Origin of the sequence: Flavobacterium aquidurense, from assembly GCF_031458035.1 — a bacterium.
GTDB lineage: Bacteria > Bacteroidota > Bacteroidia > Flavobacteriales > Flavobacteriaceae > Flavobacterium > Flavobacterium aquidurense_C.
Window position 1 is genome coordinate 115344 of sequence record NZ_JAVDXR010000002.1, and the last position, 230686, is coordinate 346029.

The following is a 230686-nucleotide window of genomic DNA, read 5'->3' on the forward strand; positions in this document are numbered from 1 at the left end:
CCATAATCTCTTCTTTATAACAAGCACCTGAAATTGCTACGGCATATATTTCAAGACAGGTTTGTTCAAAATAATTCATGGTTTCCTCCTCAAGGCAACAGCAGTAGCCGTTCTTAACATCAAAGTCTAAAATATTATTAATGCCGCCAGGAAAGTACGTTAAAATGAAAGATTTTTGGAATGTTATATTGTAAACCTTTTCCATATCTGTCCAGTCAATTTTAAAAAAGGAATCAGGACACGCTACTACGACATGATTAGGACGTAACTCAAATTTATTATCTCCCACAGTAAAACTGCCATTTGCTTTGACAACAATGGTGAAACTGTAATAATCAGATCTGAAAGTTGGAGAGTGAAAAGGAAATTTCAGATCCCATTCATGAACTTTTACTATTGAAAACTCGTCGTTATCTATGTAATCATGAAAAGTTAGATTTAAAAAATCAATCTGGTCTTTATATCTGCTAATTGTGGTGAGTTGTGGTATCATGATTTTGTAAAATAAAGTTAGACAATCTCTAAATGATGAATTGGGAACTTTTATTTTTCAAAGATATATGATATGAAAATTTCAGTAATACTCTATTATTGGCATTTACTTATAAAATTTAAAGATTTTAACTTTTATGTAAACTTTTCCTGTAATACGCGGGAGTGAGTGTAGTCTGGTTTTTAAAATAGGAGTTAAAATAACGACTGTTGGTAAATTGAAATAGGTCTGCAATTTCGGCTATGGGCATAGTTGTTTCTGTTAGTAAAATTTTAACTTCGCTCAGTAGTCTGCTATTAATCCAGGCAGTTGGGGTTCTTCCTGTTTTAGTTTTAATTACTCCTGAAAAGTAATCCTCATTTAAAAATTGTAAATCAGCAAAATCTTTTGCATTTAATTGTTTTGGCTTTTTCCCTTCTATTATTTCATTAAAATAGTTTTCTAAATCTGTATAAAAGGTAGTAATTATCGAATTATTATTATCATTAACAGGGTGGAACTGATTTTGAAAAAGTTCTTTAATCTTAATTAGCAAAAATTCTACCATGTTGCCAATTAGCATCAATTTTTGATCGGGGCTACGTTGAATTTCCTTTTTAATCTGGTGGGTGTTATTCTTTATTATCTGGTAGTTTTCAGGGTCTGCTTTTGTATAAATAAACGATTCAGAAAGTAGAAACGGAAATTCTTTGTATACGTCAGAAAAGCAATGGTCGGCAAGAAATTTTTCCGTAAAACAGATAAAACAGGCTTCAGTCAAATGATCGAATTTATAATTACGATGATGCCCCGGACAAGTTATAAATATACCTGATGATTCTAATTTAATTACTTCATCATTAAAAAGATGTGTTGCACTGCCTTCATTAATTATAAAAATAGTAAAGAAATTGGCTTTGTAAAAATCAGGGGCATTAAGATATTTATTTTTATTCCATTGGTCAATTTCCTGAAGCATAAAATCTTCGCTTATTAATTCAGTTGAAGGCAGTCCGAACCAATCACAAATCTCTTTCAGGGTATTAAATATGGGTATTTGCTTTTCCATTGAGTTTTTTAAATATTATACTACTTAAAACAGATAAAAAATAATACGATCTCTATTTTAAAAAGTTGATTTTTTTTTTAATTTTTTAGTCATGATATATTCATCGTAACTGGTTAATTGTTATTTGTTTTTATTATAAAATACTCCGTTTCAGTTTCTTATACAGTGCATATTTACTAAAGAAAAATAAGGTTTGCTAATCTGAAAGGGAAAAAAAAATCAAATCTTAGGTTTTTATAATCATTAGCAGATTATTCACAGAGAATGAAGTTTTCACTCGGCATAATTTTGCTTCAGAAAGTAAAAAAATAGTTTTAATCTTCTGTTGGAATTCTATTCTTCTGCTTTATAAGAAATGATTTTAAATTTTTAAACGACCTGATATTAAAATTAGGAATAAGTTTTTCTGCGAAAATAAATCATGAATTAAACTTGTCTTTGATTTATCATTCTCCCAAGAGACGGGAAACTTAATTGTAAGGAAACAAAGATGCTTAATACAACGGAAGTTATGAGCGGTGGTCATTTTTCATTATAAAGAACCATTATAATTCCCAGACTGATGTTGTATCCTGCTATAGTTGTTTTTGATTTCCCGAAAAAGTAGGGTTCACCAATATCTTTATTTTTTATAATTTTTGGTAAGCATTTAACAGAAATACAACTGTATTCAATTCCTAAGTTTGTGGTATCGAAATACTTAAACTTATGAATCATAGTAAAGAGATACCCAATTCCACAATTTACACAGGCACATGATTAACCGGATAACCGTCCGTTTTGAATATGAATATCATAATGAAGAAGGAGAGTGGTATAGAGCCTACGGAAATGAAAATTGGGAATTTAACGAAGATGGATTAATGCGGAGAAGGTTTGCTTGTATTAATGACCTGCCCATTAAAGAAAGTGACCGAAAATTAATTTAATCAATTAAAAATAGAGTTTAAAAAAAGTAAAAATTTAATTTAAAAAACAGTATTATGAAAACAAGTTACCATACAAGAAAAATCAATGGAGTGGAGATTTTTTACAGAGAAGCGGGAGATAAAAACAAGCCAACAGTAGTTTTGCTTCACGGATATCCAACATCCTCACATATGTTTCGAAATTTAATCCATGATCTGTCTGATGATTTTCATTTAATAGCGCCGGATTATCCGGGTTATGGAAGAAGTGAGCAGCCTCCAATTGGAGAATTTGATTATACTTTCGAAAATATGTCAAATATTGTCAAAACTTTATTAGACGAATTGGGTATCGGGAAATTCAGTCTTTATCTGATGGATTATGGAGCACCAATCGGCTTTAGAATTGCCAGCAGAAATCCGGATCAGATAGATACATTAATCATTCAGAACGGATGTGCTTATGAAGAAGGTCTTGAAACTTTCTGGGATCCAATCAAAGTATATTGGGGTGATATAAATAACAAAGAAGCGGAAAATACATTACGCGGTTTCCACTCTCCCGATGGATTAAAATGGCAGTACACTCACGGCGTACCAGATACTTCCTTGATTTCACCAGATAATTGGGAAATTGATTTAAGACATTTGGAGCGTCCAGAAAATGGCGCTATCCAATTGGCGATGTTTTATGATTACCAGACTAATGTAGTATTGTATCCTGAATGGCAGGAATATTTTAGAAAATACCAACCTGAAACCATTGTTGTTTATGGAAAAGACGATTATATTTTTCCAGGTGTAGGAGGAGAAGCTTTCAAAAAAGACCTGAAAAATTTAGAGTTCCATTTATTTAGCACAGGGCACTTTGCTCTTGAAAGTTTTGGTGCTGAAATGGGAGCACTTATCAAAGATTTTCTTTTGAGAAAAACGGGGAAATAATTAAGCAATTTACGGTTATCATTTTAATATGATAGCCGTTAAACAAGAATCAATGGACACTAAGAACCAAACCTGGCCTTCTGATGTAATAAATTACAAAAGTATTGCAATATGTGGCACCGAAATTTTTTACAGGGAAGCCGGTGACGGCTCAAAGCCAAATTTATTACTGCTGCATGGATATCCGTCATCGTCTCATATGTTTAGGAATATCATCCCGAAGTTATCAGAGCACTTTCATATTGTTGCTCCGGATTTGCCTGCTTTTGGATTCAGTGAAGCTCCTGCAAGAGACAATTTTGAGTATACCTTTGAAAATTTTTCCAACATAATGACCTGCTTTCTTGCGGCATTGGGAATTACAAAAACCAGTTTTTATCTTTTCGATTATGGCGCGCCTATTATCATGCGTCTGATAGTCAACAACCCTTCCTGTGCTGAAATGCTAATTTTCCAGAACGGAACTATTCATATGGAAGGTTTAGGGAATGGTTTGAAAAATACGATGGAACTATTTAAAAATAAAAATGAGGAAAATCTTGAAAAACTGGCAAAATTGGTTGGGCCGGAATACATACAATGGGAATATACCACTGGCGTACAGGATCCTACAAAAATAACCTCTGATACCTATAGTTTAGACCAGATGCTGATGGAAAGGAAAGGTTTAAAGAAAATACATCTGGCTATAAAGGAGGACTATAAAAACAATCTTCCGTTATATAAAACATGGCAGGAAACACTGTTTAAATTACAGCCCCCAACATTAATTGTCTGGGGCGAGAATGATCAGGTTTTTACTAAAGAGGGAGCTTTAGCAATACATAATGAAATGAAAGAGTCGAAGTTAGTTTTTTACCCCACAGGACATTTTGCCCTTGAAGAGTTTGGGGCAGAAATAACACAGGAGATTTTAGAATACCATCAATCAATTTTATCAAAATAAATGGAAACGTATAAGTATATTTTATTATTCCTGTCTGCTATTGCAGGAGGTGCTTTAAATGCCTTTGCCGGCGGAGGAGGATTCATAGTTTTTCCCAGTTTAGTTTTAAACGGAATTTCTTCCATACGGGCAAATTCAATGACCTGCGTTTCGCTTTGGCTTGGGAATATAGTAAGCGCAAAGGCTTTCCAGAAAGATATAAGGATAAGTGCAACTGACCTGAAGTATCTTCTTATGATAAGTGGTTTGGGTGGTTTGTGTGGAGCAATTTTGATGATTTTTACAAATCCGGAAGTTTTCAAGGCATTGGTGCCCTATTTTCATTTGGTTTCATGGGGCACTTTTGCTTTTAGCAAATCTATTTTGAAATATTTCCAAAAAGGAGCTAAAGAGAATCAGCATTTTGTTTATACACACAGTAAAATATTGCCAATTTTCCTGATCAATTTATATGGGGGCTATTTCAATGCGGGCATTGGTATTATCATCCTGTCTTTTTTTACCTTATATGGAATGAAAAATCTAAATGAAATGAATGGGTTAAAGGTTGTAATGGTTTCGGTAAACAATGGAATAGCTGCAGTTTGTTTTATATTTTCAGGGCTTGTAGACTGGGATATAACGCTTGTTTTAATTGTCGGGGCTTTGGCAGGGGGGTACTACGGGGCACTATTTTCCAGAAATATAAATCAGGAGGTGGCTAGAAAAGGGATTATACTGGTAGGAGGAGTTATGGCAATTTATTTCTTTATGATGTAATAATTTGCCGATATGCTTTATTCTTAATTATTCTTTTTTGTAGTTGTATTAAAAAGAGACGCTACATTCCAATTTTTAAATATCAATACTTTGTATTTGAAAATTAACGAAATAAAGCTAAAATTAAATGCAATGTTTTTTATAATCTATTGATTTTTAATATTTTAAATAAGCGGTATGCTACTTGTTTGCTGTTTTTAATTGTTTCCAGTTTTGACTCTTGTATAACAGATCATTAAGACAAAAAAGAAAAAGAGGTGTTTCCATTTATTTTTTAATTTCAAATTAGACATTATGAACAAAACAAAGATTTTAGTACTGTCATTTTTATTGCTTTTGGCCGGATGTGCGACATTCAAAGAGCAATCAATTGAAAAAGCGGCAGCTGCTACTGATAAAAAAATAGTAAATTCTATTTACTTGTCCGGAGGATATGGAGATAAGACTGAAGAAGAGAATAATTTGAGTCAGTTTAATGAAATATTAAAAAATAACGCTCAAAATTCTAATTTTTTGTTTTTGGGAGACAATATTTCATCGCAGGTAAAGGATAGTCTTTCTGATAAATTGCTGCTGAGCCAACAAGCAAAAATGATTAAAGATTATGCAGGAAAAGCATATTTTCTTCCAGGTGATTATGAATGGAAATATAAAAATAGCAGAAAGACACAAGAGAGCCAGAATTTGCTGAAGATTATACCTGGCAATACAGCAGAATATTTACCTAAAAATGGAGCTCCCTTAAGCAAAGTTTCAATTAACGAAAACCTGGAAATTATATTTATAGATTCGCAGTGGTACATTTCCAATTGGGATGATGTGCAGTATATAAATGAGAATTCACCGGATATTAAGACCCGAAGACGTTTTCTGGAAGAGCTCGAAGGTATGATTCGTGATGCTGCATTTAAAAACGTAATTATCGCCATGCATCATCCTATTTTTAGTAATGGTAAACATGGTGGAAAATATAGTTTTAATGATTATCAGCATCCCTTGCCAGTAATTGGCTTAGCAGATAAAACGGTACGCAAACTAGGCGGGACAAGTACTCAGGACATTGCCTATAGCAGATATAGAGAATTAACAAGTTTCGTCGCGGCATTGGCAAAATTATCGGAGAATATTGTCATTGTTTCAGGGCATGAAAACAGTCTGCAATATTTGGAAGGAAATGGAATTCATCAAATTATCAGCGGTTCACTTGCAAAAAGTGAAGCGACAAAACTGTCAAAAGAACTAATAACCGCTCCTGGTGGAAAATTAAAGTACGAAGGCATTTATAGCTCAAGCGAAAAAGGATATGCCAAGCTTAATTATTTCGAGGATGGTTCCTCAGAAGTGGAATTTCATTCTTTTGAAAACAACAAATTATTATACCGTCATGCACTAAATAAAGCATTGCCAAACCTTGATGAAAAAACCAAAAATACTGTAACAGCTGATTTCGCGAATACTGCTAAGACCCAGATATTAACAAAGGAAGAAACCTCTAAATCATGGTTTTATAAATTATTCTGGGGAGAACATTATCGCGATTATTATTCGAGGGAAGTAACGGTTAAAACGGCTTCGCTGGATACTTTATATGGTGGACTCACTATATTAAAAGAAGGTGGCGGGCATCAGTCGCAGTCTTTAAAACTCCAGGGCAAAAACGGGAAACAGTATGTAATGCGATCTTTGCATAAAGATGCGCTCAAATTTTTGCGTTTTAAACTAAAAGGGATTGCTTTTAACCCCGATTCTTATGATGATACGGCCACAGAAGAATTGGTTTCAGACTTTTTTACCACAGCGCATCCGTATGCCCAGCTCGCAGTGAATGATCTGGCAGAGGCCGCTGCAATTAATCATTCGAATATAAAATTATACTACTTTCCTAAACAATCCGGATTTGGAGATTTAAATGAGAAATACGGCAACGGATTGTATTATATAGAAGAAAGGCCATCAAAAGATCAGAAAGATTTCAAAGGTTTTCAGCATACTTCACTAGAAAATGCTGGCGAAATAGTTGATTTTGCAAATACAGAAGAAGTTCTTAAAAAACTGCGCGAAAATGATAAGTACAGTATCGATAAACGTCAGTACATCCGATCAAGAATTTTTGACATGCTTATTGGTGATTGGGATCGTCACGAAGATCAATGGCGATGGGCACTTAGGGAAACTGGAAATAAGTCGGGAGTGTATTCACCAATACCAAGGGACCGAGACGCGGCTTTCTCAAAATTTGACGGTGCAGCTTTAGCGGTCGTCAAAAATAGAATTCCTGAAACCCGGTTTTGGCAAAGTTATGATGGGAATCTCGATAATGTAAAATCGTTTAATTCTGAAGCCTATAATCTTGATAAGATTTTTATTTCACAGTATGATGCATCAATCTGGAAAGAAGAAGCAATAGCAATCCAAAAAGGCTTAACCGACGCTGTAATTGACCATGCATTTTTGAATCTTCCTCAGGAAATGCAGGATCAGGCTTTGGAAGATATCAAAACTAAATTTAAAAAGAGGTTAAAAAATTTGAACGTCTTGGCTTCAGAATATGCTGATTTTATCAATGAAAAAGTGGTTATTCATGGCACTGATAAAAAAGATATTTTCCAGATTACCAGACAGCCAAAGGGAAATACAACCATAGAAATATTTTCTGAAAAGAACAGTACAGAGCCCTATTATTCAGCCGTAATAAATTCTGATAATACTTGTGAAATCTGGATATACGGACTCAATGGTGATGATGATTTTGTAGTGAAGGGTGAAGGAGATAAGGAAATACTCGTCCGCATAATTGGTGGCTATGGAACGGATCACTATACTTTAGAGGAGAATGATAAAATTCGTATTTATGATTATGATTATGAGAAAAATATCATAGATGCTAAGCAGCCTTCAAAGAAACAGTTTTCATCACTTTATGAAACTAATAATTTGCATTTCAGGTATTTTATCCCAAGCAATAATATTTTAGTTCCTGTATTGGGTTACGCCACTGATGATGGTTTTGTACTGGGTGCGAAGGATACCTATACCTACAATGCCTTTAATGGAAATCCGCATAAACAGGTACATGAGATTTTCGCCAATTATTATTTCACTTATCAGTCGGCTGAGACGGGATATAATGGCACTTTTTTCAATGTTTTTCCGCACATCAACTTTTTAGTTGAAGCTTATTTCTCGGGAACTAAGTTTTCGAATAATTTCTTTGGCTACGGAAACGAAACGGTTAATGACGATCAGACACTTGGAAAGGAATATAATCGTGCGCGAACCAGACAAACGAATTTGAATGCAGGGCTCGAATATCACAAATTTAAAATTAAGGCTTTATATGAGAGTTTTGAAATTGAAGAAATGAACGATCGTTTTTTTACTCCTGCCAATGTAGATCCCGCTGTATTTGAGCACCAGAATTACGTTGGAACCGAAGCCTCAATTATGTATTTCAATAGAGATGCGGAAGATTTTTCTACAAAGGGCTTATATGCTTCCGCTAAAGCAGGCTGGAAAATTAATACCAATGACAGTGATAATAATTTTGGTTATTTTGTTGGAAAAGTCGGACTTGAGGACAAATTAACCAATTCAGGTAATCTGGTATTTCAGACTGTTGCGGAGGGAAGGGTTATTGTTGGAGATAATTATTATTTCTATCACTCTTCATTTTTGGGAGGTAATAATGGTTTACGTGGTTATCGAAACGAACGTTTTAGTGGTAAAAACAGTTTATACGACAGTTCTAACTTGAAACTAAAAGTAGCTAGTTTTAAGACAGGACTTATCCCAATTGATTTTGGACTTTATGGCGGATTTGATGTCGGACGTGTCTGGATTGAAGATGATCCGTCAAAAAAATGGCATACGTCACAGGGCGGTGGAATATGGTTTGGCGGACTAAGCACCGTTAGTCTACAGGCGGCTTATTTTAGCTCTGATGAAGGGAATATAGTTTTTATTGGATTTAATTTTAAATATTAATTGGCGATGCGGCTCTTGCTACGTTTAAAACAGGCCACACTGGAAGATCTCAAAATTTGAATATTTTTCTGAAAGTTGATAACCTGCCATAAATTTTAATTATTTAATAGTGGTTAATGTAAAATACTCGTAATGGAAAAAGTTATCAGACTGCGGGTGTTTAAGGATTTAAGCAGCCAGCAGCAGATTGATATAATCAAATTAAAGGGAAGTCTTATCTCTAAAGGATATACAGCGATTATTCACATTAATGATCAGGATGAAGAATATCACATAAATTCTTTTGCGGTAATTGAAGAAAGCAGATCGGCTGTTCAGGATTTTATAGAAGACTTTATAAACAAAGCAGAATTAACCAATATGGTCAGTATTTTGAATGAATAAGAGCTATCCTGCGACAGCTCTTATTTGATTGGATAGTATAAAAAATTACGGAGCAGATATTGGTTCTTTCACAATGAACTTTTAGCAGATTTGCTGTCAGTATCTTTTAAAAACTTAATTAAACCTTTCATGTAGGTTTCCTGGTCGTCGTACATACTCATGTGACTTCCTTTTTCACAATACAGGTATGTTCCATTTTGAACCTGCGTAGAGATCCACTGCATATGTTTTGGATCCATTGTATCGTATTTTGCTCCTATTGATAAAGTCGGCACGGTAATTTTCGAAAGCTGATTTTTAATGTCCCAGTTTTCCAGTTTTCCAGAAAGTCCAAATTCGCTTGGCCCCTGCATCGCAACATACAGTGATTGGTTAATTTTTCCCATTGCACGATTTAATGGTTCAGGCCACAATTTTAAATCCATACGTAAAATGTGTTTGCAATAAAAATTAGGAACCAATAACTCCATATATTTCGGATTTGAGAAATCTTTATTTTTTTCAATTTCTCTTATCTGGGCTAAAACTTCAGAATCCATTTGCTTTGCCAGCACATCTTTAGAATAATTACTGTAATCAATAGCACTCATCATCATATTGGAAATAATAAGACCTTTTAAATTTTGCTGATATTTTAGAGCATATTCTGCAGCTAAAATTCCTCCCCATGAGTGACCAAGCACATAAAAATTATCTTTATTTAGATATAAGGCTTTACGCACCTGGTCGATTTCATCTACGAATCTCGGCAGATCCCAAAGAGCAGGATCATTAGGATTGTCTGAATTACCAGTTCCAAGCTGATCATAATAAATGAATTCAATGCCCCCAGCCGGTAAAAAACTTTCCATACATTCAAAATATTCGTGTGTTGCACCTGGTCCCCCATTAAGCAGGAGCACTTTTATTTTTGGATTATTTCCAATACGTTTTGTCCAAACCTTAAATTTGCCTTTTGTAGTGGTAATTTCAACCATTTTCACACCTCCCATTTTTATGCCGGAAGTGTTGTCTTTAAAATAAGCAGCAGTTTCTGCATTTTCTTTTTGCGGATCATTTTCTTTGTTGCAGGCTGTAAGTGACAGCACTACTAAAGACAATAAAAGTATTTTCTTGTAAGTAATCATAAATTGTTTTGATAGTATTAATTTTTTGTGTAATTATAGTTTGTTAATGCCTGTGCCGACTTGATAGAAGCCAATGAAACAGTAGCCTCTAAGTATTAGTCCACAGTGGTAATTCATTGCTGAGCGCATGTATTATCTGGTTTTTCAGAAGCCCGTTTTCGCCGCCAAAATGTTGTACAATTTTGGTTTCAGGCCTGTTTAAAATAAAATAACTGATTAGATAGGATTCGCTTTCAGGTTCAATGCCGCATCCCATTAGTACCATGTCAAAGTTATGTACTTCAAATAAGGCCATTGCTTCAGCATTTGTGTTTGTACCAATTCCAAACCAGTTCTCTTCTTTATTTATCAGTTGTACTACAGTCTGCAAAATATCTTCATGCCTTCCGATATATAAAATCTTAATCATTGTATTAATTCTTTTGTATTTTTAATGTTTGCAAAACTGCAGCTCAGTTTGCTGCAGAACCAACAAATGGTTTCTTTCCCTAGATTTCTTTTTTGATAAAATCTTTACGGCCCATAATCTTGAGGCAATTTATTAGGCGAATTTGCGACATAAGTATAACTCACGCATTGAACTGGAACAAGATTTTTAATGTTTTTTAATTATTTAGAGAAAAATCAGGATTTGGTTTTCCGGTCATAACGCCGAAAGTAAACAAGGCACAGTAAATACCTTAATTATAAATTAAATGGAATGCTTTTGAATTCTCTTTAAGCCTGAATTAAACTACAGTTTTTTATTTTTTAGGTATAATCCGACGTTCAATCTCCTCTAGAATTGATTTCAAAGTGCCTACAACCAGATATGTAGCTCTGAAAATCCTTTCTGTGTTATTGTTGATGAAATCAATGTTTTACATGAATTTTGAAATGCACAACGGTTCGCTCAAAAAAAAACGAGAATTTACGGCAAAGATTCAACAAGAATTGCTGGATAGAATAATTAAGAATCTCCTGAAAATCAAAAAAAAAGATTACAGTAAACAACAGGCCAACTGATAAAATCAAGCTCTATTGCCGTGCAGACGAGCTGCTAAGATTCAAATGGATCGTACTCTAATTTTTCAGTTAGTGTTTATTTTCTTTCATAAGAATTATGTGAAAGCCTTAAAGGAAATAGCTCAAAATATGGTTTTTCTAAATTATTTTTTTTCATAAAATTTTGATTTAGTGATTAGCCATTTATATTAATTAGGTCTGGGTCAGATTAGCGCTAATGTCGCTACCTGACAAGTTTAGGGTTTCCAAAAATCGGTGCAGAATTTTTTACCTGCAGCTATTTTTCTGATGGTTGTGGTGGATTTGATCATGCGGATTATGGTGATAATTGGTCTTTTTTAACTAAAAACTGATTTGTTTATAATGATAGTGGATAAAATATTAAAAATATATCTGTATTTTAAGAAAAAATTAAGACTTTTGTGGTCTATTAACTCAAATAAAATTACATATGAAATTAAAATTACAATGGATTTATACGCTAGTATTAGCGTTGTCTATTCAGTTTTCTTATGGTCAAGAGAGGACTGTTACAGGTATTGTTTCTGGAGAGACGGGTGTTATCCCAGGTGTAAATGTTGTGGTTAAAGGAACAAAAGTAAGTGCCCAGACAGATTTTGATGGCAGTTTTTCTGTTAAAGCAAAAACTGGTGATGTGCTTCTTTTTTCTTATGTTGGTATGGAGGATATTAACGTTACGGTAGGGGCGGCATCGGCAATTACGGTAAAGATGAAAGACTCCGGGAAAATTCTGGATGAAGTTGTTGTCGTTGCGTATGGTAATGCAAAAAAGAGTTCCTATACGGGATCAGCTGTTTCAATAAAAGGCGACGATTTTGCAAAAAGAGCAGTAACAAACGTTTTATCTACAATAGAAGGTGCTTCTGCAGGTGTTCAGATACAAAGTGCGTCAGGACAACCAGGTGCTGCACCAGCTATCAGAATTCGTGGATTTAGTTCTATTAACGGATCAAATACACCTTTGTATGTAGTTGATGGAGTTCCTTTTTCTGGAGATATCAGTAATTTAAGCTCAAATGATATTGAAAGTTTAACGGTTTTAAAAGATGCGTCTTCGACTTCTCTTTATGGTTCAAAAGCGGCCAATGGTGTAATTATTATTACCACCAAAACGGGTAAATCCGCAAAGGACAAATTTACATTAAATGTAAGTCAGGGTCTGACTTCACGACTAATTAAAGAATATGACAGGGTAAATGTGTATGATTATTATCCGATAGAATGGGAAGCTATCAGAAACAGCCGTCCAATGGCAAATCAGGCTCAGATAGACGCTGCAAATTTGTATGCATCGGGAAGGGTACCCGTGGTTTTAGTTATAAATCCTTTTAATGTTCCTAATGGTCAGGTTGTTGGTACCGATGGTAAATTAAATCCAAATGCACAGCTTTTGTATCCGGAAGATTTAGATTGGGAAGGTGCATTACAAAGAGCCGGTGTTCGTCAAAATGTAGATTTTTCATATCAGGGTAAAACTGAAAAGTCTAATTATTTTGCTTCTCTTAATTATTTGAATGAAGAAGGTTATATCATAAATTCAGATTATGAAAGAATTGCGGCACGTTTAAATCTTAACACCTCCTTGAAGGAATGGTTTAAAACCGGAATAAATTTATCGGGAACCACTACAGATTCGAACCAGGCTGTAGATGGGGTTGATAACACAAGCTCTTTTAATAATCCATTTAGGGCTACCAGATACATGGGGCCGATTTATCCTATTTTTGATCATACAGCTAATGGAGATTATGTGTACGATACATTAGGTAATAAAGTATACTCTACAAACAGGGGTAGTGGTGCTTCACCAGGCCGAAACATCGTTTATGAAACTTTGAATAATAAAGATAATCTAAAAGGTACTGCTCTTTCTGCCAGAACTTACGCTGAAGTCAAATTTTTAAGAGATTTTAAATTCACATTTAATGCAGCATTAGATAAAACGTATTATAATAGGGTTTATACTTATAATCCTGAAATTGGTGATGGAGCTCCTACCGGATTAATATCTAAAGAAGATAGAATTTTAACAGGGGTAACTTACAATCAGTTACTAAATTACGATAGAGAATTTGGTAATCACTCGATATCTGTACTGGCCGGTCATGAAAGTTTTGATTACGAAAGAAATTGGCTTACAGGCACAAAGACAGGTCAGGTTTCTCCTGATAATCCTGAGTTTATTAATTATGCCACTACAACCGACTTAACTTCTTATACTAGGAATTATGGTACTGAATCTTATTTTTCCAGAGTAGGATATGACTATTTAGACAAATATATTTTATCCGGATCTTTTAGAAGAGATGGTTCTTCTAAATTTTCTAAAGATAATCGTTGGGGTAATTTCTGGTCCGTTGGAGGTGCCTGGGTAATTTCCAAAGAAAGTTTCTTACAAGGTAATTCTTGGATCAATGACTTAAAATTAAGAGCTTCAATTGGAGAAGTAGGAAATGATTCCCACATAAGTAATGATGGTTTAAGTTATTACGCGAGCCAGTCTACATTTAGTTTAGGTTACGATAATGGTAGTGAAGGTGGTATTATAACAAATGCTGCAGGTGCAGCAGATTTGCAATGGGAAAAAAACACACAAAAAGATATTGCTGTTGAATTTTCATTATTTAAAAACAGACTTAGCGGAAGCGTTGAATACTATGACAGAAATACAGATGGTTTAATATTTTCAGTACCAAATCCATTATCTTCAGGATTAGATAACAGAGTGGAAAATATTGGTTCGATGTTTAACAGAGGTTTCGAGGTTGCACTAGATGGAATTGTTGTGAAAACGAATGATTTTTCATGGGGAATCAATATTAATGCTTCCACTATAAAAAATGAAATTACCAGTTTGCCTCAAAATGAAATTATTAGTGGAACCAAAAAATTAATGGTCGGACGATCTCTTTATGACTATTGGTTAAGAGACTGGTATGGAGTGGATCCTACAGACGGATATGCCTTGTATGTGTCAGACCCACAATTGATCGTTGCGGGAGATGCCACTCAAAGAGTTGTTAACGGTGTCAATGTTACTACAGATCAGAATAAAGCATTATATCACTACGCTGATACAGCAATTCCTGATTTATACGGAAGTTTTGGAACAAACCTGGATTACAAAGGTTTAAGATTAGAAGTATTGTTTTCTTATCAAATTGGAGGAGAAATGTATGATACAAACTATGCGAATCTTATGCATACAGGAAATAACTACGGATCAGCGTTGAGCGTTGATGCTCTTAAAAGATGGCAAAAACCCGGAGATATTACAGATGTTCCCAGAATGGATATAAACCGAAATACCCAATCTTCTGCAGCTTCTGACAGATGGTTAATAGGATCTGATTACTTATCTTTAAGACAAGTTAATTTATCTTATAAAATGCCTTCTGAGTTAATTTCAAAAATAAGTATCGATAACGCTACTTTATTTATAAATGGCGAGAATCTGCTTTTATCGACTAAACGTCAGGGAATGGATCCAAGTCAAACTTTTAATGGTACAACTCAGAACAGATACATGCCTTCCAGAGTTATTACATTAGGTTTAAACTTAAACTTCTAAAATTTAATATTATGAAATCAAATTATATAAAACAGATATTTTTTGCAATATCACTGCTAATATTGTCTTCCTGTTCAGATGATTTTTTAGATAAAAAACCTACGGAGTTTGTGGACTATGATGCTGCTACAAAAACAACGGAGGATTTAATGACGCTCTTAAACGGTATTCACAGATCACTATATATCAGGTACGAATCTAATCAAAATGAAAATGGACTCGGAAGTTTAATGCAACAGGTTGATATTGCTGCTGACGATCTTGTTTTTCCTGTTACCAACGGATGGTTTTTAGCTGTTTACAACTGGACAGGTCAGGCAAATGAAAATGCTCAGGACATACGATTTCCTTACAGAACCTATTACAGAATTATTAGAAATGCTAATACTATTATTGAATCTACAGATGCTGCTGTCGGTTCTGATGCGGATAAAAAAATAGTAAAAGGGCAGGCTTTGCTTTACAGAGCTTTTTGCCACTATCAATTAGTTCAATTGTTTGGAAAAAGATATGTCAGCGGAACAACAAACACTCAACTAGGTGTACCACTTATTCTAACGGTAGGCAATGAGCAATTTCCCCGTTCGACAGTTGAGGAAGTATATGCCCAAATCAATAAAGATATCGATGAGGCAAACGTTTTACTAGTTGGCTATACAAAGCCTAATAATTCTCATTTAGGACTAAAAGTTGCTCAGGGATTAAAAGCCAGAGTTGCCTTAACACAAGGAAATTGGGCTATTGCTGCAGATTATGCTGCAAAAGCTAAAGCAGGCATTGCCTTAATGACTCCTGATGAATATGTAAAAGGTTTTAATGACTTTAATGGTAAGGAATGGATGTGGGGAAGCCATGTTAGTGAAGTTCAAACGGACTATTTTGGAAATTTTGGTGCCTATATGTCCAGAAATTATAATTCAACAGTGATTCGTTCTTGTCCAAAAGCAATCAATAGTAAGCTTTATAATTTGATTCCGGCAACTGATGTCCGTTCAAAAATATTTGACAAGACAGGAGCACATACCGCATTGGGACTTCCTTCGACGTATGCTAAGTTTCCTTATACGAGCCAAAAATTTTTAGCGATAAGTACTGGTGATAGCAGATGTGATATTCCCTATATGCGTGTTGCCGAGATGTATCTTATAGAGGCCGAAGCAAAAGCAAGATTAGGTTTAGCAGATGCAAACAATGTATTGTTTACCTTAGTAAAAAGCAGAGATGCTGCTTATGTTTTGTCTACAAAAACGGGACAGGCATTGGTAGATGAAATCTGGTTCCAAAGAAGAATTGAATTATGGGGTGAAGGATTTAGGTTCTATGACTTAAAAAGAACAAATTCTGCTCTTGACAGGACCGGAGCGAATCATGATTCATCAGTTACAGGTGGTGTTTTAAGTGTTCCCGCTTCAGATAAAAGATGGCAATGGTTGATCCCAAGAGCGGAGATTAATGCCAACCCATTGGTTAAACAAAATGAATTATAAATTTTAAGATTAAAAAAATATTTGAAAAGACTCCAATATCAACAGATTTTAGAGTCAATATTGTGCCTGAAATAAATACAATTCCAAAATGAGGTAAATTCAGGGTGGAAATAAACAATAAATATTTTGATTTTTTTTTAAGTAGCTGTCTCCAAAGTGAGGCAGCTATTTTTTTTAAGCTTATTTTTTTGTACTGATTTTGTGATGGACATCTTTGTCTCGCAGCAGCGTGGCAGGATGGCTGGGGTCTTACTGCACCGCTATTCACACAAAGGCTTTTCGATTTCAGGAATTGCAGGCTTTGTATTTATTTTATTGGTTTACTGCTTTTCGCTGTGGTTTTGTTCTGCAAAATGAGTTTTATAATTGCCAACGGTTATTGGTTTTCCAGAAAAAGTTTCTTCAGACGTATTACCTTGTAAAGAAAACTGTGGGCGAACTGTATCATAAGTTCGAACCTAAACTTCCTGGCTCCTTATTTTGTTGAGTTACTAGTTTTCGCAAACAACATGTGCCACGATTCTGCCACAAAACTTTTGAGTGTTTTATAAAGCTTGAAAACTGCTTTAAATGGAAAAAAAAACCTGCGAATCCTGGGATTTGCAGGTTTTATGTAATTATGTTTTTTTTCTGAGATCTAATAAATTTATCCCATAAAAAAAGTCCTAATTTTCATTAGGACTTTAGTGGGGAGAGCAGGATTCGAACCTGCGAAGTTCACACAGCAGATTTACAGTCTGCCCTCGTTGGCCGCTTGAGTATCTCCCCGAAGCTTGTATTGATGCGCTTTGTTGTTCTAAGCGGTTGCAAATATAGAAACGTTTTTGATGTTTACAAACAAATTTTGCACTTAATTTTAAGTTATTTTTTAATTTGTTTTTAATTCGTTGGTATTGAATAAAATAAAAAAATCTCCACTAGGGAGATTTTTTTATTTTTTGCTGAATATTGTTCTTATTTCGCTAAAAGCTCTAAAATTTTTGCTCTTAATTCAGGACCTCTTAAGTCTTGAGCAACTACTTTTCCTGATGAATCAAGAATAAAAGTTGCGGGAATTGACTCAACATGATATTGAGCCGCGATTGGCTCTTCCCAGAATTTTAGATTAGAAACATGTGTCCAGGTTAATCCATCTTTTGCGATAGCTTCTGTCCATTTGCTTTTTTCTTTATCTAATGATACACCAACAATATTTAATCCTTTTGAGTGTAATTCTTTATAAAGAGCTACAACATTCGGATTTTCTTTTCTACATGGTCCACACCATGAAGCCCAAAAATCAACAATAGTTACTTTTCCTAAACTTTCTTTAAGCGAAACTACTTTGCCTTCAGGATTTGGAGCAGAAAAGTCTGCTCTTCAGTTAGCGTTACCAACAGGAGGAGCTGATGCACCAACTGCCGGTAATTTTGCCTGACCTATTTTTGTTTTAATTTCTTTTCCGTTAGTACTGTTTTTCAACGACTCATCTAAAGAGTTGAATAAAGCCTCCGTTTTTTTAATATCTGCACTAGGATCTCCAGCCATACCTTTAACGATCAAAACTGAAATAAATGCTTTTGGATGAGTTTCAGCATAAGCAATATATTTCTTTTTAGAATCTGCCTGAACTTCCGTTTGGATAGCTGTGTATTGTTTCATCAAACCATTGATAGTTGCAGTATCTTGAGCTTGTTGAGCTTGTTGCATTTTCTGAGTGTTGTTTTTCTGAAAATCGATCAATTTCTTTTGAGTTTTTGTAAGCTCATCATTAAATTTCACATACTCGTCATTGTTATAAGTACCTGCGATTTTACTTTTGTGGATACTATCTTTGTCAATTGCAATAGTAATTTCTCCTGTTTCTAAGATGAAAGGAATTGGTCCGTTTGCATCCTGAAGAATTAAAGTATGAAAAGCTGGTTCAGTTACTTTTCCTTTTATTTCAAATTTTTCGTTTTCAACTTTTACTGTATCAAGGTTAACTGACATTTGTGTAGTTGGATCCTGACCTTGAAGAATGATTGTTTTTCCGTTCGCGATTCCTTTTGCAGTTCCTGTAATAAGGTATTCTCCGTCTTTAACTTTGCTGCATGACATTATCGCAACAGAAGCGGTAAGTAAAAAAAGTATTTTTTTCATTATAAATTAATTAGTTAATTGATTTGTGCAACAAAAGTATCTAAAAATATAAAACATAAAGAATTTTGTAACCTAAAATTTTGTTATAGTTTTTTTAGGTTTAACTATCATGTTTTCAGTGTGTTTATTGGCTTAATTGTCCTGCAAACACTTAATTGTATAATTATTTGAATTCAATTTCAGCAATTTTTTAATTTTTAGACACAAAAAAAGCACTCTGTAGATAGAGTGCTTTTAGTTATATTCTTAGTGTAAAACTATTCTTGGTTTGTTTTCTTTCTCCAAGTAAAAGAATTCAAAATGTGTCTTTTTGCGAATCTGCCAGGAGAATCAGCGTTAACCATTTTTACATAAGTTGCTTTAGGAACACTAATGTATTCGTAAACACTTCCGTTAGAGAAATCGATAATTAAACGACCTTCAACAAATTTATAATCAGTAATTGAACAAGTTGAAATCGTTTCTGTATATTCCGGTAAATTTGCTTTAATTGTTTCAGGATTAATACTTACCAAGAAGTGATAAGCTTCAATAATCGCTTTACTTTTTTCTTCTGCAGCTTTCAAACCAGCATCATCACCTTGAAATTTGTCAGGATGAGATTCTTTCATCGCATTACGGTAAATGGTTTTTAAATCTTTTAGCTCAGCAGTTTTGTCTACGTTTAGTAACTTGCGGTATTCAACTATTTTTTTCATAAATAAAAGGTAACTTATTGTCTATTAGTTTGAAATGAGTGTTTTTTACTTCAAAACGACAAATTTTTTGCAAAGGTACACTTTTTTTTAACTTTTTACTTTTGATAGAAAAAATATTATGAAAATATGTAAAATGTTAGAAGTTAGATGTTAAACGTTAGAATGTTATGATGAATTGATACAGGATAATTTAACCGCAAAGTTCGCAAAGCTATGTGTGTAAGCTTTGCGAACTTTGCGGTTAAATTACTCGCATTTCAACTTGAAACTTGAAACAAAGAAAACCTGAAACTTTAAAAACCTAAAACAAATTTTATTTATTCTCCGGCTTATGATTTGCCTTATCAAAGTTTTTAGATTTCTTCGGATATTTATCATAACTAATATCACTTGGATTTTCAATTACCGATTTAATCGTAACCCAATCTCCAAGATTAAAATTTGAATGCGCTAATTTGTAATCTAAAAGATATTCACCACAAAAATAATTGTTGTTTTCATCTTTTTCGATGATGCCGGTGTAAACTCCTTTTTGAGGCATTTTTTCTTGTGAATCCTTAGACATAACTTTTTTAATTTAAAATTGAGGTTACAAAGTTAATCAATTAATGTTTGTTTTAGGGAGTTCGCGACAATCTCAGTATATTTGCATATGCAAAAAAACTTCAGGCCACATCCAAATTCGTTCAAAAACACCTTTTGTGTTTTCCATGAAGTGCTGCCGGAGGCCATTGAAGGTTTAAAAAAGCAATTCGAAAGCAAAGCTGGAAGTACCTATTATTATACAGAAGACGGTATGTACAGAGTTTCGAATCATTGGGGGAGATTAGCCAACAGCAAATGGCTTTTGGTTGCAATGGAGCCCGAAACCCCTTCGAAAACAAAAATTGGTTTTGCCGCCTGGAGTGAATTCCATCCGGATAATGCCGAAGAAAAACTCTATTATATTGAAGCCGATTTTGATAAGAATACCGTAACGTACCAGCATAAAAATAATCCGGAATATGATAAAAAAGCAGTTCTGAGAACAAGTTTTGAAACGACAAAGCGAATAAAACAAGTCAGAAATCTGCAGCAACTGACCTCCTGGGCAAAACATTTTGATGAAGATATTGATGTTTTGAGAGAACAAATTATTACAAAATTGATCTTCACAGAGAAAACTTTAGACGAAATTAAAAGAGAAATATAATGGGACGCAACAACGAAAAGAACATCAAGGCGCACAATGACAAATTGCACAAAGCCCAAAATAAAAAGAAACAGGCTGAAGTTGCACGGAAAGAAAAGCTAAAAGAAATTGTAAAGAAGTTCAACGAAGATAATAAGAGTAAAGAGTAAAGAGTAAAGAGTAAAGAGTAAAGAGTAAAGAGTAAAGAGTAAAGAGTAAAGAGTAAAGAGTAAAGAGTGAAGAATTTAAGTTGTAAACGAACTGAAAAACTTGAAATCTCAAACTTGAAACCTCAAACCTGAAACAAATAAATATGAATACAAAATTTGAAGATTTAAAAGTAAGTGTGCAGGAAATCATTGATTTAATCGCTGCAAAACAAGATAGAGAAGCAAACAATAAGTTGCTGGAAGTAAATGAAACTTTAGACGAAATGCTGGATCATGCTGAAGAAGATGAAGATCTTAGAGAAATCAGCCGTTATCAGGTTTTATTGAATCAATTGCATGTAAAAATTAACGGCGAAGAAAAACTGGATGAAGAATAAATGCTTTTGCGATACCGGTTTATTGTTTGATGATTGCTGCGGATTGTATCTTAAAAACAATCAAAAAGCACCAACTGCATTGACTTTGATGCGTTCGAGATATTCGGCTTATGCCACTCATAATGCCGATTATCTTTTAGAAACAACCCATGTTTCTGAAAGACAATATTACTCAAAAGCTGAAATTCTGAAATGGGCAACAGTCAATAAATGGCAAAAATTGGAAATTTTAAGTTCTTCTGAAGAAACGGTGGAGTTTAAAGCGTATTTTTTAGACTCAAACGGAAAACCTCAGACCCATTATGAATTCTCTGCATTCAGATTTGAAAATGGTTCTTGGTACTATGTCGACGGAAAGTTTGAATAATTGACAGAAATTGCCTCGATTTTAACTTGTTTTACCTCAATATTTTAACTAAAAATTAATAAACGATTATTTTTTCGTAATTCTAAAAAACCGTAATTTAGGATTATGAAAAACGAATTTAAAAAAGGTTTTTATTTTAAGTCGTACGAAGTCCCATTTCAGTCTCCGTTTGAAAAGCTTTTTGGTATTTTTAAAGAGCTTATCACCCATACTTCGGGTGATTTTGATGAAGCAATAGACTGGCTTCGGGAGTTGGATAAAGAATATAAACTGACGGACGAGAACTACACAATCGATGATTTTATCGAAGATTTAAAAAAGAAAGGTTACATAAAAGACGAAGCAAAACCAGATGGAACAAGTGGGTTTGGAATTACCGCTAAAACTGAAAGAGCAATAAGACAACAAGCGTTAGATCAGATTTTTGGTAATTTGAAACGTTCCGGAACTGGAAATCATAAAACCAAGCATGCCGGAAATGGCGATGAACATACTGGCGAATTTCGTGAATTTAATTTTGGTGACGGTTTAGAACGAATTGCCTTAACTGAGAGTCTGCGCAACGCACAAATCAACAATGGTGTAGAAAGTTTCATGCTGACCGAAAATGATTTGGTTGTCGAAGAAACGCAATACAAAGCCCAAATGAGTACGGTTTTGATGATCGACATCAGCCACAGTATGATTTTATATGGCGAGGACCGAATCACGCCAGCGAAAAAAGTAGCAATGGCTCTAGCGGAATTAATCACAACACGTTACCCAAAAGATACATTGGATATTTTGGTTTTCGGAAATGATGCATGGACGATTCCAATCAAAGATTTGCCTTATTTACAAGTTGGTCCTTATCATACAAATACAGTCGCAGGACTTCAGTTAGCGATGGATATTTTACGCAGAAAGCGAAATACCAACAAACAAATTTTCATGATTACCGACGGAAAACCAAGTTGCGTGCGCGAACGTGACGGTTCCTATTATATGAATAGTAACGGTCTCGATGAATACATCGTAGATAAATGTTACACACAAGCACAACAAGCCCGAAAACTTCATATTCCGATTACAACTTTTATGATTGCAAACGATCCCTATTTACAGCGTTTTGTAAATCATTTTACTGAAGCCAATCAGGGAAAAGCATTTTATACCGGACTAAAAGGTTTGGGTGAAATGATTTTTGAAGATTATGAAACAAATAGGAAAAAACGGGTTAGGTAATTTAAAGGTACTAAGATGCTGAGGTTCTAAGGTTCTAAGATTTTATACACAACGCATATCGTAGAGGCGCACAGCAGTACGTCTCTTCACCGGTAAGACGCACTGCTGTGCGTGGCTACAAAAACATAAAAAACAAACAAATTGAATTTTAAATCATTTAATCTTTCAATTTCTAAATCATTAATATGAAAATAGATAACATAAAAACGTTAGGTCAATTAAAGGCCTCGGGATATAAGAGCATCAGTATTAAAGACGAATTGCGAAATAACCTTCGTGAGAAAATTAAATCGGGAGCAACAGTTTTTGAAGGTGTTCATGGTTTCGAAAACACTGTAATTCCAGAATTGGAGCGCGCTATTTTATCGCGACATAATATCAATTTATTAGGACTTCGCGGTCAGGCCAAGACCCGATTGGCGCGTAAAATGATTGAATTGCTGGACGAATATATTCCATTTGTTTCGGGTTCCGAAATCAATGACGATCCGTTCAGTCCGATTTCACGTTTTGCAAAAGATGTTATAGCTGAAAAAGGTGATGAAACTCCAATTTCGTGGCTGCACAGGAGCGAGCGTTTCTTCGAAAAACTAGCAACGCCAGATGTTACCGTTGCGGATTTAATTGGAGATGTTGACCCAATAAAAGCAGCAAATCTGAAATTGTCTTACGCAGATGATCGTGTAATTCATTTCGGGATGATTCCGAGAGCGAATCGTTCTATTTTTGTCATCAATGAATTACCCGATTTACAGGCCAGAATTCAGGTAGCTTTATTTAATATTTTGCAGGAAGGCGATATCCAGATTCGAGGTTTTAAATTAAGAATGCCTCTTGATATGCAGTTTGTCTTTACGGCAAATCCGGAAGATTACACAAACAGAGGAAGTATCGTAACACCGCTTAAAGACAGAATTGGTTCTCAAATTCTGACACATTATCCTGAAAGTATTGCGATTGCCAGAACGATTACAGAACAAGAAGCAAAACTGGACGAAACGCAAAGTGATATTGTATATGTTCCAAATTTAGCCAAAGATATTCTGGAACAAATAAGTTTTGAAGCACGTGACAGCGAATATATCGACAACAAAAGTGGGGTAAGTGCCAGAATGAGCATCACGGCTTTTGAGAATTTAATAAGTACAGCAGAACGCAGAGCACTTCGAGCTGGAATTGATGAAACAACTTTACGATTATCTGATTTTATCGGAATCATTCCTGCCATTACTGGTAAAGTCGAATTGGTGTACGAAGGAGAGCAGGAGGGAGCGGCGGTTGTAGCTCAGAATTTAATTGGATCTGCAATTCGAACTTTGTTTCCGGATTTCTTTCCTAAAATTGAAAAATTAGAAAAACCTGGCGAAAAAACACCTTATTCTGATTTGATAGAATGGTTTTTTGCCGAAAGCGGTTTCGAATTATTAGACGATGCTTCAGATGCTGAATATAAAAGTATTCTGGATGAAGTAACGCCCTTAGACACTTTATTGAAAAAATATCAGCCTCAATTAGATAAAAAAGATCATTATTTCATGAAAGAATTTATTTTATGGGCCTTGGTCGAATATAAAAAACTAAGCAAAGACCGCTTTGCACAAGGACATCAGTTTAAAGATATGTACGGAAGTTATATAAGTAAATTATAAGTTGTACATATGTTAATTGTGAGAAGTGAGATGTGAATTGTCAGTATTATTTGTTACTTATAATTTACATCTCACTTCTCACTTTTCACAATTTACAAAAAATAAGTGATTACCAGTTTAATTTCCTCTACCTTGCTCCGTTGGCTGTATTTGCAGTCTTTCCCAAAATAAAAATGGTAGAGAATTTTGAAGATTTGATTGCAAGTTATATCGAAAATAAAGTAGGCATTTCAGAGCATTTTTTAAGCAAAGAACTAGCTGATAATCTTAAACGAAATCTACTTGATTTAAATGAGAGAAGTTTACTGTCTGAGGCTGGAATAGGGAATTCTGAAAAGCTTTCTTATGATGGCGCAATTCGAAGTGATTCGATTTACTGGCTGGATAAAAAACACAATAATGTTTTCGAAAATGAATTCTTCGCACAAATCGATGCTTTCATTCTTTATTTAAATGAAAGTTGTTACGCCGGAATTACGGGTTACGAATTTCATTATTCTTTATATGAAAAAGGTGATTTTTATCTGAAACATTTAGATCAGTTCAAAAATAATCCGAGCCGGAAATATTCCATGATTAGTTATTTAAACAGTAATTGGATAACATCTGACGGCGGAGAATTGATGATTCATCAGGAAAATAACAACCAAAAAATTTCGCCAACTCAGGGCAAAACTGTTTTCTTTAAAAGTAATGAGCTGGTTCATGAAGTTTTGGTCACTCAAAATACCCGAATGAGTATTACGGGATGGTTGAAAAGTGAATAATATCTCTTTTTTGAAGTAGTAAAACAGATAAACCTTATTTTTGTATTCAAAAATTAACCCTATGTTGTATCTGGTTCTGAGTATTATTTGTAGTGTAGTTGTGGGTGTTATTTTCAAAATGACCCGTCGCTATAAATCAAATCCAATTCAAATTGTTGCTTTCAATTATGTTTTTGCGCTGATACTCTGCTATTTTGTTTTTAGTCCGGATTTGACTTTGGTTGATGCAAACGCACCGTGGAATATTTATCTTGCAATAGGTCTGTTATTACCGGTCGTTTTCCTGTTTTTGATTGCATCCATCAAGTATATGGGAATTGTAAAAACGGATGCCGCCCAAAGATTATCACTTTTTATTCCGATACTGGCCGCCTGGCTTATTTTTAAGGAAGAATTCAATACTTATAAAGTTATAGGACTCATAATTGGATTTGTTGCGCTGCTTTTCATCTTAAAAAAACAATCTGAAAATTTTCAGAATAAATGGATTTATCCAGCCGCAGTTTTGATAGGTTTTGGAGTAATAGATATTCTTTTCAAACAAATTGCCCTTTATACAACATTACCTTATGCTACTTCTTTATTTGTAGTTTTTGATATTGCACTAGCTGTTTCTTTACTTGCGGTCATTTATGATACTGTTCTTAAGAAGGTAAAATTAGAGCCTATAAATATCGTTTTTGGTGGTTTGGTTGGACTTTTTAATTTCGGAAATATTTTGTTTTACCTTAAAGCACACAAGGCATTTTCAGAAAATCCTTCTACTGTTTTTGCCGGAATGAATATGGGCGTGATCATTTTAGGAAGTTTAGTTGGTCTGCTTTTTTTTAAAGAAAAATTATCTAAAATAAACTTTACAGGAATCTTTTTAGCCTTAATTGCCATCTTTTTTATTGTTTTTTCACAATTTAAGTGATTTTTTTTCGTAGTCTAATTCGCTAATTTACAAGTCGTTTACTAATAAGATTGAAATTATTTAAAATAAACTCGACTAATTCTATAGAATTTATAAAAATATATTTGTAGATTTGCCTCAACAATGAAATACTCTAGTCAAAATATCATTCCGTTTATGTGCAGCTTCACGATGTGTTGCATGATGAACTATGCAATGAGATGGCGTTAATAGAAAATCACTTGTTAGTTATTTTTTTTTTTTAGCCTTTCATGCACCATGAAAGGCTTTTTTTAGAACTATTAAAAAATCAATATAATGAGGTCAAATAGAAATACAAATAGTATGATGCTGTGCTGTCTCATGAAAATTCCATGTTGTCGAATGCAGTAATTATGGATAAAATAAATCTCTTTTGAAAACAATTTAAGAGTTGTTTTAAAGGAAAATGTAAACAGAACCCCAATTAAAAAGATATATATTATGAGTGCAGAAATAATTAAACAGAACCCCTTTCAATCGATGATTGATCGTTTTAATATCGCAGCGGATATTCTTAAATTAGATGATTCAATCAGATTAAAATTACAGCGACCTGAAAAACAGATTGTTGTTAATTTTTCTATTACGTTAGATAATGGAAAACAACAAAACTTTGAAGGCTATCGTGTTATTCACAATACCGCCTTAGGACCATCTAAAGGAGGAATCCGATATGATAACGCTGTCAATCTTGATGAAGTAAAAGCACTTGCTGCCTGGATGACATGGAAATCGGCAGTGACTGGAATTCCATTTGGAGGCGCAAAGGGCGGAATCATTTGTGACCCAAGAACACTTTCTAAAACAGAGTTAGAGAAAATTACCCGGGCATACACTAAAGCCTTAGCCGATATTTTCGGACCTGAAAAAGACGTTCCCGCACCAGACATGGGAACTGGTCCTGACGAAATGGGCTGGTTAATGGATGAATTTTCATTAGTTCATGGCAAACCAATTCATGCTGTCGTGACCGGAAAACATTTGCATTCAGGAGGATCGCTGGGCAGGGTAGAAGCAACCGGAAGAGGTGTGAGTATCATTACGCTATTGGCTCTTCAGAAATTAAAATTGAGACCGGCCAGATCTACTGTAGCTATTCAGGGTTTTGGAAATGTTGGTTTGCATTCGGCTTTGTTTTTATTCGAAAAAGGATTGAAAGTGGTTGCCGTTAGTGATGTTTCAGAAGCTTTTTACAATCCGGAAGGGCTTAATATTCCGGAGCTGATTTTGTACTACAATCTCAATAATAAAAGTATTAAGGGGTATCCCAATTCGGTTGTTATTAAACATGAAGAATTATTGCTTTTAGATGTAGATGTGCTAATTCCGGCTGCCAAAGAAGATGTCATTACGCAAAAAAATGCAAGCGACATCAAAGCTAAAATTATTGTTGAGGGTGCAAACGGCCCGGTTTCATCAGATGCCGATAAAATATTGCACGACAATAATGTTTTGGTTGTTCCTGATATTTTGGCGAATGCCGGCGGCGTAACGGTTTCTTATTTTGAATGGCTTCAGAATTCACTTTTAGAATCATGGAGAATTCATCAGATTAATACACGTTTGGAAGATATTTTGGAAAAAGGTTTTGAAACGGTTTTCAGAATTGCGCTAAAACATAACGTGACACCACGAATTGCAGCTTATGTTATTGCTTTGCAGAAAGTTGCTGAAACGCAAGCTGTAAAAGAAGTGGCTTTGGAAGCTCCAAAATTTAAGCAGAATTAGAAATTTTGCCCCAAAAAACAGATAAAGACACTTCCGATAGTTAATATCATTTTAGAAAGTAAAATAGGTGTTAATTTGTGGAAATGTCTTTAATATTTATATCGAATTGTATTTGAGTTTTTTAAGAATATAAAAAGTGATTTTTAAAAATGGAACATATTAATTTTCTTGCCTTCGCAATGCCTGCTTTTTTTCTTTTCTTGTTTTTAGAATATAAATTGGCACAGCGCAAAAAAAGACCTGAAATTTTTAATTATGAAAGTTCAGTTTCGAATATTAGTATCGGAATTGCGGAACGATTGATTAACTTATTTATCGCCGCAAGTTTTTATCAATTGTATTATCTTATCTATGATAATTACAGACTTTTTGAGATTCCAAGCAATATTTTTGTTTGGTTTGCATTAATTCTTGCAACAGACTTTGTTTGGTATTGGTACCACAGATTGGGTCACGAAGTCAATTTTTTCTGGGCAGCGCATATTGTGCATCATCATAGCGAAGAATTTAATTTTACGGCTGCAGCCAGAATTACTACTTTTCAGGCCATAATAAGAACCGGATTTTGGTGTGTTTTGCCTTTTATTGGTTTTCATCCAACGATGGTCATCACGATGCTGATTGTTCATGGTGCCTATTCTTTTTTTACACATACACAGCTTATCGGCAGTAAAAAATGGCTGGAGTATGTCTTTGTAACGCCTTCAATTCATGGTGTTCATCATGCTTCTGACGAAAAATATCTCGATAAAAATTACGGGGATATGTTCACATTTTGGGATCGTCTGTTTGGAACTTTTATGGAAGAGGAAGAAAAACCAAAATATGGATTGACGCATCCGCTAAAAAGCTACAGTTTCTTATGGCAGCATTTTCATTATTATTTTGAAATTTATGAATTATGGAAACGCTCAAAAGGTTTTAAAGCACGCTGGAAGGCAGTTTTTGGAAGTCCGGCGCATATGGATCAGGATATTCGTCCAACACTGGAAAAGCGTTTTCTACAGGATAAGGCTAATCCGCATCAGAGATTGAGATTCCGAAACTATCTTTACATCCAGTTAGGAATCTGTACTTTATTTTTAACAGTTTTCACTTATTATTTTGAGTTATTAAATGTTCTTGATAAAGTTTTTGTGTTGTGTTTTATTCTGATAACATTAGTTAATTGCGGCGCTTTATTAGAACAGCGAAAATGGATGTATTATCTTGAATATGCCCGAATTTTTATGATATCAACCTACTTTTTATATGAAGAAAATTTAACCTCATTTTTCTTTGTTCCGCTGGCAATAATGATTTTTGCCGAGCAGTTGTTTTCTCTTAGTACACGTTATCAAAATGTAGTATTGCAGTTAGAGAGTGCTGAATAAAAATGTTTGCCACAGATTAAAGGATTAAATTGATTTTTTAATTTATCATATAGAGTCCCATCGGGACGTCATATCTATAGAAATGTTTAAATTATGTAATCGAGCCCTATCGGGGTGGTATATTTCGCTCCGCTGGAGCTTTTATGCAAAATGTCTTAGATATTTACTATAAACATAATGCTCCGCTGGAGCATCCAAATAAAATCCTTTTAATCCTTTAATCTGTGGCAAAACTTTTAAACCTAAATCGTCTTGATCGCCATAATCTTCTCCTCAAAAGTATCTTTAAAATCAGATTTGCTTTTGATTCTCGTTTTATACGTATAAATGGTAGCTACAGAAAGTTCCAGGAATTCTGCCATTTGGCTACTGTCCTGAATACCCAATCGGTACAAGGCAAAAATGCGAAGTTCAGTGTTTAAAAGTTCCCCTTTTTTAACGATGCATTTATGATCATTAGGAAATAAATGATTGAAATCAGTCACAAAAGTAGGGAACAATTTTAGGAAGATTTCATCGAATTGGTGAAAAAGATTCTCACGTTCTTCCTTCACATTATATCGTTTTAAACTCGCAATAACTTCATCTGTTTTTTTGGTGATGATTTTATGAAGCGTGCTTTTCTGGATATGATCAATTTTATTAATGAATGCTGAAGTTGCCTTAATAAAATACGTAATGTATTCTTCTTTAATCGCATTAGCTTCGCTTAAACTGATGTTCATTTCCTGCAGTTGCGCATATGAAGAAGCCATTATTTTTCGCGCTTTATTTCTTTCTTTTAATTGTTTGAAGATGATAATCAGAAACAAAACAATGATAACGGTCAGAATTGTCAGGAGAATAATGATTCTTTCCAATTTATCATTTTTGTCTTTTACATTGTTCAATTGTGCTTTTTCGATAATCGGCAAGATCGACGAAATTTCAATTTTTCGATGTCTGGCATTATAGAAAGTCGCGTCATCCATCGCGATATTGATGTATTCATTGGCCTTATCCAAATAACCCATTTTAAAGAGCTCGTTGGCTAAATTCCGAAGTGCAACCGTTTCTTTGGTCGCATTCTTAACATCGGCGATAGCGGCAAGAGCCAGGTAATAAATGGCTTTTTTAGTATAGCCCCTTTCCGAATAAATATACCCGAGACTCGAGGTCGCGATTCCGTAATAATTCGGAGGTAATTTGTAGTTGTTAATCCAGTAACTAAAAGCAAATTCGGCACCACGCCAGTCTTGCTGTTTCAATCGCTTTAAACTTTCGGCGGCCCAATATTCATTTGTATTTGTTCCAATCAATTCTAATGCTTTTTTCAGAAAGTGATTTCCCTGCTGTACGTAATGAATGTTAAATCGCTGATCCTTATTATAATCGGCTAAATCATAATAAGCACGGGCTTTAATGGAATAATATTCGAATTTGTTTTTCTGATCGAGTTTCTGGTCATCAATTACGTTTAAAGTATCGATGGCTTCTTTAAAAAGTCCTGATGATAGTAGGACGAAACCTTCCTTAATTCGGCTTTTAGCTAAATACTTCGGATCTTTTAGCACAATGGCTTTGACTTTTGCTTCTTCTAAATAATAATAAGCTGAGTCGTATTTAAAAGATTTATATTCATCAAACAAAGCCATGTAAGTATTATAAAGCTGCTCGTTATTCTGGCCAACATTAAATTTGGATATGTTTCTCTTCAAAGCTTCTATTTTACGATACTTCTGTTTTAAGTAAACGTCTTTTTTAAGAAGTGCTTTATCTAATTCTTCCAGTACAGGATTTGTCTCTTTCGCAGTTAGAGAGAAACCTGCAATAAAAAAAAATAGAATGATTATTCTTCGCATGGTTGGTTTTGGTTAAGGGTAAAATTCTTTTTGATTGCTTTGAGTTAATTCGTTTTAATTCGGGATAAAGCTTTTGTGATTGATGATGAATTACTTAAAGATTTGGTAACCTTATTTATAACAAAGCTATAAAATTTGATTCATCGCACAAAAATAAGATCTAAATGTTAAAAGTAGTCTAATAATTTGCAATTATACAATAAAAAGCAATTATATATATGTATAGTGAAAAAAACATTGACTTTAATTTACATATTGTCATATTTGCCATTATTTATATGCTGTTTTTTATCTCAACAGCGTCTTGATTTTTATTATTGTAAAAATATTATAATTAATTGATTTTTAATTAATTGAATTAAAAAATATTTGAATTACATCTTGATTTTTATCAGATATTTTTTTTTAGGTTTTTTTAACATCTAGCTTCGTTCTGTCTTAAAAGAGATAAAAAAAACTAACAAACAAACCACAAATTTTATGAGATGTAAAAGTATTTATTGGTTAGCTGTTATGATGTGTTTTTTAGCCATTGGCTGTGACAATACAGATGACGGAAGCTATGTTGATCCAATTACCATTTATGAGAAAGTAAATGGAGACTGGGGATTAACAAATTTGAAAATGGTTGATGAAGCTGCGAAAGCAAATGCCATTCAGCCAAACGAAGAAAACTTGAGTACGTATTTTAACTACGAGGATTTTAAAATCCGCTTCAGCGTAGATGAAAACAACAGACCAACAAGTTATGAAGTTATGGGAAATGTTCCTCCGTTATTTGCTCCGAAAGGATATTGGGAACTTAGCTCAGATTTTCAACAGACCAACGCAAGTGCAGTAAAAATCTATTTGTACAGCGACGCTAAAAAAACACAAAAAACAGATGAACTTCGATTGACATCGGTTCCGGGAAGCAGTGACGAAATGGAATTTCAGTTAGTGCATTCCTCTAACGGAACTCCTTTTGTGTCTTATGTATTCAAATTAAATGCTATTAATTAAGAAGTAATATGAAATCGCCATGATTCCAAATTACAAACTAGAACGTAGAATGGCGATACTATATTCCGATAAAAAAAATATTAAATACATATGAAAAAGTTTATATATACAATTTTACTTGCCCTTTTGATGGCTCCTAATTTTATTCAGGCACAGGAAAATGCCGGAGCTGTAGGCAGTATTACATCATTTCCTGTAGTGTACAAATACGATGAAAAAGTGACATGGTATTTTGATCTTTCAGGAACTACATTTGCAGAAACCGAAGATATCTATATTTGGATTTGGTCACCATCTGAGCCAGATGCGGGACATTGGGAAAACTCATCCGATTTTGCAAAGCTGAAGTATGAAGGAAATAAAGTTTGGAGTTTTACTTTAACGCCAACTGTTTATTTCTCTAAAACTCCGGACGAAATTGCAGCAAGTGCGGGATTTTGGCTTCGTTTGAAAAACAAAAACGGATCAAAACAAAGTGATGTCGCTAATGTAGCATACACCGATTTCTCCTCGTTTTACACTGCCAATGAGTTAATCAGAGCGTATCCTACAAAACCAACAATCGATAAAGGACTTAGTATTTTATTCAATTCTAATTTGATTCCCGGGTTTGCAGGCGCAACAAGCGTACACATGCACAGCGGATTGAATGATTGGGCAATTTTACAGGAATATCAAGTTTGGGTTCCTGAAGTTGTTGAAAAAACAAAACTTAAAGATTTAGGAAACGGTTTCTATAAAATGGATTTGATTCCGAAAACATACTTCAATGCTCCAGATGGTTTTGTAATGGAAAAGATGAATTTTCTGTTTGTAAAAGATGAGTGGGCTGCTACAACTCCGGATCAGGTTTTATTTGCCGGAGAATACATTCCGCCACCACCGCCAGTATTCGGATTTTTTCCTTTACAAATCAGTCAGAAAGATTTTCTGGGAATGTCTCGTAAAAATAACGAGCCGGGCGTAAACAAATTAATCTACACTATTAACGCCGGCAGCAAAGTAATTTCTGGTGAATTTACCGGAGGAACAGCCGAGATAAAAGGATTTGTCAATTTGGTTTCTGAACTTAATGGAATTCCTAATTTAACTGAAATTCATGTTTTGATAAAAGACAACAAAGACAAAACGATTTCGGATACTACAATTCCGCTAAAAACTTTAGACAAATAATTCACTATCAAATAAAAACATCAAAATGAATAGTAAAAATAAAAAAATAGTCCTACATCTAATGTGGACTACTAAAACTGTGGTATTCATGATTTTCATGCTTTTTCTTTCGGCAGGAATGTTTGCTCAGGATAAAAAGCAGGTATCAGGTACCGTTTATGACAATACCGGGAATGTATTGCCGGGTGCGACGGTTATTGAGGTGGGGACAAAAAATGCCACCACAACAGATTTTGACGGGAAATTTATACTGAATGTAGCCGTAGGAGGTTCGATAGAAGTATCATTTATTGGCTCGACAACTCAAAAAGTTCAGATTACTTCATCAACAAAACCAAATATCGACGTTCGTTTGCAAAACGATGGCTATCAACTTGCAGAAGTACAGGTTGTATCTGTTGGTTATGGAACTCAAAAGAAATCTGATTTAACAGGAGCAATTTCAACGCTTAAAGCTGATGATTTAGTAAAAGGATCACTTTCATCTACAGAACAGGTTTTGCAAGGAAAAGTAGCGGGATTAAATGTTATTCGTCCTTCGGGAGATCCTGCAGCGGGTTCGACTTTACGCTTACGCGGAGGAACATCATTAACTGCAAGCAACAGTCCGTTAATCGTGGTTGACGGTATAGCCGGGGTTGATATTAATGTGGTACAGCCTTCTGATATTAAATCTGTAGACGTTTTAAAAGATGCTTCGGCGACAGCGATATACGGATCAAGAGGAGCAAATGGAGTTATCATTATTACCACAAAATCTGGGACAAAAGGCGTTTCAGTTACGTATAGCGGATTATCAAGTATTGGGTATGTTGCTGACAATTTAGATCTTTTATCAGCAAACCAATGGCGAGGCTACGTACGCCAAACCGGAAATAAAGACGCAATTGATTATGGCGGAAATACAAATTGGCAGAAAGAATTAGAACAAACTGCTATTTCGCAATCACATACTTTGAGCATTAATTCAGGTAAAGCAGACAGCGGTTTCAGAGCATCGATTTCGTATTTAAATAATGAAGGCGTTATCAAAACTACAGGATTGGAGAGATTAAGCGGAAACGTTAGTGCGTATCAATATCTTGGAGACAATAAAGATGTAAAATTTGATATGGGTTTATTTGCCAATATCGATAAATGGCATCCGTTAGATTATAGAATTTTTGAACGTTCTTATAATTTAAATCCAACAATTCCGGTTTACGATGCTAATGGAGAATTTACTTCGGTTGGAGGAACAATTTATGAGAATCCGGTTGAGATTTTAACCAACAGAACAGTTGATAATGAAAGACACAGACTTTTAGGATATTTTAAAACTGAGGTTAAATTTTTAAATGATTTTACGGCTGTAGCCAATATTTCTTTGGAGCATAATGCAGTTCAGGGAAGTACTTACAAACCATCGTACGCGGTTATGGAAGGAAGAACTGAAGACGGTTACGCTCAAAAAACGTATGCAGAATACACTAATGCACAAGGGGAACTTTACGTAAATTACAATAAAGTTTTCGGAAAACACAATGTTAGCGCTTTAGGAGGATATTCATATTTAGAAAATATTTACGAAGGTTTTGGTGCGCAAAGAAGTGGTTTTGTAACGGATGCTTTTAGCTATAATAATTTAGGTGCAGGATACAATTATCGTTTAGGAGATGTGTATTCTTATAAAGGAAAATCCAATTTGGTTTCATTTTATACTCGTGCAAATTATAGTTTCGACGGTAAATATTTATTCACTGCAACAGTAAGAAGAGATGGTTCAAGCCGTTTTGGAGAAAACAATAAATGGGGAACTTTCCCGTCAGCTTCTGCGGCATGGAGAATTTCTAGCGAGGAATTTATGAGTTCTACAAAAGACTGGCTGGGTAATTTGAAACTAAGAGTTGGGTATGGAGTTACAGGAAATCAGGACGGAATTGGCGAATATAAATCACTTTCGATTTTAGGAGTTGGAAATGACAGTTACTACGATCCGGTTACGGGAACATGGAGTTTGGCTTATTCTCCAAAACAAAATCCGAATCCTGACTTAAAATGGGAATCTACAAAACAATTGAATATTGGTGTGGACTTTACTTTGTTTGACAGAATCACGGGTTCATTCGAATATTATTCTAAAAACACAGAAGATTTACTATACACGTACGAAGTGCCTCAGCCTCCATATTTAGTAGGAACGATGCTGGCAAACGTTGGAGAAATGTCAAACAAAGGAGTTGAGCTTACGCTGAATGCAGACATCGTTAAAGGAGATAAATTTACATGGAATGCAAATTTAACTTTAGGACACAACGTTCAGAAAATCGAAAAACTGTCTAATACAACCTACGAAACAGATGTAATTAACAGCGGATCTTTACACGGATTAGCAGGTATGTCAGGACAATATTCTCAAATTATTGCCGAAGGATATCCTGTTGGAACTTTCTGGGGATTCAAAAATGCTGGGCTTGACGCCGATGGAAAAATCCAATACTATAATAAAGCGGGCGATGTAGTTGCCGAAAGCGCTTTAGTAGATGATGATAAAACAGATTTAGGAAATGTTCAGCCTGATTTGACTTTAGGAATTGGAATGAATTTTACGTACGGAAATTTTGATCTTGGTTTTTCAGGATACGGAATGTTTGGTCAAAAAGCATTAAATGCTACGAATATGATGCTAAACGATCCGAACAGATTACCAGCTTACAACGTTCCCGATGCTTTCTTGGGAAGCGGTATTACATCTGCTCCAAAATATTCAGATTACTGGATAGAAGATGCTTCTTTCTTTAGACTTCAGTCACTTACATTCGGATATACTTTACCGTTAAAATCTAAATCTTCAAAATTCAGAATGTATCTTATGGGAGAAAATCTGTTTGTAATTACAGGTTATAAAGGGGTAGATCCTGAAATTGGTTTAAATGCGCAAGATGGTGCAGATCAAACCGGATTAGCAGCGCCTGGAATTGACAGATATAACAACTATCCCAGACCAACAACGATTTCTGTTGGATTAAATTTCACGTTTAATAACTAAGCGAATTAACTCAAAAATATAAAAAATGAAAATCAAAATAACAGCAGCACTATTGATTAGCATGCTTTTTACGATATCATGTACCAATTTAGATGAACAATTATATGATAAAGTAGAGGATGGGGATTTTGGAAATACTCCAAAAGAAATTGATGCATTGGTTGGTGGCGCGTATTCTTCATTAAGAGGATTTGCAGACGGAATATCGAACAATTATCCAACCTGCGAATATGTATTCTTTTTAAATGAAACCGTTTCAGACGAAGCTACAATCCCAACAAGAGGAACAAACTGGTACGATGGCGGACAATATCAGGATGCACAAAAACATACCTGGAAAGCAGATAACCGTATGATTCTCTCGGCCTGGCGTTACAACTACACCGGAATTGCAAAAATCAATTCTATCATTTATCAAATCGATAAATCGAATTTGACTGACGCTGCAAAAGCACCAATTTATGCCGAATTAAAAGCGTTAAGAGCGTATTACTATTACAATCTTTTAGACTTATTTGGAAATGTGCCAATTGTAACCAATTTCGAGGATACAGCTTTACCATCAAATTCAACTCGTAAACAGGTTTATGATTTTGTGGAAAAAGAATTGTTGGATGCTATTCCGCATTTAACTTCAAACGTAGTATATTCTAAATTGACTAAAAATGTAGCCTATTCGATTTTGGCAAGATTATATCTGAATTCAGAAGCTTTTATAGGAACAGCACGTTGGCAGGATTGTATCAATATGTGTCAGAAAGTAACGGGTTATACTTTAGCTCCTGATTTCTTCGCCAATTTTGCTACAGAAAATCAAAAATCACCAGAAATCATTTTTGCTATTCCTTACGATTCAAAAGCTGGAACTGTTGGAAATTATATGTCATCAATGTCTTGCCATTACTTGCATAAATTGACGCTTTCTGCCATTGGAGATTATCCTTGGAGCGCTAACGGAATGTGTGCTCAGCCTGGCGTTTATTCTGCTTTTGCAGATACAGACAAAAGAAAAAAATGTATGGTTGCCGGAGATCAGATCAATTTAGCAACAGGACAAGTTATCATTATGGATAGCGGAGAACCTCTAACTTATACTGAAGAAGTGACAAGTGTTGCCGACGCAAAAGAAAATCAGGGAGTTCGTCTTGGAAAATACGAAATGAAAGCCGGTGAACAATGGGAACGCGATCACGATTTTGTCCTGATTCGTTATGCCGAAATCCTTATGATGCAAGCCGAATGTTACGTTCGTTTAGGATCGACAGATTTGGCAAAACCATTCGTTCAGCAAATAACAGCCAGAGCAGGAGAAGAAATGCCAGCAACACTTGATCTTCATTTTATCGATCAGGAATTGCTTAAGGAATTTACTTTTGAAGGAAGAAGAAGAACCGATAACATTCGTTTTGGAACATTCTTCCTGCCATGGTGGGAAAAAGGTGCAACTGAAAAATACAGAGCGATTTTCCCTATCCCAAGCTCAGTTTTAACTACAAATAAAAACCTGAAACAAAATCCTGGTTATCCTGTGAATTAGGATATTGAATGTCAGTCTTCCATGTTGGTTAGTCGTGGAAGGCTGACATATTTTAAAGTATGTTTTTAATAGATATTAAGAGCTATTTATAGATAAAAAAAGTTTCACGCAGATTTAGCAGATTAAAGCAGATTTAATTACATGTTGTTAAAATAAATCTGCAGAATCAGCTTAAATCATTTTTAAATCTGCGTGAAATAATTTTAGCCAAAGATTATAAGGAGAAGAATGATTAAAAAAAATCTGCTGGATCTGCAAAATCTGCGAGAGAAAATTTTCGTCACAGATTAGAGGATTAAAATGATTAAAGAATATGTAATAATCTTTTTAATCAGTGGCAAAAAAACATCAACAGTTATAAAAACAAATATTATCTCAATATGAAAAGATATATCACATTATTGTTTTTTGGTATCATAAATATTTTAGTCGCTGCTGGCTGTAGTAGTAATGATGACAAAAGCTCAGACAAACCTACAGAACCAGAAACAGTTCAGCCCGTTGCGATTGAAAAAACAAACAGCACCAAAATTTATGTTCATTACATGCCCTGGTTTGAAACCAAAGAAAGCAGTGCCGATAAAAAATGGGGATATCACTGGACAATGGCAAACAAAAATCCAGATAACGTAGGTGCAAACAACCGTCGTGAAATTGCATCGTATTATTATCCGCTAATTGGACCTTATCATTCAGGCGACAAAAATGTGATTGAAAATCATTTATTATTGATGAAATATTCAGGAATTGATGGTGTTTTAATCGATTGGTACGGCACTTATGATGTTAATGATTATAGAATGGTTCGTGAAAATACAGAGCAATTAATCGCTATGTTAAATAAAGTTGGACTTGAATACGCCATTGTTTATGAAGACAGAGTAACGACAAATGTTGTTAATGCCGGAAAAGCAATTTCGGTTACAAGCGCCGCAAAAACCGATTTGGCGTATTTGCAAAATAACTATTTTGATGATGCAAATTATATCAAAGTAAACGGAAAACCTTTGCTGCTTAATTTCGGACCTATTGTACTGCAAACGCCAGCTGAATGGACAAACGTTTTTGGAACGCTCACTACAAAACCTACTTTTTTAACTCTTTGGGATCAATCTGTAGAAGCGGGTGCGAATGCCTCCGGTGAATATTCGTGGGTTTTTAAAAACAGTACCTATTTGACAAATTGGTACACCAATACAAAACCAAAACTGTCAGTAGCCATTGGAAGTGCTTATCCGGGCTTTAAAGATTTTTATGCCGAAGGCGGAGGCGGGTCAGCAATTGGATGGACCATTGAACATAACAATGGAGCCACACTCGATGAAACACTTTCTCTCGCTAAAAATGCTAATTTAAGCTACCTGCAATTGATTACATGGAATGACTTTGGTGAAGGAACAATGTTTGAACCTACCGTTGAATTTGGCTATTCTTATATTGAAAAAGTAAAAGCTTTTGCCGGTGTAAAAAATACCGAAACAGTTTTCCCTGACATCAGTAAAATGTACAATCTGCGAGTAGAAAAGAAAGGCAATGCCGATGCCCAGAAAAAATTAGATCAGGCCTTTAATTATTTTGTTTCGATGCAGCCTGCAAAAGCAAAACAGTTAATTAGTGAAATAAAATAAGAGTTGTAATTAATACAATTAAATAATGAAAAACATAAGATATAGCTACTGTTTCATACTATTCGCGTCGATTTTGATTTACGCTTGCAGTGCCGGTACTAAAAAAACATACACAATCAGCTCTCCGGGAAAAAACACCCAATTAGTTTTTGAATTAACTGCTTCAGGTCAGCCAGAATACAGCTTTACATCTAATGGAAAATCGGTTATCGAGCCTTCTTTAATGGGATTTGAATTTCAGGGCATCCAAAAAATGACGGATGGTTTTGAAGTGGTTTCCACCGAAGAAAAAGCAGCCGATGAAACTTGGGAACAGCCTTGGGGCGAATTCAAAAAAGTGAGAGATCACCACAACGAATTGATTGTTCATTTAAAAGAATCCAAAGGCGAAGAACGTTTGGTTGATATTATTTTCAGGGTTTTTGATGATGGAGTAGGTTTTCGATATTCTTTTCCGAAACAGCCACATTTAGGGAAAGTGAAAATTTCGAATGAAGTTACCCAATTCACTTTTAAATCGGATAATGATGTTTGGTGGATTCCGGTGCATCGAGAAAACAGTTATTACGAAAGCACGTACCGCAAAACGCCAATCAGCAAAACGGATACAATCAATACTCCGGCCACTTTTGAAACTAAAGAGAAATTGTATGTAGCCATTCACGAAGCCAATTTAACTGATTTTGCTTCAATGACGCTTTTAAAAACCAATGACAAGCAATATAAAAGTCAATTGGTTCCTTGGGCAGATGGTGTAAAAGTATATGCAGAAACGCCTTTTAAAACGCCGTGGAGAACAATCGTTGTTGGAAAAACGCCTGGTGATGTGGCAACTTCAACGATTATGCTGAATCTGAATGAGCCTTCAAAAATTGAAGACCTTTCGTGGATTACGCCATCAAAATATATTGGAATCTGGTGGGGAATGCATCTTGAAAAATACACTTGGGGACAAGGGCCAAAACATGGTGCAACAACCAAAAACACCAAAGAATATATTGATTTTGCTGCGAAAAATAATTTTGACGGAGTTCTTGTCGAAGGCTGGAACGAAGGCTGGGACGGCGATTGGACTGCCGATGGAAATGCTTTTAGTTTCGTAAAACCATATTCTGATTTCAATTTGGAAGAAATCACGAAATATGCGGCCATGAAAAATGTTCGTTTAATAGGTCATCATGAAACAGCCGGAGCGACAAAACATTATGAAAGTCAATTGGAAGACGCTTTTAAATTGTACAATAAAATGGGCGTAAATACGGTGAAAACAGGTTACGTAAATAAATATTTGGATAAAAAAGAATGGCATGACAGTCAGTACGGAGCGCGTCATTACAGAAAAGTAATGGAAACGGCAGCCAAATATCATATAATGATCGACAATCACGAACCGATAAAAGGAACAGGATTGCAGCGTACGTATCCAAACTTTATGTCTCAGGAAGGAGGAAGAGGTCAGGAATACAACGCCTGGTCGGTTGATGGTGGAAATACTCCCGAGCATCTAACAACTTTGCCTTTTACCAGAATGTTGTCAGGACCTTTTGATTATACACCTGGGAATTTCAATTTTGATTATAAAACGCCTTCGGGAGCAAAAGTGCAAACAACTTTGGCGAATCAACTGGCTTTGTACGTAGTTATTTTCAGTCCGTTGCAAATGGCTTCAGATTTACCTGAAAATTACGAAGGAAAACCTGAATTTCAATTTGTAAAAGAAGTGCCTTGCAATTGGTCAGAAACCAAAGTTTTAGACTCTAAAATAGGAGAATATACAACAGTTGTCCGTAAAGACTGGGACGAGAAAAATTGGTATTTAGGATCAATAACAAACAGTAATGCCAGAGATCTTAAAGTGCCATTGTCATTTTTAGATACCGGAAAAGAGTACGAAGCCGAAATTTATGCTGATGGAGCAGGAGCAAATTATAAAACCAATCCGTATCCGGTACAAATTTCAAAACAAAAAGTAAACAGTAAAACAGTATTAGATATCAAACTCGCAGCTGGTGGAGGAACAGCTATAAAATTCGCTCCAATAGTTAAATGAGTTAGTTGAGTTTATTTTAGTTTAAGTTAAGTTAAGTTTGAGTTGATGAACCCGATATCTTTTGAGGATGTCGGGTTTGTTATTTTTTTTACCATATAAGGCGATATAAGTCCATTTTATTTGGATTGAAGAATGCTTACTTTTTTTAATCATATAAGTTATGTTTTTCAATTGTAACTCAAGAATAATATTTTAAACTATAAAAGTCATATAAGTTTTACTCCATTAAATGAACTTATATGACTTATATGGTGGAAAATAAGTTTACTATTTTACTTTTTAACAAACGAAATATGGTCTCCAAAAGTATAAGTTGCAGTTAAAGTTGGCCCGTTGTAGCCCCATTTAAAGTATCCGTTCAGTTTTTCTTTCTCCACATCGACATCAACGAATAAACCGGTATATCCTGCTGTTAAACTAAAGTTTTTGTACACATTGTATAAAAGAGAAAGGTTAAAACTCGTAAGTTTTCCGTCAATATCATTTACTTTAAGTGCGAAATAGTTAGCGTTTGCATATAATCCAAATTTTTTGCCAAGTACAAAATCTCCAAAAATTCCAACATCAGGCAATGGAGCAGTAAAGTTAAAACTATCATTATATTCGGCTTGCGCAGTAGTTCCCTCAAATTTTAATCCAATATCTCCCAATAAGATATGTGCACCAATTAAAAGACCTACTTCATATTTTGGTTTCGAAAGAAATGCATAACTATACGTGACGCGAAGAATCTGGTTGTCCATAAGAGCAGATACCCTTGTATTTACATGATAAGTGTTGTCACCAAATTCAATATCGCGTTCAAGGACTTTTGAGGAAGTTCTTCTAAGGTAAAAATATTCAAAACCTGCTCTGGACCTTCTGGAAATTCTCCATTCAAATGTCCCCATAAATGAAGCCGTATTTCTTTTGAATCCCAAATCATTTTCAAAATCAATTTCAGTTCCAAAACTACCATCATTTTTTCCAACTTCTACCTGAGTGTTGTTAACGGGGAAAAAACCTCCGGCAGTAAATTTGAATCGACGTGCATGCCACGGTAATTCTTCGGCATTATAATCCTGATCTAAATCTGACTCTGAATCACTCTGTAAGGCAGGTAAAGTATTCTCGCTGGAGATTTCAGCAGTCGTCTGGGCATTTGCTGAAAACCAAAAAAGGGAAATAATCAATAAGGAAAATAGGTTTTTCATGAGATTTATTATTAAATTTTGGTGGATAATTTTAACAATTAAAGTTAACAAAAAAAATCATTCATTTCTTTTTTTATTTATTTTATTACTGATAATTCTTCTGGTTATCAGATGTATATAGATTTTGTTAAAAATAGTTGACATGTCACTCTTTTTTGTAACTTTGCACCATGATACAAGTAAAAACAGATTCAGAACCATTAAATAGAGCTTTTAGCGCTGAAATTGGAGACAGTTTTTTATTTCAGATTCACCGAATTAAAAAGGCTCTTTTTCGTCGTACAAATGCCTTAATGAGCGAGGCTGGAATTACGCTGCAGTTAGAACAATTGCCGTTAATTATGATTTTGCAGCATAAAGAATTATCGCAAAGAGAACTTTCTGATAAAACCATGCGTGATAAATCGTCTATTTTAAGAAGTATTAATGCGCTGGAAAAAAAGGATTTATTAATAGTCAGAAAAGATAAAACCGATAGGCGAAAAAACGTTGTAAGCCTTACGGCAGAAGGAATTTCTGTGGCTAAAAACATTCGCTCTTTAATGAAAAAATCTGAAGATGAGGTGCTTTCTGTTTTTACGCCACAAGAAAGAGTAGATGCTTTAGATACAATTAGAAGTTATGCCGACAGATTAGATCAGGCTTAATTTTTTTTGACGATTAAAGGTTGATATGTCAACTTTTGGAGCGTGTTGACGAATAAGTAAAGAAGATAGAAGAAAGAGCAAAGAAGAAAGAAAAATTGCTACAGCTTAAAAAGATTTTTCTTTCGGAAAGCTTTGTAATCAGTGGTAAAAAAATAAATTATAAAATAAAAAAATGAATAAAAAAGAATTATTAGAAGGACCCATATTATCGTCATTACTAAAATTGGCCGTGCCTATTATGATCGCTAATCTTTTGCAGGCGGCTTACCAATTGGTAGATGCTTTTTGGGTAGGGCGTTTGGGCGGAGATGCCGTTGCAGCAGTTTCTGTGAGTACACCGGTTATATTTTTAACGATTGCTTTAGGAACTGGTCTTGCCATTGCAGGATCGATTTTAATTGCACAATATTTTGGTGCCGGACAGCAGGAAATGGTCAATCACGTCGCGGCGCAGACTTTGTTGATGGTGATTACCGTTTCGGTAGTTTTGTCGATTATTGGGTATTGGCTGAGCCCGTATTTTTTGCAGGTGCTTAATGTAACGCCACAAGTTTACAGCGATGCATTGGGCTTTATGCGTGTAGCGTTTATTGGTCTGGTGTTTAGTTTTAGTTTTATGATTTTCCAATCGGTGATGCGTGGGGTTGGGCGTGTGACTTTGCCAGTTTACATCGTTTTAGGAACTGTGATTCTGAATTTCGCTCTGGATCCGTTGTTTATTTTTGGATGGAATTTTATTCCGGCAATGGGCGTGAAAGGGGCTGCCTTAGCAACTTTATCGACTCAGAGTCTGGCGATTGTTATTGGATTTTTTATTCTTTTCAGAGGAAAACATGGTATTCACTTACAGCTAAAAGATTTTAAACCCGATTATAAACATATTAAAAAGGCTTTTAAAATTGGTTTCCCATCTTCAATTGAGCAATCAATGCGTGCGATCGGAATGATGGCGATTACTTTTTTGATTGTGCATTTCGGAACTACAACTGTTGCCTCGTACGGAGCGGGTTCTAATTTGATTCAGCTGATTTTGATTCCGGCGCTTGGACTTTCTATGGCTATCGCGACATTAGTAGGGCAAAATATTGGGGCAGGAAATATTGCCCGCGCAGCTCAAATCGGGAAATTAGGTGGTTACTTAGGTTTCGGTTTATTAAGCGGACTGGGGATTATTGCTTACATTTTTGCGCCGTACTTAATTGCTTTTTTCGTTCCGAATGATCAGGCGGTTATCGAAGGCGGAACTCAACTTTTAAGGATTACGTGTCTGTCATGGGGATTTCTTGGATTGCAGCTTTGTTTGACAGGAGTTTTCAGGGCAGTTGGAAATACTACGTTGCCGATGATTCTGACTTTGGTTTCGCAATGGGTGATTCAGTTTCCGTTAGCTTATATTTTATCGCATAATACTTCACTTGGTAAAATCGGAATCTGGTGGGCGTTTCCTATTTCGTCTGTCTTGACAGGATTGATTACTTTGATTATTTACGCCAAAGGCGATTGGAAAAAAGAACGCTTAACCGGAAAAACGAATAAATTGATTGATAAGGTGGAGAAAGAGATTGTTAAGGAAGGATTTGAGAGTGTAAAATAGTTTTTTTGAAGGTGCAAAGGCTCAAAGAAACAAAGGTTCAGAGGTTTTTTCTCAAAGTATATTGTAGAGGCGCACGGCAGTGCGTCTTTTTTTTGTTCAAAGGTTTTTTTCTCGAAGTATATCGTAGAGGCGCACAGCAGTGCGTCTTTTTTTGAAGGTTCATAGGTTCATAGGTTCATAGGTTCATAGGTTCATAGGTTCATAGGAGCAATCCCGAAGCTTCGGGACAGAGGTTTTTTTCTCGAAGTATATTGTAGAGACGCACAGCAGTGCGTCTTTTTTTGAAGTTTCATAGGTTCATAGGAGCAATCCCGAAGTTTCGGGACAGAGGTTTTTTTCTCGAAGTATATTGTAGAGGCGCACGGCAGTGCGTCTTTTTTTTGTTCAAAGGTTTTTTTCTCGAAGTATATCGTAGAGGCGCACAGCAGTGCGTCTTTTTTTGAAGGTTCATAGGTTCATAGGTTCATAGGAGCAATCCCGAAGCTTCGGGACAGAGGTTTTTTTCTCGAAGTATATCGTAGAGGCGCACAGCAGTGCGTCTTTTTTTTGTTAATCAAATTTTGAAATGATAAAATAACGATTGGTTTTATGAATACGGTATTGCGTGAGGGATAGGAGCAGGCTACCGAAGTAGCGCGGATAGCCCGACAGCATTCAAGAAAAGGCCCAATGAACGCAATGATCATTGGGGCTTTTTTTGAATGGTGGCACGCCCAAATATTTAAAATTTCAATAAAAGAAATTCCAAATTCCAAACTTTTAAAGTTGGGATTTGGAATTTTAAAAATTTGGAATTTCACATTTAAACTCTATTATAATCGGCTTTCCAATGAACGATTGCTTTTTTTATGGAATCGCCTGGTAAACTGTTTTTTATGGTGTCTTCGATAAGCGGAATTAGTTCATTATCTGGGGCAAATCGGAGAGCAAAAATTTGGTCGTCGGTTAATTTATATTCGAATTCTTCAAACCTTTTTCCGGTTAGGGTAAAATAACGGTAGCGAAGTTCTAATCTGACAATTCGGTTTTGCAGCGTTAGTGCATAATGTTGGCGCAACATGAAGGCTAAATAAAACAAAAAGATGAAGCAAACACTTATAAATGACCAAATTAATGGTTCATTTGTGGTAAAAGCGAAATAGATGCTGCCAAATAGAAAAACAGCCAGAACGGGATAATAAATAAAATGATGTGGAGGGTAAAAACGTATATGATTGTAATAAGTTTGAATTTTCATAATATTTTTAGGTTTAAAGTTAAAAAAAGAAAAGCTACCCTAATACTAGAATAGCTTTTTTCTCAAAAATAAACTAACATAACCAATGTTTCTTATATTGTAAATCCGCAGAATATCTTTTGGAGTTTTCTTAGTAATATCTATATTTTCAAAAAGCCTCAACAGCTTGTAAATCATTTTGTAAATGGCTTACTGTCCTGATGTAAAATTAGAAAAATAGGACATGCTGTGTGTTATATTTTATATGGATTTTGTTATATGATTTCAATCTGTTGAGTTATGAGTTATGAGTTATGAGTGTTGCTAAAATCCTGGTCCACAATTAACCACTTACTCTTGCATCTTGCTTCTTGTCTCTTGCATTTAAGCTACAGCCTATTGCCTACTGCCTATGGCGACTTGCCATTCCTCTAATTTCGACTGATAATTTTTGCTGGCATTGGCCGGGCTGGTTGATGGTAGGGTGATGAGGTGATATTCTTTTTTGAGATGCACATATTTCTTAAAAAATGCGGCAGCTTTCTGCCCATTGAAGAGGATTGCTTTTATGTTTGGGTGTGCTGCCAAAAACGTTTCGAAATCATTTGCGATTTCATTTTTTATGGCACTGTCTAAACTCCCAATGCGATCGCAAAATTGGAGTACATCCCAAACTGCAATATTATTTTTTTGCAGAAGTGCTTTTCTGGTTTGATAGTCATTCGAGAAATCTTCTTTTAAAATATGAAACATAAATTTCCAAAAATTATTTTGATTGTGTCCATAATATTGATTCAGTTCTAACGATTTTGTTCCCGGCATTGTACCCAGAATCAAAATGTTAGCCTCTTGTGAAGCGATTGGCGCGAATGAAAAACTTTTCATATTTTTATATTAATTTGGTTTTAATCTGAAATATTATCTGTTAAAATAATCATTTATAGGTAATTATAAAACAAAAACAAAAAATTATATAACATTTTTTGCTGTTCTGTAAACGAACTTTGAACCGTAGATTTTAAGAATTCAGCTACTTACTATGAATTCATTTTTATTAGAAATCTTTTAACGTAGAATCTCAATTTTAATTACAGGCAAAATGAAAACAGTTACTATTAATACAGAAAAAATTAATGCTATTTTTGATCAGTTACACTCTAATTTTGGAGGAAAGATAACGTCTGATTTAGATGAATTAACTTTAGAGGTTAATAATAGTACCGCGAAAGGATCTGTAGTTGGAGCTTCTTTTAATGATAACATCTCGTATGTACAATTCGACATGAGCTTTGCTGTTGATGTTAGAATTGATATTACAAACATACAATCGTCACCTATTTATTTTGCATATTGTTCTAAAGGAAATCTTACGCATAGTTTTGGGGTTACAGGCGACGAAAGACAATTTAAAACCTTTCAGACTGCAATTGTGACTTCAAAAGAAAATCAGGAAAATGTTTTATTTTTTGAAAAAGACTGTAAAACTAAATTTACCTTGATTATCGTAGGAACAGAAAACCAACTTCAGGAAGCTGATACTTCATTAAGCAACAAAGTACAAGAGACTTTTTTTGAAAATAATAATGCTGAGGACTTCTTTTATTTAGGATCTTACAACCTGCAAATTGCAGAGAAAATAGAACAATTAAATGCTGTAACCCAAACCGGAATTGTTAGAAAATTACTTAAAGAAGGCATTTTAAGAATTATACTGGCAATGGAAATTCAGCAACATTCTGATGATTTAAATGCTTTTTCAAGAGATACAAATTGCTTGACCTTAAGAGAAATGGAAGAAATCAAAGAACTTTCAGAATTCATAAAAAATTCTCCGGAAGAGCCATTTACAATTAAATCTTTAAGCAAAAAATCAGGTTTGTCACCAAATAAATTACAAGAGGGTTTTAAAATGATTCACAACCGTACTGTAAACGATTATATCACACATATGAGAGTTTTAAAAGCGGAACTTCTAATAAGAACATCCGACTTAAATATCTCAGAGATTGTATATTGCATTGGTTTTACAAGTAGAAGTTACTTCTCAAAAATCTTCAAACAAAAATTCAATTGCAGCCCAAAAGAATATAAATTTAATTTGAATCCACTTGCAATTACTGCGTAATTGCAGGTTCAAAGGGGCAGAGGTTCAAAGGGACAGAGGTTTTCTTGTAGGGGCGTGCTGCAGTGCGTGTCGGCATGGGTTAGACGCACTGCTGTGCGCCTCTACGGTTTATCTTTGAGATTATTATTTTATTTATTCCATTGCAACAAAACCTTTACCCCTTTGAACCTTTGCAATTCTCAACCTTAAAAAGTTAGCCGCACTGCTGTGTGCCCCTACGGGAAAACCTTTGTCCCTTTGAACCTATGCACCTTTGAACCTCAAAAAAAATCACCTTCCAAACCTATAATTCTCCAAATCCTGATTCTTTTTATTGTTGATCGAATCCAGAATTGAATTCATTCCTACGATACTGAAAGTTATTCCGTTACCTCCAAATCCTAATACATAATGTTCGTTTTTGTTTGGGTTTGGTTTGCCGAAATAAGGTAATCCATCTTGTGTTTCACCAAAAGTTCCGGCCCAGGAATAATCTATTTTGAAGTTTATTTCAGGGAATTTTTTGTAGAATTGCCTTAAAAGAAATTGCTCTTTTTTAGGCAAAAGTTTATCTCTTCGTTTCGGGTCTTTAAAATCTTCATCTCCGCCGCCCATAATGATTCGATTGTCTGCCGTAGCACGAAAATAAAAATAGGGCGTCGCAGTATCCCAGAAAATGGCATTTTTAAAAGAATGTGGTAATTCCGGCAAAGCTTCAGAAGCAATGACATACGTACTTTTAAGATCTACAACTTTTTCGGTAAGGGTTTCGGTACTTTCATATCCACTGCAATGTATGATATGGTTTGCCGTAATGAGATGCCTGTTTTCGGTATGTGCGATTAGTTTTTTTGTTTGATTGTGGATGGAGGTAATATTAGTACGGTCAAAAATCTGCATTCCTTTTTGCTGACAATAATGGAGTAAATCATTGGCCAACCGATACGGATCTACCACTGCGGCCGTTTGAGATTCTATTGCAGCCATGGCGTTTAATCCCATTTTTTTGAGGTCTGATTTTTCAAGCCAGTTCACATTAAATCCGTGTTGTTTTCGGGTCTTGAACTCGTGTTTTAAAAACGGAATATCTTTTTGAAAAGAAGCGTAATAAATGCTTTTTTTGAATTCGAACTGGCAATCGCTTTTTATAGTTTCGACGATAATACGCAAGTCAAAAATGGCTTGCTTCCCTTTTTTATAACTGTCAACAGCGCAGTCTAAACCTCTTATTTTGATAAGTTCATGTAATGAGATGTCAATTTCGTATTGAAGTAATGCAGTACTCGCTGCAGTGCTTCCGTTGCAGATGTCACGACGATCTACAAGCACAATTTTCTTTCCTTCGTTTATCAATTTGTAGGCGATTAATGCGCCTGTAATTCCGCCTCCAATAATAAGAATCTCAGTATTGATATCCTGATCTATTGACGGATAACTATACCTCATGGCGCTTTTTAAAGGCCAGAAAGTTTCTGTTGAGCGCAGTTTCATTTTTTAGTAATCTTTTTTTCAGCTGAAGCAGGTTTAGCAGATTTAACACCTTTTGCAGTTTTAGCTGTTTTAGCAGCTTTATCAAAGGCTTTGATTTTGTTTCTGTTTTTATCTTTTCTTTCATGCTGATCTTGTGCTTCGCCAATGGAATGTGATGTTCTGATACTTTCATCTTTCTTGGCTAATTCACTAAGTCTTTGATAATATTTTTGCACAATAATCATCTCTTCTTCAGTCATGCTTTCAATATCCACTAAACTATTGCTTGAATATTTATTTGAAGCTACTAATTCGTTTAATTTCAATTGAATAGCAAGTGAATCTTTGTTTTGTGCTTTCTGAATTAAGAACACCATCAGGAAAGTAATAATAGTTGTTCCGGTATTAATTACCAATTGCCAGGTTTCAGAATAGTCGAAAATGGGGCCTGATACTGCCCAGGCAACTACAATCAAAAATGCACCAATGAAAGCGGACGTACTCCCGGCTGCTTTAGAAACATGAGTAGCAAATTTTTCGAAGGCACTATTGCCTTTAGGTTTTTTATTTTCCATTTTTGGTTTAACTTTTTTGTTTACTTACTTTTTCTTCTTTGATGACTTTATTGTTTTTTTCATCGTAAACGGCATCGTATATTTTTTGCCCGGTTTTACTGAAAATTTTAATTTTTGGATCTTCATGTGTTCCGGTAATTACAATTGGAAAACCTACAATTCCGAAAGGAGGAAGCCCCAATCGCATTCGTAAGTCCAATAATCCATCGAAACTCGTTGTCCCTTTAATGGTTGGTCTGAAACTAGCCACACTAAAAGTAAAAGGTTCAATATGAATTAAATTATTATCGATTGTCGATACTATTTCAATACCTTTCAAATCCGGATTATCCAAACCTTTTTGACCGGTTTGAGAACTGATTCCGTCAAATAATTTCAACCCCTTAATTTGAACATCACGAAGGTTTAAAGTTCCGCCACCTTCAAGAGATTCATAAATTGGTCCCATATTTCCGTTTAAATCTCCTCTAACGGTATAATCCACAGAAATGATTCCATGTGCTTTTTCGGCAACAGTAACCATGTCATGAAACATCGGAATTTCTTTGTAGGCTCTTTGCACACTGAAATCTTTGGCTGTAAAATGCGCTGCAAAATGGGCAGATGTTGGTGTTTCGTCTTTGTAAGTGGCATCGATTCCCAAAATACAATCTATGATGTCAAAAGTCGTATTTTCTAAAAAGAAACCACCTTTTGCGACACCTGCTTTACCCGATAATTTATTTAAAACCAATCCTTTGTATTCTACTTTATCTGCATTTGCGTTAAGTGACACGTTTAAGTTTTTCGGAATGATTACAACTCCGCTCATTTTTGGATGATCTTCTTTGGCATATTCCACTTCAAGATTTCGATCTGTATTTTCGCCTTTTTCAAGCGCCATAAATTCATCAACATTTATCAGTTTCGATTTCATATTAAAACTTCCGTTTAATGTTCCGTGTGATTCTAAGAAATAATTGATTGTATTTAGCAGATATCCATTAATATCAAAATCAGATTTTCCATAAGAAGCATAAAATTTTTCAAACCACATTTTCTCGTTCTGAAAACGAAAATTCCCTTGTTTTATATAAAACGCTTTAGGGAAAAGTTCAGATGTTGCCTTTATATTTCTAAGGAGAATTGTCCCGTGATTATCCAGTTTATCATATTGTCCGTTGGTTGCATAACTTTGTTTTCCTTTTAGCGAAAGATCGGCTTTGGCATAACCAGTCACGTCAACGCCTTTTCGGGAGAAAACCTGATAAATTCTTCCAACATTCAATTCTCCTTTAATTTTAGCATTATAAGCCAGATCACCAAAGTCCGAAAGTGTGGCGTTGACATACATCGGATTTCCTTCAAAAACAAACGACGCAGGAGCTACTGCAATAATCAAATCCTTATATGTTCCAGCTTTATTGAGTATATTGGCTATAAAAGTAATATTGGTGATTGGGTTAGGATAAGAGTCGGTTTTTAGCCAGCCATTGCGCAAAGAAATTCCGCCAATGGTTTTCGGAAATAGTTTTTTTGAAGTACTAAAAACACCTCGTGCCTGAATATCGGTTTTTAAAAGCCCTTTTAATTCAATCGTATTTAGACCTATGGCAGCATCAACTACGGCAAGATCTAACGCACCTTTGACACTTGCATTCATGGTCATTTCACTAAAACCTTTACTATGTAAATAGGCATTGAAATAATCTTTTTCGCCCACTTTAAATCGGAGTGTTCTTAGGTTTATCAATAATTTTTCAACATCCAGTGAAGGCATCATGGCGTTCAAATCCATCTGAAAATCGGTCAACGGAACTGGAGCATTTTGATAATTTATAGCTCCATCGCTAATTTTTAAGTTGAAAGCCAAATTCGGTTTTTCTTTTTTCTGCACATTATAATTTCCTCTGATAGAAAAGACCAAATCGCTTCTTCCTGAAAGTTCGGTTTCATCCATCCAGGTTAAATATTCCGGAGGCATTACAGAAAATAAATCTTTCACGGTTGTATTTTCAGAAGCTGCCTTGATGTTTACTTTATAACCATCTCTCAGAATCGTAAATAAACCGGTAAATTTTAAAGGTAATTTATTGATGTGCAATTCATTTTTTTGAAGAATGAACGAAAGTGCATGCGTATTAATTCGGGTAATTAAATCGGCCTGAACTTCTTTTTTTCTTAGATAGGCAGTTTTTTTATAGTAAAAATCAACATTATCAATTTTAGCGTTGGTACTCAAGTCAAAAATATCTTCGCTTAAATTTCCTTTTCCAACATAATTGAAACCTTTTGCATCAATTAAAATCTTAGCAGAACGATCGTTGTATTTTACATGGCAATCGTCCAGGTCAATACGTTCTAATCGAATCGCAGTTCCTTCATCTGGCTTGTCTTCTTCTTTTAAGTTTTTCTCTTTTGGATCGTCGGGCGAAATATAAATGTTGTAATTGGCTTGTCCTTTCTGGTTCACCATAACATTAATCATTGCTTTTGAAATATATAGTTTATTGATTTTAACTTCCTGATCAAAAAGCAGTCTTTTTAAATTAATTCCAAATGCAACCTGCTCTGCTTTAATCAAAGTATCATTTCTAAATGGCGCAGAACCAGTCATTGACAAATCATCAAGCGAAACAGTTAAGGATGGAAAATGAGTAAAAAAGGATAATCTGGATTTTGTAAAATCCAATTTTGTATCTAAACGTTCGTTGGCAATTTTTTTTACTTCCGATGCAACAGTTCCAGGAAATAGAAGCGGAATCAAAAAAAGTAATAGCAAGATACTTGCTATTACTATTCCCGTTATTTTTAGGATTTTAAGGCTTATATTTTTATAGGAAGTTTTCATAATTTTAAAATTTTCGTAATCCTATATTTTGGAATACTTATTTTAAACATTGATTTTTTTTAAACATATAGAAACATAGTTTTTGAAGATGTTAATAAGACATTTCATTATTTAAAAAACTCATAATATGCTATGTGTTAGAAACAAGTTTCTTTAAAAAACTGCCTTTAAGAACCTATAAAACCTATGTTTCTATGTGTTTAAAAAATTAAGATTTTGCTTTTTCAGCCTGCGCTGTTTTCGCATCTTCTTGTTTCTGTTTTTCTTCTTTGGCTTTCTCTTCTTTTGCCTTTTCTTCTTTTTCTTTAGCTTCTTTAGCGGCTTTTTCCTGGTCTTCTTTTTTCTCTTTCGCTTCTTCAGCCTTTTTTTCTTTTTCTTTTTCCTTTTTCTTGAAATAACCTTTAAACAAGAAATTACTTTTTGCCGCTTCCATATTTTCACTGAAACCTTTAGTTCCTGATTCTAAATTTGAAAGCGTATTCGAAACACTTTTTGCCATTTTATCATCACGTACCAATCTTGCCAGAGCTCCGTTTCCGTTATTCATACTATGGCTAAAAATGGCTAATTCTTCAGAAATTACGCCAACATTATCCATGCTTTTTTTAACGCTTTTCATAATGTCGTTCATTTCTATTCCTTTAAGTGAGGCCAATTCTCCACCATTTTCAATAACTTTCGTCGACTTCACACCTGGAGAAATAGTCAGTACTTTATCGCCCATTAATCCGTCAGAACCAATACTGGTACGGGCATCTGTTTTAATAAATTCACGAACTTCATCTTTGATAACCATAGCCACAACAACCGAAGAATCGTTTATTAATCTTATTTCTTCGACAGTACCGATGTTGATTCCTGAAAATCGTACATTATTTCCAACCTCTAATCCACTGACATTTTTAAAGTTTGATGTGATGTGGAATGTTGACCCAAAAAGGTTTTTTTGTTTCCCAATAAAATAGACCGCCATTATAAAAAGGAGCAGTCCTATTGTTACAAACATTCCTAATTTCCAAGTATATCCAGATTGTTTATCCATGATTTCCAATTATTTGTTTTTCGTTTTATTCAAAGAAAGAGCGAACCCATTCGTCTTCGTTTTTTTCTAGTTCTTCGTAAGTTCCTTCTGCGTGAATTACACCATCTTTCAAAACCATAATTCGGTCAGCGGTTAATTTCGCACAAGCCATATCGTGTGTAATAATTATCGATGTTGTTTTTTGTTTATGTTTGATATCTAAGATTAATTCGCTGATTTCTCTTGATGTTATCGTGTCTAATCCTGTTGTTGGTTCATCATAAAGAATGATTTCCGGTTTAAGGATTAAAGTTCTGGCCAGGCCAATTCTTTTCTGCATTCCGCCGGATAATTCCGCTGGCATTTTTTCGATTGCATCTGCCAAACCAACACTGTCTAACGCTTCCACAACTTCATGTTCAACTTCATCCGCTGTTAATTCAGGTTTGTGTTTTTTTAGGGTAAAAGCTAAATTTTCACGTACCGACATTGAATCGTATAAAGCACCACTTTGAAACAAAAAGCCAATACGGACTCTGATTTCGTTTAGTTCCGATTTTTTGAGATTTAAAACATTTTCATCAAATACTTTAATTTCGCCTTTATCTGGTTCAATCAAGCCAACAATACATTTGATCGTAACTGATTTTCCAGAACCGGAGCGGCCTAAAATCACTAAATCTTCACCTTTATTTACCGTCAGATTTACACCCTGCAAAACTTTATTGTCTTTGCCAAAAGTTTTATGCAAATCCTTAATCTCAATCATGGGAGTCTTCGGGTCCTTAGCTTTTTCTTTTATTTTAGGTTCTATATTTTCTTTCTCTTTAATCATTGTACAAAGAATAAATCGGTTATTTGAACTGCGACCATATCAAGTATAAAAATGGATAAAGATGCCGTGACCACTGCAGAATTTGCTGCTTTACCAACACTTTCTGTACCATTCGAAGCATTAAAACCTTTAAAACATCCAATCATTCCAATAAAAAAACCAAAGAAGAATGTCTTGATTGTTGCCGGAATAAGATCCAGAAATTCCAGTGACTGAATAATTTGCGACATATAGCGGTAAAAATTTACATCACCGTGAATATTAACTCCGATATAACCCCCAAAAATACCTATCGCATCAGCAAAAAATACCAAAAGAGGTACCATCAGCGTACAGGCTAAAATTCGTGTTACTACTAAATAATTGTACGGATTTATGGCTGATACTTCCATAGCATCAATTTGTTCCGTTACTTTCATGGAACCTAATTCGGCACCAATTCCGGACGAAATTTTCCCTGCGCATATCAAAGCCGTAATTACAGGCGCAATCTCACGTATAAGTGATAGTGCGACCATTCCCGGCAACCAGGATTCGGCTCCAAATTGTACCAAAGTTGGTCTGGACTGAAGCGTCAAAACCAGCCCCATAATAAAGCCGGTAATAGCTACCAATGGCAATGATTTATAGCCAATAACATAACATTGTTTCAAGAACTCTTTTGCTTCATAAGGCGGAATAAAAACCTCCTTAAAAAATTGTTTTGCAAACAATGTTGCATTTCCTATCTCGGTGAATGTATTTTTTATTGAGAGAATCAAAATACTTTGTTTTAGGTTATTAAATCGGAAATAAATTCTGAAAATCAACTTGTTAGAAAAGTTGCTTAACCATCATTTACAAGTATTAAAATTACTTTAGAAGTGCTTGAATTATATTACACAACTTTTTTGGAAGTTTATATAATTAACATTGAATCAACACAATAATATTTCAATTATGTCGTTACAGCCAAATTGAAAACAAAAAATCCCTTTTTATTCAAAAGGGATTTTCCGGGTTGTAATAATTTTGGCCAGTCTTATATAGATTTGCAATTTATGAATTAATTGCTATTCCTGTTTTATGTTTCATTATTGGAATTACCTTAATTTCTGATAATTTTAGATTTTCCATTAATAATCGGGCAGTTAAATAACAAACCGTTGATTCAGCTCCTTGATTTAAGTTTACATTCTCTTTTTCAAGTCCGTCATAACCACCGCCGCTTATTGGGTTGTACATAATCTGATTTAAGTGGTTTTTACCTAAAAACCAGTTAAATGCCATTTTCATTTTGGCTTTATACTCCGGCGTACCAAATGCATTGTAAAATGAATTTAAAGTTTGAATGGTGTACGAAACATCAATAGGCTGTTCTCCGTATTCTTTTGGTTCTGTATCTCTGTGCAGCCAACCATTATTCGAAATCACTTTGAAGTTTTTATCGATAAACATTTTCGACATTAAAAAGTCAAGAGACTCGATCGCTACTTTTTTATAAATAGGTTTGTTGGTCACTAAATAAGCGTAAAGCATTGATTCAGGTAAAACTCCATTTCCATACGTCAGATAATTTTCAAACCATTTCCAGTCGCTGGAAGCATGAATCTCATAATTTGAAAGTAATTTGGCATTCAATTTATTGATAATCGCAGCTACATATAAGTTTGGAACTGCGGTGTGATACAAATAAAGACCTTTTGTTGCAAAGCCAATTGAACGTGGCGATTGAATCGTTTCGGCCCATTTTAAAGAATTCAATAAAACTTTTGCTGCTTTTTTAGAAATGGATTCCGGCAAAATATCTGTATGTGAAACCACAGTTCCTAATGCCCATAAAGCTCTTGCATTTGAATCTTCCAAATTTACTTCGGCATTTTGCTCAATATGCTCTCTGTTTTCCTGATCGACATAATTGATGAAATTTCCTTTTGGTTTTTGACAACGTTCAATGAAATCGAGATATATCAAAATATACGGTAAATCATCTTTGTCTTTTGTCAGTTTATAATGCATGCAAAAAGCAATTAAAGCTCTTGCATTATCATCTAAAGTGTAACCTGATTCGAGATCGGGAATCGAGATTTTACTGAACTGTATAATTCCTAAATCAGTGGTTAATTTTTTGATGTGTTTTAACTGAATTGAAGGATAACTGAATTTAATTTCAGATGTATTCTCCATTAAAGTTTTATAGGTATTCATGTGTGTAATCGCTACATTTTCCCAAGATGAGGCACGCATTTTTGTAAATGCATTGATTCCCATGTCTTCTCTTAAATTATCGTCATCAAGTAATTTTATTGTTTGCTCGGCAAATTGATTTACATCTCCGATATCAACCAAAATTCCACAATCTGAAGTTAAAACTTCTAAAGTATGCGGAATTTTTGAAGCCACCATTGGACAAGCACAACTCATTGCATAAGAAAAAGTACCACTTACAGCTTGGTTTGGATCTTTGGAAGTAAACAGATAAACATCAGTTGCTTTCAAATAATCTAAAAGCTCATTTGTATCTAAATATTGGTTGATAAAACGAACATTATTTTCTAGTTTTAAATCTTTAACAATGCCTTCCAATTTATCACGATAAGCATCTACACCATCAATAATCAAATTTGGATGTGTTTTTCCAATAATTAAATAAAGCACATTTGGTGTGTTTTCGATAATTTTTGGAAGTGCTTTTAAACCTGTTTCAATATTTTTTCCTTCACCCAAAAGTCCGAAAGTAGAAAGTACTTTTCTGTCCTGAATATCAAATTTTTGTTTGGCCTGATCAGGAGTTTCATAAATAACGATATGCGTTCCGTGTGGTACACAAGTAATAACTTCGTCTTTAATGTCGTAATCTCTCATCAAAATTTCTTTGGATTGATTTGTCATTACGAAAACGGAATTACTGTAAGAAAGCAATAATTTCACAAAGGTTTTCAATTCGTTATTCGGATTTTGAATAACAGAGTGAAAAGTATATGTGAGCGGTTTTTTGATGACATTTAAAAAGTCTAATAAATAATCACCATAATTCCCTCCAAATAAACCAAATTCATGCTGAATATGAACTAATTTCACCGATTTGTCAGCATTGATTTGTTCGGCAACTTTAGCATATTCTTCTTTGTTTTTCGTGTTTAAAGTAAATGCCTGTGTTGGATTTGCTTTTGGTTTATCAACCAATTCACAAATTTCGCAAGTAATAGATTTACCAAAAACATCTGTGATTCCTTTTATTGTATCCTGCGTATAAGTTGCTATACCACATTGTGTTGGAGGAAATGTAGATAGAAAAAGTATTTTTGATTTATTTGAGATCGTTTTCATGGGAAGTTTGTTTTAGTTCGTTTAATAAGTCTTTTAGGTTCATAGAGGCTACCGCGATTTTGTCGTCGGCGGCGCCGTAATAAATATATAAATGGTCGTCAAAAATGGCGGTTCCCGTGGGGAAAACAACATAATTTACATAACCGTGTCGTTCGTAATATTCAGATGGTGTTATTATTGGTTTTGTTAATCTTCCAATCACTTTCTGCGGATTTTCAAGATCTAATAAAACAGCGCAGGCGTGGTAAACCAAACCTTTTTCTCTTTTTTCTGCCGAATGGTAAATCAATAACCAGCCATCTGCAGTTTCTATTGGCGGAGCGCCCGGACCAATATGACTTGTTTCGTGATCATATTTAGGTTCTATTACAATATGATCGGGGAGGTTTTTCAAATATTCTTTCCAATATTCTGGAGTCAATTCACTTTTTTTCTCATACGAGAAAATTTGAATAGATGGAAATAATCGATGTAAACCCACAAATTTCCCATTTATTTTCTTCGGAAAAAGCACCACGTTTTTATCCCAAACCAATAAATGCTCTTTCATGGTTTCCGTCAATGGATAATTTCTGGCGGTGTTAACGGCCAATATTTTTGCAATACTGGGATTTTGTAAATGGTTTCTAATATGGTTTGTAAATTCATTCAGCATGAACTTTGGCGTTACAATTCCTTTCTTTTTAAACTTAATGAGATCTTTTGATGTTGCTAAAGCGCCACAAGCATTTATACCATCATAAGTTACATAAGTCATATAAAAAGTATCGTCGATTTTTGTGATTCGAGGATCTTCGACACCATGAATTTCATAGATATATTCCGGCACAAAAATAGGATCTGTATTTCTTTCCACTAAAGTTGTCGGCCCTTCAAAACGACAATAACCAATTGTAGAGAAGTTCCCTCTTTTAGCAGCCCTGTAAAACATATGAACCGTATTTCCGTCTTGATATACGGCTGGATTCAAAACGCCCAATTCTTCGAAATTACGTTCCGTTTTTTCTAAAATCACACCTAGTTTTGTAGCTGTTATACCTTGAGTTGCAGTTAATTCCATATCGCAATAAATTTATTTTTTAAAATTACTTCGGGAATGGAGGGGGCTTTAATCCAATCAATCAAAAAATTAACTCAAAAACTTTTAGATGGGAATTTTGTAACGCATAACACAGTTTTATAAAAGTAGGGAATAAAAATGATAATATTGGATTGAGATAATATATTAACGTTTTGAGTTAAAGTGTTTTAACATTGTTTTAGAACTTTGAATAACAAACAAAGAAAGACTTGAAAAAGTCTTATTTACGAACTTAAAAATTAAGATTATGTTACGTTACACAGTTGTCTTTATTATTCTTGCTATAATAGCCGGAATTTTTGGTTTTGGAGGAATTGCCGCCGGAGCCGCCGGAATTGCCAAAGTTTTATTCTTCATATTTTTAGTGTTATTTATTATTTCATTAGTAACAGGAAGAACAAAAGTTTAGCAATAAAATTTTATCAGAAAAAAAGCGAAACCATAAGATGATTTCGCTTTTTTTGTTTCAGGTTTTAGCTGTGGAAACAGTATGTTTAATGGTAACGACTGAAAGAATAATGTTTTCGGGTAATAAAAGCAATTGGAATTCCGATACAAAATATCAGGATTATAACAGACAGAAACAAAGGGAAGTCTAAATGCTTTTCCGGCAAGACCGGAAACACAATAGGTAACACCACCAAATTCATAATAATCCAGACAAAAATTCCATAAAAAATCCCGGACAATACTGTATTCTTTTTGAGAAATGAGAAATACGGATAAATTGTAAAATAGAACCAGGCAAAGGCAAGAGCAATGAAATAATGTAACAACAAGCCATACAAAGCCATTTGCGAACCGTCGGAATATGCATCTTTTTTGAATACTCCGGAAGCTATCGATTGCAGAATTTTAATAGCTGTGGTTTTTTGCAATATAATGGTGTACACAATAATAGCAGCAAGGATATCCAAAGTTCCTGCAATTAAACCAGATAAAAAGATAGTTCCACTTTTTGATTTCATATATAGGTTTTTGGTTGGTTTTGGAAAGTTTTAATTTTATACTTTTTTCAGCACTTTGTAAATTTCATTCAATTGATGTGTATGACGCTGCGCATGGACGAGCGCGAAGAAAATGAATTCTAAAATGGTAAATTTTTCAAATCCCGGAAGCTGAAAATCAAGACAGGTTAATGTTAAATCATGAATTTCAGATAAGGTCAATAAATCAGATTCTTTTTCAAGCAGCTTTATTGTTTGCTCTTCTTTATTGTAGTCTTTTAGTTCGGGTTTTAGAAAATCCGGAGCGTTCATTTTTGTGTTGAAGTTCAAAAAAAGTTCTTCAAGATCTTTAACATACAAATCAGGTCTTCGGGGCGTTCCTTCGGTATGACCTGCAAATAGTGCAGCAAATCCTGAAGATGCCATAATAATATGTTGCGTGGTCTGGCCGGCCGTCCAGCTTCCTTCGAAAGGAACTGTATTTAGTTCGCTTTGAGTAAACTTAGAATGGATTTCACTTAATTTTTTGAATGTTTCAATAATGTTGGTTTGAAGCAGTTTTTTCATATTTTTGATTTAAATTGTAAATTCATCTACTGATGTTATCCACCAGACATTCCCAAAAGGATCTGTTACACCGCAAGTGCGGCCGTATTCCTGATCACTTAATCCCATAAGTTCAATCGCACCTTCTTCTAGTGCTTTTTTGAAAGTTTCATCGGCATTTGGCACATAAATAAATAAGTTTGCCGTTTGCGGTTTCCAGTCAATACTTGCATCAGCTAACATAATTGTACTTCCGTGAATGGTAATTTCTGCGTGCAATGCGGTTCCGTCCTCACGCAAAGCCGGAGCATGTAATACAGTCGCATTGAAAACATTTTTTGTAAAGTCGATAAACTGTAAGGCTCCATTTAAAATTAAATAAGGCATTACGGTTTGATGATTTTTGGGAATATTCATTTTTTGTGATTTGATGATTAGTAGTAACCCAAATTTACAATTTTAATTTAAATATTTAAAAATCAAATGATTGTGTTTTTTATCTGTTAAATGTAAAATTTAGAAAAAATTTAAACATATAGAAATATAGATTTTATTTTAAGAGAAGTGTACAAAAAGAAACTGGTTTCTAATTCATAGCTAATGAGTCTTTAAACAAGTGCAACGCCTTTTTTAAGATTCCTAAAAGCTATGTCTCTATGTGTTAAAATAAATATTATATTTTTATCACAAAAGCTCTTCGCAATGATAACCGTATGAATTAAGAAGCTCAATGATTTTTTTTTCTGAAATGGAAGCGCCGTGAATTCGCAGGATTTTATCACAATCTTCCAAATCAAAATTGATAGCACTGCTTGGAAAATGCGCAAGAAGTTTCGCTACAATCTGAATCGATTGCTCAACTTCCTGAACATTTGTTTTGAAAACTGCTATCATCACTTTAAAGTTTATAACGCAATATTTTTATAACGTTCTATTTTATGGTAATAGTGATAGGATATGGCTAGAATCACTAAAAATAATAATGGAAAGAAAGACTGAAAATCCACTCCGTCAACGGCAAAATGACTTATCGAAGCGAATATAAAATCGAAACCAAATCCGGCATAAGCCCATTCTTTTACGTTTTTTGGAATTTGTGGAATCACTAATACCAAAACCCCTAAAATCTTAAAAACAACCAGGGCATTCCCAAAATATTCTGGATAACCCAAATGTCTGATTCCTTCTTTTGCCATTTCAGATTGTGAAGTTAATGCTGGCATAACACCTTCGAATAAGAAAATAATAATTGTAGTAATCCAGAAAATAATCTTTGCTTTTTTCATATGGTTTTTGTTTTAAATAGTTATTGGTTAATTACTTATGTACAAATCTACTAATGTTATTTTTCTTACGGAATAGTTATTTACGACTATTTAGGGGGCATTTGGGACAGATTGAAAGGATTTTAGATTTTAGAGTGTTGATTTTAGATTTTAGAAAGGGGAGAGAATGGAGGCAAGAAGCAAGAGGCAAGAGAGTGGAATATAGAAAATAGAGAATAGAAAATAGATGAAAGAAGCAAGAAGCAAGAAAAAAAATCTGCGAGATACTTTATCCACAAAGTATCCGCGATATTTGTCATCCCAAGGGACGAGGGATCCCCGCAAGAAACTCCACAATCAAAATCGTCAATCTTTGTCGAGGTACTAGTGTGATTTGCTTCGCCTGTTCGTTTTCGCTCAGGTCTCCTTCGTCAGAAATGACAAAAAAACGATGATATTAAACTTTTTTAATAAAGTAACCACATCGTTTGTCATCCCGAGGGACGAGGGATCCCCGCAAGAAACTCCACAATCAAAATCGCCAATCTTTGTCGAGGTACTAGTGTGATTCGCTTCGCCTGTTCGCTTTCGCTCAGGTCTCCTTCGTCAGAAATAAAAAAAAACGATGATATTAAACTTTTTTAACAAAGTAACCACATCGTTTGTCATCCCGAGGGACGAGGGATCCCCGCAAGGAGCTCCATAATCAAAATCGCCAATCTTTGTCGGGGTACTAGTGTGCCCCTTCGTTCCTCAGGGTGACAAAAATGAGCACAAACATTCTAATGCAATTTAGTTTGTCAGACTGAGCGAAGTCGAAGTCACTTTGGTTACATACATTACGAAGGACTTCGACTTCGCTCAGTCTGACAATAAAATAAAATGATTCGCGACAGTCCGTATTTTCGCTTGCGAATCCGTGTCATCCGCGTGCCATATCACACAATCCAAAAAAACTTCGTGCCTTAGCGCCTTCATGGCAAACAAAAAAAACGCTGCAAAACCTAAGTCTCACAGCGTCATCTCAAATAAATAATTAAAACGGGTATTATCTCCAACCACCGCCCAATGCACGATATAACTCGGTATTGGCAGAAAGTTGTGCTCTTTTTATGTCAGCTAATTCCAATTCGCTTTGCAATAAGGTTGCTTGTGCAGTTAGAACTTCCAGATATTCTGCCATTCCGTTTTTGAATAACAAATTGGCATTTTTAATCGCTTGTTGTAATGTTTTTACACGCTCTTGCAGGAAAGCTTCCTGTTGTTGTAATTTTTCAACAGCAACCAAAGCATCAGAAACTTCACTAACGGCTATTAAAACAGATTGTCTGAAATTAATCACGGCTTTTTCTCTTTCAACAACAGCGATATTATATTGTGTTCTTACTCTTTTATTGTTTAATAAAGGTTGTGTCAAACCTCCTGCAACCGTTCCGAATAAGGAAGCCGGAATATTGAACCAATTGCTGGCTTCGAATGAATTGACACCACCTTGCGCTGTAATTCTCAAGGCAGGATAGAAATCGGCTTTTGTGATGCCGACATTGGCGTTGGCAATTTTCAAATCTAATTCGGCAGCTTTTACATCTGGTCTTCTGCTTACTAGTGAAGATGGAATTCCAACAGCAGCATTATTTTTTACCGCAATCGAACTCAAACGAATTGTTCTTTCTTTTGAATCCGGAAAAGATCCTGTCAGTACACTCAAAGCGTTTTCCTGAATGGCAATGTTTTGTTCTAATAACGGAATCAATTGCGCTGAGTTTAATTTCTGCGCTTCCGATTGTTGAATAGCCAATGAAGTAACTTGTCCTGCATCGTATTTCAATTTGATGATACTCGTTGTACTATCATTCAGCTTTAGGGTTTGTTTGGCGATTTCCAATTGTGCATCCAACATCAAAAGATTGTAATATCCTCTTGAAACATCAGCAACAATAGTAGTTTGCAACGCTTTTTTTACCTCTTCAGATTGAAGATATTCAGCAAAAGCTCCTTTTTTCTGATTTTTGATTTTACCCCAAATATCAGCTTCCCAAGAAAGTGTTGCTCCGGCTGTGAAGTCATTAATGTGATTTTGACCCAAAGCCTGACCCAAATTTTTCCCCGTAAAACTATTATCTGACGGATTGTTGCTGCTTGCAGTCACACCCAAATTCACCTGAGGAACATTATTCCATTTTGATTGGGTGAATCGGTATTGCGCAATTTCGATGTTTTTAGTAGCGATTTGTAAATCGTTATTTCGAGCTACCGCACTATCAATCAATTTGATAATATCTTTCTCTGTAAAGAAGTTTTTCCACTCCAAATCGGCTATACTCGCAGTATCTTTTGAAACCGATGCATTCCTGAAATTTTCAGGAAGTGCATCTTTTGGAGTTTCAATATCCTTCGAAACAGAACAGGATATCAATGTGGTGATCAAAATAGCGACCATCACGATTTTGGTTATATATTTTTTCATTAGTCTTATTATTAAATTTCTTTACCCGTATTGAAGGGTGTAATTATTTTTAACACATAGAAGCATAGTTTTTGAAGATTAAAAAAAGGCGCTTCACTAATTTAAATGCACATAGTTAAGCTATGTGTGGAAACTTGTTTCTTTTGATCCCTTTTTTGATACAAAAGCCCATGTTTCTATGTGTTAAAGTGTTTTTTTTTAATTTCACCCGACGGGTTAAATTTCTGTACAAGTATCTTTTTTAGTTTCAAGATCTCTTGAGATTCGGTACGATATGTATCCTATGCCAAATATGATGGCCACCAGAATTGTCGTTATATAATTTTCCATATTTATTTTTCTTCTTCGTTATGAACTACTGCTACCGGTTTTCCGGTTACTTTTTCTTGTAAATGTTGGAATACGATGAATAAAACCGGGATGATCAACAACCCAAGAATTACTCCCGAAACCATACCTCCTGCGGCACCAATACTAATTGAGTGGTTACCTTGTGCCGATGGCCCTTTGGCACTCATCATCGGAATTAATCCTACTACGAAAGCCAGTGATGTCATGATAATTGGACGTAAACGTAATTTGGCTGCATCAATAGAAGCTTGTACCAGTGCCTGTCCTGATTTTCGTTTCTGGACGGCGAACTCGACAATCAAAATCGCGTTCTTGGCGAGCAATCCAATTAACATTACTAATGCAACTTGTACATAAATGTTGTTTTCAATTCCTGTTAAACCAATCGCTACGAATACTCCAAAAATTCCTGCAGGTATAGATAAGATTACTGCTAAAGGCAAGATGTAACTTTCGTACTGTGCGGCAAGTAAGAAATAGACGAATATCAAACACAGTAAGAAAATCGTTGCCGATTGACCTCCGGAAGAAATTTCTTCACGGGTTTGTCCTGACCATTCATAACTATAACCTGCAGGTAATTGTTGAGCTGCTACTTCTTCAATTGCTTTAATGGCATCTCCGGAACTAAATCCTGGTTTCGGAATTGCATTAATCGAAATCGAATTAAACAAGTTGTATCTCGAAGCAGTTTCAGAACCATAAATACGGCTTAGTTTTACTAAAGTATTTATCGGAACCATTTCGCCATTTTTGTTTTTCACAAAAACTCTGTCAATTGCTGACGGATCTGCTCTGTCGGCAATATCGGCCTGAACTACAACTCTGTAATATTTACCAAATCTATTGAAGTCAGAGGCTTGTGCGCTACCAAAATAAGCCTGCATTGTTTGAAGGATATCTTTTACTTTAACACCTAACTGATCTGCTTTTTCATCGTTGATATCCAATTGTAATTGAGGATAATCGGCTTTGAAAGAGGTAAAGGCTACAGCAATTTCAGGGCGTTTCATCAATTCTCCAATAAAGGTTTGAGAGATTCCACTGAATTTATCCAGTTTACCACCGGTTTTATCCTGAAGTACTAAATCTAATGCCTCAACGTTACTAAATCCGGGAACAGTTGGGAAACTAAATACGAAGAAACTTCCGCCTGAAATCGCGCCCAATTGGCCACGAACCTGATTCATGATTTCGTCAATATTTTTAACCTCGCCACGTTCTTCATTTGGTTTAAGCAATACGAAAACTACTGCTGATGATGGGCTTGTAGAATTTGTCAATAAGTTGAAACCTGAAATAGCTGTTACAAATCGTGATGCATCCAATTTTTTTAAAGTGTTTTCTGCTTCTGTCATTACTTTCTGAGTTCCGTCTAAAGAGGTTCCAGAAGGTGTATTAACAGCGATGGCAATAAATCCTTGATCTTCTGTTGGAATAAATCCAGCAGGAGTAGTTTTCACCATTACAATCGTAGCGAAAGCAATTAAAGCCAATCCACCTAAACTAACCCATTTGTTACGAATTAAGAATTTTAATCCGCCGACATAACGATTAGTCAATGCTTCAAAACTATTGTTGAATCCTGTAAAGAATTTTTCTTTAAATCCTTGTTTTTTGTATAGAGCATCTCCTTCATGTGCAGCATGATTATCTTTTAAGAATAAAGCGGCAAGGGCAGGAGATAATGTCAAAGCGTTTACGGCTGAAATTACAATTGCAATCGCCATCGTAAAAGCAAACTGACGATAGAAAACCCCTGTTGAACCTTCCATAAAACCGACCGGAAGGAATACAGCAGCCATTACCAGCGTAATCGAGATAATAGCACCCGTTATTTCGTGCATTGCTTCATGTGTGGCTACTTTTGGAGACAGATGTTTGTGCTCCATTTTCGCATGCACGGCTTCGACGACGACAATCGCATCATCCACCACAATACCAATCGCCAGAATTAAAGCGAAAAGCGTTAAAAGGTTGATCGAAAATCCGAATAACTGCATGAAGAAGAACGTTCCTAAAATTGCTACAGGTACAGCAATGGCCGGAATTAATGTTGATCTGAAATCCTGCAAGAAGATGAAAACAACTATAAATACCAGTATAAAAGCTTCAATCAAAGTGTGTTCAACCTGTTCGATTGATTGGTCAAGAGATACTTTTGTACTGTAGAAAATATTGTGTTTTATTCCTTGTGGGAAATCTTTTGAGGCTTTCACCATCAATTTATTAATCGCAATCTGAATTTCATTTGAGTTAGAACCCGCTAACTGAATAACACCAATTACAACTCCTTTTTTACCGTTCAAACGAGTTAAACTGTTATAAGAGTAAGCACCAAGCTCCACTCTGGCAACATCTTTTAAGCGAAGGATAGAACCGTCAGCATTCGAACGAATCGCAATGTTTTGATAATCCTCCGGTTTAGTAAGTTTCCCTTTGTATTTAATTACGTATTCAAAAACTTCTTTACTTCTTTCACCAAATTTACCCGGAGCAGCTTCTAAACTTTTGTCCTGAATAGCTGCCATAACTTCATTTGGCGTAACATTGTAAGTCGACATTTGAGTTGGATTCAGCCAAACTCTCATAGAATAATCTTTAACCCCACCAAAAATACTGGCAGAACCTACACCCGGAATACGTTTAATTTCCGGAATAATATTAATCTGAGCATAATTGGCCACAAAAGTCTGATCGTATTTCGATTCGTCTTCTGTGTACATACCAATCGCCATGATGAAACTGTTTTGTTGTTTCGCGGTAATTACACCTTGCTGAACAACCTCTGCAGGCAACTGACTTGTCGCCTGAGCAACTCTGTTCTGAACGTTAACTGCGGCCTGATCGGCATCTGTACCTAATTTAAAGAAAACAGTAATCGCAAGCGTACCGTCATTACTGGCTGTTGAACTCATGTATGTCATGTTTTCAACACCATTTATAGATTCTTCCAGAGATGGTGCAACCGAACGTAAAACCGTTTCGGCATTCGCTCCCGGATAAACCGCCGTAACCAAAACCGAGGGAGGCGCAATATCAGGAAACTGTTGTAAAGGCAATTTTGTAAGTCCAAGTACACCCAGGATCACCAATAAAATGGAGATTACGGTTGCCAGTACAGGTCTTTGTATAAATATTTTGAACATTGTTGTAAAAATTATTTTTTGTTAATTATTTGAGCAACTTCAGCGGTCGATTTTTGAGGTTGGATCACTTGTCCTTCCTGAAGTTTGTCGATTCCGCTTAAAACAATTTGGTCGCCAGATTTTACACCATTACCAATAAGATAATTGGTTCCGCTTTTACCAATAATCGTGATAGGCATTTTGTTTACCTTATTTCCCTTGTTAAGCGTATAAACAAATACTTTATCCTGCATTTCGATAGTAGCCGATTGTGGTACCAGAATCGCATCGTTATGTTCGATTCCTAAACGGATTTTTCCGGTGTTTCCAGAACGTAACGTTCCGTTTGCATTAGGGAAAGTTGCTCTTAACGTAATTGCACCGGTGTTTTTATCAAATTGACCGTCAACCATATCAATTTTTCCTGATTGAGCATAAGCATTGTTATCAGCCAAAATCAAAGTTACAGGAGGCAAATGTTTGATTTTATCACCCAATGTATTTCCGGCATATTGTGTTTTGAATTTGATGAAATCAGTTTCACCAAGAGAGAAGTAAACAAATACTTCGTGTACATCTGAAAGTTTTGTTAACGGTTCAATATCAGTAGCCGAAACTAAACTTCCTTGTTTTTTAGGCAATCTTCCTATGTAACCACTAACAGGGGCTGTCACATTAGTATATCCTAAATTAATTTTAGCCGATGCTACCATTGCTCTTGCCTGCTCGATATTAGCAGCAGCAATTTTTTGAGAAGCTTTAGCCGTTTTCAATTGATAGTCAGAAACTACTTTGTTTTGTACTAAAGGCGTTAATTTATCAACTTCTAACTGAGCATTTATTAAAGCCGCTTCATAAGCATGAAGGCTTGCCAAAGCATTGTTTAATTGTTCACGGAAAGGACGTTCGTTTATTTTGAATAAAGTCTGACCTTTACTTACATAAGCACCTTCATCTACTAAAACACGGTCAAGGTTTCCGCTTACTTGTGGGCGAATCTCTACGTCTACTGTTCCTTGTATCGAAGCTGGATATTCAGCATCAGTAACAGCATCAGAGTTTTGAATCGCTAAAACTGGCAGGAGTGGAGCTGCCGGAGCAGGAGCCTGCGCTTTATCTGCACAACTACTTAGTACAAGTGCCAGAATAAAACTGGTTATAATTACATTTTTCATTTTCATATTGGTTTTAATTTGTTGGACATTCATTTGAGTTAAAATCTTTTGTATTCTGGCATTCTGGGTATTCATGTTTAATTGAATTAAATTATCTAACGTTGTTAAGTTAAAAGGCGCAAAATTCCATATAGTGAGCATATTCCGATTCTGTAAAAAATCGGTATTAAATTATTTATCACTGTTAAGTAAAATAGTAAAAAAAAAGCTGCTATATTACTTAATTAAATTTTCTAACACTGTTAAGTGAAATGGAAAATTTTTTTATTGTATTGATTTGATGATACCACCAATCGCATCTTTCAGGATTTGATTGTTGATTGTTTCCATTACTTCGCTTTTGTTTATAATGTTAATCGCAATTAAACCGTGAATAACAGAAAAGAAAGTAAAATATTTTTGTTTGATAACTTCAGGGCTCGGATCACTGTTTTTCATAATTTCAGAAATCACCGCAGTGAACAATTTATAAGGTGCTTCTGCAGCCGAACATTGCTGAGAACAACAGTTCATTTGCACACCAAACATTACCTGATACATTTCAGTATCTGTAAAGGCAAAATCCCAATACGCCATCCACATGGCTTCTAATTGGTCTTCAGGTTTATCAAATTTAGCTCTGGCGTTTTGTAACTCTTTCGATAATTTAATAAAACCCTTACCGGTTAATTCCGTTAAAATAGCTTCTTTGTTCGAGAAGTATTCGTAGATAATAGGAGCAGTGTATTCAATTTTGTCAGCAATCTTTCGCATACTCAGACCTTGCCATCCTTCTTCTTTGACGATAGCATAAGCAGCTTCAAGAATGTTATTTCTTGTCTCTTCTTTTTGTCTTAAAATACGATCTTTACTTGCCATTTTGATGAGTATTAAATAATCTAACACTGTTAGGCAAATGTAATACCGATTTTCTGATTATAATATAAATTCGTTATAATTTTTTCTTATCACAATATAGACGCTGAAAAATAAGGCTTTCCCAAGGTTTTTAATTGTAAAATATTTTGTTTTTAATGAAATTAGAATTCTTTTTTAACATTTTTTAAGATTTACTAATTACACAAAACGTCTTCAAAAGTAAAAAGAAGAAATAATTTGATTTAAACCTTATAAATTTTCAGGAGCAGAAGTTTCAATTTTCATAATACCTTTAGTCCCGCTATCCGCTATATTCCCGATTAACAAAAACTACGGCTAAAAAGCCTTGTTTTTCTAAATCGGGAGATACCGCTTCTATCGGGGCTAGGCGAGAGGTTTAATTTTCATAAGACGATAATCAAAAAATGCAAAACCTTACGAGACTGGACTAAAGTCCAGCTCTACAATATTGTCATTCCTCCGGAATTTTAAAATCTATGTGGGCAATCTAAAAGAGCCAGAGGCTCTAGCAATTTTGTAGGGCTGGACTTTAGTCCAGTCTAATTTTCATAAAATGATAAAAAAACAAATGCAAAACCATACGAAACTGGATTAAAGTCCAGCTCTACAATATTGATCATTCCTCTGGAATTTTAAAATCTATGTGGGCAATCTAAAAGAGCCAGAGGCTCTAGCAATTTTGTAGGGCTGGACTTTAGTCCAGTTTAATTTTCATAAGACGATAATCAAAAAATACAAAACCATACGAGACTGGACTAAAGTCCAGCTCTACAATATTGATCATTCCTCCGGAATTTTAAAATCTATGTGGGCAATCTAAAAGAGCCAGAGGCTCTAGCAATTTTGTAGGGCTGGACTTTAGTCCAGTCTAGGTTATGTTTTTTCATGTTTTTTTATCCTGTTATAGAAAATTTTAATTTTCATTTACATTAATTATTTCATTCCCCGAATATTCATTTCTATAGTATAGACACTTTTACTGGCCGTAATAAACAATGTCTTACGTTTTTTTCCTCCAAAACAAACATTGGCTGTCCACGGTTCAGGAACATCAATATAGGCTATTTTTTCTCCCTTTGGATTAAATATGGTAACTCCTTTTCCGGTTAAGTAAATGTTTCCGGCCTCGTCTCTTGTCATTCCATCAGAACCGGATTCAGTAAACAGCTTTTTTTTGCCTAAAGAACCATCGCTGTTGATAGTATAAGAATACGTTTTGTTTGCTCCTATATCCGCTACAAATAACATTTTTCCATCCGGAGTTCCAATAATGCCATTCGGTTTTACCAACTCATTGTCAACGTTGATAATTTTAGATTTATCCGGAGATAAATAGTAAACGCATTCTTTCTCTATTTCTTTGGAAGTATGTTTCCAGTAATCTCTTTTGTAAAAAGGATCTGTAAAATAGATACCGCCTTTTGGATCGACCCAAAGATCATTTGGGCCATTCAGCCTTTTTCCTTCGAAGTTGTTTAGTAATACAGTATAATTTTTGTTTTGGTCTATTTCCCAAATTTCATTTTTTTCATCGGCACAAGCCAAAAGGTTGCCTTCGTGATCAAAATACAAACCGTTAGCTCTTCCTGCATTTTCCATAAAAACAGAAAGCTCACCATTAACCGACCATTTCATGATTCGATTATTAGGCTGATCGGTAAAATAAATATTTCCCTTTTTATCTGCGGCGGGTCCTTCTGTAAAACTGTATTGATCGGATAGTTTTGTGAGAACTGCGCCTTTTGCAATTATGTTATGGTTTTTCTCTTCTGATAGCTGAGCGTGTATAAAATTTGTAAAAGCAAAAGCAATAAAAAATAGAAGATTTGATTTTATTTTAAGTGGGAGGTGGTTCATAATGAAAAGGTTTAAAGGTTGCTTTATCAAAAGCTTCTATCCGGGCTAGTCGAGAGGTTTAGTTTTTATAATTTTCTCAACAGATTTATAATCAAAATCCACTTGTTGGATACTTTTCAGGATTTTGTGAAGTATGAAAAACGGCATTTAGAAAAACAGTTTTAGATAGCTCATCAATAATGAAAAAAGCAATGTATGGGAATTTTTTAAAAGGCAGAAAACGATAAGTAGTGTCGTGAAATTGACAAAATGGATTAATCTGTAAGGCTCTATAAACCTTTTTGTAATCATTAAGAAAGTCCAAAGCTACTTTTTTACTAGCTTTAAAAACATAATATTCAACCGCTTCCTCAATATTTTTTAATGCAATAGGAGAGACAACAATCTTATAACTCATACTTCTTTTTTATATCAGTATAAATTGTTTCAGCATCTTTATATAGATTTTTATCTAAATCAATTTGGCTATCTAAGATTTGTTGTTGTTCAGCAGATAGCTCATAAGGTTTTACATTTGCTATCTCAAATTTTATCTTTAGTGCTTTCATAAAAGCTTTTACAGCTTCAATTTGAGAAGCATCTTCCGTATACGCTGTGATATTAATTGCTTGCATGATTTAAAGTTTACTAAAGTTGATAAACAAAGTTAAGACAAAAGTCTAATTTGCATGTTAAACACTCCAGTTATTTTTGCACAAGAAAAAATTCCGTAGGAATGCACAATATTGTAGAGCTGGACTTCAGTCCAGTTTAGTTCCGACATTAATAATATCACACAGTAAACATGTACCAATTCATAACGAATTTGTACAATTCCCAAATCCTTCTTTGTGAGTATCTTTGTATTATTAGTTTAAATCAAAAGATAAAAAGATGAAAGCAATAGGATTTAAAACCTCATTACCAATAGATAAACAAGATAGTTTCATTGAATTTGAAACACCAAAACCAGTTCCGGGAGCGCATGATTTATTAGTTAAAATTGAAGCCGTTTCTGTGAATCCGGTAGATTTTAAAATTCGCCAGAATAGCGCCAAAGAAACGACTTTAGAAGCACCAAAAATTATAGGATGGGATGCTGTCGGAATTGTAGAAGCAGTTGGTGATCAGGTCAGTTTATTTAAAATGGGAGACGAAGTTTTCTACGCAGGTGATTTGACCAAACAAGGCAGTAATGCCGAATATCAAATTGTTGACGAACGTATTGTGGGTAGAAAACCCAAATCTCTTTCAGCAGAACAAGCTGCAGCAATGCCGCTAACCGGTTTAACAGCCTGGGAAATCTTATTTGACAGAATTCGCATCAATCCGGAAAAAGACAAAGGCAAAAGCATTTTAATCATTGGCGGAGCAGGCGGAGTAGGATCAGTTGCTATTCAATTGGCTAAAAAAGTGGCCGGATTAACCGTAATAGCTACAGCGTCGCGTCCTGAATCTATAGAATGGTGTAAACAACAAGGCGCCGATTTCGTAGTAAATCATAAAAATTTGATTGAAGAAGTTCGCAACGCAGGTTTTCAGCAAGTCGATTTTATTCTGGATTTTGTTGATGTGAATCAATATTGGAACGCATTTGTTGAACTGATAAAACCGCAGGGACATATTGGTTCGATTAGTGATCCGGTCGAAAATGTAAATCTTCGTCAGTTAAAAGGTAAAAGTGCCAGTTTTCATTGGGAATTGATGTTTACACGTTCTATGTTCCAAACAGATGATATGATAGAGCAACATCATATTTTAAATGAATTAGCCAATTTATTAGATAATGGTACGATTCAGTCTACTTTAAAAACGACACTGAACGGTTTAATAGTTTCCAATTTCAAAGAAGCCCACCAGTTACTGGAATCAGGAACTACTATCGGAAAAATTGCAATCAAATTTTAAAGAAAATTATAAAACAAAAAGCAAGCTAATAAAGCTTGTTTTTTGTTTTTAAACGCTATGTAAAAGCATTTTTTGTATTATTACAAAAAAAAGAAAATGAAACTAGCGCCAACTATCACTATTGCAATTCTTGCGTTATTCGCTCAGCAATCTGCACAAGCACAAGAAACAAAAAAAGAAACAACTTCAACTGAACCAAAATATACGATTGAAAATTGCGTCAATCATTTTGAGTTAGACAAAGCCACCAAAACAAAAGTAGGTTATCAATATTGGTTTGGCGATAAAAACTTCACCCAGGAAAACACACTTAAAATGAGTATCGTTGAGCCGGGAAAATCGACACATGCGCCACATCACCACGTCGAAGAAGAATTCTTTTATATCCTCGAAGGCACTGCTCAATTCTATCTTGACGGAAAAACCGTAACCGCCGGTCCAAATACCAGTTTTTATTGCCCATCAAACATGGAGCACGGAATTAGTAATGTTGGAAAAACCGATTTAAAATATTTGGTGATTAAGAAGGATTTGAAATAAGCTGTCATATTTATTTTTATTATTTCACATATTAAAGTAGAATCGACACAATTAAAAGTGTAGAAAGTAATATTTTTACGAAACAACTACTAATTAATCTTTTATCACATTCCAATCTATGTCGCTACTGATTCTGATTGCCAGTATATTGTTGTTATTGATTCTCATTTCGGGCGTAAAGCTTAATGCGTTTATTGCCTTAATTATTGCCGCTTTTTTTGTGGGAATTGCTAAAGAAATGCCTTTTCCCGATTTGATTAATTCCATTCAGCAAGGGATTGGAAGTACACTGGGTTCTCTAATTTTAATTATTGCATTCGGTGTTGTTTTAGGGAATTTGCTTTCAGATAGTGGCGCCGCACAGCGAATCAGCTCAGTAATGATACGGTCATTTGGAGTAAAGCATATCAAATGGGCAATGGTAATCACAGGTTTCTCTGTCGGAATTTCGATGTTCTATAATGCCGGTTTTATTATTTTGATTCCAATGGTTTTTGCCGTGGCTAAAAGTACCAAACAACCTATGATTTATTTGGGTATTGCAATGGCTTCGGCACTTTCCATAACACACGGTTTTCTGCCTCCTCATCCCGGACCAACGGCAATTGCAGTTATTTTTAAGGCTAATATCGGTAAAACATTGCTTTACGGAATTTTGGTAGCGCTTCCTGCACTTTTTGTTGCCGGAATTGTTTTTCCTGAATTCATAAAAAAAATTGAGGCATTTCCTCCGAAAGGTTTATTCGAAAGCAAAACTTTTACAGAAGCCGAGATGCCTTCCTTTCAGATTAGTATTCTGACGGCTTTAGTTCCGGTTTTTTTAATGGCGACGGCTACTTTCAGCGAATTGCTACTACCCGAAGGAAATGATTTGCGCGCTCTTTTGCTTTTTATAGGAAATCCAACGACTTCTATGTTAATTGCAGTACTTTTTGCTGTTTTGTCTCTAGGAATTTTGCGTGGAAGAAAAATGCAGGATATCATGGATAAATCAGGTACAGCTATGAGTTCGGCTACGATGATCATTTTAATCATTGCTGCCGGAGGTGCTTTTAAACAAGTATTGATAGACAGCGGAATGGGAACCGATTTAAGTACATTTTTCGAAAAATCATCACTTTCTCCTTTGTTGTTAGGCTGGCTGATTGCCACTATAATTCGAATTGCTTTAGGATCTGCGACAGTTGCCGGATTAACGGCAGCAGGAATTGTACAGCCTTTAGTAATTGCATCAGGTGTAAGCCCGGAATTAATGGTATTGTCTATTGGGGCGGGAAGTTTAATGTGTTCGCATGTAAACGATACTGGATTTTGGATGTTTAAGGAATATTTTGGCATCAGCGTTTCAGACACTTTTAAAACCTGGACGGTCATGGAAACAATAATAGGAGTGATGGGATTAATAGGCGTATTGGTACTGAATATATGGATCAAATAAAAGACATGGAATCATTTTATATTGGAATCGACATTGGAACAACGGCTACAAAAGCCATTTGTTTTGATATAAACGGAAATGTTATTAAGCAGGTTTCAAATGCTTATCCGATGTATCATCCAAAACCGGATTGGAGTGTGCAAAATCCACAAGAGATTTTACAGACTGTTATAGATTGTATCGGCGAAATTACAAAAGGGATTCAGCCACAGTTTATTAGTTTCAGTTCAGCTATGCAAAGCATTATTGCCATTGATGAAACTGGCAAACCTTTAACTGATGCTATTTTATGGGCCGATAACAGAGCCAATGCCATTGCCGAAAAACTCAAAAATTCTGATAAAGGAAAACTTTTTTATCAAAAAACAGGAATCCCGATTCATCCTTTTTCACCTTTGGCAAAAATTGCCTGGTTCAAAGAATTTGATTCCGTTATTTTTTCTAAAACCTATAAATTCATTAGTATTAAAGAATATGTATGGCATCATCTTACGAATGAATATTGTACAGACACTTCAATGGCTTCCGGAACCGGACTATTAAATATCCATACTTTACAATGGGATACTGAAATTTTGGAGTTTTTAGACCTAAAACCGGAGCAACTATCGACAGTTTGTGAGGTAACACATCAATGCAAAGGAGTGTCAGATGATTTTCTGTATGTAATTGGTGGTGGCGACGGTGCCTTGGCCAATCTGGGAACAGGAGCGATGAATAAAGGTTGTATTGCTCTTACAATTGGTACCAGCGGAGCTGTACGATTACCAATTGACAAACCGTATCTCGACGAGCAAATGCGAACCCAATGTTATCATTTGATGAACGATCAATATCTTACTTTGGGAGCTGTAAATAACGGTGCCATTATTTTGCAATGGGTCAGGGAAACTTTATTGAAAACGGATCAGTCTTTTGAAGCTCTTTTTGAAGAAGCAGAAAAAATCCAAGCCGGTTCTGAAGGATTGCTTTTTGTGCCTTATTTACTGGGTGAAAGAGCACCAATTTGGGATGCAGCCGCACAAGGATCGCTTTTAGGAATGCAGATAACCCACACTCAGGCGCATTTGGTCAGAGCGACTTTAGAAGGCATTTTATATGGATTATTTCAGATAACTGAAATTTTGCTTCCGGATCCTGAAAAAAGAAAACAAACCAAAGTAATGGCCAGCGGTGGATTTGGCAAAAGTGAACTTTGGCTTCAAATGGTTGCCGATATTTTTCAGATAGAAGTAGAAACCTCCCAAACTATTGAAGGTTCTGCCTGGGGCGCTGTCCTCATTGGTATGAAATCGATAGGTAAGGATATCACGTACGAAAACAAAACCGGAAAGACTTTTTACCCTAATACAGCTCATAAAAGTGTTTATGAAGCTGCTTTTACTAAGTTCAAAAAAGTGTATCCGGTACTGAAAGATCTGTTGTGATTTTTTTCAACCTGTAAGTCATGTAAGGAAATTTAAGTTTTTGCGTAAAGGTTAGAAGGTAGAAATATAAGTTTATTTTAATTTCCTTTTCTCTCCGAAGAAATAGCACGCAAAGCCGCAGAATAGCAAATAAAATTACTTCAAAATTTTGCGCCTTCGCGCCTTTGCGAGATTCTATATGTTGCAAAAATCAGTCCTGCACACTAAATTTAGGATCAAAATTCACCATCCACTGCACATTAAATTTGTCAGCAAACATTCCGAAGTAGGAACCCGTTGGCGTATCGGTCAATGGCATTTCAATTTTCCCGCCTTCCGAAAGTCCGTTGTATAATTTATCGGCTTCTGCTTTGCTTTCTGCAATGATGGCAACAGTATATCTGTTGTCGTTTTCCGTTACTTCTCCCATCATTTTCATGGCGTCGCTGCCCATTAAGACATTACTTTTTCCGATAGGCAAAGCAATGTGCATGATGCTGTTTAAATCATCTTCCGCTATTGGATATTCAACGCTCGAAATATCTTTGTAACGCGAAATATTAGCGAACTCTCCGCCAAAAACCGATTTATAAAACGTAAAAGCTTCTTCGGCATTTCCGTTAAAGTGTATATAAGGATTAATAGTTGCCATGATTTCTATTTTTTAGCTAAAGTTTCCAGTAATTGATCCAAGTTATCAATAGACATTTTAAAGCCTTCTGAAAAGCCCATTTCAATCATTCTCTCCAAACGCTCCAGAGATTCATTAAAAATGGTAATATGAACTTTTGTAATGCCGTTTTCTTCGCTAAAAGTATAATCCCAATCAGAACCGGGTACTTCGCGATTTTCATTTTCGTCTGCAAACGTATTGTACAATTTAAAATTGGTTTTTGGCGAAATCGAAGTATATTCCTGAAGCGACCAGCGTTCTACTCCCTCCGGACTTACCATCGCGTAAAATCTTTTTCCGCCAACTTCAAAATTCATATATTTTGTCTTAGATGACCATGGTTTTGGCGCCACCCATTGGTCTAAAAGTTCCGCTTTCGTAAAGGCATCCCAAACCAAACGCAGTTCTGCATTGAATTCTCTGGTTATATATACCGTTTTGGATGGTTTGTCTACTGTAAAATCAAATAATAAATCGTTTTTCATTTTTTCATTTTTTTCATTGTTAATAATACTTCGTCGAGTTGGTTAAATGTGGTTTCCCAAATTTCTCTAAATTGTTTCAACCATTTATCAATCTCCTTCATTTTTTCAATTTTGAGTGAATAATAAATTTCCCTGCCGTGCTGTTCCTGTTTTACGATTTCGCATTCTGTGAGTATGCGCAGGTGTTTCGAAACAGACTGGCGTGTAGTGTCAAAGTTCTCTGCAATGGCGTTTGGTGTCATTGCCTGCGTTGCAATCAGGGCAATAATACCCCGTCTGGTCGGATCGGCTATTGCCTGAAAAATATCCCGTCTCATAATATTCAATTTTATTTACGAAGCCAATCGGTTGCAAATATACGTGCAACTATTCGGTTTCGCAAATTTTTTTGATGTTTTTTTCACCATGTAAGTGATATAAGGTCATTTAAGCATTGGTGCGGAGGCTGGAACCTTAGGTCATATAAGTTTTTTTTGAGAGTGAGGAAGGATTATTTCACAGAGTTGCGCGGAGGTTGCACAGAGATTCGCTAAGGTTTATATGGTTAAGGATTGTGAAATTAATCGCGCAAAGTCGCAGAGTTGCAAAGTTTTTTCCACCATATAAGTCATGTAAGATAATTTAAGTATTGGTGCGGAGTTGGGATCTTAGGGCATATAAGTTTTTTTGAGAGTGTAGTAAGGATTATTTCACAGAGTTGCGCGGAGGTTCGCTGAGTTTTTGATTTATGGCTTGTGAATTAATCTCAAAGTCGAAGAGTCGCAAAGTTTTTTCCACCATATAAGTGATGTAAGATAATTTAAGTATTGGTGCGGAGTTGGGATCTTAGGACATATAAGTTTTGAGTTTCTAAAGTAATTTCTATGCGATAGCAAAGAGAACAACAACACTTATATTTCTAAAATTTTAAACTCAACCCAAACCTTAAATTTTCTTATATGACTTATATGGTGGGAAAATTTCACTTCAATATAACCACCTCCGCCGGGACTTTAAACAACAATACGCATCCATTTTTCGAAAAGACCGAGTGCGTACTTCCGGGTGGCATGTACATATAATCACCTTTTTTAAGTTCGTCTTTTCCGGAGCGCACTTCGCCTTCGACAACATAAATTTCTTCTCCGGCAGGATGAATGTGATTTGGGTACGAAGCACCGGCCTCAAACTTTAGTAAAAAGGCATTGTGTCTTTTTGTCGCTTCATCAAAAGATAATGCTTTTGAAAAAATACCAGCCGTATTTACACCTTCTTCTATAAGAGGTTTCCAATTTATTTCACTACTTCTTGTGATTTGTTTTTCCATTGTCATTCAGTTTTAATTGTTTCTATTTTTCATATTAATTTCATCTAAACTCCATTTGTAGTTTTCCATAGTCGCCAAAAGAAAAGCGCCCATAGCAAATACAAATACCGAATAATCAAGCGGATCTTTTACACCAAAAGAATACGTCATAGCAAGCGCAAACAGCAAAGTCAAAATTGCGGCGCCAATCGAAGCGAATCGGGTTTGATAACCAACTAGTAGGAGCAAAGCCAAAAGCGATTCGGCAATAGTGTTGGTGATGGCGATTGTTGGAATACAATTTTTTGGGGCAAAAGAATTTACTTTTCCGGCGTAAGCCAGAAAACTTTCCCAGCCCGAAGAATAACTTCCCCAAAATCCCAACCGACTCGAAACGGCGGAAATAAATCCTCCTGCTAATGCAATCCGCAAAAGAAAAGCCGCATAATCCTGATATCTTTTCATAGACTAATTTGTTAGTAATTATTGAGATACAAAGATGTTGCAAGTACGCTTGCTAAAGAATAGAGAATTCCGGAAAAAGCATGTAATTACGAATTAACCGCTTTCTCTTTAAATGATTTTGGAGAAACCTCCGTATGTTTTTTGAAGAAATTAGAAAAATAAAAAGGATCATTGAAACCCAAAGCATAAGAGGCTTCTTTCACCGAAAGTTTTTCATAAGTAAAAAGCCTTTTAGCCTCAGAAATAACCAATCCGAAGATGACATTTTGAGCGGTTTTGTTGGTATGGAGTTTCGAAAGTTCGTTTAGTTTGGATTCCGTAGTACCAATTAGATTTGCGATTTCGTTTACCGATAAATTCTTTTCGAAATTCTGTAAAGTAGTTTCCAGAAAATGCAGAAAAAGCGCATCGGGTTTGTAGATTTCGTCGCCACGATTAATTTTGGTACGGTTGATTTCAATCAAAATTAACTCGATTCGGCTGTGAATGGAGATTAAATATTGATACGGCGTTTCGGTTACTTCTTTGCTGATTTCCTCCAATTGGCGAACAATAATTTCAGGATGATCCACCGTAATCATTTCGTTCATTGCAAAATGGCAAAACAAACCGTTGTGGAAAATCAATTCCATGTCATTATCATCTTTACAAAAGAAAGCATAGGTAAATTCCAAAACGAATCCGGTGGCATTTTGGATGTTTTTGAAATAATGAATTTGTCCGGAAGTAATGGTAATAACAGCGTTTTTGGTCAATACAAATTCATTTTCATCGACAGAAATAGTCGTTGTACCCGAAGTACAAAAAACTAAAACGTATTTCAAAACACGTCTCGGATTTTCTAATTCTGTCGCCTGATCAAATGTTTTTATTGAAACCATATTGAGAATAATTGTATATCAAAAATAAGAATTATTTCACAGAGTTACGCTGAGGTGGCACAGAGAGTCGCTAAGTTTTTATGCTCATTTTTATCATAGAAATCGGAATGACATACTTTGTGGTTATATATTATATTACATATTTTGGTGTATTTTTCCTATATTTATAAAAAAAACAAAACCCTATGATCAAAATAAATTATAAAATTCAATTTGCTCTATTTGTTCTCTGCTTATTCTTTATTGGCCTTGGTATATTCGAAACATCAAATGAAGGACTAAAAACGGGAACAGCTCTTTTCTGGCAAATTTCTCATTTTGTACCATTTGTAATGGGAGCGATTATTTTTGGGAATAATTTGTATTCCAAACGAGTTGGAAATTTCAAAAACTAAAAGGAACTTTATAATTTTAAGGAGCTATTTACTTCGTCAGTCGCTATCGCTCTTGTCCTTCTGTCCACCATATCTTTTGTGCCTCCCGAAACCTGGAGACCAACATGGTATTCCCTATTATTACAACTTTTCGATTGGCGATTTTAATTGAATTTGTTGAAGCGTTTATGTAAAGAATATTAATTAAAGTATTCAAATATAATATGTACAATGATTTCTTGGTTTTCATCCTATAAAATAGTTGACCAAAATGACATCAATCTTATATAATTTCAATTTAATTTTTAATAATAACCTGAATTACAATTAATTAACTTTTATTAAAGAAAGGTTTAACAGGATCTGTTTTCACTGGCTGACTGAAATAAGTAATTTTAGCTAAATCAAATTAATAACGTTTAAAATACTTAAAATTATGAAAAAGAATATAGCCATATTAGCAACAAACGGTTTTGAAGAATCAGAATTAGCATCGCCTAAAGCCTATCTCGAAGAGCAAGGCTGGAATGCAGATATTATAAGTCTCAAATCAGGAACTATTAAATCCTGGAAAGACGGAAATTGGAGCAAGGAATATAATGTTGATGCAGTATTAGGTCAGGCAAATGAAGCAGATTACGATGCTTTGGTTCTTCCGGGAGGCGTTTTAAACCCTGATTCATTGAGAAGAGAAGAGGCTGCAGTAAATTTTGTACGTTCCTTTTTTGAAAGTAAAAAACCAGTAGCGGCTATTTGTCATGGTCCTCAAATTCTGGTAGATGCTGATGTTTTAGAAGGTCGAAAAGTAACTTCGTTCTTCTCTGTTAAAAACGATTTAATAAACGCCGGAGCACAATGGGAAGACTCAGAAGTAGTCGTAGACAATGGATTGGTGACCAGCCGAAACCCGAATGATTTGCCCGCTTTTAATAAAAAAATGGTGGAAGAAATTAAAGAAGGAAAACACGAGCGTCAGACAGTTTAAGGAGATGCTTATGTTATAAAAAATGCAAGATCAATTTTTTGGTCTTGCATTTTTTTTAGTTTTTCAGTTTAATTGCTGATAATTACATAGCAGAATTATTCCTTTTTTGCTAGCGTGCACGAGCGGGACGCTCGCGCTAGCGTGGAGAATGATTTGATTTATTTTCTTCATGTTTTAAATTAGATTGTTGTATCTCTGTTTGCACTAGTAAACTTTACTAATTTTCTAACAATAAAAAGCCCAATAAAATTCCTTTTGGCTCCTTCTCGTCAAAATATTTAATTGTTAAATTTGTTTCGGTTTTTGAAAACAATTTTTGAATGTCACTTTTTGGTATTTTTAATTCTTCGTTATTTTCAAAGTTATATTCTGATACTAAATTTTTTCCATTAAAGAATTGTATTTTTTGTTTTCCAAAGGATTGAGTATCGCGAAAAAAGATAACTCTGAAATCTTTAAAATCATCGACTTCTTTATAACGCCGGTAGGTTTGTAACAATCGAATTGATTACTACGAAACAATAATTCAGAACCTTTATAAATCTGCCAGTTCGTAATGGTATCCGTTTTGGTTTCTGCAAAACAAGTTTTAGAAGAAGCTAAAAAACAGAATAGTATTAAAATTTTTATGCATTTCATTTTTGCAGGATTTTTATTTAAAGCCAGCTAGTGTTTCACTCTCTGATACAATCAAAGAAAACACTTTTTCAGTAAACTTTGATTAGATTTTTTGTAATTTCAATTTTAATTAGGAGCTGATCCCGCTATACGCTACAATCTTTTGTGCCGAACCCCGGCACAAAAGGATTTCCACTTCTATCGGGGCTAGGCCAGTCATTTTCATAAGAATATTTTCCGTTAATTTGTCATTTCGAGGAACGAGAAATCCTCGCAAGTAGCTCGACAAAGATTGGCGATTTTGATTGTGGGTTTTTCGAAGATTTCAGGTGCAGTACTAAAAAAAATATCAATTAAAATATTCTTTTAATACTTCATCCTCCTCTACAATATGATCTGTAATATGAAATACTTCCTGAATCCAAGGATGTTCTAATGCCTCTTTTCTATCTAAAATATTTCCAAGTAAATCTTGTTTCCAGGGTGAATCTTCCTTATCCATTAAACCAACCTGATAATTATCTTCATTAGTCCAAATTCTAAATGGAAATGCAAATCTATTTTTTGGTTCATCAGTGTCCCAATCGCCAATACTAATTATTCCTAGTGCATGTTTGTCGTCATGCCCTTTTGTAAATTTTAAATAGTAAATAGCAAATGCGTCTTCGTCTTTATAAACAAATCTAGTGAGTTTTACAATTTCATTGTTGCAACAAGTACAGATTTCTTTATTGGGTTCTTCGAATTCGATTCTTATCATTTGGTTTTGTTTGCAGTATTTAAAACAAATATATAATTTAAATTCGTTGCGTTCACGAGCGGAACGCTCGCGCTAGCGGGGGGTGTAACTTATGTGCAAAAAAAAAATTATCCAAGTTCTACATTTACATTCTCAGTCGGAATTGGGTGACCTATGAATTTCAATAATTTTTTTACTGCGTAATCTACTGTTGCTTCATCGTCATTCGAAAACATTATATTCAGCAATGCACAGTATTCCTTATCGTTTGCAAAAATTGTAATTTCCTCAATGCTATCTTTACTTGTGTCAAGTTCTCTTAAACTAATATGAAAAAAATTCTTTTCAGTGTTGTAGGTGAAATGTATATGCTTAAATACTTTCCAATTATTTTCTTCTTTACACTGATTAAAGTCAGTAATGTAAAACATAGTATTAGGAAGTCTGATTTTTCCTTCTATTGAACGTATAAATAAATCTGCTACATCTAATGCTTCTTTAACTTCAGTCTCTTTTGGCATTTGATAGTAATGTTCTAGCTTATTTCTAATAGTCCTTGCTTTGGAAACTAGTAAACTGGGAGCAAGATTTAAACTATGTATCAACTTAAGTTTAAATGCAATATCATTTGCATCGAAATCAAATAACTTGGCAAAATTTTCTAAATCTTTATTCTCATCTTTTATTTTGATACCTACAATTTCCAACAAGTCGTCAACTTGACAATCTATAGCCCTTTTAGAATTTGTCAAACTGTTAATATAACCTCTATCTTTACTATCTGAAAGGTCTTGTCTAGCGAATCTTAAGAAATCTTTGGGATTAATATCAAATGACGAAGCTTTCATTCCTTCACCACCTTCTATCACTATTAACAAATCTGTTAAATTAAGTTTAGAAGCCTTAATAATATTTAAAAGTTTATCTTTCATTTTAATAATTTATTAAGCTAATGTAGGTTATTTTCTAAATTATAAAAAAAACCAAAACGTTTTTTGGTTGCTTGGCGGGTGTTATGTATCTCTCGATACCAAAACCCAAAAACACCTAAATTTGACCAAAACAAAATAAGCTCCTGCTGGCGCGAGCGTCCCGCTCGTGAACGTAATCTAAATCAATAATTATAATGCCTGCTTAATATAAATCTTCCATCAAAAATATAAATTTACCAAGCTAAACAATCACGTAATTATACCTGATTCTTCTTTCTGAAAACAAGATCCCTAGCCCCGTTGGCCCCGAAGTGTCGGGAGTAAAATCCTTTTTTGGTGGAAGGAAAAGCGGGACACGAGCGATAGCGACTGACGAAGTAAATAGCTTCTTATTAAATTTCTAAAATAAAAATTCCAAATTCCAATCTTTTTGCATCTTTGTTATATTCGGGTTTTGGTTTCATAAGCCTTCGACTTCGCTCAGGGTGACAATTGGGTTTACTTAGAAATAATTTGCCAATCTTTGTCGAGCTACTTGTGGGGATTCTTCGTTCCTCAGAATGACAAACGAGACGGATAAAACTTTGCGAATTCGCTCCCGATAACTATCGGGATTGCGTGATTATTTCTCCAGCTTTAAACTAAAGAACTTAGCCAATCTTTGTCGAGCTTCAAGTGTGATTCCTCGTGCCTCGGAATGACAAACTAGGCGGATAAAACTTTGCGACTTTGCGTCTTTGCGTGATTATTAATCAGCTTTAAACAAAAACTTAACAAATCTTTGTCGAGTTTCTAGTGTGATTCTTCGTTCCTCAGAATGAACTGTGCGTGTAAATCAAGATTATGGAATTTTAGGCAGTTCTTCGGGAGAAACAAAAGATATTGTACTTATGTTTTATATTTGCGGTTACATCATGCTAATGAATCAGAATAAATAAGCAATTACAATAAAATGAGCAACTCACAATTTACAAGATATGAAGACAACAATAATGTATGGTTGTCCCAAAATAGCAAACAGGAATTTGATTTTACTGATTATGGCGTAACGCCTACTGTTCTTGACAGTGAAGCTGAAGTTGGTCAGGCCATGCTAAACGAACTTTATAGTACTGCGGAATCGAAAGAAGGTGATATTAATATTGCGCTTCTTGGTGGGAGAGGAGCTCAGGAGTTACACCGTTTGTTGGGAGCTTTAGCTAAGTCAACGAAACAGGATGAGTTATTGGCAAGGCTGAATGTATTTACTCAGGATGCACTTGCTCCTTTGAGCATGAATAATGGTTTAAGTTTTGTCAGGGATTTTGAGCGTATTTTAGGTGAGGCGTTTTTCAAAAAGATAAAAAGCTTTACACCAATGCGAACAGATACAAAAGATTTAGAGTCTGCGCTTGTGGAGTATTTGACTAAATTGGAAGCATTAGGTGGTTTGGATATCTTTTTTATTGGTCACGGTCCGGAAGAAAATCAAGCTTCACATTTGGCGTATATTAAGCCTTTCTCCGGAGCGAAAGCTCATCATATTGCAGGGATAATTCCAATATCGAGTAGTATTTTGGAGCACCACATTAGCAAGTTTAAAGCGGGTGGAAGCCTTATAAACGAAAACGACGAAAAGGAATGTCGATCTGCTGAATATATTCTCACTTTAGGGCCGGCTGCGATATTACAAGCCAAAAAAATCGTTCAATCTGTAGTAGATGCCGATTCTGCTCCTGCTAAAATTCAGACTTATGCAAACGTGCTTCAAACAAAACTAAGTTCAGATAAAGAGGAAGCGTTACAGCAGTTGAATAAAAATCCGGGGTTGTGGATTAGGTTACATTCTAATACTAAATCTTTTGTGTTGCCTAGTTTGGGGTTGTAATTGAATTCAAAGTCTAAAGTCTAAAGTCTAAAGTCAAAAGTCAAAAGTCCAATCTTTGTAGAGCTACTTGCGGGGATTTCTCGTTCCTCGAAATGACAAACCTTGCGTGTAGATCATGCTTTCGGAATTTTTTAATCCTTACTGTGCATAGTAATTTGCTAATCTTTGGCGAGCTACTTGCGAGATTCCTCGTCCCTCGGAATGACAAAGAATGCGTGCTTTGCGACTTTGCGTCTTTGCGTGATTATTTCTTCGGAATTAAATAAAAAACTTAGCCAAACTTTGTAGAGCTACTTGCGAGGATTTCTCCTTCGTCGAAATGACAAACTGTACGTGTAGATTCAGAATACTAGGTATCGAAAGACAAAAAAAAAATCTTAGCGAACCTCCGTGCTATCTTAGCGAATCTCTGTGAAACTTCCAAAACCTTCCAAAACCTCCCAAACTTACGAAAAAAAAAAAAGGGCGGTAACGATAGCACCGCCCTTTTAGACAAATTTAAATTCACATTTTAAAAACAAATCAAATTTTAAAATGCTCGCATTATAGAATACGTACAGTTTTTGGTAAGCACTAAACGGAAGACAAAACGCAGGTTATTCGTTTATGATATCGCCTTCCTTAGTTTCTTCGCTGGCAATTTTTACCAGTTTGTCTTTGCGATTTAAGTCGCCAAATATTTCGATTTTATCGTCGATTTCTCTTCCTCTCTTTACATTGACTCTTGTGGCTTTGTGATCGATTACTTTAATTACAAAAGTACCTTCAGCAGAACTCACCAAAGCCGTTTTCGGAATTACGAAGGTGCTGTCTTTCGCGTTAAGCGGTAATAGCACTTCGGCTACCATTCCTGGTAATAAATCTTTTTTAGTGTTTTGAACATCCATTTCTACACGCTCTGAACGCAGTTTTAAATCTAAAGCACCAGACATTCTTGTGATTTTTGCTGTAAAAGGTTCAGGTAATGATTTTACGTTAAAAGTCATTTCGTCGCCGGTGTGTAAATATCCCGTGTACAATTCCGGAACAGAAACCGCCAAACGTAATTTATCCTGCTGCTGAATTGTCAATAAAGGCAAATCGGAGCCTTTTCCGGCCGGACCAACAAATGTTCCTAAATTCACGTTTCTTGCTGCTACAACACCATCAAAAGGAGCGCGGATTTCAAGGTAATCTCTCATAATCGAAACTTCTTTGTGTCCTGCAACTGCAGCCTGATATTGCGCGTAATCAGAATTTTTCTTTCCGCTTGCCATTTCTAAATCATTTTTAGAAATCGTTCCTTCGACTTTGCTGGTTTCGTACAAACGGTTGTAGGTACTTTTGCTGGTCGCATAAATGGCTTCCATCGATTTCAGTCTTGATTCGGCTGCAGCCAGTTGTGAACTGATTTCAGGCGCTTCTAAAACAATCAAAAGCTGTCCTTTTTTCACCTCTGTACCAATATCAACTTTAAGGACTTTTACAAAGCTGCTGACTTTGGCATATAAATCTACTTGTTGAAAACCAGTTAATTCGGCTGGCAAACGCAATTCGGTGGTTAGTTTTTCTTTTTCTAACAGAAACGTTTCTGTTTTAGGTTCTAATTCTGCAACAGGCGCTTCTTCTTTCTTAGAATTACAGCTGTTCAGGAAAAATAGTGCTGCAAAAAACAGCGCGCTCGATTGTAATATTTTAGTCTTCATTTTTTGATTTTATATGATAGAATATAATGTAATGTCTTGTTCAGTAAATAAACGAAAAGGTTAGAAGTGTTTCAAAATATTTCCACCACCTGTGACTTTCAGCTTTATGACTTTCAAACTTTCGGCTTATTTAATGATGAGATATAATGGATGCTTTCTTCGTCTTCAGGATCTAAAGAAACCGATTGTGTCGTTGTTTTTTCTTGTGCCCACGCAAAGATAAGCGGCAGGATTAGCAATACGGCAAAAGTCGAGAATAATAATCCGCCAATAACCGCTCTTCCTAATGGAGAAACCTGATCGCCACCTTCGCCGTGACCAATTGCCATTGGTAACATTCCGGCAATCATCGCCACCGAAGTCATGATAATCGGACGAAGACGCAGCGCCGCAGCTTCACGCGCCGACTCTAAGGCGTTTCCGTTTATTTTTCGCAATTGTTCGGCATTGGTAACCAGTAAAACGGCATTCGCGATCGAAACCCCAACCGACATGATGATTCCCATATACGATTGTAAATTTAGGGTTGAACCTGTAATTGTCAGCATTAATAACGATCCTAAAACCACCGCCGGAACGGTTGTTAAAATGACCAGCGAAACCTTGAACGATTGAAAATTAGCGGCTAACATTAAGAAGATTACAAAAATGGCAACCAATAATCCTACTTGTAAACTACTTAATGTTTCTTCCAATACTTTACTTAAACCAATTGGAGTAATGAACAAACCACGTGGCAATTCTCCTAATGAGTTTATTGTTGCAGCAACATCTTTAGTGGCCGTCCCCAAATCGGTCTGGTAGATGTTTGCTGTAACGGTAATGTATGGCATAGCCCCTAAATTGTCATTTTCACCGCTTACAAAGCCCGGTGTAATTTTGGCAACATCACTTAAAACAGGACGAAGCGAGTTTTTTAATACCGGAATTTCTCCAATATCAGTTTTGCTTTTCATTTGGTTTAACGGAACCTGAACCTGAACGTTATAGGACAATCCGGCTCTCTCGTCAATCCATGTATTTTTCTCGGTATATCTTGATGATGAGGTCGAAGCTACAAGCGATCTCGAAATATCATTCATATCAACACCTAATTCGGCAGCACGCGTTCTGTCAATATCAATATTCATTGCCGGATAGTGAATTGGCTGACCAATTTGTACGTCTCTGAAATACGCTATTTTTTGTAGTTTTTCTACAATTTTATTGGCGTACAACTCATTTCGTTTTTTGTCTTTTCCTGCAATACGAACTTCAATTGGAGTAGGAGAACCCTGGCTCAAAACTTTGTCTGTCAATTCGATTGGTTCAAACGACAGTTTTACATCTGGCAATACCTTTTTGATTCGGGCTCTGAAATCGTCTTTAAAGTCATCCATATCAACATGATATTCTTTCAAACTCACCTGGAACACCGCTTCGTGAGAACCAGCCATGAATAAATAAATCGGGTTAATCGAGAACAGCGACGGGTGTTGCCCCACATATACAGAGGATATTCCGATATGTTCTTTACCGACCATTTTCTGCAATTCTTTTAAAACAATAACTGCTTTTTCTTCGGTACGCTCTAAACGGGTTCCGTCTGGAGCGCGCATTCTCAGCTGAAACTGACTTGAATTTACTTTCGGAAAAACATCTTTTCCAATGAAAGTAATAAACGTAACGGCAAGCAGTATGGCGCAAACCAGATACACTAATGCGGCAGCTTTTTTATATGGAAACAATCGATCTAACGTTCTCATGAATCGGATTCGGAATCGCTCGAAAGCACCAATTTTTCCATTTCCGTCAGTATCGTGTCTTTCAACGTATCCTTTTTTCTGCGTGATTAATTGTTTCTCAGATTCAGGAGTTAACCCACATTTATTAAATTCTGCTTCATCGTCTGTAATTTCGGGACCATGTTCGTGTTTATCATGCCCTTTCATCAACCAGTTTGCCATTACAGGCACAAATGTCTGCGAAAGCAAAAATGAAATCACCATTGAGAATCCAATTGCCAATGCCAACGGCAAAAACAATGCTCCCGGAATTCCGACCATCGTAAATGCCGGAGCAAAAACCGCTAGTATACAAAGTAAGATCAATAATTTAGGCAACGCAATTTCCTGACAGGCATCCCAGATGGCGAGTGCCTTGGGTTTTCCCATGTCGAGATGCTGGTGAATATTTTCGATCGTTACGGTACTTTCATCCACCAAAATCCCAATTGCCAAAGCCAGTCCGCTTAAAGACATTAAGTTGATGGTTTGCCCGAATAATTTCAGGAATAAAACTCCGGAAATAATCGAAATTGGAATCGTTAAGATTACGATCAAAGCCGCACGTCTGTCTCCAAGGAAAAGTAAAACCATTAATCCGGTTAAAACCGCACCAATAATTCCCTCTGTAATTAAACTTTTAACCGAGTTGATTACATAAACCGACTGGTCAAATTCGTATGATAATTTTACGTCTTCCGGCAGTGTACTCTGAATTTTAGGCAATTCGGCTTTCAATTTCTGAACCACATCCCAGGTCGAAGCATCTCCCGCTTTTGCAATACTAATGTAAACCGAACGCTTTCCGTTTACCAAAGCATAACCTGCAGTAATATCGGCACCGTCTTTTACAGTGGCTACATCGCCTAATTTTAAGTTTTGAACGCTTCCTTTAAACAACGGAATGTTTTCAAAATCTTTAACTTCTTTAATGGTATTATTCGTTGGCGTAATATAATTGGTATTACCCATTCTAACGTTTCCGGAAGGAGCCGTCTGGTTGTTGATACGAATCGCCTCAACAATTTGATCTGGCGTCATATTGTGCGAACGCAACAAATCCGGATCTACGTTAACCTCAATTGTTCTTGGGCTTCCGCCAAAAGGTGCCGGCGATAATAATCCGGGAATCGAAGTAAACGAAGCACGAACATAAACGTTGGCTAAATCCTGCAATTCATTATTTGATCTGATTTTACTGCTCAAAACCAATTGCCCGATTGGCAAAGAGGAAGCGTCAAAACGAATGATAAACGGAGGCTGTGTTCCCGGAGGAAAGGCCGCCTGGATTCTATTAGAAAGTGAACTCAGCTCTGCAGCAGCCTGCGCCATATTCGTGTTTTCATAATAGGTTAATTTCATAATCATTAACCCCTGAATATTTTTGGTTTCAACCGATTTTACACCGTTTGCAAAGGGTAAAATGTTGACATAAGTTTTGGCAAAATAAGCCTCCATCTGGTCCGGTGTGTAACCTCCAAAAGGGTGCGCGATATAAATTACCGGCAAATTCATTTTTGGTAAAATATCTACCTTAATGTCCTTGATGGCACCAATTCCGAAGAAAAATAAACCAGCTACCAATACTAGTATGGAGATGGGTTTGCGGAGTGCAAAACGTATTAAATTCATTAGGATCTATAATTAAAATTCATTTATAAATAAGTCGAAATTGCCTGATGCGGCTACTTTTAGCAAATACGATTGCCATACATTGTTGTTGACGATATCACGGTCAATTTCGGCACGGTTTAACGTAAACATTGTTTGTGTCAAATCGGTTAAATCGGTTAAGCCGTTTTTGTATAAAGTCGATTTTTGCAGATACGCTTTTTGAGCTGCATTGACCTGAATTGGCGCTTCGGCAAAATTCTCCAGCGTGATTTTTATTTTATCTTCTGCAAAACTCATTTGCGATTTCAACTCTCTGTCCGCCTGATTGTATTCTTCTTTCAAAGCCTGAGAAACGAATTTTTGAGCGCTTACTTGGCGGCTCATTCTGAATGGAGTCGTCAAGTTCCAGCTAATTCCAACTCCAACTAAATAATTAGAACGATCCGGATTTACACCATCCCAATAATTTCTGTTGAAAGCGGTTTGATCCTGAACATAATTCGTATCGAAACCTGAAGCACGGGTTTGGACAACTCCAAACGCACTCATCGTTGGGTAATAAAAACGCTTGTATAATTTGGTTTGCTGATCGCTGTAATCAATTCTTGTTTTATAATATTGAAGTAACGGATGAAGACTATCAGTAGTTTTTTCGGCTGTTAAAATCGCTTTCGGAATTTGATTCACAAACAAAGTGTCTGTTTTGAAATCCTGTGGCGCAACACCCATTAAATCGACCAATTTATTGTTTTGTTCCTTAACGAAATTACGAGCCAGATTCAGTGCAATTTTAGCTTTTGAAACTTCGGCTGTAGCCAAGGTAGAATCGACTCCCGCCAACAATCCGTTTTTAACGCGCGCAACAGCTGTCTTTTTGAAAACTTCTGCGCGGCTTAAATTCTTTTGTTGCGAAATCAATAATCTTTGGCTTGCTAATAAATTTAAATAAGCAGCAGAAATTTTGATTTCCTGTTGAAACATTTCCTGTTGCAAATCGCGTTCTTTGGCCTGAACATCAACTTTTGCCAAATTGATTTTTTCTTTGGCTTTTCCGAAAGTGAAAAAGTCCCAGTTCATATTGACTAAATAAAGGGCTCCAAAAGCGGAATTCCAATTTTGATTTGGTAAAGCAGGGCCTGAAGAAGCGGCGGCCAAACCATTTAGTCCGTAAAGAGCACCATTTTGCCCGTTGATGGTTCCGTAATCTTGTTGGGCCGACAAGTTTAGATTCGGTAAGTAATCGCGTTTGGATTGTTTCAATGTTTCTCGCGAAGCATTGGTATAGTTGCTTTTTGCTCTGATCGAACCGTAGTTTTCAAGACCTGTTTTTATCGCTTCTTTTAAAGACAAGGTTTGTGAATAACTACCGCAAGCAAAAATCAAGAAAACTATTAAAGTAATTTTTCTGAAATACATAGAAATTAGTGGTATGAAATTATCTCCCAAAATTATTTCTCTTATGCGGAAATATGCCTTCTTAAATGATGTAATGCGCTTAAAAATGACCAATTGAATTTGTCATTTATTGGGAATAATAATTAAATATTTGTGCTTAATTTGTAAACTATTTGAATATTAAAATGAATAAAAAGTTTGATAACATATTGGATAATAAATGGTGGCAGGAAATTGCCGTTGTCGCATTTTCCTTTACTATATATACCCTGAAAAATGATTGGATGCTTTTCAGTTCTCTTGCTTCCATCTTAATGGGCGTTTTTTTCTATTTCATTTTATACATGCACGCCCAGTTCAACCGTTTTTTTTTACTTCCGATATTATTTAAGACGCAACGTCCTTTAACCTATATTTTTCTAACGCTTTTTGGAGTTTTTGTCTTTTCGGTAATTCTATATGAAATTACGATGCTCGATATGTTCAGCAAATATCAAATGTATCAAAACTCGCATCAGAGAAGTTATGTGTACCAATTAGCGAGTGTTTTAGGAACTTTGGTTTGTATTTTGAGTCCGATTATTGTGTTTAAATTCTACAGAATCAACAAAAAACAAACCGATGAAACGCTGTTGTTCAACCAAATGCAATTGAATTCTTTGAAAGGACAACTGAATCCGCATTTTTTATTCAATACCTTTAACACGCTTTACGGAATCAGTTTAGAATTTCCGGACAGAACTCCGGATTTGATTATGAAAGTGTCGCAGCTTATGCGTTATCAGTTAGAAAGTAATAACAAACAGTGTGTATCTTTAGAAGATGAACTGGAATTTATAAACAGCTACGTCCAGCTTGAAAAAGAAAGAGTTGGATACCGCTGCGATATTACATACGATTGTAAAATCGATAATGAAAATGCTTATAAAGTGTCTCCGATGCTGTTGATTGCCTTTATAGAAAATGCTTTTAAACATGGAACCTGCGCTATCGAAAAATGTTTTGTGAGAATCATTGTTACTGTCGAAAACGGATTATTGCATTTGCATGTAGTAAATTCGATTCCGAAGAAAACAGATGTGGTTTCGACCAAAATTGGATTAAAAAATACTATTGAACGTTTGAATTTAATTTATGGAAAAGACTATAAATTAGACATTCAGGATGATAAAAATACGTACATCGTAGATTTGAAATTGCAACTCAAAAAGTTTTTGTAATGAAAGAACCAAAAAAATGTATAATTGTGGATGATGAGCCGGCAGCGCATTATGTGCTGGCGAATTACATCAAACAAAATCCACAGTTAGAATTGGTTTTTCAGGGCTATAATGGCATTGAAGCGATGGATTATTTACGCGAAAATCACGTCGATTTAATGTTTTTGGATATCAATATGCCGGAGATTTCAGGTATGGAATTGTTGAAGATTATCCCAACGCATCCTAAGACCATTTTAACGACAGCTTATTCTGAATTTGCTTTGGAAAGTTACGATTACGGTGTCATTGATTATCTGCTGAAACCCATTTATTTTCCGAGATTTCTAAAAGCAGTAGACCGTTTTTTTTCAACAGAAAATGCAAAAGCCAAGGAAGAAGAAGTTGCCGTAAATTCTATCAGCGTAAAAGTGGATGGTTATTTTATGAATATTGAATTGGACCAACTTTTATTTGCACAGAGTTTTGGAAATTATGTGAAACTGCACACGATCAAAAGAACGTATCTGGCCTCAATTACCACAATCGAATTAGAAAAATGCCTTCCGGAAAAAAGCTTTATGCGTATTCATAAATCGTATATCGTGGCTTTGGATAAAATTGATGTTACCGAAAAAGATTTTGTAATTATTAAAAACGAAAAACTTCCAATTGGGATTACTTATAAAAGAGAATTGTCTGACCGACTTAAAAAGTAATGAAAAATGTGAAATGTGAATTGTGAGATGTAAAAGGTAAAATGTGAAATGTGAGTAGTAAAAGTTTATTGTAAATTTTAAAATTGCTATGTTTTACATCTCACATTTCACAACTCATAATTCACAATTCACAATTCAAAAAAAGATTGCTTACTAATTCAGTTATTTAAGAAAGAGCCTGCAAAAGATTAATTTCTTTGCAGGCTTTTTTGATTTATGTGATGAACATTTTTTAATGTTTATTCCAAGGTGTCTTTCCACTTTTAAAAAATAAAGTCTTGTCTGCAAAATATCTTTAAAATCCACTTTTTCTTGGGTAAAAGTAGTAATTTTAATACGCTAATTTTGGATGCAATTTATTTAAAAAATCAAATTATGAAAAATATTTTTATAGTGGTTTTCTCTTTCTGCAGCAGTTTTTTGATCGCACAGGAAGGCGTGAATATGAAAGAAAAAATAACCCCACCGGAGAAAGTTTTGTTCACTTTTCAGAAAGAATATCCGAATAAAATACCCGTTTGGTCAATGGAATATGTTGGAGATGATAATGATGAAGTTCGATATGAAGCGAAATTCAAAACGGATACAAATGCAGAAGCTCTTGCGGTTTATGATAATTTAGGAACTTTAAAAGCATACGAATTACAGATTTCGTTGAGTCAGCTGCCGACAAAAGCACAGGCTTATTTGAGAAAAAATTATGCGGCAAGTGCCATTCGCGAAATTGCAGTGGTAGTAGATTATAAAAATAAAACCACTTATGAAGTAGGAGTAGAAAAAAGCTCAAAATTTTATGATGTTGTTTTCGATCAAAACGGAGGTTTTGACGTCAGTATCGAAAAGAATTAAAACTCAATATTGCTACTAACGAAATATATTTGAAACAAAAACCTGATAGTCCCGATCCCGAAGCTTCGGGACGGGATAATGTCTATCAGGTTTTACTTAGCGTAACAAAACCTGTCGGGTTTGTTTTATGTAGAGAAATAAAAGTTTAGATATTGAAAAGTACCATTTCACTTTTTACAACTCACAACTCACAATTAACAATTCACAATTAACAATTCACCATTCACAATTAATTTAAAGATTCATTCCCCCAGAAACTTCAATGCGCTGTGCATTTACCCAGCGCGCCTCTTCCGTGCATAAAAATGCAACAACGCCGCCAATATCGTCCGGTAAACCAACTCTTCCTAAAGCAGTTATAGAAGCAAGATTTTTGTTCAATTGCTCATTATCACGCACAACGCCACCACCAAAATCAGTTTCGATTGCACCTGGAGCAACAACATTAGCTCTGATTTTTCTCTCGCCTAATTCTTTTGCCTGATATTTGGTTAACGTTTCGATAGCGCCTTTCATTGAAGCGTAAGCCGCATAACCTGGGAAAGAGAATCTCGCTAATCCTGTAGAAATATTTACTATTCCGCCTCCGTCATTCATTACGTTTAATGCTTTTTGAGTCAGAAAAAATGGTCCTTTAAACTGAATATTAGTCAATTGATCAAATTCGGCTTCAGTTGTGCCAATGAATGAATTATGAATTCCGATTCCGGCGTTGTTAATTAAAAAGTCGAATTTATCGGTTTTAAAAGTGTTTTTCAGCACTTTAGAAACACTTTCAAAAAATGAATCAAAAGTTGAAGAATCAGCAACATTTAATTGAAGTGCAACTGCTTTTTGACCTAAATTTTCTATTTCTGTTACTACTGAATCAGCTTCTTCTTTTTTGCTGTTATAAGTAATGATTACATCAATTCCTTTTTTTGCAATTGCGATTGCCATGTTTTTCCCTAAACCTCTGCTGCCGCCTGTTACTAAGGCGATTTTTGTATTTACTGACATATAATTTTAGATTTTAGATTTTAGATTGTTGATTTTGAATTTAGAATATAGATTGATTATTTAAATATTGCCACAGATTAAAGGATTAAATTGATTAAAAAATCTGCTAAATCTGCTAAATCTGCGTGAGAAAATTTAAACACATAGAAACATAGTTTTTCTTTGGCTGTAAAAGGGTATTGAAAGAAACTAGTTTCTCACACATAGCTGTATGTGTTTTTTAGGTAAATGAAATGCCTTTTTTAAACGTTCTAATTATCTATGTTTCTATGTGTTAAAAATATGGCCACAGATTAAAGGATTAAATTGATTTGGAAATCTGCCAAATCTGCTAAATCTGCGAGAGAAATTTTAAACACATAGAAACATAGTTTTTCTTTGGCTGTAAAAGGGTATTGAAAGAAACTAGTTTCTCACACATATCTACTATGTGTTTTTTAGATAAATGAAATGCCTTTTTTAATCGTTCCAATTATCTATGTTTCTATGTGTTTAAAAATATAGGCACCACAGATTTTTAATTTTTAATTCTCAATTTTTAATTAATCCCGTGTAACGCCTCAAATGAAGCTTTTAATTCAGGAACACTTGCATGTATTCTTGTTTCACTGGTTCCAAAAGTAAGTTCGTTTTTACCCTCTTTTAATTGTTCAAAAATAGATTCGATAAAATCACTTACACTCGGATGCGCATCATGAAGTCCAACCCCTCCAAGATCGGTATTCAACGCTGGCGGAATAATTTCAATTACTTCAATATTTTTTGCTTTTAGAATATGACGAAGTGAAAGCGTAAACGAACGGAAAAAAGCTTTTGTAGCCGAATAAACCGGAACTTTTGCAAAAGGCGAAAAGGCCAATCCCGAAGTTACATTCATTACCGTAGTCATTGATTCTAATTGAATAAATAAGGAAGTTAAATGCAGAGGCGCTTCAATATTGGTACTAAGCTCTGTTTTCATGCTTTCGTAGAAATCGGCATCGGTAACGGAAACCCATTTTTGAATTCCGGCATTGTTGATTAAAACATTTAAATCAGCATGATTTTCGGCTATCCATTCGTAAAGTGCGATGCGTTCTTTTTCATTTGATAAGTCACAAACCTTTGTAATTACAGTTGGAAATTTTGCTTTCACTTCATTTAAAACAGATTCTCTTCTGCCACAAATAATTACAGTGTTATTTTCCTGAATAAATCTTTCGGTCAGGCCGAGTCCAATCCCGCTTGCACCGCCTGTTATTAAAATTTTGTTGTTTGCTAAATTCATCTTTTTGATCTTTTAAATTGACAAGACAAAGGTAGGAGTAAAGCGGAGCTGGGGAATTGTAAATTTCAAATGGAAGTTTGCGAAATTCAAATCGGAGGAAATAAAATTCAATAGTGAAATTCCAAATTCCAAATCTTATTTTATATCTTATAAAAGGATCGAATAAGTTTGCAGACGTATAATTGAACGCTGATGACGCGGATTCGCCTTGCGAAGACACGGATTATCACGAATTTTTTAATTAATCTATATCTAAAGCTCTAATTTCAAACCTGAAACCTGAAACCTGAAACTTGAAACAAAAATCAACTTCTAAAAGCTAAAGGCGTAAACGAAGTCTGTTTTTTAAAGAAATTGGAGAAATGTGCTAATTCTTCAAAACCTAAAGAAAAAGCAATCTCAGAAATGTTCCAATCTGTTTGTTTTAGAAGGATTTTTGCTTCGTTTGTCAATCGGCTGGTGATTAATTCTGTGGTGGTTTTTCCGGTATTTTCTTTTAAAACTTTATTCAGATGATTGACATGAACGGACAGTCTTTCGGCAAAATCTTTGGCTGTTCTCAATTCTAATCGCTGGTGCGGAGATTCTATTGGGAATTGCCTTTCTAATAATTCAGCAAATAAAGAAGAAACTCTTGCAGCCGAATTATGTTTGGAATAAAGTGCCGTGATGGGTTGCAATTTTTGTCCGAAGTGAATTAATTCTGCAACATAATTTCGGATCAAATCATATTTGTAAATATAATCGGAGTTGATTTCTTTTTGTATTTTATTGAAAATCAGCTCAACTTCAGCAACTTCTTCATCGTTAAGCTGAAAAATAGGATAACCATCAGTGGCAAAAATAGGAAGATCGTCTAAATCAATTCCGCTTTTGTTTTTGGATAAAAACTCAGTGGTAAACACACAAAACTGTCCTGATTGATTGGTATCTTGTGGTAAATAATTATAAGGAATTTTTGGTGTAGCAAATAAAAGACCCTGTTTTTCGATGTCGATTATTTTATCGGCATATTCGGCTCTGTTTTTTCCCCGAATCAAACTGATTTTGTAATAGGCCCTTCTGTCATAAGGCATACCAGGTTTGTCTTTCAGTCTTTCATAAAGTTCTTTTATATCGAATACATTAAAATGACCAATTTCTTTTTTGATGTCGTTAGGCAATAATGAACTCGGTTCAACAGGGGAACCTTCGGTAATATCCTGGTAAAATGAATCTAGGGATTTCATAGAGGTGAATTGTAAAATTCAAATATACGAAAAATTGATTTTAGTTTCAGGTTTCAAGTTTTTCTTGTTTCAGTTTGCTCGACATTGTCGTGATTTAACCGCAAGGTGCGCAAGGGGTTTACGCAAAGGGCGCTAGTGATTTCCGCAAAGACGCAAAGCCGCAAAGGAATTTGCGTCTTTGCGAGATTAAACAAGACATCTTTGCGAACCTTGCATAAAATCTTTGCGAACCTTGCGGTTAAAATAAACTCCCCTGAATTAATTCTGGCTGAGGATTACTGCCAAATGGAAAAGTTTCTAAGATAAAATATTGCTTTTTGATCGGGTCAAATTCTCTTAGAATAATAGCATTGCATAAAAAATCAAGATTTATTGTAGTAAATAAATCACGAGCAATTTGGATGTTTTCGGGTGTTAGATTTCGTCCTATTGAAATATGCGGATCGTCACTTCTATCTTTACTGGAAATTTGAAGTGCTTCCTGAATTTTTTTCATCATAGGCTTTAAGTGTGCTTTAGAATCTTCGTTAGGAGATATAAAAAAAGCCCGACTTTCCTCATAAGCGTCAAAGTGATCTAAATAAACCTGAACAGGAGTTAAAGAGTCTGCGATTTTAAAAAGTTTTTGCCTATACTTATCAAGCTGATTTTCATCTGCTTTAAAACCGCCAATTGTAATATGCGCTACGGAATTACAACTGCTATACCATTCAATTTTATTGAACAATTGTAATTTTAGTTTTTTTATAAACTCAATTCCATCTTCTGAAGGATGAAACACAACAGAATATTTCTTTTCCATTTTTCATTCGCTTTTATGCAAATTTAAAACTTAAATTGAGCTGTTAACGCTGTATAAAAATAATCTTTTCCGGTGCCAACTTCTTTTAAAAATGCTCCCGCATCAAACCAGCCGGCTTCTAGAGTAAAGGCCAGAAAATCATTCGCAGTGTAATCTAAATTAGAAATCAATTGAGAGCCTATAAAACGTTCGGTTGTGTCTTTCCCGGAATATAATAATTGCATATTTGGGGCATAAATACCATCGTTAATTGACGCTCTCCAAAAAATATCATAATCAAATGCGAGGCTGAATTTTTTACTTAATTCTAAACTTATCGATGGGTGAATATCAATTAAATTGGAAGGACCAATTAAAGCTACTAATCCAAAATAAGCGCCTCTTGGATATAACGGATTAAAGGTTTCTAAATGATTGTCATCTGAATGTTTATCTCCCGAAATAATCTCTGTTTTAAGTCCGATTTCGGGGCTGAATTTTACTTCTGAGAAAGTATAACAGGCAAAAGAGGAAAGTGTCCAGGCAGCGATTGATTTTTGATTTATAGTTCCGAATTGATAAAGGCTTTCAAAATCATATTTCCAATTTCCTTTATTTTTCCAGATTCGGGTTCCTATAGATTGACGATTTTCTTCTCCGACAGCATTATCAAAAACGGCTCTTTTTTTCCATAAGCCTAAATAATAAAAATCGATATTTTGAATAAATGGTACTTTATGAATAACAGTGTAACTCCCCCAGAATTTGGCATTTTCATTGAAACTATCGTTAAAAGTTCCTGGTTTATTGGCGATCGGATGAGTGTAAAATGCATCTGTCTGCCAATTGTTGTTTTTGTAAAAAAGTTTGACTGCGTCAAAGGCAAGTCGGCTGTTAGGTCCTTCACGGACAGCCACTAAACGCTGTATACCATAAGCCATTTCTTGTCTTCCGGTGCGCAATGTAAGTTGTTGGTTTTTATTCCGGATAAAATCAATATCCAGAAAAACCTGATGGAAATCCAGTTCATTTTCATCGACCGGACTCGGGTCATTTTTGCTGTTGGCCAAACTGCTTTGCAATTCAATAAAAGTTCTGAAAGCACCTAAATGAATATCTGTATGTAATAAAAAACGAGAAAGTAAATAACCGTCTCCTTCGTCAGATTCGTCGCCCCATTTATCATTTACAGTGTAGGTATACTGCTCTTTTATTTCGCCACCAATATTGGCGTAATATTTTTCATTTTTTCCTAACGGAATATATTTAATTTTCTCGTACCAATTTTTGGCAGAATCCGCTCTTAAATAGGTCACATCATCGTCATACCGTAACTTTTGGAATACAGGATTCTGTTGCGCATTTGCAGAATAAAGGAATCCTAAAAGCAACAATAATCGAATTAGCGTTTTCATGTTTTTTTTAGTTTAAAATTTCATTGGTTTTAAGTTTTCATGATTTTTCCATCGGCGAAAGCCAGAACCTCTGCAATTGTATTTTTATTTCCAGAGATCGAATTACTACATCATCAAATGTAAGATAAATGCGAGGCTTTTGCCTTGAGCGAAAATGGGTAATGAAATAATCAAAAGTAAAGCTTGTATGAGGATTTTTAGTTTCATAATAATAATTTTTATTTAGGTTTTAAGGAAAAAAAGCTGTCACTTAAAACAGCCTTTTTAGGTAATCAACCAAGAACAATCTAAGAATTAATGTTTAAGCATTTCATGTGCATATTGAACGCCAACACCGTAAGCGCCACCATATTTTTTTACCAAATCTGTAACTGGTACATAAGTTTCCTGACGTGCCCAATCGCGTTGTAATTCTAATAGATATTGCAAGGAAGTAACAGGGTGTGCACCCGCCTGAACCATACGTGTCACCGCCATTTCGTGTGCTTCTTTAGAAACATCACCGCTGGCATCTGTAATTACGTAAACGTCATAGCCTTCATTAATTGCAGATAAAACTGGCCCGACAATACAAACGCTTGTCCATAAACCGCCAAAAACAATTTTCTTTTTGCCTGTTGCGATAATTGCTTTGCGGGCAGGTGCATCTTCCCAGGTATTCATTGTTGTACGATCAATATAGTTTGAAGTTTTTTGAGGGTAGAATTCTTCAATTTCACGAAAAACAGGTCCGCTGAATGATTTTTCAGCAACAGTTGTTACGATAGTTGAAACTTTAAATATTTTTGAAGCACCTGCAACTAACGCGGTATTGTTACGAAGCTGATCTATTGGAATATTGCTCACTGCAAACGCCATTTGGCTTTCGTAATCAATAAGAACTAGGGTGTGATTTGTAGGGTCTAATAGTGCGGGACTTGGTTTTTGTGCAAATCCTATAAAAGTAACGAATGATAAAACTGCTGTTAAGAGTAACTTTTTCATGATAATTAAATTTTGCTTGTTAATAAAAGGTTTTAATAAAAAATCATATTCAGTTTGATTTTCAGTTTATTGCGTTCAAAAGCAGTGCCTTATTTGGGAGGCGTTGATTTCTAACGAATTTTTGAAAAAAGGCAATACTGATTTTAACGATATATCGTCAATGGTTAGGCGATCTTCGTAAATATTTGAATTAAAATGCGTGAATGAGAAAATCTGGGTACCTAAATTTTTCCTTTAAGATGTAATCTGTGTTGTATTTCTGATTTTAATAAACCGCTTCCTCCACCGAAATGCTCAATTACTTCGACATCGGGCTGTTGTTCTAAACAGAAAGAAGTAAATTCTTTTTCGACATGATCTTCGATTCCGGAACTCAAAAGAACAATATCGATTTTGTTGTTTAGAAAATATTCCTGAGCAGCTTTTTCATCGCTGAAACCTACTGCATTCCAGTCTTCGTAAGCATTTACCAATCGAAGTAAAATCTCCAATATTGGTTCGTTTTTTCCGAGTATTAAGAATTGAAATATTTTCATGGTCGTTTTTTTTTAAGGTTCTAAGCTGCTATCCCGAAGCTTCGGTTCTGAGGTTCTAAGTTTTTTTTATAGAATTTAAATCTTAGTAACTAAAAATAAAACCGCTTACTTTACATCACAAATGTATTTCATAAATTCTAAGTTCAACTTAATGCAGGACAAGAAAAAGAGTTTGTAAGTTTTTCTTTCTGGGCTTAAATTTCAGTTGTTTTTAGAACTTGTACTTTACTTCACAAATGTATTTCATAAATTTCAAGTTCAACTTAATGTAGGATAAGAAAAGAGTATTAGTGCCGAAAAATAGGTGCAGCAACTTTTTTTTTCATAATTTTTATTTTCAATACAAAAAGCTAACGTGTACGAAAACAATGAATTGCGGGAAGTAGAAATGTTAAAAATAAAAAAAATGAGCAAAAATGAGGAAACCCGTAAGCTTTTCTTTAATGTAGCTTGTAGTTTTGCGGCATAGAAGATAAAAAAGTTGTATTGCTTTGCCTTTTTAGTAGTATAATTTCTTTTAAGTAAAACTGTTTTTGGAGAAACATTTTTCAATGAAAATTTGACTGTCCATTTATGATGGGTACATTGTATAAATTTGCAAGACATACAAGAAAGTCCAATTTTTGAAGGGTTTTTAGATTTGGTTACACGTTAACTAAATTTAAAAACCCTATTTTTTTTATAATTGTTATATCGTTAGAAATTATTGCTTTTTAGCCATTCTTCACAGTCTTTTGTCCAGAATTTGCTGGTATCTTTTACCCCAAGTCCAAAGCCATGTCCGCCTTTTTCATATAAATGTAACTCCGCCGGAACTGCATTTTTTTTAAGAGCCAAATAATAATTAATACTGTTTTCAGGCAAAACAGCAGAATCATCGGTAGCATGTACAAGGAAAGTTGGAGGTGTTTGTGCGGTTACTTTTTTTTCATTTGAAAACGAATTAATTAAATCTTCTGAAGGATTTTTGCCCAATAAACTTGTTTGCGATCCTTTGTGTGTTATTTCGTTTTCCATTGACACTACAGGATAAATCAGAATTGAAAAATCAGGACGAGCACTTATTTTTGATGATGTTTCATATACTCGTTCATCATAATGGGTTGATAATGTAGATGCTAAATGCCCGCCTGCAGAAAATCCCATAATACCAATTTTATTCGGATCAATATTCCATTTTGCAGCATTCAATCTCACAATACGCATGGCTTCCTGAGCATCCTGCAACGGGCCGACGGTTTTGTTTGTCATGATTAAATCGCTCGGTAATCTGTATTTTAAAACAAAAGCTGTAATTCCTAAACTATTAAGCCATTCAGCAACTTTAGTTCCTTCCTTATCCATAGATAAATGCGAATATCCACCACCCGGAAGAATAATTACAGCGGTTTGATTTTGCTTTATTTCTTTTGTGAAAAATATGCTTAATGTAGGTATCGAAACCTGGCTTGTACTTTGTATTTTTCCGTCAGTTCTTGTTTCTTTTTCTTGATAGTCAGAAGTTTTTATTTCTTGTGGAATGGTTTTCCATAACGGAATTACCTGATTTTGAGCATGTAGGTGAGCTGTGATTCCGAAGAATAAAATCAGGTTAAAAAGAGATTTTCCAGTAATGAAGTGTTTTGATTTTTCCAATTTATAAGTCTTTAGTTTTTAATTGATTTGACAGGAGGATATTCAAATTTATATTTTTTTTATTGATTTTTCAATGTAAGCAATTATTGAAATTTGCTATAAAAACGGGAAAGAGCTTTTTATAATAATTTAAAATAGTGATTTGAGGACTATTTTGACATACAAAACGGATGAATTTTACATGTTGTTATTTAACATTAATATTGTTTAATGTGTAATTTTGAGTTCTTTTTTTTACGTGAAATGTTAATTTAAAGTATTAAAATAATTTTATATACAATTTATTTGTATTATTGGGATTTAAAAGTATATTTGTGCAATCGATTACATTGATTGAATTTTGTTACACTAAACAGTTGATTTTGAAGTTTTGACTTGAAAAAAACGACAAATCAAATTGGTTAAAAATTATAAATTTAGAATAAAACCGTTACCATGAATCAAACAAATGAAATTTCTATTAGCGAAACTAATAAATCAACAGGAAAATATCGTTGGAGTATATGTGCATTGTTGTTTTTTGCAACTACTATCAACTACTTAGACAGACAGGTTCTTTCTTTGACCTGGAGTGATTTTATAGCTCCTGAATTTCATTGGACAAACAATGATTATGGAAATATTACCGCATTGTTTTCAATATTTTACGCTGTATCATTACTTTTTGCCGGAAGATTTGTGGATTGGTTAGATACCAAAAAAGGATTTTTATGGGCAATCGGAATTTGGTCTTTTGGTGCATGTTTGCATGCCTTCTGTGGAATTGCAACTTCAGGAATCATTACAGGAAACTGGTTTGTAGGTTTTGAAGGAGCAAAAGATGCAATTCGAACGGTTAACGATACAGGAATGGTAATTAATGTAAGTGTGAGCTTATTTATTTTTGCACGTTTCGTATTAGCAATTGGTGAGGCTGGAAACTTTCCGGCAGCGATCAAGACTACAGCTGAATATTTTCCTAAAAAAGACCGAGCATTTTCAACAAGCATTTTTAATGCAGGGGCGACTGTTGGTGCGTTAGCAGCGCCAATTTCTATTCCGTTTATTGCAAAATCTTTCGGTTGGGAAATGTCATTTATTATTATTGGTGCATTAGGTTTTATCTGGATGGGATTTTGGATGTTTATGTACGATAAACCAGAAAGACACCCAAAAGTTAGCGCTGAAGAATTAGCTTATATTCAACAAGACGATATTGCTGACAGTAAATTAGTAGGATACGTTCCTGAAACAACTACAAAAGTTTCTCTTGTAGATTGTTTCAAATACAAACAGACATGGGCTTTTGCCTTCGGAAAGTTTATGACTGATGGTGTTTGGTGGTTCTTTTTATTCTGGACACCTGCCTATTTAAGTTCTGTTTACGGAATGGATTCTACAGAGGCAGCTTTACCATTATTTGTTCTTTATATGATTACTTTGCTTTCTATCATTGGTGGTTGGCTGCCAACTTACTTTGTGGAGAAAAAAGGAATGAATCCTTACGAAGGCAGAATGAGAGCAATGTTGATTTTTGCATTTTTCCCATTATTAGCATTGATTGCTCAGCCTTTAGGACATATTAGTTATTGGATTCCAGTAATAATAATTGGAATTGCAGGTGCAGCTCATCAATCTTGGTCAGCAAACATCTTTACTACAGTGGGAGATATGTTTCCTAAAAAAGCTATTGCAACAATCACTGGTATTGGCGGATTAGCGGGAGGTATCGGCTCTACTATTATCAACAAAGGGTCAGGAATGTTATTCGATTATACTAAAGAAACAAATATGGCTTTTATGGGCTTTAAAGGCATCGAAGCTGGATATTTCATCATTTTTTCAATCTGTGCTGTTTGTTACTTGACAGGTTGGATTGTAATGAAATCTTTGGTTCCGAAATACAGTCCGATTAAGGATTTATAATAGAATCCAAACTAACTAACCAACCGCAACCAACTCAAAATTATGAATCAAGCTAATGCAGCAATCGGAAAGTACCGCTGGACAATATGCGGTTTAGTATTTTTTGCCACTACAGTAAATTATTTAGATCGAAATGTAATAAGTTACCTTCGGCCTTTTCTAGCAGAGGCTTTTCATTGGACACCAGAACAAGAGGTTATTGATTATTCTAATATTGAATTGGCATTTAAGTTTGCATACGCAATGGGAATGCTGGTTGCAGGAGGAATTATTGATAAACTGGGAACTAAAATTGGATATGCTATTGCAACCGGTTTATGGAGTTTGGCAGCAATTGGACATGCATTGGCGACAGGAACACCTGGTTTTTTAGTGGCCCGTGTATTTTTAGGAATTACAGAAGCTGGAAATTTTCCTGCCGCGATAAAAGCTACAGCAGAATGGTTTCCGCAAAAAGAAAGAGCTTTAGCAACGGGTATTTTTAATTCCGGAAGTAATATCGGAGCGATTATTGTGCCACTATCAGTGCCTTTTATTGCAGAGAATTATGGTTGGCAATGGGCTTTTATATTGACAGGAATTGTTGGTTTTATCTGGCTAATATTATGGTTTATTTTCTATGAAGTGCCAGAAAAACAAAAAAGATTATCGCAAGCTGAGCTTGATTATATAAATTCAGATAAAGTCGTTACAACTGAAGTTGAAGATACTGAAAAGGTTTCATGGTTTAAATTGCTAAGTTTTCGTCAAACGTGGGCTTTTGCCATCGGAAAATTACTTACAGATCCGGTTTGGTGGTTTTATTTGTTTTGGTTGCCAGATTTCTTAATGAAACAATACAAACTTTCGGCAACCCAAATTATTTGGCCTTGTGCTTTGGTTTACGTTATTGGAAGTGTGGGAAGTATTGGAGGCGGATGGCTGCCATTGAAATTAATAGAAAAAAATTGGCCTGCCTATAAAGCACGTAAAACAAGTATGCTTATTTATGCCTTTGCAGTTTTGCCGGTTTTGTTTTCTCAATATTTAGGAGCAATAAACATGTGGCTGGCAATTTTGGTAATTGGTTTGGCTGTTTCGGCGCATCAGGCATGGAGTGCTAATATTTTTACAACAGTTTCTGATATGTTTCCAAAAAAGACAACTGCTTCAGTAACAGGAATTGGGGGAATGTTTGGTGCACTTGGCGGAATTCTCTTAACTTTGGTAGTTCAAAAAAATATGTTTGTGTATTATACTAAATTAGGTAAAATCGAAACGGGATATTTTATTATGTTTTGCATCTGCGGAGGCTCGTATTTACTAGCTTGGCTGATTATGCATATTTTAGTTCCGAGGATGAAAAAAGTAGAAGTATAAATCAAAGAGAAAGTAAATTTCTATTTGTATTATGATATTTAAAGATAAAAATATAATTTTGTGCAATCGATTACATTAAAATATAAATTATGACAAAATATAGCTCAAGATACGCGTCAAGCCCTGAAGCAGTAAAACAATATGACACACAACAGTTGAGAAATGAATTCTTAATTGATGACTTAATGCAGGAGAACGAAATCGTATTGACGTATTCTCATTATGATAGATATATTGCTGGTTCTGCTGTTCCTGTAAAAGATCTTACTCTGGAAACTATTGATCCTCTTAAAGCGGGTTATTTTTTAGAAAGAAGGGAAATGGGAATCATCAACGTTGGTGGAAGTGGTTCTGTTGTTGTTGATGGAACATCTTATGAATTAGGTTTTAAAGATGCTTTATATATCGGAAGCGGAAATAAAGAAGTAATTTTTAAAAGTGACGACAGCGCGAATCCGGCTAAATTTTATATCAACTCTGCACCAGCTCATACACATTATCCAACGGTAAAAGTAAGTTTGGAACAAGCTAATAAATTACAATTAGGTACAATGGAAACGGCTAATCACCGTACTGTAAATCAAATGATTATTGGTAGTGTGGTTACAACTTGCCAATTGCAAATGGGAATGACAGAATTGCGTCCGGGAAGTGTTTGGAATACAATGCCAGCGCACGTACACGATCGTAGAATGGAAGTTTATTTCTACTTAGATATTCCCGAAAATCAGGCTGTTTGTCATTTTATGGGGCAACCGCAAGAAACAAGACATATCTGGATGAACAATCATCAGGCAGTTATTTCTCCGCCATGGTCTATCCACTCAGGTTCAGGAACCAGTAACTATACTTTTATCTGGGGAATGGCTGGTGAAAATTTAGATTATGGAGATATGGATGTTTGTAAAATAACTGATTTAAGATAAGACTATGAGTTCATTATTTGATATAAAAGGAAAAGTTGCCTTAATCACAGGAAGTACTCACGGACTGGGAATGGCGATGGCAAAAGGATTGGGTGAGGCTGGAGCTACAATTGTAGTAAACGGAAACTCTTCTCAGGAAAAAATTGATGCTGCTGTGGCAGAACTTAAAAGTGAAGGAATAAATGCAGTAGGTTATAAATTTAATGTAACCGATGAGCAGGAAGTTAAAACTGCTGTTGCAAAAATTGAAAGCGAAGTTGGACCTATTGCAATTTTGATTAACAACGCAGGAATTATCAAAAGAATTCCGCTAATTGAAATGGAAGTTGCTGATTTTAAAGAAGTAATTGATATTGATTTGGTTTCTCCATTTATTGTTTCTAAGCATGTTGCAAAAGGAATGATTGAGAGAAGACAAGGAAAAATCATTAATATTTGTTCAATGATGAGCGAATTAGGTCGTAATACAGTTGGTGCTTATGCTGCTGCAAAAGGTGGTTTGAAAATGCTGACTAAAAATATGGCGACAGAATGGGCAAAATACAACGTTCAGATCAACGGAATTGGACCTGGTTATTTTGCTACTGAACAAACAAAACCAATTAGAGTTGATGGGCATCCTTTTAATGATTTTATCATTAGCAGAACTCCAGCTGCAAAATGGGGAGATCCGGGAGATTTAGCGGGAGCGGCAATTTTCTTGTCTTCTAAAGCAAGTGATTTTGTTAACGGACATATTTTATATGTTGATGGCGGAATTTTAGCAACTATCGGTAAACCTTCAAACGAAGAATAATTCTCAATTACAAAGAAATTATGAGCTCAAATAAAACATTCATAAACGATAATTTTTTACTTGAAAATAAATATGCTGAAGAGTTATATCACAACTACTCAAAAAATCAGCCAATTATAGATTACCACAATCACTTAAACCCTCAGTCTATTGCCGAAGATAAAATTTTCGATAATATCACTCAGGTTTGGATTAACGGAGATCATTACAAATGGCGTGCAATGCGCACATTAGGAATTAACGAACAATTTGTAACCGGGAATGGTTCTGATAAAGATAAGTTCTTAAACTGGGGAAAAACGGTTCCGTATACAATGCGTAATCCATTATACCACTGGACACATTTAGAATTAGCTCGCTATTTTGATATCTATGATTTATTGAATGAAAAGTCGGCTGAGAAAATATACATTGAAACTTCTGAAAAAATAAATTCACAAGCCTACAGCACACAAAATTTGCTTAAAAAAGTAAATGCTGAATTAGTTTGTACTACCGAAGATCCAATTGATACTTTAGAGTATCATCAAAAACTGGCACAAAACCCATTCGGAACTAAAGTAAGTACTGCTTTCAGGCCTGATAAAGCGATCTTAATTTCTAATGATGGCTATAACGCATATCTGGATACGTTGGGGGATGTATCCGGAGTTGCGATTAATACGTATTCTGATCTACGCGATGCATTGAGAAAAAGAATTGAATTCTTTGCCGCAAATGGTTGTAAATTAAGTGATCACGGTTTAGATCAGATTTACTTTGAAGAATTTACAGAAGCTGAAGTGGCTTCAATTTTCAAAAAGAAAAGAGAAAATGGAATTATAACTCCTGAAGAGGCATTGAAATTTCAAAGTGCAATCTTGTTGTTTTTATCTGAAACATATCATGAATTAGGCTGGGTGCAACAATTTCACTTAGGCGCATTAAGAAATAATAATGCTCGTATGCATAGAATTTTAGGTCCTGATACAGGTTGGGACTCTATCGGGGATTATCCACAAGCACAAAAACTATCTTCTTTCTTAAATGCATTAGACAGCAAAGATAAATTGACAAAAACAATTATCTATAACCTGAATCCTGCCGATAACGAAGTTATGGCTACGATGATAGGAAACTTCAATGACGGAAGCGTTAGAGGAAAAGTACAATTTGGTTCAGGATGGTGGTTTTTAGATCAGAAGGATGGAATGACAAAACAATTAAATGCCCTTTCAAACATGGGATTAATTAGTTGTTTCGTGGGAATGTTGACAGATTCAAGAAGCTTTTTATCTTTCCCAAGACATGAGTATTTCAGACGTATTCTTTGTAATCTTTTAGGAGATGAAATTCAAAGAGGAGAATTGCCTGCTGATATGGAATGGATTGGAAAATTGGTTTCTGATATTTCATACAACAACGCAAAAGAATATTTTAAATTTTAATTGAGAATATAGAAGCAAGAATATAGAAGCAAGAAGAAAGATTATTGATTATAAAAGATTTTTTTTATTGCTAAAGTTTTTTTACTGGTAAAAACAATAGAAATAATATGAGTAAAATAGTTGCATTCGGCGAAATTATGTTGCGTCTCTCTCCCGCAGGACATTTACGTTTTTCGCAAGCAAAGGAATTTGGTGCTACCTATGGCGGCGGTGAGTTCAATGTTTGCGTGTCCTTGGCAAATTATGGTTTAAATTCAGAGTTTGTTACAAGATTACCTGAAAACGAAATTGGCGGAGCTGCGTTGAAAGAAATACGAAAAATGAATGTCGAGTCTAAAAATATCATTTTTGGAGGAGAACGTTTAGGAATCTATTTTCTGGAAACAGGCGCAGGAAGCAGAGGAAGTAATGTCGTTTACGATCGTGCGCACAGCTCGATGGCAACTATCGAAAAGGGTCTTGTTGACTGGGACAAGGTATTAGAAGGTGTTACGTGGTTTCACTGGAGTGGAATTACGCCAGCAATTTCTGAAAGTGCTGCCGAAGCTTGTTTAGAAGCTATTAAAATGGCGCATAAAAAAGGAATTACTATTTCTTGTGATTTAAATTACAGATCAAAATTATGGCAATATGGTAAAACTCCAAGTGAGGTTATGCCGGAAATGCTGCAATATAGCAATGTTATTTTAGGAGATATCGACACGGCTTATTTTATGTTGGGAATTCCGAAGGTAAATCCTGATTATAAGGATGAAAAATCACTTCCGGTTTTATACACGAAGTTGTTTGATTTGATTCCGAATTTAAAAACCGTTGCAACAACATTACGTTATTCAGTAAGTGCTTCTCACCAACGAATTGGCGGTGTTTTGTTTGATGGAAAAACAATTTATCAGGCTGCTGTAAAAGAAGTAACTCCTGTTGTAGACAGAGTAGGAAGCGGGGACGCTTTTATGGGAGGACTGATTTATGGTTTGTCTCAATACGAAAACAACAATCAAAAAGCATTGGATTTTGCAGTTTCGGCTTGTTGTCTGAAACATACAATTGCAGGAGATTACAATTTGGCAACGTTAAAAGAAGTTGAAAATATGCTTGGTGGTGATTCTGCCGGATTAGTATCAAGATAAAAAAAATAATATGGCAAAATATTCAAGAATTGAAGTAGCACAGCAAATGAAAGATAACGGAATGGTACCGTTGTTTTTTCATTCAGATATTGAAGTAAGCAAGAAAGTCTTAAAAGCTTGTTATGATGGAGGTTCACGATTAATGGAGTTTACCAGCAGAGGTGATTTTGCTCATGAAGTTTTTGGTGCTTTAAACAAATATGCTTTGGCAGAATTGCCGGGGATGATGTTAGGAGTTGGTTCGATTACTGACGCTGCATCTGCATCTGTGTACATGAGTTTGGGTGCTAATTTTATTGTAACACCAGTTTTTAGAGAAGATATTGCAATTGCTTGTAATCGTCGTAAAGTACTATGGTCACCGGGCTGCGGAACTCTAACTGAAATTGCAAGAGCAGAAGAATTAGGCTGCGAAATTGTAAAATTATTCCCTGCCGATATTTACGGACCAGAGTTTATAAAAGCAATAAAAGGACCATGCCCATGGACGAATATTATGCCAACCGGAGGTGTTTACCCAACGGTGGAAAGTTTGTCTTCGTGGCTAAACGCAGGAGCAACTTGTGTAGGTCTTGGATCACAATTAATTTCGAAAGATATATTAGATAACAATGACTTTGATGGCTTAAAAAATAAAGTGAGTCAGGTACTTGATATCATCAAAAATATTAAAAATAAATAAGGAGTAATCATACCGATTCCTTATTTGAAAAATAGTTTTTTTTAGATTTTAACTTTTTGTAATTGAGCATTACGCTTGCTAAATAAAACTTGTCACTCCTCACAGCAAGTTTTATTTTACTCTTACAAGTGTAATGTTTCTTTTACAATTAAAAAAAAACTTTTTATAAAGCAATAAGGTATTAATATGATTATTTATAACGCTTTAATGGATTTAAAATGAAACAGTTAAACAGAGAGAATACAGGATTAGAAAAATTACAGCCAATTAAAGTAGTTCAGTTTGGGGAAGGGAATTTCTTGAGAGCTTTTGTTGATTACGCTTTTCATAAACTAAATAAAGAAGTTGATTTTAATGCCGGTATTGCAATGGTTCAACCATTGAAAGAAGGTATGGTGAACATGATTAACGATCAGGATGGTCTTTATACTTTGTTTATGAACGGTATTAAAAAAGGCGAAAAAATACAAGATATTGAGTTAATTACCAATATTGTAAAAGCTATAAATCCATATACCCAATTTGCAGATTATTTAGCTTTAGCCAAAGAAGAAGAACTTCAATTTATTGTTTCAAATACTACTGAGGCCGGAATTGAATTCATCGAAAGTGATACTCCTGATATGCAGCCACCAGTTTCATTTCCTGCGAAGCTGACTGTTTTATTATATGAAAGATTCAAACATTTCAATGGAGATGCTGCTAAAGGATTAACGATTATTCCTTGTGAATTGATTGATTATAACTCAGAAACTCTGAAAAAAATCATCTTACAATATGTCGATTTATGGAAGTTAGAGGACGCATTTAAAACTTGGGTATCAGATGCTTGTACATATCACAGTACTTTGGTTGACAGAATTGTACCTGGATATCCAAGAGCTGAAATTGAAGAATACAATAATAAATTAGATTATCAGGACAATTTAATTGTTGCTGCTGAACCTTTCTTTCTTTGGGCTATTGAAGGCGGTGATGCTTTAAAAGCAAAACTTCCTTTCCATAAAACAGATTTGAATGTAAAAATCGTTGATGATATACGTCCTTTTAAAATGATTAAAGTTCGTATTCTAAACGGTGCACACACCGCAATGGTTCCTTTTTCACTTTTGTACGGAAACAAATTAGTAATGGAAACTGTTAACGGAGATTTTACCGGAAAATTCGTAAACAGCGTTATTAATGAAATTAGCGAAACGCTTGATATGGATAAAAATGAAATTACAGCTTATTGTGAAGAGGTAATGGACCGTTTTAAAAATCCATTTATCAAACATGCACTTGCTGATATTGCATTAAATTCTATCTCAAAATTCAAAGTAAGAGTTTTACCAAGTTTATTAGGATATTATAATGCTAACAAAAAATTGCCAACTAATTTGACTTTTTCATTAGCGAGTTTAATTCAGTTCTACAAAGGAACATGGAATAACGAAGCGTTGCCTGTAAAAGATTCTCCAGAAATAGTTGAGGCATTTAAAAACGCTTGGCAATTAGGGTCTAAAGATTTAGTTGTAGCTAAAATATTAGCTAACACTGAATTCTGGGGTGAAGATTTAACTAAAGTAAAAGGTTTATCAGAAGCTTTAGTATTGGCCTTAAATGAAATTGAAGAAAACGGAATAGAACAAGGATTTGCTAATTTCAGCAAACAATATTAATTGGAATAGTTTCTAAGACCTAAGTCCCTAAGATGGGTCCCAAAAACTCAGCACCTTAGCAACTCAGCACCTTAGCACCTTAAAAAAAAAACGATCATGCAAAAAAAATTAATAAAAGTAAACCCAGCAGATAACGTAATTGTCGCTTTAACCGATTTGGTACAAAACGAACAAATTACATTTGAAGGAACTACCGTCTCACCAACAACTGATGTTAAAGCTAAACATAAAATCGCAGAGAAAGATTTTGCAATTGGTGATGATATTATAATGTATGGCGTTTTGGTAGGTAAAGCTGCAAAACCTGTGCAAAAAGGAGAAGTAATTACTACTGAAAATGTAAAACATCAAAGTGAAAAAGTTTTTGGTAAAAACGGAAATTTAGGTTGGACGCCGCCAAATGTAGATCGTTGGAAAGACAAAACTTTCAACGGATACCACCGTACTGATGGACAAGTTGGAACCAAAAACGTTTGGTTGTTTTTTCCATTAGTTTTTTGTGAAAACAAAAATATCGAAAAACTAAAAGATATTTTCGAGAACGAATTATTACCAAAAAAAGAAGTTTCATATAAAAATTTGTTGCGCTCTTTAATTGAGGAAAAAAGCGTAGAAGAAGTTGCTGAGAAAAATTTAAATGAAAATCTTTTAGATAATATTGAAGTGAAATTCATCAATCATCAAGGTGGTTGTGGTGGGATTAGACAAGATTCTGAATTGTTGGCAAAACTGCTTGCAGGATATGTGAACAACCCAAATGTTGCCGGTGCAACTGTTTTAAGTCTTGGTTGCCAAAATTTGCAAATAGATATTTTTAAAAAGGCATTGAAAGAAATAAGTCCGAATAGTGATAAAGAAATTTTGATCTATGAGCAACAACAAATTGGAACTACTGATCAAATGTTTCAAATGGTGATTAAAGATTCTTATGAAGCCATTAAAAGAGCCAACAAAATTGAACGCAAACCTGCCCCTCTTTCAAAGCTAAGTATTGGTTTAGAATGTGGAGGCTCTGACGGATTTTCAGGAATTTCTGCTAATCCGGCATTAGGAATTGTTTCAGATATTTTTGCAGCCTTGGGAGGGAAAACAATTTTAGCAGAGTTTCCAGAATTATGTGGCGTTGAGCAAGAATTGATGAACAGATGTGTGGACGAAGAAAAAGCAGATAAGTTTTTAACTTTAATGAAAGCTTTTGAAAAATCAGTTGTAGATGCAGGTTCAGGGTTTGATATGAACCCATCTCCAGGAAACATCAAAGACGGATTAATTACAGATGCGATGAAATCTGCCGGTGCGGCTAAAAAAGGTGGAACTTCACCGGTTGTAGATGTTTTAGATTACGGCGAATATATTTCAAAACCAGGTTTAAATCTTCTAAATACGCCAGGAAACGACGCCGAATGTACTACAGGATTGGTTGGATCGGGCGCAACAGTTGTTTTATTTACCACAGGTTTAGGAAATCCGATGGGAAATCCGATTGCACCCGTTGTGAAAATTTCTTCGAACACGGCATTAATTAATAGAATGTCGGATATAATCGATGTAAATGCTGGAACTGTGATTACTGGTGAAAAAACCATTACCGAAGTTGGAGCAGAAATCGTAGATTACATTATAGAATTGGCGAGCGGAAACGTGGAAACAAAAGCAGACCAGTTGAAACAAGATGTATTTATTCCTTGGAAAAGAGGGGTTTCATTATAATTTTTTGCACCATATAAGTAATATAAGTTCATTTTATAGAAAATGCTTAACATAAAAGGCAGCTCATGTAAGAGCTGCCTTTATATTTTATTTTTTTTACCACATAAGTTACATAAGTTCATTTTATACAATGCTTAATAAAAAAAGGCAGCTCATTTTAGAGTTGCCTTTTGGTTTTACATGCAAGTTAAATGTACTTTTTAAGCTGCATTATAATTATGCGTAAAAGTAAAAATGAACTTATATCACTTATATGGTGAAAAAAAAATCAAGATGTTGTTCGTGACGATGATTTACGGATGTGTAATTCTGGGGCGAGAACCACCTTTTTTTCAATTTTAATTGTTTCTGTTTTGTCTACTTGTTCTAAGAAAACACGAGCTGACATTTTACCCATTTCAAGCGGAGACTGATCTACGGAGGTTATTGATAATTCCATGAATTTGGTAAAAGGTTCATTACTAAAGCCTGCTACACAAAAATCTTGCGGAATACTGATGTTTCTTTCTTTTAATTCCTGAATGGCTCCTAAAGCAGCAAAATCACTCGAAGAAAATATAGCGTCTGGAGGAGTGTCTAATTTTAATAATATATCAACTGCTTCTTTTCCGGCTTCCACCATACTTTTTACCGGAACTACATATTCTTCCTTAAAAGTCAGTCCGCTATCCAGCAGCGCTTGTTTATATCCTAAAAACCTGTTTTTAAAAATTTCAAGTGATTGATCTCCGGATAAGTGCGCAATACATCGGCAGCCTTCAGCAATTAAATGCTTAGTAGCAATGTAACCTCCTTTAAAGTCATTGATTGTTACAGAGCTTACGCCATCAATGTGTTTGCTACGGTCAAAAAAGATAAGAGGAACATTTTTTTCTAAAACATTATGAAAAGCACTGTCGTTTTCAATGCTTACAGCAGTCACAGACATTAGAATTCCATCAACCTGTGCATCAATTAAAGTATATAGATTTTCGCTTTCTCTTTTTAAATCTTCGTGTGTCTGGCAAATAATAACTTGATAGCCATGAGGCTGTAGCTCTTCTTCGATACCTCGAATTACAGAAGCAAAAAAGTTACTGTCAATACGAGGAACAATAACACCTATATTATTACTCCGGCCGCTTTTTAGTGCTAAAGCAAGTTTGTTTTGCTTATAGTTCATTGATGCAGCTGTTTTTATTACCAACTCACGTGTGCTCTCTTTTATTTTGGGATTGTTGTTCAATGCCCTGGAAACAGTAGCCGCAGTGATATTTAATTTTTTGGCAATATCATAGATGGTTATTTTTTCGCTCATTCAAAAATTATGTTTTGATTAATTCTTACGGACAAAAATACATTTTTTTTATATATTCCAATATAAATTGTTATCGATTACCAAAATTTATAACTAAATAGTTTTCAGTTTCACAATGATAAAAATTTAAGTGTTTTTTTATATAAAGTGTAAATATATTTACTAATAAAAATTAAATATATAAATTTATTTTGAATTAATTTGGTGTATCCGATGTATTTTTCTATTTTCGTGTAATCGATTACATGATTATTCGTTTTTATTCAAAAAAAATATAAAATATAACGTAAATGATTACAAATAAGCCTTTAATGTTAAAATCAACTGTGCTATTAAGTATCTTGACTTCAATGATTTTATCATGCGGAAAACAAGTTTCTACTGTTTCAGAAACTGATCCGTGGAAAAAAATGGAATTAATTGTAAAAAGTATTCCAGAGACTCACTTTTCTGATAAAACCTATAATATAAACGATTTTGGTGCTGTAGCTGATGGTAAAACTATGAATACTGCAGCTTTTGAAAAAGCAATTAAGGCATGTGCCGAAAATGGAGGTGGAAAAGTAATTGTTCCGAATGGTAAGTATTTGACTGGTGCAATACATTTAGAAAGCAATGTGAATTTGCACTTAGAAGATAATGCTGAAATTCTTTTCAGTACAAATCCGAAAGATTATCCTATCATTCATACTTCATGGGAAGGAACTGAGTTGATGAATTACTCTCCGTTAATTTTTGCCAGAAATAAAACAAATGTTGCCATTACAGGAAAAGGAACTCTTAATGGTCAGGCCAATAGCTCGAACTGGTGGGTTTGGTCTGGTGGAAAAAGCTACGCATGGCAAAAAGGTATTCCGTCGCAAAATGATCCAACAAACAGAGAAGTTTTGGTTGATATGGCCGAAAAAGGCGTTCCGGTTTCAGAAAGAGTTTTTGGAGAAGGCCGTTACTTACGACCTAGTTTTGTCGAATTTTTTGAATGCAATACAGTTTTAATTAAAGATGTAACGATAATAAATGCGCCGTTCTGGATTTTGCATCCGCTAAAATCTAACAATATAATTATTGACGGAGTTACCGTAAACAGCCATGGCCCAAACAATGACGGCTGTGATCCTGAATATTCTCAAAACATAATTATTAAAAATTGTACTTTTAATACAGGTGATGATTGTATCGCTATTAAAGCCGGAAGAGATGCCGATGGAAGAAGAGTGGCGATTCCAAGTAAAAATATCATTGTTCAGAATTGCAAAATGATTGATGGCCACGGCGGCGTAGTTATTGGTAGTGAAATTTCGGCAGGTGTGAATAATGTCTTTGTTGAAAATTGCAAAATGGACAGCCCAAATCTAGACAGAGTAATTCGTATTAAAACCAATTCAAAAAGAGGCGGCGTTATCGAAGATGTATTTGTTCGAAATTTGGAAATCGGAACTGTAAAGGAATGTGTTTTGCTTGCAACAATGTATTATAATGTTTACGGCTCACAAACAGGCAATTTTATTCCAGTGATACGAAATATAAATCTCGAAAACATCAATGTGAAAAACGCTGGAAAATATGGTGTTTTGGCAGAAGGCTACAAAGAATCTCCTGTAGAAAATATTACACTTAAAAATGTTGTAATTGAGAAAGCGGATTCGATTTATAAATTGTCAAACGTAAAAAATATAAATTTCATTGATACTTATATTAATGGAAAAAAGGTGGAATCGGTTAAAAATTAAGCTGAAATATTTGGTTTAATTCCAATAGTCGCAAGTTAAAAGTTTAAAAGTCAAAAGGTGTTGTCAATATTGACTTTGCACACTTTTTGATTACACCATAAGGGTGAAAATAAAAATGAACGAAAGTCAGTAAGTACAGGACTTTAAAAACTTTATGACATTTGACTTGCGACTTTAGGTTTAATTCTGGATGAATATATTTCTCAAAATCGTGGTTGTTAGTAATTTAAATTATTTTTGAGATAATTGTTTTTTTGAAGAAGTTAAGAAAGAGTTTGGTAAATCGAACTCTTTTCTTAACTAAATTTTTTTTTAAGATGAAGAAGTCTTTTTTTATAATGATGCTGATCTCGAATGCTATTTTTGCACAAAGTAATTATAGTATTGATACTTCGTACACTATAAAAAGTACCTATAATAAGCTAATTAAAAAATATCCTTTTATAACGATTCCGCAAGAGAAAAAAAATACTGATGTTGTTGAAATCAAAGAGGTTGTTTATCAGCGACATCAAGATAGGACATTACATTTGGACGCTTTTTTTTCTAAAAAACAAAAATCAAATCCGGCGGTAATCATGATTCACGGTGGCGGCTGGAGATCTGGAAACAAAACGCAAATGCAGCGCATGGCCATAGAAATTGCATCAAAAGGCTACTCTTGTTTTGCAATTGAATACAGATTATCTTTAGAAGCGAAATACCCGGAAGGAGTTTATGATGTAAAAAATGCAATTAAGTTCATCAAAGACAATGCTAAAAAATTCCATGTTGATCCAAATAAAATTGCGGTTTTGGGCTGTTCTTCCGGAGGACAAATGGCAGCTTTAATTGGAACCACAAATGAAAATCCGGATTTTGAAGATAAAATATTCAAAAGCAAATCATCTTCAAAAGTAAATGCCATTATTGATATAGATGGAATTTTAGCGTTTAAACATCCGGAATCGGCAGAGGGAGAAATGGCATCGTTTTGGTTAGGAGGTACTTCTGATGAAAAACCTGAGATCTGGAAAAATGCTTCGGCTTTAAGCCATACTAATAATCAAACGCCGCCGATACTTTTTATACAGAGTAGTTTTGATAGGTTTCATGCGGGAAGAGATGATATGATTGCCATTTTAAATCAATATAAAATTTATAGTGAAGTACATACAATTCAGAATTCGCCTCATTCTTTTTGGTTTTTTCAGCCATGGTTTGATGAGACTGTGATGCACACAGCACAATTTTTAGATAAAATTTTCAAATAATTCCCATAGAAATAAGACAACAATTGAATTAAAATAGTGTAGAATTTAAACATATATAAAATGAAGAATAATAGAAAACAAAGTTATTTTGCATCAGTAGTATTAATTTGTGTTATGGCGTTTACGAGCTGCAAAATGATTTCGCAAGAGCCTGCAAATAAGGATATAGTGCTCTCCAAAGATTTAAAATGGTCTCAAAAAATGGCATTGACATTAATGAAGCGTCATCCTGAAGGATACATGATCGATGATTCGAAAGCTCCTAAATGGGACTATGTTCATGGATTAGTTTTGCATTCTATGGAGGAACTTAATAAAAAATATCCGGATTCAAAATATCCAACTTATATCAAAGGTTACGTTGATGCTTTGGTTCAAAATGATGGTACAATTAAATCATATGATTTCGATAATTATAACATAGACATGGTTGTAGCAGGTCGTTTGCTTTTTAATATATATGATAAAACAAAAGAAGAAAAGTACTTAAAAGCAATGCAATTGCTTCGTAAACAATTAACAGAACAACCGAGAACAAAATCGGGTGGTTTTTGGCACAAAAAAATCTATCCAAACCAAATGTGGTTAGATGGTTTGTATATGGGAGAGCCTTTTTATGCAGAATACACAGCTACTTTTGAAGGTGGAAAGAGTTTTGACGATATAGCTAAACAATTCGAAATTATTCAATTGCATGCCACAGATCCAAAAACGGGATTATTATACCATGCCTGGGACGAAAGCAAAGAAATGCCATGGGCAAATAAAGAAACAGGAAACTCTCCAAATTTCTGGTCAAGAGCTTTAGGCTGGTACGTAATGGCACTTGTTGATGTGTTGGATTACATGCCAAAAGAGCATCCAAAACAAAAAGAATTGGTGACCTATTTAAACAATGCATGTGAAGCTCTAGCGAAATATCAGGATAAAAAGTCTGGTTTATGGTATCAGGTAACAGATAAAGGCGGAGAAAAAGATAATTATTTAGAAGCATCAGGATCATCAATGTTTACTTACGCTTTTGCAAAAGGAGCTAACAAAGGTTATTTACCATCAAAATATAAAAAATTAGCGAACAATGCATTTGATGGTTTAACAAAACAATTGATAAAAGTTGATGCTGATGGCGGAATTACGTTAACTCAGGCATGTCAGGTTGCAGGTTTAGGAGGAAAACCTTATCGTGATGGTTCTTACGAATATTATGTGAACGAAAAAAAGAAAGACAATGATCCTAAAGCAACAGGTCCTTTTATTTTGGCAGCTTTAGAATTGAACAGATAATTTGATTCAATTTTTAAACCTGACGGGTTTTAAAAACCTTTCAGGTTTAATTTTAACGTGTTTAATTATTACAAAATGAAAAACATACAAGCCCTTCTTCTTTTATTATCAGTATTCTCAGCACAACAGAATTTCGCACAGGTTTGGGTACCTGACAATGGAGATGGAACGTATACAAATCCCATAATTCACGCTGATTATTCTGATCCTGATGCCGTTCGCGTAGGCGATGATTTTTATATGACAGCATCGTCTTTTAACTGCATTCCGGGATTGCCAATTTTACATTCTAAGGATTTGGTGAATTGGAAAATAATCGGATATGCGATGGCCAAACAAATACCAACAGAAACTTTTGATAAAGTACAGCATGGCAATGGAGTTTGGGCACCAAGCATCACGTTCCATAACAATGAATTTTATATTTATTATCCAGATCCCGATTTTGGAATCTATATGATAAAAGCCCAAAAAGCAGAAGGGCCTTGGTCTGAACCCATTTTAGTAAAAGGTGGTTCTGGTTTGATTGATCCTAGCCCGCTTTGGGATGATGACGGAAAAGTATACTTGGTTCATGCTTACGCCGGAAGTCGTGCAAAAATTAAAAGTTTAATTACGGTTTGTACGATGAATGCTGAAGGGACAATTGCTAACAACGATGAAGTAATGGTGATTGACGGTCATGATGGCGAAGGCACTATTGAAGGACCAAAATTCTACAAAAGAAATAATTATTACTACATTTTCGCTCCGGCTGGCGGTGTTTCAACAGGCTGGCAAACGGTTTTAAGGTCAAAAAATGTATTTGGTCCATACGAAAAGAAGAAAGTTTTAGAACAGGGTAAAACCACCATAAACGGTCCACATCAGGGAGCCTGGGTGCAAACGCAAACCGGTGAAGACTGGTTCATACATTTTCAGGATAAAGGGGCGTATGGAAGAATTCTTCATCTTCAACCTATGAAATGGGAAAATGACTGGCCGGTTATGGGACAGGATTTTGATAAAAACGGAATTGGAGAACCGGTTACAACTTTCAAAAAACCAAATGTCGGAAAGAAATATCCAATTGAAACTCCGGCAGAATCGGACGAATTTAATTCGCCAAAATTAGGATTGCAATGGCAATGGCAAGCGAACGCGCAAGTACAATGGGGATTCCCGACAAGTTTAGGTTACTTAAATTTGTTTTGTTTGCCAACTATCAAAGAAAGCAATAAAATCTACGAGGCGCCGAATTTGTTATTGCAAAAATTCCCTGCGGAAGAATTCACCACTACAACCAAATTAACTTTTAATGCAAGACTAAACGGTGAGTCGACAGGACTTTTAATCATGGGATTAGATTACAGTTATTTATGCCTTAAAAATGATAACGGGAAATTATATCTCAACCAAAAGACAGGAACTTTTGACAAGAAAATTTCTGAGTCGGAAACAGCTCCAGTTTTGATTTCGAGCAATACAATTTACTTGAGAGTTCAGGTTAAAAAGGGTGGAATCTGTAGTTTTTATTACAGTTCCGATGATAAAAAATATCAGCCAATTGGTACTGATTTTACTTCAAAAGAAGGAAAATGGATTGGCGCCAAAGTCGGTCTTTTTGCCTTGAGCGAAAAAGTTACAAACGACTCCGGAAATGTTGCAGTCGATTGGTTTAGAATTACTAAATAAGATGAAAATGATTCAATTTAGAAAAACAATATTACTTTTTTTAGTTACAGTTAGTTTTGGTTTGAATGCGCAAAACACGTTTAAAAACTGGCCGGACATTATTCGTAAAAACGATCCGTCATGGTATGGTACTGATGAAGCTAAAAAAATCGCAGAGAATGTTTTGCTTTACCAAAGAAATATTGGTGGATGGCCAAAGAATATCCAAATGCAAAATCCACTTTCTGAAGCCGAAAAACAAAATTTGATTACTTTAAAAAGTGATTTGCACGAGATTACCACAGATAACGGAGCGACTTGTCAGGAAATGCTTTTTATGTCTAAAATGTATGCTCAGGTAAAAGACGATCGTTATGCAGCATCGTTTTTAAAAGGATTAAATTATTTGTTGGAAGCCCAATATGCAAATGGAGGCTGGCCTCAGTTTTATCCTTTGAAAAAAGGGTATTACACGCATATTACGTACAATGATGATTCGATGGTGAATATCCTCAACATCATGAAACAGATTAGTGAAGAAACCAATTATTACAGTATAAAACCATCAAAAGCTATTGTTGAAAAAACCAAGAAAGCTTTTGATAAAGGAATCGATTGTATCCTTAAAACACAATACAAACAAAATGGAGTTTTAACGGCCTGGTGTGCACAACACGACGAAGTTACATTGGCTCCGGCAAATGCAAGAGCTTTTGAATTAGCTTCATTAAGTGGTTACGAATCTTCAAAAATTGTTTTGCTATTAATGTCGATTGAACAACCTTCTCCGGCAATTATTACAGCTGTAAAAAGTGCTCAGGCATGGTTTGAGAAAACGAAAATTACCAATTTAGAAGAAAAAAGAGTATTAGATGACAAAGGAAAAATTATCGACAAGAAAATGATTTCTGCCGTAAGTGCACCGCCAATTTGGGCGAGGTTTATGGATCTTGAAACCAATGAACCTTTCTTTTGTGACCGTGACGGAATCAGAAAAAAATCTATAGATCAAATTGGGTCTGAAAGAAGAAATGGTTATTCATGGTATTCCGACGGACCTAAAGAAGTGCTGAAAAAATATCCGGATTGGGCTATTAAAAATGGTGTAAAGGTTACTGCGAAAGAAGCTGCTCCGGCAAAAAAAAATGATAATGTTGTTTTAACTGTCGCGCAGGATGGTTCTGGCGATTTTACTAAAATTCAGGATGCGATTTATGCTGCTCCGGCTTTTCCGTATGAAAAAGTGACGATCAATATCAAAAACGGAACTTACAACGAAAAAATCAGAATCCCGGAATGGAACACGCATTTGACCTTGATTGGAGAAAGTAAAGAGAATACGATTATCACTTTTGATGATAATTTTAAGAAAATCAATTTAGGGAGAAACAGTACTTTTTATACGTACACCGTTTTGGTTGAAGGAGATGATTTTTCGGCCTCAAATATAACTATTAAAAATGCTTCGGGGGATAATGGTCAGGGAATTGCGTTGTCAGTTGTGGCGAATCGAGCTAAGATTTCAAACTGTGCTATTTTAGGAAATCAGGATACTTTATATCTGTCAGGAAGTAGCACTAAGCAATATTTTAAAGATTGTTATATCGAAGGAACAACTGATTTTATTTTTGGAAGCGCAACGGTTTTATTTGAAAACTGCACCATTAGTAGCATCAAAAATTCATATGTAACAGCGGCTTCAACTCCGCAGAATGTTCCATTTGGTTTTGTGTTCAAAAATTGCAAGCTTACTGCAAATCCTGAGGCTACAGATGTTTATTTAGGAAGACCCTGGAGAATTTATGCCAAAACAGTTTTTTTAAATTGCAATTTAGGAAAACAGATCAGAGCAGAAGGCTGGGAAAATTGGTCAAAACCTGATGCTGAAAAAAATACTTTTTACGCTGAATACAATTGCAAAGGTGAAGGTGCTCAAACGACCAAAAGAGTTTCATGGTCGCATCAGCTTCAAAAATCAGAAGCAGATAAATATTCGACAGAAAATATTCTTCAGGATGCTGTTGTAAATTGGTATTCTAAATAATTTTTTCTTCTTATAAAACAGAAAATTATGAATTTTAAATGTATCCTTTTTTTATTGGTTTCCTGGATTTCTTTTGCTCAAAATGGAGAATTTCCATCTGCAAAAGTGGATTCAATTGTCAATAGAATTCAGTTGCCGGTTTTTCCTTCGTATCAGATTAATATTGTAAAATTGGGTGCTAAAGGTGATTCGGTCTTCAACAATAAAGCTGTTTTTGACAAAGCGATGGCATTGTGTAAAAAGAATAATGGCGGAACTATTATTGTTCCTAAAGGAATTTATAAAATTAACGGACCAATACATTTTGTAAGCAACGTAAATCTTAGAATTGAAAAAGGAGCCAAAATTAAATTCAGCGACACGCCACAGGATTATTTGCCAATGGTTTTAACGAGTTGGGAAGGTACGATGCTGTACAATTACAGTCCGCTTATTTATGCCAACAATTGCACCAATATAGCCATTACCGGCGAAGGAACAATTAATGGAGAAGGAGGTAAGACGTGGAAAACTTTTAAAGAAAAAGAAGAAGCTGGAAAAAACAGAAGCCGTGACATGAACCATAATAGTGTTGCTTTGAAGGACAGATTGTTTGGGGAAGGTTATTTTTTGCGTCCGCAAATGATTCAGTTTTTGAATTGCAGAAATATTTTGGTGGAAAATATCCGCATTGAGAATTCGCCATTTTGGTGTTTGCATTTACTGAAATCGCAAAGTGTTACTATTCGCGGAGTCAGTTACAAATCTCTAAATTACAACAATGACGGTATCGATCCGGAATATGCGAAAGATGTTTTAATCGAAAATGTGACGTTTGATAACGGCGATGATAATGTGGCAATTAAAGCCGGAAGAGATCACGAAGGAAGAACAAATACAGCAACTCCGAGTGAAAATATCATAATCAGAAACTGTAATTTTAAAGGTCTTCACGGAGTTGTAATTGGAAGCGAAATGTCTGCAGGAGTACAGAATGTTTTTGTGGAGAATTGCAAAACTGTCGGATATTTAAAAAGAGGAATTTACATTAAAACCAATGCAGATCGTGGCGGTTTTATCAGAAATATATTTGTTCGCAATATTCAGCTGGATGAAGTGGAAGACTGCCTTTATATCACCGCGAATTATCATGGCGAAGGCAGTGGTTATCAATCGGATATTTCAAATGTTCATTTTTCGAATATCACCTGCAACAAAGCGTCGGAATCTGGAATTGTAATTCAGGGATTTCCAGATAGGAAAATCAAAAATATTACTTTGAAAAACATTGAAATTAAATCGGCTAAAAATGCTATTTCAAATGAAAATGCCGAAAACGTTCTGATGACAGATTTTTTTATCGGGAAGAGAGCGACAGTTCCGACATCGGCGAAATAAGTTTTTTTTTTGAAGGTGCTAAGGTTCTGAGGTACTGAGGTGCTAAGGTTTTTTTTTGAGGGGCAAAGGGTCAAAGGTGCAAAGGTTCAGAGGTTTTTAACGTAGAGGCGCACAGCAGTGCGTCTAAGGTTTTTTTTTTGAGGGGCAAAGGGTCAAAGGTGCAAAGGTTCAGAGGTTTTCAACGTAGAGGCGCACAGCAGTGCGTCTAAGGTTTTTTTTTTGAGGAGCAAAGGGTCAAAGGTACAAAGGTTCAGAGGTTTTATCGTAGAGGCGCACAGCAGTGCGTCTAAGGTTTTTTTTTGAGGAGCAAAGGGTCAAAGGTACAAAGGTTCAGAGGTTTTATCGTAGAGGCGCACAGAAGTGCGTCTAAGGTTTTTTTGAAGTTGCAGAGTAATTAAAGTTTAATAAAAAATATAAAGTCTAACATCTAAGAAGTCTAACATCTAAGAAGTCTAACATCTAAGAAGTCTTACGTCTAAGAAGTCTTACGTCTAAGAAGTCTAAAATCTAACAATCTAATAATCTAAGAAAGTCTAAAAAAATGAAATATTACATTCTAATTATCTGTTTAATTTCTGCAACTTGTTTTGCACAAAAAACAACAGTTTATACCATTGGCGATTCTACAATGGCAAATAAAAAAGATCCTGATCGCAATCCGGAACACGGATGGGCGCAGGTGCTTCAGCCTTTTTTTAAGGACAATATTGTGGTTGAAAATAAAGCGGTAAATGGCAGAAGTACCAAAAGTTTTATCAATGAAAAACGTTGGGATTCCATCTATAAAAAACTTAAAAAAGGCGATTATGTGTTTATAGAATTCGGTCATAACGATGAAAAAATAGAAGATTCTACTCGTTATACAAATCCGCATACAAGCTATCGACATAATCTAATCCGATTTGTAAAAGAGAGCCGCGAAAAAGGAGCTATTCCAATATTACTTACCTCTATCGCACGAAGAAATTTTAATGAAAAAGGTGTCTTAGTGCCCACACACGGAGATTATCCTTTAGAAACGAGATTAGTTGCCCAAGAGTTCAAAGTACCATTTATCGATTTAGAGTATTATACTGAATTGCTGGAACAATCGTACGGTCCAGAGAAGTCAAAGCAATTGCATTTGCATTTCAAAGCAGGCGAAAATCCGTATTATGATAAAGACAAAGCTGATGATACACATCTTTCTTCATTGGGTGCAACGAAAATAGCTCAAATCGTTGTAAATCAGCTTAAAGAAATAGAAGATTCTTCGTTGGAAAAACTTAAAAAGGCAATTAAGTAATTAATAGTTAAATTAATTTCTACACGATAGTAAAGTGAACTACTTCTCTTTACTATCGTTTTTTTTTGTCCCTAAATATTAGTGATTTAGTTAGTAAGTAAGTCCTAATATGATATTTTAATACCCTGATATGGAGTAATAATACTATGTTGCCTGACTATTTTTGTTTCGAAGTTTTATAAGGTGAGAAGATAAAATTTCCCGCACAATTAATTTAATCTAGCTAGAATGAATACCACTAATTTTTCCATGGAGTTTGAATTAAATACGATTGAAGTTAGAAAACTCAATAAGATGTATTTTAAAAATTTGTATAAAGAACGGGTTAGAATTTTTTCAGGTGTCCTTTTACTTTTTTCCCTTTTGTATGACATTTTTAATTTAGATAGTAATGAGGATTTTATCATCTGGATAATACGAAATCTAATCCTTATTATATTGTTTTTAATGTTTCAATATTCATTTGTTAATACAGTATATAAACTTATTTTTAAGGTAGTCAAGAAGTTATTGAAATCGAATACTTTCATTGGAAGGTATAAGTTAAATTTCACAAATTCAGTTATTTACGTCCATTCTCCTTTAGGAGGATTTGCTCATAAATGGACTAAAATCGAAAAAGCAATTTTAACTAAAGATTTTTTCTTTTTGTACGTGAAAGAAAAAAACGGATATATTATTTCTATTTCGAATAAAAAAGAAGATAGGAATATGGAAAAATTATTGGCGTTTGTTGAATCGAACGTAACTCCAATTACAAAAATTTAATATGGAATTGATTTTTTATCGCTTAGTTAGCTGGTTTTGAATATAAAAAGGTCTTATTTTAATTGTTTTATGACTTATTATGGTACAATCTATTTGCATTCTCAACTTATTTTTGCATTTAACTTCTGGAGGTTAATAATAAAAATGCGTAATTAATTACTTCTGAAGGTTATTTAATAGAAACAATTTTATATAGGAACAATGGAAAAAGAGAGTGTTTTAGTGCAGGATAATAAAGGTGTTTTTTTGAAAATGTTTAAAAGAACTTTTAAAGATGAATTTGATTTTTTTGTAAATTCATTTTCAAAGAAAGTGGCATCGGCAAATTTTGATCGTTTTATATATGTTGTTTATGATAAAACTGAATTAATCGAATATTTAAGCATGGATACAAAAGGTTCAAATGTTTTGGTTTGTTTATTTAATAAGCAATTGTATGGTAGCCTGCTTTTTTTGGAAGAAGTGAATAATTTGATTTTGTTAGATGAATCTAAGACAAAGCCTGAAATTATAAAGGACCTGAAAGTATATTTCAATAGGAAATCGGATGCTACAGAAAGAACTAAACAAACTGCGTTTACAAATTCAACAATCTTTCAAACACAATTTCATGATTTTCATAAAGCGATGTTTTTTCTTTCGTAACAATATTTGCTCAAAAGAATAAACTTAGAAATGATAACTATTAATTTCACAAAAAAAGGATACAGCCCAGCGTGTATCCTTTTTTGTTTTAATAAATTATAGTGATTATTCTTTTTTCAGCCCATTAATTTCATCAGAAGAAACTTTTAAAACTGTGCCATGACGTGTTCCTGTCGGAAAACTAATTTGCTCTGAAATATCTTCCCAACCTTTGGCCGTTTCTTTTACGGCGCCATATTTTTTTTGAGTGTATTTATCAAAATAAACAATCCAGTTGTTCTCTATTTTTACAGCCGTTGGACCTTCGGCCCAATAATTTCCTGTTATTGGTTCGCCTGCTTTGTTATAAGGTCCCGTTAGGTTTTTACTTGTAGCTATTTTAATGTTTTTCTGAACCGGATTTTTGGTTTCATCTTTCAAATACATTACAAATCCTTGGTCTTGTTTTACAATTGTGGCGTCTATCACATTAAAACCAGGCTCGTAGAGTAATTTTGTTTTCGCAAATTTTTTGAAATCCTTCGTAGTGGTATAATAGATTCGGTGATTGTATCCTTTTTCTTCAGTTGATTGCGTTTCTAAAAATTTTCCATCAATTGTAGAAGCCCAGTAAATCATGTATTCTTTTGATTTTTCGTCATACGTAATTTCCGGAGCCCATGTATTTCTGGCTTTTTCTTCATGCGCCATAACTGGAATAAATTCTTGTTTTGACCAATGAATCAAATCTTTTGAAGAAGCATATCCAATACCTTTATCTGTCCAGCTCACCGTCCAAACCATATGATATAAACCATCGCCGCCTTTTATAACGCAAGGATCTCTCATCAATTTATCTTTTCCTACTTCCGGAGTTAAAAACGAAGTGTCATTTTTTAATGCTGTCCATTTATAACCATCTTCGCTATACGCGATGTGCAAGCCATCTTCGCCGTTTCCTTTGAAATATGAGAATACATAGCCATCAGGTTTTAAAGTATAATTGTTGGTATTTAACCATTTTTCGCAAGTTGTAGGCCAGGATGCGTTGGTGCCTTTTACGCCAAGACCAAAACCATGTCCGCCGTTTTCATACAAATGCATTTCTGCCGAAACCTTTTCTTTTTTCAGGGCTAAGTAATAATTGATACTATTTTCTACAGGAACGGCCTTATCATCAGTTGCATGAACTAAAAATGCTTTGGGCGTTGCAGCTGTTACCTGTTTTTCATTCGAGTATTTTTCAGTTGCTTCATTGTTGGCATTTTTTCCTAATAAGTTATCTTTAGAGCCTTGATGTGTAATACCTTCCTGCATTGAGATAACAGGATAGATTAAAATCGAAAAATTCGGTTTTGCGCTAGTTGTATCCGAAGGCGTATAGACTTTGTCATCATAATGTGTAGACAAAGTTGCCGCCAAATGACCTCCGGCAGAGAATCCCATGATACCAATTTTGTTTGGATTCAATTTCCACTTGACCGCATTTCGTCTTATTACTCGCACTGCTTCCTGGGCATCCTGCAAAGGACCAACAGTTTTGTTTTTCATGATTAGGTCACTTGGCAATCTGTATTTTAGAACAAAAGCATTTATTCCTAAACCGTTAAGCCATTCTGCAACCTTGTAACCTTCTTTATTGATAGCCAACATTCCGTAACCACCGCCTGGACAAATGATAACAGACGTTCCGTTTGATTTTTCCGTATTAGCAAAGTAAGCTGTGAGAGTTGGCAATGTCACTTTTCGAACTCCATCTGCAACACCATTTTTCGCGTCTATTTTTTCTGAATAATCCTTAGATTGAATTTCATCAGGAATTTTATCCCATAATGACATTTCCTTTTTTTGTGAAAAGGCAGGAACGGTAATCCATATAAATATTAAAAATAGTATTGTTTTTAATGGATATATGTTGTTTGATTTTTTCATAAAATTCTATTTCAACGATGTATGGTGGACAAATTGTATGGAATATTTTTTTTTTATTTTAATTTATAGATTTCTGAACCTGCAAGCAAGAAACAGCCTAATCCGTAATCTTCAAAATCAGGGATTTTATCGTATGATAATGGCTGACCGTCTTTCGGTTCTTTTCCAGTTGATTGTAAAAATCCTAAAAATCCATTGTCGTGTAAGCTTTCTGTTGCTATAGCATTCCAAGCTTTTTGAACTACAGGCAAATAAGTTTCTTTTTTCAAAATTCCGCTGTTGATTCCGTATGTAATTCCATAAACAAATAACGCAGTTCCCGAAGTTTCTTTTTCTCCAAAATTGGTTGGATCGTGCAAACTTACATTCCAGAAACCGTCAGGTCTTTGAATTGGCACTAATGCAGCAGCCATCGCTTTTAAATCTTTAACATATTGATCTCTGTGAGGCGCATTTTCAGGAATGATCGTAAGTACTTTTGCCAAAGCAGCAATTACCCATCCATTTCCGCGGCTCCAGTAACAATCTTGTCCATTTGGTTCTTTGTACGGAGGATCGAAATCGGCATCACGCCACCACAATCCGTCTTTTGGATTGAAAAGACCATGATCGCCATGGTTATTTCTTGAATACATATACATTTGGTACATTTTTTCGAAATAGCGATTGTCTTTTTCTAAAACCCCCATCTTTGCAAAAACAGGCATTCCCATTTGAATAGCATCAATCCATGACCAATCGTCTAATTGAGCAGTACTTAAAAGCATATTGATATTTGCTCTCGTGTTTTTCAGCTTTTTAGCCTCTGGTTCTAAATTGTATAAATCAATATATGTTTGAGCTGCACAATAATTATCTGCATTGCGGGTAGTGTTGCCACCATTAAATCCCCATTTATGAAATTCAGACCACGAATAAGCATAATCATAATACGCTTCTTTAGGGAAAATTTCGTGTAAAGCCATTAATCCTTCATAATAAACGCCGCGTGTCCAAATGTTACTTGGGCGTTCTTTATTGGTGATAATTGTTTTACCTGTTTCCGGCCATTTTTGCATAAAATAATCATTGGCTAGTATCATTTGTTTTAGCACTAATTTTTTATCAAATGGCTGTTGCGCGCTTGTTGTGCTTGAATAGGTAAAGCATATGGCGAAGAATAAAAGTAATTTTTTCATTTTAGTATTCGTTACTTATTAGTTTTAGTTTTTTTGTTTTAGTGGTGTAATCGTTATTGGTCCTAATAAACCAGAAGGCATTGGTGCCCATTTTGTTGCATCGAATTTATTATAATCTTTATCAACCATATTGATTTCGTAAAAGATTTTCCATTCTTCGCCTTTCAGTTCTTTATTGCGAATTCGGTTCGCAGAAAGATTGGTCACCTGAATTTTTAAAATGTTTTTTCCAGATTTTAATTTTCCGATATTCAATTGATATGGAACTGACCAGGCTGTACCAATAAACTCGTCGTTTAGCCAAACTTTTGCGCTTTCGCGGACATCTCCTAAATTTAAATTCCAGCTTTCAACTTTATTATTCGGATTATCAAATTGTAAAGTATACGTTGCTGATCCTGAGAACGCTTCAGCTTCCGGACCTAATTTTGTCCATGATTCTAAATTTGAAACTGTTGCACTTGGAGGCAATTGCGGTCCGCCTTTATCAAAAGTAATTTTCCAGTTTCCTTTTAACGGAACAGCATCGGCAGTTGGCTCATAATACTTCCATTTTTTTTGTGAAGCTGTATTTTCTGTTTTTAGAAAATAAGATTGTCCCGGTTCAATTTTGATTTTTACTAAAGTTGTATTGGCAGATTTGTTTACGATTGCATTACCATAATCTCTGTTTAATGGATCAAAAATCACGACTTCTTTATTCCCAACTTGTAACGGAATAAATTCGTCAATAGTTTTTGGTGTATGATTTACCAAATAATATATTTTTTCGCCATCAATAGTTCTTCTGGTAAATTTTAAGCCTGTATTTACCAGTGTTTCAGGAAGTATTTGAGCATCTTCTAATGTTTTAAAAATATCAGAAGTTGGTTTTACTAATTCGCTGTTAGCTGCTAATGTAGTTTTAAGTTCTTGTTCCTGTTTTTTATAATCGTTAAAACCCGGAACGGATTCTGGAAGACCTTCAAAAATAATATTAGCTCCCGCTTTTTTCAATTCAATAAGTTTTTGCAACGTTGTAAGTGGCATTTTCTTTGTAATAGGTACAATCAAAGCTTTAAAAGTTGTTCCTGACAGACTAATTTTTCCGTCAATTACTTTCGCTTGAGAGATAAAATTATCTGAAATAAAATCAACTCCGTATCCTTTCTTCATCAGACTTTTGGTGGTGTCGTAAAATGAAGTTTCGTACAGCCATTCAGATAAAGAGTGAATTTTGAATTGGAAGAATAAAGTTCCATTTAAGTATTTATCCCAAGTATCAAAAATAGGCCAATATAAAAGAATTTCATTATCTGATTTTCCTTGCTGCAACATCGATTGACAGTTTGCGATATACGAGAATAGAGAAGGAGCATCTTCCCAAATACTATTATTGGCATTGAAATTTGTAGAAGCATAAAATTCCCAACCCGGCCAGGCAGCTCTAGTTGGTGAATACGTTGAACCATGCAGGAAAATATGATTAACTCCGTTCAGCATTAAATCTTCGGCTTCGGGTTTACATTGTGATAAAGCAGTTTTAAAATGCTCTCTCAACCAAGTAAAGGTTTCGGATGAAACTAAATTTTTTCCAGAAATGTGCGCTGCTGATGATGAAAATTTTAGCATAACAGGATCTGCATCACCTGCGCGAATATCTTCTTTCTCACGTCTGAAACCTGGAATGTCAAATGGCATTGAACCAAATGTTTCGCATTCCGGAATATCTGCGGAAGCGTACAAATCAATTAAATTGCCAGGGGATCCATGTGCCTGAAGTTTTGTTTTGAAGTTTTTTGAATTGGCCCATTTTGTCCAAGGCTTATCAAATTTATTCAATAATAAATCGCCTATGGTCTGACGGTAATCACTTCTTATTCTGTTACTGATTTCACTATCGGTTTCATTTAGTAGTACATTCAATTCTTTTTTTAAGTCGTAACCTCTCAGTTTTTGGAATTCTTCAAAGAAATTAGGTGTAAAGTCAGTTCCGTAAACTTCGTAACTATCATTAAAAATAGCTCTGATTTTTCCTTCATGACCTTTAAAAGCATTGTTAAAAGGCACAACATAAGCATTTAGCGCTTCTTCAGAATAATGATCTAAGGTAAAACCACTTCCACCTGGAGCAGCTCTTTTAACTTGTTGTCCAGTTTTTCCACTAAATACTGCATATATGGTATAATCAGTATTTTTTGCTTTCCATTTTAATTTGTTAGGCTCTACTTGATTCGGAATTGCAACAGAAGTACCGTCAATACCTTTATCTTTTGATTTTGACTGATTCTTTTTTAACTGATCCGTTAAGTTTACATAGCTGCCATCGCTACCGTAAGCAACAACATATAGAAGTTCAGCCGGCTGTTTTTCTTTTGTGTTTTGAACTGCAATATTTTTGTCAAAAGTTTCATTTTTTTTAAGCTGATATTTTTCTACAATCAGTTTTGTTGCAGCATTTGGCAAAGTAATGTGCGAACCTCCGTAAGGCCAGCCTGTTCCTAAAACCATATCGACTTGCATATGAAGACTGTCTGCAACATGAATGGTATAATCGAGCATTTCCATCCATTTTGGGGACAAATAATCAATGAAATTCTTTTCTTCACCTTTAACACCATATATAGGAGTAATTTCAACACCACCAATTCCGACATTATGAAAATCTATAAGACTCTTTTTTAAGTTGGGTTTGTCGACGGCACTGCCCATCCACCACCAACGTGCCCAAGGTTGATTTATATTGGTAGATTTTGGCCAAGGTGATTTATTTGTTTCCTGTGCAAATGAAGTAAAAGCACACAAAAAAGATAAGATAATAACATGTTTAGATTTGGTTAGTCTCATTGTTCTCGGTTAATCAGATGTTTTGTAAAGTGTTCACTAAAGTATTAATTCCTTATTTAGTATAAATCAGAAACAGGAGTAATTTTATTCTTTACTGATAAAGTAAAATTATTGGTACTTCCTCAATTTGCCATCCTGTAGCATCCTGTTAGTTAGTTTGCTTAATAATTAAATGAATAAAAATTTGAGAGAATTTTTCATCAATTCTCATTTTTAATTGAGAATAAATATGAAATGCTAAAAAATATTTCAACAAAAATTAAGATGTGATATCTGTAAATTTTACACTTATTTATCACTGTAAATCAGGTAGTTATATGTTTTTTAGATAACTTTAAGATGTTAAAAGTTAAAAAAAGCTAAATTTTAACAGGATACCGCAGGATGCTGTGCAATCCTTATCTAAATAAATTTGGGACACTAATTTAATTAACCAAATTTAACTTTTTATGAAAAATAAATTTAGTCTTTTGCTGATTTTAGCCATGTTTGCATTGCTGCAGACAGCAGGTTATGCGCAAAGTAAAGTGGTTAAAGGAACAATTACCGATGGAACGGGATTGCCTATACCAGGAGCAAATGTACTTGTTAAAGGAACAAAACAGGGGACCAGCTCTGACTTTGATGGTAAATATACTATCAATGCCAGTGCAGGACAAGTATTAGTTTTTTCTTCTACAGGTTCAAAGACTGTTGAAAAGACTGTTGGTACTACTTCAGAAATCAATGTAAAACTTGTTGAAGAAGCATCACAGCTAAATGAAATTGTTGTTGTTGGTTATGGAACTCAGAAGAAATCTGATGTAACAGGGTCAGTTTCATCTATAAATGCCCAGCAATTAATGAATCGACCAGTAACAAGTGCTACTGAAGCATTGCAGGGTAAGATTGCGGGAGTTGATGTAACGACTACCGAGCGTCCTGGATCTCTTGGTACAGTACGTATTCGTGGTAATCGTTCTATAACTGCAAGTAATGATCCTCTATATGTTGTAGACGGTGTGCCATTGTTGTCTGCATCTGCTATTGAAACACTGAACCCAAGGGATATTGAATCGATGGATATTCTTAAAGATGCATCTGCTACAGCAATCTACGGTTCCCGTGGTGCAAATGGAGTTGTAATTGTAACAACTAAACAAGGAAAATCTGGCAGATTTACTTTAAATTATGCTGGTACCGTAACTACTTCTGACATTGTTGACAGATCACCATCAATGAGTGCTTCTGATTTTATTACTTTCAGACGTTGGGCAGCATACAACCTTGATCCAACTAAATATGCTAATCCAGCTACACCTACTTTAATAAATGATAAATTGATCTTTGATAGTGCATTAGACGGTCAAACATCAAGAGATAATGTACTAAAAGGATGGGCAAGTGGTACTTGGGACGCTTCCAAAGTAACTAATACAGACTGGACGGATTATGTAACTCAGGGAGGAGTTAGTACGGAGCACGTTATTAGTGCCAGTGGAGGTTCTGAAAAAGTAAATACATATGGATCTCTTGGTTATTTAGATAATCAAGGTACTCAAAAAGGACAATGGTACAAACGTTATACTGCAAAACTGACTTCAAATATCACTCCGGTGGCTTGGTTTAAAATGAATGCATCTATGAATGTTTCATGGAGTGAGCAGGATTATGGTATGTCGACTTTAAGTGCAAGAAGCGGTACATCGCCAGATGCAATTTATGGTGCAGCGAAACAAATTTATAATATTGCTGTTCCTTATGATGCAAATGGTAAACTGATTATTAATCCGGGTGGTGAATCAGGGGTTTATACTATTATGGATGAATGGGAAAAAAGTACGCAGCAGTCACAAACAATGCGTGTTTTAGGTAATTTTTCTGCTACTTTAGATTTTGGCAAAATGTCAAAAGGTATGGAGGGTCTTACTTATAAAATAAATTTTGGACCTGATTTTCGTAGTTGGAGAGAAGGTGTTTATATTGATGGTTCATCATCGTTAAAAGTGAACTCAAATGGTACTTCGGGTAGTAATTTTGCCCGTCTTAAAAACCGTCGTGACCTTTCATGGACTCTTGATAATATGATTAACTATGACCGTACCTTTGCTGCTAAGCATAAAGTTGGTTTAACTTTATTACAGACAGCATCTGCATGGAATATTGAAAATTCTGAAATGAGTGCTAATAATATCCCTAAAGCTTCTTTTTTATGGAATCAAATGGGTTCAGTAGATGCTACAAATGCTGCTAATAATGCACGTATGAGTTCTGGTCTTAGTGAGCGTGCAATCAGCTCTTATATGGTTCGTGCAAATTATGGTTTTGATAATCGTTATTTGTTAACTATGTCAGGACGTTGGGATGGAGTTACACAATTGTCTGAAGGACATAAATGGGACTTTTTTCCTTCTGCAGCATTAGCTTGGCGTATCAACAATGAAGAATTTTTAAAAAATGTAGAGTGGGTTGATAACCTTAAACTACGTGTAGGTATGGGTACAGTAGGGAACTCTTCGGTAGATCCTTACGGAACATTAGGTAATATTAGTCAAATATTTCTTCCTTTTAATGGCATGAGTAATCAAATTGGTTTCACTACAAATGAGCCTTATTATACTGATAGTCAAACAGGAATGCCTAATAAAAAATTAGGTTGGGAAAAAACCACACAATACAATCTTGGAATTGATTTTAGTTTCTTAAAAAACAGAATTAGCGGTACTATTGATACTTACAAATCTAAAACTACTGATTTATTATTACAAGTAGCTATACCTCCTATATCAGGTTATCCTTATATCGTTTCGAATGTTGGTGAAACAAAAAATCGTGGAGTCGAAGTAACACTTAATCTTATTCCGGTTCAAACTGCCAGCGGATTTACATGGGAAACCAGTTTAAATAGTGCTTGGCAAAAAGATGAAATTGTAGAATTGGCAAATGGTGCACAAGACATGGTGAGTAATTCATGGTTCATTGGGCAGTCTATCGCTGTTCGTTATGGATATGACAGTAAAGGTCTTTGGCAAAATACTCCGGAAGATCTTGCTGAAATGGCTAAATGGAATGCTAATGGTTATAAATTTACGCCAGGTAACGTAAGACCAATAGATCAAAATGCAGATTATAAAATGGATGGTGCTGATCGTGTTGTTATAGGGAATAGTAACCCTAACTGGACAATGGGATGGAATAACAACTTTTCTTATAAGGGTTTTGATTTAGGAATAAATATTTACGGACGTATGGGGTATACTGCCTCATTAGGTGGAGAAGCTTTAACGGCTCATGCGAATCAGCATGAAGTTGATTACTGGACTCCTGATAACCCGAATGCTGAATTCCAAAAACCAATTCTTGGTCAGGCAACTTCTGGTTCTGCAGATGCTTTTTCTGGACTTCTTGGTTTTCAAAAAGCTGCTTTTGTAAAAATTCGTAATATTTCTTTGGGTTATAATTTATCTAAAGATGTTGCAAATAAAGTGGGATTGGCGAACATGAAACTTTATTTACAAGCTGTAAATCCTGGAAGCATTTACCAATCTCTAGACTGGTATGATTTTGACACGAATAAAACTTATTACAATCGCAGTTTTGTTATGGGTATTGAAGTTGGGTTTTAATGAGATATTCTGGCGAATTGAAGTATAACAATAAAAGTAAAAAAATGAATAATATAAAAAATATCGGAATCGGTCTTTTATTAATGGCGGGGTTGTCATTGACTTCGTGTTCGAAAGATTTTCTGGACGAAGAACAAACAAATGCATATTCGACCGCTTATTTTGATACTCGTGATGGTCTTCAGGCTTTAACAGTATCTCTTTATGGTAATATTCGCTGGCATTTTGGTTTTGAATGGTCGTATGGAAATACACTTTATGGTACAGATGAGTTTACTAACGCAAATGACCTTACCAATGAAATGTGGAATACCTATGATAACCGTTTTGGACCGGTAGGTGCATCAACAGCTACAGGGGCAGCAAATGGAAATGCAACAAACCCAAATGCTCTTTGGGATGAAATGTACTATGGTATTGCATCTTGTAATACGATCATTGCTAAAGCAGAAACAGTAATTCCGGATGTAAAAATCAGAAATCGCTGTTTAGCCCATGCTTATTTTTTAAGAGGATACAATTATTACAGACTTGCGGCACAATACGGAGGAGTTGTTCTTCAGACTAAACCTATTGAAGGAGTTGTTCGTAACTACGAGCGTTCTACAGATGAGCAGACATGGGCTCAGGTAGTATCTGACTTACGTAATGCATATAATCTTTTTGAAGGTGAAGTTTATACGTATGGAAAAGGGGTTACATGGACAAAAGCAACTGCTGCGCATTTCTTGGCAAAAGCATTATTGTTCCGTGCGTCTGAGCGTAATGACGCCTGGAATGCAGCCTATAAAGATGCTGATCTTAAAGAAGCAATAGATGCTTGTTCGTATGCAATTACAGCTCGTGGGCCATTAACACCTAACTATAGTGATTTATATGCTAACTGGACAGGAATTGACTGCCCGAATGAGCAGCTTAACGAAATTTTAATGGCTGCTGGCCACAATGGTGATGCTGCTACAGTTGGTCGTTTTGGAAACCGTACCTATAGCTATTTCGCACCTCAGTTTTCTAGTTTCTCTGGAGGATGGGTAAAACGTGGTGTTTGGATTGGTAGTATGGATTTTCAACGTTGTCGTCCTACAGAATACACTTACTCCGTTTTCGATCACGTAAACGATGCCCGTATGTGGAAAACTTTCAGAACGGTTTATGGTGCTAATACTGTAATTACGCCTAATCCATCCGGGGTTAAAATTGGAGATCCGGCTATTGTAATGATTTTAAATACTAAAAACGACAATACTTATAACAGTGCTAAATTTGGCGCAAGCGTTCAGGCTCCAACGTGGACTGATGCTGCTGGTCGTTTACCAGAATGGAATACCGGAGCAAGACAAACTGCTACTACAGGAACTTTAGCGGTTAAAAAAGGACAGTTTGTTCCTAACTCTTTAGTGTTGTACCAAAACGGTACATATGTAGCTCCTAAATTTGGAAATCAGGCAATTTGTAACTTCTTTGCCGGAATCAATAAAACAGAAGATGGTTCTCGTACTGCTGAAAGAGGTGATGCGCACCGTGATGTAATTATGGCTCGTCTTGCTGAAACGTATTTAGTACGTGCTGAATGTTATGTTCGTCTTAACCAATTTGGTAATGCAATGCAGGATATCAACGTAGTAAGAGCAAGAGCACAATGGAAAGCTGGAGAAAATAGATCTTATTATAATGATGGTTCTCAGGCGTTTAAAGTTAATCCTTTGAATACCGGAACTAATGCGACAAACTTTACGGCTTCGAATTTAGATATGAATACGTATTATTTGTCTAATCCAACTATCCCTGTCACAACAGCAGCATCTGATTTAAGACTTACAACTTTCCCTAATAATTTGCCGGCAGAAGACGAAGCAATTATTGCCAAAGTTGGAGCTTCAACAGATAAAGAGCGTGCAATCAACTTTATTCTTAACGAATCTACACGTGAGTTGTTAGGAGAGTGGCAACGTTGGGAAACACTTTCTCGTACAGGATTATTGATTAAACGTGCAAAAGCATTCAATGCTGAAGCCGCACCAAATATTAAAGCTAATAAACATGAGCTGCGTCCAATTCCTCAATCATTCATTGATGGATTATTGAATGAAGATGGATCAAACTTATCAGCTGCGCAAAAAGCTGCATGGCAAAATCCGGGTTATTAATAAAAGGATCCTTTTTTATTTTTGTTTTTAGAAGAATTACCGCCTCAGAAATGAGGCGGTTTTTTTTGTTTTATAACTGTTGCTTTTGTTTTTTTAAGTAAAAAAATGTAACTATCACAGTCTCAATTAATGTAACTTTTTATCAATTTTTAGCTGTAATTTTTAATATTACGGAATAGTTAGTCTATTTCGTAATATTTTTTTTATTTAATAAAAATAATTGAATAAAATTATGTGATATGAAAAAAATATGTGATTTAATTTATATATTAGTATTTGTGGCTTTGGTGCTAATTTTGGCTTGAAAATCAAGGGTTTGAAGAGTTTTATGGTTAAAAAAAACTTAAATGCAACGGTTAAAATGCTGTAAATTAGAAATGTAACAAATTACATAGCAGGACACTACAGGACAGTGTGAAATCAACTTCTAAATAAATTTGATTTAACTAATTAATTAACCAACCAAATTTTACTTTTATGAAAAACAAATTTAGTATTCTGCTAGTGATAGCTATGATTGCATTATTCCATGCATCAGGCTATGCGCAGAATAAAGTAGTTAAAGGTATCATCAAAGATGCCACTGGATTACCAGTGCCAGGTGCAAATGTCCTCGTCAAAGGAAGTCAGAATGGTGTCAGCACCGATATGGATGGAAGCTATGCCATCAGTGCGGCTCCCGGATCTGTACTTGTTTACACTTTCATCGGTTTTAAAAAACAGGAAATCACTGTTGGAAATGCAAGTGTCTATGATGTCGTACTAAAAGAAGATGACAACTCTCTGGAGGAAGTAGTTGTTGTTGGGTACGGTGTAAAGAAGAAAAAAGATCTTACCGGATCTATCATCAGTGTAGGTGCTGATGAGATTGCTTCAAGACCTGTTGTCAATGCAGTTCAGGCCGTGCAAGGAAAGGCTGCCGGAGTTGATGTTACTACTACAGAACGTCCAGGAACTGTTGCGAGTATTACTATTCGTGGAGCGCGTTCTATTTCGGCTTCCAATGAACCGCTTTATGTAGTAGATGGTATTCCATTAAATACGAGACTTAATACAGATTCAACTACAGGGAAAAATAGTGTAGATGCTAATTCAGGAGGAATTGACTTTTTGAACCCTACAGATATTGAGTCAATTGACATCTTAAAAGATGCATCAGCAACAGCCATTTATGGTTCTCGCGGTGCAAATGGGGTGGTAATTATCACAACAAAAAAAGGAAAAAACGGGAGATTTACATTAAATTATGACACCTCTCTTGTAACAGAAACTATCCATGAAAATGCTCCAATGATGAGTGCTTCAGAATATATTGATTTCCGTCGTTGGGGAAGATATTATTCTAATCCAAGTGCTTTTCCAAAAGGAGATACACCAAATATAGAAAACGATAAGTTAATCTTTCTGGCTTCTGCAGATCCTGCAGCATGGGCAAACGTTTCTAAAGGATGGGCTACTGGTACATGGGATGGTTCTAAAGTAGCCACTACAGACTGGACAAAATTTGTCGCTCGTACCGGAGTTACAGTACAGCATACATTAGGTGTGAGCGGTGGTACCGAAAAAATGAAAGCTTATGGTTCATTTGGATATTTAAATAATACAGGAACTTTATTTGGACAAAGCTATAAACGTTATAGCGGTACAGCCAATGTTGATATTACACCAACAAAATGGTTCCAGATGGGAGTTAGTATTAATACAAGTTATGGTATAAATGAATACGGACAATCAAACGTAGGAAGAACTGCTGTTACAAGTTCAACCGGAATCTATGCAACAGCCCGTACGAATCTTCCTTACGCAGTTCCTTATGATCTGAACGGAAACAGAATTGATAGCCCTGGAGGGGATTCCACAATCAGAACTCCTGTAGATGAATATAAATTATCTCAGGATCAGCGTATCACAATGCGTGCTTTTGGTAGTTTATACGCACAATTTGATTTAGGCGGATTCAATTCTAAATTAGACGGTTTGAAATATCGTGTAAACTTTGGTCCGGACCTTACTTCTTACCGTGATGGAGTATTTTTAGATGGTAAATCGGCAATTCGTTCAGGAACAAGTTTTGCTTCTTTAACTAAAGAACAAACAATTTCATATACATTAGACAATTTACTTCTTTATAACAAAACTTTTGGTAATCATACCTTTGGCGGAACATTTCTGTTAAGCCAAACACAATATCATAATGAACAAAGTTCTATGTCAGCTAATGACATAAAAGATCCAAGAAACAAATGGAATGCTTTGACTCCTTCAAATGTAACGCTTGCCGGTTATTCTTCAGGTTTAATAGAATCTGGTCTGTATTCTTATATGGGAAGGCTAAGTTACAGTTATGCTGATAAGTATTTATTTACAGGATCAATACGTAGTGATTCAGCTTCTCAATTAGCAGAGGGAAATAAAGAAGCGTTTTTCCCAAGTGCTTCAGGAGCATGGGTGATCAGTAAAGAAAAATTTCTTGAGAATGTATCCTGGATTAACCAATTAAAATTTAGAATTGGTTATGGAGTTACAGGAAATTCTGCCATTGCTGCATACGGTACACAACCTCCATTGGTAGGAATTGTTTATCCAAACGGATCAGGTGTAATAAACAACACATCTTTAGGAAATTTAGATTTGGGTTGGGAGCAAACAGCTCAGTTTAACTATGCTATTGATTTCTCATTGTTCAACAGCAGAGTAGCAGGAGCCTTAGATTATTATACAAGTAAAACAACCGATTTATTGTTTAAAAGAGGAATCCCAACAGTAAATGGTTTTAAAGATGGATATCAAAACGTAGGTGAAACAGAAGGAAAAGGAGTCGAGCTTACTTTAAATACGGTAAATGTAACAACAAAAGATTTTGAGTGGACTTCTACTTTTAATGGTTCATACCAACAAAGTAAAATCGTAACACTTGCAAACGGAAAGGTTGACGACATTAACAGTAGTTTATTTATTGGAAATTCTCAAAATGTAATTTACGGTTTCGCATCAAACGGAATCTGGAAACCTGAAGATGCTGCCGAAATGGCGAAATTTAATGCTAATGGTGCCGGATTTACAGCTGGTAATGCAAGACCAGTTGATCAAAATGGAGATTATAAAATTGATGCCAACAATGATCGTGTAATTATTGGTTCTAAAGATCCAAAATATATTATGGGATTAACAAATACGTTCACATATAAAAATTATGAATTATCATTCTTTATTTATGGTCGTATGGGGTACTATTATGATACTGGAGGAGAAAACGAAGGAGCAAAAGGAAGCCAGAGATCAATTAATTATTACACCGAAAATAATACGAATGCAGAATACCAAAAACCAATTTATTCTGCAGGTACAGGAGACCCGTACTATCCTATTTTAGGATACCGCAGCGGATCTTTCTTAAAAATGAGAAATGTTTCGTTTGCATATCATTTCGATAGAGATTTAGTGCAGAAACTTGGACTTACTAAATTGAGATTATACTGTCAGGCAACTAATCCAGGTATGATTTTCACAAAAGTAAAATGGACTGATTTGGATACACAGACAACAGCGTCAAACAGAGGGATGACTTTAGGGTTAAATGTAGAATTCTAAATTAATTTAAAAAAAGATCATTATGAAAAATTATAAAAAACTATATATCAACTTAATGCTTGTTGCAGCATTGACTTTAACAAGTTCATGCAACAAAGATTTTCTTGATGAAGAGTTGACCACAGCTTATAGTAAAGAATATTATAAAACCGAAGCAGGAATCCAGGCGTTAGCCATTGGTACTTATTATCAGGTTTTTGCTGTAGAATTTCAAGGAGAAGTTCCGCTTTCAGCAACAGAGTCCGGTACAGACGAATTTCATGCCGGAGGAGACCCTTCAAACTGGATTTGGAATTCATATTCTTCTGGTTTCAAAGCTTTCGTTACAGTTTCAAATGCTAATACAGTAGCCGCAAATACCAATTGGGATAATTTATATATCGGAATTGGAAATGCAAACCAGTTAATTGAGTCAGCTACAGATATCGTTTCTTCAAATGCTGCAATCAAGAATACGGCTTTAGGAGAAGGATATTTTTTAAGAGCCTTCAATTATTTAAAACTAGTAAGTCAATATGGTGCAGTTCCTTTACAATTAAAACCGACTTCAACTGTTCAGTTAGAATTTACAAGAGCTACACCGCAACAAGTTTTAGAACAAGTAATTGCTGATTTTACCCAAGCTTATAATTTATTGGGTAATGCAGGAGCGCCGGCTAAAATCACTAAAGATGCAGCTGCGCACTATTTGGCAAAAGCCTATTTAACCCGTGCCAGTGAAATAAATGATTCTTGGAACTCAGCTACAAAAACTGCCGATTTACAAAAAGTAGTTAGCTTATCTGATGAAGTAATTTCTCGTCATCCATTAGCGGCAAACTATGATAATTTATGGAATTATACTGTTCAGGATGGAGCAAACGAAAAACTTCCTGAGTTAATTTTAAGCACACAGTTTAATGCAAGTCCGTTAACATCAGGAGGAAATCAACAACATTTGTATTTCCTTTCCACTTACGATCAGTTGCCACAAATGAAACGTAACCTTGCAGGAGGAAGACCTTTCAGCCGTTTGGCGCCAACTTACTTCGTTTATGACGCTTTTGATCACATAAACGATTCTCGTTTCTGGAAAAGTTTCCAGACAAAAAGTATTGTTAATAATGCATCCGGAAGTGTTTATAAAAATGGTGATTTAGGGATTATGTACATAGTTAATAGTCCATCTGATACACGTTTTGCTAAAACTAAAAATACGGATGCCATCATTTATCCTAAAACCGGAAAAACAATTCCAAGTGCTTATGTAGCGTATGCTGCTGATAAAGTGGGTTTAATGGCCGATGTAAGATTCCCGTCTTTAAGTAAATATATGGATGGAAATAGAATCGATTTGAGTAATATCAAAGGATCTCGTGATATCATTTTGGCACGCTCTGCAGAAACTTATTTAATGGCAGCTGAAGCAAAAGTTCGCCTTGCAAAACTTGGATCTGCAACCTATGCTGATGCACTAACCTATATCAATACAGTTCGTACTCGTGCTGCATACAAATCAGGAGAAAACCGTGCTGCTTATGTAGATGGTTCAGCAGCATGGACAACAACAGGTCAGGCTGGAATCCCGATTTCTTATATTCCTGAAAACTCTTATTACGAATCTAACAATATTCCGGTTGCAACGACGGCAACAAGTTTAACTATTTCAAGTATCAGTGCATTACCTGCAGAAGATATGGCAGTAATTGCAAAACTTGGATACAGTAGTGATTACGACAGAATGTTATGTTTGGTACTGAATGAAAAAACCAGAGAACTTTGTGGAGAATTTCACCGTTGGGATGATTTGAGCCGTACAAAAACATTAGTTGCAAGAGCAAAAGCATATAATATTGAAGCAGCTCCAAATGTTCAGGAGTACCACAATTTACGTCCTATTCCGCAAACTTTCCTTGATGGAGTTTATGCAAACGGAAAACCTTTAACCGCTGCAGAAAAACAAGCAATGCAGAATCCTGGTTATTAATAAACCGAATTCTATTTTTGTTTTTTATTTAAAAGCCGTCTCAATTGTGAGACGGTTTTTTTTATTTCATAAGCAGGGTACAACAGGATAGTTATCAGTAATGTAATGGATAAATTTGAGTGTTAAATTTTTCAAATGGTTTGGAATTTAATCAGTAATTGGTAAAAATTAAGTGGTTTTAATTTTACAGGGCAATAACACATCGTTATTGCCTTTTTTTGTTTTCCCAAATCTTCAATAAACAGGGAAGCACAGGATACCGATATCGATTTAGTGCTATATCTTTAAAGTTTAAGTATTAAAATTAAATTACTGATGATTTATTTAAAAAAGCTTTCCTTATTTTTTATTATTCTAGGATTACAATTTGCAGCGAATGCCCAAGTTAAATTACCCGCTTTAGTCGGTAATAATATGGTGTTACAGCAAAATGCTAAAGTCAATTTATGGGGATGGGCAGCACCAAATGAAAAAATAAATATTACCCTTGGATGGCAAAGTACGCCCGTAGAAATTACCGCAAATGTTGATGGAAACTGGAAAACAACAGTTGAAACTCCTTCAGGAAGCGAAAAGTCATTCGAAATTACAATTGAAGCGTCCAATAAAATCATTCTTAAAAATATCCTCATTGGAGAAGTCTGGATTTGTTCCGGACAATCTAATATGTATTTCCCTGTTGGGAAGGAAGACGGAACATGGAAAACAGGCGTTAAAAATTACGAAGAAGAAATTCAAAATGCTAACTTCCCATCTATCAGATTATTTACAGTTTTAACCAAAGCTTCGCAGAAACCATTAGACGATGTAACCGGAAGCTGGAAGCAATGTTCACCACAATCTATAAAAACATTTTCTGCGGTTGCCTATTTTTTCGGGAGAGATTTGTATCAAAAATTAAACGTTCCAATCGGATTAATTTCTTCTTCTTGGGGAGGAACAAAAGCCGAAGCCTGGACAGCACAATCCGTTTTAGAAAGTAATCCCGACTTTTTATCTATTTTGGAAGATGATGCAAAAAATGAAAAACTATATCAGGAAAAACTTGAAACCTATTACGTAGATCTGAAAAAAGAAAGAATCGCAAATAACAACGACCTTTCAAAAACAGAAGTTAAAAAACCAAAAAAAGAAGATAACAAAACATCTTATGTACTTTATAATGCGATGCTTCATCCACTTATAAATTACACCATGAAAGGCGTAATCTGGTATCAGGGAGAGAGTAATGCCGAGACAGCATTTTTATACAGAAGTTTGTTCCCGGCAATGATTAAAAACTGGAGAAGCGACTGGAATCAGGGGGATTTTCCATTTTATTTTGTTCAGATTGCGCCGCACAAAGGACAAAATCCTGACATAAGAGAAGCACAATTAATCGCTTCAAAAACAGTTTCAAATACCGGAATGGCAGTTACCACAGATGTTGGAAATGAAACCAATATTCATCCAATTGACAAACAAACTGTTGGTCATAGATTGGCTTTGATTGCAAGAGCAAAAACATATGGAGAAAATAAATTGGAGTATTCGGGACCAACGTACAATCACTTGAAAGTTAAAAAAGATAAAATTCAATTGTTTTTTGATGATGTGGATTCGGGTTTCAAAAAGCCTTCAGAGGATTTAAAAGAATTCGAAATTGCCGGCGACGATCAGATTTTTTATTCGGCGACAGCCAAAATTGAAGGAAAGACAATTGTAGTTTCTTCTTCAAAAGTAAAAAAACCGATTGCAGTTCGTTTTGCATGGAAAGCGGTACCACAACCTAATTTATTCAATAGTGAAAATTTACCCGCATCACCTTTCAGAACGGATGACTGGGAAGTTGGGGTTCAAAAAAAATAAGAAGAATGTCGAGAATAAATCCAAAATATCTTTTGAACTTTGCTTTAATGCTATTCTGCTTATCAGTTTCAGCACAAAACGAAACGAAAAAAGACGAAAGCCATATTGCACCAAAACCATTATTCCGCGATCCAATTTATGATGGGGCCGCCGATCCAACGATAATTTGGAATGACAAAGAGAAAAAATGGTTTATGTTTTACACCAATCGAAGAGCTAAAGATTCGACTGCTAAAGGAATTAAATGGGTTCAGGGAACGCGCATTGGCGTAGCAACTTCGACAGACGGTGCAAAATGGACGTATAAAGATACGTGCAACATTAATTACAGAATGAAAGATGTAACGCATTGGGCACCAGATGTCATCAAATACAAAAACAAATATCACATGTATTTGACAATCGTTCCCGGGATTTTTAACGATTGGTACCATCCGCGCTCAATAATTCATTTGACAAGTGCTAATTTGATGGATTGGAAGTTCGAATCAGAATTAAAACTGGCTTCAGATCGTTGTATTGATGCTTCAGTATTTAGATTACCTGACGGAACATGGAGAATGTTTTATAATAATGAAAACGAAGGAAAATCAATTTATTATGCTGATAGTAAAGATTTGTACAATTGGGTTGACAGCGGAAAAAAGATTATAAAAGATAGAGGTGAAGGTCCGAAAGTTTTTACATGGAAAGACAAAAACTGGATGGTTACAGATTCCTGGAGAGGTTTAAATATTTATTCTTCGGAAGATTTTCTGAATTGGAATCGTCAGGAAAAAAACATCCTCCAGACCCCCGGAACAGGGGAAGATGATAATGTCATTGGCGGCCATCCGGATGTGATTGTGAATGGCGATAAGGCATATATTTTTTATTTCACCCATCCGGGAAGGACACCTGAAAATAAAGGAGTTGATAGTTTTGAAACCAAAAGAAGTTCCATACAAGTAGCAGCATTAGAATATATAAACGGCGAAATTGTCTGTAACAGAGATAAACAAGTTGAAATTAATTTAAAACATTAAAAAAATGGCAAATAATAGTACCATCAGAAACGCTTTCAAAATGCAGTTAAAACCAGGTTTTGAGGCAGAATATAAAAAAAGACATGACGAAATCTGGCCTGAATTACAGTTGCTGCTTTCAGAAACCGGAGTTCAGGATTATAGTATTTTTCTCGACGAAGAAACACTGACTTTGTTTGCAGTGCAAAAAATCAGTCCTGATTTTGATGAAAAATTTTTACCAAAACATCCATTAGTAAAAAAATGGTGGGCGTATATGGCTGATATTATGGAGACAAATACTGATAATTCGCCAGTTGCCATTACGCTAAAAGAAGTTTTTCATTTGGATTAAATTATCAATTTCTCGAACTTGGCAAGAGGCTCTAGCCAGATTGGCGAAGCGAACCTGAAACTTGAAACGTGAAACTTGAAACCTCAAACAAAAAGAAAAAACATGAAAACGAATCTTTATTTGTCAATTGCTTTAACAGCAACAATTTTAGCAAGTTGCAAAGCACAGCAAAAAACATCGGAAACTAAAATTACTTTAAAAAATACTTCTGAAATAGCCGTTCCGCAAAAAGCAATAACGATTAAAAGAAGCCAGCTTTCCGTAAATGATGCAGGAAAAGTATATCCAATTTTAATTTATAAAAATGATACTATTCCGGCGCAATTAAATGATTTGGATGGCGACGGAAAATGGGACGAACTTTTTTTGGTAACCGATTTTGCTCCAAACGAAAAGAAAATTGCAACCTTAAAATGGTCTGCAATAGATCCAAAATTCCCAATAAAAACAAGTGTTCGATTCGGGAAAAGAGAAGCGAAGGACTTACCCGTACAGCCTGCAACAGAAGAAGTTTTAATGGCAAATCAAGTGCATAAAGCATTGGGTTTTCAAAAATATCAAACCGACGGGCCAACGTGGGAAAATGACAAAGTTGGATTCAGGCATTATTTGGATGGAAGGAATTCAAAAGATGTCTTCGGAAAAAAAATACCTGCCATTACTCCCGAAGATGTTGGTATTAATAGCAAAGGAGCGGTTGAAGATAATTATCATGTCATGTACGATTGGGGAAGAGATATTTTTCCTGTTGGAAGTTCTGCCGGTTTAGGAGGTTACGCTTTATTGATCGATAACAAAATCAACAGACTCGGAATTTTGACTACTGATGCTGTAAATAATGTGGAAAAAACAACCTTCAAAATTGTAAGTGAAGGCCCTGTAAATTCTGTTTTGAGTTATCATTATCAGAATTGGAAAGCCGGCGGAAGTGATTATCAGGTTCAGGAAACGACATCAATCTGGCCGGGAATGTATGGTTATAAAACGACTGTTGCTATCAACGGAATCAAAGGAAAAGAAACATTTCTTGCCGCAATTTCAAATATAAATAATAAAAATCCGCTGAAAGTTATTGATGCTGGAGATTGGGTTTGTCTTATTCAGCACGATTATTTAACGTATGAACGCACATGGATTTTAGGAACAGCGATTTTAGTTCCGAAGAAATTGTACGAAGGATATATTGAGGCTCCAAAAACCGGACAATTAACAGATTCTTATTTGGCAAAATTAAAAGTAGAGAACAACAAAGAAATTAGCTACTACGCCATCGCAGGCTGGGAGTTAAGTGCCGATAAAAACTTTAAGGATTCAACTTATTTCACCAATTATGTAACCACTTTGGCGAAACAGCTTTCGGCCAAAATAACTGTTGAAGTAAGCAATTACAAATAAATTTTATTACTAATCTAACACACTGACCATGAATTATAAATCGACAAAAATTGTAGCATTATTTGCGTTTGGAGTTTGTACTGCCGTAAACGCACAAAAAACCGATGCGACCGCGCCATTGCACCTGATGCAGCCGGATTATCCAACGCCTTATGTGATTCCGCAAAAAGCAGATATCAAAGTCGTATTAGACAGAGTCTATAATTTTCTAGATAAAAATTCGGCTTCAAAAATTGTAAATGCAAATACTAAAACTGAAATTACCAATTACAAAAAAGGTAATGAAGATATCGTTTTTGAGCCAGGTGCTTTTAGATTAACCAGTTATGAATGGGGTGTAACGTATGCCGGAATGCTATTGGCATCTAAAGCGACAGGTGAAAAATACTTCGCAGATTATACCAACAAAAGAATACAATTAATTGCAGATATTGCTGCTAATTATGATGAAAAAAACATCAAAGACAAAGACATGCTTAAAACGCTTCATCCTGAGGCATTAGATTTTGCAGGAGCGCTTTGTGCAGCATTTATTAAAGCCAAAAAAGAAGGGTTAAAAGCCAATATTGATCCTTTGGTGAATAATTATATCGACTTTATCAGCAACAAACAATTCAGATTAAGTGATGGAACTTTAGCCAGAAACAGACCTCAGGACAACACACTTTGGTTGGATGATATGTTTATGAGTGTACCTGCTCTTGCCCAAATGGGAAGTTATACAGGCGACACAAAATACTTTGACGATGCTGTAAAACAAGTAAATCAGTTTTCGAAAAGAATGTTCAATGAACAAAAAGGCATTTACATGCACGGCTGGGTAGAATCGATGCAGGTTCATCCGCAGTTTCATTGGGCACGTGCCAACGGTTGGGCTGTAATGACGATGGTGGAATTATTAGAAGTTTTACCAAAAAATCATCCGGGTTATCCTCAGGTTTTGGCGCAATTGCAAAAACATATTGCAGGTTTGGTTCAGTATCAGGATGGGACAGGTTTTTGGCATCAATTATTAGATCGAAATGATTCGTACTTAGAAACTTCGGCGACAGCCATTTACGCGTATTCTATTGCAAGAGCAATTAATCGCGGTTATGTTGATAAAATGACGTATGCTCCGGCGGTTTTATTAGCCTGGAATGCAGTGGCGACAAAAGTAAACGACAAAGGTCAGGTAGAAGGAACTTGTGTTGGAACCGGAATGGGTTTTGATCCTGCGTTTTATTACTATCGTCCTGTAAGTGTCTTTGCAGCTCACGGTTACGGTCCGGTTTTATTGGCTGGATCTGAAGTGATTTTGCTTTTGAATGACAGTCAGTTTCAGATTAACGACAGTTCTATTCAATTGAAAATAGAAGGGAAAAATAATCTGCACAAATAATTGATTTGTAAAAAGTTAGAGGTAAAATGTTAAGTGTTTTTTGCCTCGCTTAAATCATTTCTCGCAATCCCGAGGTTTCGGGAGCAAAGGCGCAAAGTTTTTAAAATGAATTGCCTCCAACTTTAGCTGGAGGTGAAAATTTAGTTCAGTTAATCGGCTTTAGCCAAATTATTTTAAAACAAAAAACTTTATGCCTTTGCGAGATCAATTCAGCCCAATACAAAACCATATGAAATTCAAATCAACAATAAATATATTCACCCTTTTATTCTCACTGGCATCTTTCAGCCAGATTGGAACCCGATTCCCATCAGAAAAAAAGATCATAAAAGATCCCGTTACAGGCGTTGATTTAATTTTTCTGACAACCAAATCGGCAGGAGATTCTAAAACCTATCCAACGCATCCACAATGGACTGCCGATGGCGAATGGCTGATTTTTAGAACCAAAAGAGCCAACGGAGAAGCGATGGCAGTCAACGAAAAATCAGGTGTAATGGTTCAGGTTACCGAAGGCGGTTATACCGGAACTTTATGCATGGCGCAAAAATCGATGAAATTGTATTTTATGCGCAATGGCGAAGGCGAGAAAATGCAAATCATGGAAGTAAATCTGGATGCTGTTTTTAAAGACAGTCAGGCTGGGAAAATGAAACCGGTTTCGGCTTACGAACGTGTTTGCGGCATCACAAATCCGGAAATGGGTGCTTCTGGCGATATGGCTTTGGATGCTAATGAAGATGTGGTTTATTTCCGAATTGGAAAAGAAGAAGCCGCAAGACATTTAGATCCAAATGTCAAAATCGAAAAAAGTTTTGGTCCAAGAAACATGGGCGCAGGTCCGGGTGGAATTGGGAGTATGAACATCAAAACTGGTGAATTCAAACATGTGATTTCGGTTCCGTTTCAGGTGGGTCACATTCAATCTAATATCTGGAATCCTGGCGAGTTGGTTTTTTGCTGGGAAACTGGCGGAAAGTCTCCACAAAGAACGTGGACAGTTATGGCAGACGGAACGGGTTTAAGACCTTTGTATCCCGAATCAGATTATGAATGGGTTACGCACGAAGCCGTAATTTCTAAAGATGAAGTAGCGATGGCGATTATGGGACATCGAAAAATTGATATTCAGAAAGAAGCTCCGACAGAAGTCGCTTTAAACGGTGAAATTAAAAATCCTGTAAATCCGGGGCAGGAAAGCAATTGGGGAGCTACAGGAACACGCGAAAAACCAACAGGTTTGGCAATCGTAAACCTAAGAACCCGCGAAATGATTATTGCAGGACAAACAAAAAGCGGCAGTGGTTTGTGGCATGTTCATGGTTCTGCTGACGGAAGATGGGCGGTTGGCGATGACTTTTCGAGAAGTTTATATTTAATCGACAGAAATACAAACGAAATGATGATGTTGACAACGGGACACAGAGAAACCGCCGCAGATCATATTCATCCAACTTTTAACAGGGACGGAACAAAAATCGAAATTCAGTCTGCAATGCTTTCAGAAGATAACAGAACACTTAATATCTGTATTGTAAATGTTCCGAAAGAATGGCTGAAACGCAAAGTGAAATAATTAATCCCTCATAAAATCTATTAAGAAAATAATCCGATCAAAAATAAAAAATGAAATATTTTAATACAAAACACGCAAGACAGTTGTCATTACTGTTTTTAGTTTTAGCAGCAAACGCTTTCTCGCAGGCGCGAAAAGTAACTAATTTTGATACTGGCTGGCAGTTTACAAAAGGCGAAATTGCCAATGCAGAAAATCCGTCATTTGATGATGCAAAATGGACAAAAGTTAATGTACCACATGATTGGAGTATCGAAGGGCCTTATGACAAAACCAATGAATCTGGCCGTGGCGGAGGTTATTTGCCAACCGGAATTGGGTGGTACCGCAAGACATTTCAAATCGATAAAGCCGATGCCAAAAAAGCAGTTACAATCGAATTTGATGGTGTTATGGCCAATAGTGATGTTTGGATTAACGGCAAACATTTAGGGAAACGTCCTTACGGTTATATTAGTTTTGCTTACGACCTGACTCCGTATTTAAATTTTGACAAACCAAATGTAATTGCAGTAAGAGCCGATAATTCAATTCAGCCAGCTTCGCGTTATTACACAGGTGCGGGAATCTACCGTCATGTGCGTTTGGTTTCGGTAAATCCAACTCATTTTTCACATTGGGGAACTTTCGTTACAACTCCAATTGCGACAGCTTCAAAAGGAGTTGTAAGTTTAAAAGTTGAAGTTGAAAACAAAGCCACAGCTGGCGATTACAAATTACAAATCGAAATTGTAGACGCATCAGGAAAAGTGGTTAAAACGGCGGAGAGCACAAAAAATATTCCCGCGAATGCAAATGGTTTGTTTTCTCAGGATGTTGAAATTGCAAATCCAAAATTATGGGATGTTGACGCACCGAATTTATACACGGTAAATACTAAATTATATTACGGAAAAACACTTGTTGACAATCAAAGTATCCCATTCGGAATTAAAAAATCGGAATTTGTTGCTGAAACCGGTTTTTGGCTGAACGGTAAAAACATAAAACTAAAAGGTGTTTGTTTGCATCATGATGGAGGTGCTGTGGGAGCGGCTGTTCCGTTAGGCGTTTGGAAAGAACGATTCAAAAAATTAAAAGAAGTTGGCGTAAATGCTATCCGTACCTCGCACAATCCTGTGGCTCCTGAGTTTCTGGATTTATGCGATCAAATGGGATTTTTGGTTATGGATGAAACGTTTGATACGTGGAATTCAGCAAAACACAACGGTGAAAAAGGATACAATTTATATTTCACAGATTGGTGGGAACAAGACACGAGAGATATGATTTTGAGAGACAGAAATCACCCTTCAATAGTAATTTATAGTATTGGAAACGAAATTCACGATGATTTAAGTTATCCGGAAGGATACAAAAAATACAAAATGCAGGAAGATGTTGTGAAGAAATATGACGATACACGACCTGTAACAATGGCACTTTTCAGACCTGCAAATTCGAAAGTATATCTTAGCGGTTTTGCAGAACAAATGGATGTTGTCGGACAGAATTACCGTGAAAATGAATTAATTGCTGCTCACGAAGCACATCCAACATGGAAAGTTTTAGGAACTGAAAATACGCATGTTATCGTACAATGGCTGGCATTGCGTGACAAACCATACATGGCTGGTCAATTTTTATGGACAGGTTACGATTATTTGGGAGAAGCCGATTGGCCGGAAACTACCAATAATCAGGGTTTATTTGACAGGGCAGGAAACTGGAAACAGCAATCGCTTCAAAGAGACAGTTGGTGGTCATCTGAACCAGTGGTTCACATCGTAAGAAAATCGGAAAATGCAGGAGCAGGAAATTGGGTTGCAGATTGGACGCCAAATGATTTTGATACGTACGACAATGCAAAAGTTCAGGTGTACAGCAATTGTGATGAAGTTGAACTTTTTCTGAACGATAAATCATTAGGAACTTTAAAAAAACCTGCTGATGATTCGCCAAGAGAATGGAATGCCACTTTTGAAGCCGGAACTATAAAAGCCATCGGAAAAAATAACGGTAAAGTGGCTGCACAGGAATCATTTACATCTGCCGGAAAACCGTCAAAAATTATATTGACAAAAAGTAATGCAACCGTAGCAAACAATTGGGATGATGTCTCTTTCATCACTGCTACAATTGTTGATGACAAAGGGATTCCATGTGCCAATGCAGATAATCTAATTCATTTCACAATCACAGATGCCGGTAAAATTATTGGTGTTGATAACGGAAATATTATCAGTCATGAATCATATCAAAATCCTGATAGAAGCGCTTTCAATGGTAAAGCAATTGCCATCATTAAAGCGGCTAAAAACAACGGTAAAATTGAAATTAAAGCAACCGCCGAAGGTTTAGAAACCGGAACAATAAGTGTTGAAATTGTTCCTGAAAAAGAAAAATAATAAATATTATTAATGTAAAAAGAGGCAGCATTTCAATTTGAAAATGCTGCCTCTTTTTATAAGGAAAAAAAGTAAATTGAACTAAAATCTGCTTTTATGTTATAGTCTTCAATTATGCAGATAGTACAGGATACTATAAAACACGGAAAACAGTATTTTAGACTTTTAAATGATCAGCTAGCTAAAAATGCCATCTTGAAAAAACCAGAAACAAAATATAAAAACCAAACAAAATATTCCAAATTTCTGGGATATTTTACGAAAGAAATTGTTGCTATATTTCTTCTGATGAATTTTGCTTTTCTATCCGCGCAAGAACGAAAAATGGACGCTATTTATTCCGGTACACCTTGGTTTGATCAAAATGGAAAAATCGTAAGTGCCCATGGAGCCAATATAATCAAAGAGAAAAATAAATTTTATTTTTTTGGCGAAGCACACACAGACACGAGTAATGCGTTTGCTGGATTCAATTGTTATTCTTCAGAAGATCTGTATAATTGGAAGTTTGAAAGTGTAGCACTCCCTCTGCAAAAATTAGGAAAACTAGGGCCGAATCGTGTTGGCGAAAGAGTCAAAGTCATGAAATGCCCAAAAACTGGAGAATATGTCATGTACATGCACGCCGATTCAATCACGTACAAAGACCAGTTTGTTGGTTATGCAGTTTCAAAAAATATAAAAGGTCCTTATCAGTTTAAAGGTCCAGTTTTGTTTCAGGGAAAACCAATTAAAAAATGGGATATGGGAACTTTTCAGGATCATGATGGTTCCGGTTATATTTTAGTTCACGGCGGTGAAATTTATAAATTAAGTGATGATTATAAAATGGTAACGGAGAAAGTCAACGAGAATCTAACCACTGGATTTGAGTCGCCAACAATGCTGCGAAAAGACAATATATATTATCTTATTGGATCTAATTTAACGAGTTGGGAGAAAAATGACAATTATTATTATACCGCAAATTCACTAAAAGGCCCGTGGACTTCTCAAGGATTAATTGCTCCCGAAGGAACATTGACATGGAACTCACAATCGACTTTTGTTCTGCCAATTCAAGGTTCAAAGGAAACCACTTATATGTTTATGGGTGATCGATGGTCTTTTCCTAAACAGGCTTCTTCTGCAACGTATGTTTGGCAGCCACTTTCAATTTCCGGAATGTCTATTTCAATGCCAAATTATAAAGATTCGTGGCAAATTGATATTTTAAGCGGAGTTGCTTCTGTCAAAGACAATAAAGATGAAATTATAAAAAATACCGACAAACAAATTCAATATTCCGGAAATTGGAAACATCAGAATAATGAAATTTCAGAAAGCAAATCGGATGCTAAAAATGCGTCATTTTCAATAAAATTTACCGGACAGCAAGTTGGTTTGTATAGTTTTGTTGGTTCTGAAAACGGTTATGCAAAAGTGGTTGTCACCGATGAAAAAGGCAAGGAAATTGTAACAGCTTTTGTAGACATGTACAGCAAATTTTCAATGTCAAATCAAGTTTTTAGGTCGCCAATTTTCAAAAAAGGGAATTATACGCTAATGGTTTCCAATACTGGAGAAAGACCAAATTGGTCGGATAAACGAAAATCAAATTATGGAAGTACAGGTTACTATATTTCTGTGAATCAGATAATAATCAGAAAATAGATACCTGTCGCGGGTATAATGTATAAAATTTTTATTTAACACATAGAAACATAGATTTTATTTCTAAAAAAGAAAAACAAAAAGAAATACATTTCTTGCACATAAATAGTTATATGTCTTTTAAATAAGTGAAACGCCTACTTTTAAGCTTACAAAAATCTATGTTTCTATGTGTTAAAATAATTAAACCCAAAAAATAAATAGAATAATTTTAAAATAAAAACAGCTGACAATGAAAAAGTTTTTCACTTTGGTTTTATGCGTGCTGGGGATTTCTCAGGCTGCATTTTCGCAAAAATATACGAATGATAAATTTCCTGACGGAAGTGAAATCACCCCTTGGTTTAAAAATTACACCAAACTTCAATTAAAAGATTTAGGTAAAAAATATACCATCACCGATTTTGGAGTGAGTAAAGACAGTACCAAAGTTCAGACTGTTGCAATTCAAAAAGTAATTGATAAAGCTTCCGCAAATGGAGGAGGAGTTATCATAATTCCGAAGGGAGTTTTCCTGAGTGGAGCCTTATTTTTTAAGCCAAAAACAGCTTTATATGTTTCTGAAGGAGCAACTTTAAAAGGCTCTGACAATATTGCTGATTTTCCGATAATGCCATCAAGAATGGAAGGGCAGAATTTAGATTATTTTCCAGCAGTCGTAAACGCGTACGGAGTTGATAATTTTTCGATTTCAGGAAAAGGAACCATCAACGGAAACGGAAGAAAGTATTGGGATGCTTTCTGGGCAAGACGTAAAGAGAATCCAAAATGTACTAATTTAGAAGTTTCAAGACCAAGATTAGTTTTTGTGTGGAACTCCAACAACGTACAATTTCAGGATGTAAAATTGATCAATTCCGGTTTCTGGACAAATCACTTTTACAAATGTAATAACGTCAAAATATTAGATACTTACATCTACTCTCCGCACCAAAAAGGCGATGCTCCAAGTACAGATGCAATCGACCTTGATATTTGTACCAATGTCCTTATTAAAGGAAGTTATATGTCTGTAAATGACGATGCTGTAGCGTTAAAAGGCGGAAAAGGTCCTTATGCAGATCAGGATAAGAACAACGGACCAAATGCCAATATCATCATTGAAGACTGTAAATTTGGATACTGTCATTCGTCATTAACAAACGGAAGTGAAGCCATTCATAACCGAAATATAATCATGCGTAATTGCGAGGTTGACGGACCTTCAATATTATTACACCTTAAAATGAGACCTGATACACCGCAGCTTTACGAGTATATCAGACTTGAAGATATTAAAGGACAAACCAAAAACGGTCTGGCTATTTTAGGATGGAAACAGTTTTTTGATTTAAAAGGCCGTCCAGATATTCCATTATCGTATGGAGATAACGTGACTTTAAAAAATATCGAACTTAAATGCGAGATGTTTTATAAAGTCGAGAACGACCCAAATGTTCGTTTATCTAATTTCACTTTCGAAAATTTAAAAATTGAATCTGTAAAAGCAGAAATCGACAAAAGCTTAATCAAAGGCTTTACTTTGAAAAATGTTTCTGTGAATAATTTACAGGTTGATTAAAAAAGGTTCATAGTTCCAAAGGTACAAAGGAACAAAGGTTTTTTTAGAGGCGCACAGCAGTCTGTCTAACGTATTCAAAGGTTCTGAGGTTCAGAGCAACAAAGGTTCTGAGGTTTTTACCGTAGAGGAGCACAGCAGTGCGTCTAACGTACTCAAAGGTTCAAAGGTACAGAGCAACAAAGCGACAAAGGTTTACCGTAGAGGCGCACAGCAGTGCGTCTAACGTATTCAAAGGTTCAAAGGTACAGAGCAACAAAGCGACAAAGGTTTTTACCGTAGAGGCGCACAGCAGTGCGTCTAACACAAAGGTTCTAAGTTTTTTTGCTCACAAATAAACACATTGTATGTCATTCCGAGGAACGAGGAATCCCCGCAAGTAGCTCGACAAGCTATATATACTTTGTGTGAGCTTCTTGCGGGGATTCCTCGTTCGGAATGACATACAAGAAACATAAAAAATAACTGAGCAGTCAAGTATTTCAAAATAAAAAAATGAATAAAATATTTCTATACGTCATCGCAATTGTATCTTTAAATTGCTATTCTCAGGATAAAAATGCTGTCAATTTTCTAATTGCAGATTCAAACCAGACAGCGGCTATTTACATTGATAAAAATAGCGATCCTTTGCTTGTTTGGGCGGTAAATGAATTGGCTGATGATGTTAAAGAACTAACCGGAAAACGACCAGAAATAAAGCAAACCAATATAATTTCGGCAAACGGAATTTATATCGGAGAAGCTTCTTCCAAACTATTTCAGTCCAAGAAAATCCAAAAAGAAGTAGCGGATCAATGGGAGAAATTTTCAATTCAAAAAGAAAAAAATAACCTTTTAGTTACAGGAAGTGATGTACGCGGAACAGTGTATGCAGTTTTTGAAATTGCAGATCGTTTAGGAATTTCTCCATGGAAATGGTGGGCAGATGTTCATCCCATCAAACAAGAAAAAGCAGTACTTCAACTTCCCAAAAACGGAATAATTTCTTCGCCGTCAGTTCAGTACCGTGGAATTTTTCTGAATGATGAAGATTGGGCGTTACAGCCTTGGGCCGCCAAAACTTTTGAACCGGAAACGGGTGATATTGGACCGAAAACCTACGAGAAAATCTTTCAGTTATTATTGCGATTAAAATCTAATACTATTTGGCCGGCGATGCATCCGTCTACAAAAGGATTTTTTACAATTCAGGGCAACAAGGAAATGGCTCAGAAATATCATATTGTAATTGGCTCTTCGCATGCAGAACCAATGCTTCGAAACAATGTTGACGAATGGAAACCGAAAATTTATGGCGATTATAATTATTTCACCAATAAAACCCAAGTTGATAAATATTGGCAGGATCGTTTGGACGAATTGAAATCGGCGCAAAATGAAACCATTATGACATTAGGAATGCGAGGCGTTCACGACAGCAAAATGGAAGGCGCGAAAGATTTAGCAGCATCAATTGAAATGGTCGAAAAAATCATTGTGAATCAGCGTGAAATGCTTTCGAATACTTTCAAAAAACCGCTGAAAGATATTCCGCAAGCCTTTGTTCCCTACAAAGAAGTTTTGGAATTATACGACAACGGACTTAAAGTTCCGAGTGATATTACTTTGGTTTGGCCAGATGACAATTACGGTTACATCCGACGTTTGAGCAATGAAGAAGAGCAAAAAAGAGCAGGAGGAAGCGGTGTTTATTACCACATTAGTTATTGGGGAAGACCGCACGATTATCTTTGGCTGAGCACAACACAACCGGGTTTAATTTGGTACGAAATGAATAAGGCGTACGAAAACGGCGCAAAGAAAATGTGGATTGTAAATGTCGGAGATATTAAGCCTGCGGAATATGATATGGAATTGTTTTTGGATTTGGCCTGGGACATCAACAGTATAAAATCAGATGGTTTAAACGGACATTTAAAGGATTGGGCGTCAAGAGAATTTTCGCCTAAAATCAGCTCCGAAGTAAGTTCCATTTTTGAAGAATATTATCGTTTGGCATTCCTTAGAAAACCCGAATATATGGGCTGGAGCCAAACCGAACCAACAACGCCAATAAGGCTTTCAGATTTCTCTGAAGATGAAATTTGGAGCCGCATAAAAGCGTATAACTCTCTCATTGAAAAAGTAGACAGTTTGACTAGATCTATTCCTGAAGAACGAAAAGATGCATGGTTTCAATTGGTCGTTTATCCTGTAAAAGGCGCAGCTTATATGAATCATAAATTTTTGTATTGGAATTTAGAAGCCACAACTTCTGATGAAAATCAAAAGAAAAAATATGAATCTTTGGCTTCCGAATCGTATCATAAAATTGAAGAACTTACCGATTTTTACAATACAAAATTAAGCAACGGAAAATGGAATAAGATGATGTCGATGCACCCGAGGGATCTTCCTGTTTATGATTCGGTTAAGAAGAATACATTTTCTAAAGAAGAATCAAAATCAAAAATAAAAATTGTTATTCCCGCAAATCAATTTTCTTCTCCAAAAGGATTTAAAAATTACCAATGGAAAACGATTAATGGTTTAGGATACAGTAATAATTCGATTACTTTATTTCCGCTGAAGCAGCAATATTTTAAAGCCGAAAAACCTTCTGTTACATATAATTTTGAAGTTGAAACAGCAGGTGATTACGAAGTTGAAATTCATTTGCTTCCAACACATTCAAACAATTTCGATCATGAAATAGGAGTTCAATTGGACCAAAATACGACTCAGTTTTTCAAAACCAACACAAAAGATCGCGATCAAACCTGGAAAGAAAATGTTTTGCGAAACAGTGCAATTGTAAAACTTCCTGTGTCAAAACTGGAGAAAGGAAAACATACCATCACAATCAATGTGAATCAATCCGGAATTGTGCTTGATTATATTACAGTAGAATAATTTTTAGGATTGAACTTAATTTCTATTTAAAAATAAGTAAAAGTATGAATGCAAAAATACAATGGTTGGCTCTTTCATTGTTTAGTTTTTCGACGATTTTTGGTCAGGAAAACCAATCTAAATCAACAGAAAAACCCAATATTATTTTGATAATTGCCGATGATGCCGGATGGAATGATTTTGGTTATCATGGCTCTCTAATTAAGACTCCAAACATTGATTTTTTAGCCAAAAACGGAGTAGAATTAAACCGATTTTACGTCAATCCAACCTGTTCGCCTACAAGAGCAAGTTTGTTGACCGGAATGCCTTCCAGCCGTATGGGAATTGTCGCGCCGATTAGTGATAAAGATCAGACCAAATTGCCGGATTCAATTGCAACTTTGCCAAAACTTTTGCACCAAAACAATTACCAAACGGCGTTAGTAGGGAAGTGGCATTTGGGGTTACAGCTCAGCAGCGGGCCAAAAGCTTATGGATTTGATTATTCATATGGTTTTTTGCACGGACAAATTGATCAGTACTCGCATTTATATAAAAATGGGGACAAAAGCTGGTATCGAAATGGCGAGTTTATTGAAGAGAAAGGACACGCTACAGATTTAATTACCAATGAAGCGATTAAATGGCTTTCGAAAATAAGAGATTCGAAGAAGAATTTCTTTTTAGAAGTTGCTTACAGTGCACCGCATTTTCCTTTGCAGGAGGAACAAAAGTGGAAAGATCCTTATATGAACACCATACAAAACAGTTCCAGACGTGATTTCGCAGCAGCTACGGCTCATTTGGATAACAGTATTGGGATTTTGCTGGAGCAGTTAAAAAAAGAGAAACTGGATAAAAATACAGTGGTTATTTTCATGAGTGATAACGGTGCCATGGAAAATTGGAATTCAAAAAATGAGTATAACGGAATTCATCCTTCCAATGATGTGCTGGGCGATAATACCCCGCTTAGAGATTGGAAAACATCCAATTATGAAGGAGCAATTAGAGTGCCTTGTGTTTTTTACTGGAAAGATCATCTGAAGAAATACAAAAATGAAAACTACATTTCGGTTATAGATTTACTACCTAGTATTTTGTTTTTAGCGGGAGATAAAAATCTGCCAAAAAGCATTGAAGGGAAGAATGTCTGGACAACAATTTCAGAAAACAAACCGATTGAAAATAAAGAAATTTATGTGAGAGGTCATTTGCAGGAATCGTTAATCAATAAGCCATGGAAAATAATCAGAACAAGACATGAAAAAGATGTGCCTGCAGATTATGAACTTTATAATATTGAAAAAGATCCGGAAGAAAAGAATAATGTTTTCCTACAAAATAAAGCTATAGCAGAAACAATGAAAACGGAACTCGAAAATCAATTTAAAAGAGATGCAAAAAAAGTGAATTACGATAAAAAAAGTAAGGAGTAGAAAGAAAATAAGCTTGTGAACACTATTCAAACATCGATTATAAGCTTTTTAAGAAAAATTTAATTGTACTATTTTTTTTGTAACCAATTGATAGTAAACGACAAAAGGAAGAGGTTAATTTATTATTAACTGAAAGCGCGAAAACAGTTGTAATTTTAACATTAAAGATGCGTTTACTATGAAGCAAACTTTTATTTTTGCGCCTTAATTTAACAAGTATAAACATGAAAGATTTATTAGTAAAAATCAACGCCGAAATCGAAACATTCAAAACAGAAGCTGAATCTTTAACTGAAAAAGGTATTAAAGCTGCTGGAGCTAGAGCACGTAAATCAACTCTGGAACTTGAAAAACTTTTAAAAGAATTCAGAAAAGTTTCTATCGAAGAATCAAAAAAATAATCTTTGCATTCAAAAAATAAAAACCTCGTTTAAGTTATTTAAACGAGGTTTTTTTTATATAAAAAGTGAGTTGTGAAATGTAAATTGTAAAAAGTAAGTTGTAAAAAGTAAGTTGTGAATTGTTAGATGTGAAATGTAAGTTGTAAAAAGTAAGTCTAACATTTCGCATTTAACATCTAACAATTCACAATTCACAATTCACAACTAACAATTTACAATTATTTAGCTATTTCAATATAATCTTTAAGTCCGCAGTCCTTTATTTTTTTGATGGCTTCCGCGACAGCGAGTGCATTAAAAGCGGCACCCTCCCCGCCAGTGTGTGTATGATCTTTCGGAAAAAATTCTTTTACTTTTTCTTTCCCTAACGCTTCATATTTCACGGCAACAATTTCATTCAGGTCAATATAAAAAGCACCTTGTTTTTCGGCTGCGATTTTCGACCAGTTTCCGTAAGTATCCGCTCTGCGTTCTACTTTATCATTTGGCCATTCGTTTCTGGGCGTCTGACTTAAAACAATCGGAATTGCACCTTTTTCTTTGGCTTCTTTGATGAATTTTTCCATATAAAAGCCAAAAGTATGTACGGTGTCCGTTACACTGTCACGAACAACGATTTGTGTTTCGTCGCCATTTCCTTTTAATGAACCTCTGAATTTTTCCTTATCAACAGCACCGGCATCATTATGACCAAATTGTATCAAAATATAATTTCCGGGCTGCAATTGCTCTTTAACCTTGTCCCAAAGTCCTTCAGTAACAAATGTTCTCGTACTTCTTCCACCACGTGCTTTATTGATGATTTCAACTCTTGTGGTATCGCAATATTGCGGAAAAGCAACTCCCCAGCCCACAGCGTTCACATTATTGTTGTTCGCCATCGTAGAATCGCCAATCAAAAACACTTTTTTCTTAGCCGGAAGTACAATTTTAGGATCTTTTAAAATGTAATTTTTTAAAGAGTTTTTGCTCATTTTCAGTTCATTGATAATCACCGAAGCCGAAAGTACAGCGCCCTTTGCAGAGGTATGCGTATGATCTTTTTTGTAGAAATAAGTTCCGGTTACTTTTGCTTCGCCGAATTTCTCCATTTCAATTGCCATTTTTTCATTCAAATTGATGAAAGTTACTTTTTCCTTTTCCGCAATTTGTTTCGCCCATAAACCATATGATTTATCGTTACGGGGCACTTTTCCTTCTTTCCAGTCGTTTCTCGGAATTGGTGAACAAATAATCGGAATTGCTCCTTTAGATTTGGCTTCACGAACAACTTTCTGAATGTACCAGCCATAACTGTGAACCGTTTCATGCTTTTTAGTCAGCATATTGTCGATTTCTTTTGTTTCATCGCCAATGCCTTTAATCGTTCCGCGAGCGCGAAGACTGTCGTTCAACGGACCATCGTCATTATGTCCAAACTGAATCAAAACATAATCTCCTTTTTTAAGTTTGTTCAAAACCTCGATCCATAAACCTTTGTCCTGAAAAGTTCTGCTGCTCGTTCCGCCCAAAGCATGGTTTTCGATAGTGACTTTTGTAGTATCCAAAAATTGTCCGATGTAATCTCCCCAGCCCCAAAGTCCACCGTCGCCTTTTCCGCTTCCGTTTTTAACCGTAGAATCGCCTACGGTATAAACAGTTGGTTTTGGGTCTTTTTTTGCTGTAAAATTGAAAAATAATAATGCCAGAATTAAGGCAGAAAATATTTTGATTGATTTCATATTTTGTAATTGTGAGTTGTGTGAGTTGTGAAATGTGAAATGAGTTTATTTAACCGTAAAGTTCGCAAAGGGTTACGCCATGTGCGCAAAGCTTGTGAACTTTGTGTTTTCTCAACATAATTTATGTAAAAAAACTTAGCGTACTTTGCGGTTAAATTATGCAGCATTGAACCTGAAACTAAATCTTATCTCTAAAATCAAACCATAAATTCATTTTAATTCCATCGTCACCGCTTTTGATTCGGATGTTCGTTGGCTGACTTTGTGGTCCTTGCTGTTCCAAAGGTTTAAAATCCCTCATCGCCGGAATTTCGTACATAAACGAAATATCTCCTTCCGGAAATGCCGGTTGCGGATTACTTCCTGCAAAACCATTTTTAGGTAAATCAGGTGTAAATAATCTTAAAAATAAATTATCAGATTCACTGAAAACTTTAAATGATGACGCACCCGCTTTTAAATTGGCTCCCAATAAATTAGCGTGATACCCTTTGAATTCAGGATAAATTAAATTTTCAAAACTTTCTCCTGTAATTGTGTTGTTATAATCTTTCTCCCAAATGCCGTATGTTGTTCCTTTAATTCTGTTCTTCCAAACGTGATACGGACCTCTTCCAAACCATTTTATTCCCGTAACTTCTTTCTCAGGAAAACTAAATGTAATTCCGAATTGATTGATTTTATCTTCAAAGAATGCACCGTCAAAACCGCCTGCATTTTCAGCATTTTTCAATGCTAGCAATTCCATTTTAAATCTTCCGTCCGGTTCCATAATCCATTTGATGGAATTTAAACCGCCAGCATAATTTACGATACAAATCGCTTTATCGCCTTCTTGTGAAACCTGAATATCTTTCAATTTAGCTTTCATTCCAATCGGACGCGGACCATTTGTCAACGGAATAGTTGCCGTTGCGTTTTTAATCGTTTTGATTTCGCCCGTTGCAGCATCAATTGTAACCGTAATATCGCTTCCTTTTAAAGTAATATCTGTTGCCGTTTTTACCGCCGAAGCCTTCGCTTTTGTATTTTGAACCGCTAAAAATTTATTCGCATAAAACACCGCTTTATGAATTGGCCATGTCCAGGTATAAATTTCTTTATTGAACTGGTCGTAAGCCGTAATCGATAAAATATCGCCCTCTGCAAAGTTATTCGGAACAGCAAAATTGATTTTGCGGGTTTCGCCCGGTTCAATACTCGGAAGTTCAATTTTTCCGCCGCTTATTGCTGCCGAAGTACCACTAGAATACAATACATTTTTATCTGCTTGCAATACTTTAAATTCCATTTTGCAGGTATTCAGATTGCTGAAAAGGAAGTCGTTTTTAATTAAGAATGAACCGTCAAAACCTTCCGTAACCTGTTTTGGCTGAAACTGAATTGGTGCCCAAACTTCTTTAACCGTATAATAACTTCCTTCTCTTTCACGATGCGGACCTAAAATTCCGTCTGCTGCCAAAGAACCTTTCGAGTCAAATTTAGCATCACCCGTCCAGTCCGAACGAAATACAGCTTCGTCTAACATTGCCCACATAAAACCTCCCGCAAACAACGGACTTTCCTTGTAGCGATTCCAGAAATCTTCCAGCGCAGCTCCGTGTCCGTTATCGTACGTTCCGTGCATGAATTCCGTTGGAAAAAATACATTTTCACCAGCGTTAAAACGGTGCATTCCAGTTAAATAAGTAGGATAGTGGTGCGTGTCCCAACCGTTAAAATCGGCCCAAGGGTGAATCACAATTCTCTTTTGCGGATCAAGATTTGCAAAAACCTTATCCGTGTCATAATTCCATCCGCCTTCATTTCCGTTGTCCCAAATAATTACCGAAGCGTGGTTTACATCACGTGTAATCATTTCAGTTGCCAGTTTTTTTCCGGTTTCTGTATCGTAAGAGTTTTGCCAGCCCGCCAATTCATTCAAAACAAAAAGACCAAGTGAATCACAAACTTCTAAAAAGTGTTCGTCAGGCGGATAATGCCCGCGAACCGCATTCATGTTCATGTCTTTGATTAATTTCCCGTCCAGTTCGCTGATGTGTTTGCTCGTGCTTCGTCCGCCTTCCGGCCAAAAAGAGTGACGGTTGATTCCCTTCATCAGGATTTTAGTTCCGTTCAGGTAAATTCCGTCTTGTTTTTTAAACTCTAAAGTTCTAAAACCAATGCGTTTATCATATTGATGCAATACAGTTCCGTTTTGTTTTAAAACCAACTGTAAATCGTATAAATTAGGATTTTCAGGATTCCACGGTTTAATGTCTTTCCATTGTGCAGCAATACTTTCTGTAGTTGCTTTTGCTTTAATTGGGAAAGTAAAAGTTTGGAAATTCTCTCCGTTTAAACCTTTAAGAGTTGCCTCTAAAGTGGCGTTTTTTGGAACATTTTTAAGATTCAAATCAACAGTAATCGAACCATCCATTTTTGGATTAACGGCAATATTCTGAATATGGGTTTTAGGAGAAACTTCTAACCAAACCGGACGATAAATGCCGCCAAAAAGCCACCAGTCAGCTCTTCTTTCTGCCGCATTCACCGATTTATTTGCCGATTGTTTCCAAACATGAACTTCTAAAAGGTTTTTAGAACCATATTTCAATAGAGATGAAATGTCATATTTAAATTCATAAAAAGCGCCTTGATGAATTGCTCCGGCCAATTTTCCGTTTACTTTAACTTCAGTATCCGTCATCGAACCACCAAAGACAATCAAGACATCTTTACCGTTATAATCAGCAGGAACTTCAAATTCATATTTATACAAACCTTCTTCCTTGCTTGGTTCTTTTTGGTTCAGTTCTTTGTACCAGCGACCGTATGTATATTCTCCAAAACCTTCCACTTCCCATTGCGACGGAACGTTTATTTTAGACCATTTCTGGCTGTTATTTCCCCCTGTACAATAAAAATCCCATTGCACTGGATGTTCAAAATCTTTCCCTGAAAGATACACTTTATCAGTTTGCTGAGCGTTGCTGTTTTGGGTTACAAAAAGCGCAAACGCAGCGATAGAAAGATTTTGGATCGTGTTTTTTAGTTGCATAATATAAATTCTTTGATGGTTAATTGCCATCAGGTTTAGTAATTTCGTAGCGGTCGCTCATTGGCAAAGTCCAGCTCGAAATGTAATTTGGCTTCTTCGGATTATAATCAGGAACTTCTTTTTTGATTTGTTTCTTTAACGGAATATCAAGTTCACGAATTCCTTTTACGACACAAAGCGCAATTTCATTGGCGCCAAAACTATTAAAATGTGTGTTGTCATCCAAAGCTTTTTCCTGTCCCGGAAAAGTATTTGCCGGATATTGTACGAATCCTTTTCTCGAAGGCTCAACGCCCCAGGCTTCGTATAATTCAGTTGTAATTTTGGTAATGTCAATTAATGCGATATTATTTTTTTGAGCAACAGCGCGCATTGCAGCCGGAAAATCTCCGTGAGTTTCTTTTAAAGTTCCATTTTCATTGAAAGCCCGGCGTTGTGTTGGCGTTACTAAAACCGGAATCGCGCCTTTATCTTTTGCCGATTGTACGAATTCTTTCAATAAATCCGAATACGATCCCCAGGCTCCGTTTCCTTCTCCTTTTATTTTTTCGTCGTTATGACCGAATTCCACAAACAAATAATCTCCTTTTTTGATTTCAGAAAGTATCTTTTTCAAACGATTTGCTCCTTTAAATGAACTCAATGCAGAACCCGAATATGCATAATTTGCCACAACAACAGTATTGTCAAAATAGTTCGTGATAAACTGCCCCCAAGATGCCCAAGGCTCCACGTCCTGATCTGTAACCGTCGAATCTCCGGCCAAATAAACTACAGTCAGATTATCTTTTGGCGTGATTTTTATACTCTGAATTGCTACGTCTCCTAAAAATTCAAGAGTTAGTTTATTGTCCCAGTTTAAAATTTCTTTTTCACGGTCTTTCAGGCTAATTTTTGTCTGGTCGTCGATTTTAATGTTTCTGACATTTACATTAAAAATCTTCGTCACTTTTTGTCCTTTTTTTATCGAAAGCTGATCCAGCATCAATCGTCTTGATTCTGCTTTTATCGTAACATTTGAAGCTTTTTCTGAACTTCCCATTGTTACTTCAATTTGATAATTTCCTTCGGGAACAGCAACAGAAAAATAAGCTGGTTTTGTCACCGAAAAATTATTCGAATTGATTTTGACATTCGAAGCCGAATTAAAATCAAAACCATACGAAGAAGAAGCTGAAAATTCTGAAGGTTTATCGATTAAAATTCCTTTTGCAGTTTTTGCAGCACCAAAATAAAACAACATCGATTTTGTATTTTTAACACTGTCAGATGAAGTTGTTTTTGATGAAATATAATGCTGGTTTACAATGGGTTTTAAATGCTTAGCAAACGACTGGTCAGGTACGCTAAGACAAAAAACAACGCATAAAAATGTACTGATTTTTACCAATTTTTTGAGGTTTTAGTTAATTTCAATTTCAAATCTAACAGTTCCGTATTTATATAGTATCCTGTACTATGATGTTAAAATAATAGAAAATTATAAATTGTTATATTATAAAAATCAGGTAGGTACAGGATAGTATCCCATAAAAAAACAAAGAAATTGCGGTTAAATTATCAAATAATTAGGAATAAATTGATAAAACTAATTGTTTGATAAATCTTGATAATACCCTTTTTGCATGAAAATTATGAATATCAAAACGAGACAATTTTTTCTTCTGATTGGAATATTTTTTTTCAGTTCAGTATTTGTGTTCGGTCAGGATAAAAAACCGGATCGTAAAATACATTACGCGCCTGAAGGAAATAGTTTTGTTTTGAAAAATGGTACCCGAAAATTCAACCGTGCTTTATATGGCTCCAACACAGGTTTTCGTGTTGAAACCGGAGATTTACCCGAATTTGCCATGTACATGCCCGGAATGGGAGGTAATTTCAAACTCGGAATCCTAAACGGAAAAGACAGCAAATGGATTACCGAAGCTTCTAAAATTGATACCAGATATGTTTTGGGAACCATGCATTATACCATTGAAGATGCTATTTTAGGAAACGGAAAATTATTTATTGATGTTGTTGCCTTAAAAGAAAAAGAAGGTTTAATCGTAAAAGTATACGGTAAAAATGTCCCGAAAAATAGCAGTTTAATTTGGGCTTTTGGAGGTGCAACAGGCAAGAAATTTAGTCGTGATGGCGATATTGGTGCCGATCCCGAATCGGTATTTTATTTACAACCTGATTATTGTCTGAATAATAAATACACTTTAAAAAAAGAGTATTTCCTTTTGGAATATGGCTCTGAAAGCAACAAGCAAAAAACAGGAAATAATAAAAACCTGCTAGGATTTTTTCCTGATTCAGAAGTGAATTTGGCGAATGCAAATCAGCAAAAAACTCCTTTAGAATTATTCAGTTCAAAAGCAGAAACATTGCCAGTTATTACCGGAAAAATAAAATCAATTTCAGAAAAAGGAAACTTTTGGTTATTGGCTACTGAAGATCTTAAAGTTGATGTTTCTCAAAAAGGAATTTCGCAATTGTATGAAAAATCAGTTCAGGAAACGCATCTTTTGGTGAACAGAGTAAAGGTTTCAACTCCAGATCCTTATATCAATACTCTAGGTTCGGCTTTATCAATTGCAGCTGATGGTATTTGGGAAAGTCCCGCATATCTTCATGGAGCGGTTGCGTGGCGAATGTACCTAAACGCATGGCGTGGCGCGTATACCGCTGATCCTTTGGGGTGGCACGATCGCGCGAAAACACATTTTACAAGTTACAGCAATTCGCAGGTTACAAGTCCTGAAAGCGGCCCCGTAGTTTTTGATGAAGAAAAAAATCTGGCGCGCCAAAAAGAAGAACTTGGAACTTCCATGTTTAGCAGCGGTTACATTAGCCGAAGTCCGAATAAAAATACGGTTGCACATCATTACGATATGAATTTGGTTTTTATCGATCAGATGCTTCGACATTTTAAATGGACGGGAGATACTTCTTTCATCAAAGAAATGTGGCCAACTATTCAAAGACATTTAAATTGGGAAAAAAGAAATTTTGATGCAGACAATGACGGACTTTATGATGCCTACGCTGCAATTTGGGCGAGTGATGCCTTGCAATATAGCGGTGGCGGCGTGATTTATTCTTCGGCGTATAATTATTATGCAAATAAAACCGTAGCCGAAATTGCTTCAAAAATTAATGAAGAGGCAAATCCGTTTTCTGCGGAAGCGAACAAAATTTTAAAAGCGACAAACGATCAGCTTTGGCTTCCGAAAAAAGGAATTTTTGCCGAATATAAAGACGCACTCGGAAATAAATTATTACACGATTCTCCAGGAATTTGGAGTATTTATCACACCATCGATTCAGAATTATCAAATCCGTTTGAGAGTTACCAAATGTTAGATTATGTAGACAATCAGATTCCGCATATTCCGATTTCAGTTGAAGGATTAGATAAAAAAGATTTGTACGCAATCAGTACAACCAATTGGCAGCCTTATACATGGTCTTTAAATAATGTGGCTTTGGCGGAACAATTGCACACTTCACTGGCTTTCTGGCAAGGTGGAAAATCGGAAGAAGCTTATAAAATGTGGGAAAGTGCTTTGGTCGAAAGTATGTATTTAGGCGCTTCGCCGGGAGGTTTTGAACAGCTCATGTATCAGGATGCGATGCGTGGTGAATTGTACCGCGATTTTGCAGATCCGATTGGGATGGCGTCGCGAACTTTGGTTGAAGGTTTGTTCGGAATTCAGCCTGACGCTTTGAAAGAAGTTTTAACGATTCAGCCTGGTTTTCCCTCAAAATGGAATGAAGCGGCTTTAGAAATTCCGGATGTTTCCATTGCTTTCGAAAGAAAAAATAAGCAGGATTCTTATCATATTGAAAGTCGCTTTTCAGCAAAAATGAATCTGAAATTGATCCTTAACGCACCTTATGACGGTATTGAAAATATAACGGTAAACAATAAAAAAGTTGATTGGAAGCTGATTCCGGAAAGTATCGGTACACCAAAAATTAGTATTGAAGTTCCGAATAATTCGGTTTATGAGGTAACAATTAATTGGAAAGGTGATAGTTTGGAAGAAGTGAAATCAGGACCAAATTATAGTTCTGGTGAAACTTTAAATCTGACTTCGGCGAAAGCCAAAATTATCGCACTAAATGACCCGCAATCTGTTTTAAGTGAAATTTCAAAAACGGATAATTCGCTTAAAGCGAAAGTAAATGGCGAAGGAAATAAGATATTTTTTATTGAATTGAAACAAGGCGAAATGTCGTGGTGGAATCCAATTAATTTTAACTTTAAATCAGAAGATAAATCTAATATAACAACAACCAATTGGGATCTTCCTTTGGATAAAGCTGTGCGTGTAGAAACTGTTTCGCTTTCTCCTTATTTTAATGCGAAAGTAACTGATATTTTCAAGAACGAATATCTTTCTCCAAGACCTAAAACGGTAACTTTACAGCTTCCTAAACAAGGAATTGGAAATTGGTGTTATCCAAATTTAGATGTAAAAATTGATGATTCTGGCTTACGCCAAAAAGCAAAAGCAAACGGCACAATAATAACTTCAAACGGAATTTCGTTTCAGACGCCATCTGATGAAAATCAGAAAAATATCATTTTCACTTCGATGTGGAATAATTATCCAAAAAGCATTGATATTCCGTTAAACGGAAAAGCTTCACACGCCTATTTTATGATGGCAGGAACAACAAATCCGATGCAAAGCCGAATTGTAAATGGTGAAATTACAGTGAATTATACCGATGGAACTTCAGAAGTTTTATCATTAAAAAATCCTGAAAACTGGTGGCCCATCGAACAGGATTATTTTGTTGACGGACTCGCTTTCACAACAAATGCCCCGAAACCGCCGAGAGTTTATTTTAAATCGGGCGAAATTTCGAGAACGTTCAAAGATTTCAGCATCATAAAAGGATTTACAAATTATGGTGTCGACGGAGGTGCCGGAACGATTTTAGATTTGCCTTTGGATAAAAACAAAATATTAAAAAGTCTTACACTTAAAACCATTGCAAATGATGTTGTGATTGGTTTGATGAGTGTAACGTTAAGTAGATAAAAACATGGCTAGTATAAAATTTTACCGCAAAGCACGCGAAGTTTTTATTTTGGTGTGTTTACAATTGGCTTTAATAAGTTCACAAAGCTTTGCGTACATCGCGTAGACCTTTGCGAACCTTGCGGTTAAATTTTTTCTCATTTCAATTTGAAACCTGAAACCTGAAACAAAAAAAAAAAAAAAAACTTGAAACTATCAAAAAATAACCACATGAAAAAACAACTTTTAATCATTGCACTTCTATTTTCGGCATCGATTTTTGCGCAGAAAATAGATCGAAATGCTTTGGTAACCCGCCACAATGTGCAAATTACGGCTATCGATACTTTGGCTTCTTTGACTGTTGGAAATGGAGCTTTTGCTTTTACCGTTGATGCAACAGGATTGCAGACATTTCCGAAGAAATATCAAAACGGAATTCCGCTGGGAACGGAATCGGAGTGGGGCTGGGACAGTTATAAAAACACAAAAGGATATAAGTTTTCTGAGACTTTAAAAGATTATAAACAGTACGGTCGAGACATTTCGTACACGGTTCAGATTAAGGAGCCGGCACGAAAAGTAGAAGCAATAAACTGGTTCAGACAAAATCCTCATTTATTGCAATTGGGGAATTTAGGTTTTGAAATCACTAAAAAAGACGGAACTCCGGCAAAACCGGAAGACATCAAAGCGATCTCTCAAAAACTGAATTTATGGACAGGAGAAATCGAAAGTTATTTTGAAGTGGAAGGAACTCCGGTAACAGTTTTGACGGTTTCGCATCAGGAAAAAGATGCGATTGGCGTAAAAGTAAAATCGGATTTATTGCTTCAAAAAAGATTAAAAATCAGTTTGAGAATTCCGTTTCCAACCGGAGATTGGGCCGATATGGGGACAAAATGGGAAGGAAAAGAAGATTATAAATCGAATTTGGTTGAAAAGTCTAAAAATGAAGCGGTTGTAACGCATGTAATGGACAGTATTTCATATAAAGTTGATTTGAATTGGAAAGGAAATGCGCAAATTAAAAAGACTGCCGATCATTATTTTGTGATTGAAGCTTCAAATACAAATACGTTGGAATTAAGCTGTCTTTTTGCGTTAGCAGATAAAAAAATAGCAAATTCTTCTTTTACAAAAATTGAAAATAGCAGTATTAAAGGCTGGGAACAATTTTGGAAAAGCGGTGCAGCCGTTGATTTTTCAGGCAGTACAGACAAACGTGCGCATGAGTTGGAACGACGCGTTATTTTGTCGCAATATTTGACAAAAGTGCAATGTACAGGGAAAGTTCCGCCACAAGAAACGGGTTTGACTTATAACAGTTGGTATGGAAAACCACACTTAGAAATGCATTGGTGGCACGGTGTACATTTTGCGCTTTGGGATCGACCGGAATTATTAGAAAAAAGCCTTCCATGGTACCAAAAGGTTTTTGATAAAGCCAAAAATATTGCCAAAAGACAAGGTTTTGAAGGCGCAAGATGGCAAAAAATGACAGATCCTGATGGGAATGAAAGTCCGTCATCTGTGGGTTCATTTTTAATTTGGCAGGAGCCACATTTTATCACTTATGCTGAGTTAATGTATCGTGCAAAACCTACTGCAGCGACTTTGAATTTATACAGCGAGCGCGTTTTTGCAACGGCTGATTTCATGGCTTCTTTTGCTAATTATGATGCGAAAAAAGATCGTTATGTTTTAGGACCGGGCGTGATTCCGGCGCAGGAACGTTTCAAGGCAATGGAAACTTTTAACCCAACTTATGAATTGGCGTATTGGAACTGGGCTTTGAAAACGGCTATCGCATGGAAGAAAAAATTAAACCAAAAAGTACCTGAAAAATGGGAAACGGTTTTGGCAAAATTATCTCCATTACCAGTTGCTGATCAGGTTTATCTGGCAACAGAAAGTGCAACAGATTCTTATACCAATCCTGAATTTAAAACGGATCATCCTTCTGTTTTAGGAACTTTCGGAATGCTTCCTGAGACTTCTCTTTTGGATAAAAAAATCATGAAAAACACGTTTGATCTGATTTGGAAAACGTGGTCGTGGGATAAAACCTGGGGTTGGGATTTCCCGATGACAGCCATGTCTGCAGCGCGTTTGAATATGCCGGATAAAGCAATCGATGCCTTATTTATGAACGTGACCACCAATACCTATTTGAAAAACGGACACAATTATCAGGCGGAAAGGTTGACTCTGTATCTTCCCGGAAATGGAGGGTTATTAACTGCTGTTGCGATGATGTGCGCCGGTTGGGATGGAACAACGGAAGAAAATCCGGGTTTCCCAAAAGACGGAACATGGAAGGTGAAAAGCGAAGGATTTAAGAAGTTTTTTTAGAGGTTCTTTTAGAGGTTCTAAGTTGCTAAGGTTCTGAGGTTCTGAGGTTCTGAGGTTTTTTTATCAGAAATGACAAACTAAACTTTGCGACTTTGCGAGAGATAAAAATAACAGCGAATCCGCTTAAACCCGAATCATCCGTGTGTCAAAAATCAACCAAAATAAAAAGAAATCAACCATGAAAAATAGAATTCTATTTATCTTATTACTATTGTCCTGTTCCATTTTTGCGCAACGCCAAATGGAAAATTTAGACCGTGGCGTTATTGCAATAAAAAATAACGGTCAGTTTTTTATTGGGTGGCGCGTTTTAGGAACGGATCCCAGCGATTTGACATTCAATTTATACCGAAAAAGCGGTGCTGGTAAAGCCATAAAATTAAATGATAAACCAATTTCCGGAGCGACGAATTTTGTTGATACCAAAGCAAATCCGAAGGAAGAAAATACATGGTTTGTAAAAACGGTTTTGAAAGGAAAAGAAACGGATGCAAAAGGAAGTTTTACTATTCCGGCTGCAACTCCTGATAAAGATTATTTGTCGATTAATCTAAAACCGGTTGAAGGCTATATTCCGAATGACTTATCTACCGGAGATTTGGATGGCGACGGAAGATACGATTTGATTGTTCACATGACGGGTAGAGGGCATGATAATTCGCATAACGGAATTACAGATCCGCCTATATTTCAGGCGTATACTTTAGATGGCAAATTTTTATGGCAAATTAATTTAGGGAAAAATATCCGCGAAGGCGCACACTACACACAGTTTATGGTGTACGATTTGGATGGTGACGGAATTTCGGAATTTGTTTGTAAAACGGCTGACGGAACAACTGATAGTCAGAATAATGTAGTGGGAGACGCCACAAAGGACTGGGTAGACAGAGATGAAAAATCGTCAACTTTTGGTAAAATTTTGAAAGGCCCTGAATATATTTCCGTTTTCAACGGAAGAACCGGAAAGCTGATTACAACTACAGATTATATTCCGGAACGCGGTGATCTTTCTGGTTGGGGCGGAAGAGGAGGAAACGGCGGAAATGATTCAAACGGAAACCGAATTGATCGTTTTACAGCTTGTATTGCGTATTTGGATGGAGTGCATCCGAGTGTGGTAATGTGCCGAGGATACTATGGAAGAACAGTTTTGGCAGCATGGGATTTTAAAAATGACAAACTGACTTCAAGATGGATTTTTGACACTAAAAATGCTGAAAATCCGTATTCCGGAATGGGAAATCACGGACTTTCGGTTGCTGATGTAGACAATGATGGCAAAGACGAAATTATCTACGGATCAATGTGTGTCGATGACAACGGGAAAGGTTTATACACAACAGGTTTTAGACATGGAGACGCTTTGCATGTTTCTGATCTTGATCCGGATGTTCCGGGTTTAGAGGCTTTTGGAATTCATGAAATTGAAGATGGAACAAAAGGCCCGGGAGTTGCTTTGTTTTCGGCGGCAGACGGGAAAGTTTTATTTACCGATTCTCCAAATGAAGATGTGGGTCGTGGCGTTGCCGATAATATTGACCCGACATTAAAAGGCGCACAATGCTGGTGGTCAGGTTCTCCGAATTTGTACGATATGAAAGGTAAAGTTGTTGGAAATGCGCCAAAATCAATTAATTTTTTAATTTATTGGGATGGTGATTCTTCACGCGAACTTCTGAATTCAAACTACATCGATAAATACAATAAAGGAAGATTATTCACAGCAACCGGAGCGGCTTCTAATAACGGTACAAAATCGACACCGGCACTTTCGGCTGATATTTTGGGAGACTGGCGCGAAGAACTAATTTTAAGATCTGAAGATAATAAGGAACTTAGGATTTACTCAACAACAATTCCAACGGAAATCAGGCAATATACTTTAATGCACGATCCACAATATAGATTGAGTATTGCATGGCAGAATGTGGGCTATAATCAGCCGCCACATACAAGTTTTTATATGGGAAAAGATATGAAACCTGCACCGAAACCCAATATAGTTTTAATGAAGGTTCAAAGTAACAAAGGTCCATAGGTTCATAGGTTTTTTTAAAAGGTTCTGAGGTGCTGAGTTGCTAAGGTTCTAAGGTTTCTCGTAGAGGCGCACAGCAGTGCGTCTCTTTTTTTGTGATTATTTTTTTTTCAACGGATTAATCCCGATGCTTCGGGACGTTGATACAAAATAATCGTTCCTCCGGAACTTTATCCTAAAGAACCATAGGTTCGAACTATGTTGTAAGGATGGATTTTAATCCATCCTTCGTAATTAAACCGTAAATCTTTGTCGAGTTACGGGTGTGATCTCTCCTTCGTCGAGATGACAAACTAGGCGCAAAAAAAATGTTATAAATAAAAAAGACGCACTGCTGTGCGCCTCTACGAGAAAACCTTTGTCCCTTTGAACCTTTGTCTCTTTGCCCCTTTTTCCTAAATCGAATTCCTATCAATAAAATTAAAAGGCACTTTTACCGATCCTTTTTCTTTGTTTAGGATCATTCGTCCTGCGGTTTCGCCCATTACATTAAAATCGGTCGACATTACGGTGATTCCGAGTAATTCTTTTAAAGGAGTATCATTGTAAGAAATAATACCAATATCTTCTCCTAAAACGTATTCTTCATCCCTGATTTGCTTCATTAAATTCACCAAATCCGATTCTTCGATAGTGATAAATAAATCACCTTTTTTAAGAATCATATCGTCGTAAACTTCGTTTAGTATTTCAAAATTGATTTCGTGCTCGACACAAAATTTTCTGAATCCGTGTAAAATTCGGCGTGGATAAGGATAAACAGCTTTCTCAGGATATACTAAAATAAGCTTTTTGTATTTGTTTATTTTAGAAAGACCTTCTTTTAGGGCATTGTAAATATCATTTTCAAAATCCTGGTAAATTTTGATGATTTCGCCTTCCATATTCAGCTTGATGTTATCCATAATAACCAGCTTTTCCTGCGGAATTCTCTGGATAGCTTTTACAACATCATCAGTAAAACTTAAATGTTTACGTTCATCTGTTTTAAAATGCGTCGTGATTACATAATAATCGTAAGCACCTTCAAATTTATCCAATAAATTCAAAAACAAGGTTTCGTCGCAGTGATAAATATGTAAATCGGTGTGGGCATTGGCGCCAACAGTATCAATAAAAGAGTTGTACGTTTTCATTTTATACGCACTCAGTTTATTGAACAAAAACAATATATTTACTTTAGACTCAAGTTTGGTTCGGGTAATATAATAGCCTTTCCCTCGGATAGAAGAAATGATTTTTCGTTCCTTTAATATGTTATACGCTTTTTCGACTGTATCACGAGACATGTAGAACTCTTCGCTAAAACTGTTTATGGAAGGTATTTTTTGATTGATTTTCAAATTTCCGTTAGCAATATTTTGCAGGATAGAATCTACAATCTGTTTGTATTTTGGAACCCTTGAATCTTCATCGATTTTAATAAGTTTAATCATTTTTTAAGTCTTGCAAATTACATCTCAATTTAGAGTAGTATAATTCTGAATTATAATTTGAGTTTAAGCTGAATCCGAAAATCTTTCTGAATACCAATTTTTGCTGCTTTTTTTATTAAAGATTTAATTTAAATAAGGTATTACTTTCATATTTAAGCAATTTGCTCAAATTATGCCATTTACGGAGACAAAAATTACGAAATCGATTGCTAAAATAGAAATTTTAAATTTATTTATCTACTATAAACTGGTTCTTCTTTGCAATAATTCTCGGTTTTAACATAATTGCAAAATCATAAAGGATAGTACAGGATAGTTTTGTTTTTTACATTCTCTTATTTTACCAAGCGAGATTAACTATCACAATAACCACAAACAAATTACTTAATGGAATCAATTCTTGGAATTCTTTTTCACTCTATCGGAGGATTTTCTTCGGGGAGTTTTTACATGCCATTCAAAAAAGTTAAAAACTGGGCTTGGGAAAGCTACTGGCTTGTAGGCGGTTTTTTCTCCTGGCTGATTGTTCCGCCAATTGCGGCATATCTGACAATTCCGAATTTTACTGAAATAATTGCTAATTCTGCTCCATCTGTAAAAGTATTGGCTTATACAATGGGATTGATTTGGGGAATTGGAGGATTGACTTACGGATTAGGTGTTCGCTATTTAGGAATGTCATTAGGTAATTCTATTACTTTAGGATTCTGTTCTGCTTTTGGAGCTTTGATCCCGCCAATCTATTATAATTTTAATGCAGTCGAAGGCAAAGAATCTATCAGCGATATGTTTTCGAACTCAGGAGGCCAAATGGTTTTGATCGGAGTATTGGTATGCATCATAGGAATTACCATTTTAGGAAAAGCCGGAATGTTAAAAGAAAAAGATTTTGCAACCGGACATGAAGATAAAGACAAAGATTTTAGTTTAGTAAAAGGTTTGATAATTGCCGTAATATCAGGTATTTTAAGTTCTTTTTTTAATTTCGGAATTGAAGCTGCAAAACCAATGGCTCATGTTGCCAATGAGGCTTGGAAAGCTTTACACCCAAATCAGGGAGAATTTTTGTTTCAAAATAATGTAAGCTATATTGTTATACTTTGGGGCGGATTAACAACCAACTTTATATGGTGTATCTATCTTAATTTTAAAAACAAAACTTTTGGAGACTACACTAATAAACAATCTCCAATTTCAAAAAACGTCCTTTTTTCTGCTATTGCAGGGACAATGTGGTTTCTTCAGTTTTTCTTTTACGGAATGGGAGAAAGCAAATTAGGAAACGGAGCAAGTTCATGGATTCTTCACATGTCTACTATTATTCTTACCGCTAATTTTTGGGGCTTTTACCTAAAAGAATGGAAAGGCGTTACCAAAAAGACCTTTAATACTTTCCTTTTCGGGATTGCACTTATGTTCCTGTCTATCATTTTAGTAGGAATCGGAAATTCATTATAAAAAAACAATTGAAACACAATATAAAATGTCGAATACAAATACAACAAATATGAATTTTAAGCATGTAAGCTATCTTTGGGACGAAGCTAAAGCCGCAGCGCTGGCAGGAGATGAAGTAGCGCTTTTCATTTATCGTTCCAATTTATTAGGAGCCGATTTGCGATTGACCAATTACGGAGGAGGAAATACTTCTGTAAAAATTACTGACAAAGATCCTTTAACGGGGGCAAGTTCAGAAGTAATGTGGATTAAAGGTTCAGGTGGAGACATTGGAACATTAACAAAATCGGGTTGTGCAGCACTTTATTTAGAGCGACTTCGTAATCTTGAAAATGTTTACAGAGGAATCGAATTTGAAGATGAAATGGTAGAATTGTTCAATCATTGTATTTTCGATTTGGCTTCAAAAGCACCATCTATCGATACACCATTACACGGTTTCTTACCATTCAAACATATCGATCACTTGCATCCGGATGCGGCTATTGCCATTGCAGCAGCTAAAGACGGAGCAAAAATTACTGAAGAATTATTCGACGGAGAAATCGGTTGGGTAGGATGGCAGCGTCCAGGTTTCGATCTTGGTTTACAGTTAAGATCTTGCCTTGAAGAAGCAGAGAAAAAAGGAAAAAAACTACGCGGAATCATGTTAGGTTCTCATGGTCTTTTTACTTGGGGTGATACGGCATACGAAAGTTATATTAATACGCTTGAAGTAATCGAGAAATGTGCGACTTACTTAGAAGATAACTACGGAAAAAAACGTCCTGTTTTTGGAGGACAAAAAATACAAAGTCTTGATGTTGAAGCAAGAAGATTAAAAGCGGCGAAAGTAGCGCCAATTTTAAGAGGATTCTGTTCATCAGAGCGTCAAATGATTGGTCATTATACTGATGATGCAAGAGTTTTGGAATTCATCAACTCAAATGATTTAGAGAAATTGGCTCCACTTGGAACTTCTTGTCCAGATCACTTTTTGCGTACTAAAATCAGTCCTCTTGTGTTGGAATTAGATCCAAACGAAGATTTGTCAGATGTAGATGCAATCAAAGCAAAACTTACACCTGCTTTTGAGGCTTACAGAGCGATGTACAAAGATTATTACAATGCTTGTAAAAAATCAAATTCGCCTGCAATGCGTGACCCAAATCCTGTGGTTATTTTATATCCTGGAGTTGGTATGTTTACTTTCGCTAAAGATAAAACAATGGCGCGTTTAGCATCAGAGTATTATGTGAATGCGGTGAACGTAATGAAAGGTGCAGAGGCAGTTTCAGAATATACTTCACTTCCGCATCAGGAAGCTTTTGATATCGAATATTGGTTATTGGAAGAAGCAAAATTACAGCGTATGCCAAAACCAAAAGCATTATCTGGTAGAGTTGCCCTAATTACGGGTTCTGCCGGCGGAATTGGAAAGGCTATCGCTAAGAAATTTGCTCAGGAAGGTGCTTGTGTTGTAATCAACGATATTAATGTAGAAAGACTGGAAGAAGCTACGGCTGATTTCGTTAAATCTTTCGGAAAAGACGCTGTGTCAAGTACATTATTAAACGTTACAGACGAAAACAGTACTGAAAAAGCATTAGACGAAGCTTGTCTTGCCTTTGGAGGAGTTGATATTGTGGTGAATAACGCCGGAATCAGTATCTCTAAATCTATTGCAGAACATACTTTGGAAGAGTGGGACAGATTGTACGACATTTTGGTAAAAGGACAATTTATTGTTTCTAAAGCCGGAATCGAAGTAATGCGCAAACAAGGTTTTGGTGGAGATATCGTAAATATCGTTTCTAAAAATGCAGTTGTTGCAGGTCCGAACAATCCTGGTTATGGTTCAGCGAAAGCGGCTCAGGCTCATTTAACACGTTTAATGGCTGCCGAATTAGGTGCTGACAAAATCCGTGTGAACACGGTAAATCCTGATGCAGTTATCTCAGACTCAAATATTTGGTCTGGAGGTTGGGCTGAAGGTCGTGCAAAAGCGTATGGTATTACGGTAGCAGAATTACCGGCTTACTATGCAAAACGTACGTTACTGAATGAAATCATATTGCCGGATGATATTGCAAACGCTTGTTTTGCTTTCGTTGGAGGTTTACTTGGTAAATCAACAGGAAATGCATTAAACGTAGATGGTGGCGTATCAATGGGCTTCTATAGATAAAAAGTTTTTTTAAGTTTGTTTAAGCAAAAGTGGTTTTTTGTGATCTAACGTTCGATATTTTTCGGACGTTAGATTTTTTTTAATGTACCAGATTTTAGTTTTTAACAAACAAAATAGCATAAAATAGTGTAGTAAAACAGGACTTCGATGTATATTTATAGATTGAATTCCATAAAAAGAAAATAATATGTTAATTGGGTCAAACAACATAGGAGCTCACAATGATGAGTTATTAAAAAAACACCAAAATAAATTTGCTTTTACAGTATCTGAAATTGGTGAAACCGAAGCAATTATTCAAAAGTTAATCGATTTTCAAATCGCAATTCCATCTTGGGCTTTAGGTACAGGAGGAACAAGATTCGGACGTTTTCCAGGAGGTGGCGAGCCACGTTCTTTAGAAGAAAAAATTGAAGATGTTGGTTTGCTTCATGCTTTAAACAATGCTTCAGGAGCGATTTCATTACACATTCCGTGGGATATTCCACAAGATCATAATGCAATTAAGGCTTTGGCAGCACAGCACAATTTAAAGTTTGATGCTGTAAACTCTAATACTTTTCAGGATCAGACAAGTCAGGATCATACCTATAAATTCGGGTCATTACAAAACGTAAACAAAGCAGTTCGTAAACAAGCGATTGCTCATAATATTGAAGTAATTCAACAAGGAATCGCTTTAGGATCAGAATCATTGACAGTTTGGTTAGCAGACGGTTCATCTTTCCCTGGACAATTAAACTTCCGTAAGGCATATCAAAATACATTAGAAAGTTTAGAAGAAATCTACGCAGCATTGCCTTCAAACTGGAAATTATTTTTAGAATACAAATGTGCTGAACCTAACTTTTATTCTACTACAGTTGCAGATTGGGGACAATCTTATTCTTACGTGAAAAAATTAGGAGATAAAGCACAGACTTTGGTTGATTTAGGTCACCATTTACCAAACGCTAATATCGAGCAAATCGTTTCTTTATTATTGATGGAAGGAAAATTAGGTGGTTTCCACTTTAATGATTCAAAATATGGAGATGACGATTTAACTGCTGGTGCTTTAAAACCTTACCAATTATTCTTGATTTTCAATGAATTAGTTGAAGGAATGGATGCAAGAGGAATGAATCATGCTAAAGATTTAGGATGGATGATCGATGCTTCTCACAATATTAAAGATCCTTTGGAAGATTTATTACAATCAGTTGAAGCGATTATGATTGCTTATGCTCAGGCACTTTTAGTGGACAGAAAAGCATTAGAAATTGCTCAGGAAGAAAATGATGTAGTAAAAGCACAGGAAATTTTGCAAAACGCTTTCCGTACAGATGTTCGCGCATTAGTTGCAGAGGCTCGTTTGCGTTCTGGAGCAGCTTTAAATCCGGTAGAATTGTATCGCAGTCTTGCGGTTAGAAAAAATCTAATTGGAGAAAGAGGATTAAAAACGATAGCAACAGGATTGTAATTTAATTATTAATTGTTAATTATGAATTATTAGTTATTAACTTGTTGATGTTTAACTATTTGACAAAATAATCATAATTCATAATTAATAATTAACAACTCATAATTAATAATTAACTAAATGAATGTAGTTGCAATTTTTGATATTGGTAAAACAAACAAAAAGGTTTTTTTATTTGATGAAAATTATAAAATTGTTTGGGAAAAATCAGTGAATTTTGAAGAAACTGTCGATGAAGATGGTTTCCCTTGTGAAGATATTGATTTACTCAGAAACTGGATATTCGAATGTTTATCAGAAATAAAAAATCTGACGAATTATGTCCTAAAAGCAATTAATTTCAGCACTTACGGAGCTAGTTTTGTCTATATCAATCAGGAAGGCAAAAATTTGACGCCTTTGTATAATTATCTAAAAGATTATCCGGAGGAATTAAAAAAGGAATTCTACAATAAATATAAAGGAGAAGAAGTTTTTGCTGTAAAAACAGCTTCTCCTGTTTTAGGAAGCCTTAATTCCGGAATGCAGATTTACAGACTGAAAGAAGAAAATCCAACGCTTTTTGATAAGGTTAAATATTGTCTGCATTTGCCGCAATACCTTAGTTTTCTTTTGACTGGCGAAGCGTATTCTGATATTACAAGTATTGGATGCCATACGAATCTTTGGAACTTCAAAAAGATGAAGTATCACAAATGGCTGGAAAATGAAGGCATTAGTGAAAAAATTCCGCCACTTCATTATGGAAAAGACGTCATTAAACAAGAAGATGGATTAGCCGTTGGAGTCGGATTGCACGATAGTTCGTCAGCGATAATTCCGTACACGATAAACTTTACAGAGCCTTTTGTTTTGTTATCAACGGGAACCTGGAGTATTTCTTTGAATCCTTTCAATAATAAACCATTGACTTTCGAAGAGTTACAACACGATTGTTTGTGTTACATGCAATATACGGAGAAGCCTGTAAAAGCGGCCCGTTTGTTTTCAGGTAACGAACATGAAATTCAGGCCAAAAGATTGGCAGAGCATTTTAATGTACCGTTTGATACTTTTAAAGATATCTATTTTGATAAAAAAATAGTATCGAACTTAAGAGCCTTAAATTTCCAGATCGTTTATCCTAAAAAATACGATTTTGATATTCTAAAAGAATGTCCATTTCAAAAAAGAGATCTTAATACTTTTAAAAGTTACGATATTGCTTATCATCAGTTGATGCTGGATCTCGTTGAACAACAGGTTTTTTCAACTAACTTAGTCATTCATAACAGTCCTGTAAAGAAGATTTTTGTAGATGGAGGTTTCAGTAAAAATTCAATTTTCATGAATTTATTGGCAGAAGCTTTTCCGGATGTAGAAGTTTATGCTGCCTCAATGGCGCAGGCAAGTGCGTTGGGAGCTGCATTGGCAATTCATCAAAATTGGAATCCAAAACCGATACAGAACGATCTAATTGATTTGAAGTTTTACAAGCATTAATAATAAGAAATTAAGGATTATAAAAATTTTATTTCACGCAGATTCTGCAGATTTAAGCAGATTTAGAAGATTTCTTTTTTAGATAATAATCTGTGCACATCTGCCTGAATCTTTTTAAATCTGCGAGAAAAAACATTAAAACACATAGTTACTTTCTATGTATTTAAGAAATTACCAAGAATATGAAAATTGGACTTTTTATACCGTGCTACGTCGATCAGTTTTATCCAAAAGTGGGTATCGCTACCTATGAGCTTTTACAGAAATTAGGTTGTGATGTTCATTTTCCGATGGGACAAACCTGTTGTGGTCAGCCAATGGCAAATAGCGGTTATCAATATTTAACCAAAGGCTGCGATGCTAATTTTATAGCCAATTTTTCTGGTTTTGATTATATTGTTTGTCCTTCCGGAAGTTGTGTTTTGCACGTAAAAGACCATTTGCACGACGAAAAACAGGAAGAATTAGCGACTGAAATTCGCAGTAAAGTTTTCGAATTAACAGAATTCATAACGGATATTCTTAAAATAGATCATATCGACGGAAGTTTTCCGTTCAGAGTCGGAATGCACACCAGCTGTCACGGACAACGTGGTTTGCATCTTTCGCAGATGACCGAATTAAACGCGCCGTTTTTCTCAAAACCCGAACAATTACTGCACAATATAAAAGGACTGGATTTAGTTTCCTTAACCAGAAAAGATGAATGTTGTGGTTTTGGAGGTACATTTTGTGTAACTGAAGAAGCTGTTTCTGTCAAAATGGGTCAGGACCGAATTAAAGATCACGAAAATCATCACGTTGATTATATTACGGGTGGAGATATGTCGTGCTTAATGCATTTAGAAGGAATTCTGAAAAGGCAAAAAAGCAATATCAAAACCATTCATATTGCCGAGATATTGAATTCTATGACAAGCTAGAGAAAATTTAAACACATGGATTTAGAATTAAAAATTAAAGATTAAAAATTAAATTTTTGTAGCTAATGTGTCTTTAAGTAAGTGAAACGCCTTTTCAAAACTATTTACGCTATGACTCTATGTGTTTAAAAGAATAAACTAATCATGAAAAATATAACCCTTTGTTTTGCACTATTACTTTCGCTTGTTTTTCTTTCCTTTAAAAAAGAAAAATCTGGTGTTACGTTACAAGAAGTTGTAGTGAAAGCACCTTTCAAAATGCCTGCGATAAAAATCCCGGATTTTAGCAAATGCGAGCAATTTTCAATCGTTGATTTTGGTGCTGTTAAAGGTGATAAAGAAAAAACGTCAAAAGCTATAGAACAGGCAATTGATAAAGCCAATAAAGCGGGGGGAGGAACAGTTGTAATTCCGGAAGGAGAGTGGTTAACGAAGAAAATCCACTTTAAAAGCAATGTAAATCTGCATGTGAATAAAGGTGCCGTTTTACTTTTTTCAGAAGATCCAAAAGATTATTTACCGGCCGTACGTTCAACTTGGGAAGGATATGAATGTTATAATTATTCTCCGCTGATTTATGCGTACCAATGCAAGAACATTGCGATTACGGGTGAAGGGGAATTAAAAGCTAAAATGGATGTTTGGGAAAAATGGTTTGCCCGACCAAAAGCGCATATGGAAAGCTTAAAAAGATTGTACTATTTGGCTTCTTATAAAAAGCCTGTGGAAGAAAGACAAATGGTTAATGATACGGCAAATTTGCGTCCTCATTTTATTCAGTTCAATCGTTGCCAAAATGTTTTAATGGATGGTGTTAAAATAACGAATAGTCCATTTTGGACAATTCATCTATTTTTATCAAAAGATGTGGTAATCAGAAATCTTCAGGTGTATGCCCACGGACATAATAATGATGGTGTTGACCCAGAGATGTCTCAAAATGTATTGATCGAAAATTGTGTTTTTGATCAGGGAGATGATGCTATTGCCATTAAATCGGGCTGTGGTATAGATGCTTGGAATTTGCATACGCCTTCAAAAAATATTGTAATGCGCAATTGTACCGTAAAAAATGGTCATCAGTTAGTCGCAATCGGAAGTGAACTTTCGGGCGGAATAGAAAATGTGTTTATAGATAATTGCACTGTCGTGGATGGCGCAAAACTAAACCATCTTTTATTCATCAAAACAAACGAAAGAAGAGGCGGTTTTGTAAATAATATTCACATGACAAATATCACAGCTGGAAAAATTGATGCCGGAATTTTAGGTGTCGAAACCGATGTTTTGTACCAATGGCGCGATTTAGTTCCAACGATTGAACGCAGGCTTACGCCGATAAAAAATGTTTATCTGGAAAATATAACCGCTACAAATGTGAAATTTATTTCGAGAATTTTAGCTCAGAAAGAATTTCCTGTAGAAAATATTTTCTTTAAAAATGTTACTGCAAGTACGATTTCGGAGAAAAAATCGATTCATGAAAATGTAGTGAATTTTGTAGATAAAAATTGATTTAAAAATCAATTAATTGTTTGGTTGTGAAATATATAAACACATAGAAATATAGATTTTATGTGTGAAAAATAAAAGATTATAAAAGAAATAGATTTATTTCAACACATAGAAAAGCTGTGTGTTTTTAAAATAAGTGAAACGCCTATTTTGAGTTTATAATTCTATGTTTCTATGTGTTAAAGGATTAAAGCCACAGTAAAGAGTAATAAGATGTCTTCAAAAAAAATAATAGAACATAGCGAAGCCGCAACACGTTTTAATAAAGATGTTGAACGGGTAAACTGGCATGACGAAACGCTTTGGTTTGTGCGTGAGAAACGTGATAAATCGGCGCATCAGATTCCAGATTGGGAATTGCTTCGCGAAACGGCTTCTCAAATCAAAAATAATGTGCTGGCTAATATGCACGATTATTTAAGTGATTTTGAAGCAAATGCTCAAAAAAACGGCATTATTGTACATTGGGCTGCCGATGCGAAAGAACACAACGAAATTGTGCATTCTATTTTGGTAAAACACAATGTAAAGCAAATGGTGAAGTCAAAATCAATGCTTACAGAAGAATGTCATCTGAATGAATATTTGGCCGAAAACGGTGTAGAAGTTATCGATTCTGACTTAGGAGAATATATCGTTCAGCTTCGTAAAGAACCGCCAAGTCATATTGTTTTGCCGGCAATTCACCTTAAAAAAGAAGATGTAAGTGAAACTTTCCACGAACATTTAGGTACTGAAAAAGGAAATTTTGACCCTCAATATTTAACAGAATCGGCACGTCAAGAACTTCGTGATACATTTTTAACCCGCAAAGCCGCTTTAACAGGCGTTAACTTTGCAATCGCTGAAACGGGCGAATTTGTGGTTTGCACCAATGAAGGAAATGCTGATATGGGAGCTCATTTAGCCGACGTACACATTGCCTGCATGGGATTTGAAAAACTGATTCCGCAACGCAAACATTTAGGCGTTTTCCTCAGATTATTGGCAAGAAGCGCCACAGGACAACCTATTACTACTTTTTCAAGCCATTTTAAAAAACCAAGAGACGGAAAAGAAATTCACATTGTAATTGTTGATAACGGAAGAAGCACGCAATTAGGAAGGGCCGATTTTAGAAACTCTCTAAAATGTATTCGTTGTGGTGCGTGTATGAACACTTGTCCGGTGTACAGAAGAAGTGGCGGACATAGTTATCACAATGCGGTTGCTGGTCCAATTGGATCAATTTTAGCGCCTAATTTAGACATGAGAAAAAATGCCGATTTACCTTTTGCGAGCACGCTTTGCGGATCTTGCACCAATGTTTGTCCGGTGAAAATTGATATTCACGACCAGTTGTATAAATGGCGTCAGGTTTTGGTAAAGGAAGGGCATACGCCGACTTCAAAAACTGTGGCAATGAAAACGATGTCAGCTGTTTTGGCAAATCCAATCGTGTTTAATCTGGCTGGAAAATCAGGTAGATTTGTAATGAAAAATATGCCGGGATTAGTCAACAATAAAATGAATAAATGGTACGATCAGCGCGAAATGCCTGATGTTCCTGAGGAATCTTTTAGAGAATGGTACAAGAAAAATTCAAGGGAATCTAAAGCGAAGAAAGATGAGCAGTAAAGCTGAAATTTTACAAAAGATTAAAAACAGTCAACCAAACGGAATAGCCGATTTGCCGAATTTAAATGTTTTGGGTTCAGAGCAATTTGATGTGTTGGAGACTTATAAAACTGTGCTAAAAAATATTGGAGGAAATCCGATAGAAGTTGCTGATTACAACGAAATCTTAGCGTATATAAAGATTAATTATCCACTAGAAAAACGAATTATAACGACAATTCCGGAGCTTTCTGAAATTGCACTTTTAGATTGGAAAAACGACGATCCGCATTCGTTGCAGGATGTTGAATTAACGATTATTAAAGCGCATTTTGGAGTTGCCGAAAACAGTGCGCTTTGGGTAACGGATGATATTTTAGGACAGCGTGTTGCGCCTTTTATCACGCAATATTTGGCTATTATTGTCAATAAAAAAGACCTTATCCCAACAATGCATCAGGCTTACGACAGAATTGGAAACCAAGAATACGGTTTCGGAACTTTTATCGCCGGACCTTCTAAGACGGCTGATATTGAACAGTCTTTAGTTTTAGGTGCTCATGGAGCTAGGGGGTTGGTTGTTTTTATATTGGAATAATTATCATTTGACTCTACGGAGTTTTACATAAAAAAAGCGCATAGTATTAACTGTGCGCTTTTTTGTTTAAATTGCTTTTGAAAATTGATAACAATTGATTTTGATTGTGTTCACGAGCAAGATGCTCGCGCTAGCGACGGCGCGTTTATGATCGCAATAATCCTATGCTAGCGCGAGCATCTTGCTCGTGAACGCAAAGTATTTCTTACATTAGCTCAAAATATAATAAATGAGCAGAAAATATAAATTTGGTGACAATACCGGAGCATATTTTATCAGTTTTGCAACGGTCTATTGGATAGACGTATTTACAAGGGATGAGTATTTTGGAAATATTGTTGAAGCATTAGATTATTGTCGAAAAAATAAAGGAATGGAAATTTACGGATATTGTATTATGCCTAGCCATATCCATTTAATTTTCAGGTCAGAAAATGGGGATTCTTCCGGCGTAATTCGTGACTTTAAAGGCTTTACATCAAGAAAAATGTTAAAGTCAATCGAAGAAAATTCGCAAGAAAGCAGGAAAGAATGGATGTTATGGATGTTTGAGAGAGCAGGGAAGAAAAATAGCAATGTTAAATTCAGGCAATTTTGGCAGCAAAATAATAATCCAATTGAAATTTGGTCATTGAAAGTTTTTGAGCAAAAATTAAATTACATTCATAACAATCCAATAGAAACAGGCTTTGTGACTAATCCGGTCGATTGGAAATATAGTTCTGCACGAAATTATAGTGATAATGATCAAACTATTTTAGAAATTGACATTAATTGATTTTGATTGTGTTCACGAGCGAGACGCTCGCGCTAGCGAAAGTATGAACTTCGTGAATTTAGAAAAACATATTAAAAAAAACAGCATTTAATTTTCTTTTGAAAACAGATGCCTTAGCCCAGACAGAAGCGGTATCCTTTGCCTGCTTTCTTTAAGCTGGGAAAGATACAAGCGGATGGCTGGAAATAGCTTCTAAAAAAACTAAAATGAACAACAATAAACCCCTAAAAGCAGTAGCCTACGGAGAAGTCCTCTGGGATATTTTTCCAGATAAAAAGAAGATTGGTGGTGCACCATTAAATGTTGCCTTAAGAATGAAAACTTTGGGCTGCAATGTGGCAATGATTAGCTGTGTTGGAAAAGATAGTGATGGAGAAGCAATCATAAATCACGTAAAACAATTAGGACTTGATACAGAAGCGATAACGCAATCTGAGGAATTCCCGACTGGATTGGTTGAAGTTACTTTAAACGAAACAGGTTCCGCTACTTATGAAATCAAATATCCATCGGCCTGGGATAAAATTGTGGTGAATGATTTGGCTAATGATTTAGTTGCCAATGCCGATGTTTTAATCTATGGAAGTTTGGTTTGCCGCGATGAAGTATCCCGAAAATCATTGGAAGAATTGTTGCAGGCCAATGTTTATAAAGTATTTGATGTCAATTTAAGAAAGCCTCATTATACGTATGAAATTCTCGAAAAACTCATGCAATCGGCTGATTTTATCAAATTCAATGATGACGAAATAATCGAAATTGCTTCGGCTTTGGAATCGCCTTTTACTGGTCTTGAAGAGAATATTCACTTCATCGCTGAAAAAACAAAAACGACCGCAATTTGTGTGACGAGAGGTAAAGACGGCGCTTTATTATTTTGGAAAGGACAGCTTTACGAAAATGAAGGTTATCCAATAAAAGTTGCCGATACCGTTGGCGCAGGCGATTCGTTTTTGGCAGCTTTGATCACTTCATTATTAACAGGCAAAGAACCTCAAAGTGCTATTGATTTTGCTTGTGCGGTAGGGGCTTTGGTTGCCGAAGCGCCCGGAGCTAATCCTGAAATTTCTATTGAAAGAATTCAAAATATGATTGCGGGATCGTAAGTTTTTAGCTTTTGTTTTCAATTAATAATCGAGTTTTCAAAGTGTGAAGAAAGCTTCGGTCACTGATTTTATTTCTATTTTAACTTTTTTCTAAACTCTTGTTGATTAAAATGATAATTAACTGGTAGGTTTTTTACGGATTATCTATAAATTTGGTTTATAATTGTATTTTTTACACGAATAAAAATATAACCACAAAACTAACTATAGTGATAACCAAAAAAATCTTCTTACCAATCTTTATTTTCTCCTGTTTATCGGCGTTCAGCCAGATATCTTTTGGAGATTCGAAAAAAATTAATGACAACTGGAAATTCAATCTTCAGGATGTTTCCGATGCTAAAAACACTACTTTCGACGATAGCAAGTGGCAAACCGTAAATGTTCCGCATGACTGGAGTGTAAAAGGACAACTAAGTCCGACCTTGGCAAGCTGTCAGGGATATTTACCGGGCGGAATTGCGTGGTACAGAAAATCAATCAATGTTCCTCAAAACAAAACGGGCGAAAAAGTCTATTTATATTTTGAAGGCGTTTACAACAGAAGCGAGGTTTTCATCAACGGACATTCTTTAGGAAAACGTCCAAACGGCTATATTTCTTTTGCTTATGATGCAACTCCGTATGTGAAATACGGTGCTGAAAATACAATTTCAGTTCGCGTTGATCACAGTCAGAGTGCTGATTCAAGATGGTATTCCGGTTCAGGAATTTATAGAAATGTCTGGGTTGTGTATGCCAATGCGGTTCACATTGCGCAATGGGGCGTTTATGCGTATCCGGAAGTGAGTAAAGGAACTGGAATTTTGAATGTTGAAGTTGATGTAGAAAATGGTTCGGCATCAAAATCAAGTTTGACCGTTGTGAACGAATTACTTTCAAAAGACGGAAAAACGGTTGCAAAAACTTCTAATAAAATTGATGTTGCAGGCAATCAAACAGCAAAAATATCAGCAAAAATAACGGTTAAAAATCCACAATTGTGGGATTTAGAGAATCCGAATTTATATCAGCTTAAAACAACTGTCCTGCAAAACGGAAAACAAATCGATCAGACGGTTACAAAAACAGGTTTTAGAAATTTCACTTTTGACTCAAACAATGGTTTTGCCCTTAACGGGAATTGGATGAAAATGAAAGGGGTTTGTTTACATCATGATGCGGGTGTTTTAGGTGCTGCAGTGCCGCGCGAAGTTTGGGAAACGAGACTTAAAACATTAAAAGAAATTGGTGTAAATGCCATCCGTACCAGTCATAATCCGCAGGCGCCGGTATTTTATGAGCTTTGTGATGAATTGGGAATATTGGTTTTAAACGAAGCTTATGATGAATGGGAATTCCCAAAACGTAAATGGCTGGAAGGCTGGAATTACGGAACTCCGGGATTTGAAGGAACGTTTGATATTTTTGCTGATTATGCCGAAAAAGACCTTGAAGATTTTGTACGTCGTGACAGAAATCACCTTTCGGTTTTTGCGTGGAGTATTGGTAATGAGGTAGATTATCCTAATGATCCGTATTCTCATCCGGTTCTGGATAAAGGAAAAGATGGTTTTGGACAAGCAGCGTACGGTGGTTACAAAAAAGATGCGCCAGATGCTATGCGTCTTGGAGCAATTGCAAAACGTTTGGTTGCAGCCGTTAAAAAATACGACAAATCCCGCCCAACAACTGCTGGATTAGCTGGTGTTGCAATGTCTAACGAAACGGAATATCCGGGCGCATTAGATATTACAGGATACAATTATACTGAAAGCAAATACCAATCAGATCATAAAAAATATCCAAACAGAGTTATTTTTGGAAGTGAAAATACACATGATATGGAGCCTTGGCTTGCTGTAAAAAACAACAAACATATTTTCGGGCAATTCCTTTGGACAGGTATTGATTATTTGGGTGAATCAGGAAGATGGCCTTCAAGAGGATTTTACTCTGGTTTGGTCGATTTTGCAGGAGTGATTAAACCTAGAGGATATTTCCGTCAGTCTTTATGGTCTGATAAACCGATGGCGTACATTGGAACGTATCCATTAATAAAAGATAAAGATGTTTCGAAAGATGCGTGGGCCATCTGGAATTATGCTGACGGGCAAAAAATCCGAGTGGTTTGTTACACCAATGCTGCAAAAGCACGTCTAGAATTGAACGGAAAAATTGTTGGCGACGTAAAAGCATACGACGAAAAAACGGGAATTATGTATTGGGATATTCCTTTCACTTCAGGAAAACTGGAAGTTATTGGTTTAGATAATGACAATAAAGAAGTAAGCAAATATGCGATAACTTCATCACAACAGCCTGCTGAATTGACAATTGCTGATACAAACATCACAGTTGCAAAAGAAAAAGGTGTGGCTAAAATAATGGTTCAGGTTAAAGATCAAAACGGATTTCCGGTAATGCTTTCAGACAATGAAGTGACTTGTACCATAAGCGGTCCTGGAACATTATTGGGACTTGAAGCTGGAAATAACAGCGACATGACAGATTACACAGACAATATTCAGAGAGTTTTTCACGGGCATATTGCTGCTTATATTCAATCAACCGGAGAATCGTCAGAACCTATAAAAGTTACTTTTTCAAGTCAATGGTTAAAACCTGTAGAGGTTACTGTTACTGTAAAATAGGCAATCTTTAACTATGAAATTATTAAGTGTATTGTCTAATTAAACACATAGAAACATAGGTTTTAAGTTTTAAAAAAGATGTTTTTAAAAAATCTAGATTTTCACACATAGTTGCTATGTGTTTTCAAATAAGTGAAACGCCTTTTTTAGGATAGGAAAATCTATGTTTCTATGTGTTAGATAATCATCCACAATGAATTATTCTTTTTATTTTAAATTACAACAAAATGAAAATTAAAAATATAGTTTCTCTGATTACCGGAGTTATTTTGATGTCGACTGTGTCATCAGCTCAAACCAAAGTATTTAAAAAAGGTGAGTTCAAACAATGGGCGCAAACGCCGCCAATGGGTTGGAACAGCTGGGATTGTTACGGACCGACAGTAGAAGAGCACGAAGTAAAAGCCAACAGCGATTACATGGCAAAAAACCTAAAAAAATTCGGTTGGGAATATATCGTTGTTGATATCAGATGGTTTGTTGAAAATGATAAAGCAGGAGGATACAACCAAAAAGATCCTCGTTATGTCATTGATAAATATGGAAGATATCAGCCGGCAGTAAACCGATTTCCTTCCGCGAAAGACGGACAGGGTTTTAAACCTTTAGCAGATTATATTCATAAACAAGGATTGAAATTCGGAATTCATATTATGCGTGGAATTCCGAAAAAAGCTGTTGAAGAAAAAATGCCAATTAAAGGCACAAACGGAATAACAGCCGATCAAATTTTTACCACAGCTTTGCAATGTGAATGGCTAAAAGACAATTATACCGTTCTTGCGGATAAAGCCGGAGCGCAGGAATATTATGATTCGATCTTCGAACTTTATGCGCAATGGGGTGTAGACTTTATCAAAATTGATGATTTGTCAAGACCTTATCATGAAGGAGAAATCAACCTGATTCGAAATGCGATTGACAAATGTGGACGCAAGATTGTTTTGAGTACTTCGCCGGGAGAAACACCAATCACGGCAGCTGCTCACGTAAAAGAACATGCCAATATGTGGAGAATGGTTGACGACGTTTGGGACACGTGGCCACACATTACACATTTGATGAAAGTGAGTGAAAAATGGTATCCGTATATTGCTCCGGGAACATGGCCGGATTGTGATATGATTCCGCTAGGGCGTATTTCGGTTAGGGGAGAGCGTGGTAATGACCGCATGACGCGTTTGACAAAAGACGAGCAATATACCTTGATTACCTTCTTTACTATTTTTAAATCGCCGCTGTTTTTTGGTGGAGATTTACCAAGCAATGATGCTTTTACACTTTCATTATTGACGAACAAAGATGTGGTTAAAATGCACAATGAAAGTACTGATGTAAAACAGCTTTTTCAGAAAGATGGAAAGATTGCGGTAACATCAAAAAATCCTAAAGACGGCAGTATTTATCTGGCTTTGTTTAATATCTCAGATAACGCTTTAGAAAATGTTTCGGTGAATCTTTCAGATCTTGGAATTTCAGGAAGTACCGAAGTTTTAAATATGTGGACTGGTGAAAAATCGAAAGTTTCGGCAAAAGCAATTTCTGCAGATTTAAAACCTCATAGTTCTATTTTATATCAGTTAAAAAGCAAAAGATAATGCAGAAGTTTTTTCAGAATAACGTTTTAAAGTTACTGTCAGTTTTTATGGCTGCATTTATTTTGTTTGGATTTCGAACAAAATTAGCTGTCGAAAAACCAAATAAAGTGTATCTGTTTGCGTATTCAACCTCAAAAAATAACGGCAAAAACGGACTTCATTTTGCCTGGAGCAATGATCAGAAAAACTGGTTTGGAATTGGTCCGGAATATTCTTTTCTAAAGTCAGATTATGGAAGCTGGGGACCAACCGGAAAAAGCATGTCTGACACTTTTTTCTTTAAAGATGATGCTGGTGTTTTTCATTGTTTTTGGGGAGTTAAAGATGATGTTTTTGCACACGCATCAAGCAAGGATTTGATTAATTGGGGAAGGCAGCATTATATTGAGGCAATGAAAAATGTGTCTAAAAAAGACGATAAAAAAGCGGTTATCCAAAACATAAAAGTCGATAAAAAAGAAGGTCAATATGTCATTCATTGGACAGTTGAAAATGCAAATTATAGCTGTTCTACCAAAGAATTTAAAAATTATTCTCCAACAATAATTGATACAAACGAAGCACCACATTTCAGCGAGATAACACTTCAAGGCCAAACTGAAAAAGGGACAATTACTGAAGTCGACTGGAGTTTGGTCGAAGCGATGACAAAAGCAATGGAATCGGCAAAATTCAGAGACAAGGAAGATAATACTTCTCCTAAAAGTGACAGTCTGATGTTTGTTGGTTTAAAACCAGTTACGGCTCAAATTAGCATCAACAAGCAACAGTCAAAAAAGATCAGTAACATGCTTACAGGCGTTTTTTTTGAAGATATCAATTATGCTGCTGATGGTGGCTTGTATGCAGAATTAATCCAAAATCGTGATTTCGAATATGACCTTAGCGACAAAAAAGGAAGAGACGAAAAGTGGAATGCTACTATGGCGTGGAGCGGTGATTTTAAAATTGAAAAAGAAAATCCGATTCACCCAAATAACCCGAATTACGCTGTAATTACAAAAAGCAGTGTCAGTAATTCAGGTTTTGATGGAATTGCGCTTCAAGCCAATGAAAAATACGATTTTAGTGTTTTTGCAAATGGAGGAAAGTTCACCGTTAAATTAAAAACGGCGGGCGGAGAAACTTTAGCGGAAGCGGTTTTAAAACCAACATCTTCATGGCAAAAATTAACAGCAGTTTTAAAATCGGCAAAAACAGTTACAGATGCACATTTGGAAATAACTGCCGATGGAGAAACCGCAGTCGATATGGTGTCGCTTTTTCCTCAAAAAACTTTTAAAGGACATAAAAACGGACTGCGTGCTGATTTGGCTGAAACCATCGCAGATTTGCATCCTAAATTCGTACGTTTTCCGGGTGGCTGTGTTGCACATGGTGACGGAATTGATAATATTTATAAGTGGAAAAACACTATTGGACCTTTAGAAAGCAGAGTTCCGATGCGTAATATTTGGAATTACCATCAATCGCTTGGATTGGGTTATTTTGAATATTTTCAGTTTTGCGAAGATATGGGCGCAATTCCGGTTCCGGTTTTAGCGGCGGGAGTTCCATGTCAAAATTCCTCTGATGGCGGTGCAGGACAGCAATTTGGTATTCCGATGGAACAAATGGACGAGTATGTTCAGGATGTTTTGGATTTAATTGAATATGCAAACGGAAGTACAACCAGCGTTTGGGGTAAAAAACGTGCCGAAGCAGGACATCCAAAACCATTTAATCTGAAATATATCGGAATTGGAAATGAAGATTTAATTAGTGATGTTTTTGAAGAACGCTACCGAATGATCGTTAAGGCAGTTCAGCAAAAATATCCTGAAATGATTGTAATTGGTACTGTCGGACCATTTTTTGAAGGAACAGATTATGTTGAGGGATGGGCAATTGCCGATGATTTGAAGCTGCCAATCGTAGACGAACATTATTATCAGAGTCCGGGTTGGTTCATTAATAATCAGGATTTTTATGATAGTTATGACCGCTCAAAATCTAAAGTATATTTAGGAGAATACGCTTCTCGCGGCAATAAATTTTACAATGCTTTAGCAGAGGCTTTATACCTGACAGGAATTGAACGTAATGCAGATGTGGTTACAATGGCATCGTATGCGCCGTTATTGGCTCGTGAAAAACATACGCAATGGAATCCAGATTTGATTTATTTTACAGGAAATGAAGTTAAACCAACTGTCAATTATTTTGTACAACAGCTTTACGGACAAAATCCGGGTGATGTTTATATTGAAAGTACTGTAAAATTATCAGATGCAAATAACGAAGTAAGCAAAAGAATTGGCGTTTCGGCAGTTCAGGATAGTGCTTCGGGAGATTTGATTGTAAAATTGGTGAACATGCTTCCCGTTGCGGTAACGCCTGCCATTGATGCAGTTAATTTTTCTTCAGCAGAAATAGCAAGTTATACTTCATTCTCAGGAACGCCTTCGAATACAACTGCCAGACCTGTAACTCAAAAAATAGCGGTTAAAGAGGCTTTTTCAAAAGAATTACCTCCGTATTCCTTTACTGTAATTCGTATTAAAACCAAATAAACCGCGGAATAATAAACCAAAAAAGAAATGAAAAAAAGACATTTTAGCCTTATATTATTTTTAGTAATTTTTAATTTTTTACAAGCTCAGGATACTCCAAAAGCTGGTCCGCCAGTAATTGCGGAGAAAGATTTAACCGCTTATTTATTTGTTTATTTCACCGGAAACACGGTGGAACAGGAAGCAGTGCGATTTGCCATTAGTGCTGATGGTTATCACTATTTTAATCTGAATAATAATCAGCCTGTTATTGACAGTAAAGTAATTAGTTCGACTGGTGGAGTTCGTGATCCGCATATTTTACGTGGACATGACGGCAAAACTTTTTACATGGTTTTGACAGATATGACTTCATCAAAAGGCTGGGACAGTAACCGTGCGATGGTTTTATTAAAAAGTATTGATTTAGTAAATTGGAAAAGTAGTATTGTAAACATTCAGACTTCTTTCCCTGGAAATGAAAATCTAAAACGTGTTTGGGCCCCACAAACGATTTATGATGCAAAAGCGGGAAAGTATCTAATTTATTTCAGTATGAAACATGGCGATGGTTCGGATAAAATTTATTACGCTTATGCCAATCAGGATTTTACAGCTTTAGAAGGTGTTCCGAAGTTATTGTTTGTTCCAAAATCACAGAAATCTTGTATCGACGGGGACATCATTGAAAAAGACGGATTGTATCATCTTTTTTATAAAACAGAATCGGAGAAAGCCGGAATTAAAGTGGCAACAACAACCGATTTAACTTCTGGAAACTGGACAGAAAATGATAATTATCTACAGCAAACTACTGATAAAGTGGAAGGTTCGAGTGTTTTCAAACTAAACAATTCGGACGATTATATTTTGATGTATGACGTTTATACGAAAGGTAGATATCAGTTTACGAAAAGTAAAGATTTAGAAAATTTCACTGTAATTGACAGCGATATTTCAATGGATTTTAAACCGCGTCACGGAACTATTTTACCAATTACGCGTTCTGAATTGAAAAGGATAATTGCCAAATGGGGAATGCCGGCAAATTTTCCAAAAATAAATAATAATCCGGCTTTAGAAGGTTACTTCGCCGATCCGGATATTTTATATTCCAACAAAACAAAAAAGTATTACATCTACCCAACAAGTGATGGTTTTGATAGTTGGTCAGGAACTTATTTTAAAACATTTTCTTCTGATAATTTAGTAGACTGGAAAGACGATGGTGTTATTTTAGACCTTCCAAAAGATGTAAGCTGGGCCGATAGAAACGCATGGGCACCTTGCATTGTTGAGAAAAAAATTAAAGGAAAATATAAGTATTTCTATTATTTCACGGCAGCTCAAAAAGTTGGTGTGGCAGTTTCAGATAATCCGACTGGGCCTTTTATTGATAGTGGAAAAGCTTTGGTAAGCATCAAACCAGAAGGTGTAAAAGGCGGTCAGGTTATTGATCCGGACGTTTTTACAGACCCAAAATCAGGGAAAACTTATTTGTATTGGGGGAATGGTTTTATGGCTGTAGCCGAATTAAATGCCGATATGATTTCAATTAAACCGGAAAACATTAAAACCATTCAGGTGGATAAAACGTTTCGCGAAGGAACTTATGTGATTTACAGAAAGGGCACTTACTATTTTATGTGGAGTGAAGATGATACCAGAAGTCCGAATTACAAAGTAAGATACGGAACTTCAAAATCGCCTTTAGGTCCAATCGAAATTCCGGCGAATAATATTGTAATTCAGGGAATTCAGGAGCAGGGAATATATGCAACGGGACACAATTCGGTTTTACAAATTCCAAATAAAGACGAATGGTATATCGTGTATCATAGATTTTCATATCCAACCGGAATAAAAATGGGTCGCGCGGGCGGTTTTCACCGTGAAGTTTGTATTGACAAATTAGAATTCAATGCTGATGGAACGATTAAACAGGTAACGCCAACACATGCAGGAATCGATTCAATAAAGTAGTTTAAAATTTGCTTTTAAAAAAAATATAAAGGGCTGTTTCGTAAAAAGGAACAGCCTTTTATATTTTGAATAGCCTCCTGCTTCAGCTTGAGGTATTTGTAATGGTATAAAAACAGGCTTTAGCCAAACTCATATTTGGCTATAGCCTATTAATTTGACTTTGTAAACCTCCAGCTAAAGCAGGAGGCAATTCAATAAAATATTAAAATTATATATGTTTTAGAAGTAAAATGAGAATAAAATAATACCGAAAAGGCTGTTTCAATTAAGAAACAGCCTTTTTCATTTTTATAATAAAATAGCTTTACACCGTTTGATCGTCTATGGTTGCTTCGGGAGCATTTGTTTTTACAGATTCAATTCCGTTATCTCTGGCAGAAGTACTTTCATACATTTCGCTGGAGCCGATAATCTGACCATTGCTTGCTTTTAGAGTAAAATATGGTTTTCCGTTACTGGATTCTTTTTTGTCAAATTTATTATCGTCCTGTGAATTGATTTTTACAGATTCAATTCCGTTAATGCAGGCCGCTTTTGTGGTGTAACCTTCACTCGATAAAATAGTTTGGCCATTTCCGGCTTTTAAGTTGAATTGAAATTCTCCGTTAGCTCTTTTTGTAAGTGCAAATTTTCCCATATTATTTATTTTTAAGTTAGGTATTAAATAATCTTGCTTTAATAAAATTACAAAACTTCATCATATAAATCATAGAAGTCAAAAGAATAATTGATTATGAGAATGTTAAAAAAATCTAATAGTAGAATTGGAAAATGAAATAATCTTTTGATAAAATGTAAAGCTGTAAATCATAAAACCGTTATTTTTGTTTAGAAGGATTATTTACTATGAAAGAAATCAGCGAAATCTTAAAAGCATATTCACAAGCAAAGGAGGCAGGAAAAAAGACCGCGCTGGCAACTGTTGTAAAAGTGGAAGGATCGTCGTATCGTCAGCCGGGTGCGCGTATGCTTGTTACTGAAGATGGAAATCTTACGGGCGCCATCAGTGGGGGCTGTTTAGAAGGTGACGCCTTACGAAAAGCACTTCTTTCTATTCATCAGCAGCAAAATAAATTAATTACCTACAATACAACTAATGAAAATGACAGCGAAGTTGGATTGCAATTAGGTTGTAACGGAATCGTTCATATTCTTTTTGAATACATTAATGACGACGCAATTCATAATCCCATACAACTTTTGCAGCAATTAGAAACAGAGCGAACAGGAGCTGTAATACAAACCATTTTTTCACTAAAAAGAAATGCAATTCAAATTGGAACTGTATTGTTTTATCGGCAAAATACTCAGCCTTTATACAACAACGAAATAGCGATTCAGTATATTGAAGAAGCCAAAAAAGTTGAGGCAAATAAAGCAACAATCATAAAACGATTAAAAGATAGTAACGAGAACGAAATCTTAATAGAATACATTGAGCCGGTAGTTGCATTGATTGTTGCAGGAGCAGGAAATGATGTTCAGCCACTCACAAAAATGGCTGATATATTGGGCTGGGAAGTTACAATTTGTGACGGAAGAGCAACGCATTCAACCAAAAAACGTTTTCCCGAAGCAAAAGAAACACAGGTTGTAAAATCAGAACATTTTTTGGAAAACATTTCTATTGATGATCAAACTTATTTTGTGTTGATGACGCACGATTACAAATACGATTTAACGGTTTTAAAATCACTTTTAAAGACAAATTGCAAATATATCGGGATTCTGGGTCCGAAAACAAAATTGAACCGTATGCTTGACGATTTAGCCTCCGACGGAATAATTTTAAGCGAAGAACAATTAGATCGTATTTATGGGCCAATCGGACTTGATATTGGTGCTGAAACTTCAGAAGAAATTGCTTTGTCGATTATTGCCGAAATCAAAGCTGTAATGACAGGAAAACAAGGAACTTCTCTCAAATACAAAACAGAAAAAATACACAATTCGAATGTAATCCTCTAAATCAAAAACGATGACCGGAATCATAATTTTAGCAGCAGGAAATTCTTCAAGATTAGGGCATCCAAAGCAATTGTTGGTTTATAAAAATTCAACACTTTTAGAGCATATTTTGGAAGAAGCCTCTGGAGTGAAAGATGCAATTGTTATTATTGTAACGGGTTCAAATCACGAATTAATAGAAAAAGAAATTTCTTATTCGGAGGTGAAAACAGTTTTTAATTCCGATTGGGAATTAGGAATGTCATCTTCAATCAATGCTGGATTAACAAAGCTTTTGTATTTATTTCCAGAAATCGAAAAATGCATTTTTACTGTTTGCGATCAACCGTTTGTAACGACGGCTATTTTTGAAAATTTGATTACTAAATATCAAAAAACCGGAAAAGGAATTTTAGCTTCTTCTTATGCTGAAACCTTGGGAACACCGGTGTTATTTGATAAAAAATATTTTAAAGCATTATTAGAATTAAAAGGACAGGAAGGTGCAAAAAAAATTATTCACCGATTTTTAGAAGATACTACTTCAGTTCCATTTGAAAAAGGAAACATTGATATTGATACCGAAGACGATTACAATAAACTCCTTTCTGGATTATAAGTTGAAGCTAATTTTTACCGCAATTTTTTTTGAATAGCCTCCAGTTTTAGCTGGAGGTATATGATTTAAGGGGAAAAAGGCTTTAGCCAAATTATCATTAGTTTGGCTAAAGCCTTCTCTTCAGAATTTATATTTCCATCCAGCTAAAGCTGGACGCTATTCAATCCAATATTGAAATAAAACTTTGCGCCTCTGCACCTCTGCGTGATTAAAAAAAATTACCCTTTCAATTCTTTTACCAAAGTCGAAACTCGTATGATTGTCTCCTCAATTTCTTCAGCAGTTGTAAATCTTCCCAAACTAAAACGGATCGAACTCAAAGCTTCGTCATCAGATAAACCTAAAGCTTTCAACACATGCGAAGGTTCTGTCGTTACAGACGAACATGACGATCCATTAGAGACTGAAATATTCTGCAAAGCCAGAATTAATTTCTCAGAATTCACTCCCGGAAAACAAATATTCGAAGTATTATAAATTCGGTTTTCGATGTTTCCATTTACAAAAGAACCTTTAATTTGCAATAAACCTTTTTCTAATTGATCTCTGAGTTTTATAATTCTATTTTTATCCGTATCCATTTCTAAAACAGCAATTTCAGCGGCTTTACCTAAACCAATAATTCCAGGAACATTTAAGGTTCCGCTTCGGAATTTTCGCTGTTGCCCGCCACCATGAACTAATGGCGTTAATTTTAATTTGGCTTCCGCCGAAACGTATAATGCACCAACTCCTTTTGGGCCATAAAATTTATGAGCGGATAGTGCTAAAAGATTAATTCCCACTTTTTTTACGTCAATCGGAATCTTCCCTGCAGCCTGTGTAGCATCACACATAAAAAGTATATTTTTAGCTTGGGCAATCGATCCAATTTCCAAAATATTTTGTATTACACCAGTCTCATTATTTGTCATCATCACAATGATAATCAGTGTTTTATTTGTGATTACTTCGTTTAAAAGATTAGTGTCTAAAGTTCCGGCAGAATTGACTGGTAAGTATGTAACATCAAAGCCAATACTCTCCATATAACGACAGGTTTCAAGAACGGCTTTGTGTTCTGTGCCAACCGTCACGATATGCTTTTTGGTTTCGTTAGCCAAACCTTTAATCGCTAAATTAATAGATTCTGTAGCTCCGGAAGTAAAGATGATTTCTTCTTCATTAGCACCAATTAAATTAGCAGTTTGCCAGGCAGCATTTTCTATAGCTTCCTGAACAGACAATCCGGCTAAATGTCCGCTGCTGGCATTCGCATAAGAATTTGTAAAATAAGGAAGCATCGCCTCTAAAACGCGTTCATCAAGACGGGTAGTGGCATTGTTATCTAAATATATAGTCGGCAAATGAGGCATAATTGTTAGTTGATAATGTAAAAATACAATTTTGAAATGTAATTAAGGTTTTTAGAATTTGTTTCAAGTTTTTAAGTTTCAGATTTCAAGTTAAGTTAGAGCATAAAAAAAATAGCCATGAATTCACGAATGATTGTCTATTAAGATGTAGAAAAATTCGTGAATTCGTGGCTTATTTTTCGTTTTATCGAAATTAAAATATCAGTTTGTATGAATTTTATAACCAATTATTCTGTAGGATTGTTAAATTTGTTAGGAATAACATTTTGATATTTTCTAATCTAAAAAATACCAGGTATGGCTGCCAAAAGATCTACCAGAAATAAAGAAACCGACGATGAATCTACAGCATCTCGTCGTGACTTTCTAAAAAAATCGGGACTATTTACTGCTCTTGCTTTGGCACCGCCTTCATTGGTCATGGCCTCTGAAAATAAATGGGATGAAAAAATCGCCGAATACCTTGAAACGGTTCCGCTTTCTATTGAAGTAAATGGCGTAAAACAAAATCTCAATGTAGAGCCACGAACCACTTTGTTAGATTTACTTCGTGAGCAATTGCATTTAACAGGAACCAAAAAAGGCTGTGATCACGGACAATGTGGCGCTTGTACCGTTCATGTGAATGGAACACGAATTTTGTCTTGCCTGACATTAGCGTCAATGCAGCAAAATGCACAAGTCACTACAATTGAAGGACTTTCAAAAGGAAAAAAACTGCACCCTATGCAGGAAGCTTTTATCAAAAATGACGGTTTTCAATGCGGATACTGCACGCCTGGACAAATCATGTCGGGAATTGCCTGTATTAAGGAAGGACATGCCAACAGCCGCGAGGAAATCAAAGAATATATGAGTGGTAATATTTGCAGATGTGGTGCTTATCACAATATCGTCGATGCTATTACCGAAGTGAAGGAAGGAGGGATGCTGTCATGAAAAACTTCCAAATAATTAGAGCATTATCAGCGGGTTCGGCGGTAAAAAGTATTGCCAAAGAAAATTCGGCCATGTTTATCGCAGGCGGAACCAATTTGGTTGATTTAATGAAGAAAAATGTTGTCGCTCCGGACAAATTGGTCGACATCAATGCCTTGGACTTGAAAAAAATAGAATTTCTAACCGGAAAAGTTTCAATTGGCGCATTGGCAAAAAACAGTCAGGTTGCCGAAGATAAATCCATAAAAGAAAAATATCCTTTGTTGGCAATGGCTTTAACTGCCGGAGCATCACAACAAATTAGACATATGGCAACGGTTGGAGGAAATATGCTGCAGCGTACCCGTTGCTCTTATTTTTACAATACCGATATGCCCTGCAACAAACGCACCCCAAAAAGTGGCTGTGGAGCTATTGGAGGATCGAACAGAATGCATGCCATTTTTGGAGCTTCAGATAGTTGCATCGCCGTTCATCCGAGTGATATGTGTGTGGCGCTTGCCGCTTTAGACGCAAAAGTTTTTGTTGAAGGTCCGAAAGGGAAACGAGAAATTAAATTCACAGATTTTCATCGCCTTCCAGGAAATACACCTGAAAAAGACAATACTTTACAACCCAAAGAAATTATTACTTCGATAGAAATTCCGGATAATAATTTTACTAAAAATGTTCACTATCTAAAAGTTCGTGACCGAAGCAGTTATGCTTTCGCCTTAATATCGGTTGCAGTTGGTTTAGATATACAAAATAACACCATAAATGATGTCCGACTTGCGATGGGCGGTGTGGCACATAAACCATGGAGATTGACCGAAGCCGAGGAATTTCTGAAAGGAAAACCCGTTTCTGAAACAACATTCAGACAAGCAGCAGATTTAGCCATGAACGGCGCGAGAGGTTATGGAGACAATGATTTTAAATTAATTCTCGGACCAAACGCCATTACGGAAGCACTCACTATAGCAGCATCTAAATAATTTGAATTATGAGCAAGACAAGTAATATAAACAGAGTTGACGGATTTGCTAAAGTGACCGGAAGTGCGACGTATTCGGCTGAATATAAAACGGATGGAGTTACCTACGCCTGTTTGGTTGGAAGTACGATTGCAAAAGGAAAAATTAAAAGCATCGATACAAAAACGGCAGAATGGGCTCCGGGAGTTTTGGCTGTAATAACGCATCTCAACGTAGATAAACCTGCCGGATATGAAAAAGCAAAAGACCGAAAGAATTTTGGTCAGCCGCTTCAAATTTTTAAAGATGATTCGATATTGTATTACGATCAGCCAATTGCTTTGGTTATCGCCGATACTTTTGAGCGAATGCAATATGCCGCAAGTTTAATTAAGGCAGAATATGTAAAAGAAGAACATTCGACAGAATTGCAAAAAGCTGCCGATAAAGTAAAAAAAGTAGACACTGACAAAGGTAATGATTATCACCGCGGTACTCCGGATGGTTATAAAAATGCCGAAGTTGTTTTAGAAACAGAATATATAATTCCGACAGAAGTTCACAACCCAATGGAACTGGCGAATATTATCGCCAAATGGGAAGGGAATAAACCAACGGTCTACACCAAAAGTCAGGGTGTTGAAGGAACTCGCAGAAGTATCGGAAATGTGTTTGGAGTTCCGCCTGCGGATGTTTCGGTACATTCTGAATATGTGGGAGGCGCGTTCGGAATGGGTTTACATACCTGGCCGTACGAAATCGCGGCTTTAATTGGAGCAAAGAAATTAAATCGTCCGGTGAAGTTAGTGCTTCATCGTGAACAAATGTTTACCAATGTTGGATTTAGACCTTATACGATTCAGAAAATGGGTTTAGGCGCAACCAAAGAAGGGAAACTTACAGGATTGACACATGAAGCCGTTGCCATGACTTCGAGTTATGAGGATTTTATGGAAGGAACCGTAAATATGTCAAGATTTATTTATGATTGTGCCAATGTTTCAACAAGATACAGAATTGTTCCTTTGGATACGTGCTCACCAATCTGGATGCGCGGTCCGGGTGAAGCAACTGGTTCTTTTGCCTTAGAAAGCGCGATGGACGAACTGGCGTATAAATTAAATATGGACCCGATTGAATTTCGTAAACGCAATTATGCCGAAAAAGATTTGGAACAAAATAAACCCTGGAGCAGTAAATACCTTATGGAATGTTACGAAGCAGGAATGGAGCGTATTGGTTGGAAAAACCGCAAGAATAAACCGGGAAGTGTTCGCGAAGGCGATTGGTTGGTAGGCTACGGAATGGGAACCGGAACGTTTGGCTGTTACAGAAGCCCGACAACGGTAAAAGCAAAATTTTTGCCTGATGGGAATCTCGTACTCCAATGCAGTGTCAACGATATGGGTCCCGGAACTGCAACCATGATGACAGCCATTGGTGCCGATGTAACCGGAATACCGACAGAAAATGTAATTATTGAAATGGGAAAAAGCGGGCTGCCAAAAGGACCAACGCAAGGCGGTTCTGCAACAACTTCATCGGTTGGGTCGGCTGTGAATGATGCTTGTAAATTGTTAGTGACGAAAGTTATTGATCTTGCGGCCAAAACGGATACTTTCAAAAATATACCTGTTGATGATTTGGCTTTTGCCAATGGTACTGTAACTTCTAAAAAAGACAGTAATAAAAGCGTTTCTGTTACATCATTGCTCAGCGAAAATAAGCTGGAAGAATTGGCAGTTGAAAATGAATCTAAAGCTTCAGAGGAAGCTAAAAAATATTCGATTTATTCGTTCTCTGTTCATTTTGTAAAAGTGTTGGTGAATCCGAATTTAGGAAAAATCAGATTGGCGCATGTGGTTTCCTGTGCGGATATTGGAACTGTAATCAACCAAAAAACTTCGGCGGGACAAATGTACGGCGGAGCGGTTGGCGGCATTGGAATGGGATTGATGGAATCACTTGAAATCGATCATCGTTTCGGACGTCCGATAAACAATAATTTTGCCGATTATCATGTTCCCGTAAATGCAGATATTGAAAAACAAGAAGTATTTTTCGTGAATAAAAAAGATCCAATCAGTAACCCAATGGGAACAAAAGGTCTTGGTGAAACTGCTTTGGTCGGAATGGCGCCTGCAATTGCCAATGCGGTTTTTAATGCCACCGGAAAACGTGTTCGAGATTTGCCAATTACTTTGGATAAGATTATTGAACCAAATGTTGCAACGGCTTGATGATATATTATTCTGTTGAAAACTTATTTTTCTCTCCGCCTAATTTTATGTTAGGTATAGAGGCGATATCCTTTTATGAAGTGAAACGGAATAAAAGAGAAAGCCGATCCCGAAGCCTCGGCACGACCGTAGGGAACACCATAAATAATATTATTCACGTAATTGCATAAAACAAAAATGGCTATTCAAATTCTGAATAGCCATTTTTATTATTTTAAAGTAAAAATTACTTAATCGTAATTGGCACATCAACAGTTGTTTTTTCCCATCCAATAACCAAATTTGTGATCCCATCTTTTGCAGTAAAAGCAATTGATAATAATTCGATTGGAGTTGGAACTGTTTTAACCGGAACTGAAATTCTTACCAAATCTTTGCTTTCGTCATAAGCGTATGAACCCCACATATCAAGTTCTTTATTGATGATGATCGTCCATTTGTCTTTTTCCGGAATTGCAAATAAACTGTACGATCCAGCAGGTACAGCAACGCCATTTATAGTAGCCGGTTTATAGAATTTGATTTCTGTATTTTCGTTAGCACCAACTCTCCATACTTCACCAAACGGAATTAATCCTCCAAAAATCACACGCCCTTTAACGGCTGGTCTTGAATAAATAACTTTAATTAATTGTGACGGCGTATCTGTTTTTTTGAATTTAATTGATCTGCTTGGAAAATAAGCAATATCAGCCGGACTTGCATCTAGCGGAGCAAATTTAACTTCCTGTGCATTCATTGAAATGGCAGCTAATAAGATAATTGCCAGTAAACTAAATTTTTTCATAGGATAAATATTTTTTTGATTCACACAAAAGTAAATGATATTATAGAGAAAGTTCCTATTCTTTTGCCTTTTTTGCATACCAATTCTGCATGATGTAAAATGCTTTCTTTTTATTGCCGTCATTCGAAATTAAACCCTTTCGGTTGTACTCGTCCTGAATGCCAGGAAGGAGTCTTCTTGGCGATCTGAAATCAACCAGAATCCATGGGCTCAAACCACTAAGATGAGGTATTTTTTCGATCATTTTTAAATTCTGAATGTACAGGTATTCCTGAAACTCTTCTGTCCAGCGCTCATTTTTTTCTCCGTGTAAACCTTGTTTGGCATCTCCTCCAAATTCAGACACAATAACCGGTTTGTTGTATTTCGTTTTCCAGAAGATTTTCTCCGCATCTTCAAGTTTTCCGCCGTACCAGCCTAAATATTGATTGAATGAAATAATATCCAGATATTCACCGATGGCGTCGTTAATTGTTCCAAAACCGTCACTTCCGCTTTGCGTTAATAAAGCTGCGCTAATCAATCTGGTATTGTCTAAAGTTTTTGTGTGATCGACCAGATTTTTGATGAACGCATTTCTCGCATCCGAGATTGGCGTTTCATTTGCCATCGACCAGATAATTATACAAGCCCTGTTTTTATCTCGGGTAACGGCTGCTGTCAATTGATCTTGGGCATTTTTATAAGTGTCTTTATTGGTGAATTCTACAGTCCAGTACACCGGAATTTCTTCCCAAACCATTAAACCCAGCTTATCGGCCGTTCTGATAATGTTTTCGTTATGCGGATAATGTGCCAGACGAACATAATTGCAACCCAGTTCTTTTGCCCAGTTTAGCAAACGCAAAGCATCTTCTTCCGAATTGGCTCTTCCGCCTTTCGCATTTTCTTCGTGGATTGAGATTCCTCTTAAAAAGATTGGTTTTCCGTTTAATAAAATTTTATCTTCTTTAGTTTCGATTGTTCTGAAACCAATATTATCTTTTAATTTTTGTCCGTTAAAGTCAATTGTTAAATCATATAATTTCGGATTTTCAGGTGACCAATACGAGATTTTTTTGGCCGGAATTTCGAAGTTTAAAATTCCGTCAGCTCCAACTTTTCCTTTGTAATTGATTTTTAATTCAGGAATAGTAATGATTACATCACTTTGCGAAGCGTCAGGAGTATTGATTTTTACAAAACCTGAAATCAATGCTGCATTATTCTTTTTAAGCTGAATGGTATAATCTTCGATAAATGAAGCTTCTTCTTCAATCAAAGTCACATCACGTGTGATTCCGCCGTAATTCCACCAATCGGTGTTAATGGTCGGAACATCTTCTTTATGACGTGTGTTATCTACTTTAATAACCAGATAATTGTCCTTTGGTTTTACGATTGAAGTAACTTCATAATTAAATGGCGTAAATCCGCCAACATGAGTTCCTAATTTTTTACCGTTCAGATAAACATCTGCTTTGTAATTGATGGCTCCCAAATAAACGAAAAGACGTTTTCCTGCTTTTAAATTATAATCGAAAGACTTTTTAAACCATACATTTCCCTCATAATATTTCAGTTCCGGAACCTGCGAAGTCCAATCACCCGGAATATTTATTTTTGGCGATTTATCAAAATCATATTCGACCAATTCCTGCTTGTTTACGGCATGGTAATTATTGAAATAAGCTGCATTTGAGGGCTTTGCCTGTTTATCATATTCATCATGGTGAAAGCTGTAATATCCTGTTTCATAAGGATCAATAATGTAATTCCAAACCCCGTTAAGCGAAGTTGTATTTCGGTTTGAAACGTTTGAAATCAGGTTTTGTGCAATTCCAAAGAAAGATGTGGTTAAGAGGAATGCGGTTAATAGTTTTTTCATTGGTATGTGTATTTGTTTTATGTTTTAAGTTTTCTGCCACAAAGACGCTAAGGCACAAAGTTTTTTTTGCCACAGATTAAAAGATTAAAATATTTTTTTTTCACGCAGATTTTACAGATTTAAGCAGATTTTTTTAATTAAAATTTGTTGTAATAAATAATCTGCGCATATCTGCTTAAATCTTTTTAAAATCTGCGTGAAATAATAAATTATGATAATAAAAACGTTGTGCCTTTAGTGACTTTGTGACATTATTTTTAAATATTCCCCCTTAAAACTCTGATTCAAAGCTGTCATTTCAATCGCCATATTCGAACCATCCGGAATGACTTCAATCGATGCTCTTCCGTTTGCCATTTTTATCGACTCACTTCCGGTTGGAGTTCCTTGGTTTTTTAGTGTTTTACCACCTTTCAAACATTGAAAATAAACACTTTCTTCATAATCAAGGCATCGTAAATTGTTATTGTCGATTGCAATTGCTGTTACCAGATAATTACCGTTTTTTAATTTTTCTGAAGTTAATTTTAAAGAAGTTGCCGCATCATTTTTGTTAAAACGATAGTTTACTTTCAAAGTATCAGAAACCGTTTTTCCGTCTTTATTTTTACCAATCGCGATCAGAATATTATCTCCTTTTTTAAAATTAACATCCCAAGTTAAGCCATTTGCAGGATATAGCGAAAGATTTCTCAATTTTTCTCCCAATGACTTTCCTTCATGATATAAGGTAACTTTCTCGCAATTACTGAAAACGCTCATGGTTCTTGGCGTATTTTCAGGTCCCTGACGTTCTGTCCACGTATGTGATTCGATGTAAGTAAACGGCTCTTTGCTCCAATAACTTTTAAAAACATAATAGGCATCTTTCGGAACTCCGTTTCTATCTACAAGTCCTTTTTGGTTCATATACGGAATATCATCTTCTGGTCGTAACGGTGTTGCAAAATCCTTAAATGCCCATTGAACGTTGCCCACAAATGTTGGGTCGTTTTCAGAAATATGCAAATGCCAGTCAAATAAATCGACGATATAATTCTCACTCCAATCGCCAATTTGAGCCACATTTGCGACTTTCGTCTGTACAATTGCTTCTTCCCATCCTTCCGCTTTTATGACACCTTCGCCGGTAACCGGATTTTCGCTGTGACGCCCAACATGACTATCGCCACCATATTCGGCGTGAATGAAATGTTTGTATTCCTTTTTGTAAACGTCAATTGCTTTTTGGTAACTTTTGTAACTTCCTGAATACCAGCCAGACCAAATAGAAGGGGAGAAGACATCGACAATTTGCGAACCTTCATAATATTTTCTGATAGCTGTTTTTCTGGTTGGATCAAGTTTGTGCGCCAGGTCATTCAATTCAGTTAAAAAGACATTCGTTTTCGTTGTATTATCTCCGTCAGGGAAATCCGGAAGCCAATTCATTTCATTCCCCAACGACCAAATAATGATACTTGGGTGATTGTAATTTTGACTGATGATTTCCGTCAGCATATTTTTGGTATTGGTTTGCCAAAGTTCACCGCCAATTCCACCGCGACACCATGGCAATTCATCCCAAACCAATAAACCCAACTCATCACAGGCTTTATAAACTTCGGGATCTTGCGGATAATGCGCCAAACGGACAAAATTTGCACCCATTTTTTTGATGGATTTCATATCTGCCCAATGCTGTGCGTTGCTCATTGCTGCGCCAACGCCTGCTTGCTCTTCATGGCGATGTGTACCGCGAATAAGCAACCTTTTTCCGTTAAGGTAAAATGGTCCGTGATCTTTAAACTCAAACCATCTGAAACCTACTTTTTCACTGACACTGTCTTTGATTTGTTTTCTCTCCGATAAAACAGCGGTAACCGAATATAAATTTGGATTATCAGTATCCCACAATTCAGGATTTTTGATGTTTTCGAATATAATATTCGAAGTTTTACCAGAAACTGAAATCGTTTTGCTGGCTACTTTTTTCCCTTTCGGATTTTTAAGCGTTACTGTTAACGATAAATCTTTTGCATTTTCAGAAGAAATAGTCGCAGCCAGAATTTGTACCGAAGCACTTTTGGCAGAAACCTGTGGCGTTGTAATTTTTAAATTATCAATTCGATTTTTGTATTGAGATAACAGCCAGACATCTCTTGTAATGCCACCATAAATAAAGAAATCGCTCTTTTGAGACGGAATAATTTCGATGTCGTAACTATTATCAACGCGTACAAAAATATCGTTGTTTCCTTCTTTTATAAAATTCGTAATATCGATTGTAAAGCCAATATAACCGCCAATATGCCTACCGGCTTCTTTGCCATTTACATAAACTTTTGTAGTTACGTTTGATCCTTCAAAATATAAAAAATAACGTTTTTCTTTATCAATCGAAGCAATGTTGAGTTTTTTTTGATACCAGCTTGCGTCGCGTCTGTAACCAGGATTTAAGTCGGTCGCATCTTCGCTGTTCCAGCTGTGAGGTAAAGTGATATTATTCCAATTTTGAGCTTTTTGAGCTTCATTAAGATTTGGAGTATGATTTTCTAAATACAACCAATTATTATTGATGTTTGTTTTGGTTCTCATTGCCGAATTGCTTTGGGCAAAACTGCTATTGATGCCAAAAAGAAAAACAATAAAGGATGCTGCGATAGAAAAAAGCTTAAAGTTGTGGTATTGTTTTTTCATGAATTATAAAGCTTTTTTTCTTAATAATGCTTCCAGAAAATAATAATCGGCATAGATTATTGGTTCGTCGATTTCGTCGTGTTTTGGGCAGTTTCCTGTGCTGTGATCTAAAATAAAAGGCGCTTTTACAGCATCGCTCAAAATGTATTGATTAGACTTTAAAGACTTGATTATTTTATCGGCGAAAGCCAAATAGCTGTTGTTTTTAGTATAACCGTACAATTCATATAACGCTGAAGCCATCACAGTCGCCGCAGAAACATCTCGTGGCGAATTTGGAATCGCAGGATCTTTAAAATCCCAATATGGAATTCCGTCTTTTGGGAGGTTTTTGTTGTTGATGAAGAACTTTGCAGTTGCTTCGGCTTGTTTTAAATAAGCAGGATCTTTGGTGTATCGGTATGACATGGTAAAACCGTAAACTGCCCAGCCTTGTCCGCGTGCCCAAACCGAGTCGTCATTATAACCCTGTAAAGTCGTTTTCTTTCTGACAGCTCCTGTAGTAGGGTCATAATCAATCACATGGTAACAACTATTGTCTGCTCTAAATTGATTTTTTAAAGTCGTATTGGCGTGCTGAATCGCAATGTCCTGATACTTTTTATTTCCTGATAATTTTGAAGCTTCAAAAAGCAATTCTAAATTCATCATGTTATCAATAATCACTGGATAATCCCAAATTTCTTTGTTGAAATCCCACGATCTTATCGCACCAACTTTAGGATTAAAACGTGTACATAATGTTTCGGCACCTTTGATAATTACGTCTTTGTATCCTTGTTTGTTTTCCACTTTTAAAGCTTCTCCAAAACTGCAAAACACTTTGAACCCGACGTCATGCGAATTATTATTTACACTTTCCTTTTTGCTGAAAGGCGTCCATTTGTGGGCTTGATTTTTATAAGCTTCATTTCCTGTCAATCGGTACAATTGCCAAAGGTTTCCAACAAAAAATCCGCTTGTCCAGTCTTTCGAAGGAACTTTTTTTATAGTATTGGTTTTGACGGACATACTGCGTGGCATTGATAATGAATCAACCGGATAATCAAGCAGCATTTTATATCTTTTCTCCAGAAGGTTTTCTGAAGTTGATGATTTTTTGGTCTGGGAATAAATCTCAGATTTGCACGCTGTTATCAGCAGTGCAAACCCAAGAATTACTAATGAACTAACTTTATTCATACTTACTAATTAATTTTTTGTTTTAAATTAAAAATTGAGAATTAAAAATTAAAAATCTGACATTGTTTGTCATTTCGACGGAGGAGAAATCTTCACGAGAAGCTCCGCATGCGAATAGCCAATCTTTGTCGAGTTACTAGCGGAGATTTACTTCGTCTGTTCGCTGTCGCTCGAGTCTCCCCGCCGAAATGACAAAAAAGAGGATAAAATCTGCAAGAAAAAATAAACGTATTGCTATCTAGCACAATTGCAGGTTTCAACAATTTTTAATTTTTAATTCTAAATTTTTAATTTATCTAATAACCAGGATTGTTAGGTTTTAAATTAGGATTGATGGCTAATTCAGTTCCAGGCAATGGGAATAAATAATCTTTGTTCGGATCAAAATTCGCATGTGGTTCTAAACCGTTTGGACCAAAAACTTCCGGTCCGTTTTTCAATCTTTTGATGTCATACCATCTCACATATTCAAAAGCCAGTTCTAATCTTCTTTCATCAATTACCATTTTTCTAAAATCAGTTTTTGAAAGTCCAGGTGTTACATTCGCTGGGAAAGAAACCAATTTACCTGCTTTATTTCTTGCTCTTGCACGCACGCGGTTTACGTAACCATCAGCTTCAGTAGTTCCCGGAGTGATTTCATTTAAAGCTTCAGCAGCAGTCAGCAATACTTCGGCATAACGCATTGTAATGTAGTTGTGTTGCGAAGTTCTTCCGTTAGCACCAGCTTTTCCGGGAAAACGGTAATATTTGGCTATGTGTGGGCGAGGTGCTTTTTCGTTATCACTTGAAGGATAAATCTGCAATGCTCCGCCTGGTCCTGTTTTCTTTCTGATGATAGTATCAAAACTTACCGCTCTTCTGTAATCTCTTTTGTCCCATGTATCAAATACTTTTTGAGAAGGAACTGCAACAGAAAATCCCTGACCATAGCTATAACTGTCATCTTTTAATGATCCTGTAAAAAACGCTGTATAATCCTGACCGTAATTTCCAGAAACCAAGTTGTTAAAGTCAATAGTAAACAATGGTTCTTTTAAAGCAGCTGTTTTTGTAGCGTTGAATAAATCCTGAAAATCAGCATCTAAACCTAAACCAAATTTTGCCTCATTTGTAATTACATATTTTGCTTCATTATAAGCTTTTTGATAATTTCCTAAAGTCAAATAAACCGAAGCCAGATAACCTGCAGCAGTACCTTTTCCCGGAACCGCTTTTACTTTTGGTTTGTCTTCCAGCCATTGTTTTGCAAATTCTAAATCGGAAATGATTTTGGCGTAAACTTCAGCTTCTTTGGTTTTGCTTAAAGAATTTACCTGCGCAACATCGTTTACAACAAAATCGACGTACGGAATATCTCCAAAAATTCGAACTAAATGATAGTAAGCAAAAGCTCGTGCAAAATATGCCTGAGCTACAATTGCGTTTACTTTTGCAGGATCTCCGGGCGTTTTTTTAGCACCTTCAATCGCCTGATTTGCAGCTGTAATAATGATATACGATTGTGGCCAAAAGTTAGCAACAAGCGCGTTGGTATCATTCATGGTCATGTCATTTACATCGATACGGGCGGCTTGTGTGGTTCTGTCACCAATATCGGCCATGTCATCACGAAGCATCAAAGCAATTGTGAATTCTCTTCCCCAGTAATTATTGTGGGCAATATTAGCAAAAGCTCCATTTACAGCGGCTTGTAAGTCATCTGTATTGTTAAAAAAGTTGTCAGGGCGAATAATTCCTACTGGCTTTTCTTCAAGATCAGAGCAGCCAAAAGCGAATATTCCCAAGAAAAATAAGGCTATATATTTTTTCATAATATGATTGTATTAAACTAGAATTTTAAATTAAAACCGAAAGTGAAGGTTTTTACGTTTGGATAACTTCCATAATCCAATCCTAAGTTGGTGTTACTTCTGGCGTTAGTGTCATTCAGGTAATTTACCTCAGGATCTGAACCCGGATAATCTGTAATTGTCCAAAGGTTTTGCGCACTGATGTAAAAACGAACTTTGCTCAATCCCATTTTTTGCACCACTTTGTCATCTAAACTATATCCGATAGACACGTTTTTCAAACGGATGTAACTTGCATCATAAACAAATCTTGAAGCAATTCTTTTTGTTCTTGCTGCATTTGCAGGAACATCAGTATCTGTATGTGTTGGTGTCCAGGCATCCAAAACTTCTGTCGTTGCATTGTTGTTTCCTGAAGCCAATTCCATTAAAGTATAATTTAAGATTTGGTTTCCTTCTGAACCTTGGAAGAAAATATTTAAATCAAGATTTTTATACGTGAAATCATTATTGAATCCGAAGATGAAATCAGGATTTGGGTTACCGATAATCGTTTTATCATTAGAATCCAGTTTTCCGTCACCATTTACATCTCTGTATTTTTCTCCACCCGGAGCCGTTTCAAAATTCCCCGGAAGAACAGTTTCTCCTGGCTGAATTACACCATTATAAACAAATCCAAAGAATGATCCCACTGGCTCACCAACTCTCAAAATCTGCGATTCTGTTGCAAGGAAATGTCCCGGAGCAGAGTTGATTAATAAGTCTTTGTTGTCAGCTAATTTCAATACTTTATTTTTGTTCGCAGAAATATTAAAGTTGGTAGACCAAGTGAAGTCAGCACCAATAAAGTTCTTCGTATTGATTCCTAATTCCCAACCTTTATTTTCTAGTTCTCCAACATTTTGAAGCTGAGAAGCAATTCCTGAGATTCCCGGCAATGGTCTGTTGAACAATAAATCTTTGGTAATCGTTTTGTAATAATCTGCTGTTAAACTGATTCTGTTATCAAATAAACCTAAATCAATTCCGTAATCCTGTTGATATGAAGTTTCCCATTTTAAATTCGGATTATCCAAAGAAGTCAACTGAACTGCATTTACAATTACGTCACCACTCACATCATAAATTTCTGAGAATCTTGATAAAGTAGAGTAGGCGCCGATCGATGGGTTTCCGGTTGCACCATAACTTGCTCTCAATTTAAGGTTTGAAACTGTTTTGCTGTCTTTTAAGAAATTTTCTTTACCGATATTCCAACCCACGGCTCCAGAAGGGAAAGTTCCGTATTTGTAGTTTTTACTAAAACTTGAAGACCCATCACGACGTGCCGTAAACGTAAATAAATATTTGTCGTCGTAATCGAAATTCAATCTTCCGAAAGCAGAAATCAATTCGGTTTCAGACAATCCTGAATCTGGTTTTAAAAACACTGTTCCTGCGCCTAAATTATGATACGAATTGGTATTGGTTAAAAATCCTCTTGAAGCAGCATACGAATTTTCGTTTCTGTTTTTTTGATATGAATAACCTCCAAGAACGGTCAAAATTCCTTTTTCGATAACTTCATGTTTGTACGTTAAATAATTCTCTGTTAAGAAAGAAGAAAATCTCGTGTTGTTTACAGAAGCTTCTCCTTTGATATTTTTTCCTGCAATTAAAGTTGAAGGCGTATATCTTCCGGTTTGAGAATTCGATTCGGTTAAACCTAAAGTTGTTTTAAAATTTAAATCTTTAGTGAATTGGTAGGAGGCAAAAAAGTTACTTCTGTTGGTAATATTGATTACTTCCAGAATATTTTCCATTGCAGTCGCGTACGGATTGTCGATATCATCTCCAATTGGCGCTGTCGTTGTATAAGATCCGTCAGCATTATAAATTCCTTTATCCGGCATAAATCTGTAAGCTGCAGCAATTACACCCGCTGCACCTGTTCCTCCGGCGCCCGTCTGGCTGATAATTCCGTCTTTGTTTTGCTTGCTTGTAAATAAATTCAAACCAATTTTAAACTTGTCGCTCAAATCAGCTTCAAGATTACTTACAATCGTGTATTTATCGATTCCAGAATTGATGACAACTCCATTTTGGTTGAAATAATTGCCGGAAACATAATATCTGATTTTATCGGAACCACCTGAAAATGATAATTGAGTATTCGAAATCATTCCGTCACGATAAATAACATCCTGCCAGTCTGTGTTTGCTCCGCCAGAAGTATGCGTCGTAAAACTTTTTCTGTACGCCACAAATTGATCTCCGCTTAATAAATGTAATTTGTTATTTACTGATTGTGTCGAGGTCGAATTGCTGAATTCAATTACCGGTACTCCAGACTTTCCTTTTTTGGTCGTCACCATAATAACTCCGTTTGAACCTCTCGAACCGTAAATAGCAGTTGCCGAAGCATCTTTTAATATTTCAATCGAAGCAATATCCTGAGGAGCCGGCATTGAAGCACCTGCAAAACCGTCAACAACAATAAGCGCATCTCCACTCGCATTGATTGATGTTCCGCCACGGACTCTGATTTTTACCGGAGCACCTGGTTCACCACCATTATTTGATTGTACCGAAACCCCTGCAGCACGGCCTTGTAAAGCCATTTCTGCATTTAATAAAGGATAAGCAGTTAATTCTTTTGCCGTTACCGAAGATACAGAACCCGTAATATCACTCTTTTTACGAGTACCATAACCTACAACGACAACTTCGTCAAGGTTTTTAGTATCAGGTTTTAAACTCACATTGACTACTGTTTTGTTTCCTACCGGAACTTCTACAGATTGATATCCCACAAAATTGAAGACTAAGACAGGATTTTTTTCTGAAACTATTACAGTAAAGTTTCCATCCATATCTGCAGACGCCCCAACTGATGATCCTTTAATATAAACATTGGCACCAGGAAGCCCAAGTAAGTCTTCGCTGGAAGTAACTTTTCCGGTGACTTTTCTTTCCTGTGCATTCATAACAATATTTCCTAGTAAAAAGAGTACCAGAAAACACCATTTAAGCGATTTAATTTTTTGGTTTGTAAACATTCATTTTTTGGTTTTAAGGTTAATGTTAGATAAAATAGAAAAGCAATAAACTCATTCCGATGATGAGCAGCATGAATAAAATTTGCAGCAGTCTGAATTTTGTTTTTTCGATTTTCATAGGACAAATATATACGTCGCAAACGATATAGAAATACAAAAAAGGGTATCTAAAAATACAGATACCCTTTTTTAAGCCTTTAAAAATGCGGATTGTTTAAAATACGTCTACGGATTTAGAAAATTTGTCAGCAAATTGTGACGGCGTTTCTCCGTATTTTTTCTGGAAACATTTGCTGAAGTATTTTGGATTATTGAAACCAACTTTATAACTCACTTCTGAAACGTTGAGTTTATTTTGTTCCAATAATTGAGCGGCACGTTTCAATCTGATTTCATGAATAAATTCGTTTGGCGTATAATTCGTCCATGCTTTTATTTTTAAGAATAACATCGTTCTGCTGACACCCAATTCTGAACAGAAAAACGGAATATCAAATTGCTCGTTAGAAATGTTTTCCTCAACAATTTTGAATGCTTTTTTCAAAAGTTCTTCGTCTAAAGAAGAAACCGTGATTTCTGACGGTACAAAATTATCTTCGCTTGAGAATTTGTTTTTCAGCCTCTCAGTCGAATTCAACAGGTTCTTAACGCGAAGTTTAAATTCTATTAAATTGAAAGGTTTACTGATATAATCATCGGCACCGCTTTCCAGTCCTTCAAATTTATAAACCAATGAAGATCTCGAAGTCAATAAAATTACAGGAATATGACTGGTTTTTAAATTCTCTTTAATTTTCGAGCAAAGTTCTGTTCCTACCATTTCAGGCATGATAACATCGCTTATAATTAAATTAGGAACATGCTGCAATGCTTTTTCGAAAGCAATTTTTCCATTTTCAGCTTCGATAATATTGTATTCTTTTTTGAGCAGATTTTTCATGAAAGTTCTCAAAACCTTATGATCTTCAACCAGTAGAATTGTTTGCTTTTCGGTATCAACCACAAAATCGCCAATGTCTTCCGGTTCTGGTATTTCACCAGTTTCCAATTGTGTGGTGTATTGAACAATGTCATCACTGATTTTAAAATCTTCAATAATTTCACTGTCCAAAAGATGAGTACGACCCAACGGTAGCGTTACTTTAAAAACAACTCCGCCATTTTCTTTATTAGATACGTCAATGTTTCCTTTATGAAGCTTGACAATGTTTTTTACGATAGATAAACCAATTCCAGTTCCTTTATTATAGTTTTTCTGAACGTTATTGTGCAGTGGAACTTCAAAAAACAAATCGAAAATTTTATCAATATGCTCGTTAGCAATTCCAACTCCCGAATCTTCTACAGCTATAAAAAGATTCTCGTGATCGTGATTGATTTTAATGTTGATGCTTCCACCTTTTGGTGTGTAACGAAACGCATTCGAAATCAAATTATAAAAAACACGTTCGAGTTTATAGCGGTCAAAATACACCAGAATTTCTTCTTCTTCTGCTTCAAAAGTATAACTGTAACCGCCATCTTTGGCATATTCAATAAAAGACAAAAAGATTTCTCTGGTAAATTTTACAATATTTCCGTTTGCCGATTCCAGTTTCACCTGATCGTTTTCAAGTTTTCTGAAATCCATCAAACGATTAATCAAACTTAAAAGATGATTGGCGCTTCCTTCAATTACCAACAATTTTTTATACATTTCATTGGTTCCGTTATAATTGGATAAAATCTGTTGCAACGGCCCTAAAATTAGAGTCAAAGGCGTTCTGAATTCATGCGAAATATTAGTAAAGAAATCCAGTTTTGCTCTGTTGTTTTCTTCGATGCGCCTGGTTTCTAAATACTCTAATTCGAGTTTTTGTTTTAGACTGGCTTTGGATTTCATAATCCAGATTAAACCGTATAAAGCTGAACCAATTATAAGTCCGTACAATAAAAAGGCCCAGATACTGCGCCACGGAGCTGGTTTTACAACAACGGTCAGCGTCGTAGGGATTTTATTCCAAACGCCGTCGTTATTGGCGCCGCGCACTTCAAAAACATATGTTCCCGGATTTTGAATGGCATAAATAGCTTCCGTATTTTTCGTCGTCGTCCAGTTGTTTTCCAGTCCGGTTAAACGGTAACTGTATTGATTATTTTTTGATCGAATGTAATTCGGAATCGCAAAATTGATCGAAAAATTCGCTTTGTCATAATCCAGCGTAATGGTTTTCGTATACCCGATGCTTTTTTCTAAAATGCCTAAAGAATCATTTGCGGTTGTTGTTTCATTTTTGATTTTCAAATCGGTAATCAAAACCTGCGGCGCATATTGATTGATAGAGATTTTTCGGGCATCAAAATAAGTGGCTCCGGATGGGCTTCCGAAATAAAATTTATTCGAATCCAGTTTTAAAGCCGAATTGTCGTTGAATTCATTACTCGCCAAACCGTCTTTCTGATCGTAAATCGCAACTGTTTTTCTGGTTGTACTATATTTTATAATCCCCTGATTCGTACTGATCCAAAGGTTTTTGTCGTCATCTTCTAAAATGGAATGAATCGATGTTATAACCGTATTTCCAATTTTTAGATTGATTCTGTTGAATTTTTTTCCATCAAAATAATGCAGTCCTTTTGCCTTTGTTCCCACCCAAATTTTATTTTGAGAATCCTGAAACAACGTCAAAATATCATCTCCCGATAAAGCGGCAGCATCAAAAAAGTAATGTTTTATTACAGATTTATTCGGTTGAAAATTTTGCAATGAAATCAGATTTAGTCCGTTTTGAGAGCCAACCCAAAGCCTTTTTTGTTTGTCGATTAAAATCGTACGGATGATATTATTAGTCAAATAATTAGGTTTGGTATTATCATTTCCAATAACCTGAAAATCTTTAGAAATCGTGTTGTACCGAATCAGTCCTTTGCTGAAAGTTCCAATCCATAAAATGTTATTTCCTTCTTTTTTGATGGAATAAACACCGGTTTCTTTCAGTAAATCATTTAGTTCAGATGAAATTCGGCTGTCTTCAATTCTTTTTGAAACCGTGTTGTAAGCTGAGATTCCTTTGGAGAAAGTTCCCATCCACAAAATATGATCTTCCGCAAGACACATTGATTTGATATCGTCTTTAGTTGTTTGACCGTTTTTGCTGTTGATGTAGCTTGTTACTTCGGTATTTGGATTGTAAATCGTAATTCCACCTCCTTCAGTTCCAAAATAAACATTGTGATTTTTATCTGCAATAATCGAACTCACGACATCAAAACTCATCGGAATCTTTTTCGAATTCTGATTGTAATTGGAGAAATTCACATTCGAAACATCCCAAAGATTCACGCCTTTGTAATAACAGCCGATCCAAACCGAACCTTTTTTATCAAGAAAAACCGATTTTACCTTGTCAATTCCGTTGCTATTGTTGCTGTTGTTTATTTTTTGAATGCTTTTGTCTTCTCCTAAAATATAAATTCCATCATAAGCCCCAATCCAAATTGAACCCTGATTGTCAATGGCTAAAGCACGAATATCCGTATTGAGTTCGCGGTATTTTTCATCAGACAAAAAAGAAACATATTCTTTCGTTGTCGGATTAAATTTTAAAAGTCCTTTATTTTTTGTACCGACCCAGATATTATGGAAGCGATCTTCGGCAATTGCAGGCACAGTCAATAAATCTTCACTATTTAAAGGATAATTTTTAAAAGAGAATTTGTTGTTTTTTCTGCCGGTAAGAACGCATAAACCTTTTGTGGTACCAATCCATATTTCGCCTTTTTTGGTTTTTAAAATACTCAGAATATTATTACTCGGTAAAGTAGTATTGTCAGTATCAGAATGAAAAGTAGAATTAAATTGTCCCGTTTTTTTATTGTAAATGGTTAATCCTTTTGAAGTTCCAAACCACATTTCATCACCAATCTCCTTAATTGACCAAACTGCATTACCACTTATATTATGATTGGTTTTTGTGTGTAAATATCGTGTGAACGTATTTTTTACCGGATCATAACAATTCAGTCCGTTGTAAGTTCCAACCCAGATTTTCCCTGAATTATCTTCTTCAATAGCCAGAATATCATTGTTGCTGATAGACGATTTATCATTAATATCGTTTCTAAAAATCGTAAATCGGCTGCCATCATATTTATTAAGACCGTCGCGCGTACCAAACCACATCTGCCCAAATTTATCCTGATGAATAGCAATAACAGAACTCTGCGAAAGCCCGTCAGTCGTAGAGATATTTTTGAGACGATATTTATTTTGGGAAAATACATTCCCGGAAATAAACAGTAAAACCAGAAAAGCTATTTTGTATTTCATGGTGTTTTTTTTTAGGTGCAAAGGTTCAAAGTTACAAAGGAGCAGAGGTTTTTTTGCCACAGATTTCACAGATAAAATGGATTTTTGGAGTAATTTTTTCCGCCACTAATTCACGAATTTTTTAAATCGTTATGCGTAATCATTCGTGAATTCGTGGCTATTTTTTAGATATAGTAATCTTTTTAATTTGTGAAATCTGTGGCAACAAACATATTATTTCAATCGCTTTTTCAATTGATAATCATACAACGAAGGAACTTTCTCCATCGAAGTATTTAAAAACTCAATATAAGCGTCCGGTTCGTATTTTACTTCGAATTTAGCACTTCCATTAACACCAATAATCCTCGCAAATGGTCCGTCTTTCATACCGTACAATAAAACTGGTTTTGAACTGTCAGCAGGTTTTCCGACCTGAACATTCAGATTCCAAAAGGTGCTGAAAGGCCCGTGTGATGGTTTCCAATAATCGGCACCGCCACCGCCAAATAATAAGTAGCTATTGTTTTTATCCGGATCGATATGAACTATAATATTATCAAATAAATTTTGATGATTTGCACCCGAATGCTGGTCTAATAATGGATCAATAAAAATTTCACAGTTCTGATATACATTTTTTGTTGCAAAAGTATTGAAACTCAAAGGATGAACTGTTTTATTATAAATTTTGAGATTCTTTACTAAAATATTATGTACACCGCCTAAAGTTACGGTATAATGTGCCATATGTGGTCCATCGGTTACAATATCCTGAATGGTAACATTCGCATCTTCTTCGGCTAAAATTCCGCTGTCAGCATTTGTGATGACAACATCTTTTACCCAACTATTGAAAACGCGGGTTAAGAAAATCGCATTATTTCCCGGTTCAACATGATGTGCGACTCTCGGAATATCGGGGAAAGTAAAACGAATATGTTCGATACCAACTTCGTTTAAATGTTTCCATTCGACCAATTGCGCCTGATAACTCGGCTTGACTGCAATTGTCAAAGGAGTTTTGATCGTGATTTTTGAGTTTGAAATTTTTGTGATTTCAACTTGCTGTCTTACGATTGGAAGTTTTGGGAATTTCCAATGGTGAGAACCCGGTTTTACTTTGGCACCTTTATATAAATCCTGAATGATTTCGCCACTTTCACCGTCTTTATTGAATAATTGAAGCTCGACAATATCACCAACTTTCAGTCCCTTTACATCCGAAACATTGATGATATGTTCACCCATATTTCCGGAGCTGACTTTTGCCAAAACATTCGGAGTAGGTTCGTATTTGTCAAGATATGATTTTACACGTTCTCCAGGAATCTGCGTCCAAATGAAACCCCCAGACCACGCATATTGCGAAAAAGCCAAATCGATATTGTTTTCCGCTTCGCGCTGTCTTTTATCAAAAGTGGTTAAATATTCGCGAAGTTCTGCCAATGATTCGGGATCTTTTAAATACATCATCGGTCTTGGGCAATAAATTTCGGTTCCGTTTTCGCCTGAACCAGTTCCTCGAAGTACAAAATTACTTCTCTCGATATATAAAATGTCACTCAAAATAATTCGCCCGGCAGGCAATTGCAAAACGACATTTCCTTCCGTAGAAGTTGCCGCTTTTATCGCTTTCAATAAAGCCTTGGAATCGTCTAAACCATCATTCGCCTTAACGCCAAAATCTGTCGCATTTATAATTTTTCCTGTCGATTCCGGAATTTGACTTTCGCCGAAGTGATAGCCAGCGTAACTAAAATCAGGAAGATAATTTACTTTTGAATCAGTTAGTATTTTGGGCGTTTGCTGCCCAAATATTATACTATTTACAAAAAGGGCGCAACAAATAATTACGGTTTGGCGGGTCATGGTTTTGTGGTTTTTTGGTTAGTTAGTGTTTGGTCTGCCACGAAGTCGCAAAGTTTTTTTGTTTCACGCAGATTTAGCAGATTTGAGCAGATTTAATTTTAAATAACTTTAGCAAATAATAATCTGCGCACATCTGCTTAAATCTTTTTAAATCTGCGTGAAATAATCCTTTTAATCTGTGGCAGTAATAAAACTTCGTGTCTTAGTGCCTTTGCGGCAAATAGCAGAAAACTTTATAAAGTTCTCTTAATTCCCATTTCAAGCCCTCGTAATTCGGCAAGCCCTCTCAAACGCCCGATTGCAGAATAGCCCGGATTCGTCTTTTTATTCAAATCATCCAGCATTTGGTGACCGTGATCCGGACGCATTGGCAACTTGCTGTTATTTCTTTTTTCCACTTCAAGAATCGCTTTTACCACTTCATACATATCAACATCGCCTTCAAGATGATTGGCTTCGTAGAAACTTCCTTCTTCATCTCGTTGCGTACTTCTTAAATGAATAAAATTCATTTTATCGCCGTGACGTCTTACAATTCCAGGTAAATCATTATCAGCGCGAACGCCGTATGAACCCGTACACATTGTAAATCCGTTTGATTTTGAAGGTGCAGCATTCATCAATTCCATTAAATCTTCTTCGGTACTTACGACTCTTGGCAAACCTAAAATCGGGTAGGGAGGATCGTCAGGATGAATCGCCATCAGAACGCCTTTGCTTTCTGCAACCGGAATAATTTCCTTTAAAAAGAAGAAAAGATTATCCTTCAAAGCCTGTCTGTCAATATGATTGTAAGCACTTAAAGTCACCAAAAAATCTTCAACAGAATACGCTTCTTCAGCACCCGGAAGTCCTGCAAGGATATTTTGCTGTAGTTTGACTTTGTCTTCGTCAGTCATGGCATGAAAATATTTTGTCGCTTTTTCGATTTGTATCGATGTGTATTCTCTTTCAGCTCCCGGCCTTTTCAAAATAAACAATTCAAAAGCCGCAAAAGCGTTAATATCAAAACGTAATGCTCTTGATCCGTCTTCAACTTCAAAAGACAAATCGGTTCTTGACCAGTCTAAAACTGGCATGAAATTATAGCAAACGCAATGAATACCGCACTCCGCAAGATTTTTAATGCTCTGTTTGTAATTCTCGATATATTGAAGATAATTCCCCGTTTGTTTTTTAATGTCTTCGTGAACCGGAATACTTTCAACCACGGACCATGTTAAGCCACCGTTTTCAATTTCGGTTTTTCTTTTGATGATTTCTTCAACTTCCCATACTTGTCCGTTCGGAATATGATGCAAAGCGGTTACGATTCCAGTAGCACCAGTTTGTTTGATATCTTGTAAAGAAACCGGATCATTTGGGCCGAACCATCTTAATGTTTGTTCCATTTTGTGTCTTTTTATTAGTTTCCTGCAAGTCCCGAAGCTTCGGGATAAAACCTTGTAGGTATTTATTAATTTTTTCAGGAGCTAGTTCCCGCTATCCGTTACAATCTTTTGTGCCGAACCCCGGCACAAAAGGATTTTCACTTCTATCGGGGCTAGGGCACTCATTTTCATAAGAACATTTCTAGCTAATTCAATTTTAAATACTCGTAGCAGCAAATCCACCGTCTACTACAACAATAGTTCCCGTTACAAATTTTGACATGTCGCTGCATAAAAACAGAAGCGCGCCGTCAATATCTTCGGGTTTTCCAAATCTTCCCATTGGAGTGTGGTCGATGATTTTTTCTCCTCTTGGCGTTAAATTTCCTTCGGGAGTTAATAATAAAGCTCGGTTTTGTTCTCCGATGAAAAATCCCGGTGAAATAGCATTGACACGAATTCCTTCCCCATATTTTGTAGCTAATTCAACCGACATCCACTTGGTGAAATTATCAATTGCTGCTTTTGCTGCCGAATATCCGACAACTCTCGTTAAAGGTCTTTGTGCCGATGTTGACGAAATATTAATGATATTTCCCTGTTTTTGTTTCGCAAAAAGTTCTGCAAAAACCTGCGAAGGAAGCATTGTTCCGATAATATTCAAATCAAGGACTTTTTGCAAATCCTCCGATTTCATATCATAAACTGCCTGATCCGGAGTAACAATAGCCCCCGGCATATTTCCTCCGGCAGCATTGATTAAAATATCAAGGCGACCGTATTTTTCCAGGATAAAATCTCTGGCTTTTTCCAGTTCTTCCTTAACTAAAACGTTGGCTTGTATCGCAAAAGCTTTTCCGCCATTATTTTCTATTGAAGCCACTGTGCTATTCGCTTTTTCAATGGATTGAGACACAATTCCGACAATAACGCCCTGTTTTGCCAAAACGTTGGCAAAATTGCTTCCCAATACACCAGCACCGCCAGTGATAAGAGCAATTTTTCCTTCAAGATTAAATATTGAATTCATTTGTAAGTTTTATTATTTATATTTTTTAAGCAGCTGTAAGCTCAAATTTCAGGTTTAGTTTTTAATAAAAGTCCCATCTAAAAATTCCAAATTCCAAACCTAAAAAAGGGCTACTTTATAATTTCAAGTTTTAAAAGTTGGAATTTGGTTCCGAAGCTTCGGGATTTAAAATTGGAATTTCTTTTTTTTTAAATTTTGACCTTAATTACAATTTTTTTCAACGTTCCTTCACCAATCATGGCTGCATGAACATCAGTAGGAAATAAAATTGCAAATTGTCCTTCCTGCAATTCAAAATACATATCTGGCTTGTCATGGAAGAAACGAACATCTCTTTCGTCGCTATATTCACCGTTTGGACTCACGCATTTTTCTCTTGGTTTCCAGGCAAAAGTTTCAGGACCTTTTACTGAAAACTGAATGTCGATATTTTTATCGTGGCATTCAAAACCTTTAATACTTTCTTCCTTTGTTGTTCCTTCTCCAGAAATCACAATTACTTTTAAACCTTCAGCAATTTCAATTGCGCCGTCTTCAAGATTTGCTAAATCAGTCTGACTTAAATAATCGAATGCTTTTTCGAAATTTGGATGTAA

Annotated in this window: 165 protein-coding genes, 1 tRNA gene and 2 pseudogenes (2 of these 168 only partly in view); 94 read left to right on the forward strand and 74 right to left on the reverse strand. The window is 35.5% G+C overall.

Annotated elements, in window-relative coordinates; all coding sequences use genetic code 11:
* On the reverse strand, nt 1-493 hold the 5' portion of the coding sequence (locus J2X17_RS03790; protein ID WP_310294845.1) for a helix-turn-helix domain-containing protein. 440 nt of this gene lie to the left of the window's left edge; 493 of the gene's 933 nt are visible here — the first part of the coding sequence; the start codon lies at nt 491-493; its stop codon lies off the left edge, out of view.
* 127 nt (nt 494-620) lie between these two features.
* Nucleotides 621-1541: an AraC family transcriptional regulator gene (locus tag J2X17_RS03795; protein WP_310294846.1), complete on the reverse strand. Its 921-nt coding sequence runs from the start codon at nt 1539-1541 to the stop codon at nt 621-623.
* A 752-nt stretch (nt 1542-2293) separates the two neighbouring features.
* On the opposite strand from J2X17_RS03795, the pseudogene J2X17_RS03800 reads away from it, so the two are divergent.
* The 6 genes and pseudogenes from J2X17_RS03800 to J2X17_RS03825 all read left to right on the forward strand — a co-directional run.
* Nucleotides 2294-2470, forward strand: a pseudogene (locus J2X17_RS03800) (DUF1348 family protein); the annotation flags it as partial.
* 54 nt (nt 2471-2524) lie between these two features.
* Nucleotides 2525-3391, forward strand: a complete 867-nt coding sequence (locus J2X17_RS03805) for an alpha/beta fold hydrolase (RefSeq protein ID WP_310294847.1) — start codon at nt 2525-2527, stop codon at nt 3389-3391.
* Between the two features lie 52 nt (nt 3392-3443).
* Complete coding sequence (locus J2X17_RS03810) at nt 3444-4337, forward strand: alpha/beta fold hydrolase (protein WP_310294848.1); 894 nt, start codon at nt 3444-3446, stop codon at nt 4335-4337.
* On the forward strand, nt 4338-5096 hold the full coding sequence (locus J2X17_RS03815; protein ID WP_310294849.1) for a sulfite exporter TauE/SafE family protein: 759 nt from the start codon (nt 4338-4340) through the stop codon (nt 5094-5096).
* Nucleotides 5097-5390: 294 nt separating this feature from the next.
* Entirely contained in the window at nt 5391-9080 is a 3690-nt protein-coding gene (locus J2X17_RS03820) for a bifunctional metallophosphoesterase/BamA family protein (RefSeq protein WP_310294850.1), read from the forward strand.
* Between the two features lie 132 nt (nt 9081-9212).
* A complete protein-coding gene (locus J2X17_RS03825) occupies nt 9213-9464 on the forward strand; it encodes a hypothetical protein (protein ID WP_310294851.1) in 252 nt (83 codons plus the stop codon).
* Between the two features lie 68 nt (nt 9465-9532).
* On the opposite strand, the gene J2X17_RS03830 is transcribed toward J2X17_RS03825, so the two are convergent.
* Nucleotides 9533-10591, reverse strand: coding sequence for a proline iminopeptidase-family hydrolase (locus tag J2X17_RS03830; protein ID WP_310294852.1), 1059 nt, complete (start codon nt 10589-10591; stop codon nt 9533-9535).
* Between the two features lie 88 nt (nt 10592-10679).
* Nucleotides 10680-11000, reverse strand: a complete 321-nt coding sequence (locus J2X17_RS03835) for a hypothetical protein (protein WP_310294853.1) — start codon at nt 10998-11000, stop codon at nt 10680-10682.
* 1047 nt (nt 11001-12047) lie between these two features.
* Between J2X17_RS03835 and J2X17_RS03840 the strand changes: the two genes are divergently transcribed.
* Entirely contained in the window at nt 12048-15188 is a 3141-nt protein-coding gene (locus J2X17_RS03840) for a SusC/RagA family TonB-linked outer membrane protein (protein WP_310294854.1), read from the forward strand.
* 11 nt (nt 15189-15199) lie between these two features.
* A complete protein-coding gene (locus J2X17_RS03845; RefSeq protein ID WP_310294855.1) occupies nt 15200-16675 on the forward strand; it encodes a RagB/SusD family nutrient uptake outer membrane protein in 1476 nt (491 codons plus the stop codon).
* 687 nt (nt 16676-17362) lie between these two features.
* Here J2X17_RS03845 and J2X17_RS03850 read toward each other — a convergent pair.
* The 5 genes and pseudogenes from J2X17_RS03850 to J2X17_RS03870 all read right to left on the reverse strand — a co-directional run bounded on the left by J2X17_RS03850 (nt 17363) and on the right by J2X17_RS03870 (nt 20059).
* A tRNA-Tyr gene (locus tag J2X17_RS03850) sits at nt 17363-17443 on the reverse strand.
* Nucleotides 17444-17629: 186 nt separating this feature from the next.
* Nucleotides 17630-18016, reverse strand: a pseudogene (locus tag J2X17_RS03855) (peroxiredoxin family protein); the annotation flags it as partial.
* Between the two features lie 18 nt (nt 18017-18034).
* A complete protein-coding gene (locus J2X17_RS03860) occupies nt 18035-18796 on the reverse strand; it encodes a DUF4369 domain-containing protein (RefSeq protein WP_310294856.1) in 762 nt (253 codons plus the stop codon).
* Nucleotides 18797-19053: 257 nt separating this feature from the next.
* A complete protein-coding gene (locus tag J2X17_RS03865; protein WP_026983258.1) occupies nt 19054-19494 on the reverse strand; it encodes a KTSC domain-containing protein in 441 nt (146 codons plus the stop codon).
* Nucleotides 19495-19807: 313 nt separating this feature from the next.
* Nucleotides 19808-20059 carry a hypothetical protein gene (locus tag J2X17_RS03870; protein ID WP_310294869.1) on the reverse strand — a complete coding sequence of 84 codons (252 nt, stop codon included), beginning with the start codon at nt 20057-20059 and terminating at the stop codon, nt 19808-19810.
* 87 nt (nt 20060-20146) lie between these two features.
* Between J2X17_RS03870 and J2X17_RS03875 the strand changes: the two genes are divergently transcribed.
* From J2X17_RS03875 to J2X17_RS03920, 10 genes are all read left to right on the forward strand, one after another.
* Nucleotides 20147-20686: a hypothetical protein gene (locus J2X17_RS03875; RefSeq protein WP_310294871.1), complete on the forward strand. Its 540-nt coding sequence runs from the start codon at nt 20147-20149 to the stop codon at nt 20684-20686.
* Nucleotides 20686-20835, forward strand: coding sequence for a hypothetical protein (locus J2X17_RS03880; protein ID WP_310294873.1), 150 nt, complete (start codon nt 20686-20688; stop codon nt 20833-20835). The genes J2X17_RS03875 and J2X17_RS03880 overlap by 1 nt, the downstream gene beginning before the upstream one ends.
* 143 nt (nt 20836-20978) lie before the next feature.
* Entirely contained in the window at nt 20979-21212 is a 234-nt protein-coding gene (locus tag J2X17_RS03885) for a hypothetical protein (protein ID WP_310294874.1), read from the forward strand.
* The gene (locus J2X17_RS03890) at nt 21202-21579 is read left to right on the forward strand and encodes a YchJ family protein (RefSeq protein WP_310294875.1); all 378 of its coding nucleotides are present in this window, start codon (nt 21202-21204) and stop codon (nt 21577-21579) included. The genes J2X17_RS03885 and J2X17_RS03890 overlap by 11 nt, the downstream gene beginning before the upstream one ends.
* A 105-nt stretch (nt 21580-21684) precedes the next feature.
* Nucleotides 21685-22803: a vWA domain-containing protein gene (locus J2X17_RS03895; RefSeq protein WP_310294876.1), complete on the forward strand. Its 1119-nt coding sequence runs from the start codon at nt 21685-21687 to the stop codon at nt 22801-22803.
* A gap of 185 nt (nt 22804-22988) precedes the next feature.
* Complete coding sequence (locus tag J2X17_RS03900) at nt 22989-24452, forward strand: sigma 54-interacting transcriptional regulator (protein WP_310294877.1); 1464 nt, start codon at nt 22989-22991, stop codon at nt 24450-24452.
* 173 nt (nt 24453-24625) lie between these two features.
* Nucleotides 24626-25219 (forward strand): 2OG-Fe(II) oxygenase, encoded by a 594-nt coding sequence (locus J2X17_RS03905; RefSeq protein WP_310294878.1) that lies wholly within the window; start codon nt 24626-24628, stop codon nt 25217-25219.
* Nucleotides 25220-25280: 61 nt separating this feature from the next.
* Nucleotides 25281-26135 carry an EamA family transporter gene (locus J2X17_RS03910; protein ID WP_310294880.1) on the forward strand — a complete coding sequence of 285 codons (855 nt, stop codon included), beginning with the start codon at nt 25281-25283 and terminating at the stop codon, nt 26133-26135.
* Nucleotides 26136-26597: 462 nt separating this feature from the next.
* Complete coding sequence (locus tag J2X17_RS03915) at nt 26598-27884, forward strand: Glu/Leu/Phe/Val family dehydrogenase (protein ID WP_310294882.1); 1287 nt, start codon at nt 26598-26600, stop codon at nt 27882-27884.
* Between the two features lie 149 nt (nt 27885-28033).
* The gene (locus J2X17_RS03920; RefSeq protein ID WP_310294884.1) at nt 28034-29257 is read left to right on the forward strand and encodes a sterol desaturase family protein; all 1224 of its coding nucleotides are present in this window, start codon (nt 28034-28036) and stop codon (nt 29255-29257) included.
* A 242-nt stretch (nt 29258-29499) separates the two neighbouring features.
* Here J2X17_RS03920 and J2X17_RS03925 read toward each other — a convergent pair whose 3' ends face one another.
* Nucleotides 29500-31098, reverse strand: coding sequence for a DUF6377 domain-containing protein (locus J2X17_RS03925; RefSeq protein WP_310294885.1), 1599 nt, complete (start codon nt 31096-31098; stop codon nt 29500-29502).
* 480 nt (nt 31099-31578) lie between these two features.
* On the opposite strand from J2X17_RS03925, the gene J2X17_RS03930 reads away from it, so the two are divergent.
* The 6 genes from J2X17_RS03930 to J2X17_RS03955 all read left to right on the forward strand — a co-directional run bounded on the left by J2X17_RS03930 (nt 31579) and on the right by J2X17_RS03955 (nt 41516).
* The gene (locus J2X17_RS03930; RefSeq protein WP_310294887.1) at nt 31579-32100 is read left to right on the forward strand and encodes a DUF5004 domain-containing protein; all 522 of its coding nucleotides are present in this window, start codon (nt 31579-31581) and stop codon (nt 32098-32100) included.
* A 90-nt stretch (nt 32101-32190) separates the two neighbouring features.
* A complete protein-coding gene (locus J2X17_RS03935) occupies nt 32191-33273 on the forward strand; it encodes a hypothetical protein (RefSeq protein ID WP_310294889.1) in 1083 nt (360 codons plus the stop codon).
* 88 nt (nt 33274-33361) lie between these two features.
* On the forward strand, nt 33362-36301 hold the full coding sequence (locus J2X17_RS03940; protein ID WP_310294891.1) for a SusC/RagA family TonB-linked outer membrane protein: 2940 nt from the start codon (nt 33362-33364) through the stop codon (nt 36299-36301).
* A 25-nt stretch (nt 36302-36326) separates the two neighbouring features.
* On the forward strand, nt 36327-37838 hold the full coding sequence (locus J2X17_RS03945) for a RagB/SusD family nutrient uptake outer membrane protein (protein WP_310294892.1): 1512 nt from the start codon (nt 36327-36329) through the stop codon (nt 37836-37838).
* A gap of 380 nt (nt 37839-38218) precedes the next feature.
* Nucleotides 38219-39466 carry a glycoside hydrolase family 99 protein gene (locus J2X17_RS03950; protein ID WP_310294894.1) on the forward strand — a complete coding sequence of 416 codons (1248 nt, stop codon included), beginning with the start codon at nt 38219-38221 and terminating at the stop codon, nt 39464-39466.
* Nucleotides 39467-39491: 25 nt separating this feature from the next.
* Nucleotides 39492-41516 (forward strand): glycoside hydrolase family 97 protein, encoded by a 2025-nt coding sequence (locus J2X17_RS03955; RefSeq protein ID WP_310294896.1) that lies wholly within the window; start codon nt 39492-39494, stop codon nt 41514-41516.
* A gap of 272 nt (nt 41517-41788) precedes the next feature.
* Here J2X17_RS03955 and J2X17_RS03960 read toward each other — a convergent pair whose 3' ends face one another.
* Nucleotides 41789-42709, reverse strand: a complete 921-nt coding sequence (locus tag J2X17_RS03960) for a hypothetical protein (RefSeq protein ID WP_310294898.1) — start codon at nt 42707-42709, stop codon at nt 41789-41791.
* A gap of 170 nt (nt 42710-42879) precedes the next feature.
* Between J2X17_RS03960 and J2X17_RS03965 the strand changes: the two genes are divergently transcribed.
* Both J2X17_RS03965 and J2X17_RS03970 read left to right on the forward strand, forming a co-directional pair.
* Complete coding sequence (locus J2X17_RS03965) at nt 42880-43356, forward strand: MarR family winged helix-turn-helix transcriptional regulator (RefSeq protein ID WP_310294900.1); 477 nt, start codon at nt 42880-42882, stop codon at nt 43354-43356.
* 172 nt (nt 43357-43528) lie between these two features.
* Entirely contained in the window at nt 43529-44950 is a 1422-nt protein-coding gene (locus tag J2X17_RS03970) for an MATE family efflux transporter (protein WP_310294902.1), read from the forward strand.
* Between the two features lie 802 nt (nt 44951-45752).
* Here the strand turns inward: J2X17_RS03970 and J2X17_RS03975 are convergent.
* Nucleotides 45753-46187 (reverse strand): DUF6526 family protein, encoded by a 435-nt coding sequence (locus tag J2X17_RS03975; protein ID WP_310294904.1) that lies wholly within the window; start codon nt 46185-46187, stop codon nt 45753-45755.
* A 375-nt stretch (nt 46188-46562) separates the two neighbouring features.
* Nucleotides 46563-47051: a DNA-deoxyinosine glycosylase gene (locus tag J2X17_RS03980; protein WP_310294906.1), complete on the reverse strand. Its 489-nt coding sequence runs from the start codon at nt 47049-47051 to the stop codon at nt 46563-46565.
* 214 nt (nt 47052-47265) lie between these two features.
* On the opposite strand from J2X17_RS03980, the gene J2X17_RS03985 reads away from it, so the two are divergent.
* Complete coding sequence (locus J2X17_RS03985) at nt 47266-48291, forward strand: helix-turn-helix domain-containing protein (protein ID WP_310294908.1); 1026 nt, start codon at nt 47266-47268, stop codon at nt 48289-48291.
* A gap of 270 nt (nt 48292-48561) precedes the next feature.
* On the opposite strand, the gene J2X17_RS03990 is transcribed toward J2X17_RS03985, so the two are convergent.
* The 8 genes from J2X17_RS03990 to J2X17_RS04025 all read right to left on the reverse strand — a co-directional run bounded on the left by J2X17_RS03990 (nt 48562) and on the right by J2X17_RS04025 (nt 59370).
* A complete protein-coding gene (locus J2X17_RS03990) occupies nt 48562-49761 on the reverse strand; it encodes an NAD(P)/FAD-dependent oxidoreductase (RefSeq protein WP_310294909.1) in 1200 nt (399 codons plus the stop codon).
* A complete protein-coding gene (locus J2X17_RS03995; protein ID WP_310294911.1) occupies nt 49758-50315 on the reverse strand; it encodes a low affinity iron permease family protein in 558 nt (185 codons plus the stop codon). The genes J2X17_RS03990 and J2X17_RS03995 overlap by 4 nt, the downstream gene beginning before the upstream one ends.
* Nucleotides 50316-50322: 7 nt before the next feature.
* Entirely contained in the window at nt 50323-53145 is a 2823-nt protein-coding gene (locus J2X17_RS04000) for an AsmA family protein (RefSeq protein ID WP_310294913.1), read from the reverse strand.
* A gap of 208 nt (nt 53146-53353) precedes the next feature.
* Nucleotides 53354-54187 carry an MlaD family protein gene (locus J2X17_RS04005; RefSeq protein ID WP_310294915.1) on the reverse strand — a complete coding sequence of 278 codons (834 nt, stop codon included), beginning with the start codon at nt 54185-54187 and terminating at the stop codon, nt 53354-53356.
* Between the two features lie 25 nt (nt 54188-54212).
* Nucleotides 54213-55001, reverse strand: coding sequence for an ABC transporter ATP-binding protein (locus J2X17_RS04010; protein ID WP_310294917.1), 789 nt, complete (start codon nt 54999-55001; stop codon nt 54213-54215).
* Nucleotides 54998-55762, reverse strand: coding sequence for an MlaE family ABC transporter permease (locus J2X17_RS04015; protein ID WP_310294918.1), 765 nt, complete (start codon nt 55760-55762; stop codon nt 54998-55000). The genes J2X17_RS04010 and J2X17_RS04015 overlap by 4 nt, the downstream gene beginning before the upstream one ends.
* Before the next feature lie 277 nt (nt 55763-56039).
* Nucleotides 56040-58310, reverse strand: coding sequence for a glycosyltransferase (locus tag J2X17_RS04020; RefSeq protein WP_310294920.1), 2271 nt, complete (start codon nt 58308-58310; stop codon nt 56040-56042).
* Complete coding sequence (locus J2X17_RS04025; protein WP_310294921.1) at nt 58291-59370, reverse strand: glycoside hydrolase family 130 protein; 1080 nt, start codon at nt 59368-59370, stop codon at nt 58291-58293. The genes J2X17_RS04020 and J2X17_RS04025 overlap by 20 nt, the downstream gene beginning before the upstream one ends.
* Nucleotides 59371-59638: 268 nt before the next feature.
* Between J2X17_RS04025 and J2X17_RS04030 the strand changes: the two genes are divergently transcribed.
* Nucleotides 59639-59800: a DUF1328 family protein gene (locus J2X17_RS04030; protein WP_310294923.1), complete on the forward strand. Its 162-nt coding sequence runs from the start codon at nt 59639-59641 to the stop codon at nt 59798-59800.
* 85 nt (nt 59801-59885) lie between these two features.
* Here the strand turns inward: J2X17_RS04030 and J2X17_RS04035 are convergent, their stop codons facing one another.
* From J2X17_RS04035 to J2X17_RS04090, 12 genes are all read right to left on the reverse strand, one after another.
* Complete coding sequence (locus tag J2X17_RS04035) at nt 59886-60359, reverse strand: DUF1440 domain-containing protein (RefSeq protein WP_310294924.1); 474 nt, start codon at nt 60357-60359, stop codon at nt 59886-59888.
* 36 nt (nt 60360-60395) lie between these two features.
* Complete coding sequence (locus J2X17_RS04040; protein WP_310294925.1) at nt 60396-60905, reverse strand: DinB family protein; 510 nt, start codon at nt 60903-60905, stop codon at nt 60396-60398.
* A 9-nt stretch (nt 60906-60914) separates the two neighbouring features.
* A complete protein-coding gene (locus J2X17_RS04045; protein WP_310294926.1) occupies nt 60915-61301 on the reverse strand; it encodes a VOC family protein in 387 nt (128 codons plus the stop codon).
* A 267-nt stretch (nt 61302-61568) separates the two neighbouring features.
* Nucleotides 61569-61778, reverse strand: a complete 210-nt coding sequence (locus J2X17_RS04050; RefSeq protein ID WP_310294928.1) for a hypothetical protein — start codon at nt 61776-61778, stop codon at nt 61569-61571.
* 11 nt (nt 61779-61789) lie between these two features.
* Nucleotides 61790-62170 carry a DoxX family protein gene (locus tag J2X17_RS04055; protein ID WP_310294929.1) on the reverse strand — a complete coding sequence of 127 codons (381 nt, stop codon included), beginning with the start codon at nt 62168-62170 and terminating at the stop codon, nt 61790-61792.
* 1027 nt (nt 62171-63197) lie between these two features.
* Nucleotides 63198-64616, reverse strand: a complete 1419-nt coding sequence (locus J2X17_RS04060; protein ID WP_310294931.1) for a TolC family protein — start codon at nt 64614-64616, stop codon at nt 63198-63200.
* 332 nt (nt 64617-64948) lie between these two features.
* A complete protein-coding gene (locus tag J2X17_RS04065; protein ID WP_310294933.1) occupies nt 64949-68116 on the reverse strand; it encodes an efflux RND transporter permease subunit in 3168 nt (1055 codons plus the stop codon).
* Between the two features lie 11 nt (nt 68117-68127).
* Nucleotides 68128-69345 carry an efflux RND transporter periplasmic adaptor subunit gene (locus J2X17_RS04070; protein WP_310294934.1) on the reverse strand — a complete coding sequence of 406 codons (1218 nt, stop codon included), beginning with the start codon at nt 69343-69345 and terminating at the stop codon, nt 68128-68130.
* Between the two features lie 189 nt (nt 69346-69534).
* Nucleotides 69535-70128, reverse strand: coding sequence for a TetR/AcrR family transcriptional regulator (locus J2X17_RS04075; protein WP_310294935.1), 594 nt, complete (start codon nt 70126-70128; stop codon nt 69535-69537).
* A gap of 954 nt (nt 70129-71082) precedes the next feature.
* Nucleotides 71083-72006 (reverse strand): SMP-30/gluconolactonase/LRE family protein, encoded by a 924-nt coding sequence (locus tag J2X17_RS04080; protein WP_310294936.1) that lies wholly within the window; start codon nt 72004-72006, stop codon nt 71083-71085.
* A gap of 91 nt (nt 72007-72097) precedes the next feature.
* Nucleotides 72098-72403, reverse strand: a complete 306-nt coding sequence (locus J2X17_RS04085) for a type II toxin-antitoxin system RelE/ParE family toxin (protein ID WP_310294938.1) — start codon at nt 72401-72403, stop codon at nt 72098-72100.
* The gene (locus J2X17_RS04090) at nt 72393-72620 is read right to left on the reverse strand and encodes a DUF2683 family protein (RefSeq protein ID WP_310294940.1); all 228 of its coding nucleotides are present in this window, start codon (nt 72618-72620) and stop codon (nt 72393-72395) included. The genes J2X17_RS04085 and J2X17_RS04090 overlap by 11 nt, the downstream gene beginning before the upstream one ends.
* 259 nt (nt 72621-72879) lie before the next feature.
* Here J2X17_RS04090 and J2X17_RS04095 point away from each other — a divergent pair, with 259 nt between their 5' ends.
* The 4 genes from J2X17_RS04095 to J2X17_RS04110 all read left to right on the forward strand — a co-directional run bounded on the left by J2X17_RS04095 (nt 72880) and on the right by J2X17_RS04110 (nt 77298).
* Nucleotides 72880-73893, forward strand: coding sequence for a zinc-binding alcohol dehydrogenase family protein (locus J2X17_RS04095; protein ID WP_310294942.1), 1014 nt, complete (start codon nt 72880-72882; stop codon nt 73891-73893).
* 96 nt (nt 73894-73989) lie between these two features.
* The gene (locus tag J2X17_RS04100; protein WP_310294943.1) at nt 73990-74433 is read left to right on the forward strand and encodes a cupin domain-containing protein; all 444 of its coding nucleotides are present in this window, start codon (nt 73990-73992) and stop codon (nt 74431-74433) included.
* A gap of 118 nt (nt 74434-74551) precedes the next feature.
* Nucleotides 74552-75871: a gluconate:H+ symporter gene (locus J2X17_RS04105; RefSeq protein ID WP_310294946.1), complete on the forward strand. Its 1320-nt coding sequence runs from the start codon at nt 74552-74554 to the stop codon at nt 75869-75871.
* On the forward strand, nt 75859-77298 hold the full coding sequence (locus J2X17_RS04110; RefSeq protein WP_310294947.1) for a gluconokinase: 1440 nt from the start codon (nt 75859-75861) through the stop codon (nt 77296-77298). The genes J2X17_RS04105 and J2X17_RS04110 overlap by 13 nt, the downstream gene beginning before the upstream one ends.
* A 190-nt stretch (nt 77299-77488) precedes the next feature.
* Here the strand turns inward: J2X17_RS04110 and J2X17_RS04115 are convergent, their stop codons facing one another.
* From J2X17_RS04115 to J2X17_RS04140, 6 genes are all read right to left on the reverse strand, one after another.
* A complete protein-coding gene (locus J2X17_RS04115; RefSeq protein WP_310294948.1) occupies nt 77489-77929 on the reverse strand; it encodes a VOC family protein in 441 nt (146 codons plus the stop codon).
* Between the two features lie 5 nt (nt 77930-77934).
* On the reverse strand, nt 77935-78435 hold the full coding sequence (locus J2X17_RS04120) for an SRPBCC family protein (protein WP_310294950.1): 501 nt from the start codon (nt 78433-78435) through the stop codon (nt 77935-77937).
* Nucleotides 78432-78752, reverse strand: a complete 321-nt coding sequence (locus J2X17_RS04125) for an ArsR/SmtB family transcription factor (RefSeq protein ID WP_310294952.1) — start codon at nt 78750-78752, stop codon at nt 78432-78434. Before J2X17_RS04125 ends, J2X17_RS04120 begins: the two co-directional genes overlap by 4 nt.
* Nucleotides 78753-79396: 644 nt before the next feature.
* Entirely contained in the window at nt 79397-79741 is a 345-nt protein-coding gene (locus tag J2X17_RS04130) for a cupin domain-containing protein (RefSeq protein ID WP_310294954.1), read from the reverse strand.
* A 12-nt stretch (nt 79742-79753) separates the two neighbouring features.
* Nucleotides 79754-80185: a DoxX family membrane protein gene (locus tag J2X17_RS04135; RefSeq protein WP_310294956.1), complete on the reverse strand. Its 432-nt coding sequence runs from the start codon at nt 80183-80185 to the stop codon at nt 79754-79756.
* 86 nt (nt 80186-80271) lie between these two features.
* The gene (locus tag J2X17_RS04140) at nt 80272-81066 is read right to left on the reverse strand and encodes an AraC family transcriptional regulator (protein ID WP_310294958.1); all 795 of its coding nucleotides are present in this window, start codon (nt 81064-81066) and stop codon (nt 80272-80274) included.
* A gap of 185 nt (nt 81067-81251) precedes the next feature.
* On the opposite strand from J2X17_RS04140, the gene J2X17_RS04145 reads away from it, so the two are divergent.
* The gene (locus tag J2X17_RS04145; RefSeq protein ID WP_310294960.1) at nt 81252-81461 is read left to right on the forward strand and encodes a hypothetical protein; all 210 of its coding nucleotides are present in this window, start codon (nt 81252-81254) and stop codon (nt 81459-81461) included.
* A 415-nt stretch (nt 81462-81876) separates the two neighbouring features.
* Nucleotides 81877-82425, forward strand: coding sequence for a type 1 glutamine amidotransferase domain-containing protein (locus J2X17_RS04150; protein ID WP_310294961.1), 549 nt, complete (start codon nt 81877-81879; stop codon nt 82423-82425).
* A gap of 375 nt (nt 82426-82800) precedes the next feature.
* On the opposite strand, the gene J2X17_RS04155 is transcribed toward J2X17_RS04150, so the two are convergent.
* The 3 genes from J2X17_RS04155 to J2X17_RS04165 all read right to left on the reverse strand — a co-directional run bounded on the left by J2X17_RS04155 (nt 82801) and on the right by J2X17_RS04165 (nt 84714).
* Nucleotides 82801-83064 (reverse strand): hypothetical protein, encoded by a 264-nt coding sequence (locus J2X17_RS04155; protein ID WP_310294963.1) that lies wholly within the window; start codon nt 83062-83064, stop codon nt 82801-82803.
* A gap of 328 nt (nt 83065-83392) precedes the next feature.
* A complete protein-coding gene (locus J2X17_RS04160; protein WP_310294965.1) occupies nt 83393-83803 on the reverse strand; it encodes a hypothetical protein in 411 nt (136 codons plus the stop codon).
* 107 nt (nt 83804-83910) lie between these two features.
* Nucleotides 83911-84714 carry a hypothetical protein gene (locus tag J2X17_RS04165; RefSeq protein WP_074661870.1) on the reverse strand — a complete coding sequence of 268 codons (804 nt, stop codon included), beginning with the start codon at nt 84712-84714 and terminating at the stop codon, nt 83911-83913.
* 952 nt (nt 84715-85666) lie between these two features.
* On the opposite strand from J2X17_RS04165, the gene J2X17_RS04170 reads away from it, so the two are divergent.
* Nucleotides 85667-86581 (forward strand): hypothetical protein, encoded by a 915-nt coding sequence (locus J2X17_RS04170; RefSeq protein ID WP_310294967.1) that lies wholly within the window; start codon nt 85667-85669, stop codon nt 86579-86581.
* A gap of 596 nt (nt 86582-87177) precedes the next feature.
* On the opposite strand, the gene J2X17_RS04175 is transcribed toward J2X17_RS04170, so the two are convergent.
* The 3 genes from J2X17_RS04175 to J2X17_RS04185 form a co-directional block, all read right to left on the reverse strand.
* Nucleotides 87178-88266 carry an efflux RND transporter periplasmic adaptor subunit gene (locus tag J2X17_RS04175; protein WP_310294969.1) on the reverse strand — a complete coding sequence of 363 codons (1089 nt, stop codon included), beginning with the start codon at nt 88264-88266 and terminating at the stop codon, nt 87178-87180.
* Nucleotides 88267-88379: 113 nt separating this feature from the next.
* Nucleotides 88380-91661, reverse strand: a complete 3282-nt coding sequence (locus J2X17_RS04180) for an efflux RND transporter permease subunit (protein WP_310294970.1) — start codon at nt 91659-91661, stop codon at nt 88380-88382.
* Nucleotides 91662-91673: 12 nt separating this feature from the next.
* Nucleotides 91674-93059 carry a TolC family protein gene (locus J2X17_RS04185; RefSeq protein ID WP_310294972.1) on the reverse strand — a complete coding sequence of 462 codons (1386 nt, stop codon included), beginning with the start codon at nt 93057-93059 and terminating at the stop codon, nt 91674-91676.
* A 164-nt stretch (nt 93060-93223) separates the two neighbouring features.
* Between J2X17_RS04185 and J2X17_RS04190 the strand changes: the two genes are divergently transcribed.
* The 3 genes from J2X17_RS04190 to J2X17_RS04200 all read left to right on the forward strand — a co-directional run bounded on the left by J2X17_RS04190 (nt 93224) and on the right by J2X17_RS04200 (nt 95805).
* Complete coding sequence (locus J2X17_RS04190; protein ID WP_310294974.1) at nt 93224-94258, forward strand: sensor histidine kinase; 1035 nt, start codon at nt 93224-93226, stop codon at nt 94256-94258.
* Nucleotides 94258-94956, forward strand: coding sequence for a LytR/AlgR family response regulator transcription factor (locus J2X17_RS04195; RefSeq protein ID WP_310294976.1), 699 nt, complete (start codon nt 94258-94260; stop codon nt 94954-94956). The genes J2X17_RS04190 and J2X17_RS04195 overlap by 1 nt, the downstream gene beginning before the upstream one ends.
* A 375-nt stretch (nt 94957-95331) precedes the next feature.
* Nucleotides 95332-95805, forward strand: a complete 474-nt coding sequence (locus J2X17_RS04200; protein ID WP_310294977.1) for a hypothetical protein — start codon at nt 95332-95334, stop codon at nt 95803-95805.
* A gap of 234 nt (nt 95806-96039) precedes the next feature.
* Here the strand turns inward: J2X17_RS04200 and J2X17_RS04205 are convergent, their stop codons facing one another.
* The 8 genes from J2X17_RS04205 to J2X17_RS04240 all read right to left on the reverse strand — a co-directional run bounded on the left by J2X17_RS04205 (nt 96040) and on the right by J2X17_RS04240 (nt 104651).
* Nucleotides 96040-96804, reverse strand: coding sequence for an SDR family NAD(P)-dependent oxidoreductase (locus tag J2X17_RS04205; RefSeq protein WP_310294979.1), 765 nt, complete (start codon nt 96802-96804; stop codon nt 96040-96042).
* A gap of 538 nt (nt 96805-97342) precedes the next feature.
* Nucleotides 97343-98071, reverse strand: coding sequence for an SDR family oxidoreductase (locus tag J2X17_RS04210; protein WP_310294981.1), 729 nt, complete (start codon nt 98069-98071; stop codon nt 97343-97345).
* Nucleotides 98072-98376: 305 nt separating this feature from the next.
* Nucleotides 98377-99300 carry a helix-turn-helix domain-containing protein gene (locus J2X17_RS04215; RefSeq protein ID WP_310294983.1) on the reverse strand — a complete coding sequence of 308 codons (924 nt, stop codon included), beginning with the start codon at nt 99298-99300 and terminating at the stop codon, nt 98377-98379.
* Nucleotides 99301-99538: 238 nt separating this feature from the next.
* Entirely contained in the window at nt 99539-100102 is a 564-nt protein-coding gene (locus J2X17_RS04220) for a 2'-5' RNA ligase family protein (RefSeq protein ID WP_310294985.1), read from the reverse strand.
* Between the two features lie 23 nt (nt 100103-100125).
* Complete coding sequence (locus J2X17_RS04225; protein WP_310294987.1) at nt 100126-101496, reverse strand: alginate export family protein; 1371 nt, start codon at nt 101494-101496, stop codon at nt 100126-100128.
* 294 nt (nt 101497-101790) lie between these two features.
* Complete coding sequence (locus J2X17_RS04230; protein ID WP_310294990.1) at nt 101791-102480, reverse strand: hydrolase; 690 nt, start codon at nt 102478-102480, stop codon at nt 101791-101793.
* A 221-nt stretch (nt 102481-102701) separates the two neighbouring features.
* Nucleotides 102702-103016, reverse strand: coding sequence for a hypothetical protein (locus J2X17_RS04235; RefSeq protein WP_310294992.1), 315 nt, complete (start codon nt 103014-103016; stop codon nt 102702-102704).
* Nucleotides 103017-103712: 696 nt separating this feature from the next.
* Nucleotides 103713-104651, reverse strand: a complete 939-nt coding sequence (locus tag J2X17_RS04240) for an alpha/beta hydrolase (RefSeq protein WP_310294994.1) — start codon at nt 104649-104651, stop codon at nt 103713-103715.
* Between the two features lie 435 nt (nt 104652-105086).
* Between J2X17_RS04240 and J2X17_RS04245 the strand changes: the two genes are divergently transcribed.
* From J2X17_RS04245 to J2X17_RS04285, 9 genes are all read left to right on the forward strand, one after another.
* Entirely contained in the window at nt 105087-106556 is a 1470-nt protein-coding gene (locus J2X17_RS04245; protein ID WP_310294996.1) for an MFS transporter, read from the forward strand.
* A 42-nt stretch (nt 106557-106598) separates the two neighbouring features.
* On the forward strand, nt 106599-107915 hold the full coding sequence (locus J2X17_RS04250; RefSeq protein WP_310294999.1) for an MFS transporter: 1317 nt from the start codon (nt 106599-106601) through the stop codon (nt 107913-107915).
* Between the two features lie 89 nt (nt 107916-108004).
* Complete coding sequence (kduI, locus tag J2X17_RS04255) at nt 108005-108841, forward strand: 5-dehydro-4-deoxy-D-glucuronate isomerase (protein ID WP_310295001.1); 837 nt, start codon at nt 108005-108007, stop codon at nt 108839-108841.
* Nucleotides 108842-108845: 4 nt separating this feature from the next.
* Nucleotides 108846-109637, forward strand: coding sequence for a gluconate 5-dehydrogenase (locus J2X17_RS04260; RefSeq protein ID WP_310295003.1), 792 nt, complete (start codon nt 108846-108848; stop codon nt 109635-109637).
* 20 nt (nt 109638-109657) lie between these two features.
* Nucleotides 109658-111064 carry a glucuronate isomerase gene (gene uxaC / locus J2X17_RS04265; RefSeq protein ID WP_310295005.1) on the forward strand — a complete coding sequence of 469 codons (1407 nt, stop codon included), beginning with the start codon at nt 109658-109660 and terminating at the stop codon, nt 111062-111064.
* A 107-nt stretch (nt 111065-111171) separates the two neighbouring features.
* Entirely contained in the window at nt 111172-112194 is a 1023-nt protein-coding gene (locus J2X17_RS04270) for a PfkB family carbohydrate kinase (RefSeq protein WP_310295007.1), read from the forward strand.
* Between the two features lie 10 nt (nt 112195-112204).
* Nucleotides 112205-112876, forward strand: a complete 672-nt coding sequence (locus J2X17_RS04275; RefSeq protein ID WP_310295009.1) for a bifunctional 4-hydroxy-2-oxoglutarate aldolase/2-dehydro-3-deoxy-phosphogluconate aldolase — start codon at nt 112205-112207, stop codon at nt 112874-112876.
* 218 nt (nt 112877-113094) lie between these two features.
* Nucleotides 113095-114537, forward strand: a complete 1443-nt coding sequence (locus tag J2X17_RS04280) for a tagaturonate reductase (RefSeq protein WP_310295012.1) — start codon at nt 113095-113097, stop codon at nt 114535-114537.
* A gap of 96 nt (nt 114538-114633) precedes the next feature.
* On the forward strand, nt 114634-116247 hold the full coding sequence (locus tag J2X17_RS04285; RefSeq protein ID WP_310295015.1) for a UxaA family hydrolase: 1614 nt from the start codon (nt 114634-114636) through the stop codon (nt 116245-116247).
* A 268-nt stretch (nt 116248-116515) separates the two neighbouring features.
* Here the strand turns inward: J2X17_RS04285 and J2X17_RS04290 are convergent, their stop codons facing one another.
* Nucleotides 116516-117544 (reverse strand): LacI family DNA-binding transcriptional regulator, encoded by a 1029-nt coding sequence (locus J2X17_RS04290; RefSeq protein ID WP_310295017.1) that lies wholly within the window; start codon nt 117542-117544, stop codon nt 116516-116518.
* A gap of 290 nt (nt 117545-117834) precedes the next feature.
* On the opposite strand from J2X17_RS04290, the gene J2X17_RS04295 reads away from it, so the two are divergent.
* From J2X17_RS04295 to J2X17_RS04335, 9 genes are all read left to right on the forward strand, one after another.
* Nucleotides 117835-119274 (forward strand): glycoside hydrolase family 28 protein, encoded by a 1440-nt coding sequence (locus J2X17_RS04295; RefSeq protein ID WP_310295019.1) that lies wholly within the window; start codon nt 117835-117837, stop codon nt 119272-119274.
* Nucleotides 119275-119591: 317 nt separating this feature from the next.
* Nucleotides 119592-120527, forward strand: coding sequence for an alpha/beta hydrolase fold domain-containing protein (locus J2X17_RS04300; protein ID WP_310295021.1), 936 nt, complete (start codon nt 119592-119594; stop codon nt 120525-120527).
* 60 nt (nt 120528-120587) lie between these two features.
* Nucleotides 120588-121811: a glycoside hydrolase family 88/105 protein gene (locus tag J2X17_RS04305; protein ID WP_310295023.1), complete on the forward strand. Its 1224-nt coding sequence runs from the start codon at nt 120588-120590 to the stop codon at nt 121809-121811.
* Nucleotides 121812-121886: 75 nt separating this feature from the next.
* The gene (locus J2X17_RS04310; protein ID WP_310295025.1) at nt 121887-123485 is read left to right on the forward strand and encodes a glycoside hydrolase family 43 protein; all 1599 of its coding nucleotides are present in this window, start codon (nt 121887-121889) and stop codon (nt 123483-123485) included.
* A gap of 7 nt (nt 123486-123492) precedes the next feature.
* Nucleotides 123493-125508 carry a pectate lyase gene (pelA, locus tag J2X17_RS04315; protein ID WP_310295027.1) on the forward strand — a complete coding sequence of 672 codons (2016 nt, stop codon included), beginning with the start codon at nt 123493-123495 and terminating at the stop codon, nt 125506-125508.
* Nucleotides 125509-125535: 27 nt separating this feature from the next.
* On the forward strand, nt 125536-126885 hold the full coding sequence (locus J2X17_RS04320; RefSeq protein ID WP_310295029.1) for a glycoside hydrolase family 28 protein: 1350 nt from the start codon (nt 125536-125538) through the stop codon (nt 126883-126885).
* A 541-nt stretch (nt 126886-127426) separates the two neighbouring features.
* Nucleotides 127427-128170, forward strand: coding sequence for a rhamnogalacturonan acetylesterase (locus J2X17_RS04325; RefSeq protein WP_310295031.1), 744 nt, complete (start codon nt 127427-127429; stop codon nt 128168-128170).
* A 228-nt stretch (nt 128171-128398) separates the two neighbouring features.
* Complete coding sequence (locus J2X17_RS04330) at nt 128399-128938, forward strand: hypothetical protein (RefSeq protein ID WP_310295034.1); 540 nt, start codon at nt 128399-128401, stop codon at nt 128936-128938.
* A gap of 201 nt (nt 128939-129139) precedes the next feature.
* Nucleotides 129140-129583, forward strand: coding sequence for a hypothetical protein (locus J2X17_RS04335; RefSeq protein ID WP_310295036.1), 444 nt, complete (start codon nt 129140-129142; stop codon nt 129581-129583).
* A gap of 105 nt (nt 129584-129688) precedes the next feature.
* Here the strand turns inward: J2X17_RS04335 and J2X17_RS04340 are convergent, their stop codons facing one another.
* Genes J2X17_RS04340 through J2X17_RS04350 form a run of 3 tightly spaced genes read right to left on the reverse strand, consistent with a single transcriptional unit; the run spans nt 129689 to nt 135498 of the window.
* Nucleotides 129689-131494 carry a prolyl oligopeptidase family serine peptidase gene (locus J2X17_RS04340; RefSeq protein WP_310295039.1) on the reverse strand — a complete coding sequence of 602 codons (1806 nt, stop codon included), beginning with the start codon at nt 131492-131494 and terminating at the stop codon, nt 129689-129691.
* Between the two features lie 53 nt (nt 131495-131547).
* Nucleotides 131548-132672, reverse strand: coding sequence for a glycoside hydrolase family 88/105 protein (locus tag J2X17_RS04345; protein ID WP_310295041.1), 1125 nt, complete (start codon nt 132670-132672; stop codon nt 131548-131550).
* 24 nt (nt 132673-132696) lie between these two features.
* Nucleotides 132697-135498 carry a glycosyl hydrolase gene (locus J2X17_RS04350; RefSeq protein WP_310295043.1) on the reverse strand — a complete coding sequence of 934 codons (2802 nt, stop codon included), beginning with the start codon at nt 135496-135498 and terminating at the stop codon, nt 132697-132699.
* 449 nt (nt 135499-135947) lie between these two features.
* On the opposite strand from J2X17_RS04350, the gene J2X17_RS04355 reads away from it, so the two are divergent.
* The 16 genes from J2X17_RS04355 (at nt 135948) to J2X17_RS04430 (ending at nt 164681) form a co-directional block, all read left to right on the forward strand.
* Nucleotides 135948-139103: a SusC/RagA family TonB-linked outer membrane protein gene (locus J2X17_RS04355; RefSeq protein ID WP_310295046.1), complete on the forward strand. Its 3156-nt coding sequence runs from the start codon at nt 135948-135950 to the stop codon at nt 139101-139103.
* A gap of 44 nt (nt 139104-139147) precedes the next feature.
* Nucleotides 139148-141250 carry a RagB/SusD family nutrient uptake outer membrane protein gene (locus J2X17_RS04360; protein WP_310295048.1) on the forward strand — a complete coding sequence of 701 codons (2103 nt, stop codon included), beginning with the start codon at nt 139148-139150 and terminating at the stop codon, nt 141248-141250.
* A gap of 477 nt (nt 141251-141727) precedes the next feature.
* Nucleotides 141728-144841, forward strand: a complete 3114-nt coding sequence (locus J2X17_RS04365; RefSeq protein WP_310295050.1) for a SusC/RagA family TonB-linked outer membrane protein — start codon at nt 141728-141730, stop codon at nt 144839-144841.
* Nucleotides 144842-144863: 22 nt separating this feature from the next.
* Nucleotides 144864-146807: a RagB/SusD family nutrient uptake outer membrane protein gene (locus J2X17_RS04370; RefSeq protein WP_310295052.1), complete on the forward strand. Its 1944-nt coding sequence runs from the start codon at nt 144864-144866 to the stop codon at nt 146805-146807.
* 315 nt (nt 146808-147122) lie between these two features.
* Nucleotides 147123-148655 carry a sialate O-acetylesterase gene (locus tag J2X17_RS04375; RefSeq protein WP_310295054.1) on the forward strand — a complete coding sequence of 511 codons (1533 nt, stop codon included), beginning with the start codon at nt 147123-147125 and terminating at the stop codon, nt 148653-148655.
* A gap of 5 nt (nt 148656-148660) precedes the next feature.
* Nucleotides 148661-149680 carry a family 43 glycosylhydrolase gene (locus tag J2X17_RS04380; RefSeq protein ID WP_310295056.1) on the forward strand — a complete coding sequence of 340 codons (1020 nt, stop codon included), beginning with the start codon at nt 148661-148663 and terminating at the stop codon, nt 149678-149680.
* Between the two features lie 4 nt (nt 149681-149684).
* On the forward strand, nt 149685-150014 hold the full coding sequence (gene rhaM, locus J2X17_RS04385) for an L-rhamnose mutarotase (protein ID WP_310295058.1): 330 nt from the start codon (nt 149685-149687) through the stop codon (nt 150012-150014).
* A 102-nt stretch (nt 150015-150116) separates the two neighbouring features.
* A complete protein-coding gene (locus J2X17_RS04390) occupies nt 150117-151409 on the forward strand; it encodes a DUF4861 domain-containing protein (protein ID WP_310295060.1) in 1293 nt (430 codons plus the stop codon).
* 28 nt (nt 151410-151437) lie between these two features.
* Nucleotides 151438-152790 (forward strand): glycoside hydrolase family 88/105 protein, encoded by a 1353-nt coding sequence (locus J2X17_RS04395; RefSeq protein WP_310295062.1) that lies wholly within the window; start codon nt 151438-151440, stop codon nt 152788-152790.
* Between the two features lie 229 nt (nt 152791-153019).
* Entirely contained in the window at nt 153020-154366 is a 1347-nt protein-coding gene (locus J2X17_RS04400; protein WP_310295064.1) for a TolB-like translocation protein, read from the forward strand.
* 50 nt (nt 154367-154416) lie between these two features.
* Entirely contained in the window at nt 154417-156753 is a 2337-nt protein-coding gene (locus J2X17_RS04405) for a glycoside hydrolase family 2 TIM barrel-domain containing protein (protein ID WP_310295066.1), read from the forward strand.
* 114 nt (nt 156754-156867) lie between these two features.
* Nucleotides 156868-158406: a family 43 glycosylhydrolase gene (locus J2X17_RS04410; protein ID WP_310295069.1), complete on the forward strand. Its 1539-nt coding sequence runs from the start codon at nt 156868-156870 to the stop codon at nt 158404-158406.
* Nucleotides 158407-158638: 232 nt separating this feature from the next.
* Nucleotides 158639-159967 carry a rhamnogalacturonidase gene (locus J2X17_RS04415; RefSeq protein ID WP_310295071.1) on the forward strand — a complete coding sequence of 443 codons (1329 nt, stop codon included), beginning with the start codon at nt 158639-158641 and terminating at the stop codon, nt 159965-159967.
* A 492-nt stretch (nt 159968-160459) separates the two neighbouring features.
* A complete protein-coding gene (locus tag J2X17_RS04420; RefSeq protein ID WP_310295073.1) occupies nt 160460-162859 on the forward strand; it encodes a glycosyl hydrolase 115 family protein in 2400 nt (799 codons plus the stop codon).
* 44 nt (nt 162860-162903) lie between these two features.
* Complete coding sequence (locus tag J2X17_RS04425; protein ID WP_310295075.1) at nt 162904-164280, forward strand: sulfatase-like hydrolase/transferase; 1377 nt, start codon at nt 162904-162906, stop codon at nt 164278-164280.
* Between the two features lie 224 nt (nt 164281-164504).
* Nucleotides 164505-164681: a histone H1 gene (locus tag J2X17_RS04430; RefSeq protein ID WP_116752766.1), complete on the forward strand. Its 177-nt coding sequence runs from the start codon at nt 164505-164507 to the stop codon at nt 164679-164681.
* Nucleotides 164682-164899: 218 nt separating this feature from the next.
* Here the strand turns inward: J2X17_RS04430 and J2X17_RS04435 are convergent, their stop codons facing one another.
* The 3 genes from J2X17_RS04435 to J2X17_RS04445 form a co-directional block, all read right to left on the reverse strand.
* A complete protein-coding gene (locus J2X17_RS04435; protein ID WP_310295078.1) occupies nt 164900-166402 on the reverse strand; it encodes a rhamnogalacturonan acetylesterase in 1503 nt (500 codons plus the stop codon).
* 178 nt (nt 166403-166580) lie between these two features.
* A complete protein-coding gene (locus J2X17_RS04440; protein WP_310295080.1) occupies nt 166581-169442 on the reverse strand; it encodes a glycoside hydrolase family 2 protein in 2862 nt (953 codons plus the stop codon).
* A gap of 19 nt (nt 169443-169461) precedes the next feature.
* Nucleotides 169462-170832: a rhamnogalacturonan acetylesterase gene (locus J2X17_RS04445; RefSeq protein WP_310295082.1), complete on the reverse strand. Its 1371-nt coding sequence runs from the start codon at nt 170830-170832 to the stop codon at nt 169462-169464.
* A gap of 244 nt (nt 170833-171076) precedes the next feature.
* Between J2X17_RS04445 and J2X17_RS04450 the strand changes: the two genes are divergently transcribed.
* The 3 genes from J2X17_RS04450 (at nt 171077) to J2X17_RS04460 (ending at nt 178862) form a co-directional block, all read left to right on the forward strand.
* Nucleotides 171077-174487 (forward strand): DUF4450 domain-containing protein, encoded by a 3411-nt coding sequence (locus J2X17_RS04450; RefSeq protein ID WP_310295084.1) that lies wholly within the window; start codon nt 171077-171079, stop codon nt 174485-174487.
* A gap of 210 nt (nt 174488-174697) precedes the next feature.
* The gene (locus J2X17_RS04455; protein WP_310295087.1) at nt 174698-176821 is read left to right on the forward strand and encodes a hypothetical protein; all 2124 of its coding nucleotides are present in this window, start codon (nt 174698-174700) and stop codon (nt 176819-176821) included.
* Between the two features lie 178 nt (nt 176822-176999).
* Nucleotides 177000-178862 (forward strand): rhamnogalacturonan lyase, encoded by a 1863-nt coding sequence (locus J2X17_RS04460; RefSeq protein ID WP_310295090.1) that lies wholly within the window; start codon nt 177000-177002, stop codon nt 178860-178862.
* Between the two features lie 392 nt (nt 178863-179254).
* Here J2X17_RS04460 and J2X17_RS04465 read toward each other — a convergent pair whose 3' ends face one another.
* On the reverse strand, nt 179255-180295 hold the full coding sequence (locus J2X17_RS04465; RefSeq protein WP_310295093.1) for a GntR family transcriptional regulator: 1041 nt from the start codon (nt 180293-180295) through the stop codon (nt 179255-179257).
* Nucleotides 180296-180682: 387 nt separating this feature from the next.
* On the opposite strand from J2X17_RS04465, the gene rhaT reads away from it, so the two are divergent.
* The 14 genes from rhaT to J2X17_RS04535 all read left to right on the forward strand — a co-directional run bounded on the left by rhaT (nt 180683) and on the right by J2X17_RS04535 (nt 202125).
* The gene (rhaT, locus tag J2X17_RS04470) at nt 180683-181753 is read left to right on the forward strand and encodes an L-rhamnose/proton symporter RhaT (RefSeq protein WP_310295095.1); all 1071 of its coding nucleotides are present in this window, start codon (nt 180683-180685) and stop codon (nt 181751-181753) included.
* 25 nt (nt 181754-181778) lie between these two features.
* On the forward strand, nt 181779-183920 hold the full coding sequence (locus J2X17_RS04475; RefSeq protein WP_310295097.1) for a bifunctional aldolase/short-chain dehydrogenase: 2142 nt from the start codon (nt 181779-181781) through the stop codon (nt 183918-183920).
* Nucleotides 183921-184107: 187 nt separating this feature from the next.
* Nucleotides 184108-185382: a sugar isomerase gene (locus J2X17_RS04480; protein WP_310295099.1), complete on the forward strand. Its 1275-nt coding sequence runs from the start codon at nt 184108-184110 to the stop codon at nt 185380-185382.
* 120 nt (nt 185383-185502) lie between these two features.
* Nucleotides 185503-186864 carry an FGGY-family carbohydrate kinase gene (locus J2X17_RS04485; RefSeq protein WP_310295101.1) on the forward strand — a complete coding sequence of 454 codons (1362 nt, stop codon included), beginning with the start codon at nt 185503-185505 and terminating at the stop codon, nt 186862-186864.
* 182 nt (nt 186865-187046) lie between these two features.
* A complete protein-coding gene (locus tag J2X17_RS04490; protein WP_310295104.1) occupies nt 187047-187787 on the forward strand; it encodes a (Fe-S)-binding protein in 741 nt (246 codons plus the stop codon).
* Between the two features lie 144 nt (nt 187788-187931).
* Nucleotides 187932-189302, forward strand: coding sequence for a glycoside hydrolase family 28 protein (locus J2X17_RS04495; protein ID WP_310295106.1), 1371 nt, complete (start codon nt 187932-187934; stop codon nt 189300-189302).
* Between the two features lie 213 nt (nt 189303-189515).
* Nucleotides 189516-190919: a lactate utilization protein B gene (locus tag J2X17_RS04500; protein ID WP_310295108.1), complete on the forward strand. Its 1404-nt coding sequence runs from the start codon at nt 189516-189518 to the stop codon at nt 190917-190919.
* On the forward strand, nt 190909-191496 hold the full coding sequence (locus J2X17_RS04505) for a LutC/YkgG family protein (protein ID WP_310295110.1): 588 nt from the start codon (nt 190909-190911) through the stop codon (nt 191494-191496). Before J2X17_RS04500 ends, J2X17_RS04505 begins: the two co-directional genes overlap by 11 nt.
* A 229-nt stretch (nt 191497-191725) precedes the next feature.
* Nucleotides 191726-192274: an REP-associated tyrosine transposase gene (locus J2X17_RS04510; protein WP_310295112.1), complete on the forward strand. Its 549-nt coding sequence runs from the start codon at nt 191726-191728 to the stop codon at nt 192272-192274.
* 206 nt (nt 192275-192480) lie between these two features.
* A complete protein-coding gene (locus J2X17_RS04515; protein ID WP_310295115.1) occupies nt 192481-193380 on the forward strand; it encodes a carbohydrate kinase family protein in 900 nt (299 codons plus the stop codon).
* A gap of 209 nt (nt 193381-193589) precedes the next feature.
* Nucleotides 193590-196013 (forward strand): glycoside hydrolase family 2 TIM barrel-domain containing protein, encoded by a 2424-nt coding sequence (locus J2X17_RS04520; protein WP_310295117.1) that lies wholly within the window; start codon nt 193590-193592, stop codon nt 196011-196013.
* 227 nt (nt 196014-196240) lie between these two features.
* Nucleotides 196241-197611 carry a glycoside hydrolase family 27 protein gene (locus tag J2X17_RS04525; protein ID WP_310295119.1) on the forward strand — a complete coding sequence of 457 codons (1371 nt, stop codon included), beginning with the start codon at nt 196241-196243 and terminating at the stop codon, nt 197609-197611.
* On the forward strand, nt 197611-200163 hold the full coding sequence (locus J2X17_RS04530) for an alpha-L-arabinofuranosidase C-terminal domain-containing protein (protein WP_310295121.1): 2553 nt from the start codon (nt 197611-197613) through the stop codon (nt 200161-200163). The genes J2X17_RS04525 and J2X17_RS04530 overlap by 1 nt, the downstream gene beginning before the upstream one ends.
* Before the next feature lie 27 nt (nt 200164-200190).
* Nucleotides 200191-202125, forward strand: a complete 1935-nt coding sequence (locus J2X17_RS04535; protein ID WP_310295123.1) for a glycoside hydrolase family 43 protein — start codon at nt 200191-200193, stop codon at nt 202123-202125.
* Nucleotides 202126-202429: 304 nt separating this feature from the next.
* On the opposite strand, the gene J2X17_RS04540 is transcribed toward J2X17_RS04535, so the two are convergent.
* Nucleotides 202430-202762, reverse strand: coding sequence for a YegP family protein (locus J2X17_RS04540; protein WP_310295124.1), 333 nt, complete (start codon nt 202760-202762; stop codon nt 202430-202432).
* A 209-nt stretch (nt 202763-202971) separates the two neighbouring features.
* On the opposite strand from J2X17_RS04540, the gene J2X17_RS04545 reads away from it, so the two are divergent.
* Entirely contained in the window at nt 202972-204093 is a 1122-nt protein-coding gene (locus J2X17_RS04545) for an XdhC family protein (protein ID WP_310295126.1), read from the forward strand.
* Nucleotides 204094-204103: 10 nt separating this feature from the next.
* Nucleotides 204104-204691 carry a nucleotidyltransferase family protein gene (locus J2X17_RS04550; protein WP_310295127.1) on the forward strand — a complete coding sequence of 196 codons (588 nt, stop codon included), beginning with the start codon at nt 204104-204106 and terminating at the stop codon, nt 204689-204691.
* A 218-nt stretch (nt 204692-204909) separates the two neighbouring features.
* On the opposite strand, the gene J2X17_RS04555 is transcribed toward J2X17_RS04550, so the two are convergent.
* Nucleotides 204910-206046: a cysteine desulfurase family protein gene (locus J2X17_RS04555; RefSeq protein WP_310295129.1), complete on the reverse strand. Its 1137-nt coding sequence runs from the start codon at nt 206044-206046 to the stop codon at nt 204910-204912.
* Nucleotides 206047-206343: 297 nt separating this feature from the next.
* Between J2X17_RS04555 and J2X17_RS04560 the strand changes: the two genes are divergently transcribed.
* From J2X17_RS04560 to J2X17_RS04570, 3 genes are read left to right on the forward strand one after another with little or no spacing between them, the layout of a single operon-like run.
* Nucleotides 206344-206985, forward strand: coding sequence for a 2Fe-2S iron-sulfur cluster-binding protein (locus tag J2X17_RS04560; protein WP_310295131.1), 642 nt, complete (start codon nt 206344-206346; stop codon nt 206983-206985).
* Nucleotides 206982-207962, forward strand: a complete 981-nt coding sequence (locus tag J2X17_RS04565) for an FAD binding domain-containing protein (RefSeq protein ID WP_310295132.1) — start codon at nt 206982-206984, stop codon at nt 207960-207962. Before J2X17_RS04560 ends, J2X17_RS04565 begins: the two co-directional genes overlap by 4 nt.
* A gap of 8 nt (nt 207963-207970) precedes the next feature.
* On the forward strand, nt 207971-210181 hold the full coding sequence (locus J2X17_RS04570; RefSeq protein ID WP_310295133.1) for a xanthine dehydrogenase family protein molybdopterin-binding subunit: 2211 nt from the start codon (nt 207971-207973) through the stop codon (nt 210179-210181).
* A 226-nt stretch (nt 210182-210407) separates the two neighbouring features.
* On the opposite strand, the gene J2X17_RS04575 is transcribed toward J2X17_RS04570, so the two are convergent.
* The 11 genes from J2X17_RS04575 to J2X17_RS04625 all read right to left on the reverse strand — a co-directional run.
* Entirely contained in the window at nt 210408-210968 is a 561-nt protein-coding gene (locus tag J2X17_RS04575) for a DUF2911 domain-containing protein (protein ID WP_310295134.1), read from the reverse strand.
* Between the two features lie 55 nt (nt 210969-211023).
* The gene (locus J2X17_RS04580) at nt 211024-212835 is read right to left on the reverse strand and encodes a glycoside hydrolase family 2 protein (RefSeq protein WP_310295136.1); all 1812 of its coding nucleotides are present in this window, start codon (nt 212833-212835) and stop codon (nt 211024-211026) included.
* Between the two features lie 234 nt (nt 212836-213069).
* Nucleotides 213070-215514, reverse strand: coding sequence for a glycoside hydrolase family 2 protein (locus tag J2X17_RS04585; RefSeq protein ID WP_310295137.1), 2445 nt, complete (start codon nt 215512-215514; stop codon nt 213070-213072).
* 3 nt (nt 215515-215517) lie between these two features.
* Entirely contained in the window at nt 215518-216696 is a 1179-nt protein-coding gene (locus J2X17_RS04590) for a glycoside hydrolase family 88 protein (RefSeq protein ID WP_310295138.1), read from the reverse strand.
* A 296-nt stretch (nt 216697-216992) separates the two neighbouring features.
* Nucleotides 216993-218510 (reverse strand): RagB/SusD family nutrient uptake outer membrane protein, encoded by a 1518-nt coding sequence (locus tag J2X17_RS04595; RefSeq protein WP_310295140.1) that lies wholly within the window; start codon nt 218508-218510, stop codon nt 216993-216995.
* Nucleotides 218511-218527: 17 nt separating this feature from the next.
* On the reverse strand, nt 218528-221530 hold the full coding sequence (locus J2X17_RS04600) for a SusC/RagA family TonB-linked outer membrane protein (RefSeq protein WP_310295141.1): 3003 nt from the start codon (nt 221528-221530) through the stop codon (nt 218528-218530).
* 214 nt (nt 221531-221744) lie between these two features.
* Nucleotides 221745-225839, reverse strand: a complete 4095-nt coding sequence (locus tag J2X17_RS04605; RefSeq protein WP_310295143.1) for a two-component regulator propeller domain-containing protein — start codon at nt 225837-225839, stop codon at nt 221745-221747.
* A 213-nt stretch (nt 225840-226052) separates the two neighbouring features.
* Nucleotides 226053-227690, reverse strand: coding sequence for a glycosyl hydrolase family 28-related protein (locus J2X17_RS04610; RefSeq protein WP_310295144.1), 1638 nt, complete (start codon nt 227688-227690; stop codon nt 226053-226055).
* A gap of 233 nt (nt 227691-227923) precedes the next feature.
* A complete protein-coding gene (gene uxuA / locus J2X17_RS04615; protein ID WP_310295146.1) occupies nt 227924-229081 on the reverse strand; it encodes a mannonate dehydratase in 1158 nt (385 codons plus the stop codon).
* Nucleotides 229082-229277: 196 nt separating this feature from the next.
* The gene (locus J2X17_RS04620; protein ID WP_310295148.1) at nt 229278-230090 is read right to left on the reverse strand and encodes an SDR family oxidoreductase; all 813 of its coding nucleotides are present in this window, start codon (nt 230088-230090) and stop codon (nt 229278-229280) included.
* A 188-nt stretch (nt 230091-230278) separates the two neighbouring features.
* Nucleotides 230279-230686, reverse strand: partial view of a NanQ anomerase/TabA/YiaL family protein gene (locus tag J2X17_RS04625; RefSeq protein ID WP_310295149.1) — the 3' portion only. The gene runs 42 nt beyond the window's last position; only the last 408 of its 450 coding nucleotides appear in the window; its start codon lies off the right edge, out of view — the gene reads right to left on this strand; its stop codon occupies nt 230279-230281.

Bases quoted from the DNA above. Each gene is read 5' to 3' on its own strand.
- J2X17_RS04430 (WP_116752766.1), top strand. From the start codon at position 164,505: ATGAAAGATTTATTAGTAAAAATCAACGCCGAAATCGAAACATTCAAA.
- J2X17_RS04440 (WP_310295080.1), bottom strand. From the start codon at position 169,442: ATGCAACTAAAAAACACGATCCAAAATCTTTCTATCGCTGCGTTTGCG.
- J2X17_RS04215 (WP_310294983.1), bottom strand. From the start codon at position 99,300: ATGAAATCCCTAGATTCATTTTACCAGGATATTACCGAAGGTTCCCCT.
- J2X17_RS03975 (WP_310294904.1), bottom strand. From the start codon at position 46,187: ATGAAAATTCAAACTTATTACAATCATATACGTTTTTACCCTCCACAT.
- J2X17_RS04590 (WP_310295138.1), bottom strand. From the start codon at position 216,696: ATGAATAAAGTTAGTTCATTAGTAATTCTTGGGTTTGCACTGCTGATA.
- J2X17_RS04070 (WP_310294934.1), bottom strand. From the start codon at position 69,345: ATGAATACCCAGAATGCCAGAATACAAAAGATTTTAACTCAAATGAAT.
- J2X17_RS04280 (WP_310295012.1), top strand. From the start codon at position 113,095: ATGAAACAGTTAAACAGAGAGAATACAGGATTAGAAAAATTACAGCCA.
- kduI (WP_310295001.1), top strand. From the start codon at position 108,005: ATGACAAAATATAGCTCAAGATACGCGTCAAGCCCTGAAGCAGTAAAA.
- J2X17_RS03990 (WP_310294909.1), bottom strand. From the start codon at position 49,761: ATGAAACTGCGCTCAACAGAAACTTTCTGGCCTTTAAAAAGCGCCATG.
- rhaM (WP_310295058.1), top strand. From the start codon at position 149,685: ATGGCAAATAATAGTACCATCAGAAACGCTTTCAAAATGCAGTTAAAA.
- J2X17_RS04365 (WP_310295050.1), top strand. From the start codon at position 141,728: ATGAAAAACAAATTTAGTATTCTGCTAGTGATAGCTATGATTGCATTA.
- J2X17_RS03820 (WP_310294850.1), top strand. From the start codon at position 5,391: ATGAACAAAACAAAGATTTTAGTACTGTCATTTTTATTGCTTTTGGCC.
- J2X17_RS04230 (WP_310294990.1), bottom strand. From the start codon at position 102,480: ATGAAAAAGTTACTCTTAACAGCAGTTTTATCATTCGTTACTTTTATA.
- J2X17_RS04545 (WP_310295126.1), top strand. From the start codon at position 202,972: ATGAAAGAAATCAGCGAAATCTTAAAAGCATATTCACAAGCAAAGGAG.
- uxaC (WP_310295005.1), top strand. From the start codon at position 109,658: ATGAGCTCAAATAAAACATTCATAAACGATAATTTTTTACTTGAAAAT.
- J2X17_RS04560 (WP_310295131.1), top strand. From the start codon at position 206,344: ATGGCTGCCAAAAGATCTACCAGAAATAAAGAAACCGACGATGAATCT.
- J2X17_RS04410 (WP_310295069.1), top strand. From the start codon at position 156,868: ATGCAGATAGTACAGGATACTATAAAACACGGAAAACAGTATTTTAGA.
- J2X17_RS03875 (WP_310294871.1), top strand. From the start codon at position 20,147: ATGCAAAAAAACTTCAGGCCACATCCAAATTCGTTCAAAAACACCTTT.
- J2X17_RS03845 (WP_310294855.1), top strand. From the start codon at position 15,200: ATGAAATCAAATTATATAAAACAGATATTTTTTGCAATATCACTGCTA.
- J2X17_RS04100 (WP_310294943.1), top strand. From the start codon at position 73,990: ATGAAACTAGCGCCAACTATCACTATTGCAATTCTTGCGTTATTCGCT.
- J2X17_RS03805 (WP_310294847.1), top strand. From the start codon at position 2,525: ATGAAAACAAGTTACCATACAAGAAAAATCAATGGAGTGGAGATTTTT.
- J2X17_RS03880 (WP_310294873.1), top strand. From the start codon at position 20,686: ATGGGACGCAACAACGAAAAGAACATCAAGGCGCACAATGACAAATTG.
- J2X17_RS04105 (WP_310294946.1), top strand. From the start codon at position 74,552: ATGTCGCTACTGATTCTGATTGCCAGTATATTGTTGTTATTGATTCTC.
- J2X17_RS04480 (WP_310295099.1), top strand. From the start codon at position 184,108: ATGTTAATTGGGTCAAACAACATAGGAGCTCACAATGATGAGTTATTA.
- J2X17_RS04300 (WP_310295021.1), top strand. From the start codon at position 119,592: ATGAAGAAGTCTTTTTTTATAATGATGCTGATCTCGAATGCTATTTTT.
- J2X17_RS03885 (WP_310294874.1), top strand. From the start codon at position 20,979: ATGAATACAAAATTTGAAGATTTAAAAGTAAGTGTGCAGGAAATCATT.
- J2X17_RS03895 (WP_310294876.1), top strand. From the start codon at position 21,685: ATGAAAAACGAATTTAAAAAAGGTTTTTATTTTAAGTCGTACGAAGTC.
- J2X17_RS04490 (WP_310295104.1), top strand. From the start codon at position 187,047: ATGAAAATTGGACTTTTTATACCGTGCTACGTCGATCAGTTTTATCCA.
- J2X17_RS04370 (WP_310295052.1), top strand. From the start codon at position 144,864: ATGAAAAATTATAAAAAACTATATATCAACTTAATGCTTGTTGCAGCA.
- J2X17_RS04460 (WP_310295090.1), top strand. From the start codon at position 177,000: ATGAAAAATAGAATTCTATTTATCTTATTACTATTGTCCTGTTCCATT.
- J2X17_RS04260 (WP_310295003.1), top strand. From the start codon at position 108,846: ATGAGTTCATTATTTGATATAAAAGGAAAAGTTGCCTTAATCACAGGA.
- J2X17_RS04305 (WP_310295023.1), top strand. From the start codon at position 120,588: ATGAAGAATAATAGAAAACAAAGTTATTTTGCATCAGTAGTATTAATT.
- J2X17_RS04060 (WP_310294931.1), bottom strand. From the start codon at position 64,616: ATGAAAAAATATATAACCAAAATCGTGATGGTCGCTATTTTGATCACC.
- J2X17_RS04135 (WP_310294956.1), bottom strand. From the start codon at position 80,185: ATGAAAAGATATCAGGATTATGCGGCTTTTCTTTTGCGGATTGCATTA.
- J2X17_RS04345 (WP_310295041.1), bottom strand. From the start codon at position 132,672: ATGAAAAAATTACTTTTATTCTTCGCCATATGCTTTACCTATTCAAGC.
- J2X17_RS04525 (WP_310295119.1), top strand. From the start codon at position 196,241: ATGAAAATTAAAAATATAGTTTCTCTGATTACCGGAGTTATTTTGATG.
- J2X17_RS04285 (WP_310295015.1), top strand. From the start codon at position 114,634: ATGCAAAAAAAATTAATAAAAGTAAACCCAGCAGATAACGTAATTGTC.
- J2X17_RS04295 (WP_310295019.1), top strand. From the start codon at position 117,835: ATGATTACAAATAAGCCTTTAATGTTAAAATCAACTGTGCTATTAAGT.
- J2X17_RS03950 (WP_310294894.1), top strand. From the start codon at position 38,219: ATGAAAAGATATATCACATTATTGTTTTTTGGTATCATAAATATTTTA.
- J2X17_RS04190 (WP_310294974.1), top strand. From the start codon at position 93,224: ATGAATAAAAAGTTTGATAACATATTGGATAATAAATGGTGGCAGGAA.
- J2X17_RS03860 (WP_310294856.1), bottom strand. From the start codon at position 18,796: ATGAAAAAAATACTTTTTTTACTTACCGCTTCTGTTGCGATAATGTCA.
- J2X17_RS04030 (WP_310294923.1), top strand. From the start codon at position 59,639: ATGTTACGTTACACAGTTGTCTTTATTATTCTTGCTATAATAGCCGGA.
- J2X17_RS03930 (WP_310294887.1), top strand. From the start codon at position 31,579: ATGAGATGTAAAAGTATTTATTGGTTAGCTGTTATGATGTGTTTTTTA.
- J2X17_RS04320 (WP_310295029.1), top strand. From the start codon at position 125,536: ATGAATTTTAAATGTATCCTTTTTTTATTGGTTTCCTGGATTTCTTTT.
- J2X17_RS04085 (WP_310294938.1), bottom strand. From the start codon at position 72,403: ATGAGTTATAAGATTGTTGTCTCTCCTATTGCATTAAAAAATATTGAG.
- J2X17_RS03925 (WP_310294885.1), bottom strand. From the start codon at position 31,098: ATGCGAAGAATAATCATTCTATTTTTTTTTATTGCAGGTTTCTCTCTA.
- uxuA (WP_310295146.1), bottom strand. From the start codon at position 229,081: ATGGAACAAACATTAAGATGGTTCGGCCCAAATGATCCGGTTTCTTTA.
- J2X17_RS04250 (WP_310294999.1), top strand. From the start codon at position 106,599: ATGAATCAAGCTAATGCAGCAATCGGAAAGTACCGCTGGACAATATGC.
- J2X17_RS04380 (WP_310295056.1), top strand. From the start codon at position 148,661: ATGTCGAGAATAAATCCAAAATATCTTTTGAACTTTGCTTTAATGCTA.
- J2X17_RS04150 (WP_310294961.1), top strand. From the start codon at position 81,877: ATGAAAAAGAATATAGCCATATTAGCAACAAACGGTTTTGAAGAATCA.
- J2X17_RS04170 (WP_310294967.1), top strand. From the start codon at position 85,667: ATGAGCAACTCACAATTTACAAGATATGAAGACAACAATAATGTATGG.
- J2X17_RS04495 (WP_310295106.1), top strand. From the start codon at position 187,932: ATGAAAAATATAACCCTTTGTTTTGCACTATTACTTTCGCTTGTTTTT.
- J2X17_RS04065 (WP_310294933.1), bottom strand. From the start codon at position 68,116: ATGTTCAAAATATTTATACAAAGACCTGTACTGGCAACCGTAATCTCC.
- J2X17_RS03865 (WP_026983258.1), bottom strand. From the start codon at position 19,494: ATGAAAAAAATAGTTGAATACCGCAAGTTACTAAACGTAGACAAAACT.
- J2X17_RS03910 (WP_310294880.1), top strand. From the start codon at position 25,281: ATGTTGTATCTGGTTCTGAGTATTATTTGTAGTGTAGTTGTGGGTGTT.
- J2X17_RS04555 (WP_310295129.1), bottom strand. From the start codon at position 206,046: ATGCCTCATTTGCCGACTATATATTTAGATAACAATGCCACTACCCGT.
- J2X17_RS03815 (WP_310294849.1), top strand. From the start codon at position 4,338: ATGGAAACGTATAAGTATATTTTATTATTCCTGTCTGCTATTGCAGGA.
- J2X17_RS04045 (WP_310294926.1), bottom strand. From the start codon at position 61,301: ATGAATATTCCCAAAAATCATCAAACCGTAATGCCTTATTTAATTTTA.
- J2X17_RS04110 (WP_310294947.1), top strand. From the start codon at position 75,859: ATGGATCAAATAAAAGACATGGAATCATTTTATATTGGAATCGACATT.
- J2X17_RS03795 (WP_310294846.1), bottom strand. From the start codon at position 1,541: ATGGAAAAGCAAATACCCATATTTAATACCCTGAAAGAGATTTGTGAT.
- J2X17_RS04200 (WP_310294977.1), top strand. From the start codon at position 95,332: ATGAAAAATATTTTTATAGTGGTTTTCTCTTTCTGCAGCAGTTTTTTG.
- J2X17_RS04435 (WP_310295078.1), bottom strand. From the start codon at position 166,402: ATGAAATCAATCAAAATATTTTCTGCCTTAATTCTGGCATTATTATTT.
- J2X17_RS03940 (WP_310294891.1), top strand. From the start codon at position 33,362: ATGATTTTCATGCTTTTTCTTTCGGCAGGAATGTTTGCTCAGGATAAA.
- J2X17_RS03965 (WP_310294900.1), top strand. From the start codon at position 42,880: ATGATACAAGTAAAAACAGATTCAGAACCATTAAATAGAGCTTTTAGC.
- J2X17_RS03810 (WP_310294848.1), top strand. From the start codon at position 3,444: ATGGACACTAAGAACCAAACCTGGCCTTCTGATGTAATAAATTACAAA.
- J2X17_RS04000 (WP_310294913.1), bottom strand. From the start codon at position 53,145: ATGAAAACTTCCTATAAAAATATAAGCCTTAAAATCCTAAAAATAACG.
- J2X17_RS04620 (WP_310295148.1), bottom strand. From the start codon at position 230,090: ATGAATTCAATATTTAATCTTGAAGGAAAAATTGCTCTTATCACTGGC.
- J2X17_RS04420 (WP_310295073.1), top strand. From the start codon at position 160,460: ATGAATAAAATATTTCTATACGTCATCGCAATTGTATCTTTAAATTGC.
- J2X17_RS03995 (WP_310294911.1), bottom strand. From the start codon at position 50,315: ATGGAAAATAAAAAACCTAAAGGCAATAGTGCCTTCGAAAAATTTGCT.
- J2X17_RS04165 (WP_074661870.1), bottom strand. From the start codon at position 84,714: ATGAAAGATAAACTTTTAAATATTATTAAGGCTTCTAAACTTAATTTA.
- J2X17_RS03840 (WP_310294854.1), top strand. From the start codon at position 12,048: ATGAAATTAAAATTACAATGGATTTATACGCTAGTATTAGCGTTGTCT.
- J2X17_RS03985 (WP_310294908.1), top strand. From the start codon at position 47,266: ATGAAAACAGTTACTATTAATACAGAAAAAATTAATGCTATTTTTGAT.
- J2X17_RS04610 (WP_310295144.1), bottom strand. From the start codon at position 227,690: ATGACCCGCCAAACCGTAATTATTTGTTGCGCCCTTTTTGTAAATAGT.
- J2X17_RS04415 (WP_310295071.1), top strand. From the start codon at position 158,639: ATGAAAAAGTTTTTCACTTTGGTTTTATGCGTGCTGGGGATTTCTCAG.
- J2X17_RS04540 (WP_310295124.1), bottom strand. From the start codon at position 202,762: ATGGGAAAATTTGCACTTACAAAAAGAGCTAACGGAGAATTTCAATTC.
- J2X17_RS03830 (WP_310294852.1), bottom strand. From the start codon at position 10,591: ATGATTACTTACAAGAAAATACTTTTATTGTCTTTAGTAGTGCTGTCA.
- J2X17_RS04145 (WP_310294960.1), top strand. From the start codon at position 81,252: ATGATCAAAATAAATTATAAAATTCAATTTGCTCTATTTGTTCTCTGC.
- J2X17_RS04550 (WP_310295127.1), top strand. From the start codon at position 204,104: ATGACCGGAATCATAATTTTAGCAGCAGGAAATTCTTCAAGATTAGGG.
- J2X17_RS03955 (WP_310294896.1), top strand. From the start codon at position 39,492: ATGAAAAACATAAGATATAGCTACTGTTTCATACTATTCGCGTCGATT.
- J2X17_RS03920 (WP_310294884.1), top strand. From the start codon at position 28,034: ATGGAACATATTAATTTTCTTGCCTTCGCAATGCCTGCTTTTTTTCTT.
- J2X17_RS04235 (WP_310294992.1), bottom strand. From the start codon at position 103,016: ATGAAAATATTTCAATTCTTAATACTCGGAAAAAACGAACCAATATTG.
- J2X17_RS04485 (WP_310295101.1), top strand. From the start codon at position 185,503: ATGAATGTAGTTGCAATTTTTGATATTGGTAAAACAAACAAAAAGGTT.
- J2X17_RS04010 (WP_310294917.1), bottom strand. From the start codon at position 55,001: ATGATTAAAGAGAAAGAAAATATAGAACCTAAAATAAAAGAAAAAGCT.
- J2X17_RS04075 (WP_310294935.1), bottom strand. From the start codon at position 70,128: ATGGCAAGTAAAGATCGTATTTTAAGACAAAAAGAAGAGACAAGAAAT.
- J2X17_RS04585 (WP_310295137.1), bottom strand. From the start codon at position 215,514: ATGAAAAAACAATACCACAACTTTAAGCTTTTTTCTATCGCAGCATCC.
- J2X17_RS04185 (WP_310294972.1), bottom strand. From the start codon at position 93,059: ATGTATTTCAGAAAAATTACTTTAATAGTTTTCTTGATTTTTGCTTGC.
- J2X17_RS04035 (WP_310294924.1), bottom strand. From the start codon at position 60,359: ATGAAATCAAAAAGTGGAACTATCTTTTTATCTGGTTTAATTGCAGGA.
- J2X17_RS04505 (WP_310295110.1), top strand. From the start codon at position 190,909: ATGAGCAGTAAAGCTGAAATTTTACAAAAGATTAAAAACAGTCAACCA.
- J2X17_RS04600 (WP_310295141.1), bottom strand. From the start codon at position 221,530: ATGTTTACAAACCAAAAAATTAAATCGCTTAAATGGTGTTTTCTGGTA.
- J2X17_RS04405 (WP_310295066.1), top strand. From the start codon at position 154,417: ATGAAATATTTTAATACAAAACACGCAAGACAGTTGTCATTACTGTTT.
- J2X17_RS04195 (WP_310294976.1), top strand. From the start codon at position 94,258: ATGAAAGAACCAAAAAAATGTATAATTGTGGATGATGAGCCGGCAGCG.
- J2X17_RS04125 (WP_310294952.1), bottom strand. From the start codon at position 78,752: ATGAGACGGGATATTTTTCAGGCAATAGCCGATCCGACCAGACGGGGT.
- J2X17_RS04180 (WP_310294970.1), bottom strand. From the start codon at position 91,661: ATGAATTTAATACGTTTTGCACTCCGCAAACCCATCTCCATACTAGTA.
- J2X17_RS04465 (WP_310295093.1), bottom strand. From the start codon at position 180,295: ATGATTAAACTTATTAAAATCGATGAAGATTCAAGGGTTCCAAAATAC.
- J2X17_RS04205 (WP_310294979.1), bottom strand. From the start codon at position 96,804: ATGTCAGTAAATACAAAAATCGCCTTAGTAACAGGCGGCAGCAGAGGT.
- J2X17_RS04160 (WP_310294965.1), bottom strand. From the start codon at position 83,803: ATGATAAGAATCGAATTCGAAGAACCCAATAAAGAAATCTGTACTTGT.
- J2X17_RS04210 (WP_310294981.1), bottom strand. From the start codon at position 98,071: ATGAATTTAGCAAACAACAAAATTTTAATAACAGGCGGTGCAAGCGGG.
- J2X17_RS04340 (WP_310295039.1), bottom strand. From the start codon at position 131,494: ATGAAAAAATCAAACAACATATATCCATTAAAAACAATACTATTTTTA.
- J2X17_RS04025 (WP_310294921.1), bottom strand. From the start codon at position 59,370: ATGGAATTAACTGCAACTCAAGGTATAACAGCTACAAAACTAGGTGTG.
- J2X17_RS04310 (WP_310295025.1), top strand. From the start codon at position 121,887: ATGAAAAACATACAAGCCCTTCTTCTTTTATTATCAGTATTCTCAGCA.
- J2X17_RS04515 (WP_310295115.1), top strand. From the start codon at position 192,481: ATGAACAACAATAAACCCCTAAAAGCAGTAGCCTACGGAGAAGTCCTC.
- J2X17_RS04130 (WP_310294954.1), bottom strand. From the start codon at position 79,741: ATGGAAAAACAAATCACAAGAAGTAGTGAAATAAATTGGAAACCTCTT.
- pelA (WP_310295027.1), top strand. From the start codon at position 123,493: ATGATTCAATTTAGAAAAACAATATTACTTTTTTTAGTTACAGTTAGT.
- J2X17_RS04040 (WP_310294925.1), bottom strand. From the start codon at position 60,905: ATGAAAAAACTGCTTCAAACCAACATTATTGAAACATTCAAAAAATTA.
- J2X17_RS04335 (WP_310295036.1), top strand. From the start codon at position 129,140: ATGGAAAAAGAGAGTGTTTTAGTGCAGGATAATAAAGGTGTTTTTTTG.
- J2X17_RS04565 (WP_310295132.1), top strand. From the start codon at position 206,982: ATGAAAAACTTCCAAATAATTAGAGCATTATCAGCGGGTTCGGCGGTA.
- J2X17_RS04355 (WP_310295046.1), top strand. From the start codon at position 135,948: ATGAAAAATAAATTTAGTCTTTTGCTGATTTTAGCCATGTTTGCATTG.
- J2X17_RS03825 (WP_310294851.1), top strand. From the start codon at position 9,213: ATGGAAAAAGTTATCAGACTGCGGGTGTTTAAGGATTTAAGCAGCCAG.
- J2X17_RS04275 (WP_310295009.1), top strand. From the start codon at position 112,205: ATGGCAAAATATTCAAGAATTGAAGTAGCACAGCAAATGAAAGATAAC.
- J2X17_RS04120 (WP_310294950.1), bottom strand. From the start codon at position 78,435: ATGAAAAACGATTTATTATTTGATTTTACAGTAGACAAACCATCCAAA.
- J2X17_RS04605 (WP_310295143.1), bottom strand. From the start codon at position 225,839: ATGAAATACAAAATAGCTTTTCTGGTTTTACTGTTTATTTCCGGGAAT.
- J2X17_RS03970 (WP_310294902.1), top strand. From the start codon at position 43,529: ATGAATAAAAAAGAATTATTAGAAGGACCCATATTATCGTCATTACTA.
- J2X17_RS04020 (WP_310294920.1), bottom strand. From the start codon at position 58,310: ATGAAAACGATCTCAAATAAATCAAAAATACTTTTTCTATCTACATTT.
- J2X17_RS04055 (WP_310294929.1), bottom strand. From the start codon at position 62,170: ATGAAAAAAGCAAAGATTATTTTCTGGATTACTACAATTATTATTTTC.
- J2X17_RS04050 (WP_310294928.1), bottom strand. From the start codon at position 61,778: ATGATAGCAGTTTTCAAAACAAATGTTCAGGAAGTTGAGCAATCGATT.
- J2X17_RS04510 (WP_310295112.1), top strand. From the start codon at position 191,726: ATGAGCAGAAAATATAAATTTGGTGACAATACCGGAGCATATTTTATC.
- J2X17_RS03935 (WP_310294889.1), top strand. From the start codon at position 32,191: ATGAAAAAGTTTATATATACAATTTTACTTGCCCTTTTGATGGCTCCT.
- J2X17_RS03915 (WP_310294882.1), top strand. From the start codon at position 26,598: ATGAGTGCAGAAATAATTAAACAGAACCCCTTTCAATCGATGATTGAT.
- J2X17_RS04570 (WP_310295133.1), top strand. From the start codon at position 207,971: ATGAGCAAGACAAGTAATATAAACAGAGTTGACGGATTTGCTAAAGTG.
- J2X17_RS04350 (WP_310295043.1), bottom strand. From the start codon at position 135,498: ATGAGACTAACCAAATCTAAACATGTTATTATCTTATCTTTTTTGTGT.
- J2X17_RS04425 (WP_310295075.1), top strand. From the start codon at position 162,904: ATGAATGCAAAAATACAATGGTTGGCTCTTTCATTGTTTAGTTTTTCG.
- J2X17_RS04115 (WP_310294948.1), bottom strand. From the start codon at position 77,929: ATGGCAACTATTAATCCTTATATACACTTTAACGGAAATGCCGAAGAA.
- J2X17_RS04175 (WP_310294969.1), bottom strand. From the start codon at position 88,266: ATGAAGACTAAAATATTACAATCGAGCGCGCTGTTTTTTGCAGCACTA.
- J2X17_RS04535 (WP_310295123.1), top strand. From the start codon at position 200,191: ATGAAAAAAAGACATTTTAGCCTTATATTATTTTTAGTAATTTTTAAT.
- J2X17_RS04270 (WP_310295007.1), top strand. From the start codon at position 111,172: ATGAGTAAAATAGTTGCATTCGGCGAAATTATGTTGCGTCTCTCTCCC.
- J2X17_RS04005 (WP_310294915.1), bottom strand. From the start codon at position 54,187: ATGGATAAACAATCTGGATATACTTGGAAATTAGGAATGTTTGTAACA.
- J2X17_RS04390 (WP_310295060.1), top strand. From the start codon at position 150,117: ATGAAAACGAATCTTTATTTGTCAATTGCTTTAACAGCAACAATTTTA.
- J2X17_RS04225 (WP_310294987.1), bottom strand. From the start codon at position 101,496: ATGAAAACGCTAATTCGATTATTGTTGCTTTTAGGATTCCTTTATTCT.
- J2X17_RS03980 (WP_310294906.1), bottom strand. From the start codon at position 47,051: ATGAAAAGTTTTTCATTCGCGCCAATCGCTTCACAAGAGGCTAACATT.
- J2X17_RS04360 (WP_310295048.1), top strand. From the start codon at position 139,148: ATGAATAATATAAAAAATATCGGAATCGGTCTTTTATTAATGGCGGGG.
- J2X17_RS04290 (WP_310295017.1), bottom strand. From the start codon at position 117,544: ATGAGCGAAAAAATAACCATCTATGATATTGCCAAAAAATTAAATATC.
- J2X17_RS04330 (WP_310295034.1), top strand. From the start codon at position 128,399: ATGAATACCACTAATTTTTCCATGGAGTTTGAATTAAATACGATTGAA.
- J2X17_RS04575 (WP_310295134.1), bottom strand. From the start codon at position 210,968: ATGAAAAAATTTAGTTTACTGGCAATTATCTTATTAGCTGCCATTTCA.
- J2X17_RS04500 (WP_310295108.1), top strand. From the start codon at position 189,516: ATGTCTTCAAAAAAAATAATAGAACATAGCGAAGCCGCAACACGTTTT.
- J2X17_RS04455 (WP_310295087.1), top strand. From the start codon at position 174,698: ATGAAAAAACAACTTTTAATCATTGCACTTCTATTTTCGGCATCGATT.
- J2X17_RS03900 (WP_310294877.1), top strand. From the start codon at position 22,989: ATGAAAATAGATAACATAAAAACGTTAGGTCAATTAAAGGCCTCGGGA.
- J2X17_RS03870 (WP_310294869.1), bottom strand. From the start codon at position 20,059: ATGTCTAAGGATTCACAAGAAAAAATGCCTCAAAAAGGAGTTTACACC.
- J2X17_RS04140 (WP_310294958.1), bottom strand. From the start codon at position 81,066: ATGGTTTCAATAAAAACATTTGATCAGGCGACAGAATTAGAAAATCCG.
- J2X17_RS04580 (WP_310295136.1), bottom strand. From the start codon at position 212,835: ATGAAAAAACTATTAACCGCATTCCTCTTAACCACATCTTTCTTTGGA.
- J2X17_RS04220 (WP_310294985.1), bottom strand. From the start codon at position 100,102: ATGGAAAAGAAATATTCTGTTGTGTTTCATCCTTCAGAAGATGGAATT.
- J2X17_RS04475 (WP_310295097.1), top strand. From the start codon at position 181,779: ATGTCGAATACAAATACAACAAATATGAATTTTAAGCATGTAAGCTAT.
- rhaT (WP_310295095.1), top strand. From the start codon at position 180,683: ATGGAATCAATTCTTGGAATTCTTTTTCACTCTATCGGAGGATTTTCT.
- J2X17_RS04395 (WP_310295062.1), top strand. From the start codon at position 151,438: ATGAATTATAAATCGACAAAAATTGTAGCATTATTTGCGTTTGGAGTT.
- J2X17_RS03945 (WP_310294892.1), top strand. From the start codon at position 36,327: ATGAAAATCAAAATAACAGCAGCACTATTGATTAGCATGCTTTTTACG.
- J2X17_RS03905 (WP_310294878.1), top strand. From the start codon at position 24,626: ATGGTAGAGAATTTTGAAGATTTGATTGCAAGTTATATCGAAAATAAA.
- J2X17_RS03890 (WP_310294875.1), top strand. From the start codon at position 21,202: ATGAAGAATAAATGCTTTTGCGATACCGGTTTATTGTTTGATGATTGC.
- J2X17_RS04375 (WP_310295054.1), top strand. From the start codon at position 147,123: ATGATTTATTTAAAAAAGCTTTCCTTATTTTTTATTATTCTAGGATTA.
- J2X17_RS04245 (WP_310294996.1), top strand. From the start codon at position 105,087: ATGAATCAAACAAATGAAATTTCTATTAGCGAAACTAATAAATCAACA.
- J2X17_RS04450 (WP_310295084.1), top strand. From the start codon at position 171,077: ATGAATATCAAAACGAGACAATTTTTTCTTCTGATTGGAATATTTTTT.
- J2X17_RS04155 (WP_310294963.1), bottom strand. From the start codon at position 83,064: ATGAAATGCATAAAAATTTTAATACTATTCTGTTTTTTAGCTTCTTCT.
- J2X17_RS04095 (WP_310294942.1), top strand. From the start codon at position 72,880: ATGAAAGCAATAGGATTTAAAACCTCATTACCAATAGATAAACAAGAT.
- J2X17_RS04080 (WP_310294936.1), bottom strand. From the start codon at position 72,006: ATGAACCACCTCCCACTTAAAATAAAATCAAATCTTCTATTTTTTATT.
- J2X17_RS04400 (WP_310295064.1), top strand. From the start codon at position 153,020: ATGAAATTCAAATCAACAATAAATATATTCACCCTTTTATTCTCACTG.
- J2X17_RS03960 (WP_310294898.1), bottom strand. From the start codon at position 42,709: ATGAAAAACCTATTTTCCTTATTGATTATTTCCCTTTTTTGGTTTTCA.
- J2X17_RS04090 (WP_310294940.1), bottom strand. From the start codon at position 72,620: ATGCAAGCAATTAATATCACAGCGTATACGGAAGATGCTTCTCAAATT.
- J2X17_RS04530 (WP_310295121.1), top strand. From the start codon at position 197,611: ATGCAGAAGTTTTTTCAGAATAACGTTTTAAAGTTACTGTCAGTTTTT.
- J2X17_RS04325 (WP_310295031.1), top strand. From the start codon at position 127,427: ATGAAATATTACATTCTAATTATCTGTTTAATTTCTGCAACTTGTTTT.
- J2X17_RS03835 (WP_310294853.1), bottom strand. From the start codon at position 11,000: ATGATTAAGATTTTATATATCGGAAGGCATGAAGATATTTTGCAGACT.
- J2X17_RS04595 (WP_310295140.1), bottom strand. From the start codon at position 218,510: ATGAAAAAATATATAGCCTTATTTTTCTTGGGAATATTCGCTTTTGGC.